Source organism: Spongiactinospora rosea (assembly GCF_003315795.1).
Lineage (GTDB): Bacteria > Actinomycetota > Actinomycetes > Streptosporangiales > Streptosporangiaceae > Spongiactinospora > Spongiactinospora rosea.
This window is the reverse complement of sequence record NZ_QMEY01000011.1, coordinates 56,173-268,255: the sequence shown is the minus strand read 5'-3', so window position 1 is coordinate 268,255 and position 212,083 is coordinate 56,173. Positions and strand designations below refer to the sequence as shown.

183 protein-coding genes, 2 tRNA genes, 3 pseudogenes and 1 riboswitch (1 of these 189 cut by a window edge) are annotated in these 212,083 nt (G+C 72.0%); of the genes and pseudogenes, 103 read left to right on the top strand and 85 right to left on the bottom strand.

Annotated elements, in window-relative coordinates:
• The first annotated feature begins 280 nt into the window (after positions 1-280).
• The 3 genes from DP939_RS25000 (at position 281) to DP939_RS24990 (ending at position 2,698) form a co-directional block, all read left to right on the top strand.
• A complete protein-coding gene (locus tag DP939_RS25000) occupies positions 281-496 on the top strand; it encodes a hypothetical protein (RefSeq protein ID WP_147268120.1) in 216 nt (71 codons plus the stop codon).
• Positions 497-1,339: 843 nt separating this feature from the next.
• Positions 1,340-1,702, top strand: coding sequence for a VOC family protein (locus DP939_RS24995; protein ID WP_113983180.1), 363 nt, complete (start codon positions 1,340-1,342; stop codon positions 1,700-1,702).
• Positions 1,703-1,852: 150 nt separating this feature from the next.
• Complete coding sequence (locus tag DP939_RS24990) at positions 1,853-2,698, top strand: DMT family transporter (protein ID WP_225878479.1); 846 nt, start codon at positions 1,853-1,855, stop codon at positions 2,696-2,698.
• Here the strand turns inward: DP939_RS24990 and DP939_RS24985 are convergent.
• On the bottom strand, positions 2,631-3,845 hold the full coding sequence (locus DP939_RS24985; protein ID WP_113983178.1) for an FAD-dependent monooxygenase: 1,215 nt from the start codon (positions 3,843-3,845) through the stop codon (positions 2,631-2,633). The genes DP939_RS24990 and DP939_RS24985 overlap by 68 nt on opposite strands.
• 55 nt (positions 3,846-3,900) lie before the next feature.
• Here DP939_RS24985 and DP939_RS24980 point away from each other — a divergent pair, with 55 nt between their 5' ends.
• A complete protein-coding gene (locus tag DP939_RS24980) occupies positions 3,901-4,581 on the top strand; it encodes a TetR/AcrR family transcriptional regulator (protein ID WP_225878478.1) in 681 nt (226 codons plus the stop codon).
• 159 nt (positions 4,582-4,740) lie between these two features.
• Positions 4,741-5,508 carry a nuclease-related domain-containing protein gene (locus DP939_RS24975; RefSeq protein ID WP_113983177.1) on the top strand — a complete coding sequence of 256 codons (768 nt, stop codon included), beginning with the start codon at positions 4,741-4,743 and terminating at the stop codon, positions 5,506-5,508.
• 15 nt (positions 5,509-5,523) lie between these two features.
• Here DP939_RS24975 and DP939_RS24970 read toward each other — a convergent pair whose 3' ends face one another.
• Entirely contained in the window at positions 5,524-6,039 is a 516-nt protein-coding gene (locus tag DP939_RS24970; RefSeq protein WP_158578681.1) for a universal stress protein, read from the bottom strand.
• Positions 6,040-6,255: 216 nt separating this feature from the next.
• Positions 6,256-6,419, top strand: a riboswitch (cyclic di-AMP (ydaO/yuaA leader).
• 368 nt (positions 6,420-6,787) lie between these two features.
• Here DP939_RS24970 and DP939_RS47100 point away from each other — a divergent pair.
• Positions 6,788-7,675, top strand: a complete 888-nt coding sequence (locus DP939_RS47100; protein WP_199565394.1) for a hypothetical protein — start codon at positions 6,788-6,790, stop codon at positions 7,673-7,675.
• A gap of 243 nt (positions 7,676-7,918) precedes the next feature.
• Complete coding sequence (locus DP939_RS24960) at positions 7,919-8,803, top strand: alpha/beta fold hydrolase (RefSeq protein ID WP_113983175.1); 885 nt, start codon at positions 7,919-7,921, stop codon at positions 8,801-8,803.
• A 19-nt stretch (positions 8,804-8,822) separates the two neighbouring features.
• Here DP939_RS24960 and DP939_RS24955 read toward each other — a convergent pair whose 3' ends face one another.
• A complete protein-coding gene (locus tag DP939_RS24955) occupies positions 8,823-10,037 on the bottom strand; it encodes a DUF4032 domain-containing protein (protein WP_199565393.1) in 1,215 nt (404 codons plus the stop codon).
• Positions 10,038-10,266: 229 nt separating this feature from the next.
• Between DP939_RS24955 and DP939_RS24950 the strand changes: the two genes are divergently transcribed.
• A complete protein-coding gene (locus tag DP939_RS24950) occupies positions 10,267-11,217 on the top strand; it encodes a zinc metalloprotease (protein WP_199565392.1) in 951 nt (316 codons plus the stop codon).
• Positions 11,218-11,226: 9 nt separating this feature from the next.
• Here the strand turns inward: DP939_RS24950 and DP939_RS24945 are convergent, their stop codons facing one another.
• Both DP939_RS24945 and DP939_RS24940 read right to left on the bottom strand, forming a co-directional pair.
• Positions 11,227-12,339, bottom strand: a complete 1,113-nt coding sequence (locus DP939_RS24945; protein WP_113983174.1) for an acyltransferase family protein — start codon at positions 12,337-12,339, stop codon at positions 11,227-11,229.
• On the bottom strand, positions 12,336-12,962 hold the full coding sequence (locus tag DP939_RS24940; protein ID WP_113983173.1) for a TetR/AcrR family transcriptional regulator: 627 nt from the start codon (positions 12,960-12,962) through the stop codon (positions 12,336-12,338). The genes DP939_RS24945 and DP939_RS24940 overlap by 4 nt, the downstream gene beginning before the upstream one ends.
• Before the next feature lie 209 nt (positions 12,963-13,171).
• Between DP939_RS24940 and ngcE the strand changes: the two genes are divergently transcribed.
• The 5 genes from ngcE (at position 13,172) to DP939_RS24915 (ending at position 17,730) form a co-directional block, all read left to right on the top strand.
• Positions 13,172-14,620: an N-acetylglucosamine/diacetylchitobiose ABC transporter substrate-binding protein gene (ngcE, locus tag DP939_RS24935; protein WP_113983172.1), complete on the top strand. Its 1,449-nt coding sequence runs from the start codon at positions 13,172-13,174 to the stop codon at positions 14,618-14,620.
• Positions 14,621-14,622: 2 nt separating this feature from the next.
• The gene (locus DP939_RS24930) at positions 14,623-15,537 is read left to right on the top strand and encodes a carbohydrate ABC transporter permease (protein ID WP_113983171.1); all 915 of its coding nucleotides are present in this window, start codon (positions 14,623-14,625) and stop codon (positions 15,535-15,537) included.
• A gap of 10 nt (positions 15,538-15,547) precedes the next feature.
• On the top strand, positions 15,548-16,453 hold the full coding sequence (locus DP939_RS24925) for a carbohydrate ABC transporter permease (RefSeq protein WP_113983170.1): 906 nt from the start codon (positions 15,548-15,550) through the stop codon (positions 16,451-16,453).
• Positions 16,454-16,510: 57 nt separating this feature from the next.
• Positions 16,511-16,804: a 4a-hydroxytetrahydrobiopterin dehydratase gene (locus DP939_RS24920; protein ID WP_113983169.1), complete on the top strand. Its 294-nt coding sequence runs from the start codon at positions 16,511-16,513 to the stop codon at positions 16,802-16,804.
• A gap of 71 nt (positions 16,805-16,875) precedes the next feature.
• A complete protein-coding gene (locus tag DP939_RS24915) occupies positions 16,876-17,730 on the top strand; it encodes a hypothetical protein (RefSeq protein WP_147268119.1) in 855 nt (284 codons plus the stop codon).
• 9 nt (positions 17,731-17,739) lie between these two features.
• On the opposite strand, the gene DP939_RS24910 is transcribed toward DP939_RS24915, so the two are convergent.
• Entirely contained in the window at positions 17,740-19,278 is a 1,539-nt protein-coding gene (locus tag DP939_RS24910) for a penicillin-binding transpeptidase domain-containing protein (protein ID WP_158578680.1), read from the bottom strand.
• A 91-nt stretch (positions 19,279-19,369) separates the two neighbouring features.
• Here DP939_RS24910 and DP939_RS24905 point away from each other — a divergent pair, with 91 nt between their 5' ends.
• From DP939_RS24905 to lat, 3 genes are all read left to right on the top strand, one after another.
• Positions 19,370-20,221, top strand: coding sequence for a spermidine synthase (locus DP939_RS24905; protein WP_113983166.1), 852 nt, complete (start codon positions 19,370-19,372; stop codon positions 20,219-20,221).
• A 323-nt stretch (positions 20,222-20,544) separates the two neighbouring features.
• On the top strand, positions 20,545-21,033 hold the full coding sequence (locus DP939_RS24900) for a peptidoglycan-binding domain-containing protein (RefSeq protein ID WP_113983165.1): 489 nt from the start codon (positions 20,545-20,547) through the stop codon (positions 21,031-21,033).
• Between the two features lie 212 nt (positions 21,034-21,245).
• Positions 21,246-22,547, top strand: a complete 1,302-nt coding sequence (gene lat, locus DP939_RS24895) for an L-lysine 6-transaminase (RefSeq protein ID WP_113983164.1) — start codon at positions 21,246-21,248, stop codon at positions 22,545-22,547.
• 30 nt (positions 22,548-22,577) lie between these two features.
• On the opposite strand, the gene DP939_RS24890 is transcribed toward lat, so the two are convergent.
• The 8 genes from DP939_RS24890 to DP939_RS24855 form a co-directional block, all read right to left on the bottom strand.
• Positions 22,578-22,835 carry a helix-turn-helix domain-containing protein gene (locus tag DP939_RS24890; protein ID WP_113983163.1) on the bottom strand — a complete coding sequence of 86 codons (258 nt, stop codon included), beginning with the start codon at positions 22,833-22,835 and terminating at the stop codon, positions 22,578-22,580.
• A 155-nt stretch (positions 22,836-22,990) separates the two neighbouring features.
• Positions 22,991-23,063 (bottom strand) — tRNA-His (locus tag DP939_RS24885).
• A gap of 135 nt (positions 23,064-23,198) precedes the next feature.
• Complete coding sequence (orn, locus tag DP939_RS24880; protein WP_113983162.1) at positions 23,199-23,795, bottom strand: oligoribonuclease; 597 nt, start codon at positions 23,793-23,795, stop codon at positions 23,199-23,201.
• Between the two features lie 22 nt (positions 23,796-23,817).
• Complete coding sequence (locus DP939_RS24875) at positions 23,818-25,182, bottom strand: DUF2510 domain-containing protein (protein ID WP_113983161.1); 1,365 nt, start codon at positions 25,180-25,182, stop codon at positions 23,818-23,820.
• Between the two features lie 70 nt (positions 25,183-25,252).
• Positions 25,253-26,644, bottom strand: a complete 1,392-nt coding sequence (locus DP939_RS24870; protein ID WP_113983160.1) for a protein kinase family protein — start codon at positions 26,642-26,644, stop codon at positions 25,253-25,255.
• Positions 26,645-26,723: 79 nt separating this feature from the next.
• A complete protein-coding gene (locus tag DP939_RS24865; RefSeq protein ID WP_113983159.1) occupies positions 26,724-28,604 on the bottom strand; it encodes a serine/threonine protein kinase in 1,881 nt (626 codons plus the stop codon).
• Between the two features lie 111 nt (positions 28,605-28,715).
• On the bottom strand, positions 28,716-30,743 hold the full coding sequence (locus DP939_RS24860) for a serine/threonine-protein kinase (RefSeq protein ID WP_113983158.1): 2,028 nt from the start codon (positions 30,741-30,743) through the stop codon (positions 28,716-28,718).
• A gap of 87 nt (positions 30,744-30,830) precedes the next feature.
• Complete coding sequence (locus tag DP939_RS24855; protein ID WP_113983157.1) at positions 30,831-31,496, bottom strand: pyridoxamine 5'-phosphate oxidase family protein; 666 nt, start codon at positions 31,494-31,496, stop codon at positions 30,831-30,833.
• A gap of 59 nt (positions 31,497-31,555) precedes the next feature.
• Between DP939_RS24855 and pdxR the strand changes: the two genes are divergently transcribed.
• On the top strand, positions 31,556-33,163 hold the full coding sequence (gene pdxR / locus DP939_RS24850) for a MocR-like pyridoxine biosynthesis transcription factor PdxR (protein ID WP_225878477.1): 1,608 nt from the start codon (positions 31,556-31,558) through the stop codon (positions 33,161-33,163).
• On the opposite strand, the gene DP939_RS24845 is transcribed toward pdxR, so the two are convergent.
• The 4 genes from DP939_RS24845 to DP939_RS24830 form a co-directional block, all read right to left on the bottom strand.
• Positions 33,105-33,482: a hypothetical protein gene (locus DP939_RS24845; RefSeq protein ID WP_113983155.1), complete on the bottom strand. Its 378-nt coding sequence runs from the start codon at positions 33,480-33,482 to the stop codon at positions 33,105-33,107. The genes pdxR and DP939_RS24845 overlap by 59 nt on opposite strands.
• Positions 33,479-37,375 (bottom strand): glycosyltransferase, encoded by a 3,897-nt coding sequence (locus DP939_RS24840; RefSeq protein WP_113983154.1) that lies wholly within the window; start codon positions 37,373-37,375, stop codon positions 33,479-33,481. The genes DP939_RS24845 and DP939_RS24840 overlap by 4 nt, the downstream gene beginning before the upstream one ends.
• 53 nt (positions 37,376-37,428) lie before the next feature.
• Entirely contained in the window at positions 37,429-38,478 is a 1,050-nt protein-coding gene (locus tag DP939_RS24835) for a glycoside hydrolase family 26 protein (RefSeq protein ID WP_113983153.1), read from the bottom strand.
• 92 nt (positions 38,479-38,570) lie between these two features.
• A complete protein-coding gene (locus tag DP939_RS24830) occupies positions 38,571-39,803 on the bottom strand; it encodes a DegT/DnrJ/EryC1/StrS family aminotransferase (protein WP_113983152.1) in 1,233 nt (410 codons plus the stop codon).
• A gap of 149 nt (positions 39,804-39,952) precedes the next feature.
• On the opposite strand from DP939_RS24830, the gene DP939_RS24825 reads away from it, so the two are divergent.
• Entirely contained in the window at positions 39,953-40,894 is a 942-nt protein-coding gene (locus DP939_RS24825; protein WP_113983151.1) for a glycosyltransferase family 2 protein, read from the top strand.
• Positions 40,895-43,172: 2,278 nt separating this feature from the next.
• Here DP939_RS24825 and DP939_RS24820 read toward each other — a convergent pair.
• The 7 genes from DP939_RS24820 to DP939_RS24790 form a co-directional block, all read right to left on the bottom strand.
• Entirely contained in the window at positions 43,173-43,979 is an 807-nt protein-coding gene (locus DP939_RS24820) for a polysaccharide deacetylase family protein (protein WP_199565391.1), read from the bottom strand.
• The gene (locus DP939_RS24815) at positions 43,976-44,923 is read right to left on the bottom strand and encodes a glycosyltransferase family 2 protein (RefSeq protein WP_113983150.1); all 948 of its coding nucleotides are present in this window, start codon (positions 44,921-44,923) and stop codon (positions 43,976-43,978) included. Before DP939_RS24815 ends, DP939_RS24820 begins: the two co-directional genes overlap by 4 nt.
• A gap of 5 nt (positions 44,924-44,928) precedes the next feature.
• A complete protein-coding gene (locus DP939_RS24810; protein ID WP_113983149.1) occupies positions 44,929-45,762 on the bottom strand; it encodes a glycosyltransferase family 2 protein in 834 nt (277 codons plus the stop codon).
• A 245-nt stretch (positions 45,763-46,007) separates the two neighbouring features.
• On the bottom strand, positions 46,008-47,123 hold the full coding sequence (locus DP939_RS24805; RefSeq protein WP_113983148.1) for a GNAT family N-acetyltransferase: 1,116 nt from the start codon (positions 47,121-47,123) through the stop codon (positions 46,008-46,010).
• Between the two features lie 2 nt (positions 47,124-47,125).
• A complete protein-coding gene (locus DP939_RS24800; protein ID WP_113983214.1) occupies positions 47,126-47,509 on the bottom strand; it encodes a hypothetical protein in 384 nt (127 codons plus the stop codon).
• 253 nt (positions 47,510-47,762) lie between these two features.
• Positions 47,763-49,328 carry an RNA polymerase sigma factor gene (locus tag DP939_RS24795; RefSeq protein WP_147268118.1) on the bottom strand — a complete coding sequence of 522 codons (1,566 nt, stop codon included), beginning with the start codon at positions 49,326-49,328 and terminating at the stop codon, positions 47,763-47,765.
• A 182-nt stretch (positions 49,329-49,510) separates the two neighbouring features.
• Positions 49,511-51,313 (bottom strand): substrate-binding and VWA domain-containing protein, encoded by a 1,803-nt coding sequence (locus DP939_RS24790; RefSeq protein WP_225878476.1) that lies wholly within the window; start codon positions 51,311-51,313, stop codon positions 49,511-49,513.
• A 401-nt stretch (positions 51,314-51,714) separates the two neighbouring features.
• Here DP939_RS24790 and DP939_RS24785 point away from each other — a divergent pair, with 401 nt between their 5' ends.
• On the top strand, positions 51,715-52,536 hold the full coding sequence (locus DP939_RS24785; RefSeq protein ID WP_113983145.1) for a TrmH family RNA methyltransferase: 822 nt from the start codon (positions 51,715-51,717) through the stop codon (positions 52,534-52,536).
• Between the two features lie 41 nt (positions 52,537-52,577).
• Here DP939_RS24785 and DP939_RS24780 read toward each other — a convergent pair whose 3' ends face one another.
• From DP939_RS24780 to DP939_RS24765, 4 genes are all read right to left on the bottom strand, one after another.
• Positions 52,578-54,143 carry a carbohydrate binding domain-containing protein gene (locus DP939_RS24780; protein ID WP_113983144.1) on the bottom strand — a complete coding sequence of 522 codons (1,566 nt, stop codon included), beginning with the start codon at positions 54,141-54,143 and terminating at the stop codon, positions 52,578-52,580.
• A 78-nt stretch (positions 54,144-54,221) separates the two neighbouring features.
• Entirely contained in the window at positions 54,222-54,530 is a 309-nt protein-coding gene (locus tag DP939_RS24775) for a hypothetical protein (protein WP_113983143.1), read from the bottom strand.
• Positions 54,531-54,559: 29 nt separating this feature from the next.
• A complete protein-coding gene (locus DP939_RS24770; protein ID WP_113983142.1) occupies positions 54,560-55,531 on the bottom strand; it encodes a D-alanyl-D-alanine carboxypeptidase family protein in 972 nt (323 codons plus the stop codon).
• A 58-nt stretch (positions 55,532-55,589) separates the two neighbouring features.
• Positions 55,590-56,135: a DedA family protein gene (locus DP939_RS24765; protein ID WP_113983141.1), complete on the bottom strand. Its 546-nt coding sequence runs from the start codon at positions 56,133-56,135 to the stop codon at positions 55,590-55,592.
• Between the two features lie 200 nt (positions 56,136-56,335).
• Here DP939_RS24765 and DP939_RS24760 point away from each other — a divergent pair, with 200 nt between their 5' ends.
• The gene (locus tag DP939_RS24760) at positions 56,336-57,010 is read left to right on the top strand and encodes a hypothetical protein (protein ID WP_113983140.1); all 675 of its coding nucleotides are present in this window, start codon (positions 56,336-56,338) and stop codon (positions 57,008-57,010) included.
• 14 nt (positions 57,011-57,024) lie between these two features.
• Here DP939_RS24760 and DP939_RS24755 read toward each other — a convergent pair whose 3' ends face one another.
• The 3 genes from DP939_RS24755 to DP939_RS24745 form a co-directional block, all read right to left on the bottom strand.
• Positions 57,025-60,417 (bottom strand): BTAD domain-containing putative transcriptional regulator, encoded by a 3,393-nt coding sequence (locus DP939_RS24755; protein ID WP_225878475.1) that lies wholly within the window; start codon positions 60,415-60,417, stop codon positions 57,025-57,027.
• Between the two features lie 122 nt (positions 60,418-60,539).
• Positions 60,540-61,682, bottom strand: a complete 1,143-nt coding sequence (locus DP939_RS24750; protein WP_113983138.1) for a lysylphosphatidylglycerol synthase transmembrane domain-containing protein — start codon at positions 61,680-61,682, stop codon at positions 60,540-60,542.
• Between the two features lie 75 nt (positions 61,683-61,757).
• Entirely contained in the window at positions 61,758-62,582 is an 825-nt protein-coding gene (locus DP939_RS24745; protein WP_113983137.1) for a PIG-L deacetylase family protein, read from the bottom strand.
• Positions 62,583-62,685: 103 nt separating this feature from the next.
• Here DP939_RS24745 and DP939_RS24740 point away from each other — a divergent pair, with 103 nt between their 5' ends.
• Positions 62,686-63,792, top strand: a complete 1,107-nt coding sequence (locus tag DP939_RS24740) for a glycosyltransferase family 4 protein (RefSeq protein WP_113983136.1) — start codon at positions 62,686-62,688, stop codon at positions 63,790-63,792.
• Here the strand turns inward: DP939_RS24740 and DP939_RS24735 are convergent.
• From DP939_RS24735 to DP939_RS24725, 3 genes are all read right to left on the bottom strand, one after another.
• Positions 63,789-65,297 carry a DUF2079 domain-containing protein gene (locus DP939_RS24735; protein ID WP_225878474.1) on the bottom strand — a complete coding sequence of 503 codons (1,509 nt, stop codon included), beginning with the start codon at positions 65,295-65,297 and terminating at the stop codon, positions 63,789-63,791. The genes DP939_RS24740 and DP939_RS24735 overlap by 4 nt on opposite strands.
• Positions 65,298-65,466: 169 nt before the next feature.
• Positions 65,467-65,928, bottom strand: a complete 462-nt coding sequence (locus DP939_RS24730; RefSeq protein WP_113983135.1) for a hypothetical protein — start codon at positions 65,926-65,928, stop codon at positions 65,467-65,469.
• 137 nt (positions 65,929-66,065) lie between these two features.
• A complete protein-coding gene (locus tag DP939_RS24725) occupies positions 66,066-67,154 on the bottom strand; it encodes a M12 family metallopeptidase (RefSeq protein WP_113983134.1) in 1,089 nt (362 codons plus the stop codon).
• 126 nt (positions 67,155-67,280) lie between these two features.
• Here DP939_RS24725 and DP939_RS24720 point away from each other — a divergent pair, with 126 nt between their 5' ends.
• Positions 67,281-68,012 (top strand): DUF427 domain-containing protein, encoded by a 732-nt coding sequence (locus tag DP939_RS24720; RefSeq protein ID WP_113983133.1) that lies wholly within the window; start codon positions 67,281-67,283, stop codon positions 68,010-68,012.
• Between the two features lie 167 nt (positions 68,013-68,179).
• Here DP939_RS24720 and DP939_RS24715 read toward each other — a convergent pair whose 3' ends face one another.
• Positions 68,180-68,485 carry a hypothetical protein gene (locus DP939_RS24715; RefSeq protein ID WP_113983212.1) on the bottom strand — a complete coding sequence of 102 codons (306 nt, stop codon included), beginning with the start codon at positions 68,483-68,485 and terminating at the stop codon, positions 68,180-68,182.
• A 233-nt stretch (positions 68,486-68,718) separates the two neighbouring features.
• On the opposite strand from DP939_RS24715, the gene DP939_RS24710 reads away from it, so the two are divergent.
• The 8 genes from DP939_RS24710 to DP939_RS24675 all read left to right on the top strand — a co-directional run bounded on the left by DP939_RS24710 (position 68,719) and on the right by DP939_RS24675 (position 75,657).
• On the top strand, positions 68,719-70,218 hold the full coding sequence (locus DP939_RS24710; RefSeq protein WP_113983132.1) for a helix-turn-helix domain-containing protein: 1,500 nt from the start codon (positions 68,719-68,721) through the stop codon (positions 70,216-70,218).
• Positions 70,215-71,156, top strand: coding sequence for a phosphotransferase enzyme family protein (locus DP939_RS24705; RefSeq protein WP_113983131.1), 942 nt, complete (start codon positions 70,215-70,217; stop codon positions 71,154-71,156). The genes DP939_RS24710 and DP939_RS24705 overlap by 4 nt, the downstream gene beginning before the upstream one ends.
• Before the next feature lie 43 nt (positions 71,157-71,199).
• Complete coding sequence (locus DP939_RS24700) at positions 71,200-71,934, top strand: IclR family transcriptional regulator (RefSeq protein WP_113983130.1); 735 nt, start codon at positions 71,200-71,202, stop codon at positions 71,932-71,934.
• 66 nt (positions 71,935-72,000) lie between these two features.
• On the top strand, positions 72,001-73,158 hold the full coding sequence (gene pobA, locus DP939_RS24695; RefSeq protein ID WP_113983129.1) for a 4-hydroxybenzoate 3-monooxygenase: 1,158 nt from the start codon (positions 72,001-72,003) through the stop codon (positions 73,156-73,158).
• Positions 73,155-73,904, top strand: a complete 750-nt coding sequence (locus tag DP939_RS24690; protein WP_113983128.1) for a CoA transferase subunit A — start codon at positions 73,155-73,157, stop codon at positions 73,902-73,904. Before pobA ends, DP939_RS24690 begins: the two co-directional genes overlap by 4 nt.
• Complete coding sequence (locus tag DP939_RS24685) at positions 73,888-74,511, top strand: CoA transferase subunit B (protein WP_113983127.1); 624 nt, start codon at positions 73,888-73,890, stop codon at positions 74,509-74,511. The genes DP939_RS24690 and DP939_RS24685 overlap by 17 nt, the downstream gene beginning before the upstream one ends.
• A gap of 19 nt (positions 74,512-74,530) precedes the next feature.
• On the top strand, positions 74,531-75,187 hold the full coding sequence (gene pcaH / locus DP939_RS24680) for a protocatechuate 3,4-dioxygenase subunit beta (RefSeq protein WP_113983126.1): 657 nt from the start codon (positions 74,531-74,533) through the stop codon (positions 75,185-75,187).
• A complete protein-coding gene (locus DP939_RS24675; RefSeq protein ID WP_113983125.1) occupies positions 75,187-75,657 on the top strand; it encodes a peptidase associated/transthyretin-like domain-containing protein in 471 nt (156 codons plus the stop codon). The genes pcaH and DP939_RS24675 overlap by 1 nt, the downstream gene beginning before the upstream one ends.
• Positions 75,658-75,663: 6 nt before the next feature.
• Here DP939_RS24675 and DP939_RS24670 read toward each other — a convergent pair whose 3' ends face one another.
• The 5 genes from DP939_RS24670 to DP939_RS24645 form a co-directional block, all read right to left on the bottom strand.
• On the bottom strand, positions 75,664-76,644 hold the full coding sequence (locus tag DP939_RS24670) for an aldo/keto reductase (RefSeq protein ID WP_113983124.1): 981 nt from the start codon (positions 76,642-76,644) through the stop codon (positions 75,664-75,666).
• Positions 76,641-77,003, bottom strand: coding sequence for a MerR family transcriptional regulator (locus tag DP939_RS24665; RefSeq protein WP_113983123.1), 363 nt, complete (start codon positions 77,001-77,003; stop codon positions 76,641-76,643). Before DP939_RS24665 ends, DP939_RS24670 begins: the two co-directional genes overlap by 4 nt.
• A 1,802-nt stretch (positions 77,004-78,805) precedes the next feature.
• Positions 78,806-79,273, bottom strand: a complete 468-nt coding sequence (locus DP939_RS24655; protein ID WP_113983121.1) for an NUDIX domain-containing protein — start codon at positions 79,271-79,273, stop codon at positions 78,806-78,808.
• A gap of 225 nt (positions 79,274-79,498) precedes the next feature.
• Complete coding sequence (locus DP939_RS24650; protein WP_113983120.1) at positions 79,499-79,705, bottom strand: DUF397 domain-containing protein; 207 nt, start codon at positions 79,703-79,705, stop codon at positions 79,499-79,501.
• Between the two features lie 12 nt (positions 79,706-79,717).
• A complete protein-coding gene (locus tag DP939_RS24645; RefSeq protein ID WP_113983119.1) occupies positions 79,718-80,581 on the bottom strand; it encodes a helix-turn-helix domain-containing protein in 864 nt (287 codons plus the stop codon).
• Positions 80,582-80,720: 139 nt separating this feature from the next.
• Between DP939_RS24645 and DP939_RS24640 the strand changes: the two genes are divergently transcribed.
• The 4 genes from DP939_RS24640 (at position 80,721) to DP939_RS24625 (ending at position 82,730) form a co-directional block, all read left to right on the top strand.
• Complete coding sequence (locus DP939_RS24640; RefSeq protein WP_113983118.1) at positions 80,721-81,125, top strand: ATP-binding protein; 405 nt, start codon at positions 80,721-80,723, stop codon at positions 81,123-81,125.
• Positions 81,122-81,424: a hypothetical protein gene (locus tag DP939_RS24635; protein WP_113983117.1), complete on the top strand. Its 303-nt coding sequence runs from the start codon at positions 81,122-81,124 to the stop codon at positions 81,422-81,424. The genes DP939_RS24640 and DP939_RS24635 overlap by 4 nt, the downstream gene beginning before the upstream one ends.
• A gap of 43 nt (positions 81,425-81,467) precedes the next feature.
• Positions 81,468-81,779, top strand: a complete 312-nt coding sequence (locus DP939_RS24630; protein ID WP_147268117.1) for a hypothetical protein — start codon at positions 81,468-81,470, stop codon at positions 81,777-81,779.
• Positions 81,780-82,214: 435 nt separating this feature from the next.
• Positions 82,215-82,730 (top strand): GNAT family N-acetyltransferase, encoded by a 516-nt coding sequence (locus tag DP939_RS24625; protein WP_113983115.1) that lies wholly within the window; start codon positions 82,215-82,217, stop codon positions 82,728-82,730.
• 721 nt (positions 82,731-83,451) lie between these two features.
• Here DP939_RS24625 and DP939_RS24615 read toward each other — a convergent pair.
• From DP939_RS24615 to DP939_RS45520, 5 genes are all read right to left on the bottom strand, one after another.
• The gene (locus DP939_RS24615; RefSeq protein ID WP_199565390.1) at positions 83,452-83,679 is read right to left on the bottom strand and encodes a hypothetical protein; all 228 of its coding nucleotides are present in this window, start codon (positions 83,677-83,679) and stop codon (positions 83,452-83,454) included.
• Positions 83,680-83,841: 162 nt separating this feature from the next.
• Positions 83,842-83,988, bottom strand: coding sequence for a hypothetical protein (locus DP939_RS46300; RefSeq protein WP_158578679.1), 147 nt, complete (start codon positions 83,986-83,988; stop codon positions 83,842-83,844).
• A 658-nt stretch (positions 83,989-84,646) separates the two neighbouring features.
• Positions 84,647-85,498, bottom strand: a complete 852-nt coding sequence (locus DP939_RS24610; RefSeq protein WP_113983113.1) for a helix-turn-helix domain-containing protein — start codon at positions 85,496-85,498, stop codon at positions 84,647-84,649.
• 4 nt (positions 85,499-85,502) lie between these two features.
• Entirely contained in the window at positions 85,503-86,003 is a 501-nt protein-coding gene (locus DP939_RS24605; RefSeq protein WP_113983112.1) for a DUF6879 family protein, read from the bottom strand.
• Complete coding sequence (locus DP939_RS45520) at positions 85,972-86,247, bottom strand: hypothetical protein (protein WP_147268116.1); 276 nt, start codon at positions 86,245-86,247, stop codon at positions 85,972-85,974. The genes DP939_RS24605 and DP939_RS45520 overlap by 32 nt, the downstream gene beginning before the upstream one ends.
• 1,439 nt (positions 86,248-87,686) lie before the next feature.
• Here DP939_RS45520 and DP939_RS24600 point away from each other — a divergent pair.
• Entirely contained in the window at positions 87,687-88,382 is a 696-nt protein-coding gene (locus DP939_RS24600; protein WP_113983111.1) for a DUF998 domain-containing protein, read from the top strand.
• Positions 88,383-88,390: 8 nt separating this feature from the next.
• Here DP939_RS24600 and DP939_RS24595 read toward each other — a convergent pair whose 3' ends face one another.
• On the bottom strand, positions 88,391-89,287 hold the full coding sequence (locus tag DP939_RS24595) for an SDR family NAD(P)-dependent oxidoreductase (protein ID WP_113983110.1): 897 nt from the start codon (positions 89,285-89,287) through the stop codon (positions 88,391-88,393).
• A 54-nt stretch (positions 89,288-89,341) separates the two neighbouring features.
• Between DP939_RS24595 and DP939_RS24590 the strand changes: the two genes are divergently transcribed.
• From DP939_RS24590 to DP939_RS24555, 9 genes are all read left to right on the top strand, one after another.
• A complete protein-coding gene (locus tag DP939_RS24590; protein ID WP_199565389.1) occupies positions 89,342-89,932 on the top strand; it encodes a TetR family transcriptional regulator in 591 nt (196 codons plus the stop codon).
• An 81-nt stretch (positions 89,933-90,013) separates the two neighbouring features.
• A complete protein-coding gene (locus tag DP939_RS24585) occupies positions 90,014-91,243 on the top strand; it encodes an APC family permease (protein WP_225878473.1) in 1,230 nt (409 codons plus the stop codon).
• 41 nt (positions 91,244-91,284) lie between these two features.
• Entirely contained in the window at positions 91,285-91,452 is a 168-nt protein-coding gene (locus tag DP939_RS46295; protein ID WP_158578678.1) for a DUF6203 family protein, read from the top strand.
• Positions 91,453-91,520: 68 nt separating this feature from the next.
• The gene (locus DP939_RS24580) at positions 91,521-91,913 is read left to right on the top strand and encodes a GntR family transcriptional regulator (RefSeq protein ID WP_113983109.1); all 393 of its coding nucleotides are present in this window, start codon (positions 91,521-91,523) and stop codon (positions 91,911-91,913) included.
• Positions 91,910-92,803, top strand: coding sequence for an ABC transporter ATP-binding protein (locus DP939_RS24575; protein ID WP_113983108.1), 894 nt, complete (start codon positions 91,910-91,912; stop codon positions 92,801-92,803). Before DP939_RS24580 ends, DP939_RS24575 begins: the two co-directional genes overlap by 4 nt.
• Positions 92,800-93,858, top strand: coding sequence for an ABC transporter permease (locus tag DP939_RS24570; RefSeq protein ID WP_113983107.1), 1,059 nt, complete (start codon positions 92,800-92,802; stop codon positions 93,856-93,858). The genes DP939_RS24575 and DP939_RS24570 overlap by 4 nt, the downstream gene beginning before the upstream one ends.
• A complete protein-coding gene (locus DP939_RS24565; RefSeq protein ID WP_113983106.1) occupies positions 93,855-95,291 on the top strand; it encodes a S41 family peptidase in 1,437 nt (478 codons plus the stop codon). The genes DP939_RS24570 and DP939_RS24565 overlap by 4 nt, the downstream gene beginning before the upstream one ends.
• 35 nt (positions 95,292-95,326) lie before the next feature.
• Positions 95,327-96,499: an alpha/beta hydrolase family protein gene (locus DP939_RS24560; protein ID WP_113983105.1), complete on the top strand. Its 1,173-nt coding sequence runs from the start codon at positions 95,327-95,329 to the stop codon at positions 96,497-96,499.
• A 37-nt stretch (positions 96,500-96,536) separates the two neighbouring features.
• Entirely contained in the window at positions 96,537-96,914 is a 378-nt protein-coding gene (locus DP939_RS24555; RefSeq protein ID WP_113983208.1) for a VOC family protein, read from the top strand.
• Here the strand turns inward: DP939_RS24555 and DP939_RS24550 are convergent.
• From DP939_RS24550 to mdlC, 3 genes are all read right to left on the bottom strand, one after another.
• Positions 96,911-98,515: a flavin monoamine oxidase family protein gene (locus tag DP939_RS24550; protein WP_158578677.1), complete on the bottom strand. Its 1,605-nt coding sequence runs from the start codon at positions 98,513-98,515 to the stop codon at positions 96,911-96,913. The genes DP939_RS24555 and DP939_RS24550 overlap by 4 nt on opposite strands.
• 270 nt (positions 98,516-98,785) lie before the next feature.
• Positions 98,786-100,000, bottom strand: a complete 1,215-nt coding sequence (locus tag DP939_RS24545) for an MFS transporter (protein WP_113983103.1) — start codon at positions 99,998-100,000, stop codon at positions 98,786-98,788.
• 77 nt (positions 100,001-100,077) lie between these two features.
• Entirely contained in the window at positions 100,078-101,658 is a 1,581-nt protein-coding gene (gene mdlC, locus DP939_RS24540; protein ID WP_113983102.1) for a benzoylformate decarboxylase, read from the bottom strand.
• 117 nt (positions 101,659-101,775) lie between these two features.
• Here mdlC and DP939_RS24535 point away from each other — a divergent pair, with 117 nt between their 5' ends.
• Positions 101,776-102,693, top strand: a complete 918-nt coding sequence (locus DP939_RS24535; RefSeq protein ID WP_113983101.1) for a LysR family transcriptional regulator — start codon at positions 101,776-101,778, stop codon at positions 102,691-102,693.
• Here DP939_RS24535 and DP939_RS24530 read toward each other — a convergent pair.
• Positions 102,680-104,203, bottom strand: a complete 1,524-nt coding sequence (locus DP939_RS24530; protein ID WP_113983100.1) for an alpha/beta hydrolase — start codon at positions 104,201-104,203, stop codon at positions 102,680-102,682. The genes DP939_RS24535 and DP939_RS24530 overlap by 14 nt on opposite strands.
• Before the next feature lie 166 nt (positions 104,204-104,369).
• Between DP939_RS24530 and DP939_RS46290 the strand changes: the two genes are divergently transcribed.
• On the top strand, positions 104,370-104,540 hold the full coding sequence (locus tag DP939_RS46290) for a hypothetical protein (protein ID WP_158578676.1): 171 nt from the start codon (positions 104,370-104,372) through the stop codon (positions 104,538-104,540).
• Here DP939_RS46290 and DP939_RS24525 read toward each other — a convergent pair.
• The gene (locus DP939_RS24525; RefSeq protein WP_199565388.1) at positions 104,524-106,908 is read right to left on the bottom strand and encodes an FtsX-like permease family protein; all 2,385 of its coding nucleotides are present in this window, start codon (positions 106,906-106,908) and stop codon (positions 104,524-104,526) included. The genes DP939_RS46290 and DP939_RS24525 overlap by 17 nt on opposite strands.
• Positions 106,905-107,648, bottom strand: a complete 744-nt coding sequence (locus DP939_RS24520; protein WP_113983099.1) for an ABC transporter ATP-binding protein — start codon at positions 107,646-107,648, stop codon at positions 106,905-106,907. The genes DP939_RS24525 and DP939_RS24520 overlap by 4 nt, the downstream gene beginning before the upstream one ends.
• 110 nt (positions 107,649-107,758) lie before the next feature.
• Here DP939_RS24520 and DP939_RS24515 point away from each other — a divergent pair, with 110 nt between their 5' ends.
• The gene (locus DP939_RS24515; RefSeq protein ID WP_113983098.1) at positions 107,759-108,967 is read left to right on the top strand and encodes a sensor histidine kinase; all 1,209 of its coding nucleotides are present in this window, start codon (positions 107,759-107,761) and stop codon (positions 108,965-108,967) included.
• The gene (locus tag DP939_RS24510; protein WP_113983097.1) at positions 108,949-109,599 is read left to right on the top strand and encodes a response regulator; all 651 of its coding nucleotides are present in this window, start codon (positions 108,949-108,951) and stop codon (positions 109,597-109,599) included. Before DP939_RS24515 ends, DP939_RS24510 begins: the two co-directional genes overlap by 19 nt.
• Here DP939_RS24510 and DP939_RS24505 read toward each other — a convergent pair.
• The 5 genes and pseudogenes from DP939_RS24505 to DP939_RS24485 form a co-directional block, all read right to left on the bottom strand.
• Complete coding sequence (locus tag DP939_RS24505) at positions 109,596-110,399, bottom strand: SWIM zinc finger family protein (RefSeq protein WP_113983206.1); 804 nt, start codon at positions 110,397-110,399, stop codon at positions 109,596-109,598. The genes DP939_RS24510 and DP939_RS24505 overlap by 4 nt on opposite strands.
• A 7-nt stretch (positions 110,400-110,406) precedes the next feature.
• On the bottom strand, positions 110,407-111,780 hold the full coding sequence (locus DP939_RS49655) for a DEAD/DEAH box helicase (protein WP_450097543.1): 1,374 nt from the start codon (positions 111,778-111,780) through the stop codon (positions 110,407-110,409).
• Positions 111,781-111,792: 12 nt separating this feature from the next.
• A pseudogene (locus DP939_RS49650) lies at positions 111,793-113,736 on the bottom strand (SNF2 helicase-associated domain-containing protein); the annotation flags it as partial.
• Between the two features lie 1,150 nt (positions 113,737-114,886).
• A complete protein-coding gene (locus tag DP939_RS24490; RefSeq protein WP_113983096.1) occupies positions 114,887-115,225 on the bottom strand; it encodes a hypothetical protein in 339 nt (112 codons plus the stop codon).
• Between the two features lie 36 nt (positions 115,226-115,261).
• On the bottom strand, positions 115,262-115,894 hold the full coding sequence (locus DP939_RS24485; RefSeq protein WP_113983095.1) for an AAA family ATPase: 633 nt from the start codon (positions 115,892-115,894) through the stop codon (positions 115,262-115,264).
• 90 nt (positions 115,895-115,984) lie between these two features.
• Between DP939_RS24485 and DP939_RS45515 the strand changes: the two genes are divergently transcribed.
• Complete coding sequence (locus DP939_RS45515) at positions 115,985-116,236, top strand: hypothetical protein (RefSeq protein ID WP_147268115.1); 252 nt, start codon at positions 115,985-115,987, stop codon at positions 116,234-116,236.
• A 4-nt stretch (positions 116,237-116,240) separates the two neighbouring features.
• On the opposite strand, the gene DP939_RS24480 is transcribed toward DP939_RS45515, so the two are convergent.
• Entirely contained in the window at positions 116,241-117,155 is a 915-nt protein-coding gene (locus tag DP939_RS24480) for a hypothetical protein (RefSeq protein ID WP_113983094.1), read from the bottom strand.
• Positions 117,156-117,340: 185 nt separating this feature from the next.
• On the opposite strand from DP939_RS24480, the gene DP939_RS24475 reads away from it, so the two are divergent.
• Genes DP939_RS24475 through DP939_RS24460 form a run of 4 tightly spaced genes read left to right on the top strand, consistent with a single transcriptional unit; the run spans position 117,341 to position 121,351 of the window.
• Entirely contained in the window at positions 117,341-118,627 is a 1,287-nt protein-coding gene (locus DP939_RS24475; RefSeq protein ID WP_113983093.1) for an ArsB/NhaD family transporter, read from the top strand.
• A 24-nt stretch (positions 118,628-118,651) separates the two neighbouring features.
• On the top strand, positions 118,652-120,019 hold the full coding sequence (locus DP939_RS24470; protein ID WP_113983092.1) for a TrkH family potassium uptake protein: 1,368 nt from the start codon (positions 118,652-118,654) through the stop codon (positions 120,017-120,019).
• Positions 119,985-120,674 carry a potassium channel family protein gene (locus DP939_RS24465; RefSeq protein ID WP_113983091.1) on the top strand — a complete coding sequence of 230 codons (690 nt, stop codon included), beginning with the start codon at positions 119,985-119,987 and terminating at the stop codon, positions 120,672-120,674. Before DP939_RS24470 ends, DP939_RS24465 begins: the two co-directional genes overlap by 35 nt.
• 53 nt (positions 120,675-120,727) lie before the next feature.
• Positions 120,728-121,351, top strand: coding sequence for a nucleoside/nucleotide kinase family protein (locus DP939_RS24460; protein WP_113983090.1), 624 nt, complete (start codon positions 120,728-120,730; stop codon positions 121,349-121,351).
• Between the two features lie 55 nt (positions 121,352-121,406).
• Here DP939_RS24460 and DP939_RS47095 read toward each other — a convergent pair whose 3' ends face one another.
• Entirely contained in the window at positions 121,407-121,874 is a 468-nt protein-coding gene (locus DP939_RS47095) for an isoamylase early set domain-containing protein (RefSeq protein WP_199565386.1), read from the bottom strand.
• 296 nt (positions 121,875-122,170) lie between these two features.
• Between DP939_RS47095 and DP939_RS24450 the strand changes: the two genes are divergently transcribed.
• The 5 genes from DP939_RS24450 (at position 122,171) to DP939_RS24430 (ending at position 128,352) form a co-directional block, all read left to right on the top strand.
• Positions 122,171-123,178: a LacI family DNA-binding transcriptional regulator gene (locus DP939_RS24450; RefSeq protein WP_113983089.1), complete on the top strand. Its 1,008-nt coding sequence runs from the start codon at positions 122,171-122,173 to the stop codon at positions 123,176-123,178.
• Between the two features lie 92 nt (positions 123,179-123,270).
• On the top strand, positions 123,271-124,260 hold the full coding sequence (gene add, locus DP939_RS24445) for an adenosine deaminase (protein WP_113983088.1): 990 nt from the start codon (positions 123,271-123,273) through the stop codon (positions 124,258-124,260).
• A 151-nt stretch (positions 124,261-124,411) separates the two neighbouring features.
• The gene (locus DP939_RS24440) at positions 124,412-126,130 is read left to right on the top strand and encodes a S8 family peptidase (RefSeq protein WP_113983087.1); all 1,719 of its coding nucleotides are present in this window, start codon (positions 124,412-124,414) and stop codon (positions 126,128-126,130) included.
• A gap of 156 nt (positions 126,131-126,286) precedes the next feature.
• Positions 126,287-127,069, top strand: coding sequence for a TetR/AcrR family transcriptional regulator (locus tag DP939_RS24435; RefSeq protein WP_225878471.1), 783 nt, complete (start codon positions 126,287-126,289; stop codon positions 127,067-127,069).
• Positions 127,070-127,086: 17 nt separating this feature from the next.
• The gene (locus DP939_RS24430; RefSeq protein ID WP_113983085.1) at positions 127,087-128,352 is read left to right on the top strand and encodes a cytochrome P450 family protein; all 1,266 of its coding nucleotides are present in this window, start codon (positions 127,087-127,089) and stop codon (positions 128,350-128,352) included.
• Between the two features lie 276 nt (positions 128,353-128,628).
• On the opposite strand, the gene DP939_RS24425 is transcribed toward DP939_RS24430, so the two are convergent.
• A complete protein-coding gene (locus DP939_RS24425) occupies positions 128,629-129,630 on the bottom strand; it encodes a tyrosine-type recombinase/integrase (RefSeq protein WP_113983084.1) in 1,002 nt (333 codons plus the stop codon).
• Positions 129,631-129,713: 83 nt separating this feature from the next.
• On the opposite strand from DP939_RS24425, the gene DP939_RS24420 reads away from it, so the two are divergent.
• A tRNA-Arg gene (locus tag DP939_RS24420) sits at positions 129,714-129,787 on the top strand.
• Between the two features lie 265 nt (positions 129,788-130,052).
• Here DP939_RS24420 and DP939_RS24415 read toward each other — a convergent pair.
• Positions 130,053-130,919, bottom strand: a pseudogene (locus DP939_RS24415) (FAD-dependent monooxygenase); the annotation flags it as partial.
• Between the two features lie 67 nt (positions 130,920-130,986).
• A complete protein-coding gene (locus tag DP939_RS24410; protein WP_225878470.1) occupies positions 130,987-131,934 on the bottom strand; it encodes a quinone oxidoreductase family protein in 948 nt (315 codons plus the stop codon).
• Positions 131,935-132,003: 69 nt separating this feature from the next.
• Here DP939_RS24410 and DP939_RS24405 point away from each other — a divergent pair, with 69 nt between their 5' ends.
• From DP939_RS24405 to DP939_RS24370, 8 genes are all read left to right on the top strand, one after another.
• Complete coding sequence (locus tag DP939_RS24405; RefSeq protein WP_113983083.1) at positions 132,004-132,639, top strand: TetR/AcrR family transcriptional regulator C-terminal domain-containing protein; 636 nt, start codon at positions 132,004-132,006, stop codon at positions 132,637-132,639.
• Between the two features lie 45 nt (positions 132,640-132,684).
• A complete protein-coding gene (locus DP939_RS24400) occupies positions 132,685-133,266 on the top strand; it encodes a hypothetical protein (RefSeq protein ID WP_199565385.1) in 582 nt (193 codons plus the stop codon).
• 445 nt (positions 133,267-133,711) lie between these two features.
• Complete coding sequence (locus DP939_RS24395) at positions 133,712-135,910, top strand: vWA domain-containing protein (protein ID WP_147268113.1); 2,199 nt, start codon at positions 133,712-133,714, stop codon at positions 135,908-135,910.
• Positions 135,907-139,011 carry a tubulin-like doman-containing protein gene (locus DP939_RS24390; protein WP_113983081.1) on the top strand — a complete coding sequence of 1,035 codons (3,105 nt, stop codon included), beginning with the start codon at positions 135,907-135,909 and terminating at the stop codon, positions 139,009-139,011. Before DP939_RS24395 ends, DP939_RS24390 begins: the two co-directional genes overlap by 4 nt.
• A gap of 2 nt (positions 139,012-139,013) precedes the next feature.
• Positions 139,014-140,834 (top strand): hypothetical protein, encoded by a 1,821-nt coding sequence (locus tag DP939_RS24385; RefSeq protein ID WP_113983080.1) that lies wholly within the window; start codon positions 139,014-139,016, stop codon positions 140,832-140,834.
• A gap of 34 nt (positions 140,835-140,868) precedes the next feature.
• A complete protein-coding gene (locus tag DP939_RS24380) occupies positions 140,869-141,837 on the top strand; it encodes a protein kinase family protein (RefSeq protein ID WP_113983079.1) in 969 nt (322 codons plus the stop codon).
• On the top strand, positions 141,837-142,841 hold the full coding sequence (locus DP939_RS24375) for a TRAFAC clade GTPase domain-containing protein (protein WP_113983078.1): 1,005 nt from the start codon (positions 141,837-141,839) through the stop codon (positions 142,839-142,841). Before DP939_RS24380 ends, DP939_RS24375 begins: the two co-directional genes overlap by 1 nt.
• Complete coding sequence (locus tag DP939_RS24370; RefSeq protein WP_113983077.1) at positions 142,841-144,106, top strand: hypothetical protein; 1,266 nt, start codon at positions 142,841-142,843, stop codon at positions 144,104-144,106. Before DP939_RS24375 ends, DP939_RS24370 begins: the two co-directional genes overlap by 1 nt.
• Here DP939_RS24370 and DP939_RS24365 read toward each other — a convergent pair.
• Entirely contained in the window at positions 144,098-144,850 is a 753-nt protein-coding gene (locus tag DP939_RS24365; protein ID WP_113983076.1) for an SDR family oxidoreductase, read from the bottom strand. The two genes, DP939_RS24370 and DP939_RS24365, sit on opposite strands and share 9 nt — an antisense overlap.
• Positions 144,851-144,933: 83 nt before the next feature.
• Here DP939_RS24365 and DP939_RS24360 point away from each other — a divergent pair, with 83 nt between their 5' ends.
• Both DP939_RS24360 and DP939_RS24355 read left to right on the top strand, forming a co-directional pair.
• Positions 144,934-145,410, top strand: coding sequence for an RrF2 family transcriptional regulator (locus DP939_RS24360; RefSeq protein WP_113983075.1), 477 nt, complete (start codon positions 144,934-144,936; stop codon positions 145,408-145,410).
• A gap of 155 nt (positions 145,411-145,565) precedes the next feature.
• Positions 145,566-146,165 (top strand): TetR/AcrR family transcriptional regulator, encoded by a 600-nt coding sequence (locus tag DP939_RS24355; RefSeq protein WP_113983074.1) that lies wholly within the window; start codon positions 145,566-145,568, stop codon positions 146,163-146,165.
• On the opposite strand, the gene DP939_RS24350 is transcribed toward DP939_RS24355, so the two are convergent.
• Together DP939_RS24350 and DP939_RS24345 are read right to left on the bottom strand one after the other, a co-directional pair.
• Entirely contained in the window at positions 146,135-147,025 is an 891-nt protein-coding gene (locus DP939_RS24350; RefSeq protein ID WP_113983073.1) for a DNA-3-methyladenine glycosylase family protein, read from the bottom strand. The genes DP939_RS24355 and DP939_RS24350 overlap by 31 nt on opposite strands.
• A 21-nt stretch (positions 147,026-147,046) precedes the next feature.
• Positions 147,047-148,063, bottom strand: a complete 1,017-nt coding sequence (locus DP939_RS24345; RefSeq protein WP_113983072.1) for a LacI family DNA-binding transcriptional regulator — start codon at positions 148,061-148,063, stop codon at positions 147,047-147,049.
• 238 nt (positions 148,064-148,301) lie between these two features.
• Between DP939_RS24345 and DP939_RS24340 the strand changes: the two genes are divergently transcribed.
• From DP939_RS24340 to DP939_RS24320, 5 genes are read left to right on the top strand one after another with little or no spacing between them, the layout of a single operon-like run.
• The gene (locus DP939_RS24340) at positions 148,302-149,285 is read left to right on the top strand and encodes an ABC transporter substrate-binding protein (RefSeq protein WP_113983071.1); all 984 of its coding nucleotides are present in this window, start codon (positions 148,302-148,304) and stop codon (positions 149,283-149,285) included.
• Positions 149,282-150,133, top strand: coding sequence for an ABC transporter permease (locus DP939_RS24335; protein WP_113983070.1), 852 nt, complete (start codon positions 149,282-149,284; stop codon positions 150,131-150,133). The genes DP939_RS24340 and DP939_RS24335 overlap by 4 nt, the downstream gene beginning before the upstream one ends.
• Positions 150,130-150,924, top strand: coding sequence for an ABC transporter ATP-binding protein (locus DP939_RS24330; protein ID WP_113983069.1), 795 nt, complete (start codon positions 150,130-150,132; stop codon positions 150,922-150,924). The genes DP939_RS24335 and DP939_RS24330 overlap by 4 nt, the downstream gene beginning before the upstream one ends.
• On the top strand, positions 150,921-151,712 hold the full coding sequence (locus DP939_RS24325; protein ID WP_113983068.1) for an ABC transporter permease: 792 nt from the start codon (positions 150,921-150,923) through the stop codon (positions 151,710-151,712). The genes DP939_RS24330 and DP939_RS24325 overlap by 4 nt, the downstream gene beginning before the upstream one ends.
• On the top strand, positions 151,712-152,731 hold the full coding sequence (locus DP939_RS24320; RefSeq protein ID WP_199565384.1) for an amidohydrolase family protein: 1,020 nt from the start codon (positions 151,712-151,714) through the stop codon (positions 152,729-152,731). Before DP939_RS24325 ends, DP939_RS24320 begins: the two co-directional genes overlap by 1 nt.
• A 51-nt stretch (positions 152,732-152,782) precedes the next feature.
• Here the strand turns inward: DP939_RS24320 and DP939_RS24315 are convergent, their stop codons facing one another.
• From DP939_RS24315 to DP939_RS24300, 4 genes are read right to left on the bottom strand one after another with little or no spacing between them, the layout of a single operon-like run.
• Complete coding sequence (locus DP939_RS24315) at positions 152,783-153,631, bottom strand: shikimate dehydrogenase family protein (protein ID WP_113983067.1); 849 nt, start codon at positions 153,629-153,631, stop codon at positions 152,783-152,785.
• Positions 153,632-153,653: 22 nt separating this feature from the next.
• The gene (locus DP939_RS24310) at positions 153,654-154,427 is read right to left on the bottom strand and encodes an enoyl-CoA hydratase/isomerase family protein (protein ID WP_113983066.1); all 774 of its coding nucleotides are present in this window, start codon (positions 154,425-154,427) and stop codon (positions 153,654-153,656) included.
• The gene (locus DP939_RS24305; RefSeq protein ID WP_199565383.1) at positions 154,424-155,989 is read right to left on the bottom strand and encodes an acyl CoA:acetate/3-ketoacid CoA transferase; all 1,566 of its coding nucleotides are present in this window, start codon (positions 155,987-155,989) and stop codon (positions 154,424-154,426) included. The genes DP939_RS24310 and DP939_RS24305 overlap by 4 nt, the downstream gene beginning before the upstream one ends.
• Before the next feature lie 5 nt (positions 155,990-155,994).
• Complete coding sequence (locus DP939_RS24300) at positions 155,995-156,765, bottom strand: SDR family NAD(P)-dependent oxidoreductase (RefSeq protein WP_113983064.1); 771 nt, start codon at positions 156,763-156,765, stop codon at positions 155,995-155,997.
• 46 nt (positions 156,766-156,811) lie between these two features.
• Here DP939_RS24300 and DP939_RS24295 point away from each other — a divergent pair, with 46 nt between their 5' ends.
• The 4 genes from DP939_RS24295 to DP939_RS24280 are packed head-to-tail and all read left to right on the top strand — an operon-like array spanning position 156,812 to position 161,016.
• Positions 156,812-157,819, top strand: a complete 1,008-nt coding sequence (locus DP939_RS24295) for an amidohydrolase family protein (protein ID WP_113983063.1) — start codon at positions 156,812-156,814, stop codon at positions 157,817-157,819.
• A gap of 52 nt (positions 157,820-157,871) precedes the next feature.
• Positions 157,872-159,032 carry a Gfo/Idh/MocA family protein gene (locus DP939_RS24290; protein WP_113983062.1) on the top strand — a complete coding sequence of 387 codons (1,161 nt, stop codon included), beginning with the start codon at positions 157,872-157,874 and terminating at the stop codon, positions 159,030-159,032.
• Positions 159,029-160,204, top strand: coding sequence for a dihydrodipicolinate synthase family protein (locus DP939_RS24285; protein ID WP_113983061.1), 1,176 nt, complete (start codon positions 159,029-159,031; stop codon positions 160,202-160,204). The genes DP939_RS24290 and DP939_RS24285 overlap by 4 nt, the downstream gene beginning before the upstream one ends.
• A complete protein-coding gene (locus DP939_RS24280) occupies positions 160,201-161,016 on the top strand; it encodes a sugar phosphate isomerase/epimerase family protein (protein WP_113983060.1) in 816 nt (271 codons plus the stop codon). The genes DP939_RS24285 and DP939_RS24280 overlap by 4 nt, the downstream gene beginning before the upstream one ends.
• Positions 161,017-161,035: 19 nt before the next feature.
• Here the strand turns inward: DP939_RS24280 and DP939_RS24275 are convergent, their stop codons facing one another.
• Both DP939_RS24275 and DP939_RS24270 read right to left on the bottom strand, forming a co-directional pair.
• Positions 161,036-162,061 carry a LacI family DNA-binding transcriptional regulator gene (locus DP939_RS24275; RefSeq protein ID WP_113983059.1) on the bottom strand — a complete coding sequence of 342 codons (1,026 nt, stop codon included), beginning with the start codon at positions 162,059-162,061 and terminating at the stop codon, positions 161,036-161,038.
• 141 nt (positions 162,062-162,202) lie between these two features.
• Positions 162,203-163,078, bottom strand: coding sequence for an NAD(P)-dependent oxidoreductase (locus DP939_RS24270; protein ID WP_199565382.1), 876 nt, complete (start codon positions 163,076-163,078; stop codon positions 162,203-162,205).
• Between the two features lie 84 nt (positions 163,079-163,162).
• On the opposite strand from DP939_RS24270, the gene DP939_RS24265 reads away from it, so the two are divergent.
• The 6 genes from DP939_RS24265 (at position 163,163) to DP939_RS24240 (ending at position 170,549) form a co-directional block, all read left to right on the top strand.
• Positions 163,163-166,279, top strand: a complete 3,117-nt coding sequence (locus DP939_RS24265) for a BTAD domain-containing putative transcriptional regulator (RefSeq protein WP_113983058.1) — start codon at positions 163,163-163,165, stop codon at positions 166,277-166,279.
• A 16-nt stretch (positions 166,280-166,295) separates the two neighbouring features.
• Complete coding sequence (locus DP939_RS24260; protein WP_199565381.1) at positions 166,296-166,931, top strand: PadR family transcriptional regulator; 636 nt, start codon at positions 166,296-166,298, stop codon at positions 166,929-166,931.
• Between the two features lie 73 nt (positions 166,932-167,004).
• Positions 167,005-167,838: a phosphotransferase gene (locus DP939_RS24255; protein WP_113983057.1), complete on the top strand. Its 834-nt coding sequence runs from the start codon at positions 167,005-167,007 to the stop codon at positions 167,836-167,838.
• A 58-nt stretch (positions 167,839-167,896) separates the two neighbouring features.
• The gene (locus tag DP939_RS24250) at positions 167,897-168,841 is read left to right on the top strand and encodes a cobalamin biosynthesis protein (RefSeq protein WP_113983056.1); all 945 of its coding nucleotides are present in this window, start codon (positions 167,897-167,899) and stop codon (positions 168,839-168,841) included.
• On the top strand, positions 168,838-170,346 hold the full coding sequence (locus DP939_RS24245) for a cobyric acid synthase (RefSeq protein ID WP_113983055.1): 1,509 nt from the start codon (positions 168,838-168,840) through the stop codon (positions 170,344-170,346). Before DP939_RS24250 ends, DP939_RS24245 begins: the two co-directional genes overlap by 4 nt.
• Complete coding sequence (locus DP939_RS24240) at positions 170,343-170,549, top strand: SHOCT domain-containing protein (RefSeq protein ID WP_158578675.1); 207 nt, start codon at positions 170,343-170,345, stop codon at positions 170,547-170,549. The genes DP939_RS24245 and DP939_RS24240 overlap by 4 nt, the downstream gene beginning before the upstream one ends.
• Before the next feature lie 31 nt (positions 170,550-170,580).
• On the opposite strand, the gene DP939_RS24235 is transcribed toward DP939_RS24240, so the two are convergent.
• Positions 170,581-171,546 (bottom strand): quinone oxidoreductase family protein, encoded by a 966-nt coding sequence (locus DP939_RS24235; RefSeq protein WP_199565396.1) that lies wholly within the window; start codon positions 171,544-171,546, stop codon positions 170,581-170,583.
• A gap of 150 nt (positions 171,547-171,696) precedes the next feature.
• On the opposite strand from DP939_RS24235, the gene DP939_RS24230 reads away from it, so the two are divergent.
• Together DP939_RS24230 and DP939_RS24225 are read left to right on the top strand one after the other, a co-directional pair.
• Positions 171,697-171,963, top strand: coding sequence for a DUF6504 family protein (locus DP939_RS24230; protein ID WP_113983052.1), 267 nt, complete (start codon positions 171,697-171,699; stop codon positions 171,961-171,963).
• The gene (locus tag DP939_RS24225; protein ID WP_113983199.1) at positions 171,963-175,472 is read left to right on the top strand and encodes a DNA polymerase III subunit alpha; all 3,510 of its coding nucleotides are present in this window, start codon (positions 171,963-171,965) and stop codon (positions 175,470-175,472) included. The genes DP939_RS24230 and DP939_RS24225 overlap by 1 nt, the downstream gene beginning before the upstream one ends.
• Here DP939_RS24225 and DP939_RS24220 read toward each other — a convergent pair.
• Together DP939_RS24220 and DP939_RS24215 are read right to left on the bottom strand one after the other, a co-directional pair.
• Positions 175,469-176,191, bottom strand: coding sequence for a DUF4328 domain-containing protein (locus tag DP939_RS24220; RefSeq protein ID WP_113983051.1), 723 nt, complete (start codon positions 176,189-176,191; stop codon positions 175,469-175,471). The genes DP939_RS24225 and DP939_RS24220 overlap by 4 nt on opposite strands.
• A gap of 106 nt (positions 176,192-176,297) precedes the next feature.
• Positions 176,298-176,948: a response regulator gene (locus DP939_RS24215; protein ID WP_113983050.1), complete on the bottom strand. Its 651-nt coding sequence runs from the start codon at positions 176,946-176,948 to the stop codon at positions 176,298-176,300.
• A gap of 135 nt (positions 176,949-177,083) precedes the next feature.
• On the opposite strand from DP939_RS24215, the gene DP939_RS24210 reads away from it, so the two are divergent.
• The 4 genes from DP939_RS24210 to DP939_RS24195 are packed head-to-tail and all read left to right on the top strand — an operon-like array spanning position 177,084 to position 181,285.
• Entirely contained in the window at positions 177,084-178,550 is a 1,467-nt protein-coding gene (locus tag DP939_RS24210) for a sulfatase family protein (protein ID WP_225878469.1), read from the top strand.
• Between the two features lie 10 nt (positions 178,551-178,560).
• A complete protein-coding gene (locus DP939_RS24205; protein WP_113983195.1) occupies positions 178,561-179,289 on the top strand; it encodes a (Fe-S)-binding protein in 729 nt (242 codons plus the stop codon).
• Positions 179,286-180,668, top strand: a complete 1,383-nt coding sequence (locus tag DP939_RS24200) for a lactate utilization protein B (RefSeq protein ID WP_225878468.1) — start codon at positions 179,286-179,288, stop codon at positions 180,666-180,668. Before DP939_RS24205 ends, DP939_RS24200 begins: the two co-directional genes overlap by 4 nt.
• Positions 180,665-181,285 carry a LutC/YkgG family protein gene (locus DP939_RS24195; RefSeq protein ID WP_113983196.1) on the top strand — a complete coding sequence of 207 codons (621 nt, stop codon included), beginning with the start codon at positions 180,665-180,667 and terminating at the stop codon, positions 181,283-181,285. Before DP939_RS24200 ends, DP939_RS24195 begins: the two co-directional genes overlap by 4 nt.
• On the opposite strand, the gene DP939_RS24190 is transcribed toward DP939_RS24195, so the two are convergent.
• The 5 genes from DP939_RS24190 to DP939_RS24170 form a co-directional block, all read right to left on the bottom strand.
• Positions 181,279-182,346 carry a baeRF2 domain-containing protein gene (locus tag DP939_RS24190; RefSeq protein WP_113983049.1) on the bottom strand — a complete coding sequence of 356 codons (1,068 nt, stop codon included), beginning with the start codon at positions 182,344-182,346 and terminating at the stop codon, positions 181,279-181,281. The two genes, DP939_RS24195 and DP939_RS24190, sit on opposite strands and share 7 nt — an antisense overlap.
• Positions 182,347-182,364: 18 nt before the next feature.
• Positions 182,365-182,778 carry a DUF2795 domain-containing protein gene (locus tag DP939_RS24185; RefSeq protein WP_113983048.1) on the bottom strand — a complete coding sequence of 138 codons (414 nt, stop codon included), beginning with the start codon at positions 182,776-182,778 and terminating at the stop codon, positions 182,365-182,367.
• A 68-nt stretch (positions 182,779-182,846) separates the two neighbouring features.
• Positions 182,847-183,803 carry a sugar kinase gene (locus tag DP939_RS24180; protein WP_113983047.1) on the bottom strand — a complete coding sequence of 319 codons (957 nt, stop codon included), beginning with the start codon at positions 183,801-183,803 and terminating at the stop codon, positions 182,847-182,849.
• A complete protein-coding gene (locus DP939_RS24175) occupies positions 183,800-184,456 on the bottom strand; it encodes an RraA family protein (RefSeq protein ID WP_113983046.1) in 657 nt (218 codons plus the stop codon). Before DP939_RS24175 ends, DP939_RS24180 begins: the two co-directional genes overlap by 4 nt.
• Positions 184,457-184,486: 30 nt before the next feature.
• The gene (locus DP939_RS24170; protein ID WP_113983194.1) at positions 184,487-185,839 is read right to left on the bottom strand and encodes an MFS transporter; all 1,353 of its coding nucleotides are present in this window, start codon (positions 185,837-185,839) and stop codon (positions 184,487-184,489) included.
• 233 nt (positions 185,840-186,072) lie between these two features.
• Between DP939_RS24170 and DP939_RS24165 the strand changes: the two genes are divergently transcribed.
• The 8 genes from DP939_RS24165 (at position 186,073) to DP939_RS24130 (ending at position 196,544) form a co-directional block, all read left to right on the top strand.
• Positions 186,073-187,074 carry a LysR family transcriptional regulator gene (locus DP939_RS24165; protein ID WP_113983045.1) on the top strand — a complete coding sequence of 334 codons (1,002 nt, stop codon included), beginning with the start codon at positions 186,073-186,075 and terminating at the stop codon, positions 187,072-187,074.
• A 149-nt stretch (positions 187,075-187,223) separates the two neighbouring features.
• Entirely contained in the window at positions 187,224-188,396 is a 1,173-nt protein-coding gene (locus tag DP939_RS24160) for a bifunctional cobalt-precorrin-7 (C(5))-methyltransferase/cobalt-precorrin-6B (C(15))-methyltransferase (protein ID WP_113983044.1), read from the top strand.
• A gap of 148 nt (positions 188,397-188,544) precedes the next feature.
• Positions 188,545-189,444 (top strand): sirohydrochlorin chelatase, encoded by a 900-nt coding sequence (locus DP939_RS24155; RefSeq protein WP_113983043.1) that lies wholly within the window; start codon positions 188,545-188,547, stop codon positions 189,442-189,444.
• A 9-nt stretch (positions 189,445-189,453) separates the two neighbouring features.
• A complete protein-coding gene (gene cobT / locus DP939_RS24150; RefSeq protein WP_113983042.1) occupies positions 189,454-190,521 on the top strand; it encodes a nicotinate-nucleotide--dimethylbenzimidazole phosphoribosyltransferase in 1,068 nt (355 codons plus the stop codon).
• A gap of 65 nt (positions 190,522-190,586) precedes the next feature.
• The gene (speB, locus tag DP939_RS24145; RefSeq protein WP_113983041.1) at positions 190,587-191,600 is read left to right on the top strand and encodes an agmatinase; all 1,014 of its coding nucleotides are present in this window, start codon (positions 190,587-190,589) and stop codon (positions 191,598-191,600) included.
• A gap of 83 nt (positions 191,601-191,683) precedes the next feature.
• A complete protein-coding gene (gene cobA / locus DP939_RS24140; RefSeq protein WP_113983040.1) occupies positions 191,684-192,916 on the top strand; it encodes a uroporphyrinogen-III C-methyltransferase in 1,233 nt (410 codons plus the stop codon).
• The gene (locus DP939_RS24135; protein WP_158578674.1) at positions 192,913-194,877 is read left to right on the top strand and encodes a GTPase family protein; all 1,965 of its coding nucleotides are present in this window, start codon (positions 192,913-192,915) and stop codon (positions 194,875-194,877) included. The genes cobA and DP939_RS24135 overlap by 4 nt, the downstream gene beginning before the upstream one ends.
• Positions 194,874-196,544, top strand: coding sequence for a GTPase family protein (locus DP939_RS24130; protein ID WP_113983039.1), 1,671 nt, complete (start codon positions 194,874-194,876; stop codon positions 196,542-196,544). The genes DP939_RS24135 and DP939_RS24130 overlap by 4 nt, the downstream gene beginning before the upstream one ends.
• Before the next feature lie 23 nt (positions 196,545-196,567).
• Here DP939_RS24130 and DP939_RS24125 read toward each other — a convergent pair whose 3' ends face one another.
• Positions 196,568-198,190 carry an outer membrane protein assembly factor BamB family protein gene (locus DP939_RS24125; protein ID WP_113983038.1) on the bottom strand — a complete coding sequence of 541 codons (1,623 nt, stop codon included), beginning with the start codon at positions 198,188-198,190 and terminating at the stop codon, positions 196,568-196,570.
• Between the two features lie 225 nt (positions 198,191-198,415).
• On the opposite strand from DP939_RS24125, the pseudogene DP939_RS49350 reads away from it, so the two are divergent.
• Positions 198,416-198,667 (top strand): annotated as a pseudogene (locus tag DP939_RS49350) (single-stranded DNA-binding protein); the annotation flags it as partial.
• Positions 198,668-199,320: 653 nt separating this feature from the next.
• Here DP939_RS49350 and DP939_RS48015 read toward each other — a convergent pair.
• Positions 199,321-200,211: a hypothetical protein gene (locus DP939_RS48015; protein ID WP_225878481.1), complete on the bottom strand. Its 891-nt coding sequence runs from the start codon at positions 200,209-200,211 to the stop codon at positions 199,321-199,323.
• Between the two features lie 1,294 nt (positions 200,212-201,505).
• On the opposite strand from DP939_RS48015, the gene DP939_RS24115 reads away from it, so the two are divergent.
• The 4 genes from DP939_RS24115 to DP939_RS24100 all read left to right on the top strand — a co-directional run bounded on the left by DP939_RS24115 (position 201,506) and on the right by DP939_RS24100 (position 209,079).
• Positions 201,506-201,709, top strand: a complete 204-nt coding sequence (locus DP939_RS24115) for a hypothetical protein (RefSeq protein WP_147268112.1) — start codon at positions 201,506-201,508, stop codon at positions 201,707-201,709.
• 2,192 nt (positions 201,710-203,901) lie between these two features.
• Positions 203,902-205,344 carry a GGDEF domain-containing protein gene (locus tag DP939_RS24110; protein ID WP_113983036.1) on the top strand — a complete coding sequence of 481 codons (1,443 nt, stop codon included), beginning with the start codon at positions 203,902-203,904 and terminating at the stop codon, positions 205,342-205,344.
• Between the two features lie 65 nt (positions 205,345-205,409).
• The gene (gene ettA, locus DP939_RS24105) at positions 205,410-207,074 is read left to right on the top strand and encodes an energy-dependent translational throttle protein EttA (RefSeq protein ID WP_113983035.1); all 1,665 of its coding nucleotides are present in this window, start codon (positions 205,410-205,412) and stop codon (positions 207,072-207,074) included.
• A gap of 721 nt (positions 207,075-207,795) precedes the next feature.
• Positions 207,796-209,079, top strand: coding sequence for an MFS transporter (locus DP939_RS24100; RefSeq protein WP_147268111.1), 1,284 nt, complete (start codon positions 207,796-207,798; stop codon positions 209,077-209,079).
• Here the strand turns inward: DP939_RS24100 and DP939_RS24095 are convergent.
• The 3 genes in view from DP939_RS24095 to DP939_RS24085 are tightly spaced (at most 51 nt apart) and all read right to left on the bottom strand, a layout consistent with a single transcriptional unit that may run on beyond the window.
• Positions 209,076-210,632: a glycoside hydrolase family 13 protein gene (locus tag DP939_RS24095; RefSeq protein ID WP_113983033.1), complete on the bottom strand. Its 1,557-nt coding sequence runs from the start codon at positions 210,630-210,632 to the stop codon at positions 209,076-209,078. The two genes, DP939_RS24100 and DP939_RS24095, sit on opposite strands and share 4 nt — an antisense overlap.
• 29 nt (positions 210,633-210,661) lie before the next feature.
• A complete protein-coding gene (locus tag DP939_RS24090) occupies positions 210,662-211,084 on the bottom strand; it encodes a globin (RefSeq protein ID WP_199565380.1) in 423 nt (140 codons plus the stop codon).
• 51 nt (positions 211,085-211,135) lie between these two features.
• Positions 211,136-212,083, bottom strand: partial view of a mechanosensitive ion channel family protein gene (locus DP939_RS24085; protein ID WP_225878467.1) — the 3' portion only. The gene runs 45 nt beyond the window's last position; 948 of the gene's 993 nt are visible here — the last part of the coding sequence; its start codon lies beyond the right edge, outside the window; its stop codon occupies positions 211,136-211,138.

Below are 212,083 nucleotides of genomic sequence, written 5' to 3'. Positions count from 1 at the left end.
CTCTACCGGCCGGTGGCGCAGACCCTCGGCGGATGGGATCGAGTTGTTCGATCTGCGGGCGGTATCGGTGAGGCGTTACCGCTATCGGGGTTACTCGATCCGCGGCCCCTGGACTTTGTCCGGCCCCGCCTGACGGCAGATGCCGTGGAGAGCCCGGTGCTCAGAGATGGGCACGCCGGGTTCGGCGAGCGGTCTGGGGAAACGGACCGGCGGCAACGCCGGCACCGCGCCCCAGGCCGACTCAACGACCCATCCCCGTCAGGCCGTTCAGCGTGCGATCGTGGCCGCCGACCTGGCCTTGGCGCGGCTGCAGATGGGCAGCCCCGAGGCGGCTTCCGACGTACTGCACCAGTGCATCGACGTGGCCGGTGCCACCCGGGCCCGGGTGCCGACCGCCCGCATCGCGGAGGTTCGCAGACGCCTTCAGCCGTGGCGGTCAGAGGGGTTCGTTGGAGACATTGACGACCACTTGCGCGAAGCCATGCTCGCTCTCTGAGGAACGCGTCGGGCATCGGCCCTCTCGTCAGCAGCGCGTGGCCGACGGGGACGTACGGCCTCCGGACTCCTAGGCGTTGCCCCAGTTCGAGGTACGCGTGATCGCAGACGCCGAGGCGGGCTGATCTTTGCGGGCGCTCCCGCCATGGCGTGGCTCATGGACAGGTCGGCGAAATCGGTGAGCCGGTGGGCTGCCGGTTACGGGCTTCTTGATGGCGCAGGGTCGGGCGGAGCCCAACGCGGGAGGCGTGGCTGAGCAAGGCGAAAACGATGGTCACGAATGTCTGTGGGTTCACGTGGTACGGGGCGGCAGGTAGGCCCGTCAGGGGGTTCGGGGCGGTGTGGCTCGTGGCCGGGTGGGTGAGGTCGGTGGGCTGGTGGGACGCGAGTTATGGACTTGCTGGTGGCGCGAGCGTCGGGCGGAGCCCGACACAGGAAACAGGGCTGAGCGAAGCGAAGGCGATTGGGAGTGGTCGGGACGGAGGAGTGTGGGATATGGGCTGATGGCGACGGGGGATGCCAGTGGGTGTATCGGCATGGGGTGAGGGATATGCCTGCCGGGGGGCGTTCGGTGGGGTGTGAGTGGCCAGGTTGGCGGGGTGGGGAACTGGTGGGAAGCGGGTTACGGACTTGCCGGTGGCACGAGCGTCGGGCGGAGCCCGACATGGGAAACAGGGCTGAGCGAAGCGACGGCGATTGGGAGCGGTGGGGCGGTGGGGCGCGGGATATCGGCTGAGGTGGCAGGGGTGGGGGGCAGGAGGACTATGGAATATCTCCTGGGGCGGTTGGATGTCTTGGGGATACCTGACGGAGGGTGGCAGGTATGGGGGGCAGGGTCTGAGGCATGACGACGACTGCGAAACTGATCGCCTTCACCATTGACTGTGCGGAGCCGAGGCGGCTCGCCGAGTTCTATGCCGAGATCCTCGGGTTCGAGGTGCAGTACGCCGAGGACGAGTACGCCGGTATCGGTGACGGTACGACCTCGATCTACTTCCAGCGGGTGCCCGAGCGTACCCCCGCCGCCTGGCCCGGCCCCGGCAAGCAGTTCCACATCGATGTGCGGGTGCCCGATGTGGCCAAGGCCGTGGAGGAGTACGTCGCCCTCGGGGCCAGCAAGCCGGACTTCCAGCCCAGTACGGACTGGGTCGTGCTGGCCGACCCCGAAGGCCATCTGTTCGATGTCTGTCCCGAGCGGAACGCCTGAATTTCGACGCCGTTGGGCCGCACGTAAGACGGAAGTGGGAATGAGCGCGTTCAAGAGTCCCTAAGCTTGGGGAATGCTCTTGCGACGCCATGCCTTTCCCATGCCCGCGCCCGCCGCACCCGCGGGCGGGAGCCGATGACGTGGGCAGGCGTGTCGATCGCACTGGTCGGGGCGCTCGGATACGCGCTGGGCGCGGCGCTGCAGCAGTTCGAGGCGGTGCGTGACGGCGCGACGCTGAAGCTGGCCAAGAGCGTCCGCTGGTGGGTCGGCGGAGCGATCGGCTTCACCGGCGCGTGCCTGCACGCGGTGGCCCTTTCGCTGGCGCCGCTGGTCGCGATTCAGCCGGTCAGTGTGGCGACGCTGGTCTTCGCGGTGCCGCTGGCCGCCATGATGTACGGCAGGCGGCCGCACCGGGCCGAGATCCTCGGTTCCATCGCGGTCGCGGGCGGGCTGCTCGGCCTGATGCTGCTGGTCCCGCACGAGGCGTCGCGGCCGGTGCTGAGCGACCGTGGCGCGTTCGGGTTCCTGGCCTGTGTGGGCGTGATCGTGCTGGTCTGCCTGCTGGCGGCGCGCCGGGCCGCCGGGCCGGCGAAGGCGCTGCTGCACGCGGTGGGGGCGGGCGCGGTGACGGCCAGCGTGTCCACCTTCGTGCGGGTCGTGGGCGGGGGCCTGGAAGGCGACCTGGCCAACCTGCTGACGTGGTACTCGGTGGCCATCCCGGTGCTGCTCTGCTGCGCCGTGGTGTTGTTGCAGAAGTCCTACGCGGTGGGCTATTTCGGGGTCGCCTACGCCGGGGTTCAGGTGGTGGACCCGATCACGTCGGTGCTGGCGGGGGCGGTGCTGCTCGGTGAGCCGCTGCCGACCGAGGCGGGCACCGCCGTACCCGCCCTGATCGCCGCCGCGGTGCTGGTGGCGGGCACGGTCACGCTCAGCCGTCTGTCGCCGGACCACCACCATCAGGTGCCCGCGGCGCCCGCTCCGGCTCCGGTGGGGTAGGCGGGCGCCAGCCCAGTACGTCGTCGAGCCGACGCAGCATGAACGACCGGGTGAACCGGTCGCCCAGCAGCATCGAGGTGTCGCGCAGCGCCACGGCGAGCGGGTTGCGCAGCCGGGTCAGCCGCCCGATCGCCCGGGAGCGGGCCACGATCCTGGTGGTCCTGGGCCGCCGGGCCGCGGTGTAGGCGGCCAGGCCGCCGGGCCGGTCGGCCAGCCCGGCCAGGACGACCGCGTCCTCCATGGCCTGGCAGCCGCCCTGGCCGAGGTTGGGCGTCATGGCGTGCGCCGCGTCGCCGAGCAGCGCCACCTTGCCGCGGTGGAAGGCGGGCAGCGGCTCGTCCAGCGAGTAGAGGTCGTGGCGCAGGATCGCGGCGGGCTCGACGTTGCGCAGGATCTGCGGGATCGGGTCGTGCCAGCCGCCGAACAACCGGATCAGCTCGGCCTTCTCGCCGCCCGCCGAGCCGTCCGCCGAGCCGTCCGCCGCCGAGCCGCCCGCGGGCACGGTGTCGCTGGCGTAGCAGTACACCAGGTCGCCGGCCAGCGGCGTCACCCCGAACGCGAGCCCCGCCCCCCATGACTCGGTGGCCCCGAAGTCCATCTCGGGACGCCGGGTGACCAGCCGCCAAGCCGTCACGCCCGCGTAGACTGGGCCGGGGTGGGCGGGAAAGAGCGTCCGCCTGGCGAGGGAGTGGATGCCGTCGGCGGCGACGACCAGGTCGGCCGACAGTTCGCCCGTGTCGGTGGTGACCGTGCCGGTGTCGGCGTCGATGCCGATGACGGCCGTACCGAGCCGGAGCGCGCCCTCGGGCAGCAGATCGACCAGGATGCCGACCAGCGTGGCCCGCAGCAGGACCACGATCGAGGCCCCGTAGCGTTCCCTGGCCTGGGCCTCGCTGGTGCGGGTGAGCCATTTGCCGTCACGCCGGCGGATGCCCGCGTCGCCCTGGATGGAGGCCAGCCGCCGTACAGCCGCGCCCGCCCCGATGGAGTCGAGCGCGTAGAGCGCGTTTGCCGACACCGCGATCCCCGCGCCCACCGGCTCCAGCACGGGAGCCTGTTCCAGCACCGTCACCGACCAGCCCCGCCGGGTCAGCGCGACCGCAGCGGTCAGCCCGCCGATCCCACCACCGATCACTATCGCACGCATCGCGCCTCCTCAACTACACCTGTAGTACAGATTACTACACATGTAGTATGGGGCCGTGACCGACTCCAGGGACGTGGCCGACTCCAGCGACGTGGCCGACTCCAGGGACGCGGCCGACTCCAGGGACATGACCGGCCCCAGCAGCCCGCGTGCCACGCGCGTCGCCGACACGGCCATCGCGCTCCTGGTCGAGCGCGGCATGCGCGGCCTCACCCACCGGGCGGTCGACGAGGCCGCGAGCCTCCCGCCCGGATCGACCTCCAACCTGGCCCGCACCCGCGCCGCCCTGCTGGAGCTGACCCTGGAACGCCTGACCATGCTCGAGGCCGCCGTCTATGTGAGGGAGCTGAGCGAGCCGCCCGCCGATCCGCGCGGGCTCGCCGACATGGTGGCGCGCATCGTGTACGCGCAGCTCGGCGAGGGCCGCGAGCGCACCCTGGCCCGCTACGAGCTCGCCCTGGAGGCCACCCGCAGGCCCGAGCTGCGGGTCATCTACGACCGGATCGGCGGGCGGCTGCGGGAGACCGCGGCCGGTCTGCTCGCCGCCGTCGGCGCGGCCGATCCGGTACGCCAGGGCGCCCGGCTCGTGGCGTTCACGGACGGCCTGCTCTTCGACGCCGTGGCCGGGGCCGGAGGCAAGTACACCGTGGAGGAGCTGCGGGCGGCGCTGCACGAACTGCTGTCCGGGATGCTCGGCGAGCGCCTGGAAGAAGACGGCGGCCGGAGGGGGCCCTGACCCTGGCGCGGCCGGTCGATTACCATCACCCCTAGGATTCCGGGACTTCCACAGGGGAATCCAACCTTTTGGCGAGGGTCTTCGATGTGGCAGATCGCTCGTCCATGCCCAAATGCAGGTGGTTTCGACGATTCACTGAGTCGGGAAGCGGCGAGGGACATGCCAGGCGGATCCATCTACGTGCCACAGGACGACAAGTTCACCGGCGCGTCACCGCAGCAGATGTACGAGAAGTTCTGGGTCGAGGGGATCGGCGAGCGCAGGAGGATGCGCGCGGTCAAGGCCGCCGTCGGCCTGGCCGCCGGGCTCGCGCTCGCGGCCCGCTTCTCGATCCCGCAGCCCGTCCTGTTCGGCATCGCGGTCGCGGTGATCGTCGCGGTGGCCGACGCGGTGGTGGCGTGGTACGCGCACGAGCGCACCGCCGTCTGGCGCGGCAAACGCAAGGGCGAGGTGCTCACCGGGCGCATCCTGCGCCGCCGCCTCACCAAGGAGGGCTACAAGGTGCTGAACGGCCGCGCCGTGCGCGGTGAGGCGTCCATCGACCACCTGCTGATCGGCCCCGGCGGCGTGTGGATCGTGGACAACGAGGCGTTCGGCCCCGAGACCGAGCTGGCCCAGTACGGCGGGCGGCTGTTCTTCGGCGAGAAGTACGGCACCAAGATGGCCGACGGGCTGAACCAGGCGGCCGAGCGGCTGGCCACCGTGCTCACCGAGAAGTCCGGTATCCCGGTCACCATCGAGGCGCTGCTGGCCGTCTACGGCGGCAGCATGCCGCGCGGTGGCATCGTCTCGGCCGAGCGGCTGACGCTGCTGCGGCCCCGGCGCATCCCGCGGTTCATCCGCTCGCGGGCGACCGGCGCGCTGTCCGACGAGCAGGTGGAGACCCTGGCCAGGACGGCGGCCAGGGAGCTGCACAGGATCACCTGATCCGCGCCCCGGCGCTCATGTGACGCCCGGTGGCCTGCCGGACAGCGCCAGCGCCGCCGGCCGTGCCTGCCGCGGCGGGGCCACCCTGCCGGGCGTCACCACCACGACCGGGCACGCCGAGCGCGGTACGCAGGCGGCCAGCACCGCCCCCATCGGGGCGGGGGAGTCCGGGTCGTAGGGCCGGCTGCCGAGGACGAGCAGATCGGCCGTCTCGGCGTGCCGCAGCAGCACCTGTACGGCGGGCCCCTGGTCGATGACCGGGGCCGGTGGCAGCAGCGGCCGGGGGGTCAGTTCGGCGACCGCCCGGACGATCTCCCGCCGTACGGCGGCGAGTTCGTCGTCGCGACATCGCCAGGTGCCCATCGGCGCGTAGGACGCCCGGGACTCCCCGGACCACTGCCATGCGTGTACGGGGGAGACCACGGCCTCGCGGAGTGCCGCCTCGCCGAGCGCCCAGAGCAGGGCCGCGATCGAGGCCGACGAGCGGCTGAAGCCCACGACGATGCGCGGCTGGGATGTCTTCTGGCTCACTGTTCGAGCATTAGCGGACGCGGGTGAGGAGTGGTCAAAGCGCCGGGAAACCAGGTGCTAAATCCCTGAATGATCAGGTCTGGGGGCAGAACCGCCTGTTCAGTGGTGAAGGTAGATCTTCTGACTGAATCGTGGTGATTTGTTTGCTTTGCCCCAGGATGGCCACTAGAGTCCAGTTTTGTTATCAACCTAATGGTGCTCTTCAGGGCTGAGGAGCACGGACGAACGCCGAGTCCCGAAGCGGCCGCAAGGCCCTCCGGGAGCCGGGGACCCAATCAGCGGGGCCGCACGGCCCTTGGGGTGAATCCGCCCACGCGGCGGTAGGGCATCTCCACGTCCGAACCCGACAGCTAACCCGGTAGGCGAGATGGAGAGGAGAAGACGTGGGTCACCCCCACCCCGACACGCCTTCTATGAGGTTGGCTTCCCCGAGGTCCACGAGACCGCTTTCGGTTCAGACGCCCGCACGCACGGGTGTTCCCCCGCTGGGGGCCACCGGCTGAGCCGGACGAGGCCGAACATCGGTTCGAGCACCTGGCGTCTCGGTTCGATGATCCGGCCGGCAAGAATTCGCTGACGATCGACGCCACCTATGCCGTGGCGGACTTTGCCGAACGCGCGTCCCGCGTGGCGATCTGCCCGCGCGACTCTTTCCCCTTACCTCTTCCTGGACGCGCGTGGCCGCGCCGTTGCCGAGTGAGCAACGCGGCCTCCCCCTTGTCGTCTCACGAAAGAGCCCCATTTCTTGATGAACGTTTCCTTTGGCCTGCGCCCGAACCGCATTCTGGCCTCCACCCTCCTAGGATTCGTACTCACCGCCGGCGCCGCCATCGGCGCGGGCGCCCCCGCCGCCCACGCGACCGAGACCCCCGACCAGATCCTGCTGCAGGGCTCCACCAAGGCGTCCTACTTCTGGGACGACGCCTCCGGCCGCGCCGGGGACACCGGGCTGCCGGCCATCGGCAAGCCCATGGAGAAGGGCATGTTCGCCAGCCCGAGCTGGCCCCTCGGCACCGAGGGATACGTCACCTTCGGCGGTAAGAAGGCCGAGTTCTTCATCGGCGACCGCGGCCCCGGCGTGCCCTCCAACAGGGGCATCATGCTCGACATCGACGCCAAGACCTTCGCCGACCTCACCGGCGGCACGTTCAACCCGAACACGCTGATGGTCGTCGGCAACGGCGGGCGCGGCCACATCAACGTCGAGTACACGATCACCAAGTGGGGCAAGGGCCCCGGCAAGAAGAACTACCCGGTCGCCTTCTCCACGGGCGCGTGGAGCAAGCGCGACCCCAACCCGGCCGAGCCGCCCAAGCAGGAGGAGACCCGCGAGCTGAACGTGGTCCCGCCGAAGCCCGCGCGCAAGCCCGAGGGCCCGGCCGTGACCGGCTCGCCCCTCTCGGTGGCCGGCGCCGCGCCGTACCACCGGCTCCCGGCCGCGGACGCCGCCCAGGCGAACCGGGACGCGAGCGTCCAGCCCGCGGCGGCCGAGTCCGGGCGGACCGTGGCCGGCGCGGACACCGTGGCCCCGGCCCCGGCCAACCTGGCCCTGCTGGCCGGACTCGGCGCCGCGGGCGCCGGTCTGGTCGCCGGTCGCAACCGCGTCCGCAGGCTGCTGTCCGACGACTCCGCTTGATCCACCCGCCTGATCCACCCGTCCGATTCACGGCCTGATCCCCTGGCCGGAGCCGAAAGTCCCCCTGGTGGTCGTCGCCCCTGCGCGGCCGCTACGGTGGTCGCCGAATTCACCCGCGGTGACCGTGCGGTCACGTCGCCCCTCCCTTCGACGACGTGACCGGGTAAGGGCGGGCGTCCTCGTACCCCCTCTGAGGACGCCCGCCCTTGCCATGCCCGCGAACCGAATGGGATTCTGCTCTGCATGAGCCAGTGCGCCTCAGCCAATGGCATCGAGATCGCCTACGAGAGCTTCGGATCTCCGCGCGGCCGGCCGCTGCTGCTGATCATGGGCCTGGCCACCCAGATGATCTTCTGGGACGACGACCTCTGCGCGATGCTCGCCGAGTGCGGCCATCACGTCGTCCGCTTCGACAACCGCGATGTGGGACTCTCCACTCATCTGACCGGAGCCGGGGCGCCCGATCTGGGCGCTGTGCTGGCGGGCAGGGCGTCCGCGCCGTACCTGATCGAGGACATGGCCGCCGACGCCGCCGGGCTGATGGACGCGCTCGGCTGGCGAAGCTGCCACGTGGTCGGCGCGTCGATGGGCGGCATGATCGCCCAGGCGCTGGCCATCGGCCATCCCTCCCGGGTGCGCAGCCTCACCTCGATCATGTCCACCCCGGCGGCCGGTGTCGGCCCGCCGACCGACGCGGCCATCGGCGCGCTGCTGGCCCCGCCCGCGACCGACCGCGACGACGCCGTGGTGCGCGCCCTTGAGGTGTGGAGCGTGATCGGTTCGCCCGGTTACCCCCTCGACCGGGAGCGCATCCGCCGCCTGGCCGGGATCGCGTACGACCGTTCGGGCGATCCGGCGGGCTCGACCCGGCAGTTCGCGGCGATCCTCGCCTCGCCGGACCGCAGGCCGGGGCTCGCCCGCCTGTCGGTGCCCACGCTGGTCGTCCACGGCCGCGACGACCAGCTCATTCAGTTGCCGGGCGGCCTGGCCACCGCCGAGGCGATCCCGGGCGCGCGGCTGCGCGTATTCCCCGGGATGGGCCACGACCTGCCCTACCCGCTGTGGGAGACGATCGTCTCGGCGATCACCCGGCTGACCGAGGCGGCGGAGACCGAACGCGCGGCCTGACCCCGGCAGCCCGCCGCGCTCACGGGGCCTCCTGGATGACCGCCTTCTCGTCGGGCTTGAACACCAGCACGTCGCGCACGTAGGAATCCACCGCCGCGGGCAGGCCGACGTCGTGCCCGGCCCCCTCCGAGCGGAACCACCGGTGGTCCAGCACCTCGTGGAACAGCTGGGCGGGCTCCAGCTTGCCGCGCAGCTCGCGCGGGATCGCCTCGATCGTGGGCTGGAACACCTCGGCCAGCCAGCGGTGCGCGACGATCGCCTCCTCCTCGTGCCGCAGGCCGCTTTGCACCCGGAAGGCGTCGAGGTCGTTGAGCAGCCGCCTGGCCTGGTTCTCCTCGACGTCCAGGCCGGTCAGCCGGATCAGCCGGCGCTGGTGGTGCCCGGCGTCCACGACCTTGGGCCGTACGATCAGCCGCCCGGTGCCGGACTTGCGGCGCACCATCATCTCGGCCACGTCGAAGCCGAGCGAGTTCAGCCGCCGGATGCGGTGCTCCACCCGGTGCCAGTCGACCTCCTCGATGATCTCGTCCTGGGTCAGCTCGTCCCACAGGCGCGTGTAGCGGTCGCAGATCTGTCCGGCGGTCTCCTCCGGGTCGATCGAGCCGTGCAGCAGCCCGCCGGCCTCAAGGTCCAGCAGCTCGCCGAAGATGTTGGTGTGCGCGATGTCGATGTCGTGCGCGCGCTGCCCGTCGCTGAGCATCGGGTGCAGCTCGCCGGTCTCGGCGTCCACCAGGTACGCGGCGAAGGCCCCGGCGTCCCTGCGGAACAGCGTGTTCGACAGCGAGCAGTCGCCCCAGAAGAAGCCCGTGAGGTGCAGCCGCACCAGCAGGACGGCCAGCGCGTCCAGCAGCCGGATCAGGGTCTCCGGGCGCAGCGTGCCCGACATGACCGCCCGGTAGGGCAGGGAGAACTGCAGGTGCCTGGTGACCAGCGCGGAGTCCAGCGGCTCGCCGTCGTGGCCGGTGCGGCCGGTGACCACGGCGACGGGTTCCACCGAGGGCGTGTCCAGCCGGTTGAGGTCCCACAACAGGCGGTACTCGGCCTTGGCGTACCGCTCGCTGATCTCCTTGATCGCGTACACGTTGCCGGACAGCCGGACGAACCGTACGACGTGCCGGGAGATGCCGCGCGGCAGCGTGACCAGGTGGTGCTCGGGCCACTGCGCGAGGGGGAGGTCCCACGGCAGGCGGATGAGGTCGGGATCGCTCGGCGCGCCCGTCATCTGCAGGGGCAACCCATCGCTCCTTGGGGGAGATGTCCAGTTCTTTCCTCGGAGGAGGGTAGTCCCCCGTATGTCACGATCATCCGACGGTACGGCGGCGCTGTCGCGAAGGACAAGCAACACTCACCCCCAGTTGTCATGGTTGGCACCTTGCCGGGTGTTCTTATCGCTGGTCACCGGTTATGGCTACGTTCGGTTAGCGAAAATCGCTGTTCGTAATCGAACGGAAAGGAGCGTCCCGATGCCCGGGTACGAGCCCTGCGCCACGATGCCGGTCCACCACCGGATGCTGGCGAGCAGGCCCGGCTATGCCGTCGCGCTGGCCGCGATCGAGAACGACACGCTCGCCAGGAAGACCGGCCGCGCGCCCGCGCGGCGGGAGGTGGTGACGATCCCCGTCGTCGTCCACGTCGTGTACCGCACGGACGAGCAGAACATCGGCCAGGAGCAGATCGACAGCCAGATCGAGATCCTCAACCAGGACTTCCGTAAGACCAACGCGGACGCCGGCAAGGTCCCCGCCGTCTGGAAGGGCCTCGTGGCCGACGCCCAGATCGAGTTCAAGCCCGCGGACAAGGACCCGCAGGGCAAGGCGACCACCGGGGTCGTCCGCAAGAAGACCACCCGCGACTCCTTCGGCGCGGACGACATGGTCAAGTCCGCCGCCCAAGGCGGCGCGGACGCCTGGCCCGCCGACCGCTACCTCAACGTGTGGGTGTGCGAGCTGGCCGGGTTCCTCGGCTACGCGCAGTTCCCCGGCGGGCCGCCCGAGACCGACGGGGTGGTGATCCTGCACAGCGCGTTCGGGTCCACCGGCACCGCGGCGGCGCCGTACGACCTGGGCCGCACCGCGACCCACGAGATCGGCCACTGGCTCAACCTGCGCCACATCTGGGGCGACGACGAGACCGGCTGTTCGGGCACCGACTACGTGGACGACACCCCCAACCAGGGCGGGCACAACCGCGGCCTGCCCGCCTTCCCCAAGGTGAGCTGCGACAACGGCCCCGACGGCGACATGTTCATGAACTACATGGACTACACCGAGGACGCCGGGTGCTACATGTTCACCAAGGGGCAGGTCGCGCGGATGGACGCCTGCCTGGCGGGCCCGCGGGCCTCCTTCGTGGACACCGCGGCACACGAGAAGGCCCGGACCGGCGTCCGGGCCAAGGTCACGAAGAAGGTGTGAGGGGGCGGTTCACAGTACGCGGCCGGCGTGCGGCAGGGACTTGATCAGGTAGGCGAGCCCCCAGCAGACGGGCAGGGCGATCACCGCCACCAGGGCGAACTTCACGATCGCGGCGGCGTGCAGCCCCGCGACGGCGGTGCTGATCGCGACGAGCACCACCGGGTGGATGATGTAGACGGTGAAGGCGTGGCCGGACAGGAAACCGGCCGCCCGTCCCTGCCCGGCGTACCGGTCGCGGAAGAGCGTGAGCAACCCGACGATGACGCCGACCGCGAAGACCGCCTCCCAGACCGACTGGGCCAGCGTCTGCGCCAGGCCGCCCTGCGGCGCGAGCGCGACGACCGGGAGCAGCAGCAGAGTGGACACCCCGGCCGCGGCGAACCCCGCCCGCCGGGCCCGCGCCGGCAGCGCCTGCGCCCAGCCCCGCCGGTGCGCCATCACCCCGACCGCGAACAGCGCCGCGTACTGCGGCAGGTGGGACGGGGTGGGCAGGCCGATCACCGGGATGTAGAGGCCGACCGGCACGACCAGCCGCCACAGGAAGGTCACCGCCGCAAGCCCCGCCGTGAACCACACGACCGCCCGCAGCGGCGGCGGGGCGGGCGTGGCGGCCGGAGCCGGAGGGCCGGAGGCGCGCCGCCGGTAGAGGGCGTACACCGCGGCGAACAACAGCAGCACCTCGACGAACCACATCGGCCCCGGATCCCAGGTGACCAGGTAGAACATCCAGTACGGCAGGTCGGTCCGCCCCGCCGCGGCGGCGACCGCGTCATAGGACCCGAAGACGGCCAGCGGGCGCAGCACCAGCAGGTACACCAGCAGCGGGATGCCGAGCCGGATCAGCCGGTCGCGCAGGAAGCCCCTGCCGCCCTTGCGGTCGTGGGCGCCGGGGGTGAACATCCCGGCGATCAGGAAGAAGAACCCCATGAAGAACGCCTGGTTGACGGCCACGAAGATGTCGAGCGCCACGCCGGAGGCGTCTCGCGCCGGCTCGAAGTGGTACCAGGCGGGGATGTTGCCGTAGGTCACCGCGACGTGGTGCAGTACGACGAGCACGGTCAGCGCGGTGCGCAGGTTGTCGATGTAGTGGAGCCGGGTTTTGAAAAGCGGGCGCACGGTCATGCCGGCGACTCCTTACGGGTGGCCCGGACGAAGATGTCGGCCAGCTCGGCGGCGTGCGCGTCGAGGTCGTGGCCGGGGTGGGTGGCCCAGTAGGCGAACATGTCGATCACCGCGGCGTTGTGCGTGACGGCCATCACCCGGCGGTCGAACTCGCGGAACTCACCCGTGTGGTGGCCCATCTCGTAGATCCCCTCCAGCAGCCGCAGGATCTCCTCGGCGGCCTCGATGCCGTAACGGAGGGAACCGTCGGGGGCGCGCATGTTGCTGGAGATCTCGTGCAGCGCCATGATCTCCGCGGGCCGCTCCCGCATGTGCCCGGCCACCGCGAGGATCTGCCCGCGCAGCACGGCGGTGGCCGACGCCTCGTCCTTGACGGAGTCCACCACGAACTCCACCACCTCCTTCAGGATGCGCCGCACCACTTCCTCCATCAGCTCGCTTTTGGAGGTGAAGTGGTAGGAGATGACCCCTTTGCTGATCCCCGCGTGTTCGGCGATCAGTGACAGCGACGCGCCCCCGTATCCGGCCTCGGCGATGACCTTGATCGCCGAGGCGACGATCTGGGCCCGCCGGGCCTGCTCGATGAACGACTGCTTGTCGCCCCCGGCCGCTCTCGCGCTCATCTGACCCCTCGTACTGATTTCTGGCCGCTCGGCCAGAATCTAGCACGCACGGCCAGACACTGCGCAGGAAATCGGGATGGCGGCGGGGAGGTCACGGGTCGGTTGAGACGCTAGGGGCGGTCTTGACGCTGGGCTCGGGGGATACGTACCGTCCCATAAACGGTTAGGAAACTTTCCTATTCCTCCATCCCCCCAACACGGGAGCACGGATGTCCTCTTCCGCTGACTTCAACCGGCGCCAGGTGCTGCGCCGTATCGGACTCACCGCGTTCGTCGCCGGCCCCGGTGCCGGACTGCTCGCCGGCTGCGCCACCGCCGGAAGCGGCTCCGGTGCCTCGTCGGCACCCTCCCCGGTGGCCTCCGGGGGAGCCGGCACGGCGGCCAACCCCTTCTCGGTGAAGGCCGACGCGCCCCTGGAAGTGGTGATCTTCAGCGGTGGCTACACCGACGCCTACGCGACCAAGATCCACGAGCCGCTGTACAAGAAGACGTACGCGCAGGCCGCCATCAAGCACACCGCCACCCAGCGGATCGGCACCCAGCTCCGGCCCAGGTTCGTCAGCGGCGACGCCCCCGACGTGGTCAACAACTCCGGCTCCGACCCCCTGGACCTGGCCGCCCTCCAGGCCGAAGGCCACCTGGCCGACCTCACCGCGCTGTTCGAGGCCCCGTCGATCGACGACCCCGGCAAGAAGGTCAAGGACACCATCACTCCGGCCGTGCTGACCAACGCCCTGGTCGCGGGCAAGCCGCACGTGCTCAACTACACCGTGTCGCACCGTGGGCTCTGGTACAACGCCAAGCTGTTCGCCGAGAAGGGCTGGGAGGTGCCCACCAACTGGGACGCCTTCCTGGCGCTGTGCGAGCAGATCAAGGGGGCCGGGATCACCCCGTTCGCCTACCCGGGCCAGGTCGGGCCGTTCTACCAGACCTGGAACATCCTCTACACCGCCGCCAAGATCGGCGGCAACCAGGTGATCATCGACATAGACAACCTGGTCGACGGTGCCTGGACCAAGGACCCCGTGATCAAGGCCGTGCAGGTCTGGGCGGACCTGCAGAAGCAGTTCGGCGACAAGGCGTACTTCGGCCTGGACCACACCCAGACCCAGCTCAAGCAGCTCCAGAACAAGGTCGCCTTCTACCCCACCGGCTCCTGGGTGGAGAACGAGATGGCCAAGGAGATCCCGGACGACTTCGAGTACGCCGTCATGGCGCTGCCCGACATCACCCGCGGCGACGTCATGCCGACCGGGGCCTTCTTCGTCGGCGTGGGTGAGAACTTCTTCGTCTCGGCCAAGGGCAAGAACCCGCTGGGCGGCATGGAGTACCTGCGCGTGATGCTCTCCCAGGAGGGTGCGCGCGGCTTCACCCAGGAGACCAAGAACCTCACCGTGGTAAACGGCGCCGCCGACGGCGTGGACCTCCCGCCCGGCCTGAAGAGCGCCGCGGCCGTGCAGGGCGCCGCGGGCCAGAACGTCATCACCGACGCCCGCTACGAGGGCTGGTACAAGAAGCTGTACGACTACTCCCAGGCGCAGACCAACTCGGTGATGGCCGGGCGGATCACCGCGCAGCAGTTCGCCGAGAACATGCAGAAAGAGGCGGACAAGACCAAGAAGGACAAGAGGATCACCAAGCAGACGCGGACCAGCTAGGGATGTCGCGGCTACGTGCCCACCTGTTCGTCGCCGGGTTCCTCATCGCGCCGGTGGCCCTCTACCTCGTCTTCGTGATCAGCCCGTACATCCAGGCGTTCCAGATCGCGCTGACCGACTGGCGAGGGGTGGCGGCGAGCCCGAACTACGTGGGCTTCGAGAACTTCCTGACGATGTTCGGCGACGAGGTCTTCTGGGCCGCGCTGCGGCACCACGGGGTCCTGCTGGTCGCGCTGCCGGTGCTCACCATCGGCATCTCCCTCCTGTTCGCCTTCCTGCTCAACCTGGGCGGCGGGCAGCGCGGGGGCACGATGACGGGGGTCTGGGGGTCGAAGTTCTACCGGGTGGTGTTCTTCTTCCCTCAGGTCCTGGCCGTCGCCGTGGTCGGGGTGCTGTTCCAGGCGGTGTATCGCCCGGACGACAGCGGCGTGATCAACGGGGTGCTGATCCGGCTCGGCGTCGAGCCGGTCGGCTGGCTGACCGAGCCCAGCATCGCGTTCTGGGCGATCATCGCGGTGATGGTGTGGCAGGCGGTCGGCTTCTATGTCGTCCTGTTCTCTGCCGGGATGGCGGCGATCCCCCGGGACGTCTTCGAGGCCGCGGCGCTGGACGGGGCCGGGCGGTTCCGGCTCTTCTTCAGCATCACGCTGCCGCTGCTGTGGGACACCCTCCAGGTGGGCTGGGTGTACCTGGGCATCGCGGCGTTCGACGGCTTCGCGCTCGTTCAGGTCCTCTCGGTGGACCGCGGCGGCCCGGACAACTCCACGACCGTGCTGCCCCTGGAGATCTGGAAGACCGCCTTCAGCTACTCCGACTTCGGCTACGCCTCGGCCATGGGAGTGGCGCTGTTCTTCCTGACCATCACCTTCGCCGCGCTGACCCTGCGGGTGTCCAAGCGCGAGCGGATCGAGTTGTGAGAAGGGGCCCATGGCTACTCGCACGACGGCCGAGCCGGGGGCGGCGGCGGAACAGGTGACCCGCAAGAAGGCGCGTCCCCGGCGCAACGAACTGGGGGTCTTCGGGGGACTCGCCCACATCGCCCTGTTCGTGTGGGCGCTGCTGGTGGTCATCCCGCTGGTGTGGACGTTCCTGTCCTCCTTCAAGAACAACACCGAGCTGTTCGGTGACGCCTGGTCGCTGCCGGCCGAGCTGCGCTGGGAGAACTGGGGCCGTGCCTGGGACCGCGCGCAGGTGGGGCGGTACCTGCTGAACAGCGTGATCGTGGTGGCCCTCGGCACGGGGGGCACGATGCTGCTCGGCTCGATGGCCGCCTATGTGCTCGCCCGGTACCGCTTCCCCGGAAACCGGGCGGTCTACTATCTGTTCGTCTCCGGCATGGCCTTCCCGGTCTTCCTGGCGCTGATCCCGCTGTTCTTCGTGGTGAAGCAGTTCGGGCTGCTGAACACCCATCTTGGGCTGATCCTGGTCTACATCGCGTACTCGCTGCCGTTCACCGTGTTCTTCCTCACGGCGTTCTTCCGGACGCTGCCCACGTCGGTGGCCGAGGCGGCGATGATGGACGGCTGTTCGCACACGCGTACGTTCTTCCAGGTCATGCTGCCGATGGCGAAACCCGGCCTGATCAGCATCGGCATCTTCAACATCCTCGGGCAGTGGAACCAGTACCTGCTGCCGCTGGCGCTGCTGCCGGGGGATCGCGAGAAGTGGGTCATCACGCAGGGCATCGCGGACATCTCGACGATCGCGGGGTACGAGTCCGACTGGCCGGGGCTGTTCGCCGCGCTCAGCATGGCGATCATTCCGGTGCTGCTGGTCTACATCATCTTCCAGCGGCAGATCCAGTCCGGCCTGACCGCCGGGGCGCTCAAATAGCGGCGGCCCGCGGACCCGGGCGTCGACGGCGGCGTCCGGCCGTGATGTCCTGGAGGCATGCTGGCTGAATCCGAGATCGTCAAGAGGCTGGGCGTACTGCCGGAGTGGCGGCGCGAGGGCGGGGAGATCCGGCGCGAGGTCACCGCGCGCGACTTCCCCACGGCCATCCGGATCGTGGACGCGGTGGCCGTACGCGCAGAAGAACTCGACCACCACCCCGACATCGACATCCGGTGGCGGACGGTGACCTTCTCGCTGACCACGCACTCGGCGGGCGGGCTCACGGAGTCCGACTTCGGGCTGGCCGCCGACATCGACAGGATTGTGGAGAATATAGAAAGTCACGCTTAGTGCTTGAATGATTACGCTTTAGAGTGGGCGGTGGACCTTGGTTCCATCCGTACACAGGGGGAGATCCCGCGATGCGCCGCCCACTCGACCGCCGTCGTCATGTCCATATCCTCATGCTCGCCGTCCTCGGCGCCGGCTACGCCGCGACCGCGGCGTGCTCGGCCGGGCAGCAGACCCCGCAGGCCCAGGGCCCCGCGGCCGCCCCGGCATCACCGACGGAGACCGGTTCGCCGTCGCCGACCGGGGCGCAGTCCATCCGCCTGAAGGGCGAAGGCACCTTCGTGCCGTTCGCGGAGGGCGAGACCGCGGTCGTCTACGACGAGAAGCTGGTGCCCTCCGGCGCCAAGGGGGAGATCACGGTCGCGTCCAAGGGGGAGGGCACGATGGCGGAGCTGAGCGTGGACGGCCTGCTGCCCGACCGGCAGTACGGCGCGCACCTGCACGTCAACCCCTGCGGCGAGAACCCGGACGACTCCGGCCCGCACTTCAGGGGCCAGGAGGCCACCGGCTCCCCGACGGCGACCGCGGAGGAGAGCCCCACCGGCAGCCCCACGGGCGGCCCCGAGGAGAGCCCGACGGGCAGCCCCACCGGCAGCCCGACCGGCCCGCAGGGTTACGCCGCGAGCAGCCCCACCAACGGCCCGACGGAGAGCCCCACGGACACCATGGCGCCCAGCCCGAACGGCACCGCCACCGCCCAGAACCCGGCCAACCCGGTCAATGAGGTCTGGCTGGACCTCAAGACCAACGGCCAGGGCGACGCCGAGGCCGAGTCCAAGCAGCCGTGGAGCCTGTCCGAGAGCCGCCTGCCCGGCTCCCTGGTCATCCACGCCAAGCCCACCATCGTCACCGGGCCCCAGGCCGGCGAGGCCGGCGAGCGCGTGGCCTGCCTGACCCTCACCCGCGCCCCGAACAACAACGACTGATGGCCGGGCTCAGAGGGCCCGGAGGAAGCGGGCGGCGATGGGGAGGGCGGAGGCGCGGGGCGGGCCGCCGTTCTTGACCAGCACGGCGAAGGCCACGTCGCCGCGGTAGCCGGCGAACCACGCGTCGGTCCGGGTGCCGCCCATGTGGCCGGCCGAGCCCTTGGCCAGGCGGCGCTGCGCGGCCTCGGCGCGCAGCATCGCGCGCAGGCCGGACAGCACGTCGCGGGGCACGGGCACGTCCTTGGGCCGGACCTTGTCCAGGGCCCGGGCGGTACGCGCGGCGGTGAGCCGGGGCGGGTGCCAGGTGCCGTTCCGCACCGCCGCCGCGACCAGTGCCATGCACAGCGGCGTGGCGCGTACCGCGCCGTGCCCGATCGCGTCGTACGGCAGCCCGCGCACCCCACCCGCCGCCCCGCCAGGTGGCGTGCCGCAGGTGCCCCGCACCCCCGAACCGAGCCTGCGCCCGAACCCGAGCGCGGCGGCCTGGGCCGCCAGTTTGCCGCCGCCCAGCCGGTCCACGGCCTGCCGGGCGAACGCCGTGTCGCAGGACATCGCCAGCGCCTTGGCCAGTGAGACCGTGCCGTGCGCGGCCCTGCCGGGGTTGGCGATCCGGCGGGTCCCCCGCGGCGTGAAGTCGCGCGGGCAGGCGACCGTGCTCTGCGGCGTCATCCCCGCCGACAGCAGCGCGGCGGCCGTCACCACCTGGAACACCCCGCCCGGCCGGGACGCCTCCTCGAACGCGGCCCGCCGCGGGCGCTCGCCGCGCCCGCGCGCGGCGGGGTCCAGGCGGTCGGCGACGGCCAGGATCTCCCCGGTGCCCGGCCGTACCGCGACGATCGCGGCGGCCTCCCGCACGCCGTCCAGCGCCCGCGCCGCCGCGGCCTGCACCGGGCGCGACAGCGTGGTGCGGACCTTGCGCTTGGCCGTCGGCTGGTAGGTGACCAGCCGCCGGGCCCGGCCCGCGCGCTCGGCCTCGACCGCCCAGCCGGTGACCGGCGGGCCGAGCCTGCCGCCCAGGTCGGCGAGGTAGGACTCGGCGGCGTGGTCCTTCGGCATGGCCTCGCCGGACCGGGTCAGCAACTCGGCGGAGGGCACCTTGATCTCGGTGAGCCGCAGCGACCCGCCGTCCCGCAGCGCGGGATGAAGCACCTCCGGCCCCCAGAGCACCTGCCACCGCCGGTCGCGGACCGCCAGCCGCAGCGTCCCCGAGAACGGCCACGGCCCGAGGTCGCGGATCCGCCGGGTCCCCTCGAACGCGAGCCGCGCGGCCTCCTCCCCGTCCCGCGTCAGCGTTTTGGCCGTAACGGTGAGCGAGGCGACCCGGAAGCCGGCGTCGAAGCGCCGGTGCCGGGCGGCGAAGTCGGCGGGCGGGTCCGCCACCATGACGCGCATCGCGCCCAGGTCACCGGCCCGCCAGGCGGCCAGGTAGGCGCGGGCGATCTCCTCCGGCGTACCGCGGACCGGCATGAGCCGCGGGTACAGCACGAACACCCCGGCCCCGACGAGAACGGCGAGCACGACGGTCAGCAGTACGAGCAGCCTCTTCATCGGCATACGGTTTCTTCCGAGGGCCTTGTCCTCCAGCGGTATACCAGAACGAACACGGCAAAAAGGACCCAATCATGAAAGATCCGGCGTAATGGCCCGGCGCGTCCCCCGCGAGCCCGAGCCGGGTCGCTACGCGGTGTCCTACGGCGAGGTCGAACTGCTCCGCGACCTGGACCGGCCCACCGGCTGGATGCTGACCTGCGACGGGGTCCCGCAGTCCTACGTCGATCTGGAAGACCCGCTCTACCTCGACTTCGAGTACGTCAGGCTGATGGCCGACGTGATCGATCTGCTCCCGGAGGGACCGCTGGACGCCGTCCACGTCGGCGGCGGCGCGTGCACGATCCCCCGCTACGTCGCCGCCTCCCGGCCGGGCTCCCGGCAGATCGTCGCCGAGCGCGACGCCGCGCTGGTCCAGCTCGTCCGCGACCAGTTGCGGCTCAAGTCGGTGCCCCGGCTGAAGGTGCGGATCGAGGACGGGCGGGCCGCGATCGGCGGCATCTGGGACGACTCGGCCGACCTCGTGGTGCTCGACGCCTTCACCGGCGCGGTGATGCCGATCGAGCTGGCCACCGTGGAGTACCTCGGCGACATCGCCCGCGTGCTGCGCCACCGCGGGACGCTGCTGGTCAACATGGCCGACGGTAAGGGGCTAGCATTCGCCCGCAGGTTCGCCGCGACCGTGTGCGAGACGTTCCGCCATGTGGTGCTGCTGGCCGAGCCGGGGGTGATGCGCGGGCGCAGGTTCGGCAACCTGATCCTCGCCGCCTCGCGGGTCGAGCTGCCGGTGGCCGACCTCACCCGGCGCGCGGCGGGCGGCCTCACCCAGGCCCGCTGCGTGCACGGCGAGGACCTGACGCGCTTCGTGGCCGGGGCCGCGCCGATCAGGGACGGCCAGGCGGTGCTCGCCCCGGTGCCGCCGCCCGAGGTCTTCGGCTCCTAACGGCCGCTCCCGCCCCGCGTAAAACGCGGGCGGCGTGCCGCCCGATCGGGTATCGCCGTTTCGATGCTTTTTCCACCCGGTCGTTAAAAGCGGGTAGCGGCGTCGACTTTCGTGAGACCGCCGTGGTACCGGTCACTTTGTATTAAGGCGCCGGTCAAATCCTTTCCGGGTGGTGACCCGTATGGCTGTTCTTGTGGTGCTCTGGAAATGTGACCTGATTTCCGGATAAGGCCACATCGACCGGACGGCCCGCTGACCAGGGGCAGGAGACATCGTCTCGGTCCGTCGGCCGCCACCACCTCACCGCAAGGAGGGGAGAGCGAATGTCGGCACCGCCATTCGAACCACCGCCACTGAAGTTCCCGCCGATCCAGCGGACGCCGAATGTCAGTAAATGGCAACAGCAGATGCGGCACCGTGGCTGGCATATCGTCGTCGACGGCGACTACGGCCAGGAGAGCAAGCGCCTGTGCGCCAACTTCCAGATGGAACACGGTCTGGAAATCGATGGCATCGTCGGCCCGGACACCTGGAAGGCCACCTGGGAGGCGCACAGCACGAAGCCGAAGCCCGCGCCGGATCATGTCCTGAAGAGAGGGGACATGAACAACCAGTTCGTGCACCAGTGGCAGCGGCAGGTGAACAACCGCGGCTGGCCCGACCTCGAAGTGGACGGCGACTTCGGTCCCCAGACCGAGAAGGCCTGCAAGGAACTACAGGAGTTCAAGGGACTGCCCGTGACCGGGCAGATCGATCGGCACACCTGGGACGAGGCCTGGCTGGAGAAGGCCCCGGTGGGCGCGGCCGCCTGAGGCCCGCCACCGAGATCCCGGGCCGGCGTCCATCACGGGCGCCGGCCCCGTCTGTCGGAGCGGCCGGGCGAGGGCGGGCAGGTACGCCAGTTGATCAAGGGTATCCGAATATCTTCCTAGGTATGGTCTCGTCAGCCGTAAATTTTCCGCATATGGTCGTATGTGCCCGGGAATCATAAGGAACGCCGCCCAGGCGTGCTTCTGGAGGGGACATGGACCTACGCGACCGGCTAGCCCGCCACCTGCTCACCGACGGGTTCCACCTGGAACCCGACCTCGACCGCAGCCAGGGCTCCTGGCTGTACGACGGCCGGACGGGGCGGCGATTCCTCGACTTCTACACGTTCTTCGCCTCCGCGCCGCTCGGGATCAACCCCTTCGACGACGACCCGGAGTTCCTCGCACTGCTGGGCAAGGTCGCGGCCAACAAGCCGGCCAACTCCGACCTCTACACCACCCACCTGGCGGACTTCGCCGACACCTTCGCCCGCGTGCTCGGCGACCCGGAGCTGCCGCACCTGTTCTTCGTCGAGGGCGGCGCGCTCGCCGTGGAGAACGCCCTCAAGACCGCCTTCGACTGGAAGAGCAGGCACAACGAGGCGCACGGGCGCTCACCCGAGCTCGGCACCAAGGTGCTGCACCTCACCCGCGCCTTCCACGGGCGCAGCGGGTACACCCTCTCGCTCACCAACACCGACCCGGTCAAGACCGAGCGGTTCCCCAAGTTCGACTGGCCGCGCATCGAGGTGCCCGCGACCAACCTGTACCGGGACGCCCCCGGCGGCGTGGAGGCCGCCGAGCGGCGCGCGCTCGCCCAGGCGCGGGCCGCGTTCGAGGCCCACCCGCAGGACATCGCCTGTTTCATCGCCGAGCCCATCCAGGGCGAGGGCGGCGACAACCACATGCGGCCCGAGTTCCTGCGCGCCATGCAGGACCTCTGCCACGAGCACGACGCGCTGTTCGTGCTCGACGAGGTGCAGACCGGGGCGGGCCTCACCGGCACGCCGTGGGCCTACCAGCAGCTCGGCCTCGCCCCCGACATCGTGGCCTTCGCCAAGAAGATCCAGGTCGGCGGGATCATGGCGGGCCGCAGGGTGGACGATGTGGCGGGCAACGTCTTCCAGATCAGCGGGCGGATCAACTCCACCTGGGGCGGCGGGCTGATCGACATGGTCAGGTCGCGGCGCATGCTGGAGATCATCGAGCGGGACGGCCTCGTCCAGCGCGCCGCCGAACTCGGCGAACGCCTGCTGGCCGGCCTGCACAAGATCCAGGCCGACCGCCCCGACCTGGTCTCGGCGGCCCGCGGGCGCGGCCTGATGTGCGCCTTCGACCTGCCCGACGCCGAGACCAGGAACGCCGTGCTGGCCCGCGTACGCGACGAGGGCGGTGTCCTGCTGCTGCCCTGCGGGGAGCGCTCGCTACGGCTGCGCCCGGCGCTGTCGGTCACCGCGGCCGAGATCGAGCAGGGTCTGACCGCGATCTCCGGCGTCGTGGCGTCCCACCCCTCCTGAAGGGGCGTCACGCCACCGGGACCGCGGGCGTCAGGATCGCTCCTCGCCGGACGTGGTACCGCGCCACAGGCCGATCGCGGTGCCCCGGGAGTCCACCCCGAGCTTGGCGTAGATGCGGTTGACGTGGTTCTTGACCGTCTTCTCGCTCAGGAACAGCCGCTGGGCGATCTCGCCGTTGGAGTGACCGGTCGCGATCAGCTCCATGACCTCTGTCTCACGCTTGCTCAAACCCGCGACGAGCCGCACGTCGGCGCGTCCGGCTCCGAAAGCGGGGTCTTCGACTCTCATCCGGCCTCCGGTGGCTCATCGGTCGCCGCGGCCCCCGCCCTTCCGGCGTATTAGTTGACAGCGAGCATAACTCCCAATATCAAACTTTGGGGGCGAAGTCGGTCAGGTAGCCCAAAAAACATTGGCGGCCGGTCCATCGGACCGGCCGCCATAGGGGTGAGCGATGGGACTTGAACCCACGACATCCAGGACCACAACCTGGCGCTCTGCCAACTGAGCTACGCCCACCATGTACGCAGCGGCGGGAACGGGCCCGCCGCGAAGGCACGCTAGAAGTGTAGCGGTTTTTCCCGGCGTTTCGTCCCGCCCGTTCCGGCGCGGCCCGCGCGGGCCTCCGGGACGGCCACCGGCCGGGGCCGGTGATCAGCGGGACATGATGATCTCGGCCACCTCGCGGGCGGTGCTGGAGTCGGGCCCGGGCTGCGGGACGAACACGGCCGCCCGGTAGTAGCGCAGCTCCCGGATGCTCTCGGTGATGTCGGCCAGCGCCCGATGGCCGCCCTGCTTCTCCGGGGAGGCGAAGTAGACCCGTGGGTACCAGCGCCGGACCAGTTCCTTGATCGAGGAGACGTCGATCATGCGGTAGTGCAGGTACGCGTCCACCTCGGGCATGTCGCGCACCAGGAAGGACCGGTCGGTCGCGATCGAGTTGCCGCACAGCGGAGCCCGCTTGGGCTCGGGTACGTGCCCCTTGATGTAGTCGAGGACCATGGCCTCCGCCTCGGCCAGCGTCACGCCCCCGCCCAGCTCGGGCAGCAGGCCGGAGGCGGTGTGCATCTCGCGCACGATCTCCGACATCTGCTCGATCGCCTCGGGCGGGGGTTTGATGACCACGTCGACGCCCTCGTCGAGCTGGTTCAGCTCGCTGTCGGTGACGACACAGGCCACCTCGACGAGCGCGTCACGGCCGAGGTTGAGCCCGGTCATCTCACAGTCGATCCAGACCAGCAGCTCACTCATAGAGACAGACTAGTGCCCCCATTCAGGAGATCTTGAGCGAGTCGAGGACGTTCTTCACGACCGATGTGTCCAGGTTGTCCGGAATGGAGGTGTAGAGCAGCGACGGCGGGCCGCCGTTCTCCCGGTCCACCAGTACCAGCGCGCCGCGCTCCTTCTTCCACTTCCAGCCCTGCGACTTGGACTGCTCGGAGAAGTCCAGCTCGAACTCCACGACCCAGCCCTTCTTGCCGCCGACCTCCATGGCCTCACTGCGGATGACCTTCGTCTTGTGCGGGGGCTCGTAGAAGTTCTGGTGGAAGTACTGCCAGAGGGCCTCGGCCGAGAGCTTGAGCGTCGCCGGGCCCTGATAGGGGAAGTCCTTGTGCAGCTCGCCCGCGTAGATGTTGCCGACCCAGTCCTTGCTGGCCTCATATCCCTTGTGCGACATCGCCTGGACGCCGCTGGACCACTGCTGCGCGTTGGGGTTGGCGGGGTCGTTGAGCCCGTCGGGGACCGTCCAGTCGGTGCCCTCGGGCACCTTGTAGGTGAAGCCGGAGCCGGGGTCGACGATCTCGCCGTTCTGCGGCTGGGGCAGCTGCTCCGCGCTGGCGCTGGGGCTGGGCGAGGGCTGCGGGCTCGGCGCGGTCTCCGTGGGGGAGGGCGCCGGTTCGGTGGTCTCGGTCGGCGCGGTCGTCTCGTCCGCGACGGGACGGCCCGCGCCGTTGTTCACGACCAGCACGACCACGGCGACGATGGCGATCACCACGAGCAGCGCGCCGCCGGCCGCGAACCACGGCCACGCCTTCCGCCCGGGCGGCGGGCCGCCGGGCCGGCCGAAGTCGGGGGAGGGGAGCTGGACGGTGGTGCCCTGCTGCGGGTTCCACGGCTGGGACCAGGGCCCGGCGGAGGGCTGGGGCGGCACCCGCTCGGTGGCGGCCTCGGGGGCGTCGGCCGGGGCGTACTGCGGTTGCGTGCCGTAGGAGGGCTGCCCGGCGTACGTGCCGTAGAAGGGCTGTGCGCCGCCGCCCTGCGGCGGCTGACCGGGCGGGCGGGGCTCACCGCCGCTGAACGGCGGGGGCGGCGGGGGTGCGCCGCCGCCGGGACCCGGGCTCTGGAACCCGCCCGGAGGCGCGTCCTGCGGCTCGGGGCGGGGGCCCGGCTGGGGCCCTGTGCCGGGCTGGAACGCGTCCTGGGGCGCGTCCTGGGGGCCGGTGCCCGGTGTAGGCCGGGGGCCCGGTCCGGGCCCCGGCTGCGCCGCCTGAGGCCCGGTATGCGTGCCCGCCGGAGCCCCCTGCGACGGAGGCTCCAGCGGATGTGTCGCGTCGGTCCACTGGTTCCCGTCCCACCACCGGAGATTCGGTGACCCATAGGGGTCGGGGTACCAGCCTGCGGGGGTTTGCGTGGTCATGGCCGCCAGATTAGTCAGAACGCGGCCGGACGCGCAGTGGCCGCGGCCTCCCGGTTGGCTCCGAACGGTCTCATCGGCACCTGTAGGTGAAGGTCGCCTTGTCCTCCACGCGCTCGCCCCCGGGCAACGGAGAGATCACCCGCAGGGTCGCGGTGCCCTTGAACGACCCCTCGCCCTTGACCGTCCACTTCAGGCTCACCGGATACGACGACGTGCCCGAGCGCACGCTCTCCAGTTGCTCGATCGGCTCGTCCCGGTCGCTGCGCCGCCACTCGTAGCGGACCTCGCCCGCGGAGCCGTTGGTGACGATCGTGGCGTTGATCGTCACCGTCGTGTCGCAGCCCTGGGTCTTCTTGGGGGCCTTGACGTTCACGCCCTCCACGACGAGCGCGGGCCCGCCGGTGAACTGCAGCCAGGCCAGCACCGCCGCCGCGACGACCAGCGCGAACACCGACGTGCTCAGCGCCAGCGTGCGGCGTCTGCGCCCGGCCGCCGCCCGCTGGGCGCGGCGGCGTTCGGCGGCGTGCACGGTCTGCTGCCCGGACTGCCAGATCTCCTCGGCGGCGTTGCGCGCCGGTACGCCGGGCCCGAAGCGCACCTCGCCCTTGGCGTGCGTGTCGGCTGTGGAGGGGGCCGGGTCGTGCGTCGCCGGGGTGTCGGTGCCCCCGGACGTCGGGACGCGCAGGAGGGTGACGATCTCGCCCTCGTCCCGCTCGGCGGTGCCGTACGGCCCGCCGTCCATGACGCCCTCGGTCTGCGCGTGCCGCCACCGCAGTACCGCCCCGGCCAGGCCCTCCCGGCTCGCGTGCCCGCCCAGCAGCACGTCACGGCCCGCGGCGAGGCCCTGCGCGGCCGCGGTCGCCGCGGCCCGGTCCAGCAGCGCCGCGTCCGGCGGGGACTGCGCCGCCGCGAGCCCGCGCGCCAGCGCCGCCCACGCCGTGACGTCCTGGGCGGGGGAGGGGGAGCGTCCGCGCAGCGCGTCGGCGAGCCCGCGTTCGGACAGCAGGGTCGAGCCGTCCTCGGCGATCACCACCGTGTCGGGCCGCACCGAGCCGTGCGCCAGCCCCGCCGCGTGCACGGCCAGCAGCGTCGCGGCCGACTCCGTCAGCACCGCCACCGCGCCCGCCGGGTCGAGCCCCGCCTCTCCGGACGTCTCCATCAGGTCGGCGAGGGTCGGGGCGGCCGGGTGCCCCGCCAGCAGCCACACCTCATCGCCCGCCGCGACCAGGTCCAGCACCGGCATCAGCCCGCTCAGCCCGCCCGCGACCAGCCGCTGGTCGGAGGTGACCACGCTGACCAGCCGCTGCCGGGCCCAGCCCGCCGACACCAGGGCGGCGTCGAAGCGCAGCGCGCTCACCCGCCGCCCGTCCGGCGCGACCGCCTCCCAGAAGGTGCCGACCTCGCCCGGCCGCCCGCCCGCCGCCAGGCGGTGGCCGGCGATCTCATCCCTGTGCGCGCTCATCGCCGAGTCCCCTTGCGTGTACCTTGCACGACCCTCGAACCGCCCGGCATGCCGGTGACCGGCCGGGAGGGGCGTCCGGCTACCGCCGCCTCCGATGCCGGCCCGCCACGCCTCGCTTCACCGCGAGTGTGACCGGTACCGCGCCGGACGTCACCAGGCCGAGGGCGAGCAGGCCGCCCGGGAGCACGGCCAGGGCGCTCGCGGGGCTCTCGTCGGCCGGGCCCGGCTCCTCGGTGGGCTCTTCCGTCTTCGGCGGTTCACTGGTCTCGCCGTTGGAGGGGCCCTCGCCGTCGTCCGTCCGCGTCGGCGGCGCGGTCGTACGGGTCGGCGGAGTGCGCGTGGGCGGCGTACGGGTCGGGGCCTGGGTGGTCGGCTTGGGAGTCGGCCGCGGCGACAGGCCGGGGCCGCGCGGGTTGGAACTGGCCGACGGGTCGAGCGTCGGCTCGTCATCGCCGGTCGGCTTGGCCGACGGCTTGACGGTGGGCTTGCGCGTGGGCTTCGCGGTCGGCTTGGGCGACGGCTTGGGCTTGGCCGCGGGCGTCTTGGACCTGGTCGGCGAAGGGGACGCCTGCGGGGCCCGGCTCTGCTGCGGCGGGGGCGGTACGGCGGAGCGGGTGTCCGCCGTGGGGGTCGGTTCGGGCGACGGGCTCTCCGCCGGCGGCTCCTCGGTGACCTCTTCGGTCGGTTCGGTGGTCGTCTCCTCCTCGATCGGCGAGGCGACCGGGGTGTCCGACGCTGCGGGCGGCAGTGACGCGCCCTGCGCCTGTAGTTCGGGCTCGCGGTTGCCGACGCCGTTGATCAGGAAGGCCATCACGACCCCGATCCCGACGATGCAGCCGACGACGACCGTCATCTTCAGCCCGAGCCTGCGCAGCGGCGCGTTGCCGACCCGGCGGGGGAGGTCGCGCGAGGCGACGTCGGTGATCCTGCCGCTCCGGTCGCCCCGGCCGCGCCTGCCCGCGTCGGCCCGGCCGTCGCCGCCGCCGTCGCCCCTGGTGCCCTCGCCGCCCCTGTCACCGGCTCTGTCGCCGCCGCCGACCTCGGTCTGGGCGAGCGAACTGTCGGCCTCGGGCATCGGCTCGGCCCCGGGGAACTGCAACGCCAGCAGGCCTGCGAGGGCGGCCAGGCGGCGGCGTCCGCGGCTCTCCCAGTCGGCCCCGTACGCGCCTTCCGCCACGGTCTCCAACCGGCTCAGGAAGTCGGCGGCGGTGGGCGGGCGCTCGGACGGCTGCTTGGCCAGGCCGCGCGCGACCAGATCGCGCAGCGGCGGCGGCACCTCATCGACCGGGACCGGCGCGGTCTGGTGCTGGTGGGCCAGGGCGGCGGCGTTGGAGCCGCGGTACGGGCGGGTGCCGGTCAGGCACTCGAAGAACACGACCGTGGCCGCGTAGACGTCGGTGGTGGGGGCCGCGGGCGCGCCCGCCCACTGCTCGGGGGCCATGTACGGCGGAGTGCCCGCCGGGTGCTCCCCGTCGCCGGAGCGCACGGCGATGCCGAAGTCGACCAGCTTGCTGGACCCGTCGTCGCCGACCACGACGTTCTCCGGCTTGAAGTCGCGGTGCACGACCCCGGCCGCGTGCGCGGCGGCCAGGCCCAGCAGCGCGCCCTTGAGCACGGTGAGCGCCGCCTCCGGCCCGGTCGGCCCCTGGGCGCGCAGCAGCGCGCGCAGCGCGACGCCGTCCACCAGCTCCATGATGATCGCGGCGCCGTCGGCGGTCTCCACGTACTGGTAGAGACGGGCCACCTGCGGGCTGTCCAGCGTCTCCAGCAGCCGTGCCTCGTGCCGGAACCGCGCCACGAACCCGATGTCCGCGCGTAGCTCGTCGGAGAGGTACTTGATGGCGACCAGCACGCCGTCGGCGTTGTGCCGGGCCATCACCACGCGTCCGGACATGCCGGAGCCGAGCTCGCGCAACTCCGTGTATCCGGGGACCTGCCAAGGTGATGGCATCCCGAACATGACGGTCTCCTTATGCCTGGGCCCCCACCCGGATAAGACGGACGTAGCCTAGTCAGCTTGGGGGTGTGAACGACACCTATATCACCAGATATTCGTGGTTTTCTGCTGTGTTCATCTGACCACGGAATCGTGGACGCCGATAGGATCCCGCGGGTTTTCCTCCGGCCGGTCGGCGGGCGGTGTGTCCACTTGAGGATCCTCGGGGTCCTGGGGTCCCTCGGTCGGCTCCTCCGTCGGCTCGGGCGGGCACGCCTCGGTCGTGCCGGAGGCGCCGGCCTGGCCGTTCGCCGCGCCGGGCGTGGTGGCCGCGGCCACCCGCCAGGCCGTACCGCAGGGTACGCGGCCCAGCGCCACGGACACCGAGCGGGTGTAGGACTCGGCCCCGGACAGCCGCAGCGTGCGGACCGCGCTGCGCTCGCCCGCGGTGAAGGTCACCTTCAGGGTGACCTGCCCTTGGCCCGCGGTCCGTACGGCCACGGTCGCCGTCGCGTCGCCCTTCGCCCCCACCGACGCGCGCTGCACGCTCACCGACTCGACGGCGGGCGGGCAGGTCACCGGCACCTGGGCGGTCGCGGTGCGCTCGCCCGCGGCGACCCGGACCTCCACCGTGGTGCCGCAGGGCGGTTCGGTGAACGTGTGGGTGATCCGCCGCTGGTAGGAGGTGTCGCCGGTGAGCGTCGCCGTCCGGCCGGCCACCGTACGGCCCGCGGACACGACGTCTGTGCGCAGCGTCACCGGTGACTCGCTGTCGGCGGTCAGCGTCACCTCGGCCCGCAGGTCGCCGCCCGCCATCCGCGCGGTGACCTGGAGATCGGTGACCTTCGCCGCCGTTGTCGGCGTGGGCGTCGGGGTGGGGGTGCCGGACGGGTCCGTCGGCCCCGTCGTGGCGTCGCCCGGGGAGGCCGACGGGTCGCTCGCGACCGGCGTCTCGCTCGTGTCCTCGTAACCGCCCGGATCGCCTGACACGGGGTCCTCGCCCGGTTGTGGCGCCGGCGGGTCTTCGGACCCGGTGGTCTCGGCGGGCGGCGAGACGAGCCCCGCGGGGCCGGGCCTGCCCGCCGTCTCGGACGGCGCGGCGGCCACCACGCCGATCCGCTGCGCCGCGGGCTCGGCGGCGAGCACGTAACCGGCCACCCCCGCCGCGATGGCCACCGCCGCGACGCCCGCGGTCAGGCGCGCGGCGTTGCGGCGCGCGCTGTCCCGTACGCCGTGGAGCACCGTGCGGAAGAGGGTGCTGCCACCGGAGGGCGGACCCTGCTCCCGGCCGGGGAACAGCGACACCAGCAGCAGCGCCAGCTCGGCCAGCCGGCGGCGGCCACGGTCCTCCCAGTCGTCGCCGTAGGCGGCGCGGGCGATCCGTTCCAGCTCGACCACGAGGTGCAGCGCGCCCGCCGGGCGCGCGGCGGGGTCCTTGGCCATCCCCGTGGCCAGCAGGCCGCGGACCGGCTCCGGCACCTCCGCCAGCGGGACCGGCTCGTGCTCGTGCTGGTAGCGCAGCACGTCCGGGGTGGTCGCCCGGAACGGCCGGTGCCCGGTCAGGCACTCGTAGAAGACCGCCGTGGCGGCGTAGACGTCGGAGGCGGGCGTGCCCGGCGCGCCCGCCCACTGCTCGGGGGCCATGTACGGCGGCGTGCCCGCCGCGCCCTCCCCGCCGCCCGCGCGCACGGCGATGCCGAAGTCGACCAGCTTGCTCGCGCCCTCGCCGGTGACGACGATGTTCTCCGGCTTGTAGTCGCGGTGGACCACCCCGAGCGCGTGGGCGGCGGCCAGCCCAAGCAGCGAGCCCTTCAGCACGGCCAGCGCCGCCTCGGGCCCGGTGGCGCCGTTCTCGCGCAGGATGGCCCGCAGCGAGACGCCGTCCACCAGCTCCATCACGATGGCCGCGCCGCCGGGGTTCTGCACGTATTCGTACAGCCGGGCGATGTTCGGCTCTCCGTGCAGCCCGAACAGCAGCCGGGCCTCATCTTGGAACCGGTCGAGAAAGCCGGGCTCGCCGCGCAGATGCCCGGCGAGGTACTTGATCGCGACGTGTGTGCCGGTCTCCTCGTGGACGGCGAGCACGACCCTGCCGCCGCCGCCCGCGCCCAGCTCACGGACCTCCCGGTAGCCGGGCACGCCCCAGCCGCCGTCTGCCGCCATGACCGGCCTCCAGTCGCAGTGGTAACGGGGGGTTCCGCAGCAGGAGACGCCCGAGCCGGCCCGTCGGTTTACCGGATTTCAGGGATTTTACGGCAAAGATCCCAGCGGCGACCGATTCGCGATGTGCGCGGGGACCTGGAGCCGTTCCGACAGCTCCGGATCGGGCTCCGGCTCGCCCCAGAACGTGCGCAGCGGCAGCACGCCCGCCCAGATCGGCAGCGCGTAGTCCTCCAGCTCGTCGCCGGGCGGTCCCTGCCTGGCCTTCACCGACGCCTCGTCCAGCGACAGCGCCAGCACCTCGGTGGCGGCCAGCTCCTTGCGGGACGGCGGGCGCACGGCGTCCCACTGGCCGGGGGCGAGCCGTTCGGACAGCGCGCGCAGCCCGGCCAGCCGCTCGTCCGGGTCGGTGACCTGGCGGGCCCTGCCGTAGATCATGGCCGAGCGGTAGTTCACCGAGTGGTGGAAGATCGAGCGGGCCAGCACGATGCCGTCCAGGTGGGTCACGGTGACACAGACGTCGTTGTCCAGCGCCTCGCGCAGCGACCGCGCCCCGGTGGAACCATGCAGGTAGAGCGTGTCGCCGATCCGGCCGTAGCCGGTGGGCACGACCATCGGCGACCCGTCCACGACCACGCCGAGATGACAGAGGACTCCGGAGTCGAGGATGGCGTAGAGGTCGTCGCGCGCGCTCCTGCCGCGCTCCTTGGAGCGGTGCAGAGTGGTGCGCGCCGTGGGCGAGAGCGATGCGGGCATATCTGCACTGTGCCGGAGAAGTGGACTGGAAGAATACAACCACTATGGGGGAAATATCAGTGACCACTTCCCGCCGTACGGCGGGTGATGAGCAGGTCCGCCGGATGGCGGGTGATGAGCAGGTCCGCCGTACGGCGGGTGATGAGCAGGTCCGCCGTACGGCGGGTGATGAGCAGGTCCGCCGTACGGCGGGTGATGAGCAGGTCCGCCGTGCGACGCGCTATGAGCAGGCCCGTCGCACGGCGGAGCTGCCGCTGGTCCTCGCCCGGGGGTCGGGGGTGTCCCTGGCGGTCCAGCTCGGCGACCAGCTGCGCGCGGCGATGCGGGCGCGGGTGCTGCCCGCCGGGGAGCGCCTGCCGTCCACCCGCGGCCTGGCGAGCCGCCTCGGCGTCAGCCGGACCGTGGTGACGGAGGCGTACCAGCAGCTCTACGCCGAGGGCTGGCTGGAAGGGCGGCACGGGTCCGGCACCTACGTCGCCGACCTGCCCGACGTGGCCGCGCCACCGCCGCTCGCCCCGGACCGCCCCGGGCCGACCGGCACGGCCGCCGCCCATGACTACCACGAGGCCGCCGACGGCGTCATCGACCTGCGTCCGGGCACCTCGTGGGTACGCGACTTCGACCACGCGGCCTGGCGGCGGGCCTGGCGCAGGGCGGCCGAGGTCCCGCTGTCCTCGCGGCCCGACCCGTACGGCCTGCCCCGCCTGCGCGACGCCCTCGCCGTCCACCTGCGCAGGTCCAGGGCGGTACCGGTGGACCCGGCCGACATCATGATCACCAGGGGCACCGGCAACGGCCTGGACCTGGTCGCCGCCACCCTGCTGCGCCCCGGCGACCGCGTCGGCGTGGAGGAGCCCGGCTACGCCAAGGCCCGCACGATCTTCGCCGCCCGCGGCGCGGAGATCGTGCCCTGCCCGGTGGACGAGGAGGGGCTGATCGTCGATGACCTGCCCGCCGACCTGCGGCTCGTCTACACCACCCCGGCCCACCAGTTCCCCTGCGGCGGGCGGCTGCCGATCTCGCGCAGGGAGCGGCTGCTGCACTGGGCCCGCCGCACCGGGGCGGTGGTGGTCGAGGACGACTACGACGCCGAGTTCCGCTACGACGCGGCCCCGCTGCCCGCCCTGTACGGCCTGGACCCCGGCTCGGTGGTGCTGCTCGGCACGATGTCCAAGACGCTGGCCTCCGACGTGGGCGTGGGCTGGCTGATGGCCTCGCCCGCGCTGCTGCGCGCGGTGGCCGAGACCCGCGCGCGGCTGTCGGACCGCACGCCGGGGCCGGTCCAGGCGGCGGTGGCGGTGCTCGTCGAACGCGGCGACCTCGACCGCCACCTGCGGCGGATGCGGCTGGAGTACGCCAGGCGGCGGGCGGCCATCGTGACCGCCCTCGGCCCGCTGGTCCGCGGCGACACGGCGGGCCTGCACGTCATGGTGGCACTGCCCGGCCACGCCGTGGACCAGGTCACCGAGGGGGCGGCCAGGCGCGGCGTGCTCGTGGACACCACCGGCCGCCACCACCACGGGCCGGTCCGCGTACACGGCCTGGTCATCGGCTACGGCTCGGCGTCGCTGCCCGACGTCAGGAAGGGCTGCGCGGTGATCGCCTCCCTCATCCCGGCTTACGCCGCCCCGGCATCAGCAGCGCACCGAGCGCGGCCACCGTGGTGATCCCCGCGAGCGTCATCACCGCGCGCGGCATCGTGAACGCGCCGGTCATGTAGTAGCCCGCGGTGACCAGCATGCCGAGCGCGACGCTCACCGCCACGGTCAGCGCCACGCTCTCCATCGCGTCGCCGCTGTGGTCACGCGGGCCGAGCAGCGGGCGTACCAGCGCCAGCACCGCCGCCCCCGGGCACACCAGCAGGAACAGCACGGTCACCGCCACGCGCGGCGCCGAACCCGCCGCCAGCCCGGTGGCCATCAGGGCGAGCCACCCTGACGCCGCGAGCAGCAGCAGCGGCCAGCGGGCGGGCCTGATCGCCTTCATCGCTTCCCCGCCTTCGTCTGCGGCAGCAGTTCGTAGACCACGCCGCCGTCGTTGCCGAGCACCTGACGGAACCGGCCGGACCCCGAGATCTCCCGGACCAGCCTGTCGATCGTCCCCTTGGGGAAGATCCCGGCGGTCTCGGTCGCGGGCCGCTGCGCGCGGTTCAGCACCAGGTACGCCTTCGCGCCCGGCGGGACCTCACCCATCAGGTCGATCAGCGCCGGCCTCGGATCCTTCACGAACTCCGGCAGCGTCGGCACATGAGGGGGCAGGTCCGGTACGGCGGCGCGCGACGGCGGCAGCTCGTCCAGCCAGACGTGGTCGAAGCGCTCGTACTGGTCGTAGGCCGCGGGCAGGAAGAAGGTCGGCGCCACGATCAGCGAATGCTCGGGCGCGATCCGGTGGAGCGCCCTGACCAGGTGCACCTCGTCGGTGGTGAAGTAGTTGGACTGCTCCTTGCCGTAGTTCCCGAAGAAGAACCCGGTGACCATCAGCAGCAGCACGACGGGGAGGACCAGCACCCGCACCCACGTCCTGCGGGCGGGCAGGAACTGCGCGGCGGCCAGCAGCGCGGTCAGCGGCAGCGCGAACAGGTAGACCCGGAAGATGATCTCGCCGCCATAGCTGCCCCCGGCCAGGAACGCCAGCGGCGCGATGCCGATCATCAGCAGCGGCAGGCCGGGACGGCGCAGCCAGCGGCGCCGTACGAACGCCCCGCACAGCGCCAGCCCCCACAGGCCGACCGACAGCGCGCGGTCGGCGTAGGCCACGATCACCTGGCCGGGCGAGGCCGTGCCCAGCGCGATCAGCCCGGAGGAGAGGTTGCCGCCCGCGTCGCCCAGCGACGCCATGATGTCGCTGAACCGGCTCTCCAGCACCTGCCAGGCGACCACGACGTCCCACGCGCCGACCGCCACGGCGGTGACCAGGAGCAGCCCGAGGTTCCTGTACCGCCTCAGCACGAACAGCGCGGCCAGCGCGCCGACCAGCATCAGCGGCGTGAGCTGGTGGGCCGAGGTGATCGCCACGATCGGGATCAGCAGCAGCGTGGCCCAGATCAGCCGGTGGCGGAACGAGGTGATCGGCGGCGGCTCGGCGGCCAGCCCGTCGGGGTCGGTGCCCGCCCTGATCGGGCCGCGCCGGAACCTGCGCACCATCACCGCCAGGATGGTGAGGTACATGACCAGTGTGGTGGCCTGCGGCGAGAAGTAGTCCTGGCCGACCCACGAGCAGGAGAAGAAGACCCAGACCCCGCCCCACACGAGCTGGCGGTTGCGGGTCACCGTGCGGAACAGCAGCAGCAGCGGCAGCAGAGTCGCGGTGTTGAAGGCCAGCGGCCCCCAGCTCGCGATGGTCAGCGCGTCGCCGAGGCCCGCCATCTGGGTCATCGTGGCGAAGAAGGAGAAGAAGCCCGGCCACTGGTGGTAGGCCGACAGCGGCCCCTGGTCGGGGTCGGTGACGCCGTGCCTGATCAGGTAGTCGATGACCGAGACGTGCTTCCACGCCCAGGAGTAGCGCAGCGTCGGGTACAGCAGGGCGGGGGTGGCGTGCAGGACGGCGATCAGTATCAGCACGTAGCCCGCGTGCCACAGCTCCAGCGCGAACTTGTCGCTCAGTAACGCCACGAACCCGACGACCATGACGACGATCGCGGCCCAGAACGTCGCGGGCATGACCGTGATCAGGCCGAGGTCGGTCATCGCGTCCAGGTCCACCGAACGCAGCGACAGGCCCCAGAGGACGGTGGCCACCGGCAGTGCCGTGCGGGCGACGAACCAGGTCAGGGTGCTCGTCCGGCGGATCTCGTCGGTCCGGGTGGACTGCAACCGGCCGTTCAGGTAGCCGACGGTGGTGGCGACCAGCGCGAGCAGCATCGCGGCCAGCGCGCGCCACGCCTTGACGTCGCGGGGGCCGGTCGCGGTCAGCATGCGGAACACCGCGCGGGGCAGACCGGCCCGGATGGGGGCCAAATGCGCGCCGAGCGCCGCCCGGCCCTGGGCGCGCTGCGGTACGGCGGCCAGCGACTTGCCCTCGGCCGCGCATCTGGACACCAGGTGGCCGATGCCGCCGCGCCGGGCGTCCAGGCAGACCCGCAGCGTCGCCGACGGCTGCTGCACCAGCTTGGCGCCGGGGGCGAGGTCGCGCAGCCGCAGCCAGAGTTCGGTCTTGGCGCCCGCGGGGGGTTCGGTGAGGATGCCGCCCGCCTGGTGGTCCAGGTCTTCGGGGAAGCCGCCGGCCGCGAACAGGGTCTCGCGGCGCAGGGACAGGCCGGCGCCGTACAGGTCGTCGATCGGGCCGCCGTCGTCGGGCGCTCCGGTGCAGGGCGCGCCGACCACCCAGGCCAGCTCGTTCGGGAACCAGTTCGGGCGGCCCGCCTCCCAGCGGATCGCCAACCGGCTGCGCACCGCGACGACCTCGGGGTCGGCGTACGCCTCCAGCAGGCGTTCGGTCCAGTCGGGGTCGGGGGCGGTCTCGTCGTCCAGGAAGGCCACGACGTCGCCACGCGCGGCGGCCAGCGCCCGGTTCCGCGCGGCGGCACTGCCCCGGGTGCCCTCGTGCGCGAGTACCGTCACACCGTCGAACTCGGTGGCGGACCACGCGGCCAGCTCCACATTGTGGTCGATGACGAGGATCACCTCATCGGGGCGCACCCGCTGCCCCTCGATCGCCGCCATCGTCTCCTTCAGCCGCTCCCACCCCTCCTTCGCCCCACCCACCACGACCACCGTCAACGTCGCCACCCCGACCCCGGCCCCCGCCTGATCCCCCACCGTCGCTGCGGCACTGGCGTCGGCCTGGGGCTCGCCGTCCGCCGTGTCCACCGTCGCGGCGGCTTCGGTGTCCGGCTGGGAGCTGTTGTCGGTCGTGTCGACGGTCGCGGTGGCTTCGGTGTCCGGCTGGGGGCTGCCGTCCGTCGCGTCCACGGGCGTGGCGGTGTCGTTGTCCTGCTGGTGGTCGTGGTCTGTCGTGTCCGCTGGAGGTGCAGTACTGGTGTTGGGCTGAGGGTCGCCGTCCGGTGTGTCCGCCGTCGTGGTGGCTTCGGTGTCCGGTTGGGGGCTGCGGCCCGTCGTGTCTACCGGCGTGGCGGTGTCGTTGTCCTGCTGGTGGTCGTGGTCTGTCGTGTCCGCTGGAGGTGTGGCACTGGTGTTGGGCTGAGGGTCGCCGTCCGGTGTGTCCGCCGTTGCGGTGGCTTCGGTGTCCGGCTGGGGGGTGCCGTCCGTCGGGTCCACCGGCGTGGCGGACTTGTCTGGGGAGCTCTTGGCGGGCTTCCCGGTGCCCGGCTGCGCGGTGGCGGCTTCGCCCTCCGCGCGCTCGCCCCTGCCGGTCGCGGGTTCGGCGGTGGCCTGGTCGTCGGCCGCCGTGGTTTCACCGGTCTCGGTGTCGGGGGTGATCGCCTTGAAGGCGGTGGTCCCGCGGTCGGTTTCCGGTTGGCCCGGGCCCACCGTGTCCGCCTTGGCTGCGGTGCTCTTGGCCGTGCCGGGGTTGGGGGCGGTGGCCTGCCCTTCGGCTTGGGGCTGCTCACTCTCCGCCGTGGTTTCGCCGGTTTCGGTGTCGGCGGTGACCGCTTTGAAGACGGCGGTGTCGCCTTCGGCCTGGGGTTGCTCTTCCTCCGCCGCGGGGGTTTCGCCGGATTGTTCGGTGGCCTCGAAGAGGCGGGCGAAGGCGCCCTTGGGGGATCGGGGGGAGGACGGGCGGTCGGCGAAGGCGCCCAGGGGTCTGGCGGAGGGGTCGTCGGGGGGTGTCGAGGGCTCGTCCTTGGACAGGGCGGCCACCTCGGCGGCGCTGAAGACCACAACGGTCTTGCCGGTCTCCTTCTGCGTGGGGGGTGTGGCGGGGCCTTCCTGTCCGGTGCCCGACGTGTCGTGAACCTCGTCGGTGTTGCTGCCCTCCACGTCCGCCCTTTCTTGATCCCCCGTCCGATGCCTCTGTGTGACTGTACTCGTCTTCAGGACGCCCGCTGGGGGAGATCCTGGTTGAGGTAGGGGTCCCGGCCCGCTCCCGAGAAGGCGGGGAGCACCCCCGGGCCTTCGAGCCGGAAGTCGCAGCCCGCCGCGTCCACCGCGTTCCACTGCAGCACGGCCTTGATCCGCGGCAGCCGCTTCAGCACTTCGGGCACCTCGGTGTACCACTCACCGCGCGCCTCCGGCCGGTCCAGGTCGGTCTCCGTGCCGTACTCGCTGATGACGAACGGCTTGTCGCCGAACCCGTTGCGGACGAACCAGTCGTGCGCGGGCCTGACCGTCTCCTCGAACGACTGCCACCGGGCCTTCCGGCAGCGTGCGAAGTTGTACGGGTCGTAGCTGATCCAGTCCACGTACGCGTCACCCGGATAGAACGCCTTCCACTGCCCCCGGTACCCGAGGTACCCGGTGACCCCCCACACCCACGCCACATTGTCCACCCCGAGCGCCCGGAACCGGTCCACGATGTGCCGGTACGCCGCCACGTACTCCTTCGGGCTTCCGCTGCCCTCCCGCAGTTCCATCTCCCCGTCGAACCCGATGAGCACCGGCCTGCCGTACTCCTTGACCCGCTGCGCCTGCGGATCGATCACCGTCCCGTCCACCGAGCCCGAGGCGATGTCCCGCCACGGGATGCTCCGCCCGGAGTCCCACATCTCCGACTCCCAGCCGAGCAGCAACAGCCGGTCGCGGCCGATCTCGGGCTCGTCGCCGCGCAGCAGCCGCCCGTTCTCCGTGGTGGACATGTCGTGATAGGCGAAGACGATGTCCAGCTTTCGCCCCATACCGCCCTCCAGGGCGTTCACCGAGGCCAGCAGGCTGTCTCCGCTCGGCGGGACGTAGGCGCCGAACCAGGCGCCGCACTGGGGCCCCTTCTTGAGCGTGGGGGCCGTCGCGCAGTTTCCTTTGGGCGGGTTCGGGACCGGGCCGGTCTCCGCCCGGAGGTACAGGGCTCCGCCGCCGCCGATGAGCGCGATCAACGCGGCGAACGGAATCAGCAGACGAGCGTGCTTGCGCGGGGCGGCGGCAGGCATGGGGGCGACTCCGAGGCGTGTTCCGTTGATTTCGGTCCGAGGTCGGAGAAGTTTAAGGGTGCCCGTATAAAGATGATGTATACGGGGGGTATCTACGGCTGCACGGCCGGTACCAGCCGCCGCAGGATCGGCATCGCGCGGGCTGCCTGGAGCGGATCGACCGGCAGCACGTGCCGGATCCACCAGCGGGCGATCTCCGGAGTGGGGCCGGGCGCGGTCAGGCCGGGGCCGAAGTCGTCGTCCAGCGCCGGGGTGTACAGGCAGGTGGTGATGACCCCGCGGCGTTCCAGGGCCGCCTTGGCCGCGTCGCGGTCGTTCACCAGCAGCGGGACGCGGAACAGCGGCTGGTCGGCGAACGCCGCGACACCGGGCGCCGCCGTCGGCAGGGCGCTCAGCAGCCGCACCCCGGCCATCCGCCGCCGCCGCGCCCGCCCGCCGTCCACCAGGCGGACCCGCCGGGCCACCGCGCCGCGCAGCAGCCCGCTGTGCGCCACCCGGTAGCCGCCCGCGCCCACCGACATCCACCGGTCGAACCGGGCCAGGTCGAGATCGCCCGTGTCACGGGCCTCGGCCGCCGCCGCGGCGAGGTCGCGGACCCTGGCCTCGTCGTTCTCGTGCGCGACCTCGATCCGCAGCGCCTTCGCCGCCCGCCAGGCCGGGCCGCTGAGCCGCAGCGCGAAGACCGCGTCGCGGACCAGGGGGGCGATCACGGCGGGCAGCTCGCGGCCCACGGCGGGCGCGGCGAGCAGTTCGTCACGGGCCTTCGCCAGTCGTTCGGCGACGTCGTCGGCGACCGCGAGCAGCCCGCCGCCGCCCGCCCTGGGGTGCTTGGCCAGGCTGAACACCCCGGCCGCGCCGAACGTGCCCACATGCCGCCGCTCCCCGCCGGGACCGGTGACCTCGGTCTGGAAGGCGTGCGCGCAGTCCTCCACCAGCACCACGCCCCGGCGCTCGCACTCGGCGGCCAGACGTACGATCTCGCCGGGCACGCCGTACAGGTGGGTGGCGACGACCGCGCCGATGCCGTCCCAGTCGATCCGGCCCACGTCGATCGTGCCGTCGGCGGGGGAGACCGGGGCCATCACCGGCCGCAGGCCCGCCGCGACCGCGGCGAACATCACGGTCTCGCAGTTGATCGGGGACATCAGCACCCGCGTGCCGGGTGGCACCAGGCCGCGCAGGGCCAGGTACAGGCCGAGCCGCGCGGACGGCACGTAAAGGCAGCGGCGGCCGATCCGGCGCTCCGTCGGGCCCTCGGCGGGCCGCTCAGCAGGCCCTTCGGCAGGCGGGGTCACCGGCTCGCCACCGGTCGCCGACGCTTTCATCTCGCGGTCCCTCCACGTGCCTCGCTCCGCCCGTTGTACCCTCAGCCAGGGTAGATCCCCCGCGCCGCGGCATGTCGCCGGACACCCCCTGGGACGGCGCTCGGCGGGATCCCGCCAGATTTCGATGCGCAGAGAGTTGTTGGTGCTCCATGGGACAGTCCACCGCCTGGCCGGAGATCGGGGTCGTCGTCTGCACGCGGGGCGACCGCCCAGAGATGATCAGGGAGGCGATCGACGCGATCACCGGGCAGGACTACCCCGGCACGGTCACCACGATGATCGTCTTCGACGGGTCGGAGCCGGACGCGGCCATGGCCTCCGACGACCCGCGCCGGCCGGTCAGGCTCACCACCAACACCCGCACCCGCGGCCTGCCCGGCGCGCGCAACAGCGGCGTGCTCGCGCTCGGCGACGCCGTGGAGTGGGTCGCGTTCTGTGACGATGATGACACCTGGCTGCCCACGAAGCTGACCGCCCAGGTCCAGGCCGTACGCGAGCACCCCGACGCCACGTTCTGCACCTGCGGCTCCCAGATCGTGCACGCCGACTGGACCCGCCACATCCGCCTGGACAAGCCGCGCGTGCCGTTCGCCGACCTGCTGGACGGCAGGCAGCCCGCCATGCACCCCTCCGGCTTCATGGCCCGCCGCGACGCGCTGACCGGGGACGCGATCGGCCTGTTCTCCGAGGTGATCCCCAAGGGCTACGGCGAGGACTACGAGATGCTGCTGCGCGCCGCGCGCAGCGCGCCGATCGTGCACGTCTCCGAGCCGCACCTGCGGGTGCGGATGCACGCCCAGTCCCACTTCGCGGGCCGCTGGGACGTGATCGCCGAGGCCCTGCTGTGGCTGCTGGAGCGCTACCCGGAGATCCGCAGGTCGCGCCGCGGCTTCGCGCGGCTGGCCGGGCAGGTCGCGTTCACCCGCGTGGCGGTGGCCCGCAGGGGCGAGGCGCTGCGCTGGGCGCTACGCGCTTTTCTGACCGACCCCCGGGAGGTCCGGTCCTACGGCGTCGCCGTCGTCGCCCTCTTCCGGCTGAACCCCGCCTGGGTCGTCCGGACGATGGAGGCGCGCGGGCTCGGCGCGCCCTGACCGGCCCCCGGCCGGACCGGCCGGGAAGACCGCGTACGCGGCCAGCAGCGCCGCGAACGGCGCGGCCGGGGCCAGCACCGACGCCAGCGGGATCTCCACGGCCCCGGTCGCCGCGGGGACGGCCAGCGGCAGGCACGCCAGGGCCAGCACGCACGCCGTACGGTCGGACAGGCCGTGCCGGACCCTGCGCAGCACCCCGGCCAGGCAGACCGCCGCCACGGCGGCGGTGGCCCACAGCAGCGGCGTGGGGGCCGGTACGCCCCCGCCCGGCGGCAGGGCGGCCGGTACGCCCGCCAGCAGCGCGGCCAGCGCCCCCAGCGCGACCGGCCAGCCGCCGGGCCACCCCCCGGCGAGCCTGCGCGCCGCCACCAGGCCGAGCGCGGCCGTCAGCATGAGCGCGGCCCCCAGCGGGTGCAGTGCCGCCGCGGCCAGGGCGAGCCCGATCAGCAGTACGGTGACCGCCACCCGGTCGGCCCGGCTGGCGGTGGAGCGCAGCTCGCCGGGCACCAGCCAGGGGCCCGCCCCGCCCGTGCGCCGGAACGGCTCGATCAGCTCGGACGCCGGCACGGCGACCAGCCAGCGGGTCGCCACCGCCGCCCAGACCACCCAGGCGAGCAGCAGCAGGTGCAGCGCGGGCGAGGCCGGGGCCAGCGCCCAGTGCGCCGCCACGAACAGCACCAGGGCCAGCGACTCGGCCCCTGGCCCCGCGCCGAGCCTGCGGAACAGCATTGACAGCGGCGGCAGGCAGACCAGCGCGACGGCGAGCGGCAGCCAGGGGTGCAACGCGGCGGCGTCCGGCAGGCCGAGCGTCCCGGCCGCCATGTCCAGCGCCGCCGCCGACCCGATGCCGCCGAGGGCGGGCCCGCCCAGGACCAGGTGCAGCGCCACCGCCAGCGCGGGCGCGGGGAGCCAGCGCAGCGCGAAGGCGAGCGCGGCGGAGCGCTCCCCCTGCCGCCCGATGATCTTGCGCAGGCCGGGCAGCACGGCCAGCGCCACCAGGGTCTGGCCGCCGAGGATGGCCATCCCGACGCCGGTGATCCCGTACTTCGGCAGCAGCACCTGCGTGCCGCCGATGGCCAGCGTCGCCATGGTCGCCTGGACGACCACGATCGTCCGCGCCCGGCGCTGCGCCCGCAGCGCGCCCAGGTACAGCTCGACGATCGCCCGGGGCAGCGCGGCCAGCGCGATCAGCCGCATCAGCGTGGTGGCGTGCTCGGCGTAGCCGCCGCCGTAGAGCATCAGCGCGACCGGGGCGAACACCGCCGCCCCGAGCACCAGCGGCGTCAGGATGACGAACGTGCGGCGCAGCGCCCGGCGGCAGTTGTCGCCCAGCTTGGCCGCGTCGAACGCGCCCTCCACGGTCAGCGAGGAGGCCATCGTGTAGCTCAGCATCTCCAGCATCGCGCCGAGCGTGATGGTCAGCCCGTAGTAGGCGTTCATCTCCTGGGTGACCTGTGCGGCCACGAGTACCGGCAGCCCGTAGTTCAGCAGCAGCGTGAAGATCGACCCGGTGTAGTCCCCGGCCAGGAAACGCCCGATCTGGCGGACCGTGAGGTTCTTGCCGACGCCGGTCCGCTTGGCGTGTTCGGGCACCAGCCTGCGGAAGATCAGGACGTTCACCCACACCGCGACCGCGAGCCCCGGCGCGATCCAGGCCAGGAACACCGCCCAGGAGGCCGCCGCGCCGCCGGACCGCAGCACCACCGCCGCGCCGACCAGCACGCCGAACCGGACGATCCAGAACACCAGGTTCGCGATCGGGACCAGCGGGGCCCTGCGCAGGGCGGTCAGCACGACGTCCTGGAGCGTGCAGACGCTCCAGACGATCACCATGGCGGTGAACACCACGCCCGCGCCGAACCCGGACAGCAGGCCGTACGTCGGGCCCCAGATGTCCAGGGTGAGTAAGAAGATCAGGCAGCCGACCACCGCGAGGCCCGCGCCGACCGCGTACACGAGCAGGATGAACTGCCCGCTGCGCCGCCCGGTCTGCGGGATGAAGCGGGTCAGCGTGCCGACGAACCCGAACGACGTGATCGCCGCCAGCAGTCGCATCGCGGCCAGGATGGCCAGCGCGACGCCGACGTCCCGCTCGTCGAAGACCCGGGCGGTCACCGCCCAGTAGGCCAGGCCGATGAGCGCGCCCGCGCCCGCGTTGAGCATCAGGGCGTACGCGCTGCGCAGCAGCGGATCGGAAAGGTCGGACGGCAGGCGGTCGCGCAGCCGCGACCACGGCCCCCCGGCGCGGGTCGCCTGCCCCCCGGCCAGACCCCCGCGCTCACTCACCGTGCGCTACCTGCCGCACCTGCCGCACCGCGTATCGTGTCCTCCTCACCACCGCGTATCCCTTCGTCAGCAGACGTTCCCTCAGGTAGATCAGGGGAACCGCGTTGTCCTCCACGGCGTTGCGGAACCGGGCCAGGCCGGTGTTCCGGCTCACCGTCAGCCGGGGCATCGCCAGTACGTCGTGCCGCTCGGTGGCCATCGCGTTGCCCACCGCGCACGCCGCCAGGTATCCCGCCGCACGCGTCTCCCGGCGCACCCGCGCGCTGGAGTAGCCGAACGGGTAGGCCATCGTGGTGACCGGGCGCCCGAGCCGGTCCTCCAGCAGCGCCTTGTTGCGCCGCAGTTCCTCCCGCAGCGCCGGGCCGGGCAACTGGTCGAGCTGCGGATGGCTGTGGCTGTGCCCGCCGATCTCGATGCCGCTGTCGGCGGCCTCCCTGACCTGGGCCCAGCTCAGCATGGCGTCCAGCGGGCGGCCCGCGGCGTCGGGCCCGGCGTCGCGCAGCCATCCGCTGGTCAGGAACACCGTCGCGGGCACGCCGAGCCTGGTCAGGATCGGCAGCGCCTCGCGGTGGAAGTCGGCGTAGCCGTCGTCGAAGGTGATCACGACGGGCCGGGCGGGCGGCTCGCGGCGCTCTCTTCGCAGGGCCGCCAGCTCGCCGAGGGTGATCGGGGTGAAGCCGCGGTCCTTGAGGTGGCCGAGCTGGTCGGCGAAGTCGCCCGGCCGTACCGCCAGCGGGCGTGTCTCCGGCGTCGGCGCGTCGGTGATCGAGTGGTACATCAGGATCGGCACTCGCGTCACGACGCGCCGCCGCGCAGCTTCAGGCGTACCGTGCCCACCACGTAACCCCAGGTCGTCCAGGCGAGACCGACGACGATCGCGCCCGCCCGGCCCAGCCCCGCGAGGTCGCCGCGCAGGGCCGCGCCGAGGCCGCGCAGCACGCCGAGCGGGAGGGTCCTGGTCGCGTACGAGCGTTCGCTGGACAACCCGTCACCGGCCCCGACGCTGGCCGCCACCAGTGCCTTGGACAGGCCCTCCGCGTAGCACCGCGTCCGCAGGTAGGCGAACCGGGACCGCTGCGCGGAGACCTTGTGGCCGATCACCGCGGCGGGCTCGTACCAGATCACCGCGTCCGGGCTGCGCTGCGTCAGCCGGATGCAGAACTCCGTCTCCTCGCAGCCCAGCGGGCGGCTCTTGCGCCCCTGGACGCTGCGCCCGATGCCGGAACGGAACCCTCCGGCACCGGTCACCGCGTCCCTGCGGAAGGCGGCGTTGCCGCCCATCACGTTGCGCACCCGGGCCCGGCGGGCGGGCATCCCGGTGTAGGAGCACCCGACCGTCCAGTCGAACTCGTGCGGGAACCACCGCGGTCGCCGCCCGGTCGCCCACAGCGGCGACGTGCGCCCGCCCACGCCGACCGTGCCCGGCTGCTGGAAGCCCTCCTCCAACGCCTCCAGCCAGCCGGGGTCCGCGACGGCGTCATCGTCGAGGTAGGCGACGATGTCGCCGGTCGCGATCTCGGCGCCGGTGTTCTTGCCGCCCGAGAGCCCCTGGTCGTGCGCGTTGGCCACGACGATCGCGTCCGGATACTCGTGCTTCAGCTTGAGCCGTAAATCCGGATTGTGGTCCACCACCAGGATCAGCTCGTGCGGAGCCCGCCGCTGGGCGCGGACGGACTCGACCGCCTCACGGATGTCGTCCCATCGCTCCTCCGTGTACACGCAGATGACGACACTGGTCTTCATTGGGGTTACGCGGCGCCCTGGTCGGCGGCGCGGGTGGTGGCGGGCTCGGCGGGAACGGGCAGCGGCCGGCGGCGCCACTCGCGCAGGATGGTGCGCAGCACGCGGATGCCGTCCCTGGTGACCCTCAGGTTGCTCGTGCCGTGCAGGCGCACCCGCTCGTGGCTCGGCACCTCCACGACCCGCAGCCCGGCCCGGTGGGCGCGGATGTTCATCAGCGTCTCCACCTCGAAGCCGTCGCAGTCCACGGCGAGGACGTCGAGGTGACGGGCCCAGAACGCGTTGTAGCCGTAGCACAGATCGCTGAAGCGGGCCCGGTACAGCACGTTGACCAGCCAGGTGAGCGCCTTGTTGCCGAGGTGCCTGCCGTGGGTGAGGTCGTCGCTGCCGCCGCCGTTGAGGTTGCGCGACCCCTTGACGAAGTCGGCCCCGGTCACGAGCGCCCCGACGAAACGGACGATCTCCCGGCCGTCGGTGGAGCCGTCGGCGTCGATCATCACGATGATGTCGCCCGTGCAGGCGGCGAAGCCCGCGGCCAGGGCGTCGCCCTTGCCCTTGCCCCGCTGGGTGACGATCCGGATGTCGGGCCGCAGCCGCCGGGCGACGGCGACCGTCTCGTCCGCGGAGTTGCCGTCCACCAGGACGACCTCGTTGATCCACTTCGGAAGCGTGGCGAACACGTGCGGGAGGTTCTCCGCCTCGTTCAGTGCGGGTACCACCACGCTCACGGTGGGAGTGATCGCGATGTGCGGTGTCACCGGAGTGAAACGCTCCAGCGGCGGAGGCGACCGCAGCGGCGTCACGTGGGCATGGCCGTTGTGCTTGGTGGTATCGGGACTCATGGTGAGGGATTTCCTTCCGGGCGATCGGACGCCGGCGCAGACCGCCAGACGGACCCGGGCCTCGTTTGCGAGCCGTCCAGTGGATATGTGCGATTCCAGTTATGGAGCATCAAATGTCCTGGGGCTGCTGGTGTCTGAGGGTGCGGTGCAGTGCTGGTGCGGTGCTGGTTCGCTGCTGTGGTGCCGTGCTGTGGTGCCGTACTGCTGAGATTGTCGTGCCTGATCAGGGAGCGTTTGCGGGCTCCCTAGGGTTTCACGGGTTTTTGTGACCTCGCCGACGGCCGGCCTCCCGTGCGCAGCCGCCCCGCGGCCTTGAGCACGCGATCCGCCAGCCGGTACAGCTCCGGCCTGTCGGTCACGATGGTTCTGGCCTTGTTCAACGGAGTCCTGCCGATCCAGTGGACCATGGCCGTGGCGGACGGCCGGGCGATCCGTCCCTCCGCCACCAGCAGGACCCCGCTCTTCAACCAGTCCTTGTACTCCCGGCCGCCCTTGCCCATGTCGACCTGGTGCAGCCCGGCCCGTGCCGCGTGCTCCGCCATCAGCAGGTGATGCACGATGCCGGGGGAGTAACGCGCGTATTCGGGGTCGTAGGCGGGGAACCAGCCGACCAGCGAGGTCGCGGTACGCAGCCCGAAGTGGCCCGCCACGGGCACGTCTCCGGCGTAGAGCATGGTCAGCACCCCGGCGAAGCCGGGGGTGGCGGTGGCGTGCATCTCCTCGGTCAGCCGGACGATCCAGGGCTGGGCGAAGCGGTCCACGCGTCCGGTGCTGCGGTACTGGCCGGACTTCCACCCCAGCAGCGTGCGGAGCAGGGCGGGGTCGGCCGAGGCCCACTCCAGCCGCACGTCTCCGTGCTCGCGGCCGAGCTTGCGCTGCTTGTAGCGGACGGTCTTGTAGTTCTTCGGGGAGTTGGCGCGCACCTGCTCGGCGTAGGCGTCGAAGCCCGCTGTGAGATCCATCACGGGGGCCGGTCGTACGTCGGCCTCGTGGGGGGCGAACGTCGGCTGGCCCGCCACCATGTGGTCGAACTCCAGCACGTTGAGCCGGCAGGCCCGCAGCAGCTCACGGGCGTTGAGCTTCAACTCGGGCACCGAGATCAGGCCGTGGCAGGTGGTCAGGAACCCGCCGAGCGGCCTGCCGACGCCGAAGCCGTGCCGCTCGTAGGGGAAGAACCCGGCGATCCGCCCGCCGTCCTCGATGACCGCCACCCGGACGTAGTCGCGGAGCCGGCCCATGGCCAGGGCGAACTCCACCGACAGGAACGCGTTGTCCAGAGCCGGGTCGGCCTGCTGAAGGGCGCGCCATCGCTCGATTTCGGCCGGACCGAGGTCCGTGGGCCGGACGATCGTGATCGACATGCTCAACGTGACCCCATCCCCTCCGTGGAGCTCAGTGTGCGGCGCATCCCCGTGTCGCCTCTGTGTAGGACGCGCAGCACGTACAGGAACCCCCCGAGTGCGCCGATCGTCGCCACGGCCGCACGGGGGGACCATACGTCCCAGAGAAGCATCCCCTGCGCGAGCAGAACATTGACCCCGATGCTCGCGCCTGTACCAAAGGTTAGTGCCGAGATGCCATCGCGATCCCTCAGAAGGCCTGTTGCCGCCAAAGCGGGGACCACGAGCAGGTAAAGGGGGGTCAAGACCAGGCGCAGCGGGGTGTCGATGTCCATGATCGCGATCAGGGCGCCGGCGGCGCACGCGGGTGTCAGCACCCACGTGAGAAGTCGCCGGTACGTGCGCATCAAGGCTCCCGCAAGCTGAGTCAAGGCATGGTCGAGTGTCCTGTTCAATGGACCAACCCGTCCATGGGATCAACCCCGCCATTGACCGTCAATGGCGACGCGTTCCACCAGGACATGGTTTACCTGATCAGGCTGTCGTAGCGTAGCGTTATTCTCTACATACCCCCCGCCGATCTTACAAGAGTGAAATACCCTATCGTAGGGGGGGTTCTGGACAGACTGTGCCCTGACTTGGGGACGGCCGGAGCCGCGTTCAGTCGCTCTGCGCGACGCCTCCGTCCTGCGGCGAGGGGGCCGGCGCCGACTCCGACGGCTCGGGGCCGGGGGGCTCCGGGGTGTCCCGGGGCGGTTCGGGGGCCTCGACGTCCTGGCCGGGCCAGGAGACCGCGCACGTCCTGCTGCCGCCGTTGGACCTGATCGACACCTGGCCGTCGCCCGGCTCACCGGGGTCCTCGACGGTGATCCACACGCTCGCGCCCTTGCCCGCGGCCAGCCGGCCCCGGCGGGCCGAAAGGCCCATCTCACCGGACACCGACGCGTTCCAGGAGACCGCGGAGCCGCGGGCGGCGAGCTGGATCAGGCCCGCGCCGGAGGCGCCGAGGTCGGCGGGGCAGGAGACGGCCAGCCGGGCGCTCACCGCCGGGGGCCTGCGCGAGGCGCTGGGACTGGCCGTGGCCGGGCGCGTGGTACGGCGCGGGGCGGGTGTGGGGGCCGCCGAAGGCGTCGGCGGTTCCGCGGTCTCCTCGGGTTCTTCGGTCTCCTCTTCGAGGGGGTCGCCGGGGGCCTCGTCCGCCGCGGTGGGCTCCGCGCCGGGGGTGAACACGGAGGGGCTGGGGGCGGGCGCTGCGCGTACGCCGGCCGGTTCGGCGGTGCCGTTCACCACGACCACCGCGACCGTCGCGGCCAGCACGCACGACGCCGTGATCACCAGCGCCGTGAGGCGGCGCGGCCTGCGGCGGGAACGGCGCTCGGCGGGCAGCGGGAACCCGGCCTTGTCGAACCGCTCGGTGCGTTTCGCGATCTCCCGCCTGGTCTGCTCGCGGTCCGGGTTCGCACAGGTGTCGATCACCCGGTGGCGCAGCGACAGCGGAGGGTAGCCGATCGGCACCGCCGCAAGCAGCCGTTCGGCCGACACGTGCCGGTGGCGGAGTTCGTGGCAGATCTCACAACCGCCGATGTGCGCGGAGAGCCGCTTGCGCAGCAGCGGCGGGAGCGGGCCCTCCAGGGAGTCGACCATGGCGGACAGGTCGGGGCAGTGCGCCCGGCCGACCCTGGCCAGCACGACCGCGGCGGCGGCCAGTTCCAGCAGGTCGCGGGCCCGGCCGACCCTGGCCGCGATCTGCCGGGTGGTCAGGCCCAGCACGGCCGCGACCTCGGCGTCGCCGAGCGCGTGCCGTACGGCCAGCTCCAGGACCTCCCGGTCGCCGGGGGCCAGCTCGCCGAGCACCTCGAAGACCAGCTCGGCCAGTTCGGGGTCGTCGATCTCGTCTTCGTCGTCCTCGGGCACCGGGGCCGCCAGCGGGGGCGTGCCGGTGCGGCGGCGCGGCCGGGCGAGGCACTGGTGGCGGGTCAGCGCGTACACCCAGGCGCGCAGCCGCCGGGAATCGCCTAGCCGGTCCACCGCCTCGCACGCGGTGACCAGGGCGTTGTGCACCGCCTCGGCCGCCGCCTCCGGGTGGGGGAGGCGGGAGCAGGCGTAGTCGTAGAGGCGTTCGCCGTAGGCGTCGTAGAGATCGGCGGGCGCGTGCGCGTCCGCGCGTCGCAGCGCCTCGACCAGAAGGTGGTCATCGGCGCGACCGGTGTTGGGCCATCCGGGCACAGATCTTCCTCCCCGCAGCACGGGCACGTCCGCGGGTCTCGTCCACTGCCCGCGCCAGGGCCCCACGTCGCATTGGACGCCTACGTCCGGGGGATGGGTTGTCCTGGCGGGAAATGTACGGCCCTGGCATAGCAAGAAGGCATATTCCCTGCGGAATATCCGGCCCTATGCCGGCGCGGGCATCACCCGTCGCAGTGCGGGGCGCAAATGCGGCGCTTCATGCTTTCCACGAAGATCTTCCGCACCTGCAGCACGTCCTTGACGATGAACAGCTCGCCGCCGGTCGCGGACGCGATGGCGTCCATGCGCGCCCTGCCCTTGGGAGCGTCCGGGCCGAAGGCGATGATCAGGATGCTGACCGGCTTGGCCGGGTCGTACTGCTCCTTGAGCTTCCGCACGATCTCCTCGTCGGACAGGCCGCCGTCCGGGTCGTCGTTGCCCGCCCCGTCCGTCAGGACGAGGATCGTGTTGATCTTGTCGGCCCGGTAGTCCTCGGTCATCTGCTCGTAGGCGGCGGCGATCGTGTCGTTCAGGCCGGTGTCGCCGGTGGGCTGGGCCCGTACCTCGGCCAGCCTGCCCGCCAGCAGGTCCTTGCGCAGCACGCCGCCGACCTTCTCGGCGAGCGGGCCGACCGGCACCATCTCGCGGTAGTCGGTGCCCTGGCCGTCCAGGTGTGTGGAGAACTCCCACACGCCGATCTCGCTGTCCGGCGGGAACAGCCGTAGCCCCTCCGTGCCGATCCGCGAGATCACCCGCATCCGGTCGGCCCCCGCGCCCGGTACCTGCAGCGCCATCGTCCCCGACACGTCGAACAGCGCCAGCAGGCGGGTGCCCAGGTTGAGGCGCGACCACGACTGCGTGAGCGAGGCGGCGGCCTTGGCGTCCGGGGCGGCGAGCGCCTTCGGCGCCTTGGCCGCGAACCCGGCGTCCTCGTCCAGGGCCGCGCCGCCCTTGCCGTCCGGGGTGCGGAACCCGTGGTCGCGGATGACCTTCTGGCCCGCTGGGCCGGTCAGCTCCGCCGCGAACTTCTCGGCCGCGCCCTTCACCGCCGCGTCGGTGGCGGTGTAGACGAGCGGATAGTCCAGGCTGACGGTCCCCTCGCGCGGATACAGGGGCACGACGGGGGAGGCCGGTTTCTGCCGGGTGTTGAAGTTCCAGACGCCCTGCTCGGTGGCGACGCCGACCGGCGCTCTGCGCGATTTGACGTCCAGGCTGGCCAGCAGGGACTCCGGCGAGCCCGCCAGTGACCGGGAGAGCTGCTTGAGCGCGCCGATCAGCCGGTCCTCCTTGCCGCCCGCGCGCAGCACTCCGGCGGCGGCCAGGGCCGCGCCGAGACCGGCCGCGTTCTGGCGGGGGTCCAGGGTGACCACGCGTACCTGCTTGGCCAGGCCGTCGGGGTCGGCGACGTCGGCGGCCGCGGCCACCTGCGCCCAGCTCGGCTCGCCCAGCGTGCGCCGCAGGCCCTGGACCACGTCCTGGGAGGCGGCCAGCACGACCGGCGAACGGGCGATCGAACCCTGCGCCTCCGGCGGCTTCGCGCCGCGGGTCCGCATCAGGTCCAGCCACATGCGCGAGTCCGGGATCCACAGGTCCGCGTCGGTCCTGCCGTCCGTCGCGCCGCTCCCGGCCAGCGCGTTCGCCACGCTGGGCGCGGGCTGCGCCTGCACGGCGACCCGCACGCACCGGCCGTTCTCGGAGTGCCCGGCGGCGTTGTACTTCTGCGCGACCGCCGTCACCGCCGGGGCGATGTCCGGCGCGGCCACCACCCGTACGGCCGACTCGCCGCCCGCGCACCCCTGGCCGCCCTGGGCGCTCTTGCCGTCTTCACGGTTGACGATCACGAAGGCCGCCACGCCCAGCAGTACGGCGAGCGCGACGGAACCGGCGAGCGGGACGAGCACGCGCCCGGCGCTCGTCCGTCGGCGCGGCGGCCGGTACCCGTCTCCGCCCGCGCCGGAGTCGTCTGTGCGGTGGCGTCCGCCCACGGTGTCCTCTTCTTGATCCTTATTGAGCCGTTCGGTCGATGCGGGGGGACACCCTATCCGGAGATAGGTGGCAATGTTTCCTGGAACCCTACTTGCTGCGCTTATTGTGGCAAAACAGCGCTAAAGGTGCAGAAGGGTCGGCTCTAAAGGAGCAGAACCACACGCGGGACGGCCTTCACGTCAGGCGCATTGGGCGGATTCAGGGGGGAAGAGGGCCGCTGACGCGGCCGGGAGCGGGCGAACACGCCGGTCAGGCACCGTGACCTCCTGTCCGCCCGCTCCCGGCCGCCGACAGCGCTAAGTACCTTACCCAGCACATCGCGTCACTGATTTTAGGCAGCGCAAAGAACCGGTTAGCCCTGGACCCGTTTCCACCCCGCGCCACATGGGAGGATGCGGGGATGTTCCAGCTCGTGGAGGTGACCGACCCCGCCGATCCCCGCCTGGGCGACTACACCCGGCTGCGCGACGTCGAGTTGCGCAAGAACCTTGAGGCCGGGCGCGGCCTGTTCATCGCCGAGGGCGAGAAGGTCATCAGGCGCGCGATCGCCACCGGCCACCCGGTCAAGTCGGTCCTCACCACCCGGCGCAGGCTCGACGCCCTGGCCGACGCCCTGGGCGAGACCACGGTGTTCGTGGCGTCCGACGAGGTGATCCGCGACGTGGCGGGCTTCCAGGTCCACCGTGGCGCCCTCGCCGCGATGCGCCGCCTCCCGCTCCCCGCCGTCCCCGACCTGCTCGCCCGGCGCGCGCGGAGCGTGGTCGTACTGGAGGACCTGGTCGACCACGGCAACGTCGGCGCCATCTTCCGCTGCGCCGCCGCCCTCGGCGTCGGCGCCATCATCCTGTCCCCCCGCTGCGCCGACCCCCTCTACCGCCGCGCGGTCAAGGTCTCCATGGGCGCGGTCTTCTCCATCCCGTACGCCCGCATGGACGACTGGTACGGCGGCCTGTCCCAACTGCGCCAGGCGGGCTTCCGCACCCTGGCCCTCACCCCCGACCAGCGGGCCACCCCCCTCTCCACGGTCCCCCCGTCCCCCCGCACGGCCCTCCTCCTCGGCTCCGAGGGCGACGGCCTGTCCTCCCACTGGCTCAAGGAGGCCGACGAGCCCGTCTGCATCCCGATGAGCCCCGAAGCCATGTCCACCGGCGTCGACTCCCTCAACGTGGTCGCCGCCGCCGCCATCGCCTGCCACGAACTCACCCGCTCGACGCGGGGGTGAGGGGCCGCCGCGAGCGCCCGGGGCGGCCCCTCACGTTCGCGTCAGCGGCCCTGGAGGGACTTGACGTTGTTGCCGAAGGACCAGCTTCTGGAGCCGTCCCAGTTGATGGACCAGGTCATCAGGCCCTTGAGCTGGCCGTTGAAGGCGTTCCAGGCCTGGCTGACCAGGCCGGGGGCCATGTAGCCGCCGCCCGCGCCCGGCTGGGCCGGGAGGCCGGGGACCTGCTTGTCGTAGGGGACCTTGATGGTGGTGCCCTGGATGGTGAGGCCGTTGTTCAGGCAGGTCGTCTGGACGGTGAAGCCCTGGACGGTGCCGGCCGAGTAGGAGTCGCCGGAGCAGCCGTACATGCTGCCGTTGTAGTACTGCATGTTCAGCCACCACAGGCGGCCGTTGTCGGCGTACTTCTTGATGATCGGCAGGTACGCGCCCCAGATCGAGCCGTAGGTGACGCTGCCGCCGGTGACGTACGCCGTCTCGGGGGCCATGGTCAGGCCGAAGTTGGACGGCATCTGGGCGAGCACGCCGTCGATGATCCGGATCAGGTTGGACTGCGAGGCCGACAGCTGGTTGATGTTGCCGCTGCCGGTCAGGCCGGTCTCGATGTCGATGTCGATGCCGTCGAAGTTGTACTTCTTCAGGATCGGCACGACCGTCTGGACGAAGCGGTCGGCCACGCTGGACGAGCTGAGGTCGATGCCCGCCGCCGCGCCGCCGATGGACATCAGGATCGTGGCGCCCGCGGCCTTGGCCGCGCACATCTCGGCCGGGGTGGAGACCTTGACGGTCACGTCCATGCCGTCCTCCCACAGCACGGTGCCGTCACCGCGGATCACCGGGAAGGCCGCGTTGATCACGTTGTAGCCGCGCTGGGCGATCACCGGGTTGTTGATCGGAGTCCAGCCGAACGGCGGGTGGACGCCGTTGATCGCGCCGTCCCAGTTCTCCCAGTAGCCCTGGAGGACCTTGCCCGCGGGGCGGCTCTTGACCGGGCAGGTGGCGTCGCCGGTGGGCGTGATCGTCGGGGTCGGGGAACTCGTGGGCGAAATGGTCGTGGTGGGCGTCGAGGTGGGCGTGTTCGTGGGCGTCACGGTCACGGTGGGCGTGGGCCCGCCGGGGCCGTCGAAGGTGATGTCGTCGGCGTAGTAGGTGCCCTGGCCGTACCAGCCGTGCAGGTAGACCACGGCGGAGGTCTGGTTCGCGCCGGAGGTGAAGGAGATGTTGATCTGCGTGTAGTCGTTCGACGAGGAGGCCCAGCGGGACTGGCCGCCGTTCACGCCGAAGTAGACGTAGTTGCCCCGGACCCAGGCGCTCAGGTTGTAGGTGGTGTTGGGCCGGACGCTCACCGTCTGGCTGCACCGGGCGATCTCGGAGCCGTTGACCGCGCCGGCGAGCGCGCCGCTACCGGTGCGCGCCGGGGTGCCGACCACCGAGCCGGCGTTGCCGGTGCAGGTCCAGGGGGACAGGTTGCCGGACTCGAAGCCGGGGTTGGAGAGCAGGTTGTCGGCGTAGGCCACCGACCTCTGCGTGATCATCACGATCGCCCCCAGCAGCAGCGCGGAGAACAGCGCGAGCAGCCGGAGGGTGGTTCGCTTGATGGGGGGTGTCATGGGGGGTACAGCCCTTCTGCCGCCCGGCGAGAAGTGATGCCGGGCCACGGTGACGGGGGCAGGGAGGAGCGGTGTGGGTCAGCCTCTGGTGCTGACCCACACGTTGACGATGGTGTGCGGTGTGATCCTTGTCGTGGCGGTGGAGCCCACGGGAGCCCAGTCGCTCACGGCCAGGATCGGGCCGGCGTCCGGGAGGAAGTGCTTCTGGAGGACGTGGACCCGATGCTCGCCGGTGCCGCCGGAGCAGAAGCTGCTCGCCGTGAGGCCGCTGACCTGGTACGTGCAGCCGGTCGGCGCGGCGGACGCGCTGGATGCGGTGCCGAAGACGACCCCGGCGGTGAGTAAAGCGGTGGCGGAGGCGCTGGATAACCACTTACGTGCGCGCATGGGGCTCCCTGGGACAGCCGAGTTTATCTTTAGTAAACTTTCCTAAAGATATGAGCACGATCACGGACCGTCAATAGCGCGCTGTCCGGGGCCGTTTCGGCAGCGTAGTCCAGCAACCGGCCGGCCGTCCTGAACCGGCGGGCGGACTGCGGGTCGCCGAGCACCACGCCGATCAGCAACCGGTCGTCCCGCTCGGCGGCGAAGAGCAGACAGTAACCGGCCGCGCGCGTGTATCCGGTCTTGACGCCGAGCACGCCGGTGCCCTCGCCCAGCAGCTTGTTGGTGTTGCGGAAGGTGTGCGCCCCGTGCACGGCCGTGCGCGGCACGACGTGCCGCTTCGTGGAGGAGATCTGCCGGAAGACGGGGTCGCGGAGCACGGTCTCGGCGAGGCGCACCTGGTCCTCGGCGGTGGAGAGGCCGCCGCCACCGGGGGAGGGCAGGCCGTCGGGGTTGGTGTACCGGGTGTCGGCCAGGCCGAGCGAGCGGGCCGCGGAGTTCATCTTGGCCACGAAGGCGTCGTCGCCGGGGCCGTAGCGGCGGGCGAGCGCGTGGGTGGCGTCGGCGCCCGAGGGCAGCATCGCGCCGTACAGCAGGTCGCGTACGGTGAGCCGCTCGCCCTTGCGCAGCCCGGCCGAGGTGGCGCCGTTGACGACGGCGTGCCGTACGTCGGCCGCGGTGATCGTCACGACGTCGCTCAGGCCGGCCTCCTTGAGCACCACGTAGGCGGTCATGACCTTGGCCAGGCTGGCCACCGGCATCCGGCGGTCCGCCTGCTTCTCGTACAGTGCGGTGCCGGTCGAGGCGTCGATGACGTAGGCGGCCCGCGCGGCCACCGCGGGCGCGTCGCGCTGCGCCACGCCGCCCGCGCCCATACCGGCGGGTGCCGTAACGCGCGATATGGCCGTTGTCTCCATGGGCGGCGGAGCCGCCGCGAACGCGGTCGCGGCCAGTGCCGCGGTACTGGCGATAAGCAGGATGCCCCGGTTGTCCATGTCGGCCATAGTCGCATGTCAGGAACGTAAAGTGTCCCGAACTCCGCGCATTGTGGCGGGGATGCGCCTAGGCGCGCGGCGAGGCGACCAGGTCGGGCTCCGCCGTGCTACGACGCCGCCGGCGGCGGCGTACCAGCACCAGCGTGGCGATCACCACGGCCAGGACGACGGCCGTCCCGGCGGCGGCGAGCGGGGAGCGGGCGGCGAGCGTCAGCCAGCCCCAGATGGCCGCGTAGAGGCCGAACGCCGTGACCGGCACCCAGGTCAGGCAGCCGAGCGCGCTGGCCACCGCGTACCAGGGATAGGAGATGCGCAGCACGCCCGCCACCCACGGCAGCGTGTGGCGCAGCATGGGCACCCAGAAGCACGCGTAGACCGCGAGCGCGCCCCACCGGGCGACGACCTTCTCCACCTTCTGGATGCGTTCGCGGCCGAGCCGCGCGCCGACGCGCGATTCGTACAGCTTCTCGCCCAGCCTGCGGCCGACCCAGTAGTACACCTGGAACGCTCCGAAGAGCGCCACGCCCCCGACGAGGGTGACGAGCCACAGGGGGAGGCCGAACAGCGACGCCTGGGTCGGTGAGGGAATGAGGGACGCCGTGAGTGTGCCCATGACCCGCCACCACCGCCCCGTGTCCGGTCCGCCCAAGTTCGCAGGATATTAGGGAAGCCTAACCTGCGTTTCCATTATGTGGCATAGGCCCGCTCGTGGTGCGGGCGGGGCCGCGGGACGATCGCTTGCAAGTCATCGGCAACCAGGGCTAAAGCCGCTTGTCGTACACCTTAGGCGTGGACAAGAAGGGGGTGCCGGCCATGAGCCCGCGGAGCGGTCTGGTGGCGGTGCTGGCGAGCGGGGCCGCGACCATGGCCCGGCTGCTGGCCGCCACGCTGGCGTTCACCGGTGCGTACGTGGGGGTGGAGGCGCCCGGCGCCACTGTCAGCGCCCGGAGCACGGCAGGAGCCGGCACCCCCCACACCACGACGGTCACGCTCTCCGCCCAGACCCTGCCGCTCACCACCCCCCTGAAGCGGCCACTGAAGCGGCCACTGAAGCGCCCCCAAGGGCTCACCGCCGAGCCGGTGAAGGCGGCCGGACCCGCGTCCGCCGGCATGGCCAAGCCCGCCGGCTCGGCCGCGATGCCGAAGGCCGCCGCGGCGGCCGGGGCGAAGGCGGGGGCGGTCACGGTCGGGATCGGGGCCGGGGGACGGCCCTGCGCGGTGCGGCTGGACGCGCGCGGCCTGATCGACGGCGCCGCGCCCACCGCCACCGTCCTGTACGGCTGGCGGCTCCAGCGCTGGAGCGCGTCCGCCCGCGCCTGGAGGTCCTACGCCACCGCCGCGGGCGGAGTCACCGGCGGCCGGTACGAGGCCCGCTGGACGCCCGACGTCGTGGACAACCCCGGCTGGTACCGGGTGGAACTGATCGTCGAGAACGGCGCCCGCCCGGCCAGGCCCGCGCGCAGCGAGCGGTTCCAGCTCAGTTGCTGAAAGCGAGGCACCGGTCACAGGTTCGCGGCGAGGGCGTGCCTGGACGCCTCCACCCACCGCGACACCCCGACGCGCTCGGCGACCGCCACGGCCTTCTCGTAGTGCGCCCTGGCGGCGTCCGGAAGGCCCAGCCGTACCGCCAGATCGCCCAGCGTGAGCGCGACCGGCCACAGGGCCACCACGCCCGTGCCCGCGCCGGCGATCCGGTCGGAGAACGGCGTCAGCGTGTCGTAGGACTCCTGCATCCGCATCCGGTCCTCCAGCAGCATCCCGGTCAGCGCCCGCCAGGTCATCGTCAGCTCGTACAGGAAGTCGGGCCGGACCGGCGTGCGCACGGCGGCCACCGCGCGGGCGTCGCGCTGGTGCCCGGCGGAGGCCAGCGCCAGCGCGTAGGCGTCGAGGGTCCACTTCGCGCCGCGCTGGTGGGCCTCGGCCAGCGGCTCGACCATCTCCGCCGCCCTGCCGTCCACCAGGTGCAGGCAGAACGAGGTGATCAGCGGGAGGTCCTGGCGGCCCTCCAGCATGCCCGCCCGCGCGGTCTGCCTGGCCGCGTCGCGGTAGGCCCGCTCCGCGCCCGCGTAGTCACCGCTGATCATCCGGCGCTGCCCCGCGTACCACGCGCCGACCGCCGCGGGCGCCGGCAGGTCGTACTGCCTGGCCAGCCGCTCGGCCGCGGCCACCTCGGCGTCGGCGGTGGCGAAGTCGCCGCGCGCCGCCGAGCACTCCATCAGCACCAGGTGGGCCAGCGCCTGCACGGCGACCTGCCCGGACGCCTCGCCCACCGACAGCAGCTCGCGCCCGATCGCCTCCCGCTCGCCCACCGCCGGAATGCCGTAGGACTGCCGCAGCCGCCCGCTGAGGGCCACCGCGAGCAACGCCGGGTCGCCGCTCATCCGGGCCAGCTCTTCGGCCTCCAGCGACGCCTCGTGCCCCCTGCCACCGGCCGACCCCTCCAGCTCCAGGGCCAGCGTGGCGAGCAGGCTGGCGCGCAGCGCCTGCTCGTCGGAGGGGAGTTCGATCAGCGCCTTCTCGGTGACGTTGACGATCTCCCAGGCGGTACGGGTGAAGTCGCGGGCCATGCCCTTGTGCGGCACCGCCAGGGACGCCGCGACCCGCGCGGTCAGCTCAAGGTCGCCGAGCGGCAGCGCGGCGTCCATGGCCGCGCGGCGCTGCCTGCGGGCGGCGGCCATGTCGCCGCACAGCCCGAGCGCCTTGATCAGCCGCAGCGACAGGCGCAGCCGCTCGCGTACGCGCTGCTCGTCGTCGGCCCGCCCGGCCCGGTCGAACGCGTCGATGGCCTGCTGCCACAGGTCGGCCGCCTCCCGGTGGGCGAACCTGCGTTCGGCCTGGTCGGCGGCCAGGCTGGCGTAGTGGACGGCCTTGGCGGCGGTCTCGGCCGTGCCCGCCGCGTCGAAGTGGTGGGCGAGGGCGGCCACGTCGCCGGGGTTGCGCCGTTCGATGGCGGCGGCCACGGCCGCGTGCAGCCGGGTGCGGCGCAGCCGCGAGGCGTCGGAGTAGAGCGTGCCGCGTACCAGGTCGTGGTCGAACCGGAGCCGCCCCGGCCCCGGCTCGGTGACCAGCCCGGCGAGCAGCGCGGCCTCCACCGCCTCCACCACCGCGTCCTCGTCGCCCGCCACGTCGACCAGCAGATCGACATCGACGTCCCGGCCGATCACCGCGGCCTGGAGCAGGATCTGCTGGGCCGGGCCGGGCAGCCGGGCGATCCGGCGGCGCAGCACGTCGCGCACGCCCGAAGGGACGCCGGTCAGCACCTCGGCCGAGGTGGTGCGCCCCCTGGTGTACTCGGAGTCCAGCAGCCGGACGGTCTCCCGCACGAAGAAGGGGTTGCCGCCGGTGCGTTCGGCGATGGTGCCGACGGCGTCCTCGTCGACCTCGCGCACGCAGGTCGCGCGGACCAGCTCGGCCACGCTCTTGGCGTCCAGCCCGGAAAGGCCCACCCGGACCGGGCCGAGCCTGGCCAGGGCGGCGAGGACGTCGGCCTGCTCGCCGGTGATCTCGCTCTCCCTGGCGGTGACCACGAGCAGCACCCGGCTGGTGGCCAGCAGGCTGGGCAGCGCCCGCAGCAGCGCGAGGGTCTGCGCGTCGGCCCAGTGCAGGTCCTCCAGGATGAGGACGAGCGGGCACTCCTTGGCGACGCCCGCAAGGTAGCCGCCGACCGCGCGGTGCAGCCGGAAGCCGCCGGAGGCGATGTCGTCGTCGGGCGCGGGCGCGGTGTCGTCCAGCAGCGGGGCGAGCAACTGGCCGTACTCCCCGGGGCCGATGCCCGACACCAGCGTGCGCAGGATCTCCACCCAGGCCCAGCCGGGCGGGGTGGCGCTGCTGTCCGGGCAGGCCCCGGCGGCGGTGATCCAGCCGTCGGCGGCGAGCGTCATGGCGAGCCTGCGCACCAGCGTGGACTTGCCCTCGCCCGCGTCGCCGCTGACCACCGCGACCGTGAAGTGGCCGGTACGGCTCGCCGCGGTGACCAGCCTGGCCAGCTCCGCCTCCCGGCCGACGAACGGCTCCGGCTCCAGCGGGGGCAGGTCGGGCGGCGTGGCCGTCGGCCGCGGCGGCCAGGTGTCGGCCACCGCCGGGACCTGGCGGCCCTGCCGCTGCGGTGGCCCGGCCAGCTCCAGGTCGGGCGACTGGGCCAGGATGTCGGACTCCAGCTTGCGCAGCGCGGGCCCGGGGTCGATGCCCAGCTCGTCGGCCAGGATCGTGCGGGCGCGGCGCAGCGCGGCCAGCGCGTCGCCCTGCCGCCCGCTGCGGTACAGGCCGAGGGCCAGCAGCCGCCAGCCCTCCTCGCGCAGCGGATGCTCCGCGGTCAGCGCCTCAAGGTCGGGCACGGTCTCGGCGGGCATGCCGAGCCGCAGGCCGGTGTCGGCGTGCCGCTCCCTGGCCACCAGCCGCAGCTCGGTGAGCCGGTTGACCTCGGCCTCGGCCCACGGCTGGTCGGCGAAGTCGGAGTAGGGGGTGCCCCGCCACAGGCCCAGGGCCTTGGTCAGCCGCGCCCGCGCCGCCGCCGGGTCGTCGGCGTCCAGGTTCTCGCCCGCGGTGCGGGCCATCTCCTCGAAGCGCAGCGCGTCCACCTGGTCGGGGGCGACGCGCAGCGCGTAGCCGGAGGCCACGGTGACCAGCAGCCGGTTGGGGCCGCCGCGCGGCCTGCCCGGTTCGAGCACCCGGCGCAGCCGGGAGATGTAGACCTGAAGTCCGGACTGGGCGCCTTTGGCGGCGTCGTCGTCCCACAGGTCGTACAGCAGTGAATCGACCGGTACGACCTGTCCGCGTGCGACGAGTAACCGGGCGAGCACGGCGCGTTGCCGAAGACCGCCGAGGTCCAGCTCGTCGTCGCCGTCGTACGCCTCGACCGGCCCAAGAACCCGGAACGCCACCATGTCAGCCGCCACGCTATGCGTGCTCGCGAAGGGGACACAAGCCGTACCGCCGCATTGCGGTACGGGGGTGGCGTGCGACGCCGATGTGATGGAAAGCCGGTATGGGGACCAGGGCGGGCGGCCGGGACGGCACGCTACTCCCGCGCCGCGGCCCCGTCACCATGGACCTCGCCGTGAACCTCACTATGGACCTCACCGCGGGCCTCAACGTGGGCCGCCTCCTCGACCTTCCGACCTGCCTGCCGATCCGCTCCGCCGTTGCGCCTGCGCAGCAGTGCCCATGCGCCGAGCGCCAGCCCGCCGACGGGGATTTCGATAGTGTAGGTCCAGAAGCCGAAGAGCAGTGCGGCGGCCGTCGCGGCGGGCAGTGGCACACCGAAGGCGTTCAGCAGCGCGAGCACCCCGAGTTCCATGATCCCGGCACCGCTCGGGGTGACCAGGGCCGTGGTGAGCACGCGCGAGAGGGCGAACACCGCGATCGACTCGGCGAGCCCCGGATAGGCCCCGGTGGCGTGCAGGCAGCAGAGCATGATGAGCCACTGGAAGCCCAGGAAGGCGATCATGCCGAGGCTCAGCCCGGCCCAGCGCCGCCGCACGATCTCGGCGGTGTCCGCGCGCAGCCGGGTCAGTGCCTCGGAGGCCGCGTGCTCGCGGGGGCGGATCCGGTGCGGGGCCAGGCGTACCAGGCCGTCCAGCCCGCGGCCCAGCAGGGCCGCCGCGCGATCCCAGTACAGTGCGGTGGCGGCCACCGCCACCAGCGCCAGGATGGACAGCGCGCCCACCCACCCGGCCTGCGCGATCCGCTGGTCGGGCACCCGCCCGGCGAGCAGCAGCGACACGATGCCCACCGCGGGCAGGATGAACCGGAACAGGTTGTTCCATATGCCGGTCGTCAGCGTGGACACCACGACCGCGCGGAACGGGAACCCCCAGCCCTTCGTCATGGCGAACGTCAGCGCCACCCCGACGGCCCCGCCGAACGGCAGCAGGTTGCTGACCGCGCTGCTGCCCGCGTTGAGGGTCAGGGCCTGCAGGTGCGTCAGGCCGGGCAGCGACCGGGTGAGCACCACGGTGTACGCGCCCAGGCTGGCCATCCACGCGAGCGTCATCAGCCCGACCATCAGCGGGCTCATCTGCGCGAACTCCGCGCCGATCTGGCCCCAGGAGACCTCTTTGTCGGTCAGTGCGCCGACCACCTGGGGCAGGAAGACGATCAGCGAGCCCGCCAGCCCCAGCGAGACGACGGACAGCAGGATCTGTATCCGGGTGTTCTTCATGTCGGCTCTAGTCTGCCGTGCCCTCCCGGTCGCCGTGCTCCTCCTTTCGGACGAGCCGGACGAGCCGCCCCTTGCTCAGGCCCTCGGGGGGATGTCGAAGGGGTGTTTCAGGCGGGTGCCGAGCGGGACGTCACGCCTGACGTACCACTCGGTGCCGAAGATCAGCCGGTACAGCGGGCCGGGGATCTTCAGCATCATGCCGAGGGTCCGGTCGCCGTCGCCGCCGGTGGCCTGCGAGGCGTGCGCCGCCATGCTGGCGCGCTTCTGGCGGGCGAAGCGGCGGACGCTCACCCGGTGGGTGATCGCCTCGCCGGGGGAGTACGCCCGCTCGAAGGTGCGCAGATCGAACTCGGGCGGGAAGGTGTAGAACCGGCCCGCCAGGCGCAGCGCGCGCAGCAGCAGGTCACGGTCGACCGTGGCCTCCAGCACGATCGGCGTGCCCGCGATCTCGGCGGCCCGCCTGCCCACCCGGTGCACCTGGACGTGGTCGGGGTGCCCGTAGCCGCCCGCCGGGTCGTAGATCGTCACCAGGTCGGCGGACTCCTCCTTGAGCACCGCGGCCAGCCGCTGCGCGGCCTCCTCGGTGTCGGCGTCGATGAAGGCGTCGTCCGGACGGTCGTCGGCCACCCCGCCGGCGCTGCCGAGGCCCGAGTCGGCGTAGCCGAGCTTGACCACGCGGGCGCAGCCGAGCAGCGCGGCCGAGCGGTACAGCTCCGACATCCGCGCCTCGCCCAGCGCCTCGCCCGGCGCGAGGTCGGCCAGGCCGCGCTCGCCCGCGGTGGCCACCACCAGCACCACCCGGTGTCCCTGCGCCGCGAGCATGGCCATGGTCCCGGCGGTGAGCAGGGCCTCATCGTCGGGGTGGGCGTGGAAGAAGACTGCTGTGCTTATGGCGCTCATCTCCGTTCCCGCGGCTCACCGGCGTCTCGGGGGGTATGAAGCAAACCCTATCCCGCCGTCCGCGCGGAGAACGCGAGGCGTGATCCCCCCGTAGGCTGAGACGGTGAGGATCCTCCACGTCAGCGACTGCTACCTTCCCCGGCTCGGCGGCATCGAGGTGCAGGTGGCCGATCTCACCGCGACGCAGGCGAAAGCCGGTCACGAGGTCGAGGTGGCCACCGCGACACCGGGCGAGCCCCTGCCGGGCGTCCATCGGGTGGTCGCGCCGATGCCGTTCGACCTGCCGGTCCACCCCTTCGGCGTCGGGCACATGCTGCGGCTGCTGGCGGCGCGCAGGCCCGACGTGGTGCACGTCCACGCGGGCGCGATCTCGCCGTTCGCCTGGATGGCGGCGCGGGCCGCGGCGCGGGCGCGGATGCCGCTGGTGGTCACCGTGCACAGCATGTGGGACCCGGTGACCAAGGGCGTGTACGGCCTGCTCGGCTCGGCCGCGGGCTGGCGGGGCTGGGGCCTGGTGGGCACGGCGGTCAGCGAGGCGGCGGCCCGCCCGATCCGCGCGGTCGCCGGGCGCGGCGTGCCGGTCCACGTCGTCTCCAACGGCCTGGACGTCTCCGGCTGGCGGCCCACCGGCCCGGTGCGCCAGACCGCCCCCGGCGAGCCGGTCCACGTCGTCGCCGTCGGCCGGCTGGCCCCACGCAAGCACCCCGTACGCCTGCTGAAGCTCCTCCAGATCGCCGCCCGGCGGGCGCCCGGCCTGCGGGCCACCATCGTCGGCGACGGTCCGGCCAAGACGGCCATGGAACGCCACGTACGCGCCCACGGCATGTCCGGCTGGGTGACGCTGCCCGGCAGGCTGCCCCGCGAGCGGATCCGCGAACTCCTCGCCGAGGCCGACGTCTTCGTCGCCCCCGCCCCGCGCGAGTCCTTCGGCCTGGCCGCCCTGGAGGCCAGGGCGGCGGGCGTGCCGGTGGTCGCGCGGGCGCAGAGCGGGGTGGCCGACTTCGTCCGGCCGTACAAAGAGGGCCTGCTCGGCCGCGACCTGGACGAGATGGCCGCCAGCGTCGCCAAACTGGCCACCGACCACGAGCTGCGCGAGCAGATCGCCGCGCACAACCGCGAGACCGAGCCCGTCCAGTGCTCCTGGCCCGCCGTCCTTTCCGGCTTCGACCGCTGTTACGCCGAGGCCCGCGAACGCGCCCCCCGCCGTTAGCGGTTCAGCACGACGATGCCCTCGCGGTCGTAGACCTTGCGGTAGCCGATCAGGACCAGGCCGTCGATCCGCTGCCGCTGCTCGTCGGCCGAGCCGAAGGGGAACTCCGCGCGCGACACGTCGGCCACGACCCAGGGGGCGTTCCGCGGCGTGTGGTCGAACAACAGCACGGTGGTCCGGCCGCTGAGCGCGGGGCCGAACGAGTTGCCCGCCTCCACGATCACACCCGAGGGCACCTTGGCGACCGCTTCCGCCGCCGCCACGGCCCGCGGGTCGCGCTGGTAGAAGGTGGGATGGACGAGCTGGTCGAACCCGAACCGGGGCAGCAGCGTGAGCGCCACCGCGCACACTCCAACCGACCACGCCAGGATCAGCCCCCGGTCCTCACGCCGCCTGAGCCACCCCAGCACGCGTACCAGCCCGTCCACCCCGGCGCAGAAGAGGATCACCACGGTGAACGCGCTGTGGTGGAAGTCGGTGATCCACCAGTGCAGCCGGTCCGACAGCATCCGCTCCAGGATGTGCGGCACGGCCATCAGGGTGATCGGCGAGCACAGGCACAGCAGCAGCGTCGGCCACATCATCAGGGCCATCGTGTCGAACTTGTCCTCGGGGGTCAGCAGCGTGCCGATCACCCGGAGCGGCTCGGTGACGATGGTCTTCACCAGCCCGGGGAGGTCCTGCCCGAGGTGGTCGTAGGCCCAGTACATCTTCGGGTCGCCGCCGACGGCGGGGATCAGGAACTCCCTGGCCAGCACCGTCCAGCCCAGGCCCATCAGGATGAAGCTGCCGCCCTCCAGGCGCTGCCGGTCGACGAAGACGTACGCGCCGAAGCCCGCGACCAGCAGCCCCATGTCCTCCTTGACCAGCAGCAGCGCGATGGCGGCCACGGCGCAGGCGCGCAGCCGGCCCGCCTGGTACCGCTCGATCATGATGGCGATGAGCAGCGGGGCGAAGGCGACCTCGTGGAAGTCGAACTCGGCGGCCTCGGCGATCGGCCAGGACAGCGCGTAGGCGGTGGCGACCAGGTAGGCGGCGGGAACGCCGAGCCGCCGCCGGGTGAAGGCCCACAGGAACGGGATGGCCAGGGCGAACAGCACCGCCTGGGCGACGACCAGGGTGCCCGGCCCGTCGTGGATCCAGTAGAAGGGCGCGAGCAGCGCCAGGATGGGCGAGAAGTGCTCGCCGAGCTGGACGAACTGCATGCCCTGGTCGAGGGTGATGCCGCGGGCGGCGCTGGTGGGGGCGGCGAACCGGGAGAAGCCGCGGACCGCCTGGTCGAAGATGACCAGGTCGAAGCTGGTGGCCCGGAAGGTGTAGAGGCGGACCAGGCCCAGGGTCGCGTAGACGGTGGCGGCGGCCGCGACAAGGAGCCCGACCTTGGGGCGGTGTCCGCGCAGGGCCCAGGCGATCAGGTGGGCCAGGGGCGCGGGTAACGCGCGTGCCAGGCGGCCACCCCGGCCGGACGCCGCCTCGGCGGAGGTGTCGTCGTCGGTGAGGGTCACGCCGCACAACCTTAGAAGGCGGGCGCACGACTTAGAAGGGAGTAGCCGCGCCGGCCACCGCGCCAGTGCCGGCGCGGCTACTCGATCACGCCTGCGGGGGCCGCTCCGCCGTCGTGCGGCGGGCGGCCTCCGTGGCGGCTCAACTGCTCTTCGCCCAGGGTCGTCCCGCCTACTTGGCGCAGGCCTCGCCCAGCTTGGTGGCGCCGTCGGTCGCCTTCTTCATCACGTCCTGGATGGAGGACGGGTCGGTGGCGTCGATCTTGAACTCGCCGTAGGTGTCGGCCAGGTCGTTCAGGGCGGAGGCCATCTCGGGCTTGGCCTTGCCGGCCAGCTCCTTGAGCTTGGCGGACAGGTCGTCCATCACCTTGTCATAGGAGTTGACGTCGGTCTTGGCGAGGTCGGTGCTGAAGTCCGTGAGGACCTTCGTGGCCTCCTTGCAGACGGCGAGGTTGTCGCCGCCGCCGGAGGAGCCCGAATCGCCGGAAGAGGTGCTCGCCTCGGCCGCCGGAGCGCTCGCCTTGGCCGCGGTGTCGCCACCACCGGAGGACCCGCCGCAGGCGGCGAGGCTGAGGGCGGTGAGAACCGAAGCGGCGAGGACGCTGATTCGGCGAATCGTGAGGACGCTAGACATTCATCTGCCTTTGTGAGATTTGAGGTCTGTGTTGCAATTGCGACGCAGGGTACCGTAGATACCGCGTCTTGCGGGTGACTTTCATCTCGCTTACAGATGGTGTGATCTGGCGTGAAATCTCACGATCCGAGACCTACTCACCAGTACATGACCGCCGTCTGGTTCGACTCCCATGAGGTGTAAAGGCGGATCCGTGCCACGTAGCTGCGCCCCTTGAACAGCCGCACCTTCAGCTCGGCGTTGCGCGCCTGGCCGGCGTCGTCGTCGCCCGCCAGGTACCGAAGCTCGCCGTCCACGTCCTCGAACAGCACGGTCACCACGTCGGCGGGCCCGAAGGTCCGCAGGGTGTACTCGCGGTTGGCGTCCGGCTCGATCAGGAAGTCCGCCTGCTCGCCCGGACGAAGGGACAGCGGGCGGGACTCGAACGGCTTGAGCGCGGGCGCGTCGCCCGGGTCGAGCGGCGGGTACCACTCGCGGACGTAGGCCGTGTCGAGCTCGGAGATCGTGCCCGGCGGGTTGATGCCCGAGGTGGCGAACTCCGCCGGCGAGACGATCAGTCCCGGCCGGAACGGGTAGTGCATCACGGACTTGGCGTCCCACACCGAACCGGTCACCCGCTCCAGCTTGCGGATGATGTTGTGGAACGTCGTCTCCCTGTCCCAGGAGTTGGGCGGCGCGGCCAGTTCGGCGTAGACGGCCTCCTCGTCCCACACGATCCCGGCGAACGGGTTCTGGTGCTCGTGCATCATGCCGAGCGTGTGCCCGATCTCGTGCACCGCGGTGCTCCGCGCCCTCGGCGCGGTCAGATCCCAGCCGAAGTTCATCGTGCGCTCGTTGGTCCCGATGCCGAGCACGTCGCGCCCTACGTAGGACCACGAACCGTCGCCCTGCATGAAGCCGATCCGCACCTCGGCCTCGTTGCGGTCGTGGACCTCGGTGAAGACCAGGCCGATGCCGAGCGCCTTCCACTCGGCGAAGCTCCGGCGCACGGCGTCCTGCTGGTCCTGGTCGCCGACCCAGGTGACGAACTCGACGCTGCCGTCGGGCAGCACGACCCTGCTGCCGTCGGTCTCGGCGTCGAAGAAGTAGTAGCGCAGGGTGGTGCCGTTCACCCATTTGTCGCCCAGCTGGATGATCGCTTCCAGCCGGTTCCTGGACAGCCCTTCGGGGAGGACGCGCGGGGGGACGGGGGGCAGCCCGCACAAGGGCACGGTGTTCTCCGTCATTGGGTACCTCCTGAATGACCGCCTGAGTGCCCCACGACTCTGCGCCGGATATGCCTGGCGCGCATGAGTACCCCGCTACTCAGGCGAGATGGGAACAGTTGTCCCACTCTGGGAGTTTTCCCCCACATGGGTGATGAAAAACGCGGCCGTCTCCGGCTGGAGCCTTCGGCCAAGCGGGTACGGGTCTATCTCGGCGGGCGTCCGGTGGCCGACACCGTGCGCGCGCTACTGGTCTGGGAGAGTCCCTATTACCCGACCTACTACCTTCCGCTCGACGACGTACAGGACGGGCTGCTCAAGCCGACCGGCGAGACCAGGCACTCGCCCAGCAGGGGCGAGGGCCTGGTCCACTCGGCGGGCGATCGGGAGGGGGCGGCGCTGATCTACGCCGACTCCCCGATCGAGGAGCTGCGCGACCGGGTGCGCCTGGAGTGGGACGCCATGGACGCCTGGTTCGAGGAGGACGAGGAGGTCTTCGTCCACGCCCGCGACCCCGGCACGAGGGTCGAGGTGCTGCCCAGCTCCCGGCATGTGCGCGTGGAGGTGGACGGCGTGACCGTGGCCGACTCCCGCAGCCCGCGCATCCTGCATGAGACCGGCCTGCCGCCCCGTTACTACCTGCCCAAGACCGATGTCCGGCTGGATCTGCTGACGCCGACCGACACGGTCACCCGCTGCCCCTACAAGGGCTGGGCGGAGTACTGGTCGGTGGCCGGGCACGACGACTACGCCTGGTCGTACCGCACCCCGCTGCCGGAGAGCCAGAAGGTCGCGGGCCTCATCTCCTTCTACAACGAGAAGGTGGACATCTATCTCGACGGCGTTCTGCAGGAGCGCCCCAAGAGCCCGTTCAGCTGAGGGCCGGGCGGGTCAGTAGGGCAACCGGCGGCCCGACGGGGTGCGCAGGTCAAGGGGCCGCTCCTGGGGTGCGGGCCGGGGCCTGCGCACGAGCACCCGTGCTCTTCTCATCGTCCTCTCCTTCCGCCGGGCACTGTCCGGTTACCCGGGGGCCCGCGATCTATGTCTCACCGCTCCGGGTGCCGGATGACGTGCATGACGCTCGCGACCCGCTCGGCCGCCGTCGCGACGTCCTCGGCCGGCCCGATGCGCCCGGCCCAGGAGAGCCAGAACCACCACTCGCCGTCCTCCTCGTGGGCGGCGAACACGTCCTCGGTCCTGGCCGGGGCGACCGGATTGATCACGTGCAGCCGGGGGGAGGGGCCGCTCCGCGACTCCACCTCGGCCTGGAACGCGTGCGCCTCCAACTGGAGGGCGAGCCGCTGGAGGTGATCGATGGCGTCCGCCGCGACCACCGCTCCTTCTGATCTCATGCAGAACACTCCTGCCTGGGGAGGGGTCCGCCTACCCCGGCAGGGTGCGTCCAGCACGGGCGTACCGGCAATCGTCAGATTTCCGCGAGTTCGGAGCAAGGCAGCGGAAAGTGATGCCAATTCCGTGGAAAATACGCGATTTCCGGGAACAGAGAACGCGAAACCGATTGTGGCGCACTACGCCATTATTAACATGGACGTAATACCAACGGGGACCGGTTGGGGGGCGGGCCATGGCCCGAGGCGAACATTCGCCGGCGTGCGCACGTCGCTGGCGCGAACAGGCTGCGAGCCGGCAGTGGAGCCTGTGGCAGACCGCGCAGGCGATCAACGGCTGCTGCGGGGTCAGTCTCCTCAAGGCGCACCGGCAGGCCAGGGGCTGGTCGGCGCGGCAGGCGATCGAGGAGCTGGAGGAGCTGTGCGCCCGGCAGGGCCTCGGCGAGCCGCGGGCCAGCATCGACCTGCTGAACGCCTGGGAGAACAACCGGGCCAGGCCCCGGCCGCAGACGATCGACCTGCTGGCCAGGCTCTACCAGGCCAACGCGGTGCGGCTCGGGCTGGCCGGCGACTACACCGAGGAGTCCGGCGACGGCAAGATCGTCGTGGTCGCCGCGGAGCAGGGTGAGGCGCGTCCCGCGCCGCCGGGCCGCCTGGCGTACGTCGAGCCGGTCCCGGCCGTCCCCGACACCGTCATGGGCGATGACACCGAGCGCCGGGCGCTGTTCCACCACGCGCTGCTGCGCCCCGAAATGGGCCTTTCCGGCCGGATGCTGGCCGAGGTCGAGCACACCCGCCAGGGCCTGGACCGCACGCTCGCCGCCACGACCGTCACCGAGGACCAGCTCGACATGCTCGACGAGCAGGTGGTCCGCTACCGCAGGGAGTACATCACCAGCGCCCCGCTGCCGATGCTGTACCGGCTGATGCTGGAGCTTGCCGACGTGCGCAGGCTCACCGCCGTACGCCAGCCCGCCGCCGCCCAGCGCCGGCTGCTCAACGCCACCACCATGCTCGCCCTGCTGGCCGCCGACGCGCTGATGAAGCTCGGCGACACCCGCCAGGCGCACGCCTGGTACGGCACCGCCCGCACCGCCTCCGACGACATGGGCGACCTGCGGCTGCGCGCCCTCGTCCGCGCCCAGCAGGCGATGCTGCCCTACTACTACGGCGATCTCGGCGAGACCGTGCGCCTGGCCCGCGAGGCGCGGATGCTCGCCGGTACCGCGCCCAGCTCCCCGGCCGCGCTCGGCGCGGCGGCCGAGGCCCGCGCGCTGGCCAGGATGGGCGAGCACAAGGCGGCCAGGATCGCGCTGGCCGAGGCCGAGCAGATCTTCTCCCGGATGCCCAGGGAGGGCGGTGAGCACCTGGCCTTCCACTTCTCCGAGCGGCGGCTGCACTTCTACCGCACCTGCACGCTGATCGAGCTGGGCGAGGCCGACCAGGTGGACGACTGGGCGACCGGCGCGAGCGGCCCCTACACCATCGACCCGGCGCTGATCATGCTGGACCAGGCCACCCGGCTGGCCCGCGAGGGCAACGTCCGCGACGCCTGCGCGCTGGCCGAGAAGGCGCTGGCCGACGTACCGCCCGAGCACCGCACCTCGATCGTGCTCAACCGGGCCCGTGCGCTGCTCGCCGGCGTGCCGCCCGACCAGCACCGGCTGGCCTCGGTGCGGCACCTCAACGCCATGATCGAGGGCGCGGGGCCGCCGCTCGCGCTGGTGTGCCGATGAAGTCCCTGGCCGCGCCGCCGGTGCCGGTGCCGGCGCAGCGCGACACGCTCGCCGCCGAGGCGGCCCAGGTGCTCCGCGGGGTGTGCGCGGAGCTCGGCATCGACGCCAGGGGCGCGACGCTGCTGCGGGTCCGCAGCAACGCCGTGTTCAAGCTGCGCGATCGGCTCATCGTGCGGATCGCGACCGCCCCCGACGCGGGCACCCGGCTGCCCGTCGTGCTCGCGGTGGCCCGCTGGCTGGCCGATCTCGGCTTTCCCGCGGTGCGACCGGCCGATGAGGTGGCCGAGCAGCCCGTGGTGCACGCGGGCCGGGTGGTCACCTTCTGGCGGTACGTCCCGGCCAGCGGCACCCCCACCACCGGCCAGCTCGGGGCGGTGCTGCGCGACCTGCACCGGCTGCCCGCCCCGCCGTTCGCGCTCAAACGGCTCGCCGACCCGCTGGCCGAGGTGCGCAGGAACGTCGACCGCACGGTGGCCGGCGCGGTGCTCACCCCGCGCCAGCGCGCCTGGCTGCGCGACCGGGTGACCGAGCTGACCGCGCGCTGGTCCGACCTGGACGACGTCGGGCCGCCGGTGCTGCTGCACGGCGACGCCTGGATCGGCAACCTGCTCCGCCGCACCGACGGTGACGCGGTGCTGTGCGACTGGGACGGTGTGGCCCTCGGCCCCCGCCAGTGGGACCTCGTGCACACCTACCACGGCCAGCGCAGGTTCGGCCTGACCGCGGGCGAGGTGGACGCCTTCGCCGCCGCCTACGGCCGCGACCTGCGCGCCTGGCCCGGCTACTCCACGCTGATGGAGATCAGGGACATGTACGCGGTCGGCGTCCACATCCGCAACGCGCCCGGCGACCCGTTCTCCCGCCGCGAGCTGCCGCGCCGCCTCGATTCGCTGACCAAGGGCGACGGCCACGCCCGGTGGTACATGTCGCCCGCCTGACGTCTCGCCCGCCTGACGTCCGCGTAGGGTGACGTGCGTGAGCATGAGCGTCGCGGCCAAGGTGACGGCGGTCCTCGGCGCCTTCCTGCCGGGAGACGTACGCCTGACGCTCACCGAGATCTGCCGCAGAGCCGGTCTGCCGCTGACCACCGGGCACCGGCTGGTCGGCGAGCTGACCGCGCGCGGCTTCCTGGAACGCCTGCCCGAGGGCTCCTACCGGGTCGGGCGGCTGCTGTGGCGGATCGGCGCACAGGCCGCCGAGCCGCGCGAACTGCGCGAGCTGGCCCTGCCGTACATGGCCGAGCTGTACGCGGCGACCAGGGAGAACGTCCAGCTCGCGGTGCTCGGCGAGGACCGCGTGCTGTGCCTGGAGCGGTTGCGCGGGCCGCACTCGGTGCCGGTGTTCTCCCGCGTCGCGGGCGAACTCCCGCTGCACGCGACCGGCGTCGGCAAGGTGCTGCTCGCCTTCGCCGCCGAGGAGACCGTGGAACGCGTACTGGCCGCCCCGCTCGCCGCGGTCACCCCCAACACGATCACCGATCCGGGACGGCTGCGCGCCGAGCTGGCCGAGGTCCGCCGCTCCGGCCTCGCCCACACCCAGGAGGAGATGTCGATCGGCACGCTGTCGGCGGCGGCCCCGGTGCGCGACGGCGATGACCGCGTGGTGGCGGCGCTGTCGGTCGTGGTGTGGCGGCACAGCGCCGACCTGCGCCGTCTGGACCCTGCCGTACTGGGCGCGGCCAGGGCGCTGTCCCGCGACCTCGCCGCCATCTCCTGAGAGAGGTCTTCCGCTGAGCGGAAGACCCTCGGGTGCGAGCATGATCGAACAGAGCATGCTCGACTCATGCGAACTCAGGTCGGGATCGTCGGCGCGGGCCCCGCGGGACTCCTGTTGTCCCATCTGCTGCACCTGCGCGGCATCGATTCGGTCGTCCTCGAACTGCGCGACCGCGACTACTGCGAGCGCCGGGTCAGGGCGGGCGTGCTCGAACAGGGCACGGTGGACGTCCTGACCGCCGCCGGGGTCGGCGACCGGATGCGCCGCGAGGGGCTGCCGCACCACGGCATCGAGCTGAGGTACGGCGGGGCGGCCCACCGGATCGCGTTCGAGGAGCTGGTCCCCGGCCGGAGCATCACCGTCTACGGGCAGCAGGAGGTCGTCAAGGACCTGATCGCCGCCAGGCTCGCGGCGGGCGGCAAGATCCTGTTCGACGTGCCGGACGTCAAGCCGCACGACCTCACCGGCTCGCCGTACCTGACCTTCGGCGGCGAGACGCTGGAATGCGACGTGATCGCGGGCTGCGACGGCTTCCACGGAGTGACCCGCGCGGCCGTGCCGCCGGGCGAGCTGACCACCTTCGAGCGCGACTACCCCTTCGCCTGGCTGGGCGTGCTGGCCCGGGTGCGGCCGTCCGCCGAAGAGCTGATCTACGCCAGGACCCCGCGCGGCTTCGCCCTGCACAGCATGCGCTCGCCCGAGATCAGCCGGTTCTACCTGCAGGTGCCCAAGGACGAGCGCGAGGACGCCTGGCCGGACGAGCGGATCTGGTCCGAACTGGCCGCGCGCCTTGAGACCGTGCCCGGGTTCAGGCTGGAGACCGGCCCGGTGATCGAGAAGTCGATCACCCCGATGCGGTCGTTCGTGACCGAGCCGATGCGGTACGGCAATCTCTACCTCGCGGGCGACGCCGCCCACATCGTTCCGCCCACCGGGGCCAAGGGGCTCAACCTCGCCGTCGCCGACGTGACCGTGCTGACCGACGCGCTGGCCCAGTGGTACGAGACCGGTTCGTCCGCCGGGCTGGACGCCTACTCGGCGACCTGCCTGCGCCGGGTCTGGCGCGCGCAGCACTTCTCATGGTGGATGACGAATCTGCTGCATACCTTCGCAGACGAGGACCCCTATGGCGAAAGGTTGCAAACCGCCTATCTAGACTACGTGACCTCGTCAACAGCGGCTGCGACCACGCTCGCCGAGAACTATGTGGGGATGGTGTGGTGAACAAACTAGTCGGATCGGCCGCGGAGGCGGTGGCGGACGTCTTTCCCGGGGCCTCGCTCGCGGTCGGCGGTTTCGGCCTGTGCGGAGTGCCCACGGTGCTCATCGACGCGCTGCACGAACGCGGCGTCGGGGACCTGTCGGTGGTGTCCAACAACTGCGGCGTGGACGGCGGCGGCCTCGGGCTGCTGCTCGCCGCCGGGCGGATCACCCGTGCCACCGGTTCCTACATCGGGGAGAACAAGGAGTTCGCCCGGCGCTACCTGGCCGGTGAGATCGAGGTGGAACTGATCCCGCAGGGCACGCTCGCCGAGCGGCTGCGGGCGGGGGGCTGCGGCATCCCCGCCTTCTACAGTCCGGCCGGGGTCGGCACGATGGTCGCCGACGGCGGACTGCCCTGGCGCTACAACCCCGACGGCAGTGTGGCCGTCGCCTCCCCGCCCAGGGAGACGCGGGTCTTCGGCGGGCGGGAGTACGTGCTGGAGGAGAGCATCACGACCGACTTCGCGCTGGTCCGCGCGGCCAAGGGCGACCGGCACGGCAACCTGCACTTCGCCAAGTCGGCGCGCAACTTCAACCCGCTGTGCGCGATGGCGGGCCGGGTGGCGATCGCCGAGGTCGAGGAACTGACCGACCTGGCCCCCGAGGACGTTCATCTGCCCGGGATCTTCGTGCAGCGGGTGCTGCACGTCGGACAGGTGGAAAAGCACATCGAGAAGCGGAGGACCCGCCGTGCCCTGGACGCGTGACCAGATCGCCGCGCGGGCGGCGGCCGAACTCAGCCCCGGCGACTACGTCAACCTCGGTATCGGCCTGCCGACCCTGGTCGCCGACCACGCGCCGCAGGGCGTGTGGCTGCAGTCGGAGAACGGCGTGCTCGGCGTCGGCCCCTACCCGACCGAGGACGAGGTGGACCCCGACCTCATCAACGCGGGCAAGGAGACCGTCACGGTGCTGCCCGGCGCGTCGTACTTCGACTCCTCGCTGTCGTTCGGCATGATCCGCGGCGGCCACGTGGACCTCGCCGTACTCGGCGCCATGCAGGTGTCCGCGCGCGGCGACCTGGCCAACTGGGCGATCCCCGGCAAGATGATCAAGGGCATGGGCGGCGCGATGGACCTGATCCACGGCGCCCGCCGGGTGCTGGTGCTGATGGAGCACAGCGCCAAGGACGGCAGCCCCAAGATCGTCAAGGAGTGCTCGCTGCCGCTCACCGGCGCGGCCTGCGTGCACCGCATCATCACCGACCTCGGGGTGCTCGACGTCACCGGCGACGGCCTGCGCCTGGTGGAGACCGCCCCCGGCGTGAGCGGAGACGAGATCCGCGAACGCACGGAGGCCCCCGTACTGATCTGACCATTTGAAGGGACATGTCGTGATCAGCGATCCGCACCCGCCCTATCTGCACCCCCCATACGCCAGCACCGTGCTGCGCGCCCCCTCCCAGCACCTGGTGGCCGCCAAGCTCGACCCCGAGGCGGTCGAACTGGTCGACCCGGTCTACGGCCACCAGACGGTCGCCGACCTGGACCACGACCTGACCAGGCGGCACGAGGGCGAGCCGCTGGGCGAGCGGATCATCGTGACCGGGCGTGTCCTGGACGAGGACGGCCGTCCCGTACGGCGGGCGCTGGTCGAGGTCTGGCAGGCCAACGCGGCCGGCCGCTACTCCCACGACCTCGACCGGCACCCCGCCCCCCTCGACCCCAACTTCACCGGATTCGGCCGGTGCCTGACCGACGACGAGGGCCGGTACCGGTTCGTCACGATCAAGCCGGGCGCCTACCCCTGGCGCAACCACCCCAACGCCTGGCGGCCCGCGCACATCCACTTCTCGGTGTTCGGCACGCAGTTCGTGCAGCGGCTGGTCACCCAGATGTACTTCCCGGGCGACCCGCTCTTCGCGCACGACCCGATCATGGGCTCGGTGCCGGACCCCTCGTCGCTGATCGCGACGTTCGACCTCGCGACCACCGAACCGGAGTGGGCGCTCGGCTACCAGTGGGACATCGTGCTCAGGAGGGAGGCGTGATGGGTGCTCTGGAGGGAGGCGCGACGGCGGCCACGCCGACGCCGTCGCAGACCGTGGGGCCGTTCTTCGGGCACGCCCTGCCGTACCCCGAGGGCCCGTGGGCCGTCCCCGAGGACCACCCCGGCGCGATCGAACTACGCGGGCGGGTCCTCGACGGCGCCGGCGTTCCGGTGCCGGACGCGCTGCTGGAGATCTGCCAGCCCGGGATCTTCGGGCGCTGCCCGACCGACCCCGACGGCCGGTACGTCTTCCGCACGGCCCGGCCCGCCACCTACATCTCGATGCTGGTGTTCGCCAGGGGCCTGCTCAAGCCGGTGTGGACCCGCGTCTACCTGAACGACGACGATCCGTTCCTGGCGACCCTCGACGAGCCCCGGCGCGCGACGCTCGTGGCCCGCCCGGAGGACGGGTTCTACCACTTCGACGTGCGCCTGCAGGGCGAGGGCGAGACGGTGTTCCTGGCGGTCTGAGCCCTACTACTGCTCGATGGTGGACATGTTCGCGTAGCGGGCGCCGTGGGCGGCGCCCGCCGGTACGGCCTTCTCCAGGGCCGCGAGCTGGTCCGGCGTCAACGTGATGTCGGCGGCGGCGGTGTTCTCCAGCAGGTAGCGCAGCCGCTTGGTGCCCGGGATCGGAATCACGTCGTCGCCGCGGGTAAGCAGCCACGCCAGCGCGAGCTGCGCGGGCGTGCAGCCGGCCTCGTCGGCGATCGCGCGTACCTCGGCCACCAGCGCCAGGTTGTGCTCGATCGCGTCCGGGGCCATCCTGGGCGCGGTCCGGCGGAAGTCGTCGGCCGCCAGATCATCGGCCGAGACGACGGCACCGGACAGGATGCCGCGGCTGATCGGGGAGTAGGCCACCAGCGCGATGCCCAGCTCGCGGGCGGCCGGCAGGATGTCCTCCTCCAGACCCCTGGTGAACAGCGAGTACTCGCTCTGCAGGGCGGCGATCGGATGCACCGCGGCGGCCTTGCGCAGGGTGTCCGCGCTGACCTCCGACAGCCCGAGGTGACGGACCTTGCCCGCCGTCACCAGCTCGGCCATCGCCCCGACGGACTCCTCGACGGGCACGTTCGGGTCGCGGCGGTGCATGTAGTACAGGTCGATGTGGTCGACGCCGAGCCGCTTGAGCGAGGCGTCGCAGGCGGCCCGGATGTAGTCCGGGCTGTTGTCAACGGCCCGGGCGTTGGGGTCGTCACTGCGCACGATGCCGAACTTGGTGGCCAGCACCACCTCGTCCCTGCGCCCCGTGATGGCCCGGCCGACGAGAAGTTCGTTGTGGCCCCTGCCGTACATGTCGGCGGTGTCCAGGAAGTCGACGCCGAGGTCCAGCGCCTTGTGGATGACCGCGATCGACTGCGCGTCATCGCCGGCCCCGTAGAACTCCGACATGCCCATGCAGCCCAGGCCGATACCGGAAACCTCCGGGCCCCCGTTTCCCAGTCTGCGAGTGATCATTCCATCTCCAGATACGTGGTTATCTTGTCGTCGACGGTCTTGAGATCGTCATTGAGTTGGGAGATGCGGGCCAGCACCCGTTCCCGATGCTCTTCCAGCATCAGCCGCCTGGCCCGCACGGTGGACGGGCCCTCGCGCATCAGCTCGGCGTAACGGCACATTTCGGCGATCGGCATGCCGGTCTCCCGGAGCTTGGTCAGGAAGTCGAGCCAGCCGAGGTCGGCGTCGGAGTACACACGGTGACCGGTGATGTCCCGGTGCACCTCGTGAATGAGCCCGATGCGCTCGTAGTAGCGCAGGGTGTGCGCGCTCAGCCCCGACCGCTCGGCGGCCCCCTGAATCCCCAGCCCCGTCTCCATGCCCCAAGCCTCCCCGTTAGAGCGCGCTCGAAGTCAAGCACCCCGTTCTCCTGCTCAGGTACCGAGCCCCCAATCGCCTTCGCTTCGCTCAGCCGCCTCTTTCAGACCGGGCTTCGCCCGGCGCTCATGATCCGCTCCAGCCGCCCGTGCCGCTCCATGCTCCAGTACGGCAGAGCCCAGCACCCGCCGCCCCCCGTATCCGGCTGCGCCCCTGTGCCCGGCGTTTCCCATGTGCCGCAGTACTCACCGTTCAGCACCGGCGAGAACGCCCCCTCCTCAACCACCACCCCGCCTCCGGCGGGCCTGCGCGCTACCGCGCGCACAATCGCCTTCGCTTCGCTCAGCCGTCTTTCCCATGCCGGGCTCCGCCCGGCGCTCGTGATCCGGTACGCCCGCCCGTGCCGCCCCTTGATCCGGTACGGCAGAGCCCAGCACCCGCCGCCCACCGTTGCCAGTAGCGCCCTCGTGCCCGGCGTTTCCCATGTGCCGCAGTACTCACTGTTCAGCGCCGACCAGAACGCCCCTTCCCCAACCACCACCGCCTTCGGCGGGCCTGCGCGCTACCGCGCGCGTAATCGTCTTCGCTTCGCTCAGTCGCCCTTTTCATGCCGGGCTTCGCCCGGCGCTTGCGCCACCGACTGCTTCACGAATTCATGCCGCACCAACGGCCCAAGTCCCGCTACCGCGATCAATTGTCTGGGCCTTCCCAGGCGCCCACCTTGCGCCATCCCTGGGAGAGATCTGCCGCGCTTACGGCAACTACCAGGTACGAATCAGGTCGCGAAGCTCAGGCTCAATCGCTATTCCCTGTAGTCAGGATGATATGACACACAGCAAGGAAGAAGCAGCCTGCCCAAACACAGGGGCGGCTGAATTGATTTCATCGCAGCCCGCGCTATCGATGATCAGATGCCCAGAGGGAACTATCTCACGATCCTGCCCAAGAAAAGCTTGTATGACGGCATCCGCAAACTCCCTCGGAAGCCCTACAGTAAATGGGTCCCTCCATAGACGGCTACCCACGACACGCTGCGGCATCGCCTGGGTGTCAGGACTGTAATGGACCTGCACCAGGAGATGGCCCTCGGCTCCCGGGACAAGGTAGCCCCCCAGAAGTGCGCGCGGAGCGACCCCACCGAAACGCCTTAGTACTTCGACCAGAACACGGACAGCCTCGCCCCTGCCCGTGGTCAGACTTGCTGGCAGGGTTGCGGAGATGCTCACACTCCCATCTGGCAGTACGGCGTCTGCATCGTACTCATCTACTGCAACGACGCCGCCAGGGGTGACATCGACGATCAGCATTGAAGGTCTGGACCTCTCTACCTACGCTGCCATGGACCGAACGACTCGCGCCTATCAATGCTGTCATGGCCGCGACTATTGCCGAGTAAGTGCGGCTTGAGAGCCCGCTAGTGCGCCTCCCCATATGTCGTCCCGCCGCATATGAGCCCAACTTTTCTTGACATACGCCCCTTGAAACCGATCTGCTGATCGGCTGGCGGTCTCTCATCTCGCAGGCTATAGCGATCAGGCCATATGTGTCGACAGGGCGGCTAATGGTTCCGCCCACAACAGTAGTGATTCCACGAGATCTTTGACGCCATACCCTATCGACCTTGCACACCATCTGATCCCGATCTACGGCTGGAGTACTAGGCAGAGGTCACTTGGTGACCACCGTGACGGCGCGCCGGATGTGACGTGACCAGTAGCGAGCGGAGACGGGAAGATCGGGCCAAATAGCAGTAGTGGTGGGGCCGGCGGATATCCCGAGAGGCCGATGCGCCCTCCGCGCGCTTTCAGTCCACGTGCGGGTACCGGCCGGTCAGATAGTCATTGAGTTGCCGCCACTGGGTCGGGTGGATGTCCAGGTCCTTCAAATCCTCCGGAGCGAACCAGCGGGCATCGCTGGCTTCGTCGTTCGCCCCGGGTACTCCAGAAACCGGGCGGGCGAGCAACATCACCTCGTACTCCTGGCGGACCTCACCATCCGTATAGGCGACGATATGGTCTGGATCGGAGTAAACGCCGAGCAGGCCGAACGGCTCGACCAGAATGCCCGACTCCTCCTGCGTCTCACGGACGGCGCACTGTGAGGGCGTCTCCCCGATCTCCATCTTCCCCATCGGCAGCGCCCACTGCCCGGTGTCCCTCCGGCGCTGCAACAGAATCCGCCCCTGATCATCGACGGTCACCGTTCCGCAGGCGGGCACAAGGCTATTGGCCTGCGGCGCGTCCTCATCGTTCCAGTACTCGACTCGTCCCATCAGGACTCCTGGTCCTCGTTGCCCGGCCATGGGGTGGCCTGAACCCATACCCGCTCGAATGACGCCAGGCAATGATCGGTAACCGGCCCGCATACAGATGCCTGGTACGCCCTGTACCTGGCGTCTCGTGAGGCTGGAGCCGCGCCTGGACGGTGGCCACAGCATGCTCGTGCCCCCGCATGAACGCAGGGGCACGGTCAAGTGGTCGGATACAGCGACAATGGACTACGGAGTCGGGGTTTCGCCGCGCGCAACTGCTCCTGTGAACGCTCGCCAGTCCTCAGTAGTGAAGATCAGGACGGGGCCATCAGGATTCTTGCTGTCGCGTACCGCAACGTGCCGGCGGAGCATGGCAACCTCAACGCACGCTCCATTCTGCTGTGAGCGGCTGCTCTTCCGCCACACTGCATCCGACAGGTCAAATCGGGTCATCGCCACCTCCTGTCACTTGCCGGGCAAAGCTCTACGAGCTGCAATAAGCATAGCGTTCGAGTCATCTGGACTGAGTGCCACGGCTCTGAGGTGGTCAAAGGCCGTGGTGAAGTGGCGGACTTCGTCGGGCTTGTCTACTGATAGTGATCCACCGATTGTCTCTGTGTAGACAACGTCGATCTCGCCGGGTTCGGCGAAGCCCAGGACGATGAAGCTGCCGATCGTGCCGGGATGCGCTCCCACTGTGTAGGGGACAATCTGGATAGTGGTTCGCCCCTCCGCGGAAGCGGTGATGAGGCGATCAAGCTGATCGCGCATGACGTCGGGTCCACCAACGAGGCGATGTAGGACCGCCTCGTCGATGATCACCCAGAACTGAGGGCGATCTTCTTTGGCGAGCACCTGCTGTCGCGTGAGACGAACCTCCAGGCGTCGCTGGATCTCGTCGGGGCCCAGTTCGAGCGGGCCGCCACGGATCAGGGCGCGAGCGTAGTCTTCCGTCTGGAGCAGACCTGGAACCACGGCCAGCTCGAACGTACGGATGCTGGCCGCTTCTTGCTCCAGGCCGATCAAGAACTCGTACCGGCTTGGCAGTACATCCCGGTAGGAGTACCACCAGCCACGTTTCCGCGAGTCCTTGGCGAGCTGGATGAGCGCTTGTATCTGCTCCTCATCCTTGAGGCCGTACACCGTTGCGAGTACTCGTACGTCGTTGGGGTGCGGTGCCGTGCGGCCGGACTCGATACGGAAGACCTTGGTGTGGTGCCAGTCGGCGCGGCTCGCTACCTCCTCTTGAGTCAGGCCCGCGAGGTCGCGCAGCCGCTTCAGTTCGGCGGTGAGCTGGCGACGGCGTACTGGGTTGTTTCCAGCGGGCATGCGCAACTCCCTTCCCTATCCACGCTGCAGGGCTCTAATCTAGAGCCCTGCACGATGCAGCCCTGCATAAAGGAGCCTGTATGTGCCGATATGAGCATGCCAGCTCGTTGCGGCAGCAGGGGCCGAATCGGAGGTGCCCGTGACGACATTCCTGGGGATGGTGCGGCTTCCTGCTACGGCGTCGTCGGTGCCGGTGGCGCGAGCGTTCGCCCGTGTCGTGTTACGGGGTGGCGGAGGGGCCGAGGACGCCGTGGATTCGGCGCTGTACGTCGTGACCGAGTTGGTCACCAATGCCATCGTCCATGGGTCACGTCCCGGCGAGAGGGTGACGGTACGCCTGGCCATCCTTCAGGACGCGGCACGTCTGGAAGTCCTGGATAAGGGACGCGGCGTTGGGCCTCGTCTGCGTGAGCCGACCGACGACGGAGAGGGCGGGCGGGGGCTGGTCCTGGTGGACATCCTGGCCGCGAAGTGGGGCGTGAAGCGTGTGGGCTGGGGTGGCCGGTCGGTGTGGGCGGACCTGGCGATGCGGAGCGCGGCATGAGTGACGGCCGGGCGCACCGCCTGGTGGTGAGTTACGTGGATCCGCGCCATACGAACTGGATTCGCCTGCGGGATGAGGCCGCGCCCGGGTCGGGTGTGTGGATCTCCCGGCCTGGGTGGAGCACGTTCCTGGCCGAGGTGCGGGAGGGGGCGTTCGAGCCGGATAGAGGGACGTCCGGATCGATCCGCTTGGCGGTCGGGGATCTCATTCCGGGCCTTGAGGAAGCGGTGACGACAACGCCTGATGCGTGGGCGGACTTTCAGCGGAGGGTGACCAAGGGTGAGTTCGACCAGGTTTAGGGCCGCTGTTGGGCGGTTGCTTCAGGCGGGCCAGGAGGAGCGAGTGAACAGCAGGCCCGCCGGGCTTCAGGTGGAAGAGTCCGGGCTGGACTCGGATTGGTTGCTGGTCCGGGACGTGGCTGATCTCAGCAGCGGCGGTGTGCTGGTGTCGCGGCAGCGGTTCTCGGCCTTCGTGGCGGCGGCGCTGTCGGGGGAGGTGCAGCCGGCCGAGCGGAGAGGTCTCGCACTGCTGGAGATCGGGGAGCTTTCGGAGCGGCCCCGATGGCTGGTGACCACATATGAGTCGTGGATGGCCTTCCTGGTCGCGGCTCAGCAGGGCGACTTCGACCAGTACGTCCTGCGGCGGCGGATGTGACCTCACCACTTCGGCTGGGCCGTCCCAACGGCCGACCTCTCCCCGGTACTCTCGGCGTCCGGGTGATACGCGGGGGATCGGGCGGTCCGGTTCGATGAGCTTCGGCTGGACCGCTGACCTCTCCAGGCGGACTCCGGTTATCCATGACTCCGGTCGCTGGCCTGTGTGACAGGAACTGGAAGGTGCGTCGGCGAGGTTGATTGTGCCCGCTGGAGGCGGGCTCGGCGTTCTGGTACGGCATGCCTGCTGAGCGCCGCTCGCCGATGCCTGTGACGGCCCCGGTGACCGGGTTTCGCGGGTGGTCGGCCCGCTCGCCGTTCCGGCACCGGCTACACGGCAGTTTGAGAGGCCGGGGGCGCCAGTATGATCTTCTGGAGGGCGACGGTGGCGAGTTCATCTCAGCCCCGACTTCGTGCGAAGGGCAAGGCTCACCGAATGGACATTCGCCCCCAGCTCATCCGCACCGCCCGGCTGGATCTCGTGCCGCTCCGGGAAGAGCACGCTGAGCAGATGGCGGTCGCGTTGTCCGACCCCGGTCTGCACGAATTCATCGGGGGCGAGCCTTCGGACATCGTCGCGCTGCGCTCGCGGTACCAGCGGCTGGTCACCGGGTCCCCCGACCCTGCGGTCTCGTGGTGCAACTGGGTCATCAGCCTGCGCGAGGAGCGCCGCCTGGTCGGTACCGTGCAAGCGACCGTCACCGCCGACCGGGCCGGGAACACGGCGGAGGTCGCCTGGGTGGTCGGGACGCCCTGGCAGCGGCGGGGCATTGCCGCCGAGGCCGCGCAAGGACTGGTCGGCTGGCTCGGCGGGCACCCGGTGCGGACCGTCATCGCGCACATTCACCCTGACCACCAGGCTTCCGCGGCCGTTGCCGCAAGTGCCGGGCTCACGCCCACGGATCACCTGCACGACGGTGAAGTGCGATGGGAACTGACGGTCACCTCCTGAGCACTCTCACCGACATCTGACGGTAGGCAGATGCACATCACTGACCGCCGTGATGGGCATCGCCACTCCGGCTCGGCGTAGCACTCGGACTGGCTGGAAATCGCCGCGCAGGATGGGATTCCATGGACACTTGGGCGGCGGTTCACGTGCCCGTGATCCAGCTTCGTAGGCCGGCCGTCGACTGTCCCTGCGCCCGAAGTAATGCTGAGGGTTAAGCCCTCGCTCCTAGCTTGCGGGGCACGGGTAGTGGGGCGCATGGAAGTCCGGGCAGTGGACGACGGCGAGGGCGGCATACCTCTCGCCAATCAGCCAGTACCCCCGAGACACACTGTCGGCATAATGCAGGTACCTAACCGCTTCTTCCACTAGAGACGTCCTGGGGTCGGGCCCGAGGCGGCCAGGGTGGGCGAGCGAAGGGGCAAGTTCGTCGAACTGCTTCGCCAGCCATTCGACGGCGTCTCCTACGGTCGTCGTGGTAATGCAGATCTGCCCCGCAGGCTTCAGCAGGTAGTCGCACATCCGAAACGGCGGGAACGGTGAACTCCTGACAGCCGGGTCGGCCGAGTCCATTGGAGTGCGCCGCACACCGTCTTCCCTATCGAGGGTCGCCCGTTGGCCGATCCATCTATAGGCGTGGAAGTGCTCCACCGTTCGCACCGTGCCTCCGGTATTGAGCGGCGTCCCTGCGCTGGAAGGTACGCAGGGACGCCGTGTCGAGTGATCAGACCTTTGCAGTGTCGATGCCCCAGGCCCGCAGTTCGGGCCCGAAGAACCTCAGAGGAGGGGCGTCGTGCTTCTTGGAGTCACCGACGACATAGGCATCCGGCTCGCCGGGAATCCGCCCTATGGTCAAGCACGCCTCTCCTTCCCCGTCCTCGTTGTTGTTACCGCCGCACGGCGCGGTCATGACGATGCCCTCAATGGGCATCGTGTAGAGGTCTGCGATCACGGCTGCTCCTTTCCTATGGAGTGATGCGGGCCGCCCGGTAGTATTAGTGGCCTTTTGCTCAGGCGTCGGCCGTTGTGGCTGTAGCCTTTGGAGGCCGGGCGCCGTTGGGGTGGCAGCGGCGGTTCATGTCTCCGCCGGTGATTGCCCGGCCTCCGGGAGGTCTTATCGGCGGCGCGGCCCCTTCCAGGGCCGCCGGTCCGCTCGCCGGTCCTGGATGTAGGTGTAGAGCAGCACGACGATTACCGTCGCCGCGCTGAAGAACAGCCCGAACACGTCGCCTATCACCGCGGATAGGGTCCGCAGGCTCATGGCGGTCCTCCTGCCTCGAATTGGGTCTCGTTAGGCCGCCGGTGGGTACGCTCTAAGCGTCTGAAGGCGGAGTTCACGACGTGGCCAAGCTCCGCCAGGTCACGGTTCACGCGCTCAGCCTCGCGCTTTTCGCGCGCATCGATCGCCTCGGCCAGGCATGCGGGCCTCGCGGCCGTCACCACAACAAGCAGCCCGTTTATGCGCCGGAGGGCGATACTCCCGGAGATGGTCCAATCCGAGTAGGCCATAACTCGTCCTCCGAGTCATACACAACGGTCACCACCGCTTGCGGCCGATCCCTGCCAGGCCGCCCATCGGCTTGCCATCGCCAGGAGGACTGCGGCTGACCGGGGCAGTCCGTGAAGGATCGCGGCCTGTTGAAAGAACTCTGCTGTCTGTTTCTGGGGCTGGAAGGCGAGCGCCTCGGTCGCTTGCTCGAGGAACCGGTCGGGACGCTTCAGGCTTTCCGAACAGCATGGGTGTGTTCGGGTCAGTGACCAGCACGGCGCTCCCATGCGTGAGCACCAAGGGACCGTGACCGGCGGGGACCACCTTGGCAGCCGGTTTCGCGGCCTGGGCGACCTCGCGGCCAGCCGGGAGATTGTCCTTACCGCCCAGAAGGTAGGAGCGGTGCCATCAGCGCCGCCATAAAGTTGCTTCAAGTTCCTTGAAGGCGCCTGCGGGCGGCCTCGATTTCCACCCCGGCGGCTGAGCCAAATACCGCTTGAGCCCGAAGGGCTGCGAAAACCCGGACAAAGTAGGCGATAGTATCAGGTCTCGACGTTTGGAACGCGCCCGACCAAAACTCTTGCTTTAAAAGGCTTTCGTCGAACAGGTAGAATCCTTCACCTGGATAAAGCGACCTGATGCGCCCGTCGGGGATGATGCCCACTGAGACGTAGGGGAGCGAAGACACCTTCTCGAGATAGTCGAGCTGGCCTGCCATGACTTCACGTCCGCCCATATTGTTGGCCAGCGCGGACGCTTCCAATAGGAAGGTGAAAATCGGTGATCCAGTCCCCAGGAACCTCTTACGTGCCATTCGGTTTCGCGCGGCATCCTCGACATCATCGAGAGGTAGGCCATGGAGCCTGGCGTGGATGGTGAACTGTGCCTGCGCGTACTCGACCGTTTGCAGGAAGCCAGGGATGAACAGAGACTCGTATACGCGTATGAGCTTGGAGCTGGCGTACAGGTCCATCGCATGAAATTGAAGGTTCTTCATGCCGCGAGCGTGTCGCCGCTTGTAATCGGTCCACATTTGATCGATCTCGCGGCTGGTGGCGATGAGTTCTGATACCAGCCCCTCGGCGTTGCAGGCTGTGGCCCACATTCTGATGTCCGCCTCAGTCGGACTTTGTGTCCCGTGTTCGATCTTCGAGATCTTCGTCTTGTGCCAGCCACATCGGCGTGCAAGCTCCACGCCAGTGAGGTCGGCGCCATGCCGTAGCTCTTTGAGCTGGGTGCCGAGTGCGCGCTTGGCGGACTCGGATGGCTCTGAGCCGGACATGGCGCTATGGATTGTATTCGCCGTTAGGGATGCCGAGAGACCATGCCCTGCTAAACGCCTCGTTGCAGAATCTCACCACGTCCTGATCGGTCGAGAGTTGAATCTCGGCCTGCCGGCCATCTCCGCCGATGAGGTTGAAGACGACCAAGTCGTCACGGATCAGGCAATCGTTCCCGGGAAGTGGTGTGGCCGATACCTTTGATCTGGGTAGCCAGCGTAGAAGCTCTTCTGGGTGGGCGATTTCGACTGCCATTCGCTGGTACTCCGACAGCGGCTCGGAGACGACCCGAACACGCCGAAACGGGAAACCGCGTGCCAACCTCCCGGCGCGGGCCTTCAGATGCCCTTTCATTGTCTCTTCGACGGTTTTCCGGTCGCCCGAACGCCAGGCATCGAAGAGCTGCCGGTCTACCTCGTAGAAATCCCAAAGCTCTAACTTCCGAATCTCTTGGGCGGGCTCGCCGAACAGTACCTCAATCCGACGTGACGCCGAGATCAACTCCATAGCGCTCCTTGACGTACTTTTTGATGAAAGCCTCTGCTGTAGGGCCAGAGATCTCTACGAACGTCTCGTCTTCCGCAAGGGCGATGAGCTGGTTCGCCACCTCCGCCCCCCGCCGCTTCCCTTGGACGATCCATGAATCGCGACTGGTCAAATAGAAGGAGTCACACTCGATATCGCCCTGTGAGCCGGGATTCTTGCAGTAGAAGGTAACGGCCAACTCGCCGTCGCGGCGAAGTTTCTCCATGCTACGCGCTCCTGACAGTGGTTGCTTCACCATCCGAACCTATGGAGGCCGCAGAAGTCAAGGACTACTAGACCCAAGGCCCACAAGGCCGTCCCAATGTCAGCATGAGGACTAAAATATACACGTTTGAGTGGCAACCCCGCGCGCCCTGCGTAGAAGCTGGGAAGCAAGGGGCTTGGAGATGGAACGCCTGTTGGGCTAGCGGTGCGGATACTCCATGGCATCGAAAATGATCTTGGTGCTTCACGAGGCTGGAATGGAATATCCATTCAGCGCCGCCCTACTGCCGTACCGGCTTGGAGTGAGCAAGCCCCAGCCACTGTTCTGCAAACTGGACAGCACGGCTGCCGGATGCCCTTTGGGTGAGATTCTCTTCGTGGGAAACATCTTCCTGCACGATGTGCGTGGCCCCCAGACCCTGGCGATGCGGGCGGAGTTGGTGCAGCCAGAGCCTCTGGGCGAAGTGCCTCCTGAAGGCGTCCCAGTGATCAACCATGTGGGGAAGCTGCCCACACTTTTCAGAGGGAGAGATGTGGGCCCGCGTCACCGTGCGCCGACCTGTCTCGCTGGAACTTTGGGGAAGTGTGCTCGGTGGCGTCAGCGGTCGGGCGGAGCCCGACTTGAGGAAGAACGGTCCGAGCGTCAGCGAGGCCCGTTGTGCGCTGGCGGAGGTGGGGACCGGCGGTCTGGGGTTGTCGGGGCGGGGCCATGGGACGGTACGGCTGGAGGTTTGGTGCGGCATGCCCGTTGTGTGCCGGTGCCTGTGGTGTCCGGGCCGGGTTTCGGGGCCGCCTATGCCACTCCCGCTGACGCATGATGATGCGAGGGCGCTACCGCTCTGGGTCGCCCTCGTTTTCGGGGATCGGGTGGACGGTTACCGTGTACTCGATGTAGCCCTTGCTGTCGCAGTATGTGCAGCTTTCCACCACGACAGCGGTCTGGATCGTGCCCTTCAAGGCCACCGCTCGCGGTACCTCGCGTGTGCCTGAACCGCCGCACATGCCGCAGAAGTGGCGTTGAGTGATCTCTCTCACGGCCTTGCCTCCGCTCCCTCGACCCTTCGTCCCGGTCGATTATCGCTCGCCGATTTCGATCAGGGCGGGGATCGGGGAAGGCGGCAGGTGGACGGTCTCCCGTAGTGCCTCGTACTCTGCGGAGGGTACGAGGCGGGACGAGCCGCGTGGCGGTTCGTCTGCGGGTATGGGCATTGGGGACCTCCACCTGACACGGTACTGCTCTCGGGGTGCGGGGCGGGGGTGAACCCTGATGGGGCTGGCCCTACCCCCGAGAGGAAAACGGCAGGTCACGGGCGCTTTGTGGCAAGTGCCCCGGTATGGCTGTCCCCAGGCTCCCCGGGATGACTTAAGGGAGGGGTCAGGGCCGGTTCTGGGGGGATCTCCGATACCCCGCCACGGCCCTTCCCGCCAGCCTTGTGAGCCATGGGGATTGAAGTACAAATCCGGACGAAAGGACTGGTCGTCGCCGGGTTCGTGGCGCTGGTGACGGGGGCCGCCGCGATGCTCGGGCTGCATGTGACCGCCGGGTTGGACCCGATGCACGGGTTGATCAGTGAGTACGCCTTCGCGCCGGCCGGATGGCTGCTGGGCGTGTCGCTCACCTGCTTCGCGGCGGGGGCCGCGTTGTTCGCGATGGCGATGGTCAGGGCCGCCGCGTCCAAGCGGGTGGCGCTGCTGGTCGCGGCGTGGGGGGCCTGCATGATGCTGGTGGGGGCCTTCCCCACCGACCGGCCGGGGGTGCCGCTGTCGATGTCGGGGGGCATCCACAGGTACGCCGCGCTGGTGGCGTTCCTGGCCATGCCGCTGGCGGGGCTGATCCTGGCCCGGCTGGTGACCAGGGACCGCTGGGCGACCGCGATGCGGGTGCTCTGCGGGGTCGCGCTGGCCTGCCTGGTCGCGGTCGTGGTGCCGTACGTGCTGCGGTTCGTCGGCATCGAGGTGAGCAACGATGACATCCCGGCGGGACTGACCCAGCGGCTGGTCGTGGTGACCGAGCTGGGCGTGCTGGTACTGCTCGGCCGTAGCCTGCTGCTGCGCTGCCGGGACAAGGCCGCCGCGGTACGGCGGGGCGCGATGGGCGAGCGGGCCGCCGACAAGGCTCCGGCCCTCGCCTCCTGAGACCGTGGCTAGTAAGACAAATGTCCCAGCGGCCGGGTGCTCAGTTCCTCGCAGAGGGACCACACCCGGTCGCGTACCCGCTCGTCGAGGACGCTGGGCGGCCACGGCCTGCGCCGGCCGTCCTGCCCGAAGTACGCGCCGGTGACCCCCTCAAGGGCCGGGTCCGTGGCCATCCGGATGCCGGAGCGGGCGGGCTTGGTGAGGTCGGCCATGAAGATCGGGGCGAGCAGCTTCACCAGGGGGGCGACCGGGCGGTAGACGTACGGGAAGCTCCGTATCCGCATCGCCCGGTTCATCGGCGTGTACCCGTGCCCGGGGTAGACCACGTTGACCGCCACTCCGGTGCCGCCCACCAGCTCGGCGAACCGGTGGCTCATCGCCATCTGGATGGTCTTGGTGTGGTTGTAGTGGCTGAACGTCCAGCCGAGCAGCCGCCGCTCCGCCTGAAGGTTGGCCAGGTCGATCGGCCCGCCCGGGATGCCGCCGGTGACGTTGACCACCCGGGCGGGCGCGCCCGCGCGCAGCAGCGGCAGCAGCAGGTGGGTGAGCGTGAAGGGCGCGAGTACGTGGGCGGCGAACATCGTCTCGACGCCGTCCGGTGTGAGTTCGCGCCGCTCGCCCGCCGTGCCGACGTTGTTGATCAGCACGTGCAGGGCGTCGTGCCGCTCGGCGACCTGTTCGGCGAGGCGGCGCAGGTCGGCGAGCCGGGTCACGTCGGCGCTGAACGCCTCCACGCGCTCGTTGCCGGTGTCGGCGGTGATCCGGGCGGCTGCGCGTAGCGCGCGGTCCCGGTCTCGGCCGACAAGCAGCACCCGCAGGCCCAGCCGGGCGAGGCCCCGGGCCGTCTCGCCGCCGATCCCGCCGGTGCTGCCGGTGATGAGTACGGTCTTCTCGCTGAGATCCATGCTCTGAATGTGGCACCGAGTGTCATTCATGTCAACTGGTGTAAGGTGACGGGCGTGACGGGACTACGCGAGCGGACCAAGGCGGCGGTGCGGGCCGAGGTGACCGAGGCGGCGATGCGGCTGTTCGCCGAGCGCGGGTACGACGAGACGACGGTCGATGACATCGCGCGCGCGGCCGGCATGTCCAAGCGCAGCTTCTTCCGCTACTTCCCGGTCAAGGAGGACGTCGTCCTCGGCCGGGTGGACCTGATGGGGGAGCGGATCGCCGGGGAGATCGCCGCCCGGCCCGAGGGCGAGGATGTGTGGGACACCCTGCACGCCGTGCTGCGCGGGTGGGAGCAGCGGATCGACGCCGAACGGCAGACGCTCGACGGCCTGCGGCTGATCGAGGCCACCCCGGCGCTGCGCGCCCGGTTCATGCAGAAACGCGAGGAGACCCGCACGCTGATCACCGGCGCGCTGCTGGCCCGGCCGGGGCACGGCCTCGACGCGTTCACCGCTGACCTGGTCACGGCGGCGGCGGGCGCGGCCCTCGACGGCGTGTCCCGCGCCTGGGCGGAGGCGGACGGCCAGGCCGACCGCCTCGCCCTCGTCGATCGCGCGTTCGCCCTCCTCCGCCCCGCCTGCCTGCCCCCACCCCACTGACCTGTGTACCGCCGCCGGGTGTTCACGCGGTGTTCAACCGGGGAAGGCAGGCTTGCGGTTCCTGGCGCGGACGGAGGGTGAGTGAACGGAGAACTCGCGCGGCGGCTCGGAACAGGTGACGCCGTCGTCGTGGGGCTCGCGGCGATGATCGGCGCGGGCGTGTTCAGCGCCTTCGCGCCCGCCGCCGCCGCGGCCGGTTCGTGGCTGCTGCTGTCGCTCGCCATCGCCGCCGTGGCCGCGTACTGCAACGCGATCTCCTCCGCGCGGCTCGCCGCGCTCTACCCCGAGTCCGGCGGCACCTACGTCTACGGGCGGCGGCGGCTCGGTGACCTGTGGGGCTACCTGGCCGGATGGGGGTTCGTCACCGGCAAGACGGCCTCGTGCGCCGCCATGGCGCTGACGTTCGGCGGTTATCTCGCGCCCGGGTCCGGCCGGTGGGCGGCGGTCGCCGCGGTGGCCGGGCTCACCGCGCTCAACCTGTACGGCGTGCGCACGTCCGCCCTGGCCGCCCGGATCATCGTGGCCGCCGTGCTGCTGGTGCTGGCCTCCGTCGTGCTGGTCGGCGCGAGCGGCGCGGGCGCGCTGCCGGGCTTCCAGGGCGCGCCCTCGTGGGGCGTCCTCCAGGGGGCGGGGCTGCTGTTCTTCGCCTTCGCCGGGTACGCCCGGATCGCCACGCTCGGCGAGGAGGTACGCGACCCCGCGACCACGATCCCCCGGGCCATCCCGATCGCCCTCGGGATCGCCCTCGTCGTCTACGCGGCGGTGGCGGTTACCGCGCTCGCCGTACTCGGGCCTGCGGGCCTCGCCACCTCGCCCGCGCCGCTCGCCGACGCCGCCACCGCGGCAGGGGCAGGGTGGCTCGCGCCGGTCGTCCGCGTGGGGGCGGCGGTGTCGGCGCTGGGGGCGCTGCTCGCGCTGATCCTCGGCGTGTCGCGGACCGTGCTGGCGATGGCCCGCGACCGGCACCTGCCGGTGGGCCTGGCCGCGGTCGAACCGGTCAGGCAGGTGCCGCGCCGGGCCGAACTGGCGGTCGGCGTGGCCGTGATCGCCCTGGTGCTGGTGGCCGACCTGCGCGAGGCGATCGGGTTCTCGTCGTTCGGGGTGCTGGTCTACTACGCCATCGCCAACGCCTCGGCTCTCACGCTGTCGCGCGAGGAGGGCGCGCCGCCGAAGGTCGTCCCGGCGGCTGGGGTGGCGCTGTGCCTGGTGCTGGCGTTCACGCTCCCGCTCACCTCGGTGATCGCGGGCGTCGCGGTCTTCTGCGTGGGCGGCGCGCTCTGGGCGCTGCGGCGGCGGCGCACCGCGCGCTAGCGGCCGGGCTTGCCGGGCCCGCCCTGGGGCAGGCGTTCACCATGGTGAACTTCCTGAAGCTGCTGCTCGCCCGCCGTCTGATCCGCACCCCGCTCGGCCTGGCCGTCCTCGCGGCCGGCTGGCTGCTCGGCCGCCGCCGCAGGCAGCGCCGCCGCGAGCAGCAGCAGACCGGCCCCGCCCGGCGGCCACAGCCCGCACCGCGCCGCTGAGCCCTCCTTACGCGCGCCTTAACCTCCATATCTCTAAAGTACTAGGTACCTAGATAAATGGAGGTAGGGTGATCGAGTTCCATCTGGACGCCCGGTCCGGGGTCTCGCCGTACCTGCAACTGGTCCATCAGGTACGGCACGCGCTGCGGCTCGGCCTGCTGCGCGAGGGCGACCAGCTCCCCACCGTCAAGGACGTCGTGGCGCGCCTGGCGATCAACCCCAACACCGTGCTCAAGGCCTACCGCGAACTCGAACACGAGGGACTGGTGGCCGCCCGGCCCGGCGTCGGGACGTTCGTGACGCGCACGCTCACCAACGCGTCGCTGGCCGCGCATGAGCCGTTGCGCCGGGAGCTGCGCCGCTGGCTGGCCAAGGCGCGGCTGGCGGGCCTCGACGACGAGAGCATCGAGGCCCTGTTCTCGACCACCTTTCGGGGCGCGGCGGAGGAGGACATAGCGTGACGCCGGTATTGGAGAGCCAGGGGCTCGGCAAGAAGTACGGCAGGCGCTGGGCGCTGCGCGACTGCACCGTGGAGATCCCCGCCGGGCGGGTGGTCGCCCTGGTGGGCCCGAACGGGGCGGGCAAGAGCACGTTCCTCAAGCTGGCGGCGGGGCAGCTCGCGCCGACCTCGGGCGGGATCACCGTGCTGGGCGGCCGCCCGGCGGACGGCCCGGCGCAACTGGCCAAGATCGGATTCGTCGCCCAGGACACCCCGGTCTACCCGAGGCTGACCGTCGCCGAGCACCTGCGGCTCGGGGCCGGGCTCAATCCGGGCTGGGACGCCGCGCTCGCCGGACGGCGGGTCGAACGGCTCGGCCTGGACCCGAAGCAGCGGGCGGGCGGCCTGTCCGGCGGGCAGCGCGCCCAGCTCGCCCTCACCATGGGCCTGGCCAAACGGCCCCGGCTGCTGCTCCTGGACGAACCGGTCGCCTCGCTCGACCCGCTCGCCCGCCGGGAGTTCCTGCAGGGCCTGATGGAGGCCGTCGTGGAGTACGAGCTGAGCGTCGTGCTCTCCTCCCACCTGCTGTCGGACCTGGAACGCGCCTGCGACCACCTGATCGTGCTGACCGGCTCGCACGTCCGGGTGGCGGGGGAGGTCGAGCGGCTGCTGGACACCCATCACCGGCTCAGCGGCCCGCGCCGCGATCCCGGCCGGCTGCCCGCCGACCAGCACGTCATCACCGCCCGCCACGCCGACCGGCAGAGCACCGTCATCGTGCGGGCCGACGGCCCGATCCTCGATCCGAGCTGGTCGGTCAGCCGCCTCACCCTGGAAGATCTCGTCCTGGCCTACATGGAGCAGCGCACGGACGAGCCCGCCCGCACGATCTCTCTGGAGGGGCGGCGATGATCTGGCTCACCTGGCGGCAGTCGCGCGGCGGAGCCGTGATGGTGTTCGGGACGCTGGTCGCGCTGGTCGCCGTACTGGCGCTGAGCGGCCCTGGGCTGGCCGCCGACTACTCCGAAGGCATCACCGCCTGCCTGCGGGACGGCGACTGCACGCGCTTCTTCGACCGGTTCTTCGACGAGTACCAGACCCCGTTCCTCGGCGTCACCGTGATCGTGCTGGTGCTGCCCGCCCTGGCGGGCCTCTTCTGGGGCGCGCCGCTGATCACCAACGAACTGGAGGCGGGCACCCACCTGCTGGTGTGGAACCAGACCATCACCCGCACCCGCTGGCTGGCCGTCAAGCTCGGGCTCACCGGCCTGGCCGCGATGGCCGCCGCCGGGATCGCCGGCCTGGCGGTGACGTGGTGGTCCGGCCCGCTGGACAGGTCGGCCGAGCCGGGGTTCACGCTGATGGACCCGCTGGTGTTCGGGGCGCGCGGGATCGCGCCCGTGGGGTACACGGCGTTCGCCTTCATCCTGGGCGTGACCGTCGGCATCCTGGTCCGCCGCACACTGCCCGCGATGGCGCTCACGCTGGTGATCTTCGCGGCGGTCCAGATCGCCATGCCGTCGCTGGTCCGGCCGCACCTGATGCCGCCGGTCCGCGCGGTCCTCGAACTCGGCCCGGCCAACATCGACCAGTTCCTGGTCCCCGGTGATGGTTCGCCCAGGGTGCTCCTGGATTCGGCCGTTCCCGGCCAGACCGGGGCCTGGGTCCTGTCCAGCCGCCTGCTCGATCCCTCCGGACGGCCGCTCGGCGACGGCATGGCCGAGGCCGTCCTGCCCATCTCGGTGGCGTCGGGGCCGTGCGCCCGCCAGGAGGGCGGCGGGGACCCGAAGGGGCACATGGAGGCGTGCGTCGCCGAGATCAACCGGCTGGGCTACCGGCAGGCGGCGACCTATCACCCGTTCGAGCGGTTCTGGGCCTTCCAGTGGATCGAGACCGGCGTGTACGCGCTGCTCACGCTCGTCCTGACGGGTCTGTGCTTCCGCTGGGTCCGCAGGCGGCTGTCATGACCGGCAAGGGGGTGGCGGCCGGGCTCGCGCTGATGTTCCTGCTGACCGCCTGCACCGGGCAGGCGCCGCCGCGCGCGGAGGCCGTCCGGGCGACCGAGGCGGGTACGTCGGCCTGCGCGCCGCCTCGGCGGGAGGCCGAGCCGGGGCCGGAGACGCCGGTCACCATCGACGTGATCGAGCAGGCGTACTTCTGCGTGCTCGCCAACTACTACAGCGGGGCGACCCTGAACGCCCGGTCGCTGCTGCTCGCCGGATTCGCCGCCTTCGCCCGCGAACTCGGCCGCGCCGGGCACGACCTGCCCGAGGCCACCATGCCCGCGCTGCGCGGTGACCGCAAGGCCGACTGGGCGGCGTTCGAGGCGGCCTACCGGCGGGTCACCGCCCGGCTGCCGGACGACGCCGGGCTGCGCGACCGGCTGGCCGCGACCACCCTCACCGCCCTCGTGGCGGCGCTCGGCGACGACCATGCCCGGTGGGCCCCGGGCCGCCGCCGTCCGCCCGGCTACTACGACGGCGACCAGTACGGCCTGGGCCTGCGGGCCAGCGTCCGCGCCCAGGTCCGTGAGAACCCGGGTGTCGCGCTGCCCCCGCTGTTCGTGACCGCCGTGCTGGGCGGGGCGGCGGAGAAGGCCGGGCTGCGTCCGGGCGACGTCATCGAGTCGATCGACGGATCGGCCCCCTTCATCGGCGGCCAGGTCGTCCCTGCCGCCGTGGCCGCGCTCTACCCGCAGTACCCGCAGGCCGAGCCGGTCCGCCTCGAAGTACGGCGCGATGGCTCCAGGCGGACCGTGACGCTGAAGCCCGGCCTGTTCCAGCCCGACCCGGACGCCGTGCGGCCGGTCGCGGCCGAGCTCTTGGGCGACGACGTCGCCTACGTGCGGTTGTCCGGTTTCACGCCCGACGCCGCCGACCGGGTGCTCAAGGCGATCGGCAGGCTGCGCGCCGGTCGTACGCTCACCGGCCTCGTGCTGGACCTGCGCGGCAACGGCGGCGGCAGCCCCGACGAGGTCAACCGGCTGCTGGGCGGGTTCGCCCACGGCAAGGTCACCGCCTACCAGTGCGCGGTGGACGGCGACTGCCAGAGCATGCGCACCGACGACGGTGTGCCGCTGGTCGGCCTGCCGCTGGCGGTGCTGATCGACGGGGGCTGCGCGTCGGCGTGCGAGCACTTCAGTTCGGCGGTCCGGGACCTGCGCCTGGGCACGCTGGTCGGCACGCGTACGGCGGGCGCGGTGTCCGGCCCCGCCCGGCCGTACCTGCTGGGCAACAACACCGTCCTGTCCTTCCCGGGCCGCCACCACTTGGCCCCCGACCGGGAGGTGATCGACCGGATCGGCGTCGCGCCGCACCACCATGTGCCGCCGACCGCGAAGGACGCCGCCGCCGGGCGCGACGCCGCGCTGGCCAAGGCACTGACCCTGCTGCGCGGCTGACCACCCCGAAGCATCACCGAAAGGCGGACCGTTCGATGAGTCATGCCCTCAGACCGAGGCCCCTGCTGCTCGCCGTGGGAGCCATGGTGCTCGCGGCGGGCTGCGCCGCGCCCGCGCCGCCCAGGACCGTGGCCGCGACCTCCAGCCCGTCGCCCACCGGCCCTCCCGCCCTGCCCGCACCACCCGGGCCGCACCGGGTGGGCAGCACGACCCTCCACCTGAAGGACGCCTCCCGCTCCGACCCGTGGGTGCCCGAGGTGAAGGTCAGGGAGCTGATGGTCACCCTGTGGTACCCGACCGAGGCGCGGACCGGGAAACGGGCCCCCTACATGAGCGCGCGCGAGTCGGAGCTGACGCTGAAGGGCAAGCGGGTCACCGGCGTGCCGTACGACCTGCTGAGCAGGACCCGCACCAACGCCTTCGCCGGGGCGGAGCCGGCCGGGCGGGCGCTGCCGCTGGTCGTGCTCTCCCCGGGGTTCACCATGCCGCGCGGCACGCTCACCGCCCTGGCCGAGGGGCTGGCCGCCGCCGGGTACGTGGTGGCGGGCATCGACCACACCCACGAGAACTACGCGACGACCTTCCCGGACGGGCGGGTCGCCGAGTGCGTGGCGTGCGACAGCGACACGGACCCGGGGTTCGGTACGAAGGTGGTCGGGGTCCGGGCCGCCGACGTCTCCTTCGTGCTGGACCGGCTGACCGGGCCGGACGCGCGGTGGAAGGGCCTGGTCGACCGGACGAAGATCGCGATGGTCGGCCAGTCGATCGGCGGGGCGAGCGCGGTGGCGGCCATGCTGGCGGACCGCCGGGTGCGCGCGGGCGTGGACATGGACGGCACGACGTACGCGCGCATCCCGAAGAAGGGCGGCCTGGCCCGGCCGCTGCTGTTCCTGGGCTCGGCCGGGCACCGGCCCGGCGGCCGGGACAATTCCTGGGAGCGGGACTGGAAGCTGCTGACCGGCTGGAAGCGCTGGCTGGTGCTGCCCGGCGCGGACCACCAGTCCTTCACCGACGTGCCGCTGTTCGCCGGCGCCCTCGGCCTGGGCGCTCCCGGCGAGACGTCCGCCGCCCGCTCGGTGGAGATCGCCCGCACGTACGTCCTGGCCTTCCTCGACCACCACCTGCGCGGCACGCCGCAGCCACTGCTGGACGGACCGTCCCCGCGCTACCCCGAGGTCCTGCACTGCGCCCTGAAGGGTTGCGCCTAGCCGTTATCCTCGATGTTTCGCACGAGGGAGGATGATCGTGATCACCCACATCAGCGTGGCCGTCATGTACGTGACCGATCAGCAGCGCTCGGTCGACTTCTACGTCGGCAAGCTCGGCTTCACCAAGACCGTGGACGCCGAGATGTGGCCCGGCGCGCGCTGGGTGGAGGTGACCCCGCCCGGCGGGCAGACCTCGATCACCCTGCACAGCGCCACGGCCTTCGGCAAGAACCCGGGGGAGGGGGCCTATCTGACCTTCGCCTGCGACGACATCGACGCCACCGTGACCCAGTTGCGGGAGGCGGGGGTGACGGTGACCGACCCGGTCGAGGAACCGTGGGGCACCTACATCAAGGCGACCGACCCCGACGGGCACGAGGTCATGATCTCCAAGAAGGTCGTCGCCGGGGTCTAGTCGCTCTGGGCCGTGACTCGTTGCTGGATGCGATCCAGGACGTGGTGCGTGGCGCGGACCGAGCCCTCCTGCCAGCCGTTGATGTGGCTCATGTGCTCGCCCGCGAACCAGTACGGGCCGTCCGGCGGCAGCAGCACCGGGTAGGCCTCCTGGCGGGTCTCGGGGAACTCGTTCCATTCGGCCCACGCGCCGCCCTGGAAGGGCATGTTCGCCCACGCCACCGACACCGGACGCCCGACCAGGCCGCCGTAGCCGGGGAACAGGTGCTCGCCGTCGGCGATCGCGGCGGCGGCGCGCTGGGCGGGGGTCATCGCGGTGAAGGCCCGCCCGGTGTCGAAGGTCCAGATGTAGGCGCCGACCACGATGCCGGTGCGCCCGTGGAAGCCGGTGCTCGGGTACCACATCTGCGTGATGTCGCGGCTGGTGAAGGAGATGCCGCCGTAGATGCGGTGGTCCTCCTCCCACCAGCGCCGGGTCGCCTGGAAGGCGATCTTCACGCCGGGCAGGTAGACCTTCGCGCCCTCCCGCACGGCCCACTTGACCTTGGCGGAGAAGTCGTTGTCGATGGCGTCGATGACCGGCAGGGCGGCCGTCACGATCACGTGGTCGGCCTCCCAGCTCCGGGTCTGCCGGGTGACGCGGTCGCGCCAGGTGACCCGCGCGCCGGAGCCGGTCCGCCGCAGCTTGGTGACCTGGGCGTTGAGCGTGATGAACCGGCGGGTCCGCCGGTAGAAGGCGCGCGTGACGGCGTCCATGCCGCCGACCGGCTCCATGACGGTGGCCTGCTGGTCGTAGTCCTCGGCGAACAGGCCGTACCAGGACGTCGTGGTGCCCTTGGCGATCTCGGCGAGGGAGAGCGGTTCGAGGATGCGGCCCGGGGTGGGGCCGCCGGGCGGCTCGGCGAAGCCGGCGTCCCGTGAGCCGCGGTAGCGGTAGTTCTCGTCGAGGGTGCCGAAGGACTTCAGGAACTCGCGGACCCGCGCCAGGTCGTCCTCGGACAGGCCGTGGTCCAGGTCGCCGGACAGGGCGTGCGCGGCGAGTTCGGCGACCGCGCCGCGGGCGTCGGTGACCACCCGCCGCCCGCGCTCGGGCCGCCCGCCGAAGGCCTCGTCGTCGTGCAGGTAGGCGGCCCGGTCGTCGTTGACGATCACTTGCAGCGGTACGTCCAGGTCGCGGCAGTAGCCGAGGATCGCGGCGTGGTGGTGCGGGATGCGGGCGGCTCCCGCGTTGAAGTACAGCGTGGGGTCCTCGTCCCAGGTGACGCGCTGGGCCGAGTCGTTCTCCGCGACGGTGTCGCCGCCGCGATAGGTCCTGATCCGGCCGCCGGGGCGGTCCTGCGCCTCGAAGACCCGCACCTCGTAGTCGGCGGCCGACAGCTCCAGCGCGGCGACCATGCCGGACACGCCCGCGCCGATCACCGCGACCTTGGTCCCCCGCCCGCCGCCGCGCGGGGCGAGCGGGGGCGGCCCGGAGTACGGCTCGGGCACGGGTAACAGGCCCATGGCCGACAGCGTGCCGTAGGCGGCCCCGACGCCGCCCGCGCGGCCGACCAGGTTGACGAACGTACGGCGGGACAGCCGGTCCGATGGAAGGCGGGTCACCTGACCTCCAGGCATGGAAAAGTCGGCATATCAGGACAACTCCTGATTTCATGCGCGGCGGCATACGGCAAGGCCGGGCGCTGCCATCGTTACGCACTGGAGATCGGGTAATCGCGCGTTCTGCTCAATGCCCGGGTAAATCGGTTGCCGTCGCGGGCCCTGGGTCGTTAGTAGTCGGTGCATGGCAGATGTGCGGGTGTCCGACGGGGTTGTCACGCTGTCGCCGTTGTGCCTGGACGATCTGGAGGCGCCCTGTGAGGCGCGGGCCGATCAGGCGACCCGCACGTCCGAGGCCGGAGCGGTACGCCCGGCGACCGTCGCCATGGCGGCCAGCCCCAGCACTGCCACCGCCGCGAAGAACCAGAACCCCCACGGGTAGGCGACGCCCGCCGTCACCAGCATCCCGGTGACGAACGGCCCGAGGATGGACCCCAGCCGCCCCACCGCCGAGGTGAGCCCGAGCGCGGTGCCCCTGGCCGCCGCCGGGAAGGTGTGCGCCACATAGCCGAAGATGAGCACCTGGGCGGAGAACACGAACACCCCGGTCAGCAGCACCAGCACGTTCAGCAGCAACTGGCTGTCCACCCGCAGGCTGAGCGCGGCCAGCAGCAGCGCGGCGGCGGCGAACCAGATCACCGCGACCCGCTTGATGCCGAACCGGTCGGCCACGGCTCCGGCGATCAGCAGCCCGGCGATGGCCCCCACGTTGAGCACCAGCAGCAGCGCGATCGAGGTGGCCAGCGGGTAGCCCGCGGTGGCCATGAGCTGCGGCAGCCAGGTGTTGAGCCCGTAGACCAGCAGCAGCCCCATGAACGAGCCCGCCCACACGGTCAGGATGGTCCGCCGGAAGCGCGGGCCGAGCAGGTCGCGCGGGCGAACCCGGTCCCGCTCCGGGGCCTGCCGGGCGGCCAGGAAGGCGGCCGACTCCGGCAGCCGCAGCCACATGACCGGCACCACCAGAAGGCCGACGATCCCGCCGCCGTAGAAGAGCACCCGCCAATCCCCGGCCACCGCCAGCGCCAGCAGTGAGGTCAGCACCGCGCCGACGTGGTAGCCGGTCATGGTGACGGTGTTCGCGCTGGCCCGGCGCCGTTCCGGCAGGCTCTCCGACATCATGGTCAGCGCCACCGGCATGCACGCGCCGAGGCCCAGCCCCGCGGCGAACCGCAGCGCGCCGAAGACGGCGACGTTCGGCGACAGCGGGATGGCCAGGGTGAACAGCGAGAACAGCAGCACCGACCAGATCAGCATGCCGCGCCGGCCGAACCGGTCGGTGAGCGGGCCGATGCAGGCCGCGCCGATGCCCACGCCGACCAGCGACACGGTGGCCACCGCGGTCGCCCCGGCCGGGGTGAAGCCCAGCTCGTGGGTGCGCAGCAGCGTGGGGATCGCCGCGCCGAGCGCGACCAGGTCATAGCCTTCGATCAGGACGGTCAGCCAGCACAGGGCCGCGGTCCAGGCCGGGCGTGGGGGGGATGTGGTCATGGCCGTACTCCTTCGGTCGTGCGGGGGCCTTGGGGGTGACCGGGCGGCCTACCGGCCCTGTGGCCGCCCGGGGCTCGTCACTCGGGGGTGGTGAGGTAGGTGTCGACCTGGATCAGCCGGGGGCCGTCGGCCGGCCGCTTGAGCCGGGCGCGCAGCTCGGGCAGGTCGGCGGCGGTGGTGGCGGGCACGCCGTACCCCTCGGCGATGCGGGTGAAGTCCAGGCCGGGGATGTCGGTGCCCGGCACGTCGGGGGTGCCCAGCAGGCCGCCGAACCACCGCAGCGCGCCGTAGCTGCCGTTGCGCAGGATGACGAAGGTGACCGGCACCCCGTAGTGGGCGGCGGTCCACAGGGCGGTGATGCCGTAGTTCGCCGAGCCGTCGCCGATCACGGCGACCACCGGACGTTCCGGGCGGCCCATCGCCATGCCGACCGCGGCGGGCAGGCCGAAGCCGAGCCCACCGGCCGCGGGGAAGAAGTAGGAGCTGCTCTCGCGCAGGTCCGCCTGCCGCCACCAGGCGGCGTTGGTGGAGGTGGACTCCACCACGTAGGTGGTGCCGGGGGCCTGCGTCTCGCGCAGCGCGGCGAACACCTGCTCGGGGTGCAGGTCCTTGGGCGCGGTCGCGGGCTCCTCGTTGGGCACGAACCGCGGCCTCCGCCCGGCGGGCCGCGCGGCGATCCGGCCGAGCAGCGCGTCGATCACCGTGCCGGGGTCGGCGACCAGCGAGCGTCCCATCGGGGCGCGGGCGGCGGCCTCGGCGTCGTCGGTGACCTGCACGAGGGTCGCGCCCTCCGGCAGGTACGGCCCCGGGACGTGCTGGTGGTAGCGGAAGACCGGGGCGCCCAGCACCAGGATCAGGTCGTGCCCGGCGAGCCGGTCCGACAGTGCGCCGATCCCGGCCGGGAGCACGCCGCGGAACAGCCGGTGCCGGTTGGGGAACGGCAGGCGGAACGGCGAGGGGGCCACCCAAACCGGGAGTTCCAGGTGTTCGGCCAGCTCGACCGCGCGGGGGAGCAGCCCCGCGGTGTCGATGTCGCCGCCGAGCACCAGGACCGGGTTCGCGGCCTCGGCGACCTCGGCGGTGAGGGTGGCCAGGTCGGTCTCGGCGGGGGTGAGCGCCCGGCGTACGTCGCGGTCGAGGGTGACCAGCGCGTTGCCGCCGAGTTCGGCGTCCCAGTCGTCGTAGGGGACCGACAGGTAGGTGGGGCGGCGGCGCAGTTCGGCCTCGAACACCGCCTGCGCCAACGACCTCGGCACGTCGGCGGCACAGGCGGGCTCGCCCGCCCAGCCGACCAGCGGGCGCATCAACTGGGTGGCCTCGACGTTGGCGAGCATCGCCTCCGCGCCGATCGCCTGCCGTACCTGCTGCCCCGCGGTCAGCACCAGCGGCGAGCGGGAGTACACGGCGTTGGTGAGCGCGCCCATCGCGTTGCCGGACCCGGCGGCGGCGTGCAGGTTGACCAGCACCGGGCGGCCGGTGGCCTGGGCGTATCCGTCGGCCATGCCCACCACGGCGCCCTCGTGCAGCCCGAGAACGTATTTAAACGAACCGGGCAGCTCGGCCAGGAACGGGAGCTCGTTGGAGCCGGGGTTGCCGAAGATCGTGGTCATGCCACGGCGTTCCAGGAACTCGTGGACGATCCGGCGGGCGGTTGGCATCGGAAAAGACCCTCCTCGACGCTGTGACACAGGCCACCTTGTGACACAGACACTAGGAAGGAGGCGGGGCCGTGTTCCAATAGATGTTCCGGCGAGGTGTTATAGACAGGATCGATAATGCGTGAATTCGACCTCAACCTCGTCCGCACGTTCGTGCTGCTGTACGAGACCCGCAGCGTCACCGCGACCGCCGAGTCCATGCACGTCACCCAGCCGACGATCAGCTACGGGCTGCAGAAGCTGCGCAGGAGGTTCGGCGACGAGCTGTTCCGCAGGAGCAGCCGCGGGCTGGTGCCGACCACCACCGCCAGGCAGCTCTACGAGCCGCTGCACGCCGCGCTGTCGGGCATCGAGGCGGCGGTCAGCGGGGCCCGCACGTTCGACCCGGCCGCCGCGCACACCACGTTCACGCTGTGCCTGTCCGACCTGGGGGAGGTCTCGCTGCTGCCCCGGCTCATGGCGGCGCTGCCGCGCCAGGCGCCGGGGGTCACCCTGCGGGTCCGGCCGCTGGACGTGGCGAACGCGCCCGGCCAGGTCGGCCGGGGCGAGATCGACGCGTTCATCGCCTCGCCGCTGATCGGCTCCCGGCGGGTGACCCGCATCCCCCTGTTCACCGAGGACTACGTGGGCATGGTCTGCATCGGTCACCCGCGGCTGCGCGGCGACCGGGTCTCGGCGGCCGAGCTGGCGGCCGAACGGCACGTCACGGTCTTCGGGCCGACCGGGCACGAGGGGCCGCGCCGGGCGCTGACCGAACAGGGGCTGCTGCACCGGGTGGCGCTGGAGGTGACCAGGTTCGCCGCCCTGCCCTACCTGGTACGGCAGAGCGACCTGGTGGCGATGGTCCCGCGCAACGTGGCCGAGGTGTTCGCGGCCGAGCACCGGGTGCGGCTGCTGGAGCTGCCCCTGGAGATCGAACCGGTGCACGTCTCGGTGTACGCCCGCCACTCCCACGCGCGCAGCCCCGCCCAGCACTGGCTGGTCGCCTTCATGCGCGACGTGCTGGGCGACGGGGCCGCGGTCACGGACAGTTGAGGTCGCGCTCCGGCAGTGGGCCGCCGGCCAGGTAGGCGTTCACCGCGCGGTCGGCGCAGGCCGCCGGAGGCAGTCCCGCCGTGCCGCGCCCGTAGACGCCGTGCGCCCTGATGTCGGCGCTGACCAGGCGGGAGCCGGTGAGCCTGCGGTGCAGGGCCAGGGCCCCGGCGTAGGGCACGTTGTCGTCCCGGCGGGCCTGCACCATCAGCACCGGTACGTCGTTGCCGATCGCGGTCACCGGCCCGGCCGGTCGCGTCCAGAACGCGCAGGGCGCGATCATGCCGTTGACCAGCGGGCCGAACACCGGCTGGGCGGCGCGGGACCGCTGGACGTTCTTCCAGTACGTCTCCGGGTCCTTCGGCCATCCGCCCGCGGGCCATCCGGCGTCGCCGCACATGAACAGGGCTCCGCCGGTCAGGCTCGCGGCCAGGTCGCGCGAGGCGAGCAGGCCGAGCATCCGGCTCAGGTCGGGGCCCGGCTTGCCCGGATTGTCGGAGGCGGCCTTGACCAGGTCGCGTACCAGGCCCGCCAGGGCCGCGTCGTAGTGCTGTTCCTGCACGAACTGCCGCAGCAGCAGCCGCACCACGGGCGCGCCGAGCCGGGTGTCACCGGCCGCGATGGGCCGCCGCTCGGCGCGGTCCACCAGGTTCTCCACGGTGGCGCGCACCCGGGCCGCGGTACGTCCGAGGCGGTACTCCTCATGGCGGCCCGCCGCCCAGCGGGCCCACTCGTCCAGCCCCGCCTCAAGCGGCCGGCCCGCCCGCCGGAACAGCTCGTACTGCGTCGCGGCCGGGTCCGTGGAGGAGTCGATGACCATCCGGTCCACCCGGCGGGGGAACAACTGGGCGTAGACCGCGCCCAGGTCGGCCCCGTAGGAGACGCCGTAGTAGGACAGCTTCGGCGCGCCCAGCGCGGCGCGGATCAGGTCCATGTCCCTGGCCACGTTGCGCGTCGTGGCGTGCGGCAGCAGCGTGGCGTTGTCGCCGTTCTCGCGGCAGCGCCGGGCGAGGTCGCGCGCCGACTTCACCGACGCCTCGAAGTCGCGGCGGGCCGTACTGCTGCGCCCCGGCGCCCGCTGCGGGCCGCCCGGCGCGCAGGTGATCGGCGTGCTGTCACCGAGGAAGCGGGGATCGAAGCCGATCAGGTCGTACCGGTCGGCGACGCCCTTGAGCGCGGGCCGCAGCGACAGGGCGTACGCCAGCCCGGTGCCACCGGGACCGCCCGGATTGGCCAGCAGGATCCCGCGCCGGGGCCCCTTGGCCTTGACCCGGGAGATCGCGATCTCGATCATCGGCCCGCCGGGATCGCCGTAGTCCAGCGGCACCCGGATCTTCGCGCACCGCGCCCCCGCCTTACGCAGCTCCTTCTGAGCGGGCGGGCACGCCCCCCACCGCGCGCTCTGCCGCCCATAGGCCGACGGCAGATCCTGGCCCGGCACAGAGGCCGCGCCCGCCGGAGCGGCCCCCGCCAGCAGTACGAGCCCCAGCCCGATCGCCGCGACGATTCGCATCTTCTCCCCCTGGTTCGATGACGACCCAGCCGAGGCTAGAAGGGAAGAACACGCCAGATCATCGGCCGTACGGCCGGTCCACCCCGGCCATCCGGCCGAGTGCCCGACGTGCGGCCGGTGGCCTCACCCGGCGCGGGCCTTCGGCAGCCAGGGCACGTTCGGCACCATGTGGGCGACGGTGGACGGCGACGGGGTCTGGACCTTCGCCGGTGACACCGAGCGCGCCACCCTCGTGATCGCACCGGGCGGTGACGCCATGTCCGCCCGGTGGGAGCACAGGCCCACAGGCCCGGAGTGGGAACACTGGATGGACATGACCTTCACCCGGCTGTCCTGAGGGCGGGGCGGGCGGTGAGGACGGCCGCGCCCGCGGCCAGTACCAGGCAGACCCCGGCCACGCCGGCGATCAGGTCCCACGGCACCACCAGCGGGACGTCCCTGCTGATCAGGCCGCTGTAGCCGGAGCGCAGGCCGAGCAGGGCCGGGATGGCGACCACCAGGCCGAGGGCACTGCCCAAGATCACCGCCAGTGCCGACTCGGCGGCCACCGTGCCGAGCACCTGGCGGCCAGTGGCCCCGGACAGGCGCAGCACCCGCAGGTCCCGCCGCCGCCCGGCCGCCGCCATCATCAGCGTGTTGGCCACGGCCACCGCCGCGTACGCCGTGGACACCACCACCAGCAGCACCGTGAACGTCCACACCAGCCGGTCCTCCTCGGCGTCGGCCTGCGCGGCGTACGTGCCGAGGTCCGCCGGCCGCGCGCCCATCCCGGGCGGCACGGGCGTCGCCCGCGCGACGTACGCCACGTCCGCCAGCGCGGCCTTGTCGTGCGCCCTGGCCGTGTCACGCGCCAGCAGTACGTCCGCCCCGACGTTCTCGGCGACGCCCTCGACCCGCAGCGTGCCCGGCGTGCCGTCCTCGAACGTCACCCGCAGCGCCGAACCCGCCCGCAGCCCGCGATCCTTCGCCAGCCACGGCGAGACGAACACCCGGTCGCCGCCCAGCGCCGCCAGCGAACCCGACACCGCCCGAATCTCACCGGCCCGCGCGAGCAGCGCGGGCGTGGCCCCGATCGCGCTCAGCGCCTCGCCGTTCACCTCATAGAGCGCGCTGAACAGCGCGGACTCACCGCCGGAGGCCGCCGCCGCCGCGTCCGACAGTCCGGGCACGCCGTCCGGCATGATCACCGCGTCGGTCCTGATCGCGGTGGTCCGCGAGGCGGCGAACGACGCCGCCGTGGTCTGCACCATGCCGGTGATCAGCACCGCGAAGCCGACCGTGACCAGCACCGGCGTGGCCGTGGAGGCGGTACGGCGCACCGCCGTCAGCGCGCTCTCGCGCACCAGCATCCCGAGCGCGCCGCGCCCCCGGTCAAGCGGCCAGGTCAGCGCCCTGGCCACGAACGGCACCACGGCCGGGGCGAGCAGCGCCACCCCGACGATCATCGCCATCGCCGCGTACAGGCCGCTGGTCACCAGCCCCTCCGGGCCCGCCACCGCCGACGCGAACGCCGCCCCGACGCCCAGAACGCAGAACGCCGCGCCCGCGATCCACCGGGCGCGCGGCATCGGCCGATCGTCCACCGCCGCCTCGCGCAGCGCCTCCAGCGGACGCACCCGCGCCGCCCGCCGCGCCGCCGACCCCACCCCGAGCAGCGCCACCAGCAGGCCGACCGCGAACGCCCCCGCCAGCGGCGGCGCGGACACCCGCACCTCGAACCCGACCGGCTCGAACCCGGCGCTGACCAGCAGATCCCCCAGCATCGGCCCGAGCACCGCGCCGAGCGCCACCCCGCACGCCGCCGCCACGCCGCCGACCACCAGCGCCTCGCCGTACACCATCCGGCGCACCTGCCGGGGCGTCGCGCCCACCGCGCGCAGCAGCCCGAACTCGCGCCGCCGCTGCGCCACCCCGAACGCGAACGTCGAGGCCACCACGAAGATCGACACGAACGCCGACAGCGCGCCCATCCCGGTGAGGATCTGCATGCCGATCCAGCGGGTCCGCTCGTCGTCGCGGGATTCGAGCGCGCCGCGCGCCTCGCCGGTGTACACCCGTCCCTGCGCGCCCACCGCCGTGCGCACGGCCGAGGCGACCGCCGCGACGTCCGCGCCGGGCTCGGTGACCACCCCGATCACCCGTACGCCCTCGGCCACCGCCGCCGCGTCGGCGTCGCTCAGGTACACGCCAGGCCCGTCCACCGTGCCGGACACCCGGTAGGTCTCCGGCCCGCGCACGGTGAGCACGGTGGCCTGGGTACCGGCCGCCAGGCCGAGCGCGCGGCCCACCGCGACCTCCCCGCGCTCCGGCGCCGCGCCGGACACCAGCCGGTAGGCCCCCAGCGCCGCCGTGGACCAGGCGTGCCCGTCCCGCGCCGACGCCGGCCGGCCGCCGATCACCGGCTGCGCGTAGAACGACCGGTCCGGTACGGCCAGCGCCACCCCCGGCAGCGCCCCCAGCCGCTCGCGCAGCTCCGTCACCGCCGCGGGCGACCACGGGCGGTCAGGAGTGAAGTTCCCGTCCGGCCGGTCGATCATCGGGACCGACACCAGCACCTGCGCCGCCGCCAGCCGCCCCGGCACCTCCGGGCCCGCCGACAACAGCGCCAGCCCGGTCATCGACACCATCGCCACCCCGAGACAGAGCGCGACGAACCCGCCCGTGAAGGCCGTCCACCGCTCCCGCACGGACGCCAGGCTGATCACGAGGCCACCGCCTCAAGGTTCGCCATCCGCGCCGCCACCGACTCGGCCGTGACACCACTGGTGAACTCGTCCACCACCCGCCCGTCGGCCAGGAAGAGCACCCGGTCGGCGTAGGAGGCGGTCACCGGATCGTGCGTCACCATGATCACCGTCTGCGCCTGGTTGTCCACCAGGTCCCGCAGCATGCCCAGCACCTGCCTGGAGGTCTTGGTGTCCAGTTGCCCGGTCGGCTCGTCGGCGAACAGCACCGCCGGGCGGGTGATCAGCGCCCTGGCGATCGCCACCCGCTGCTGCTCACCGCCGGAAAGCCCGCTCGGCCGGTGCCCCGCCCGGTCGGCCAGCCCGACCTCGGCCAGCGCGGCCCGCGCCTCCGCCGGGGCGATCGGCCGCCCGGCCAGCTTCAGCGGCAACGCCACGTTCTGCTCGGCGGTCAGCGCCGACACCAGGTTGAACGCCTGGAACACGAACCCCACCCGCTCGCGCCGCAGCAACGTCAGCCCGGTCTCGTCGAGCTCCCCCAGATCGGTCCCGTCGATGATCACCTTGCCCTCCGTGGGACGGTCCAGGCCCGCCGCGCAGTGCAGCAACGTGGACTTGCCCGACCCCGAAGGCCCCATCACCGCCGTCATCGTGCCCGGATGGAACGACGCGGTCACGCCGTCGAGCGCTCTCACGGTCCGGTCGGCAGTGCCGTACAGCCTGCGCACCGACCACAGCCGGACGGTCTCTTTGACATCCATGCGGCCAAGCCAACCGGCCCCGCCGCGCGGGCACATTGGTGCTGGAACGAGGATCAGGGCTATACCCAGCACTACTGCCGCCGCCCGCGCGGTCGGCTACCGTCGAGTGCGTGCCACCCCGTACCGCCCTTTCCGCGCTGACCAGCAGGCCGTCGGCCTTCCTGCGGTCGTCGTGGCCGTGGCGGTCGCTGGCCTACCTGCTGGTCAGCGGGGTCTTCGCAGTGGTGGTGACGGGCGTGTTCATGATCGCGTACCAGTTCGGCGTCCCGCTCGCCTGCGGCGCGGGAGTGCTGGCCGTGGCCCTGCTCGGCCTCCCCGCGGCCCGGCTGGAACGGTGGCGGCTGCGGCTGGTCGATCGCACCCCCTCCGCCGACCCGCGCCGGGAGCCGCCCCGGCGCGGCCCGCGCGCCTGGTTCGCCACCCGGCTGCGCGACCCGGCGACCTGGCGCGATCTCGGCTTCACCCTGCTTGCGCTGCTCGCGCTGTGGTGGATCGACCTCGGCTTCGTGGGGCTCGCCACCTGGATGCCGCTGCTGCTGATGTCCGCGCCGCTCCAGCCGAGCGGCGAGGCCCCCACGAGTTACCTGATAGCCCTCGGCGGGCTGCTGATGATCCCGCTGTCGGCGTACCCGATCGCCGCGTGGGCGGGCGCGCGGGCGCTGATGACGCGCGCGGTCCTCGCCCCCGCCGACGCCGAGATCATCCGCTCCCGCGCCCGGCTCGTGGACGCCTTCGAGGCCGAACGCCGCAGGATCGAACGCGACCTGCACGACGGCGCCCAGCAACGGCTGGTCGCGCTCAGCATGCGCCTCGGCCTGGCCCGGCTGGACCTCCCGCCGGGCTCACCGGCCGAGGCCCAGGTCGCCGAGGCCCACGAGGAGGCCAGACGCGCCCTCGCCGAGCTGCGCGAACTGATCCGCGGCGTCCACCCCAAGGTCCTCACCGACCGCGGCCTGCGCGCCGCCGTCCTGGACGTGGCCGGACGCTCCCCGGTGCCCGTGGACGTCGAACTCGACCTGCCCCGCAGGCTGCCCACACTGGCCGAGGTCACCGCCTACTACGTCGTCTCCGAGGCGCTGGCCAACCTCGCCAAGCACAGCGGGGCCGGGCGCGGCCTGGTACACGGCCGGATCTCCGGCGGCACGCTGCTGCTGGAGATCCGCGACGACGGCGTGGGCGGGGCCGACCCCGCGGCCGGGTCCGGCCTCGCCGGGCTGGCCGACCGCGTCGCCGTCGCCGACGGCGTCATGACCCTGTCCAGCCCGCGCGGCGGGCCGACCTCACTGCGCGTGGAGATTCCGTGCCCGGGCTGCGAATAGTTCTCGCCGAAGACGCCGTACTGCTGCGCGAGGGCCTCGTCGGGCTGCTCGACCGGTTCGGCCACCAGGTCGTCGCCTCGGTCGGCGACGCCGAAGCGCTGGTCGCCGCCGTACGCGAGCACGAGCCCGACATCGTGGTGGCCGACGTCCGCATGCCGCCCGGCTACTCCGACGAGGGCCTGCGCGCCGCCCTCGCGCTGCGCGCCGAACGGCCCGGCCTCGCCGTGCTCGTGCTCAGCCAGTACGTCGAGCAGACCTACGCCGCCGAACTCCTCGACGGCGGCGGCAGCGGCGGCATCGGCTACCTGCTCAAAGACCGCGTCGGCGACGTGTCGGAGTTCGCCGGGGCGGTGGAACGGGTCGCCGCCGGTCACACCGTCGTCGATCCCGAGGTGGTCAGGCAGCTCCTCGGCCGCCGCCGCGACCCGCTGGCCCGGCTCACCCCCCGCGAACGCGAAGTGCTCGCCCTCGTCGCCGAAGGACGCTCCAACGCCGCCATCGCCCGCACCCTCGTGGTCACCGAGGCGGCCGTCTCCAAGCACATCGCCGGCATCCTGGCCAAACTCGACCTGCCCCCGGCCGGGGACGACCACCGCCGGGTGCTCGCCGTGCTCGCGTACCTGCGCGGCTAGTCGGCGAACCCGCGGTAGACCGGGCGCAGGATGTCCAGCAGCGGAATGTGCCGGACCCGCACCTGCGGCGCCTCCAGCGCGCGCAGCAGGATGTCGGGCGCCGCCGTCACGCTCGGCCGGGGACGCAGCCGCCCCAGCGGCACCGCGGGGGAGTAGAAGTCGGCCAGCCGCTCGTCCAGCGGCACGTCCGGGACGTGCAGCGGATCGGCGGCCTCCTCCTCAGCCCGCCCGCGCAGCCCGGCGAGCAGGTCATCGCGCGCCCGGCCGCGCCAGGCCAGCACCAGGAACGGGTCGTCGTCGAACGCCTCGGCCAGCAGGTACAGCACCGCCGACAGGTGCTTGCACGGAAACCCCCAGTCCGGGCAGGTGCACTCCATGTCCAGCTCGTCCGGGAACAGCGGCAGGCCCAGGGAGTCGAAGACCTCCTCGATCTCCGTCGGCATCTCCCCGGCCAGCAGCTTGGCCCGGTACAGCGCCTGCCCGGCGAGGGCCCGCTCGATGCCGGACCACACCGCCTCGTCGTACGCCTCGATCTCCACCACCACGTCGTACGGCTCCGGCCGCGACCCCTGCACGCTCGCCCGCACCTCGCCGGGCAGCAGGTCCAGCGAGATCACCTGGCCCTTGCGGGCGTAGGACCGGCCGCGGGTCAGCCGTCCCGCGTCGCAGATGTCCTCCAGGATGTCGATGAACCGGCGCGACCACCACTGCGCGCCGATCGACCCGCGCTTGCTGCGCGCCCGGATGCCGCCCTCCACCCGGATCGGCGTGGTCGGCTCGTACCAGCCGTCAGGCCCCATCGGCACCTCAGCTCACCGCCTCGGGCCCCAGCGCGAACAGCTCGCGCAACTGCTCGGTGGACAGCTCGGAGATCCACTCCTCGCCGGTGCCCACCACCCGCTCGGCCAGCGCCTTCTTCCGCTCGATCATCTCGTCGATCCGCTCCTCCAGGGTGCCCGCGCACACGAACTTGCGCACCTGGACGTTCTTCGTCTGCCCGATCCGGAAGGCCCGGTCGGTGGCCTGGTCCTCCACCGCCGGATTCCACCAGCGGTCCACATGGATCACGTGGCTGGCCGCGGTGAGGTTCAGGCCGGTGCCCGCCGCCTTCAGCGACAGCAGGAACAGCATCGGCTCCTCGTCGGTCTGGAACCGCTCCACCAGCTCGTCCCGCTTCTTCTTGGGCAGCCCGCCGTGCAGCCACAGCACCGGGCGATCCAGGTGCGCCGCGAGGTACGGCTGGAGCAGCGAGCCCCACTCGGCGTACTGGGTGAACACCAGCGCCTTGTCCCCCTCCTCGACGATCTCCGCGGCCAGCTCCTCCAGCCGGGCCAGCTTCCCCGACCGCCCGGCCAGCCGCGAGCCGTCCTTCAGCAGGTGCGCCGGGTGGTTGCAGACCTGCTTGAGCCGGGTCATCGTGGCCAGCACGTTGCCGCGCCGCTCGATGCCCTCGCTCTGGTCGATCTTCGCCATCATGTCGCCGAGCACCGCCTGGTACAGGCTGGCCTGCTCGGGCGTCAGCGTGCACCAGACCTTCATCTCCTGCTTGTCCGGCAGGTCGGTGATGATCGTCCGGTCGGTCTTCAGCCGCCTGAGCACGAACGGGGACGTCGCCCGCTTCAGCGCCCTGGCCGCGTCCTCGTCGTTGCGCGCCTCGATCGGCTCCTGGTAGCGCTGCTTGAACCGCCGCGCCGGACCGAGCAGCCCGGGGTTGCAGAACTCCATGATCGACCACAACTCCGCCAGGTGGTTCTCCACCGGCGTGCCGGTCAGCGCCAGCCGCGTCCTGGCCGGCAGCGAGCGCACGGCCTGCGCCTGCCGCGCCGCACTGTTCTTGATCGCCTGCGCCTCGTCACAGACCACCCGCCCCCACGCGAACGCCCGCAACGCCTCAAGATCCCGCCACGCCGTCCCATACGTCGTGATCACCAGATCCGCCTCCGCCACCGCCTCCTCCAGCTCCTCCGCCCGCTTCCTGCTCCCCCCGTGATGCACGTACACCCGCAGCGAGGGCGCGAACCGCCCCGCCTCCTTGTGCCAGTTCGTCACCACCGACATCGGACACACCAGCAACGTCGGCGCCACGGCTCCTTCGGTCCGTTCGTTGAGCAGGAGCGACAGGGTCTGCGCGGTGTTGTGGCAGAGCATGCCGCCCGCCACGAAGTTGTGCTCGCCCGCCACCTCGAAGTCGTAGACGTGACCCTCGTAGTCGATCTCCTCGACCGACACGACGCGCGCGTAGAACACCTCCTGCGAGGCCCGGCGGGACAGTTCGTCGCGGATCGCCGACAAGGCCGGGCGGTCCAGGCCCGTGTAGGCGGCGCACACCGCCTCGGTCCACTTCGTACGGGGCCGCGCCAGGTAGTCGCGCTCGGACTCGCCGGACAGGATGCCGTCCATGGCGGCGACGGCGACGTTCGCGGTGGCGGGGGACGGCTCCTGGGAGCCGGAGAAGTAGACGGTGCCGACGCCGAAGTGTCGTTGCGGCAGGCCGGTGAGCGTGTACGCGGCCGAGAGCAGGTCGGATCCGGGAACGCCTTCAACGTTGCTGTTGGCGGGCTTCGCGCAGAGCGCGTCGAGCTTGGCCTGCTTGCCGGGATCGGCGAAACCGATGAGGTCGCGGAAGGCGCGCAGCGCCGGGCCGCCGATGACGCCGATGCGGTAGGGACGCTTGATGCCGGTGCCGTTGGTGGCGTGCTTCATCTTCTCGGTGGTGCGGAGCCAGATGCCGAAGCGGCGCAGCAGTGTGGCGAGCTGCGACATGAGCCAGGGCGACGCGGAAGCGATCTCGACCATCCGCATGCCGCTGAGCACGCTTCCCTCGGCCGAGAAGTACTCCCGAAGGAAGGTACGGACGGTTCGGTCGTCGGCCGACATGATCAGGTCGGGAATCCGCTTCCCGGCCGACCGCTGTCCCCACCGGTAACCGTGCCGCGCGAGGAACCTCGCGTAGTCGGCGCTGCACATCCGCAGCATGTGGACGTTCCTGTCGCGGCGCACAGTGGGGGTGTTGACCGCCAGGCCGAAGCGCTCACCGATGGCATGCACCCGATCCGCCAGGGACTCAAGGACTGCGGGGTCCTTCTGGTAGATGCGCAGATCGCCGGTCCGGGACTCGTGCCCCTCGGAGATCTGCCAGGCCAGCAGCACGGTGAGGTCGGGGTCGGCGGGGCCGCCCGTCCAGTGCAGACGCCTCGGTACGCAGATCCGGTCGCCCGGCGCGATGTCGTTGGTCCATCCGCCGAGGCCGAGCAGGCGGTGCCGCGCGGTGATCGTGAGTTCGCTGCCGTCGTCCAGCCGGACACGCCGGAGCCGTTCGCGTACGTGCTGCCGGTACAGCCGGGTGATCGCCGCGGTGGCCATCCGGCCCGAAGCGTCGACGCAGTTGGTGATCAGCGGCGCTTCCGGCACCGACCATTCGCCCTCTCCGTCGAAGGTCGCCGGGCCGCTGAACCGCTCCCAGAGATGCTTCGCCTCGACCAGGGTGCCGTTCACGAAGACAGGGGAGTCGGGGGCGATGCACTTACCCAGGCCCATGTCGTCCGCGAGGATGCCGCCGAGGCCGAGGGTGGAGAGGAAGGAGAGCCAGGACAGGCCGCGTTCCTGGTAGGGGCGGAGGGTGCCGTGGAAGGTGGTTGGGGTGGGGACGGGGGTGAGGCGGCGGTCGGGTTCGCCGGAGAGGAGGTCGCCGAGCATGCCGTCGGCGTCGACTTCGAGGAGGGGGAGTCCTTCGTCTTCGCCCTCGACGACCTCGTTGAGGACGTCGGAGATGGTCATCTCGCCGCTGCGGCGGCGTTCGACGACCTTGAGGGCGGCCTTGAGCTGCTGGTCGTCCAGCTCCACCCATTGGCCGCGGATGCGGACGAGGGGGACCTTCAACCGGGCCAGCTCGGCCAGCTCCGCCTCGCTGATGGTGTGGTCGCCGACGGCCAGATCGATCTTGAAGTCGACCAGTTCCTTCAGGCCGAAGCCCTGGGCGGCGGCGGCCTTGGGGCCGGTGCGGGAGCGGGTGGTGAGCTTCAGGCCGAGGCCCTTGCGGCCGGCCCAGGCGGGCAGTTGGACGCCGTACCCTGCGGCCTGGAGGAGCGGGGCGGCGTGGCGCAGGAAGGTGAAGGCCCAGGCGGTGTCGACGATCATGCCGCTCGGGCGGGGGGAGCGCAGCGCGGAGTACAGCTCGGGGCACAGGCGGACGGCGCGGCCGAGCCCGGCGAGCAGCGTCTCGTCGGGGCGTCTGGGCAGGCCGGGGAGGCGTTCGCCGTCCCAGACCTGCGCGGCGGGGATGTACAGGCTGGGGTCGTCGGTGGACTGGAGAGCGAACTCGATCTCCCAGGACTCCTCCTCGCCCACCGGTTCCATGAGCCGGAAGCAGACCCGGACCGGGCCCTCCAGCTCGCGGGCGGCCTCGAACCAGGCGGCCAGCTCGCCGTCCAGCTCCGCTGCGGCGGCCGGGTTCGCGCCGGGGAGGGTGGCGTCGTCGCCGGTCAGGGCGTGCAGCCAGCGGTCGGGCAGGGCGCTCTTGCGGCCTGGCCGCGCCCCGGCGAGCAGCCGGTCGGGCAGCAGGGCGCGGGTCGCCGCGTCGGCGAGGCCGCCGAGGGCGTCGCGCAGCACCCGCGCCGCCGTGCCGTCGCCGTCCGTGGTGGTGGCGGCGCGGCAGACCGGGGGCATGGCCTGGGCCAGGTCGCGGAAGGCGGTGGCGTCGCGGCCGGTGAGGACCGGACGCCAGCGGCCCGCGCGCACGCCGTCCTCGGTGACGAGCTGGGGCAGGACCCGGCCCCTGCGGACGAGGTCGCGGGCGGTCTCGGCGAGCACGGCGAGGTAGCGCAGGGACGGGCCGGGACCCCAGTCGGGGGAGTCGTCGGCCGGGGCGTCGGCGGCGTCGGCCAGGTGGCCGAGCAGCGGCAGCGCGGCCGTGGGGGTGAGCAGCAGCGCGGGGACCCGCCAGGCGGTCAGCCGGGGACGGCGGGCGGCGCTGGTCAGGCCGGACTCCGGCGAGGGGATCGGGCCCTTGGCAGTGCCGGGCAGGGCGATGGGCAGCTCGGCCTGCTCCGCCCCGGTGGCGTGGCCGCCGAGGGCCGCGGTGAGGGCGTCGGCGGCGGCGGCGAACGGGTGCGGCCGTACCTGCCCGCGCCCGGTGGCGGGCCCAGTGGCAGATACGGGAGAGTCGGGCCGGGGTGTGGTGTCCTCCGCCCAAAGGGCGAGGTGCCCGTCGGCCCAGACTCCATGCACGACCAGCAACGCGACCACTCCCACTCGCCCAACGACCCTGGGCCGGCACGGCCCGCGGGGGTCAGGGGCCTGCGGGCTCCGGCCTTTGCACCTTATCTTCAGGGGCGGCGCCGCAGGCACAGCTCACGGTGTTCCATACCTGGGCGAACGCCTCTCCGGAGATCTCGGTCATGCCGAACTCCCACAGCTCCACCGCCTGGTCGGTGAGGAAGCCGTGGGCGTCGTCGAGGTGCCGCCACCAGTATTTGTGGACCTGGCGGCGGGGGTCGATCTCGATCTGCTTGACCGCCCACTGCTCGCCCGCCTCCTCCACGGTCTCGAACAGCCAGATGCCGCCCTCCTCGTCGTGGCCGCGCCAGTAGCGGCGCGGCTCGGCCGAGGCGTCCAGCCCCTTGATCATCGGGCCACGTTGGTCACTGAGCACGCGCCAAGCGTGTCATGCGCCTCCGACGGTTTCGGCCGGAACCGGCTCGGGGCGGCCGAAGCGGATGGCGTGGACCCGGTCGGCGTCCGGGCGGGAAAGGACGGTGACCCCGTCGGCGTGCGCGACCCTGCCGGTGCGGGCCTGGCCGACCAGGACCCGCCAGCGGCGGCAGTGCCGCACGAAGGTGGCCGCGGTGACCACGCGTCCCCGGGTGTGCTGGCCCGCCCAGGCGACGCGCGGTTCGACGTCGAGCATGAGCAGGTGCATCTGGGCGCGGTAGCGGTGGGCGAGCCAGGCGAAGCCGTACAGGATGTGCGGCCAGGTGCCGCGGCTGTGCGCGACGACGGACCGGCCGCCGCTGACGGCCTTGGCGATACGCCATACGTGGGTGGCGTGGACGAAGGGGGTCCGCAGGCGCGGCGGCACCGGGCGCAGGTAGCGGGACCACCAGTTGCGGGCCTGGTAGGTGTCGATGACCAGGACGCCGTCGCCCGCGACGGGCCGGGTCTCCTCGCCGCTGATGCCGTACAGGCGGCGTAGCAGTGTGCTCTTGCCCGCGCCGGGCAGGCCCGTGAGCATGACCAGGGAACCCGCTGGGTAGCGAAGCTCGCCGGTGGAAGCGTGGGCGGCCGGGTCGGCGGCCATGCGGCACCTCACTGGGTCGGGGCGGCTGTGGGGGGTGGTTTGCCGCCGGGATGGACATGAGGCGTGCGACCCAGGGTAGGCGACTCCGGCATGAGCCATGAAGATAAATCCTCCTCGGCGGATCGGGGACGGGATGACGACCGCATACCGGACAACGAGCGGGAGCCGGCGAACGTGCCGCTGGCCGACCGCCGCCGCGACCCGGAGCTGCACGACGTACCGGACTTCGGCGACGAGATGACGCCGTCCGCCACGGACCCGGCCGGGCAGCCGGAACGCGACCCGGACAAGAAGCGGGTCTACGGGGAGAGCGAGGGGTTCGAGCCGCCGACCCGTGGGTGAGCGTTCACAGCAGGGAGTTGGCGCGCAGGATGGTGAGCGCGCGTACGGTGGCCCAGCCGCGCCACTCCAGCGCGCCCGCGGGCGTGCGGGACTCCCAGTCCACCGTCCAGCCGCCGTCCGGGAGCTGGCCGGCGGCCAGGCGTTCCAGTTCGGCCGCCACGTGGTCGGCGGGCAGGAGCGCGCGCAGCGGGGTGCCGGGCAGCGGCGCGAAGTCCAGCGGGCCGAGACTTTCGCCGGGCGCGCCGCCCGCGACCGGCATGCGGCCCGATTCGGGGAGGAACGCCGCCAGGCGCCGCAACTGGGCGGGCGCTTCGGGGTGCGCGCCGTACAGGACGTCGAGCAGTTGCAGGACGAACCGGAACTCGATCGCGTGACCCGGGCCCTCCAGCGCGGCGATGGCGTCCATGGCGTGCCCGGTGGCCCGGGCGAGCCAGGGGTGGCGGGCCACGGCGGGGTCGTGCGCGCCGACGCGGTGCGCGATGCCCGCCAGCATGGCGGTCATGTGCAGCGATGAGCGCCGGGGGTCGGCGTCGAGCCAGAACGGCGCGGTCCCGGTGGTGTCGCCCGCGATCGGCAGCGCGAACGGCAGGCCGCCGTCGGGCAGGGTCACCGACGCGAGCCAGTCGCACAGCGCGGCGGCGCGCGGGCTGGTCGCGGGGGCGATGTCCGCGAACACCTCGAAGGCGTGCAGCGCGCACACCGGCTGGCTCTCCGGGGCGCGGAGGTCGGGTTCGAGGGCCCAGCCGTACCCTCCCCCCGTGTCGCCGTCCGTGTCGCCATCCGTGTCGCCGTACGCGGCCAGGGCGGCGACCGCGGCGTCCGGGCCGCAGTCGCCGGTGATCAGGCCGAACCGGCGGCGGTCCAGCAGGCGGGCGTGGGCGATCATGAAACGGTTTGCGGCGGTGATGTCGATCGTCATCGTTCCATCGTCCATATCCGCACGTCAGATGGCTTGTAGGAATCGGTCATGGCCGGGTGGGGGACGACCTCTTTACGTGTCTTGATAGGTTGCCTACGGTGTGCCGGGAAGTCTGGTCGGCGTTATCCCGTCACGACTCCGACCGAAGACGAAGGTGACACGGTGCGACCGAGTGAACTCGACTCATGACCTTCATCGCCTGGCTGGCGGTCGCGGTGTTCCTGGGGGCCTACGCGTTCATCGCGACGGAGAAGATCCACCGGGTCGCCGCCGCCCTGGGCGGGGCGGGGATCATGCTCCTCGTCCACGCCACCGACGCGCACGCGGCCTTCTTCGACGAGCGCACCGCGATCGACTGGAACGTCATCTTCCTGCTGCTGGGCATGATGGTGATCGTCGGCGTGCTGAAGCAGACCGGCGTGTTCGAGTATCTGGCGATCTGGGCGGCCAAGCGGGCCAGGGGCCGGCCGTTCCGGCTGATGGCCCTGCTGGTGGTCATCACCGCGGTGGCCTCGGGGATGCTGGACAACGTCACCACGGTGCTGCTGGTCGCCCCGGTGACGTTCCTGGTGTGCGAGCGGCTGGCGCTGCCCGCCACGCCCTACCTGATCGCCGAGGCGATGGCCTCCAACATCGGCGGGACGGCCACGCTGGTCGGCGACCCGCCGAACATCATCATCGCCAGCCGGGGCGGGCTGAGCTTCAACGACTTCATCGTCCACCTGGCGCCGCTGATCGTCCTGCTGCTGGTGGTGTTCGTCGGGCTGTGCCGGGTGCTGTTCCGGAGGGCGTTCCGGTACGACCCGGAGCGGGCCGCGCAGATCATGGCGCTGAACGAGCGCGAGGCGATCGCCGACCGGCGGCTGCTGTGGCAGAGCCTGGCGGTGCTGGCCGTGGTGCTGCTGGCGTTCGTGCTGCACCCGGTGCTGCACTACGAGCCCTCGGTGGTGGCGATCCTGGGGGCGGGGATCCTGGTGGCGGCCACGAAGGTGACCACCGAGCAGGCCCTGGGCGAGGTGGAGTGGCCCACGCTGGTGTTCTTCGCGGGGCTGTTCGTGATGGTGGGCGCGCTGGTCCACACCGGGGTGATCGACCTGGTCTCGCGGGCCGCGGCGGACGCGACCCAGGGGCACCTGGGCCCGGCCGCGATGGTGCTGCTGTGGGCGTCGGCGGGGCTGTCGGCCTTCGTGGACAACATCCCGTACGTCGCGACCATGAGCCCGATCGTGGCCGACCTGGTCCAGGCCGCGGGCCCGGACGGCCAGGTGCTGTGGTGGGCGCTCGCCCTGGGCGCGGACCTCGGCGGCAACGCCACGGCGGTCGGGGCGGCGGCCAACGTGGTGATCCTCGGCATCGCGGCCCGCAACCGGGTGCCGATCAGTTTCTGGGAGTTCACCCGTTACGGGATCGTCGTGACGTTCGTGATGATCGCCCTCAGCACACCGTACCTGTGGCTCCGTTACTTGATGTGAGGAAGACGTGAAACGGGAAGGCAGATGCCCAGAGCGGTGAAGCGGACGTGGGGTACCGCTCTCCTCGACCGGTTCCAGCGCCCCGCGCAGGTGGTGGTGACCGGATTCGGCCTGGTGATCCTGATCGGCACGGCGCTGCTCGCCAGTCCGGCGGCCACCACGTCCGGCGCCCCCGCCGGGCTGCTGACGGCGTTGTTCACCGCGACCTCGGCGGTGTGCGTGACCGGGCTGGTCGCGGTGGACACCGAGACGCACTGGTCGACGTTCGGCGAGGTGGTGATCGCCGGGCTGATCCAGGTGGGCGGGCTCGGGATCATGACGCTCGCGACGTTGTTCACCGTGCTGGTGTCCGGCAGGCTCGGCCTGCGCGCCCGGCTGTCGGCGCAGGTGGAGACCAAGACGCCGAGCATGGCGGACCTGCGCGTCCTGGTGCGCAGGGTCGTGCTGTTCAGTCTGATGTGCGAGGTCGTGATCGCGGCCGTGCTCACCACGCGGTTCGCGGTCGGGTACGGCCAGCCGTTCGGCCGGGCCCTGTACCTCGGCTGGTTCCACGCGATCTCGGCGTTCAACAACGCCGGGTTCGCGCTGTGGCCGGACAACCTGATGCGGTTCGTGGCCGATCCGTGGATCACGCTCACCATCGCCGCCGCCGTGGTGGCCGGTGGGCTGGGGTTCCCGGTGATGTTCGAGCTGTACCGCTCGTGGCGGCGGCCCTCCCGATGGACCGTGCTCACCAAGATCACGGTCGTGGTGACGACCGGGCTGCTGCTGATCGGCACGCTGATCTTCCTGGTGACCGAGTGGCGCAACCCGCGTACGTTCGGCCCGCTGGACGACGCCGACAAGCTGCTGGCCGCGTTCTTCGCCGCCGTGATGCCGCGCTCGGGCGGGTTCAACACGGTGGACATCTCCCAGATGAACCCGTCGAGCTGGCTGGCCACCGACGTGCTGATGTTCATCGGCGGCGGCAGCGGCGGCACCGCGGGCGGCATCAAGGTCACCACGCTCGGCGTGCTCGCCCTGGTGGTGTGGGCCGAACTGCGCGGCGAGAGCCGCGTCAACGTCGGCCACCGGCGGCTGCCGGAGTCGCTGCAGCGGCAGGCCGTGGCGATCACCCTGATGGGCGTCTCGCTGGTGGCGGTCTCCACGTACATCCTGCTGGTGCTCACCCCGCACTCGCTGGACGAGGTGCTGTTCGAGGTGATCTCGGCCTTCGCCACGAACGGGCTGTCCGCCGGCATCACGGCCGACGCCACCCCGGCCGGGCACATCCTGCTGGTTCTGCTGATGTTCATCGGCAGGGTCGGCCCCCTGACCCTGGGTTCCGCCCTCGCCCTGCGGGAGCGCACCCGCCGTTATGAGCTACCCGAGGAGCGGATCATCGTTGGCTGACACGAGGAACGACCCGGTCGTGGTGATCGGGCTGGGCCGGTTCGGCAGCTCGCTCGCCCTTGAACTGACCAGGCGCGGCACCGAGGTACTGGCCGTGGACAGCCGCCAGAAGATCGTGCAGAGCCTGTCCGGCCAGATCACCCAGCTCGCCGTGGCCGACTCCACCGACCCCGAGGCGCTGCGCCAGCTCGGCGTGCCCGACTTCTACCGGGCGGTGGTCGGCATCGGCGGCGACATCGAGGCCAGCATCCTCACCGCGTCGCTGCTGGTGGAGATGGAGATCGACGACATCTGGGCCAAGGCGGTCAACCGGCAGCACGGCCGCATCCTGGACCGCATCGGGGTCCACCACGTCGTGCTGCCCGAGCACGACATGGGGGAGCGGGTCGCGCACCTGGTCTCCGGGCGGATGCTGGACTACCTGGCGGTGGACGAGAACTTCGCGCTGATCAAGACCCGGCCGCCGGGCGACTACGTGGGGGTGCCGCTGGGCGAGTCGGGGCTGCGCCGCAAGCACGGCGTCACGGTGGTGGCGGTCAAGCGGCGCGGCGAGGAGTTCACCTACGCCACGGCGGGCACGGTGCTGTCGTTCGGCGACATCATCGTGGTGTCCGGCCGCACCGAGGACGTGGAGCGCTTCTCCGAGCTGCCCTGAGCCGCCCTGGGCGCGCCCGGCGCTCGGGCGGAGGCCAGGATGGTGGGGTGCGCATGCGACCGATCACCCCTGACGCGCTCGTGGCGGAGCTGGCCGAACGGATCGCCGCGGTCCGGCCGGGCTCGTGGGCGCGCGTCGCGCTGGACGGCGCGCCCCCGGCCGGGCCGGGCGCGCTGGGCGACGCCCTGGTCGATCCGCTGCGGGTGCGCGGCAGGAGCGTGGTCCGGGTGTCGGCGGGGGCCTTCCTGCGCCAGGCGTCGCTGCGGCTGGAACACGGCCGGACCGACCCGGACGCCTTCCTGGACGAGTGGCTGGACACCGGGACGCTGACCCGCGAGGTGCTGGCGCCGCTCGCCCCAGGGGCGTCGGGGCGGGTGCTGACGGCGCTGCGCGACGCGGCGGCAGACCGGGCGGTGCGGGTGCCGCACGAGACGGTGCCGGTGGGCGGGGTGCTGCTGCTGGACGGGGCGGTACTGCTGGGCAGGGGCCTGCCGCTGGACCTGTCGGTCCACCTGTGGCTGTCGCCGGGGGCGCTGGAGCGGACGCTCGCCCCCGGCGAACGCTGGACACTGCCCGCCTACGCGAGGTACGAGCACGAGGTGCGACCGGCGGACGTGGCGGACGTCGTGGTGAAGATGGACAACCCCGAGCGTCCCGCGCTGGCTACGGCGGGCTGAGCCGCCGTCCCGCGCGGGGGCCGGGTGTGACGCGGGACGGGCGGCGGGGCCGGGCCTACTTGAGCCGGCTTCTGGGCTTGCGCTCGCCCTTGGCCTGCGGGTGCTCGGAGCCGGGCCGCCCCAGCTCGGCGGAGAGGTCCGCGTCAAGCTCGGCGTCGAGTTCCGCGTCGAGTTCGGCGTCCAGCACGGGATCGAGTTCGGAGTCCAGGCCGAGGGCGTCGTCCCACCGCGGGATGTGGATCAGCCCGCCCCGGTGGTCGCGTCCGTTGAGGTCGGGGTCGTCGAACCAGTGGCCGCCGTGCGCCAGGTACCTGAAGCACACGGTGATCCCGGCCGGGAACCTGATGACCGCCACGTGAGCGCCGTCGGCCTGCTCGGCCATCGGGTGCGCGTACGCGTCCCAGTCGTTGAAGTCGCCCACCACGGAGACCGGCCCCTCGGTGACGTGCGCAGGGACCGTGAAGGTCACGTCAACCATGGCCCTTCCGGCCCCGTCCTCGATCAGTTCGCTTCGTCTGATCATGCCCTGCCCCCTCGCAGTGAGTGTGTATCTGCTGGCAAAGATGCACAGCGGCGGGCTGTGCGGTCATCTCGCCACACCGCGCCGCAACGCGGCGAGACCGAGACAAAGCGCCATGTTGGCTGAAAGGAGGGGCACGGCCGGAAAATGTCTTCCCGGGCTTTGCTCCGCTCTGTGGCGGGCCGAAAGCCGCGACCGTGGCCGCGTCACCGGCAGATGTCCGCATCTGGACGCAAGCACAACGCAAATGATGTTGATTCACGCAAGCGGCTTGCGTTGGCGGCCGTTATGATCGCGCTGTGACACGACGGCTTGCGGAAGTCGCGAAGAAGGTCGGCGTCAGCGAGGCCACGGTGAGCCGCGTTCTCAACGGCAAGCCGGGGGTGTCCGCGGCGACGCGTGTGGCCGTGCTGACCGCGCTCGACGTCCTCGGGTACGAGCGGCCCACGCAGTTGCGCGGCGAGCGGGCCCGGCTGGTCGGGCTGGTGCTGCCGGAGCTGCAAAATCCGATCTTCCCCGCGTTCGCCGAGGTGGTCGGCGGGGCCCTCGCCCAGCAGGGCTTCACCTCGGTGCTCTGCACGCGCACGGTCGGCGGGTTCTCCGAGGCCGACCACATCGACCTGCTGCTCCAGCAGCAGGTCTCCGGCGTGGTCTTCGCCGGCGGCCTGTACGCCCAGGCCGACGCCTCGCACGCGCACTACGAGCGGCTGCTCGAACGCCGCCTGCCCACCGTGCTGGTCAACGCCGCCGTGGAGCACCTGGGGTTCCCGCAGGTGTCGTGCGACGACGGGGTGGCGGCGGCGATGGCGTTCGGCCACCTCGACTCGCTCGGGCACCGCAGGCTCGGCCTGCTGCTCGGCCCGCCCGACCACATCCCCTCCCGGCGCAAGGAGGCGGCCTTCACCGCCGCCGTGCGCAAGGCCGGGCACGAGGTGATGACCGAGCGCGCGATGTTCACCCTGGAGGGCGGGCACGCCGCCGCGTCCAGGCTGGTCAAGGCGGGTGTGACCGGCATCGTGTGCGCGAGCGACGTGCTCGCGCTGGGCGCGATCCGCGCGGTACGGCGGGCCGGTCTCACCGTGCCCGGCGACGTGTCGGTCATCGGCTACGACGACTCCGCGCTGATGAACTGCACCGACCCGCCGCTCACCACGGTCCGCCAGCCCATCGACGCGCTCGGCAGGGCCGCCGTGGACCTGCTCGTCGCCCAGATCGGCAAGGCGGCGGTGTCCACCGACGAGCTGCTGTTCGAGCCCGAGCTGGTCGTCCGATCCTCCACCGGCCCCGCGCGCGGCAAGGCGAAATAACTCGGTCGTGAATTTTCACGCGACTGTCAGAGTATTGCGGTTTGAGAGAGTGCCGACTGGGCGATATGGGTGGTTTGGGTAGGCTGCCGGGCATGCGCGACCTCGCCGCCCTCCCCAAGGCCCATCTGCACGTTCACCTGGAGAGCACGGTCAGGTGGGACACCCTCGCGCAGATGGCCGCCGCCAACGGCATGCCCGTGCCGGAGCGCGGTGAGGAGCCGCCGGTGTTCGACGGGTTCCGGCCGTTCGCCGACCGCAACGCGCTGGTCCGCGAGTGCCTGCGCACGCCCGCCGACTTCCGCAGGATCGCCCGCGAGTTCTGCGCGGACGAGGCGGCCTCCGGCACCCGGTACGCCGAGGTCACCTTCACCGCCGCCTCGCACGGCGAACGCCTCGGGGACCTGCGCATGCCGCTGCTCGCGGTCCTGGAAGGGCTGGCCGAGGGGCGTGCGGAGCACGGCGTGGAGTGCCGGGTGATCCTGGACCACTCGCGGCGGCGTTCGTTGGAACGCGCCTGGCGCACCCTCGAACTGGCCGTCGCCCACGCCTCGGACTGGGTCGCCGGCATCGGCATGGCGGGGGACGAGTCCTACCCGCTAGCGCCGTTCGCGGACGTCTTCGCCGCGGCCAAGGACGCGGGCCTGTGGATCAGCCACCACGCCGGGGAGATGAACGGGGCGGACAGCGTCCGGGAGGCGATCGGGGCCGGGCGGACCGACCGGCTCGGGCACGGCATCCGGGTGCTCGACGACCCCGGCCTGGTGGCCGAGGTACGCGAGCGGGGCATCGCGCTGGAGGTGTGCCCGTCGTCCAACATCGCGCTGGGCCTGGTCTCGTCGTGGGACGCCCATCCGCTGCCGCGACTGCGGGACGCCGGGCTGCCGGTGACCGTCAACACTGACATTCCGGTCATCATCGGCGTCACCCTGGCGGAGGAGTACGCCAGGGTGCGCGACGCGTTCGGCTACGGTGACGACGTGCTGGCCGAGCTGGCCCGGACCTCGGTGGCGGCGTCGTTCGCGGACGCGGCCACCAAGCGGCGGCTGGACAAGGAGATCGACGCCTGGCTCGCCGCCGGGTGATATCCGGAAGGCCATAAACCCCCGCCGAGCTGCGGAGAAATTCCGGCGACCTGGATATATCACACGTTGGTCGCGAATTCCTGTACGGCTGGCACTGAATGCCCTTTGACTTCACATTTACTCACATGTCCCGTGACACACGGAGGTATGTGTGAGACGCAGCATTCTGGTCGGCGCGACCGCCGCTCTCGCCCTGGCCGCTGCGCTGGTCCCGGCTCAGGCCGCCCAGCAGCAGGCGCAGGAGTCGGAGTACGTGGTCCTTTACAAGGACGGCGCCGAGGCCAGGACGGCCCACCAGGCCATCCAGGCGGCCGGTGGCACGCTGGTCGCGGAGAACACCGCGATCGGGCTGGCCACGGTGACCACCACGAACGCCGGCTTCCGGCAGGCCGTACAGGCCGGAGGCGCGATCGAGGGCGTCGCCCACAACCGGTCGATCGGCTCGGCCCCCTCCCGCGCGGTGCCCAGCGCCGCCGTGCGCAAGGCCATCGAACGCAGGGCGGTGGAGAAGGCGGGTGACGGCGCGCCCGCGGTGACCGGCCACGGCGGGCCCTCCCGCCGCGGCGAGCCGCTGTCGCACCTGCAGTGGGATCTGAAGCAGATTCACGCCACCCCGGAGGGGTCCTACAAGTACGAGAAGGGCGACCGCGGCGTACTGGTCGGCGTCCTGGACACCGGCGTGGACGGCTCGCACCCCGACATCGCGCCCAACTTCGACCGGGCGCTCAGCCGTAACTTCACCACCGACATCCCGGTGGACGCGAACGGCGCCGAGGTGGACGGGCCGTGCGAGGCCGAGCCGGACCGCTCCTGCGAGGACGCGGCCGACGTGGACGACAACGACCACGGCACGCACGTCGCCTCCTCCATCGCCGCCCCGATCAACCGCCTCGGCATCTCCGGCGTGGCGCCCAAGGTCACGCTGGTCAACCTGCGGGCCGGCCAGGACTCCGGCTACTTCTTCCTGCAGCCGACGGTGGACGCGCTGACGTACGCGGGCGACCACGGCATCGACGTGGTCAACATGAGCTACTACGTGGACCCGTGGCTGTTCAACTGCACCGACAACCCCGCGGACTCCCCGGCCGACCGCGCCGAGCAGCGCACCATCATCACGGCCGTGCAGCGGTCGCTCAAGTACGCGCACGACCGGGGCGTCACGCTCGTCTCGGCCGCGGGCAACGAGGCCAGCGACTACACCAAGACCCTGGTGGACGCCTCCAGCCCCGACTTCGCCAGCGAGCCCGGCGAGGTGCCCCGCGAGCGGACGATCCCGGCGAGCTGCCTGTCCCTGCCGAGCGAGGACGAGCGGGTGCTGGCCGTGTCCGCGACCGGGATCAGCGGGCGCAAGGCGTACTACTCCGACTACGGCAACGGCTATGTGAGCATCGCCGCCCCGGGCGGTGACGTGTACGACACGCCGGGCGGCACGCGGGACGTGTCCCTGGCCACGTTGGCCGCCTATCCCAAGGCGCTGGCCGAGGAGCGCGGCCAGCTCAATCCCGACGGCACGCCCAACGTGCCGAGCATCGTGCGCGACTGCCGGGGCGGCACCTGCGCCTACTACTCCTACGCGCAGGGCACGTCGATGGCCTCGCCGCGGGCGGCGGGCGTGGCGGCGCTGATCGTGAGCAAGTACGGCAAGCGGGACCGCAGGCACGGCGGCAAGACGCTCAGCCCCGCCGTGGTGGAGCGCCTTCTGAAGGCGACGGCCACCAAGGCCGCCTGCCCGAACCCGCCCGCCTACACCTACACCCGGCACCTGCCGGACGGCAGCACGGCGACCCACACGCACGTGTGCGAGGGCGGCAAGGGCCGCAACGGCTTCTACGGCGCGGGCATCGTGGACGCGCTGCGCGCGGTGCGGTGACCTGACCGGCATCCGCCGAGTGCCCGGCCCTTTCCAAGGGCCGGGCACTTTTTCTTGCCCGGACTCTCGCGGCGGCGGGCCGAAGGGTTACCATGACGGTGTGACCCTATGACCAGAAAGACTCATCTGGTCATACAGTCGGAAAGGATCTCGATCGTGGCACCTGAGCCGTCGGAGCCCTCGACGTCATCGCGTTCGTCGTCGCGTTCTCCGTCAGAGGCTTCGTCGTCGGAGGCTTCGACGTCAGAGCGGGAACGGCGGGCCGAGCGCATCCTCGACGCCGCGGGCGAGCTACTGGTCGCCTGGGGCTACGGGCGCGTGACGGTCGACGACGTCGCCCGCCGGGCGGGCGTCGGCAAAGGCACCATCTACCTGCACTTCTCCACCAAGGAGGGGCTGTTCCTCTCGGTGCTGATGCGCGCGCAGCGCAGGCTGATGGCCAACCTGGTGGACCTGCTGCGCCGGGAGCCGGTCACGGTCATGCCCGGCGAGCTGATCCCGCACATCTACCGATGGGCCCACGAGGAGCCGGTGGTGCGCGCCGCGCTGCTCGGCGACCCGGAGACCCTGGGCGTGCTGGCCCGCAGCAGCGCCGAGCTGGTCGGCGAACTGATCGCCGAACGGCTGCGCGTCATGGAGGCGTACCTCACGTTGCTGCGCGAGCACGGCCTCGTGCGCACGGACCAGCCCCCGGAGGTGGTGCGGTACAGCCTGGTCTCGATCTTCGTCGGCTACCTCACGACGGAGTCGATGATGCCCGCCGAGGCCAGGCCCGACGTCGCCGCCTGCGCGGACGCGCTCGCCGACGTCATCCGCTCCTCGATCGAGACCTCCCGCGCCCCCGAGGCGACGCGGGCGGTGGCCACATTGGCCGCCGAACTGTTCGACCGCCTGCTCGGCCTGCTCGACAAGGAGATTCGCAGGCGGCAGTCCATCTGACCCAGCGGAGGGCAGAAATGAGCACTTCCGGTATCACGGAACCCATCGACCTGATGGATCCCGACCTGCTCCACGATCCCTTCCACGGCTACGCGCGCATCCGTGAGGAGGCGCCGGTCGCCCGCGCCGTCTTCCCCGGCAAGGTCGACCCGGTCCTGCTGGTGACCCGGTACGACGATGTCAAGACGGTGCTGAGCGACCAGCGGTTCGTGAACAACCCGGCGAACGTCCCCGGCGGCGACGTCGCCAACGTCCGCGAACAGCTCATCAAGATGCGGGGGATTCCGCCGGAGTACGCGAAGTACGTGCTGGAGAGCATCCTCGACGTCGACGGCGCGGACCACATCCGGCTGCGCCGCCTGGTCTCGCGCGCCTTCACCGCGCGCCGGGTCCTGGAACTGCGGCCGAGAGTCGAGCAGATCACGGACGCGCTGCTCGACGAGCTGCCCGGCAAGGCCGGCCCCGACGGGGCCGTGGACCTCATCGAGGACTTCGCCTACCCGCTGCCGATCGCGGTGATCTGCGAGCTGGTGGGCATCCCCGAGGAGGACCGCCCGGCCTGGCGCGACTGGGGCCGGTCGCTGGTCTCACTGTCGCCGAACGCGATGAACGAGCCGCTGGTCGGCATGGTCGGCTCCATCGAGGACCTGATCGTGCGGCGGCGCGCCGAGCCCACCGACGACCTGCTCAGCGGCCTGATCCGGGTGCACGACGAGGACGGCGACCGGCTCAGCGACCAGGAGCTGATCACCATGGTGCTCACGCTGGTCCTGGCCGGGCACGAGACCACCGCCCACCTGATCGGCAACGGCACCGCGGCGCTGCTGACCCACCCGGACCAGCTCGAACGGCTCCGCGCCGAGCCGGGGCTGATGCCGTCCGCCGTTCACGAGCTGATGCGCTGGTGCGGCCCGGTGCAGGGCACCCGCTTCCGGTACGCCGCCGAGGACGTCGAACTCGGCGGAGTGAAGATCGCTCGTGGGCAGCCGGTGATGGCCATCCTGGTCGGGGCCAACTACGACCCGCGCAGGTTCGCCGACCCCGACCGGTTCGACATCACCCGTGAGTCGGAGGGCCACCGGGAGACCCACGTCGGCTTCGGCTCCGGCCTGCACTACTGCCTGGGCGCGGCCCTGGCCAGGCAGGAGGGCGAGGTGGCGTTCGCCGGGCTGCTGCGCCGCTACCCCCGCTTCGCGCTGGCCTGCGACCCGGGCGAACTGCAGCGGCACTACCTGCCCGGCTCCTGGCGGCTGGCCGGTCTGCCCATCCGGCTGCACGGCTGACTCCCGCATGCCGCCCCGCGCTCCTCCCTTGCCGGATGGAGTCCGGGGCGGCATCGCATCGTCGTTCAGTCGTCACCGACATGGGCCAGCGGCCCCGACGCGCTCGACAACGCCGACAGCGTCTCGTCGTGGCAGTTGCAGCTTCCGCAGCCAGGAATCATGCCATCGCCTCCGATCGGGGGGTCATCGTCTCACTACCGAGCGTGAGGGCCGCCGCGAGCGGCCGTCAAGGGGCGATTGCCCTATCTATCTCTTAGGGACATGGCGGTGGCGGATTCAGTCGCGGCGGTCGCCGGGGGACAGGCGGGCGTGCTCGGCCCGGGCCCGCTCCCCGGCGGACCGCTCCGCCGTACGGGCCCGCTGCCTGGCCATCTCCACCGACTTCCAGCCGACGATGCGCATCAGGTTGAGCGGATCGCCTCCGGCCCGCAGGTAGTCGTCGGCCATCGTCTCCCTGAACCGGTGCGGGTGCAGCCGCCCGCGTACGCCCGCCTCCCGCCCCCGGCGCTCCAGCATCTGCTGGATGCCGGTGGAGGTGAGCCGGTGCTCGCCGGCCGCCGTGCCCGCGCGGATCGGCAGCCACAGCCACGGCGACCCGGCGTGCGGGTGCCGCGCCCTGGCCCGCACGTAGCGGTCCACCGCCGCGGCGGCCTTGTGCCCGATCGGCGCGAGCAGCACGTCGTCGTCCTTGAGCGGGACCCGCAGCCGGTGCTCGGCCGGCCACACGTCGTTGGCCTCGGCGTCGTCCCTGCTGTACCGCAGCCCGGCCAGCCAGGACAGCCGCATCCCGTTGTCGATCAGGATCCGCACGATCGCCGTGTCGCGGCGGCACTCGAAGGTGTCGCCCGAGCACACCGCCAGCAGCGCGGTCAGCTCGGCATCGTCCAGCGCCCGCGTGCGGGTCCGCCCCCGCGCCACCACCGGCCGCTCCACGCCCGCCATCGGCGACGCGGCCACCCGCTCGCCGTCCGCCACCAGCCACGCGAAGAACACCCGAAGGTTACGGAAGTGCTTGTGCGCGTTCCCCGCGCTGGTCGCCGCAGCACTCGCCGCCAGGAACGCCCCGACGTGCCGGGCCTGCACCCCTTCGACGTCCACCGGCATGTCATGTTCGGCGAGATAATGGGAAAGGACGCGTACCGAGTCGACATAGCTCCGCACGGTGCCGTCCGCCTTGCCATCAGCCCGCAACCGAAGCTCCCACGAAGCGGCCACGTCGAGCAGCAGCGGCGCCTGCGCCGCCCATCCGCCTGCCTTGGCCACGGTCCGCCTCCGCAAAATCCGATGCTGTACGCCCGGTGTGCGGATATGCTACCGTCTCAGGTGGTCACCGGAACCTCCGGTCAGCGGCTAAATCCCAAGCGCCCTTAGCTCAGCCGGATAGAGCATCGGACTTCTAATCCGACGGTCGGGGGTTCGAATCCCTCAGGGCGCGCCCTCTTCAGCGGCTTCGCCGATCTGCGCTTGCGCGCTGCGCAGGCGAGGCGCAGGACCACCGAGCGGAGGGCTTCGGCGGGGCGGCTCGACGGGACGAAAATCTGTTGCTTCAGCCGGGCGATGCGCTGGTGCCTTCGGATGAAGGGGCGCAGCCGTGACTCCCAGGCGGTGAGTGCGGCGCCGAGGTCATCAGGGGCGTCCTGCAGTGCCCGGCCGAGGGCGGCGCCTCCTCGGAGGGCGGAGGTGGCTCCCATGCCCGAGTAGAGGTTCAGGCACCAGGCCGCGTCGCCGACGAGGACGACCTTTCCTCTGCTCCAGCGGGGCATCTTCACCTGGTGCACCGAGTCGAACAGGAAATCGGGGGTCTGTTCCAGGGAGTCCAGGGTGTGGCGGACCACGGGGTCGTTCATCTCGGAGAAGACGGCGCGGAGCCGTTCGATCCGGGATCCGGTGAACTGTCCTTCGATGTCCTTGGTGCGGTAGGTCAACAGGGCGGTCGGGGGGCGGTCGGCGAAGCCGAAGACCCATACCGCGCGGCCTGCGCGGGCGCTGATGATGCTGTCCGGCCGGGCGAAGGACGGGACCTGTTCCCGGAGTTGGAAGGCGCAGATCATCGCGTCCCACCTGGTCATGTGGTCCTCGTGCGGGCCGAAGGCCATGCGGCGGACCTCCGATCGGAGCCCGTCGGCGCCGACGACCAGGTCGAAGTCCTCGCGGTAGCGGGTGCCGGTGGCGGCGTCTTCGAGCACCACTCGCACGTCGGTGCGGGTGTCGTCGATCTCGACTGGTGTCGTCGCGAACCGTACGTCGATGGGCCCGTTCGTGCCGTCTCCGCGGGTGCCCTGCCAGAGCGCGGCTTCGATGTCGCCGCGGACCACCGCCGCGGGGTCGCCCGGCTGGTGCAGGAAGCCCAGGCCCGGTTCGCGGTCGCCGCGACGGGTCAGCGACCATGCCTTTCCGCCGCCGGGCGGGTTGCGGGTGTGCAGGTGGGCGGTGATGCCGAGGTCGGCGGCGGCCTGCCTGCCCTCCGGCATGAGGCCGACGAAGTAGCCGCCCTTCCGGCGTTCCGGGGCCCGTTCGACGATGACCGGCCGCCAGCCGGCCTGCCGTAACCCGATCGCCGCGGACATGCCGGCGATGCCGAGCCCGACGACCAATGCGCGTTTCCGCATGAGGGTGTTCTCCTTCTCCTTGGGCTCAGTCCGGGACGATCACGGCGCGGGTGCGGCCCTGGTGCGACCAGGCCTCGCCGACGCGGCTGAGGGGGTAGCGGGTGTACGGCACGTCGAGGGTGCCGTCGGCGAACCGGGCGATGATCTCGGGGAACTCGGCGATCAACTCGGCCTTCGAGACCGAGCCCAAGCCGCTGCCCCTGATCTGGATCCGCCGGGCGCGCAGCAGCGCCGCGGGCAGCGCGGCCTCGCTTCCGGCGAGCGAACCGATCTGCACGTAGTCGATCGCCGCGCCGCCGTCCATGCCGGTCATGCCCAGTGCGGCGAAGGCGGCCTCGGCGACGGGACCCCACACGAAGTCGAGTACGAGGGTGGGCTGCGCCCCGGCGACGGCGGCGGCGAGGGCGGACCCGGCGTCGGGCGCCGTGAGCGGGACGGTGAGGACGCCGAGGTCGCGCAGGCGCTCCAGGGCCTGGTGATCGCGTCCGGCCGCGATGACCTGGTGCGCGCCGAGGGCCAGTGCCGTGCGCACGGCCAGGCCGCCCGACATGCCGGTCGCCCCGAGCACCAGCACGGTGCCGAGCGCGCCCGCCTCCCCGCGGTGGCCGATCAGTGGCATCCAGCCCGCCATGGCGGGATTCATGCCGGCGGCGACCGCGAGCGGATCGGCCCCGGCGGGCAGGTCCACCTCGAAGGGGGTGACCAGCCGTTCGGCCATCGTTCCCCACGGCGCCCGGGCGAGGCCCGTGTAGACCAGCCGTCCGTCATCGGTCCTGGCCACGGCGTCGATGCCGGGCACGAGCGGGTAGGTCTGGCCGCCGCCGTAGTGGCGGCCGGAGGCCTGTCCGCGTACGACGTGGTGCAGGCCCGCGCCCACGAGGCTCAGTGACGCCCGGCCCGGGCGCGGTTCCGGGTCGGGGAAGTCCGCGCAGACGGGCGGCGAATCCGGGGTGGTGATGACTGCGGCACGCATGACACGCTCCTGAACTAAGTTCAATTCTGCCGCCACCCACGGTGCCTGAACTTTGTTAAGGTGTCAACCGTGGCGAAGGGCATCACGCGGGAGCGGCTGGTCAGGGTGGCGCTTGAGCTGCTCAACGAGAAGGGCATGGACGCCCTCACCGTCCGTGCGCTCGCCTCCCGGCTCGGCGTGGGGGCCCCCGCGCTGTACTGGCACGTCCGCAACAAGCAGGAACTGCTCGACGAGATGAGCACGTTCGTCATGCGCCGCGTGATCGGTGCCCTCTCGGCGATCACCGGCGGCGCCGGCTGGCGGGACGACATGGCCGCCTACGCCCGCGTCCTGCGCTCGGAGTACCTGCTCTACCGCGATGGGGCGCGCATCTTCAGCGGCACGCGCTTCTCCGACCCCGAAGTGGTGAAGGCGAAGGAGCCCTGGCTGGGCCGCCTGACCGCGGCCGGGTTCTCGCTGGCCGCGGCGGACGACGCCATCGACCTGGTCACCGCGTTCGTGGTCGGCTTCGTCATCGAGGAGCAGGAGCGCGGTCAGTCCGCCGGCGCCGACCCGGCCCGCTACTCGCTCGCCGGCCGCGACGCGTGGCTGGGGGAGGGCGCCGATCTGGTCAAGGCCGCCGGGCACCTCCGCGACGACGGTGACCAGAGGTTCGAGCGGCAGCTCGGCGTCCTGCTGGACGGGCTCGCGGCTCGGCCGCGCTGACGGCCCCGCCCGGAGGGGTGACCGCCGGGCCGGTAGCCTGCCTCGGTGATCGACGGACTGTGGCGCGAGCAGAAGGCCCTCCAGGCGGCGGCGGATGCCGTCTATGCGGATCTGGGGCTGGCGGCGGCCCTCGCGGAGATCGGTACGCCGACGCGGGTGGGCAGCGCGGCTCTCGGCGTGATGGTCGCCAGGGACCTGGACATCGACGTGGCCTGCGCGGCGCTGGACGACCGGACCTTCGCCGGGGTCGCGCGCCTCGGCGCCGATCTCGTGAGGCATCCCCGGGTACGGCAGGTGCAGGTTCGTGACGACACGGGCGTGTGGAACGTCGATCCGCTCTATCCCGATGGCCTCTATCTCGGCGTGCGGTACCGGTGCCCGGACGGGAACGACTGGACCTTGGACATCTGGTTCGTCGACGAGCCGGAGCGCCAGCCCAGTACCGTCCACCTGGGCACGATCAGGCCGCGCCTCACCGATGAGAGGCGGGTCGCGATCCTGCGGATCAAGCGCGGCCTGGCCGCTCGTGGCGGGCCGCGCGTCAGCGGTTACGACATCTATGTGGCGGTGCTGGACGAAGGGGTCCGCACGCTCGACGACTTCGACCGGCGCCTGAGCGGGTCTTAAGGGCGGTATTTGTCCGGTGGAGTGTACATAAATCCGGATAAATGTGCGGCGGGCGAGTGGTGCCGCTTCAATAGCGGCGCATGATCAATAGTCCGCCATTCCATTGATCATTTTCCGGGCCATCGTGCGATAAGCCGCTGATGCGTTATCGCTGGTGAGGTGTCCGGACATGGCCGGAGATTGCGATTCGCAAATTGCGCGGGCGGGGTCCCGGGGGCTGACTGGGATAGTTGCGTAGATGTAAGGGACTTCGGCGCTCAAAGTGAGTTTGCCGCCCCTAGGATCTCTTTACACGGGGGACGTCCCGCCAAGGGCATGTCCGGTGGGTTTCAAGAGACGGCCGCACGGATGAGGAAAGCTTCAAGGCCACTTCTGAGTTTTGCGAATAGCAACGTTACACCTGCGAGGAAAAGTGCATGTTAGGGCCCTTTGTGCGCTGTTAGTGATGTTCGTTCTGACCCTGCTCCCCATCGCCCTTCTGCCGGGTTCCGCCGCCGCAGACCCGGACTCCGAGGTCAGGCCGGTCCGGGTCGTCGTCCTGGTCGACGAATCGGGCAGCCTCACCGACCAGGACGTACTCCGGGAGCGCGCCGCCGCGCGGCTCATCGCGCTGAGTGAGCTGTCGCCGCTGTCCCAGGTCGCGGTCGTCGGGTTCGGCAGTTCCAACGGGCCCGATCAGGCCCCCGTGGACCTCGTCTGCCCGCTCGCGGAGGTGGCGACCGCGCAGGACCGCGAGTCCCTGGGCAGGTGCGTGGACAAGCTGCACCGCCGTACCGAGCAGGAGGGCAACGACACCGACCACGCCGCCGCGCTCGACCAGGCGATGGCGATCATGAACCAGCCCGACGACCGGCAGCGGACCAAGATCACGTTCTTGCTCACCGACGGCAGGCTCGACGTGGCGGAGAGCGTGCGGCACGGCCCGGACCCGCAGGCGCGCGACCGCAACGCGCAGCGCGAGATCGAGGCCACGCTCAAGGAGGCCCAGACCGCACGGGTGCAGGTCTGGCCGCTCGGGTTCGGGCAGGCGGACAAGTCCGCGCTGGACGGCTTCGCGACCGGCGGGTGGCGGCAGCCGTGCGGCGAGCAGGAGTCGGCGCGGCCGAAGGCCAGGGTGGTCCGCACTTCCGCGGATGTGGAACGGTCCCTGCTGGAGGCGTTCGCCTATGCCCGCTGCGCGGAGATCTCCAAGCAGGACAACGGCTGGCTGCCCGGGGGCGGCACGACCGACCTGCACGTGGACATCCCGATCGTGGCCACCGACGGCTCGATCGTGGTGGTCAAGCGCGACAAGCGGGTCCAGGTCGCCTACCTGGACCCGAATGGCGAGCCGGTCCCCAAGCAGGGCGAACGCGACGAGTCGATCTTCCAGGCGGCCGGGGAGTCCGGCCCGGTGGAGTCGCTGCGGATCCGCAACCCGGTGCCCGGCCGCTGGACCGTACGCCTCACCTCGCCCGCCGGGGCCCGGCGCCAGGAGGTCAGCACGACCGTGGTGTGGCACGGCGCGCTGCGCGCCTCGATCGGGCTGAGCAACCCGAGCCCGCGCCCGGGCGAGCGGGTCACCGTACGGGTCCGCCTCCAGACCAGGTCCGCCGTGATCACCGACCCCGCGGCGCTCAAGCCGCTGCGCTTCTCCGCCGAGATGTCCGGCGACGGCTTCAGCCCGGCCCCGGTCGAGCTGGCCGACGGCGGCACTCCGCCGGACCGGACGGCCCAGGACGGCGAGTACTCCGGCGAGGTCGTCGTCCCCGCCTCGGCCACCGGCAGGCTCTCCTTCCTCGGCCGGGTGTCCGGCCCCGGCGTGAAGAGCGACGAGCGCCCGTACGGCGCGGTCATCCCCGGCCCCGCGGACACGCTGCTCGTCAAGCTGGTCCTGGGGGAGGCGACGGTGGAGCCCGGGGGAGAGGTCTCCGGCAGCCTCCAGGTGACCAACAAGGGCGCGCCCGCCCGGCTCACCCTGCGCCTGCTCGACGCGCCGGAGGCCACCATCGGCCAGGCCGGGCTGACCGTGCCCGCGGGGGAGTCCAAGCACACGTTCACACTCAACGCCGGGCGCCCCGGCACGTCCGCGGACGGGCCGATCGGCGGCCTGGTACAGGTCCTGGATCCGTCCGGGCGGCCCATCGCCGAGGACTTCCTGCGGGTCACCCTCCGGCGGCCGATGCCGCTGTGGCAGCGGCTGCTGATCGCCGCGGCGATCCTTCTCGCCGTCGTGGCCGCGATCCTCGCGCTGCTCTGGTACCGGCGCCGCGCCGCTCGCGTCGCCGCCGACCCCAGCGAGCTGACCCTCCACCTGTACGGCCCGGACGGCGTCAGGCGCTCCCAGCTCCGCGCCCCCGTCGATGAGGGCCCGGAGTTCACCTTCGTCATCAGCGGCGACCATCTGACCCGCACCTACGACGGCCGCGGCTACGCCGTGCGCCGCGGGGGCGGCCAGTCCGTGCTGGTGACCGACCCGGGCGGCCGGCCACTGGACCCGCCGCTGCGCCCCGGGCACCCGGTGGAGCTGCCGGGCGGGCTGCGGCTCGGCGTGGACGACGCCAGGGGCGGCGGCGCGGCGGCGGAGCGCCCCGCGTACGGCACGAACCACACCACCGAGACCACAAGCCGGCGACGACCGATGCCAGGAGATGATCTGTTGTGAGGATCTTCGATCCGATTATGTTCGTGGGGCTCGGCGGCACCGGCTGCCGGGTGGGAGTCGAGCTGGAGCGCCGGCTGCGCGACGAGCTGTGCGGCCCGGACGGCATGGATCTGATCAAGAACCTGAGGTGGCAGAACTACCAGCCCTACGAGCTGCCCTCCTGCCTCCAGTTCGCCTACGTCGATCTCAACGAGGACGAACTGGGCCGCACCCGCCGCAGGGTGGTGCCCTCGGAGAAGGACTTCGCCGCGGCCGGCCGTACCGCCCATCTGATCCACGACGTGGTGCCGAGGTTCGACTCCTATCCGGAGGTCGCGCGCAGCCTGCGGGCGACGCTCGGCGACTACGTCAAGGAGTGGCTGCCGCCGCACGAGGGCGAGCCGCAGCTCGCGCCGCTGATGCGCGGGGCCGGGCAGTTGCCGACGGTCGCGCGGGCGGCGCTGTTCGAGCGGATGCGGCAGGGCGTGCAGCCCGTGGTGCAGGGCATCGACGACGCGATCGGGGCCATCGCCAACTCCGCCAGCGAGCTGGCCGCGCTGGGCGGCCGGCTGCGCCGCGCGTGCGACGTGTTCGTGGCATTCTCCGTGGCGGGGGGCACCGGCACCGGCCTGTTCTATGACTACCTGCACCTCATCGGCGACGCCTTCGCCCGCAGCGGCTTCCAGGCCCGGATCTACCCGCTGGTGGTCATGCCGTCGGCCTTCACCGAGGGCAAGGGCGGCGGCAGGCGGGCCAGACTGAACGCCGGCGCGGCGCTGCTCGACCTGTTCCGCCTGGTCGACGACCAGAACGCGCCGCACGCGGGCACCCACGTCGACGAGATGGGCATCGCGGGCGAACTCGGCGTCCGCTACCCGGTGCGCGGCGACACGCGGCTGCGCACCGGCACCGTCCAGACCGCGTTCCTGTTCACCCTGCCGCCCGGTGTCGAACGCGAGGACCTGCACCGCTCGATCGCCTCGCTGGTGGTCTCCCTCGCGGGCACCCAGCCGAGGCTGCCCGGCGACGGCACAGAAGACCGCGGCGAGTCCTCCTTCGCCGACGACTTCATCAACCGGGCGGTCGAGCGCGAGGTCCAGGCCGCCTCCGGCATCGGCAACCGGGGCGTGTCCACCTCCTACGTCTCCTCGATGACCGTCCCCGTGGAGGAACTGGCCGACCTGGTCGCCTCGCGCCTGCTGGCCCGCGCGGTGACGCAGCTCGAGTCGATGCCCTCGGAGAGCAACATCGACCAGATCCGGCGGCTGTTCACCACCACCAACCTGGAAGACCTCTACACGCGCGAGCCGCTGCCCACGCCCGAGCCGCGCCCGGCGAGCGGCGTCACGGAGATCCAGAAGGCGCTCGGCAACCGGCTGCGCGCGATGGAGGACAACCTGGCCTCGCTGGAGCGGCGGCTGGCACGGACCGTCCCGGAGATGGCCGACCAGATGGACGTCCGGCGCGGCATGCTCGAAGCGCTGGGCGAGGTGGACCCGATCCGGTTGCGCCGGGTGGTGATGGGCCGGGGCGGCGACGTCCACGACGTCCACGAGGCGGAGCGGATCGGCTTCGCCGGGCTGATCGACCAGCGCAGGGCCCAGCCCGTCAGGCCGTACGAGAACATGACCGAGGCCCCGCCGCACCCCCGGCCCATGCGGGACAAGCTGCTGCGCAAGGTGCAGTGGGCCGACCCCGCCGTACGGGCCTCGATCAACGACCAGGACGAGTGGTACCGCTGGCGCAGCCGGGTGCTGTGGCACAAGGCGTGGTCGGACCAGGTGGCGCGCTGGGAGACGCAGCGCCAGCGGCTCATCCGCGAGGTGCGGGAGTTCGCCGACGTCTTCGTCGAGCACGCCGCGGCCGACGCCGACCGCTTCCCGCAGCGCGCGGCCGAGCTGTACGAGACCCGGGTGGGCGTCTACCACCTGCTGCCCCCGGCGGGCGCGGAGGCGTTCTACGACGCGGTGCTGCGACGGCTGATCGACATCTTCGTCGCGCGCCAGGTCCTGCGCCCGACCGACACGGAGGCCGCGGTGGTCAGGGTGCTGCTCGGCCCCGAGGGCTGGCAGGACGCCTGCACGGTGGCCCGGCGGGCGGGCAAGCCCGCCGAGGCCCTCTCCTTCGTGCGCGACCGGCTCAAGCTGGAGGTCAAGAAGTACTTCAAGGACCAGGACGAGGCGGCGGCCCTGGGCGAGGGCCCGCTGCTGCCGCCGCTGGCCGACCTGCTGGCCCGGGCCGCCGCGGGCGAGGCCGACGACCCGCACGTGCGGCAGTTCCAGCTCAAGCTGGCCGACCTGGTGCCCGGCGGCTTCACCCCCGACGGCACCGGCGACCTGAAGGTCCTGGTCTCCTACCCGGCCGGGGCCAAGGACGCGGAGCTGGAGCGCTACCTCAAGGAGCGCATCTACCTCCCCGGCGTGGCCGACTTCCGCAACATCGACGCCGACTCGGTCACCGTCGTGCAGGTGCGCACCTCGATGAGCGTCACCCAGGTGCGCGAGCTGCGCGAGGTGCTGCACAGCTGGGCCGACGCGCTGCGCGACGAGCAGCCCCAGGACAACCTCAGGTGGCGGCAGCGGCTCGGCTACGACTTCGGCTACCTGGCCACCACCGAGCGCCACCGGGTCCGCATCCTGCACCGGCTGCTGGCCCTGCTGTGGAACGGGCAGGTCGATGTGGCCGAGGGCGAGCCGGAGTCGCCGTCGCGCATCCGGATCAACGTGGAGGGCGGTTCGATGACGCTGCCGCTGACCGGGTACGCCAAGGCGTCGTCCTGGGCGAGCATGCTGCGCGCCTACGAGCAGTGGGTGATCGGCGGCGACGAGGAGTTCCGGGCGCTGCTCAGCGAGCGGATCATGAACTCCACCCCGAACGGCCTGGCCGCCACGCCCACCCGCCCCGACCCGCTGTACACCCTGGTCACCGGCATGGCGGCGGACCAGCTCGGGCTGCTGGAGATCATGATGCCGAAGCTGCCCTCCGGGGCCCGCAGCCGCGCCGAGCAACTGACCACGTTCTGGGCGCACACCCTTCCGGCGGCGCTCGACCTGCCCTTCGAGCGGGTGTCCGACGCCATCGCCTACAGTCTGCGCGAGCTGACCACGATGGTGGAGGGCTGACCATGGTCGAAGTTCTCGACCTGCGCAAGGGCGCACCCGACCGGCTGGCCGCGCGGATGCTCGTGGTCGCCGACACCGATCGGCTGGCCACCGCGCAGCCGGAGCTCCAGCAGGTGCTGGGGTCCCGGATGGTCCGTTCGGTCCTGGTGGTCGCGATGGGACCCGACCTGCGCCTGCCCCCGGCGCTGTACGGCGAGACCCGCCGCGTGCTGTGGGTGGGCGATCCCTGCGGCATCGTCTGGGGGGCCGAGACCGGCGAGGCCGCGAGCGGCCCGGACGCCAGCGCCGAGCCGGTGCTGCTGGAGCTGCTCACCCAGCCGGAGCTGTTCGACGCGGTGGCCGGGGTGCTGCGCGAGATCCCGTTCGGCACCGCCTCGCCCGGGTGGCGCATCGTGGCAGGGCGCGTCGATCCCGCGACGCTCGCCCAGGTGTTCCGCGAGGTGGCCGAGGTCTTCGCGGCCCCCCACCAGGCCGGTCCGATCGGTTCCGGACCGTCGGCGGCCGTCGCGCTGCCGGTGCTGACCGGCGCGGCCGAACTCCCGGCCGCGCCGGGCGACGCGCTGGTCCCCGGCGGCCGGATGGACACCCTCTACCGGCGGGCCGCCGCCCGGATCGACGAGGCGGACCGGTCGCTGGACGCGCTGCGCTACTTCAGCACCGCCCCGGACCGCGCCGCCGTCCTTGCGGAGGTGACGGCGGCCGGGCGGGCGCTGGCGGAGTTCCGCGACGCCGTCGTACGCCTGTTCCAGGAGATCGACCCCGCCGAAGAGGACACCGCCGACAAGCTCGCCGAACACGGGATCACCTACACCGTCCCGCCGGGCATGAACGACCATGAGATCGTCGCCGAGTTGCGCGCCGAGGTGGAGACGGCGCTCGCCGAGCGCAGGAGTCCGGGCAGGCTGATCGCGCGGCTGCTCGCGCTGGCCGACCAGAGCGCGCCCATCGGCAGCGCCGCGTTCGTCCTCGACCCCGGCCAGATCTGCCCCGACGTGCTGCTCGACGTCTTGCACGAGCCCGAGTCGTTCCCCGAACGCCCCCTTGCGCGATGGATCCTCTGGCGGCGCTCGCTGCTGCGCTGGCGCGCGGCCCTCGCGCTCGGCCCGGCCCGTACCGCGCTTGAGGGCCTGCGCGCCAAGCTGGGCGCGGTGGCGGTCAGCGAATGGCGGCTCGGCCGGGCGCGGGCGCACGCCTCCGACTCCGCGCGCACCCTGGCGGGCGCGCTGGACGAGCTGGCCGAGCGGGTGGCGGGCACGCTGGCGCACTGGAACGCGCAGGAGACCGGCCACCTGGGCGCGGCCCCCGTGCTCGCGGAGGAGGTCGTGGTACGGCTGCGCGACCGCGCCGGACGGCTGCGCGAGATCATCACCGGAGACCTGCTCGACGCGGTCGCCCGCTGGCTCGAACCCGCGTGGCTCTCGCTGGAGCAGGGCGTCTACCGGGAGGTGGGCGACGGCCTCGCCGGTCGTGTGGACGAGACGCTGCGGCAGTACCGTCACCACCTGGCGCACCGGGGCGTGCAGGAGCGCCCCGACTTCGCCACCGGCGACACCGGCCGCCAGGACCTCATCGACGCGGTGTGGCGGCAGTCCCAGCAGGTCGATCGGGCGCTGCGGGCCCCCGCCGGCGGGCCCATGCTGCAACTGTGCGGCGACCGGGATCTCGCGTTGCTGCTGCACCAGGCCCATGCCGTGCGGTTCGCGCCCAGGGCGGTGCGCGGCGGCAACGCGCCGCCGGGGGTGGTCTGGACCGAATCGGGACAGTACGCGGGCACCCTGCGCCTGGTGCCGCTGCGACCGGGGGCGGTGGACGATGGGGTCTGAGCCGTTGCGCTTCTTCAGTCCCGAAGGTCACGAGGTGACCTGGGAGGTCGAGGCCGAGCCGTACACCGATCCGTTCGAGCGGCGGATCACCACCGTCGTGGACGGCACGCGGATCATCGAGCGCCGGGTGCCGCGCAACGAGGGCCACGACCACCTGTACGACCTGCTGGAGAACGAGGCCCGGATGGGCGCGCGGCTGCTGTCCCTGCTGCGCCGCGGCTACCCGGCCGAGCTGCCCCGGCTGATCGGCTACAACCTGGACATCGCCGAGCCGATCGTGCTGTGGTCCGACCACCGGGGCGAGCCGGTCAGCGCTCACTCCGGGCGGCTGCTGCTCGCCGAGCAGCGGGAGTTCGCGGCCGGGCTGTTCCGCGCGGTGCGCATCCTGTCGGCCTGCGGCATCGTGCACCGGCGGATCGAGCCCGGCACCGTGCGCTGGAACGGCACCGCCGTGCAGCTCACCGGGCTCGGCCAGGCCGCGCTGGTGGGCGATCGGCGGGTCCGCCTCGGCGAGGCCCCCTACGCGGCGCCCGCCCAGCGCGAGGGCCATGGCCGGGTCGCCACCGCCGACGACCTGTGGAGCGCGGCCATGGTGGTCTACCTGACGGTCACCGGGCGGGAGGTCGCCGACCGGCCCGACCTCGGGCCGGTGCCCGCGCTGCAGCCGATCCAGGACGTCTTCACCGCCGATCCGCCGAGCGCGGTGGAGGTGCTGACCAGGCTGCGGGTGCCGGACCCGCTCCAAGGCGCGCCGGTCGAGCCCGACCGGGGGCTCACGGAGGCGCGCGCCGCGTTCGACCGGGCCCGCAGGCTCAAGACGGCCGGCGAGCCCGCGCCCGAGCCCGCCGCCCGGCCGTCCCCCCAGCCACCGCCGGCGTCGGCGCCGCCCGCCTCGCCGCGCAGGCGGCGGGCGCGGCCGGTGCGCTGGTGGGAACGCTGGTGGCCGCTGCTCGCGGTGATCGTGTTGATCGTGGCCCTGTCGATCTGGGTGGTGGTGAGCTGATGATCCTTTGTCCGATCTGCCTGCACGAGTTCTCCTGGCAGGAGGACGAGCTCTTCGAACGGACGCCCTCGGGCACGTACCGGCCGCTCGATCTGCGCGAGACCTCCGCGGCTCGGCGTACCGACCTGCTGCGCGCCGCGCACGTACGCTGCCCCGCGCCGGTGGAGGATCCCAGCCTGGAACACCATCTGCCCCACTCCTACGTGCGGCACGGCAGGCCGCTGGTGATCGGGCTGGTCGGCGGCCCGGAGACGGGCAAGTCCCATCTGCTGGCGGCCATGATCGGGGCGATCGAGCAGGGCGGGCTGCGCCCGTACGGGCTGACCGCCGACGCCGTGGACATCGAGCGGCACGCCGAGTACGTCGAGTCCTACGTACGCCCGCTGCTGGCCGGGCACCAGGCGCTCCCGCGCACCCCCGAGAACGAGAGCGCCGAGCTGTCCGACGCGCTGCTGATCAACGACGGGGAGCACACCACCGCCGTCGCCTTCTTCGACATCGCCGGGGAGCTGCTGCGCGGCATCGCGCACGAGGCGACCAGGTTCGTCCCCGCGGTCGGCGCGCTGCTGTTCGTGGTGGACGCCGAGGCCGGGCAGGGCCGGATGGGGGACGAGTCCTTCCGCGCGGTGCTCGACCGGCTGCCCAAGACCGGCGGGCGGCTCGACGTCCCGGCGGCGGTCGTCGTCACCAAGAGCGACGCCGTGCGCTTCCAGTCGCCGGTGGACACCTGGCTGTACGGCGAGGTCGAGGGCCTGGACCCGCAGGCCGTGCTCGCCGAGAGCCGCGACGCGTACGCCTTCCTGTGGCGCAGGGGCGCGCAGGCGTGGCTGTCGCCCTACGACAAGTGCCGCCGGTGCACGCTGCACTTCGTCTCGGCGACCGGCGGCGCGGCGACCGAGGGGCGGTTCCCCAGGGGCGTCCGGCCGCGGCGCGTCCTCCAACCCCTGGTCTCGCTGTTCGCGATGACCGGCGTGCTGCGCGGCCATCCGGAGGTGGGACGCTGATGAGCACCTGGACCCCTGTGGACTGGATCCAGTACGAATGGGACGAACACCGGGGGCGGGTGGGCCCGGTGCGCGCGTCGTTCGCCGAGACGCGCGGCTGGGATCACGAGTTGGGGCCCTGGCTGGATCCGGGCAGCAGGCCCGGCGTGAGCGTGTGCCGGCTGGTGGTCGACGGGCGGGTGGTGGTGCTGGCCCGGTACCGCGCGGCCGGCGCCGACAGCAGGCGCGGCCTGCGGGTCGTCGCCTACCTGGGCGGCGACGCCGCGCGCATGCCCTGGCCCACCGTGCGGGAGGCGCTGGCGCTGGCGCCGCTGTGGGTGCACGAGCCGCCGCCGGAGCAGGAGGCGATCGACCTGGCCGAGCTGGTGGGCCGCTTCGGCGAGTACGGCGAGGCGCTGGAACAGCGTGCCCGCGAAGAGGCCGGCGCGCTCACGCCGATCGTCTCCGCCGCGCTGCGCGACCCGGGGGTGCGGCTCGCCGTCGTGTCCCAGGCAGATCCGGTGGCGCAGATGTGGGGGCTGGCCGACATCCTGCACAGTGCGCTGGGAGTGGCCCCGGAGACCTTCTCCACCCACGAGAGCGAAGACCTCAAGCAGGGCGCGGAGATCGTCTTCCTGCGGGGGTGGCCGGGCCTGTCCTCGCGCGCGCCCCGCCGGTTACGCGTGGACCTGCGCGACCAGGTCCCCGACGACGCCGACGGCGAGCTGGCCGCGCGCCTGGTGGCGGCGTACGGGGCGGGCACCCTTGAGGGGCTGACCAGGCGGGCGGGCCTGGCCGAGGGCATGCCCTGGGACGAACGGCTCACCCTGCTGCGGGCGGCGCTGGCGATCCCCGTCCCGGCGCTCGCCGGGACGGCGGCGCAACCGGAGTACGCCGACCCTCCGGAGCCGCCGGAGCCCGAGCCCGTACCCGAGCCGTACACGCCGCCGGAGCCTGCGGCCGCTCCGTCGCCGCCCGCGACCGCGGCCGTGCGCGACATGGTGGCCGACTTCGAGCTGGCGATGCGCGATGCCGTCACGCGGGAGCAGGAACGCGTGATCCTGATCGAGTTCCGCCAGTGGATGCTCGACCGCGCCCCCGAGCTGCGCCGCCCACTGAACACCTACGCGGGCTATCTGGCGCTTCGCATGCTGGTGCGCTTCGACGACCGGCCACCGCCGCCGCCTGAGCAGGCCCGGCCGGGGTGGCGGGATCCGCGCTGGCTGGCCCTGGCGGGCATGTCGGCGCTCATCCTGCTGTTCCAGCTCGCCCTGCTCCTACGCTGAGGGACGCTGCCCGGCGAGCCACTGCTCGAAGGTGGTCGGCGCGATCCGCACGCGCTCGCCGGGCAGCAGCACCTCGCCCGCCATCGACGCACCGAACGGCCCCGACCACGTCGGTACGAGCTTCACCTCACGGCCGCGGGCCTGGTGGGTGCGCCGGGCCATGTCCACTAGGTCCTGCGGGTCGGGCCCGGCGACGTCGGCGTAGCGGCCCTGCGGCTCGCCGGTGGCGATCTCGGCCAGCACCTCGGCCACGTCGGCGGGGGCGATCGGCTGCATGAGCAGCGGCGGGACGGTGGCCACGCCGTCCTGCTCGAACCAGCCCGCCACCATCGCGGGGAAGTCGTGGAACTGCGCGACCGGCACGATCGTCCACGGCACCGGCCCTTCGGCCACCAGCCGCTCCTGCTCGCGCTTGCCGTAGTAGTGCGCGTTGCCCTCGACCTTGTCGATGCCGATGATCGAGAGCAGTACGTGGTGCCGGACCCCGGCCCGCTGCTCGGCGGCCAGCAGGCCGGCGGTGGTGGCGCCGAAGAACGCCACCGTCTCCTCGGCGCTGACCGGCGGGGAGCTGATGGCGTCGACGACCGCGTCCACGCCGGTCAGGGCGTCGTCGAGCCCGTCGCCGGTCTGCAGGTCCACGCCCTGCGAACGGCTGATGGCCACGACCTCGTGCCCGTCCCGCCGCAGCACGGCGGTGGTCAGGGAGCCGATGTTGCCGGTGGCGCCGGCGACTGCGATACGCATGATGATCTCTCCTTCTGCTCGAATGCGCCTCGACCCTATCTCGGACTTAATAGATCCTCAATATCTGCGTTAGACTGGGACGCGTGAAGCTGCCCGTTAGCACCGAATGGTTGTTGCACTGCGCCGCGTCCCTGGCGCAGCTGGAGCCCGGGGCCACCGCTTCGGCGGCGCAGCTCGCCGACTACTACGATCTGCCCGCTCCCTACCTCGCCAAGCAGCTTCAGTCGCTGGTCAAGGCGGGCGTGCTGGCCGCGACCACCGGGCCGAGGGGCGGGTTCCGGCTGGCCAGGGCGGCCTCGGAGGTCACGCTGCTGCAGATCGTGGAGGCGGTCGACGGGGCGGCGGCCCCGTACGAATGCCGCGAGATCCGCCGGCAGGGGCGCGGCGCGCTGCCCCCCGAGCAGTGCCGGGACACCTGCGTGATCGCCGCCAAGATGGCCGATGCGCACGAGGCGTGGCGGCGGAGCCTGGCCGGCGTCTCGCTCGCCGACATCATCGCCTCGATCCCGGACTGGGTCCCGGCCCGGACGCGTTCGCTGCTCACCGCCCCGCCGCGCTGAGCGCCGCGCCGGAGGTCAGGGCACGACTTACTACATCCGTAGCGAATTACTACAGATGTAGCGGAGAGCTGCTAAAACTGGACGTATGACACAGGCCACCGTTCGGCCCGGGTCGTGCACCTTATGCGAGGCGATGTGCGCGAGGTGACGGGGCGATGAGCACACGGCGGGAGCGGGCGGCCGACGCCGCCATCGAGGTGATCGCCGAAGAGGGGATGCGCGGCCTGACCCATCGCGCGGTGGACGCGCGGGCCGGGCTGCCGCCGGGGAGCGCCAGCAGTTGCTATCGCACCCGGCTGGCGCTGCTCGGCGGGGTGCTGGCGCGCATGCTGGAGCAGGACGAGGCGTCGCTGGACCGGCTGCCGCAGGGCGCGTGGCGCAGCCCGGAGGAGGTGGCCGACGCCCTGGCCGGGCTGTTGGGGTACTGGCTCGGACCGGCCAGGACGCGGACCCAGGCGCGGATGGAGCTGTACCTGGACGCGTCGCGCCGTTCACTGCTGTGGGGCGAGCTGGACGTGGCCGGGGCGCGGTTCCTGCGCAAGGCCGAGGACGGCCTGCGCGCGGCGGGCGTACCGGACCCCGGCCCGGCGGCCCGGATGTTCGTGGCGCAGATCGACGGCGTGCTGTTCGACGCCCTGGCCCGCCCGGACGGCGTGGACGGGGCCTGGCTGCGGTACACCGCCGAGACGATCGTGCGCAGTCTGCCCGGCCCCGACGTGCCCGGCTACGCGGGCGGGTCGTCCAGGATGCCGTAGGCGTCGGCCCGGAACAGGAAAGACGCCCACGAGCGGTAGGGCCGCCAGGCGTCGGCCACCTTCCGGTACACGGCGGCCGGCGCGTCCTCCGCCAGGCCGTACGCCTCGCGCAGCAGCGCGAACAGCCGCGGCTCGTCGCCGGGGAACGCGTCGGGCACGCCCGCGCCGCGGATCAGGATCAGCCCGGCCGAGAACGGCCCGACGCCCGGCAGGGCGCGCAGCTCGGCCAGGGCGTCCTGGGGGCTCAGCGAACGCAGGTACTCGGTGGTGAGCGGCCCGTCCAGCGCCGCGCGGGCCAGGCCGCGCAGCCACTCCTCCTTCTGGGCGGGCAGGCCGAGCCCCCCGGCCGCAAGCAGGCTCACCGGAGGCGGGAAGGCCGCGTGCTCCTCGCCGTCGATGGTGACCCGCGCGCCGTACCGCTCGGCGATGCGCGCCTTGATCTTGGCGGCGATGTGCATGGACGAACGCTGCACGATCACCGCCCAGCAGGCCGCCTCCCACGGGCTCCAAAAGCACACCGGCCGCAGGCCGGGGCCGCGCCGCTGCAGGTCGCCGACCACCGGGTCGGCCTCGCCCACGGCGGCGAACCCACTGCCGTCCACGTCGAGGGAGAAGATGCGGGCCACCTCCGCGCGGATCCGCGGCCCGGCGGCCCGCGTGGTGGCGACCGCGGCCCCGCCGGGCGCGGCCGTCATCCGCACGCCGATGGGCAGCCAGTCGGATTCGGCGCAGTAGGCGAAGCGCAGCGCGCCGCCGTCCGTGGGCAGCGCGCCGGTGGCCGGCCAGTCCTCGACGAAGCGCAGCGAGGCGCCGAAGTCGAACGGGCCCTCGGCGGTCAGCGTGAATCCGTGGGTGGTCATGCGCGTATGGTAGGGGCCGCATCAGCCGGGTCGCGGTGCGGTGGTCTCCCTGGCGATGAGCCGGTGGCTCAGCACGGTCGTGGTGGTGTCGCCCCCGGCGCAGGGCGGGTTGTCGACGATGTGCCGGGCCGCCATCGCGCCCATCTCATAGAGCGGCAGGCTCACCGTGGTGAGCCCGACGAACCGGGCCACCCGCAGGTCGTCGATGCCCGCCACGGACACCTCGCCCGGCACGTCGATGCCCGCCTGCCGCAGCGCGGCGAGCGCGCCCACGGCGGCCTCGTCGTTGGCGGCCAGCACGGCGTGCGGCAGCGGCGGGCGGGCGATCAGCCGCATCGCCGCCGCGTGCCCGGCCTCGTAGTCGAAGCCGCCGGGCAGGCACTGCGCCTCGGCGGCGAGGTCGGCGTCGCTCATGCAGGCCAGGAAGCCGTCCGTGCGCTCGCGGTTGGCGATCATGCCGGGCGGTCCCTCGATGAACGCGATCCTGCGGTGCCCGAGCGAGATCAGGTACTCGGTGATCTCGTAGGCGGCGGCCTGGCTGTCGGCGGTGATGACCTGGCAGCCGAGGTCGCGGGCGGTCAGCGACACGCTGTGGATGCCCTGCTCGCGGGCCTCGCGCACGGCCTTGGCCAGGTCGTCGGCCTGGGGGTCGTCCACATGGCCGCTGCCCGCGAAGATCACGCCCGCGGCGCGGTAGTCGCGCATGGTCCGCAGCCGGTTGATCTCGGTGGTGGTGCGCCGGTCGACGTTGGACAGCATGGTCACGTATCCGGCGCGGCTCGCCACGTCATCGGCGCCGCGGGCGATGACCGAGAAGTAGGGGTTGACGATGTCGCTGACCAGGACGCCCACCAGGCGGCTGGTGCGCGAGACCAGCGCCCGGGCGAGCGCGCTCGGGGAGTAGCCGAGCCGGGTGGCGGCCTCGATGACCCGGGCGCGGGTGGCGGCCGAGATGGGGTGGGTGGAGCCGTTCAGGACCCGTGACGCGGTGGACACGGCAACGCCGGCCGCCCGGGCCACGTCGGCCAGAGACGTCATCGCCACCCTCCCTAGGACAACGTTTGCCTAATGATGGCAGGCCACGGCTCGAATTGGCAAACCGAGCGCCCGACCTATGTGCATACAACCTGCAGAATCCTCTTGACGGTTTTGTGGCGCGGCTCACTACCATGTCCGCAAGGCATACGTTTGCCTAGTCGATGACCTTACTTCTCAAGGCTCGGGCCGATGGCCCGGGCGACCAAGGAGGGCCATCGCGTTGCGGAAAGAGGGGACCATGCACGTCGGGACTCATCTGAAACGGCTCATCGCCGTCGCGGCCCTGACCGCCGTGACGGCCTGCGGCGGAGGTGTCGCCACCACCAACCCGGACGGCACGCGATCGTTCACGGTGGCGGTCATCGAACCGGACATCACCACGGTGCCCATCCTGGCGGCGGTGGACGACCTCCGCCGGGCGGGCCACAAGGTCGAGATCGTCGAACTGGCCGAACCGGAGCTGGCCATGGAGGGGCTGGCCAGAGGCGACTACGCGATCTCGGCGGAGGCCACCAGCCCCGCCCTGATCGCCATCGAACAGGACGCCCCCATCAAGATCATCGCCGACGTGATCGGCAACCAGTGGGCCGTCTACGGCAAGCCCGGCATCTCCTCCTGTGACGACCTGGGCGGACGGCCGTTCGGGATCTTCAGCGAGGGCGCGGTGGCGACCGCCATGGCCAAGGACTGGGTGCGCGCCCAGTGCAAGGCGGGCCGGCAGCCGGAGTACCTGACCATCGGCGGTTCGGACGTGCGGGCGCAGGCGCTGCTCGCGGGTGAGATCGACGCGACCCCGCTGGAGGTCTCCGACGTCGTCGCCCTGGAGTCGTCGGGCAAGTCGACGTTCTCCCAGGTGGTCGACTTCGGCAAGAGCCTGCCCGACCTGCACCCGCAGACCGTGTACGCCAACACCGAGTTCCTGACCGAGCACCGGGCCGTGGCCCAGGAGTTCGTGACCGCGCTGGTGCGCCGGCACGCCTCGATCAACTCCGACGCCAAGTACCTGGTGGACCTGGTGACCAAATACCTGCCGGAGGAGAAGCCCGCCGACATGGCGAAGATCGCCGAGCGGTACGTCTCGTCCGGGCTCTTCAACGCGAGCGCGCTGACCGAGGCCAACGTCCAGGGCACCATCGACTTCTTCGCCAGGGCGGGCGTGATCAAGCCCGGCATGAAGGCCGAGGACGCGGCCGACCTCTCCTTCATCCAGGCGGCGAAATGACGACCGCCACCACCTCCCGCCGGGTCGCCGCATCGCGTACCGGCCCCATCGAGGCCCGCCGCCCCGGCCCGCTGCGCCGCCTGCTCGGCGCGAGCCTGCCCTACCAGTTGCTGACCTTCGCCGTCTTCGCCGTGGCCTGGGAGGTCTACGCCACCATGTGGGGCGGGCTGCTGCTGCCCACCTTCACCGAGACCGTCGGCGCGACCATCGAGCTGCTCGGCACCGCCGAGCTGTGGCAGGCGATGTACGTCAGCAACCAGGCACTGGTGATCGGCTTCGCCATCGCGGTCGTCATCGGGGTGCCGCTGGGGATCGTGCTCGGCCGGTTCCGGGCGCTGGAGCGGTTCGCCGACGTCTACCTCAACATCCTGCTGGTCACCCCGATGGCGGCGATCATCCCGCTGCTGATGATGTCGGTCGGATTCGGACTGGCCTCACGGGTCATCCTGGTCGCGGTCTTCTCCATCGTGATGGTGGTGGTCAACAGCCGCACGGGCGTCCGCCAGGTGGACCCGTCGCTGATCGAGATGGCCCGCTCGTTCGGCGCCACCGAGCGGCAGATCTGGACGCGGATCCTGCTCCCCGGCGCACTGCCCGCGATCATGACGGGCATCCGGCTGGGCGTCGGCCGCGCGGTCACCGGCATGGTCCTCGTCGAGCTCCTGATGGTCTCCGCCGCGCTGGGCGGGCTGATCCTGGAGTACCGCGGCCTGTTCCGGGCGCCGATGCTGTACGGGACCATCGTGATCATTCTGGCCGAGGCACTGCTGCTCATCTCCCTCGCCCGGTGGGGCGAGCACCGGCTGACCCGCTGGTCCAAGACCACTACCGCAAGGAGCCCCCGGTGATCGAAGTTCGTGGGTTGGGAAAGAGCTACATCGGCCAGGACGGCGGCGTCGTGCAAGCGCTCCAGGACGTGGACCTCAGGGTCGCCGACAACGAGTTCCTGACGGTGCTCGGGCCGAGCGGCTGCGGCAAGACCACACTGCTGAAGGCCATCGCCGGGCTGATCCCCTGGAACGAGGGCGACATCTTCATCGACGGCTCGCCGGTGCGCGGGCCGGGCCCCGAGCGCAGCATGGTCTTCCAGAACTTCGCGCTGCTGCCGTGGGCCACCGTCCTGGACAACGTCGCCTTCGGCCTGCAGATGCGCGGGGTCGGCAAGACCGAGCGGATCGAGCGCGCCCGCGCGCTGATCGAGACGGTCGGGCTGGCCGGGTTCGAGACCAAGCGGCCCGGCGAGCTGTCCGGCGGCATGCAGCAGCGGGTGGGCATCGCCCGCGCGCTGGCCGTGCAGCCGAGCGTGCTGCTGATGGACGAGCCGTTCGGGGCGGTGGACGAGCAGACCCGTCGGCTGCTCCAGGAGGAACTGCTGTCGATCTGGGAGGAACACCGGCTGACCGTCGTGTTCATCACCCACAGCATGGAGGAGGCGGTGCTGCTCGGCGACCGCGTCGTGCTGATGAGCGCCCGTCCCGGGCGGATCTCCGAGATCGTCCCGGTGCCGCTGCCCCGGCCGCGGTCCAGCGACGTCGGCGCGCTGGAGCGTTCCGGCAAGTACGTCGAGATCACCGCCTACCTGTGGGACCGGCTGCGCGACATGCACGAGGAGCACCGCCCCGCGAAGGCGGGCCGATGAGCGCCCCGGCACGGGCCCGCGGCGGCCTGTCGTGGCGGCGCGTCCCCGCGGGCCCGATCAGCCTGCTGGCCGGCGCCATCGCCTGGGAGCTGATCGGGCACCTGGCTGGCGCGTCGTTCTTCCCGCCGCTGAGCACCGTCATCGGCCGCCTGGCCGGCATGGCGGCCAGCGGGGAGATCTTCGCCAGCCTCGCCGACAGCCTGCTCAACCTGGTGCTGGGCTTCGCCGTCTCGCTGGCGGGCGGCCTGCTCGTGGGCGTGGCGATGGGCCGCTTCCGCAAGGTCGAGGCCGCCCTCGGCGTGTACGTCTACGCGCTGCTGACCGCCCCGTCGCTGGTCTTCGCGCCGATCTTCTTCTCCCTGCTGGGCGAGGGCCGGGGCTCGATCGTCGCCGTGGTCGTCATGTACGCGATGTTCGTCATGATCATCAATACCGCCTCGGCGATCCAGTCGGTCCCCGGGCATCTGGTCGAGATGGCTCGTTCCTACGGTGCGAGCGAGACGCAGATCCTGCTGCGCGTCATGCTCCCGGCCGCGGCCCCCATGATCATGGCCGGCGTCCGGCTCGGCGTGGGCCGCGCGGTCACCGGCATGATCAACGGCGAGATGTTCATCGCGGTCGTCGGCCTCGGCCGCATCGTCACCCAGGCGGGCGGCCGGTTCGACGGCGCGGGAGTGCTGGCCGTCCTGCTGGTCATCATCGCCATCGCCCTCGGCGCGGTCGCCCTGGTCCAGGCCGTGGACCGCAAGATCACCGGCTGGGTTCCCCAGACTTCGAGAGGACACTGATGAAGGTCGATGCCTACAGCCACATCCTGCCCGCCCCCTACTTCGCGCGGATGCGCGAGCTGTCGGGCGGCCGGGCGGCGCTGCGGCGCTGGCTGGAGCTGCCCGCGCTGCACGACGTGGAGGTGCGGCTGCGCATGATGGAGGAGTTCGGCGATGACTACCAGCAGGTGCTCACGCTGTCCTCGCCGCCGATCGAGCTGCTGGCCGGTCCGGACGAGGCCGTGGCGCTGGCCCGGCTGGCCAACGAGTCGATGCTCGAACTCTGCGAGAAGTACCCCGACCGGTTCCCGGCGTTCGTGGCCGCGCTGCCGATGAGCAATCCGGACGCGGCGATGGCCGAGCTGACCTTCGCCATCGACGGGCTCGGCGCGCGCGGCGTGCAGGTGTTCACCAACGTGGGCGGCAGGCCCCTGGACGACCCGGCGTTCCAGTCCGTCTTCGACGAGATGGCCAGGCGGGACCTGCCGATCTGGATGCACCCGGCGCGCGGCGCGGGCTTCGCCGACTACGCGACCGAGGACTCCTCCAAGTACGAGATCTGGTGGGCGCTGGGCTGGCCGTACGAGACCAGCGTGGCCATGGCCCGGATGGTCTTCTCCGGCCTGTTCCAGCGGCACCCGGATATCAAGATCATCACGCACCACATGGGCGCGATGATCCCTTACCTGGAGGGCCGGATCGGGCTCGGCTGGAGCGACCAGCTCGGCAGCCGGACCGCCGGGGAGGAGTACGCCCAGCTGCGGCGGGACCTGCCCGAGCGCCCGCTGGAGTATTTCCGCCGCTTCTACGCCGACACCGCACTGTCGGGCTCGGCCATCGGCACCCGCTGCGGCCTGGACTTCTTCGGCGCCGAACGCGTGCTGTTCGCCTCGGACTGCCCCTTCGACCCCGAGGGCGGCCCGATGTACATCCGCGAGACGATCCGCGTCCTGAACGAGCTGGACGTCACCGACGCCGAACGCGAGCGGATCTACCACCACAACGTCATGCGCCTGATGCGGCTCCCCGTGGACATGTGACGCACACGAAAGGGAGGGGCGACGACCGTCACCCCTCCCTTTCGGGCTGTGTCAGGGGGCGAGGTCGGCGCTGGCGAGCAGTGGCGCGACGGCCGCGCTCATCACGTCCGTGGGGTCGGGCAGGCCGGTCCAGCGCGTCCAGGCCGTCGCCGCCTGGGCGACGAGCATCCGGTCGCCGTTGGCCGCGCGCATGCCGCGCGCCCTGGCCTGCCGCACCAGCTCGGTCTCCGCGGGGATGTAGACGACGTCGAACACCGTGGCCGCAGGGTTGATCAGGGCGACGTCCACGACCGGACCGGGCGACAGCATGCCGACCGAGGTCGCGTTGACGAAGATGTCCGCCTCGGCCAGCCGCCGCGCGACCTGCGGGTCGGCGAACGCCATCGGCTCGATCTCGGCGAATCCGGCGAACTCCTCGGCCAGCCCGCGCGGCATCGCGACCTCCAGGTCCACGACCGTGAGCCGGCCGACGCCCGCCGCCGCCAGGCCGTACACCGCCGCGTGGCCCACGCCGCCGGAACCGGCCACCACGACCGAGCGGCCCGCCAGGTCATCGCCATGGCACGCGCGCAGGCCCGCCATGAACCCCAGGACGTCGGTGTTGAAGCCGACCAGATGCCCGTCCGGCCCGGCGGCGACGCTGTTGACCGCGCCGATCCGGCGGGCGTCCGGTTCGATCTCGTCCAGCAGGTCCATCACCAGCCGTTTGTGCGGGGCGGTGATCTGAAAGCCCATCCACCCCTCCAGCCGGGCCTGCCCGACCTGCGCGGCCAGCCCGGCCGCATCGACCTCGCGCAGCTCGTAGCGGGCGTCGAGCCCGGCGGCGGCGAACGCCGCGTTGTGCATGACCACCGAGTGCCGCCGCCGCAAGGGGGTGCCGAAAAGGGCGACTGTCCGCATGTGTCCACTCCTGGGGTGTCGTTCAGCGCCCGGTGAAGCGAGGGGCGCGCTTTTCGAGGAAGGCCCGTGCGCCTTCCAGTACGTCGTCGGTCGCGAACACGGCCTCCGAGCCGTCGGTCTCCAGGGCCAGCCCCTCGTCCAGCGGGGTCTCGGTGGCCGCGTCGATCAGCCGTTTGGCGATCCGCATGGCCACCGGGCCGCGTTCGGCGAGCGTGGCGGCCAAGGCGCGGGCGGCGTCCAGCGCCTCGCCCGGCTCCACGACCCGGGTGAGCAGCCCGGCCGACAGCGCGGTCTCGGCGTCGATCGGCTCACCGAGCAGGATCAGCTCCTTGGCGCGGGCCGGGCCGACGATGCGGGGCAGCCGCTGGGTGCCGCCGCTGCCGGGCGTCACGCCCAGCTTCAGCTCCGGCATGCCCAGCTTGGAACGGCGGGTGGCGACGCGGAAGTCGCAGCACAGCGCCAGTTCCAGGCCGCCGCCGAGGGCGTGCCCCTCGATCGCCGCCACCGTGGGCACGGCCAGGCCGGCGAGCCTGCGGTAGACCAGCTTCTCCAGCAGCACCTTGCCCTCGGCGGCGCGGCCGTGCAGCGACTCGAACTCCGCGATGTCCGAACCGGCGCAGAACGCCCTGCCGCCCGCGCCGTGGACGATCACCGCGCGGGTGTCGTCGTCGGCGGCGACGGTCTTCAGCACCTCGTTCAGCCGGACGGTCAGCTCGGTGGTCACCACGTTCATCGGCGGGTTGTCGAGGATGATCTCGGCGCAGACGCCGGGGACCAGGCGCACGAGTTCGGTCATGCCGGCCTCCCCGTGGCGGCGAAGGCGGCGGCCAGCCCCATGGGGCCGGGCGCGAACAGCCGGAAGTCCATCATCGTGAGCGTGTCGCTGACCGCGGGTTTGATGTCCATGTGGGCGAGGACGTCGCGTTCGACGTCGATGCCGGGGGCCACCTCGATCAGCCGCAGGCCCTCGGGCATCAGCTCGAACACGGCGCGTTCGGTGATGTACCGCACCGACTGCCCCTTGCCGGGGGCGAGTTCGCCGTTGAAGCTGATCTCGGTGACCGCGTCCACGAACTTCCGCTCGCGTCCCTCCTGGAGGATGCGCAGCGAGCCGTCCTCGAAGGACACCCGCAGGCCGCCCGCGGTGAACGCGCCCACGAAGCACAGCCGCTTGGTGCGGGTGCTGATGTTGATGAAGCCGCCGGGGCCGCGCGGACGTTCGTCGAAGGCGTGCACGTTGACGTTGCCGAACCGGTCCACCTGGGCGAACGACAGGCTGGCGATGTCCAGCCCGCCGCCGTCGTAGAAGTCGAACATCGACGGCTGCTCCAGCCTGGCCTGGTAGTCCCGGCCCGCGCCGCCGTCCCCGCCGAACGCGGGCACGCCCCCGAAAATGCCCTGCTCGACGGTCAGCGTCAGCGCGTCGGCCACGCCCTCCTCGGCGGCGATCGACCCGATCTGCTGGGAGATGCCGAACCCGAGGTTGCAGATGTCACCGGGCCGGAACTCCATGAACGAGCGGCGGGCGATGACCTTGCGGATGTCCAGCGGGGTGGCGGCGGGGCTCGCGGCGGGCGCGCGCAGTTCGCCCGCGTAGTAGGGGGAGTGGGCGGTGAGGTACGTCTGGCGCTGCACGGGGTCGGCGTAGACGAAGTCGACCAGCGCGCCGGGGATGCGCACGTCGCGCGGGCGCAGTGTACGGCGCGCGGCCAGCCGTTCCACCTGGGCGATCACCGTGCCGCCCGCGTTGTGCGCCGCCATCGCCAGCGCGAGGGAGTCGCCCAGGATCGGCTCGTGCTCGAACGTCAGGTTGCCGTCCTCGTCGGCGGTGGTGGCCCGGATGACGGCCACGTCGATGGGCAGCGCGTGGTAGAACAGCCACTCCCGGCCGCCCAGCTCGACCACCTCCACGATGTCCTCGGTGGTGCGCTCGTTCTGCCGCCCGCCGGTCTGCCGCGGATCGACGTACGTGCCGAGCCCGACGTGCGTGATGTGGCCGGGACGTCCGGCGGCCATGTCCCGGCACAGCGCGGACAGCACGCCCTGCGGCAGCGAGTACGCCTCCAGGGCGCCCTGCCTGACCAGCGCGCCGAGCCGCGGTTCGTTGCCGATGTTGCTGCCGATCGTCCGCCGGGCCAGCCCCGGCAGCGCGAGCTGGGAGAACCCGGTGTCGGCGAAGTCGCCGATCCCGACCACCCGCACGGTCGTCAGGTCGCGGGGCCGCCCGGCCTGCTCGAACCGCGCCGCCAGCTCGTCGATGAACGCCTGCGGAACCCCGTGCCCCGCCCCGGACCCGCCCACCCACACGGCCGCGCCGTCCCGGACGAGCGCCACGGCCTCGCCCACGGTACCGATCACCGGGCTCATGGCATCAGCCCTCCGCTGTTGGGGTTGAGCGTCTGGCCGAGGAGCAGGGAGGAGGCGTCGGAGAGGAGGAAGACGACGCAGGCCGCGACCTCGTCGGGCTCGCCGAAGCGGCCCAGCGGGAGTTCGGCCATCCGGCGGCGGCCGACCTCGCCGGACATCACCGTGCGGCCCATGTCGGTGTTGGTGACGCCCGGGGCCACGCAGTTGGCCCGGATGCCGCGCCGGCCGAACTCGCGGGAGATCGACTTGGCCAGGGCGATGACGCCCGCCTTGGCGCTGGCGTAGTGGGCGACGCCGGGCCAGCCGGCCAGGCCGAGCCGGGAGGCGATGCTGACGATGGAGCCGCCGCCCCGGGCCAGCATGCCCGGCAGGACCGCCTGGCAGGTGTGGAAGGCGCTGGTCAGGTCGGTCGCGATGACCTGCTCCCACTCGGCGGCGGCCATCTCAAGGAACGGCGTGGACGGCATGATGCCCGCGTTGTTGACCAGGCCGTCGATCCGGCCGAACCGCTCCTCGGCGGCGCGGACGAAGGCGAAGACCTGGTCCCGGTCGGTGACGTCGCAGCGGAACGCCTCGGCCTGGGTGCCGGCGCGGCGTACCAGGTCGGCGACCTCCTTCGCGCCCGCCTCGCTGTCGTGGTAGGCCAGCGCGACGTCCGCGCCCTCGGCGGCGGCGGCGAGCGCGACGGCCCGGCCGATGCCCCGGCCGCCGCCGGTCACCGCGACGACGCGGCCGCGTAGCGAGCCCGCCCTGTCTTCGTCGGTCATATCGCTCCTTTGAAAGCGCTTTCAGTAATCGGTATGCTCGCACAGCATGACGAACACCTCAAGAGCGGGGCCCGACGGCTCGTGCGGGCACGTCGTGGACGTGCACGCGCACGCCGTACCGGCCGGCCTGCTCGACGCCCTGCGGGCGTGCCCGTCGCCCGAGGCGGGCCCTGACGGAAGGCTCCGTTTCGGTACGCGCTGGACCTCGCCCATGCCGCAAGCGCTCACCGACGTCGCGGCCCGGCTGGCCGAGATGGACCGGCGCGGCGTGGACCTCCAGGTCATCGCGCCGTGGATCGAACTGAGCCCCGGCGAACTCGCCCCCGAGGCGGCGACGGCGTTCCTGCGGCTGCTCAACGACGGCATGGCCGAGCTGGCGGCGGCCCACCCCGGGCGGTTGCGCGCCCTGGCGCTGCTGGACCGCCGCGACCCGGACGCGGCGGCGGCCGAACTGCTGCGCACGGCGGGCCTTCCCGGTGTCGCCGGGGCCGAACTGCCCGCGGGCGGGCCGGGGGAGCCACTGCACGATCCGGCGTGGGACCGCCTGTGGGCGGCGGCCTCGGAGGCCGGCTCGTTCGTCCTGCTGCACCCGTGGGCGGCCGGCTCGCCCGCCGGGCTCGCCGTGCCCGGTCTCGGCGACATCGTGGACAACCCCTCGCAGACCACCGCGGTGGCCGGGGCGCTGGCGCTCACCGGCGTCCTGGACCGCTTCCCCGGCTTGCGGCTGTGCGTCGTGCACGGCGGCGGGTTCCTGCCCTACCAGGCAGGACGGTTCGACGCCATCGCGCGGCCGCGGCCGGGCGGGGGAGGTCCGCCCAGCGCCGCGCTGCGGCGGCTCTACTACGACTCGCTCACCCACTCGCCCGGCTCGCTGTCCTTCCTGGCCGGTTTCGCCGGGCCCGGCCGGGTGCTGCTGGGCAGCGACTTCCCGTTTCCGACGGGCGATCCGGCCGCCGTGCAGGCCGTCGTCGCCGCCCCTGGGCTGGCACCCGCCGCCCGCGCGGCGATCCTCGGCGGCACCGCCTGCGGGCTGCTGGGCGAGTGCGCTTCTTGACAGACCCTTGGCCAAGCAATAGAAAGCGCTTACAGAATTAGGAGGACCGGACATGGACCAAGTTCGAGTCGGAATCATCATGAACGGCGTCACCGGGCGCATGGGCACCCGCCAGCACCTGGAACGTTCGATCGTGGCGATCCGCGACCAGGGCGGCCTCGACCTCGCCGACGGCAGGCGGCTGGTCGTCGATCCGATCCTGGTCGGGCGCAACCCCGCCAAGCTGGAGAACCTCGCCAGGCGCTACCGGATCGACCGCTGGACCACCGACCTGGACCAGGCGCTGGACAACCCCGCCGACGAGATCTACTTCGACGCCCAGACCACCAAGGAACGGGCCGTCTCGGTGAGCAAGGCCATCGCCGCGGGCAAGCACATCTTCTGCGAGAAGCCCACCGCGACCTCGCTCGCGGACGCCCTGGAACTCGCCCACCTGGCCAAGGCCGCGGGCGTCAAGAACGGCGTCGTGCAGGACAAGCTCTTCCTGCCGGGCATGATGAAGCTCAAGCGCCTCATCGACTCCGGCTTCTTCGGCACCCTGCTGAGCTTCCGGATGAACTTCGGCTACTGGGTCTTCGAGGGCGACTGGCAGGGCCTCAACCGCCCGTCCTGGAACTACCGCAGCGAGGACGGCGGCGGCCTGGTCCTCGACATGTACCCGCACTGGCGCTACCTGGTCGACAACGTGGTCTCGCCGATCACCTCGGTGCTGTGCCACACCGAGATCCACATCCCGCGGCGGTGGGACGAGGGCGGCCGGGAGTACCGCGCGACCGCCGAGGACGCCGCCTACGGGATGTTCAAGCTGGCCAACGGGGTCGTCGCGCAGTTCACCACCTCGTGGGTGACCCGCCCCTACCGCGACGAGATCGGCGAGTGGCAGCTCGACGGCACGCACGGCAGCGCCATCGCCGGGCTGCGCGACTGCAAGACCCAGGAACGGGTCAACACCCCCATGCCGGTCTGGAACCCCGACATCCCCAACCCGCTCGACTTCCGCGCCGGGTGGAGCGAGGTGCCCGACAACCAGGAGTTCGCCAACGCCTTCCGCATCCAGTGGGAGATGTTCCTGCGGCACGTCGTTGCGGACGCCCCCTTCACCTGGGACCTGTTCGAGGGCGCGAAGGGCGTGCAGCTCGCCGACCTGGCGCTGCTGTCCTCCCAGGAACGCCGCTGGATCGACGTCCCCGAGCTGACGCCGGACCCGGCGTGACCTCGATCCTGCTGCCGGCCGGGCGCGCGCTCGCGGAGTACCGCCTGCGCGGCGCGCCCGGCCCGCTGCCGGTCCGGCGCGAGCCCGCCCGCACCCGGCGGGCGTACGCCGCCGCCCACGTGGTCGCCGACCCGCTGGCCACGGCCGATCCGGCGCTCGCCCCCGCCGTGGACTGGGAGGCCACCCTGGCCTTCCGGCACCACCTGTGGGACCTCGGGCTCGGCGTCGCCGACGCCATGGACACCGCCCAGCGCGGCATGGGCCTGCCGCCCGCCCTGGTCAGGGAGCTGATCACGCGGTCGTGCCGGGAGGCGATCGCCCGGGGCGCGGCGATCGTGTGCGGGGCCGGCACCGACGACCTGCCCGCCGCCGACTTCGTCACCATCGCCGCGATCAAGGAGTCCTACCTGCGGCAGTGCGAGTGGGTGGAGGACGCGGGCGGGCAGGTCGTGCTGATGGCCAGCCGGGCGCTGTGCCGGGCCGCCCGCTCGGCGGAGGACTACCTGGAGGTCTACTCGGCGGTCATCGAGGCCGTCTCCGGCCCGGTGATCCTGCACTGGCTGGGCGACATGTTCGACCCGGCGCTCGCCGGTTACTGGGGCTCGGCCGACCTCGACGAGGCCACCGGCACGGTGCTGGAGCTGGTGACCCGGTACGCCGCCAAGATCGACGGCGTGAAGATGTCGCTGCTGGACGCCGGGCGCGAACGGGACCTGCGCCGCAGGTTCCCCGCCGGAGTCCGGATGTTCACCGGCGACGACTTCAACTACCCCGAGCTGATCAAGGGCGACGGCCAGGCCACCAGCGACGCGCTGCTCGGCGTCTTCGCCGCCGTCGCGCCGCTGGCCGCCGAGGGGCTGCACCGCTTGGACGCGGGCGACACCGAGGGCTACGACGCCGTGATGGGACCCACCGTCCCGCTGGCCCGCGCGATCTTCGAGGCGCCCACGTACCACTACAAGACCGGCATCGTGTTCCTGGCCTACCTGCGCGGCCTGCAGGACCACTTCACGATGCTGGGCGGCCACCAGGGCGCCCGCTCGATCGGGCACCTGGCGCGGCTGTTCCGCCTCGCCGACGAGGCGGGACTGATCGGGGACGCCGACCTCGCGGTCCGGCGCATGCTGCCCGTGCTGGCCGCCTCGGGCATCGACGGAAGGAGCGCGGGGTGAGCGTCGAACGGCTCAGCATCAACCAGATCACCGTGAAGGACCTGTCCTTCGAGGAGACCGTGAAGAGCCTGGCCGCGCACGGGATCGGCTGGATCGGGGCCTGGCTCGGCCCCGTCGCCGAGTGCGGCGTCGAGCGCGCGGCCAAGCTGCTGCGCGAGCACGACGTACGGGTCTCCAGCGTCTGCCGGGCGGGGTTCTTCACCGGGGCCAACCCCGACGGCGGCGGGCTGGACCGCGCCGCGAACGAGCGGGCGGTCGATGTCACCGCCGCGCTCGGCAGCGACGTGCTGTACCTGGTCTGCGGCGGGATCGGCGACCTCGGCCTGCCGGCCTCCCGCGAGGCCGTCGTGGAGGGCATCGCCGAACTCGCCCCCTACGCCGCGGCGGCCGGGGTGCGCCTGGCCGTGGAGCCGCTGCACCCGATGATGTGCGCCGACCGGTCCGTCGTGGTGACGCTGGACCAGGCGCTGGACATCGCCGGACGGTTCGACCCGGCGCACGTCGGGGTCGCGATCGACACCTTCAACGTGTGGTGGGACCCGAACCTGATGGCGGCGATCGAACGGGCGGGGGAGCGGGTGATCGGGTACCAGGTCTGCGACTGGCTGGTACCGCAGCCGCACCCGCTGTTCGGCCGCGGCCTGCCCGGCGACGGCGCGATCGACCTTCCGGCGATCACCCGCGCGGTGGACGCCGCCGGCTTCACCGGCCCGATCGAGATCGAGATCTTCAACGAGGCGGTGTGGGCGGCCGACCCCGATGACGTGCTGGGCGCGATCATCGGCGGCTTCGACCGCTCGGTCCTGGGCTGAGCCCCGGCCTCCAGCCGGCTCAGTGCGGCGGGGCGACGCTGTCCCGCCGCACCAGGGTGCCCTCGACCTGCACGATGTGCCGCGGCGCGGCGGGCTTCAGGGCCAGCTCCATCGCGGTCTCGCCGACCTGCTCAAGCGGCAGCTCGACGGTGGTGATCGAGGGCACCGCGTCGCTCGCCGCCGGAATCCCGCCGAACCCGGTGACCGACACCTCGCCGGGCACCGCCACGCCGCCGGCCCGCAGCCACGACAGCGCGCCGACCGCGACGACGTCGGCGATGGCCAGCAGGCAGCGCGGCGGCTCCGGCCGGTTCATCAGCATCTGCGCCCCGGCCTGGCCGCCCTCGCGGGAAAGGTCAACGTAGACGACGTCGTCGCGGCCCAGTGTGATGCCGTGGTCCTTCAGCCCGCGCCTGATGCCCTGGAGCCGGTCGCGGACGGTGAGCAGCCGCAGCGGCCCGGCGATCACCCCGAACGACGTGTGCCCCAGCGCCACCATGTCGTGCACCAGCCTGCGCATGCCGCCCGCGTTGTCGATGTCGACCACGTGACCGACCGTGTGCCCGCGCGTCACCGACACCACCGAACCGCCGGACCGATGGTAGGAATCGAGCGCGGCGTTCATCGCCGCGGTGTGGGCGCTGTCGCGCAGGGCGCTGCCCGCCAGGATGATCGCGCGCATCCGCTGGTCGGCCAGCCGCTTGACGTACTCAAGCTCGCGCGGGGCGTCGCGGTGCGTGCACACGATGCTGACCAGCAGGTCGTGCCGCTCGGCCACGGTGATGACGCCCCCGCTGAGCGTCGCGAAGTAGGGGTCGCGCACGTCGTGGATGACCAGGCCCACGTTGGTGGAGGTGGCGGTGGCCAGCGCGCGGGCGTGCGGGTTGGGCCGGTAGCCCAGCTCGGCGGCCGAGGCCAGGACGCGTTCGCGCAGGCCCGCGCGCCCGCCGTAGTCGGGGTCGCTGAGCATCCGCGAGGCGGTGGCGAGTGACACCCCGGCGTGCTCGGCGACGTCCTGCAGACGCACGAGGGGCTGTTCCGCCATGGCTGACTGACTCTCCGCTCTCCGGACGGCGTGGCCGTTCGCCGGCACCTGATCGGGAAATTGTAACCGCTTTCGGGTTCGCCGTCCCTAGCGACACCCGGCACCGTGGGGCGACCGGCGCGGACCGGCCGCCCCGGCGGCTCAGGGCAGTTTCAGCAGTTCCACCAGGGCGGCGGAACCGTGGTCGCCATGGCCCTCGGCGACGGCGCGGCGGATCAGGTCGTGTATCGGGCGCAGCCACTCCGCGTCCACCTTCGCCTCCTCGGCCGTCTCCAGGTCGTCGGGCATGATGTCGAGGAAGAGGCGGAGCGGCCCGGACTCCTGCCGGTAGTCGCCGGAATCGATCTGCTCGGCCATCAGCGGAAGGATCCGCTCGATCAGTTGCAGCCACTTGACGGAGTAGCGGACCATGCTCGTCGCCGGGAGGCCGCGCGAGCCCACCAAGCTCGCCCCGTAGGCGAAGCCGACCATGGTGGTGGTCAGCGTGACGCCCACGGCGGTCTCGTACAGGGCGGCGAGGTCGGGCTCGGGGCCCAGGTGCACGGTGTCACCGCCGAGGACGCCCAGCACCTGCTCGTACTCGTCGAAGACCGCCTTGTCGCCCCCGTAGTAGATCAGCGTGTCCGCCCCGCCCACGGCCCACGGCGTGTCCTTGATCGAACCGTCCAGATAACGCGCCCCGTGCTCGGCCGCCCAGGCCGCCACCCGCCGCGCCCCCGCGGGGGACCCGCTGTTCAGCGTGATCAACGTACGCCCGGCCACCTCGCCCGCCGCCGGTCCGAACGCCTCCAGCGTGGCGTCATAGGTCGTCAGGCAGGCCACGGTGAGCGGGCTCGCGGCCACCGCCGCCGCGATCGACTCCGCCCGCACCGCGCCCTGCGCCACGAGCGGGTCGGCCTTTTCCGGCGTCCTGTTCCACACGGTGGTCGGGTGCCCGGCGGCGACGAACGCCTTGGCCAGCGCGGCGCCCATCGAGCCAAGTCCGACAAGGCTCACCGGTATGCGGTTCTCGGTCATGATGCAACCCCCTTCTGTTTCGCCTCGACTCTCGGCGACCCCGCTCTCGGTTCGCTCTCGCCCGCCGCGTATAGCGTCAGAGGCATGCGATTTGGGGTGCTCGGCCCGCTGACACTGTGGGCCGACGACGGGCGGCCGGTCCGCGTCCCCGAGGTCAAGGTGCGGGCGCTGCTGGCCGACCTGCTGGCCCACGAGGGCCGGGTCGTCCCGGCGGACCGGCTGATCGACGACCTGTGGGGCGCCGAGCCGCCCGCCCATCCGGCGAGCGCGCTGCAGAACAAGGTGTGGCACCTGCGGCGGGCCCTGGACGCCGCCACGCCCGGGGGCCGCGGCCTGCTGGTCCACCGGCCGCCGGGCTACCTGCTGCGCCCCGCGCCCGGTTCGGTGGACGCCGCCCGGTTCGCCGGGATGATCGCCGAGGCCCGCGCCCACCCCCGTCCCGAGCAGCGGGCCGCGCTGCTCACCGCCGCGCTGGACCTGTGGCGCGGCGAGCCGTACGCCGACTTCGCCGACGAGGGCTTCACCCGCCCGCACGCGGCCGAGCTGGCCGAACAGCGGCTGACCGCGATCGAGGAGCGGGCGGAGGCCCGGCTGGCCCTGGGCGAGCACCACGAGCTGGCCGCCGAACTGGCCGGGCAGGTGGCCCTGCACCCGCTGCGCGAGCGGCTGCGCGCCGCCCACATGCGCGCCCTCTACCTGGCGGGCCGCCAGGGGGAGGCGCTGGCGGAGTACGCGGAGCTGCGTACCGTGCTGGCCGGGGAGCTGGGCCTGGATCCGAGCCCCGAGCTGGCCGCCCTGCACCAGGCGATCCTGACCCGCGACCTTCCCACCAGGCCGCCGCCCGCCGCCCTGCCCGTCCCGGTCGATGAGCTGATCGGCCGGGAGCAGGCCGTCGCCGAGGTGCGGGCCATGCTGGGCACGTCCCGCCTGGTGACGCTCACCGGGCCCGGCGGGGTCGGCAAGACCCGGCTGGCCCTCGCCGCCGCCGAAGAGGGCGGGGCCCACCTGGTGGAGCTGAGCAGCCTCGAACCCGGCCGCCCGGACATCGCCGACGCGGTGATGGCGGCGCTCGGCGTACGCGAGACGATCCCCGGCCAGGGACCGGCCGCGCCCGCCGACCGGCTGGTGGCCGCGCTGCGCGGCCGGCCGCCCCTGCTGCTGGTGCTCGACAACTGCGAACACGTACTGGAACCGGCCGCCGAGCTGACCGGCCGCCTGCTGCGCGGCGTACCGGGCCTGCGGGTGCTGGCCACCGGCAGGGAACCGCTCGGGATCGCGGGCGAGACCCTGTACGCCGTGCCGCCGCTCGCCCTGCCCGGCGAACCCGGCGACCGCGACCCGGCGCGGTCCGCCGCCGTGCGCCTCTTCACCGCCCGCGCCGCCGCCGCCTCGCCCGGCTTCGCCCTGAACGAGGGCAACGCCGAGGCCGTCGCCGCGATCTGCCGCCGCCTGGACGGACTGCCGCTGGCCCTGGAACTGGCCGCCACCAGGGTCCGCGCGATGGGCGCGACCGAGCTGGCCGGACGCCTCGGCGACCGCTTCGGGCTGCTGGACGCCGGCGGCGCCCGCCGCGACGCCCCCGCCCGGCAGCGGACGCTGCGCGCCCTGATCGACTGGAGCTGGGAGCCGCTGACCGCCGCCGAACGCGCGGTGCTGCGCCGCCTGGCCGTCCACACCGGTGGCTGCACCCTGCGGGCCGCCGAGGAGGTCTGCGCGGGCGGCGACGTACGCCCCGCGCAGGTCGCCGGGCTGCTCGCCCGCCTGGTGGACCGCTCGCTCGTGGTGGCCGCGCCCGCGGGCGGCCGGGTCCGCTACCGGATGCTGGAGTCGATCGCCGCCTACGGCCTGGAACGCCTGCGAGAGGCGGGCGAGGAACCCGCCACCCGGCTGCGGCACGCCCGCCACCACGCCGCCCTGGCCGAGTCGGCCGCGCCCGCCCTGCGCGGTCCCGATCAGCGCGAGTGGCTGCACCGCCTGGACGAGGAGGCCCCCAACCTGCGCGCCGCGCTCGACCACGCCGTCCGCCGCGGCGCGGGCGATCTCGCGGTTCGCCTGGTCAACGGGCTGGCCTGGTACTGGCTCCTGCGCGGACGCCCGCGCGAGGCCCACCGCGGGCTGACCGCCGCGCTGGCCGTGCCCGGGGCCGACCCGGCCGGACGGCGGGCGACCGAGGTCTGGCGGGCGGGGATGGCGATCCTGGCCGGGGACGCCGACCGGCCGGCGGGGGCGGACGAGGCCGCCCTGGCCCTCGCGGAGCGGGACGGCGACCCTGCGGCCCTGGCGCAGGCGCGCTGGTTCCTCGGGTTCGCCCGCTTCGGGTCGGGCGATCCGGCGGTGAGCGTGACCAGGCTGACCGGCGCGCTCGCCGGGTTCCGCGCGCTGGGCGACCGGTGGGGCACGGCGGCGGCGCTCGTCGTACGGGCCAGGCAGGTGATCGCCGGCGGCGACCTGGCGACGGGCCGCGAGCTGAGCGAGGAGAGCCGCGCGCTGTTCGCCCGGCTGGGCGACGGCTGGGGACTGCATCAGGCCAACCGTGTGCTGGGGCTGCTGGCCGAGATCGAGGGCGACTATCCCCGCGCCGAGGCCCTCCACCGGGACGGACTGCGCGTCGCCGAAGAACTGGGCCTGCCCGCCGACGCCGGTGAACTGCTGGCGCGGATCGGCCGGATCGCCATGCTGACCGGCGACCACGACCGGGCGCGCGACCTGCACGAACGGGCACTGCGCCGGGCCGCTGAACAATCCCACGAGCCGGGGCGGCAGTTCGCGGAGGTCGGGCTGGGCATGATCGCCCGCCGCCGCGGCGACCTGGACGAGGCCGAACGGCGGCTGCTCCCCTGGCTGGCCTGGTGCCGGGAGCTGGAAGGCGAGCCGGGGGCCGCGCTGATCCTGGCCGAACTGGGCTTCGCCGCCGAACAGCGCGGCGACGCCCGGCGCGCGCTGGCCCTGCACACCGAAGGACTCCACTCGGCGCGGGCCACCGCCGACCCCCGCGCGGTCGCCCTCGCCCTGGAGGGCCTGGCCGGGGCGTACTCCCTGGCGGGCGCGCACCGGCGGGCCGCCCGCCTGCTCGCCGAGGCCGCGTCGGCCCGTGCGGCGGCCGGCGCCCCACTGCCGCCCGGCGAGCGCGGCGACGTGGACCGCATCACCGCCCGGCTGGATGCCGGGCTCGCCGCTGAGCGTCCGGGCGAAGTGTCCTAGCCTGCGTAGACTGCCGGTGGAACAGGGGAAGGTGGTCGTGGCGCGCAAAAGGAGCAACCCGCTGGCGCTGGCGGTGCTGGCGACCCTGCTCGAACACCCGATGCACCCCTACGAGCTGGCCACCACCCTGCGCTCGCGGCGCAAGGAGGACAGCATCCGGCTCAACTACGGCTCGCTCTACTCCGTGGTGCAGAGCATGGAACGCGCGGGCCTGATCGAGGCCCAGGAGACCACCCGCGCGGGCCGCCGTCCCGAGCGCACCGTCTACGCCATCACCGACGCGGGGCGGCTTGAGGTCGTCGACTGGCTGAGCATGCTGCTGTCCACGCCGACCAAGGAGTACACCAACTTCGAGGCGGGCCTGTCCCTGATGCCGGTGATGTCCCCGGATGACGCCGCCGCGCTGCTCGAAGAACGCGTCGTCCGCCTGACCGAACTCCTGCGCACCCTCGACACCTTCGAGGAGATGGCGGCGGGGCGGATCGGCCGCATCCACATGATCGAGGCGGAGTACAAGGCGGTCCTGTACCGGGCGGAACGCGACTGGCTCACCACCCTCATCGCCGAGATCCGCAAGGGCACCCTCGACGGCCTCAGCGACTGGCGCGGCTACCACACCGACCTCTCCGAAGACCCCGCCCCCGGCTCCTGACCCCTGGGCGGTCCCCGGTGGAGGGCGGTAAACCCGTGTGCCGTCCATGTGGGCGTGGATTAGGCTGCTTGCCATGCTCCCCCCGTTCCCCGTGCTCGCGCCCCTGGTGACCGCGGAGCGGGAGATCGCGTTGCGTGGCGGGGAGACCACCGAAGGCGTCGTACGGGCCGGGGGCACCGTGCGCAGGCCGGTGGGCCGGGCGACTCCCGCCGTCCACGCGTTGCTGCGCCACCTCGCGGCGGCCGGGTTCGAGGGCGCGCCCCGGGTCGCCGGCTTCGACGAGCGGGGCCGGGAGATCCTCACGTACATCGAGGGGGAGGCCCCGGCCAGGCCGCTGCCGCCGTACGCCGTGACCGCCGGCTCGCTCGCCGCGCTGGCCCGGCTGCTGCGCCGCTTCCACGACGCGTCGGCGACGTTCCCGCTGACCCGGCACTCGGAGTGGGAGCCGGGCTCCAACGACGACCGGCCGCCCGAGGTGATCGGGCACTGCGACGTCAGCCCGGGCAACGTGGTCTTCCGTGACGGCCTGCCGTACGCACTGATCGACTTCGACCTGGCCAGGCCCACCACGCGGCTGTTCGACGTGGTGACCACCCTGCGGCACTGGGCGCCGATCGCCGATCCGCTCGACCGCGACCCGTCGCAGCGCGAGCTGTGCGAGGCCGAGGTGGGCGCGCGGCTGCGGCTGTTCTGCGACGAGTACGGCCTGCCGCCCCGCGACCGCCGCCGGCTGCTCGACCTGGCGCGGCTCCGCTTCGGCCGCTCCTACGCCGCGACCCGGCGGCGCGCCGAGACGGCGGGCGGCGGCTGGGCCCGCCGCTGGGCCGGCGGCGCGGGCGAACGCATCCGCCGGGCGCGGGCCTGGCTGGACACCCACGAAGACGAACTCCATGCCTCCCTCATCTGACCTCTCCCTCCCGCTTTCTACTGATGGGGGCTTTGTGTCCGCTGGTCTCAGAACGTCGATGGGGCGGGGGACCGCCCTGGGGATGGCGCTCGGGGTGGTGCTGGACGCCGCCGTGGGGGATCCGCGGCGGGGGCATCCGGTGGCGCTGTTCGGGCGGGCGGCGGGCGCGTTGGAGCGCAAGCTGTACGGCGACGCCCGCGGCCGGGGTGTCGCGCATGTGTTGATCTGCGTGGGTTCGGCCGCCGCGCTCGGGGTGGCCGCCGAGTGGGCGACCAGGCGGCGGCCCGTGGCCAGGGCGGTGGTGACCGCCGCGGCGACCTGGGCCGTGCTCGGCGGTACGACGCTGGGCAGGGAGGGCCGCACGCTGGCGGGCGCGCTGGAGAGCGGCGACCTGGCGGCGGCCAGGCGGCGGCTGCCGCACCTGGTCGGGCGCGACCCGAGCGGGCTGTCGGCCGCCGAGATGGCGAGGGCGGTCGTCGAGTCCGTCGCGGAGAACACCTCCGACGCCGCGGTGGCCCCACTGCTGTGGGGCGCGGTGGCGGGCGTGCCCGGACTGCTCGCGTACCGCGCGGTCAACACCCTCGACGCCATGATCGGGCACCGCTCGCCGCGGTACGCCCGGTTCGGCTGGGCCGCCGCCCGCCTGGACGACGCCGCCAACCTCGCCCCCGCCCGGCTCACCGGCCTGCTCGCCGCCGCCTGCGCCCCGGTGGCCGGTGGCTCGCCCGCCCGCGCGGCGGCGGTGCTGTGGCGCGACGGCCACCGCCATCCGAGCCCCAACGCCGGACGCTGCGAGGCGTCCTTCGCGGGCGCGCTCGGCCTCACCCTCGGCGGGCGCAACGTCTACGCCGGCCGGGTCGAGCACCGCCCGGAGATGGGCGACGGACGCAAGCCGTCGCCACCCGACATCCACCGCGCCGTACGCCTCGCCCGCGCCGTCTCCGTGTCCGCCGCCGCCCTCGCCGTCGCCACCCGGGCCCTCATCGCGGGGCGGGCCGGGTGAAGGGGGCGCTGCTGGTGGCGGGGACCACCTCCGACGCCGGGAAGAGCGTGGTCACCGCGGGGATCTGCCGGTGGCTGGCCAGGCAGGGCGTGGACGTGGCGCCCTACAAGGCGCAGAACATGTCGCTCAACTCGTTCGTCACCCCGCAGGGGGCGGAGATCGGACGGGCGCAGGCCGTGCAGGCGGCGGCGTGCGGACTGGAGCCGCATGCCGACATGAATCCGATCCTTCTCAAACCGGGCAGCGATCGGCGCAGTCAGGTGGTCGTCCTGGGCAGTCCGCTCACCGACGTGGACGCGATGGAGTACGGCGCGCTCAAGGACAGACTGCGGCAGGTGGCGCTGGAATCGCTCGACCGGCTGCGGGCCGCCCACGACGTGGTGATCTGTGAGGGCGCGGGCAGTCCCGCCGAGATCAACCTGCGCCGGGGCGACATCGCGAACATGGGCCTGGCCCGCGCCGCCGGGCTGCCCGTCGTCGTGGTCGGCGACATCGACAGGGGCGGGGTGTTCGCCGCGCTCTACGGCACGGTGGCGCTGCTCGAACCGGCCGACCAGGAGATGATCGCCGGATTCGTGGTCAACAAGTTCCGCGGCGCCCCCGAACTCCTCGCGCCCGGCCTCGACACACTGCGCGAGCTGACCGGCCGGCCCGTCTACGGGGTGCTGCCCTGGCTGGACGGCCTGTGGCTGGACGTGGAGGACTCCCTGGCCCTCGAATCGCGCGACCGCGCCGCCGCCGGGGGTCCCCCCTATGGCAGGCAGTCTTTGCGCGTGGCCGTCGTGCGCCTGCCGCGCATCTCCAACTTCACCGACCTGGACGCGCTGGCCTGCGAGCCCGGCGTGGTCGTACGGTTCGTCACCGGCCCCGGCGAGATCGCCGACGCCGACCTCGTGGTCATCCCCGGCTCCCGCGCCACGGTGCCGGACCTGCGCTGGATGCGCGAGCGCGGCATCGACCGGGCCATCGCCGAGACGGCCGCCGCGGGCGGCCCGGTGCTGGGCGTCTGCGGCGGCTACCAGATGCTCGCCAGGACCATCACCGACCTGGTCGAGTCGGGCGAGGGCACGGTACCGGGGCTCGGGCTGCTGCCGGCGACCGTGGAGTTCGCCGCGGCCAAGACCCTCGGCACCCCGGTCGGCGAGGCGTACGGCCACCGCGTGGCGGCGTACGAGATCCACCACGGCACGGTGACCCCCGACGACGGCGCGGAGCCGTTCCTGGACGGCTGCCGGGCGGGCGGCGTGTTCGGCACCACCTGGCACGGCGCGCTGGAGAACGACGACTTCCGCCGGGCGTTCCTGACCGAGGCCGCCTCGCTCGCCGGGCGCGACTTCACCCCGGCCCCCGGCGTGTCGTTCGCCGCGCTGCGCGAACGCCGCCTGGACGCGCTCGGCGACCTGGTCGAGCACCACCTCGACACCGCCGCGCTGACCCGCCTGCTGGAATGCGGCCCGCCGTCCGGACTTCCCATGCTGCCGCCCGGGGGGACAATGGGGCCATGAGGTTCGTCCTGCTGCTGTTCATGATCGCCGTGGTGGTGGCGGTCGTCCTCGGCGTCATGCTCGTCGCACGGACCCGCTCCGCCACCCCGATCTCCCCGCCCGCCAACGACCCCCGCGAGATCCTCAAGCGGCGCTACGCGGCCGGGGAGATCGACGAAGACGAATACCTACGCCGAATGTCAGGTTTGTCGCAGGATTGGTAGCCCTCGTTCCACAGGCTCGAACCGAGCGGGCTCAGAGGCCGGGGATGAGGAGGAGCTTGCCCGTCGTACGGCGGGCCTCAAGGGCCTCGTGGGCCTGGCGGGCCTCGCCCAGGGGGTAGCGCCGGGACACGTCGATGCGCAGGTCGCCGGAGGCGACCCAGCCGAAGACGTCGCCGGCCCGCCACAGCAGCTCTTCGCGGGTGGCGATGTAGTGCTCCAGCAGCGGCCGGGTGAGGAACAGCGAGCCGCCATGGTAGAGGCGCATCGGATCGACCGGCGGCACCGCGCCGCTGGCCGCGCCGTACAGGGCCATCATGCCGCGCGGGCGCAGGCAGGCCAGGCTGCCGTCGAAGGTGGCGGCGCCGACGCCGTCGTACACGACGTGGACCCCTGAGCCGGTCAGGTCGCGCACCGCGTCGGCGAAGCCCTCGTACCGCAGCACGGTGTCCGCGCCCGCCTCGCGGGCCAGCCGGGCCTTCTCGTCGGTGGAGACCGTGCCGATCACCCGGGCCCCGCGCAGCTTGGCCATCTGGACCAGCAGCAGGCCCATCCCGCCCGCCGCGGCGTGGACCAGTACGTCATCGCCCGGCTTGACCTTGTGGACCGAGTGGGTGAGGTAGTGCGCGGTCATCCCCTGCAACGGGATGGCGGCGGCCAGGTCGAGCGCCATCCCGTCGGGGACCGGCAGCGCCCGGGTGGCGGGCAGCGCGACCAGTTCGGCGTAGCTGCCGGGCACGCCCGTCCAGGCCACCCGGTCGCCGGGGGCGAACTCCGCGACGTCCTCGCCGGCGGCCAGCACGATCCCGGCCCCCTCCCGGCCCAGGACCGTCGGCAGCGACAGCGGGTAGCGGCCCCTCCGGTGGTAGGTGTCGATGAAGTTGACACCGCAGGCGGCCACCTGGACCAGCAACTCGCCGGGCGCGGGCGCCGGGTCGGGGTGGTCGGTGTAGTCCAGCACCTCTGGTCCGCCGGTGGCGGAGATCACGATGGCTCGCATCATCCTGCTCCTTGATCTCCAATGAGGTGACAAGCAGGCCGACGTCCGACTTGCGTTCGGCGGCTTGAGAACATATGTTCGAGATAGCACCCGCCTTCCCCCGGGTGGCTCACGAGGAAGCAGCCGGAGCCACAAGGGAGAGCAAGCGCCTTGAGCAGACTCTACGGAGACCCTATCGAGGTCTGGACCCGAGACGGCGCACCGAGCCAGTTCGTCTGGCGGGATCGGCTCTACGTCGTCCACGGCGTGCTCGACCACTGGGTCGTGGCCCGCGAGTGGTGGAAGACCTCCGAGACCGACCCGGGCGAGCGCAGGTTCTGGCGCGTCGAGGCCCGCGCGGGCGACCAGGGCGGCACCTACGAGCTGCGCTACGACACCGCGGGCGACGGCTGGCTGATGATCAGGGCGTGGGACTGATGTTCGCCCACCTGCACCTGGCCTCGGCCTACTCGCTGCGCTACGGCACCGCCTTCCCGCAGGCGCTCGCCCGCCGGGCCGCCGAGCTGGGCATGGACATCCTCGCGCTGACCGACCGCGACGGCCTGTACGGCGCGATCAAGCACGCCCAGGCGTGCCTGACCGCGGGCGTGTCACCGGTCGTCGGCGCCGACCTCGCCCTTTCCGCAGAGGGGGACGACAAGGGCGAACGGCGGATCACCGTACTGGCCCGCTCGGGCGGCTGGGCCGCGCTGTGCCGCCTGGTCACCGCCGCCCACTACTCCGGCGAGCGCGGCGAGCCCCGGGTGACCCGCGAGATGGTCGCCGCGCACGCCGAGGGCCTGGTGGTCATGCTCGGCCCCGCCTCCGACGTGGGCCACGCCGCCGCCGCCCGCCGCGACGACCTCGCCGCCGCCCTGCTGACCCGCTGGCGCGCCGCCGTGCCCGACCTGGTGGTCGAGCTGGTCGACCAGTACGGCTACCGGGAGGCCAACACCGCCGCCCGGATGCTCGGCCTGGCCGCCGCGGCCGGGGTGCCCGCCGTGCTCACCAACGCCGTGCGCCACCTCGCGCCGGCCGACTACCAGGTCGGCGACGTACTCGACGCCGCGCGCAAACTGGTCCCGCTGCACCCCCGCCACCTCCCGCACTCCGCCTCGCACGCCTACCTTAAGAGCCCGCAGGAGATGGCCCACGTCGCGGCGCGGATCTGCGGCGGCGACGAGGAGCAGGCCGCCCGCCTGCTCGCGACGACCCGCCGGGTCGCCGAGCGATGCGTACTCGACCCACTGGACCTGCTGGTCCTGGAGAACGACGAGCCCGAACTGCACCTGCCCGAGATCGGCAGGAACCCGGTGCCGCTGCTGCGCGACCGCTGCGCCGACGGCCTCTACCGGCGAGGGCTGGACCGTTCCACGGACGCCAGGGAGCGTCTCGCCGCCGAACTGGACATCATCGAGCGCAAGCGGCTGTCCGGCTACTTCATCGCGGTCGCCGGGATCACCGACATGATCCGCGGCATGGGCGTCCGCTGCGCGATCCGCGGCTCGGGCGCGGGCAGCCTGGTCAACTACCTGATCGGCATCGGCGAGGTCAACCCGCTGGACCACAACCTGCTGATGGAGCGCTTCCTGTCCGAAAACCGGGTCGGGCTGCCCGACATCGACGTGGACGTGGAGTCCGCCCGCCGCCTGGACTGCTACCGCGCCATCTACGAGCGCTACGGCGAGGCCCGGGTGGCCTGCGTGTCGATGATGGAGACCTACCGCGCCCGCAGCGCGATCCGCGATGTGGGCGGGGCCATGGGGCTGCCCCCGCACGAGATCGACGTGATCGCCAAGGCGTTCCCGCACGTACGCGCCAAGCAGATCCGCGCCGCCCTGTCCGACCTGCCGGAGCTGCGCGAGAGCGGGCTGAACGACCAGGCGCTGGCAACCGTGTTCCGGCTCGCCGAGAAGCTGGACGGCCTGCCCAGGCACATCGCCCTGCACCCCTGCGGCGTGCTGGTCGGCAACGCCGGGCTGCGCGACCGCACCCCGGTCGAGCGCAGCCTGCTCTCGTTTCCGATGTCGCAGTTCGACAAGGACGACGTCGAGGAGGCCGGCATGCTCAAGCTCGACGTGCTCGGCGTGCGCATGCAGTCGTCCATGGCCTACACGCTCACGGAGATCGAGCGGGTGGACGGCGTTTCGGTACGGCTGGACGAGGTGTCCCACGATGACACCGAGACCTACGACCTGATCGCCACGGGCCGCACCATCGGCTGCTTCCAGATCGAGTCGCCCGGCCAGCGCGAGCTGGTGGCCAAGATGATCCCCCGGACCATGCACGACCTGATCGTCGACATCTCGCTGTTCCGCCCGGGGCCGGTCAACTCCGACATGGTCACCCCCTACCTGGAGAGCAGGCACGGCTGGCGGCCGGTCCGCTACCCGCACCCCGACCTGCGGGAGGTGCTGGCCGAGACCAACGGCGTGGTCATCTTCCACGAGCAGATCCTTCAGGTCGTGCACGCGATGACCGGCTGCGGCCTGTCCATGGCGGAGAAGATCCGCCGCACCCTCGACACCCCCGAGGGCAGGTCCAGGGTCCGGGTGTGGTGGGAGCTGAACGTGCGGCCGGAGTACGACAGGGAGACCGTCGAGCGGTCCTGGCAGGTGCTCGACGCGTTCGGCGCGTTCGGGTTCTGCAAGGCCCACGCCGCGGCCTTCGCGCTGCCCACCTACCAGTCGGCCTGGCTCAAGCGGCACCACACGGCGGCCTTCTTCGCCGGGGTGCTCACCCACGAGCCGGGGATGTACCCGCAGCGGGTCATCCTGGACGAGGCCCGCCAGTGCGGCGTGTCGGTGCTGCCGCTGGACGTCAACCGCTCGGGGCGGCAGTGGCTGGTCGAGCGGGTCGGCCCGCGCGCCGACACCACCGCCGACCCTCAGGGGCCGGCGAAGATCCGCGTCCACCCGGCCGGGCTGGAGCCCGCGGGGCGCAGGGCCCCGGCGCCCGCGTGGGTCGGCGAGATGGGGCGGGGGTACGGCCTGCGGGTGCCCTTCTCCGCCGTCAAGGGGGTCAGCGAGGCCGAGGTGGACCGCATCGTCGCGGGCCAGCCGTACACCTCGCTGGCCGACTTCTGGGACCGGGCCCGGCCCTCACGGCCGATCGCCGAGCGGATCGTCCAGGTCGGCGGCCTGGACGCGGTGCACCGCCTGCGCCCGGGCGGCCCCCGGTGGCGTCCCGGCGAGCTGACCAGGCGCGACCTGATCGCCCAGGTCGGCGTGCTGGAAAGGTCCCCCGCCGGGGTGACGGCGGGGGAGGGGGCGGCGCAGCTCCCGCTCGGGTTCACCGAGCACATCGTGCCGGGGGAGCTGCCGGAGATGACCGAGAGCGAGATGGTCGAGGCCGAGCTGAGCATCCTGGGCATGGACGTCAGCCGCCATGTGATCAGCTTCCACGACGACCTGCTCGACGCGATCGGCGTGGTCAGGTCGGCCGAGCTGCTGTCCCTGCGCAACGGCGCGGAGGTGCTGGTCGCCGGGGTCAAGGTGGCCACCCAGACCCCGGCGGTGCGGTCCGGCCAGCGGGTGATCTTCACGACTCTGGACGACTCGACCGGCCCGGTGGACCTGACCTTCTTCGAGTCGGTGCAGGGACACTGCGCGGCCACGGCCTTCGGGTCGTGGCTGCTGGTGGCCCGCGGGGTGGTCAGGCGGACCGGCCCGCGGGCGGTGTCGCTGCGCGCGCTGGACTGCTGGAACCTGCTGGACGTGGACCGGGTGTGGCGCGAGGAGGGCGCCGCGGGGGCGCGGGCGCTGCTCGGCGCGGCCCCCGTGTCGGCGGGCGGGGTCGGCGGACGGCGGATCGAGTACGCCAACGGCTTCCGGCTCTCGCCGTACGCCGACATCGGGCCCGCCCCCGGCGTGCAGGACCCACCGCGCCGGCTCTGGCACGCCAGCGGCGGAAGCTCCGGCCCCGCGCCGACCCGGCGCAGTGCCTAACCGCCGCTCTGGTCGCCCGCGGACTGCCGTTGCAGGACCGGGCCGCCCAGTGGGGGCAGGCTGACCACGCGGGCGTCGGGGCCGGTCTCGGCGTACGGGGCGAAGCGGCCGGTGCGCGGCTTGGCGGGCCGGGTGCGGGCGATCTGCCGGATCGTGGCCGTGCACAGCAGCGCGGCCAGGGAGAAGGCGGCGAGCTGGACGAGGCCGGCACCGGTCACGCCGCCCCGCGCGGCGAACCCGGCCACCACGCTCGCCAGCGCGCCCAGCCAGGCCAGCCACCAGGCCGCGAGCAGGGCCAGCCAGCGCCGCCGCCGGGCCGCGGGCAGCCGCCCACGGGTCTCCCGCCACACGCGGTCCACCAGCAGCGGCGGGACGATCAGGTTGAGCCCGGGCACCAGCCAGCCGGCGAGCACCCGGCCCGCCCCGCGGGCGCCGGGAACGCTCGCCTGCCGCGCCCTGACCAGCCAGGTCAGGTAGGCGCAGGCGGCGATGACCGCGGTCGCGGCCACCGTGAGCAGGAGCACCGCGAACAGGGTGACGTCGCCGACCAGGGCCTGCCTGCCTGAAGGGTCGGCGCCCAGCAGTGCCAGCCTCCTGGCCAGCCGTTCGCCGCGGGTCGCCTCGAAGATCACCAGCCCGGCGAGGGCGGCGAGGTGGGCCAGGAAGGCCGCGTGGACGGCCAAGGCCGCTCGGTGCGGTGGTGGCGGGGCAAGGCGCATGAGATCTCTCCCCCCGGCATGCGCGCTGAAGGACCTTGTCCTTCTTCTATCCCGTACGCCACTCCGCTAATCAGGGCTGATCAAGGCCCTTCTCGCCGCACGGCGCTCACCCCACGACGCCGGACTCCCACGCCCAGGCCGCGATCTCCACCCGGTTGCGCACCCCGAGCTTGCTCTGGATGCTGCCCAGGTGGGTCTTGACGGTGGACAGCGAGACGAACAGCTCCGCGGCCACCTCCTGGTTGGTGCGGCCCCTGGCCACCAGGCGGACCACGTCCAGCTCGCGTTCGGTCAGCGGCTCGCGGGCCGCGCGGGCGGTGGTGGGACGCGGGCGGGCCAGGTGTTCGAGCAGCCGTACGGTGATCGACGGCGACACCAGCGCGTCGCCCACGGCCGCCGCCCGGATGGCCTCCACCAGCAGCGTCGGCCCGCTGTCCTTGAGCAGGAATCCGCACGCGCCCGAGCGCAGCGCGCCGTACACGTATTCGTCCAGGTCGAAGGTGGTGACGATGACCACGCGCAGCGGGTCGTCCACTCCGGGGCCCGCCAGGATCCTGGTCACCTCCAGGCCGTCCAGCCGGGGCATCCGGATGTCGAGCAGGCACACGTCGGGGCGCAGCCGCCTGGCCTGCTCCACCGCGTCGGCGCCGTCCGCCACCGCCGCGACCACTTCGAGGTCGGGCTGGGCGTCGAGGATCATCTGAAATCCGGTCCGCACCAGCGCCTGATCGTCGGCTATCAGCACCCGAGTAGTCACCCGACCGATTGTGCTGGACCCGTGGGCCGAACGCACATCGCCCGCCCCCGCCACGGCATGGGAACGGCAGGGGAGAGGGCAGGGGAAAGCGCCGGGCGTGTGTCGAAAAGACCCGAGCCGGGAAACCTATCCCATGTGAAGAAGCTCGTCGGCTGGCTGACCTGTGCCGCGATGCTGTTGCTCGCCGGAGCGGGGCCGATACGCGGTGTGCCCGCCGACGCGGGCGCCACGCCGCGTCCCAACATCATCCTGGTCGTCGCCGACGACCTGGAGACGAGCGACCTGCGCTCGTTTCCCAACATCTGGTCCCAGCTCGTCCGCCAGGGCACCTCCTTCGAGCGGTACTTCGTGACCGACTCCTGGTGCTGCCCGTCGCGGGCGTCGATCCTGCGCTCCCAGTATGTGCACAGTCACGGCGTGTTCACCAACACCGCGCCGGAGGGCGGGTTCGCCCGGTTCCACAGGTCCGGGCTGGAGAGCTCCACGATCGGCACCTGGCTGAAGAGCGCCGGATACCGCACCGCGCTGATGGGCAAGTACCTCAACCACTATCCGGGCAGGGCCGCGCCGCCCACGTACGTGCCGCCCGGCTGGGACGAATGGTACGTACCGGTCAGGCGGCTCTACGAGGAGTTCGGCTACACGCTCAACGAGAACGGCACCCTGCGCGCCTACGGCGACGAGGCGTCCGACTACCTCGCCGACGTGCTCGCCGCCAAGGCGTCCGCGTTCGTGTCCCAGCCGCAGAAGGAGCCGTTCTTCCTGTACCTGGCCCCGGTCGCGCCGCACCTGCCGGCCAACTCGGCCCCGAGGCACGCCGGGGCCTTCGCCGACGCGCGTGCGCCCCGCACGCCCAACTTCAACCAGGAAGACGTCTCGGCCGAGCCCGAATGGCTGAGTTCGGCCCCCCGGCTGGACGACGACGAGATCGACGAGGTGGACGAGCGCCACCGCAGGCGGCTGCGCGCGATGCTCGGCCTGGACGACATGGTGGGCTCCCTGGTGCGGGCGCTCGGCCAGTCCGGGCGGCTGGGCCGCACCTACCTGTTCTTCACCTCCGACAACGGCTTCCACCTGGGCACGCACCGGCTGCCGCTGGGCAAGACCACGCCGTTCGAGGAGAGCATCAGGGTGCCGCTGGTGGCCAGGGGGCCCGGCGTGGCGGCCGGGCGCACGGTCACCGCCATGACCGCCACGGTGGACCTCGGGCCGACGTTCACCGAGCTGGCGGGCACACGGGTGCCCGGCTTCGCCGAAGGGCGTTCGCTGGTGCCGCTCCTGACCGGGCAGACGCCCGCGGCGTGGCGCAAGAACGTGCTGGTGGAGTTCTACCGGCCGCCCGACTGGTCGCCGACGCCGGGGGAGGCGCCACCCTATCGGGCGCTGCGCACGGCCAGGCACACCTACGTCGAGTACGCGGGCGGCGAGCGGCAGCTCTACGACCTGAGCGCCGACCCCCACCAGCTCGACAACATCGTCACCCGCACGCCCGCCGAGGTGGTCGATTCCCTGGCGCGTGCCCTGCACGAGATGGCGGCCTGCTCGGGCGCGAACTGCCGGGTCGCCGACACCCGCCCGACGGTCGTCCCGCCGCCCCCGTAGGGTGGTGCGGGTGCGGGTCGCGTTGTTCATCACATGCGTCAATGACACGTTGTTCCCGCGGACGGGCCAGGCGGTGGTGTCACTGCTGCGCCGCCTGGGGTGCGAGGTGGAGTTCCCCGCCGGGCAGACCTGCTGCGGTCAGATGCACCTGAACACGGGCTACAAGGCCGAGGGCACGCGCCTGGCCGGGCGGTTCGTCAGCGTGTTCGCGGGGTACGACGCGGTGGTGGTGCCCTCGGGTTCGTGCGCGGCGATGATTCGCGAGCAGTATCCGCGGCTGGCCCCGCCGGGCGCGCCCGCCCGCGCGGTGGCGGCGACCGTGCCCAGGGTGCACGACCTGTCGGAGTTCCTGGTCGACGTGCTCGGCGTCACCGACGTCGGCGCGTACTTCCCGCACCGGGTGACCTACCATCCGACCTGCCATTCGCTGCGCGGCCTGCGCCTTGGCGACCGTCCCGCCCGGCTGCTGCGCCAGGTCCGCGGCCTGGACCTGGTCCCGCTCCCCGATGCCGATCAGTGCTGCGGGTTCGGCGGCACGTTCGCGGTCAAGAACCCCGCGGTGTCCGCCGCGATGTGCGCCGACAAGGTCCGCGCGGTGCTCGACACCGGCGCCGAGGTCGTCTGCGCCGCCGACAACTCCTGCCTGATGCACATCGGCGGCACCCTCACCCGCCAGCGCGCCGGAGTCCGCACCATGCACCTCGCCGAGATCCTGGCCTGCACCGAGGCCCCGTCGTGAGCTTCGCGGCGAACGCGGCACGGGCCGTACGGGACTCACAGTTGCGGTACAACCTGCGCAAGGCCACCGGCACGATCCGCGGCAAGCGGGCCCAGGTGGTGGCCGAGCTGCCGGACTGGGCGGAGCTGCGGGCCGCCGCCAAGGCGATCAAGGACCGCACCCTGCGCGAGCTGGACACTCACCTGCTCAAGCTGGAGGAGGCCGTCACGCGGGCCGGTGGCCGGGTGCACTGGGCGGAGGACGCCGAGGAGGCCGGGCGGATCGTGACCGGCCTGGTCAAGGCCACCGGCGAGACCGACGTGGTGAAGGTCAAGTCGATGGCCACCCAGGAGATCGGGCTCAACGAGACGCTGGCCGCGCACGGCATCACCGCGCACGAGACCGACCTCGCCGAGCTGATCGTGCAACTCGGCGACGACCTGCCCTCGCACATCCTGGTCCCGGCGATCCACCGCAACCGCGCGGAGATCCGGGAGATCTTCCTGGCCGAGATGGGCCGCAGGGGCCGTCCCGCGCCCGCCGACCTCACCGACGACCCGCGCGCCTTGGCCGAGGCCGCCCGGCTGCACCTGCGCGACCGCTTCCTGAGCGCCAAGGTCGCGATCTCCGGGGCCAACTTCATGGTCGCCGAGACCGGCACGCTGGTGGTGCTGGAGTCGGAGGGCAACGGCCGGATGTGCCTCACCCTGCCGGAGACGCTGATCAGCGTGGTGGGCATCGAGAAGCTGGTGCCGTCCTGGCGGGACCTTTCGGTCTTCCTGCAACTGCTGCCGCGCAGTTCCACCGGCGAGCGGATGAACCCCTACACCTCCACCTGGACGGGCGCGGTGGAAGGCCAGGAGTTCCATCTGGTGCTGCTGGACAACGGGCGCACGCGGGTCCTCGCCGACGAGGTGGGCCGCCAGGCGCTGCGCTGCATCCGCTGCTCGGCCTGCCTCAACGTGTGCCCCGTCTACGAGCGGACCGGCGGCCACGCCTACGGCTCGGTCTACCCGGGGCCGATCGGCGCGATCCTGACCCCGCAGCTTCGCGGCATGGGCTCCGAGCTGGACCGTTCGCTGCCGTACGCCTCCAGCCTGTGCGGCGCCTGCTACGACGTGTGCCCGGTGGCCATCGACATCCCCGAGGTGCTGGTCCACCTGCGAGGCAAGGCCCCGCACCCGATCGCCGAGCGGGCGGGCATGCGCGCGGCGGGCTGGATCCTCGACCGTCCGGTACGGCTGGCCCGCGCCCAGCGGCTGGCCGCCCGGTTCCGCGGGCTCGCCCCCAGGCGGCTGCCCGGCCCGCTGGCGGGCTGGACCGACACCCGCGACATCCCCGACATCCCGCCGGAGTCCTTCCGGGACTGGTGGGCCAGGACGAACGGAGGCCGCCGATGAGCGGGTCCAGGGAGCGCATCCTCGCCCGCGTCCGCGCCGCCGTACGGGACGCGCCCGAGGTGGAGATCCCGCGCCACTACCGCACCGCCGGGAGCGCCGAGGGCGCGGCCGAGCGGTTCGCCGACCGGGTGGGCGACTACCAGGCGGCGGTCCATGTGGCGCCCGCGGCCGACACGCCCGCGCTCATCGCCGAGGCGCTGGACAGGCGCGGCGTGCGGCGGATCGTGGTGCCCGGCGGCCTGGCCGAAGAGTGGGCCGGGGCCGTGCCGCCCGCCGCCGTGCTGCGCGATGACCCGCCGCTGTCCGCGTCCGCCCTCGACGCCGCCGACGGCGTGATCACCGGATGTGCGGTGGCCGTCGCCGAGACCGGCACGATCGTGCTGGACGCCGGTCCCGGCCAGGGCCGCCGCGCGCTCACGCTGATCCCCGACTACCACCTGTGCCTGGTGCGGGCGGCGCAGATCGTCCCCGGTGTGCCCGAGGCGGTCGCCGCGCTCGACCCGGCGCGCCCGCTGACCTGGATCAGCGGCCCGTCGGCGACCAGCGACATCGAACTCGACCGGGTGGAGGGCGTACACGGCCCGCGCACCCTGGAGGTCGTGATCGTCACTCAGTAACGGAGCAGCGCCGCGACATCCGTGCCGAGCGCGTCGCGCCCGGCGAACCACAGCTCGGCGTCGGTGGTCGCGGCGGCCCGTACCAAGGCCGCGTCGGCGCGTTCGCGCACCGGCTCGGCCACCCCGTACGCCCGCAGGTGGTCGGCCTCCAGGGCGAGCTGCGCGCCCTCCTCGCCGATCCACAACAGGCCGTCGGCCGACTGGTCGTCGGCGACCAGCAGTACCTCCACCCGGCCGTCGCGCAGCGCCGCCACCGTGTCGTCCAGGCCGCGGGACGACGGCCCGACGCCGTATCGGTCCAGCAGTTCGGCCCGCCTGCCCTCGATCAGCGCGTCCACCGCGGCGTCGGCCGCGGCCTCGAACGCCGCTGGGTCCGCGCCCTCGGCCCTGCTGCCGTGCTCGGCCATCACCACGCGTTCGGCCGCCGCGGCGCCCAGGTGCTCGCACACCAGCGCCCGGGACTTCGGCGCGCCGCCGACCACGACCAGCTCCGCGCCGCTCCTGCGGACCTCCTCGTCCACCGCCTCGGCGACCGCCATCGCGTTGCGCTCCCAGGTCTCCTCCACACCCCGCTCGTAGCGCTTCTGCGACCAGCCGCCCTGCCCGGTCTTGGTCATCGGCCAGTCCTGTTCCTCGCCCACCGCCCGGCGGCGGGACGCGCCCCGCCCGGCCACGATGACGTCGGCCCCGGTATGGTCGGCGATCACCCGGACGTGCGGGACGCTCTCACCGCGCTGGGCCAGCAGCGGCATCACGTGCGGCAGGGCCGACCAGCGGGCGATCTCCCGGCGCGGCGGCTCGGGCAGCGCCTCATCCAGCGCCACCTCCCCGTGGGTCGCGAACAGCGCGCGGCCCGGAGCGGCCTCGCCGGGGTCGATCACCCGTTCCTCGATCGCGTCCAGCGACGCGCCGCCGCTCTCCTGGGCGAGGTGGCCGCGCAGTTCCCGCCAGCGCAGCCCCACCTCCTCCGCGCCGCTTGCGTTGGACCGGCCGGCGTCCAGGTAGACCGAGGCGAACGGCCCCGGCTGGTCGTAGAGCGGGCGGATCGCGTCGAGTCTCATCTTCCACCCCCGGGAAGTTCATGTACGGCGGGTCTCGACGCCGAGCCCCAGCGCCTGCGCCACCTCGGACACGTTGGCGTACTGCATCTCGGGCAGCGCCCGGACCGCCTCAAGCACGGCGTCGGGCGCGCCCGCCCCCTCCGCGTGGGCGAGCAGCGCGCCCCGTCCGGCGGGGAAACGCGCGTCGCTCAGCCACTTGGCCAGGTTGCTGCGCCGTTCCACGTCGGCGGGGCTGATCCCCTGCGGGGTGCCCCGCTCGTGGCCCGGCGGCTGGGGCGGCGGGGCCAGGTCCTTCTCGCCGGGGCGTTCGGTGGGCTCGGGCTCCTTCCACTCCTGGGCGTGCGAGGTGCCGCCGCCCCTGACGATGCCCTCGCTCTCCTGCTTCTGGTGCTCGTCCAGGCGCGGGCCGTGTTTCGCGCTGCCCCGTTCCATGGCGTCACCCCCTACGCCGATGTTGTCCGGAACCGGCCCCCTACCCCCGCGCCCGGGGTCAAACCTGGCTAGCCGGCCACCCCCGCCGTGGTGAGGCGGGCCCGCACCGCCGCACGGGACGGGATGGGGCCGACCGCGCCGGGGCCGGTGGTGGTGAGCGCGGCGGCCACGACCGCGTACCGCGCGGCCTCCACCGGGGTCGCCCCCTCCAGCAGCAGCGCGGCGAACGCCCCGTCGAAGGTGTCGCCCGCGCCCGCGGCGTCCACGGGCGTCACGGGGTGCGCGGGCACGTGGGTCGTCCGGCCGTCCGCGCCGACCAGCGCGCCGTCCGCGCCCATCTTGAGCACCACCACGCCGCGGCAGCGGGCCGCGAACGCCCCCAGCACCGCCTCCGGGTCGTGCTCCCCGGTCAACAGCCTGCCCTCCTCCAGGTTGGGCAGCGCGATGTCGGCGAGTTCGGCGCTGCGGGTCACGATGGCCCGCGCCCGTTCCTCCGGCCACAGCGCCGGACGGTGGTTGGGGTCGTAGGACACCAGCGTGCCGTGCGCCCTGGCCACCGTCATGGCGTGGAACGCCGCGTCGCACGCGCTCGCCGAGATGGCCTGGGTGATGCCGCTGACGTGCAGCACCCCCGCGGCGGCCACGGCCTCCTCCGGCACGTCGGCGGGCGACAGGCGGCTGGCGGGGGAGTCCGCCCGGTAGTAGGTGAAGGCGTGCGCGCCGCCGCCGTGCCTGGCCACGAAGTAGATCCCGGTACGCCCGTGCGGCTCGACCACCACGTGGCCGGTGCCCACCCCTTCGGCCCGCCACAGGTCCAGCAGCCTCCGGCCGAACGCGTCGTCGCCGACCCGTGTCACGTACCCCGCCCGCGCCCCGGTGCGCCGGGCGGCGATCACCATGTTGGAGGTGTCGCCGCCGTACCCGGCCGCGAAGGAGTCCGCCTGTTCCAGCGCTCCCTCCGTGGCCGCGTTGAACTCGACGAGCGGTTCCCCGAGGGCCAGCACCCCGCCCGTTTTGCCGGTCATATCCGGTTGTACTTCGCCAGGCCGTCGCGCAGCGAGCCGGTGTCCAGGATGAGGCGGGTCTGCTCGCGCTCGCGCCGTTCGATCTCGGTGGCCGCGTCGAGCACGGCGGTGATCAGCCGGGCGGGCACCCGTACGACGCCGTCCCGGTCGGCCACGATCAGGTCGCCCGGGTGGACGGACACGCCGCCGAGCACCACCGGCTCGTTCAGCGACACGGTGCGGTAGCGGCCGACCGTGGTGGCGGGCACGCTCCAGCGGGAGTAGACCGGGAACTGGGGGTAGTCGCGCTGGATCTCGGTCACGTCGCGCACGCCCGCGTCCAGTACGGCCCCCGCGATCCCCCTGGCCACGGCCCCCGCCGTCATCAGGCCGCCCCAGACCGCGACGTCCGCGCCGCCCGCGTCGATGCACACGACGCTGCCGGGATCGGACTCGTCGATGGCGGCCAGCGCGTGGGTGGGCGGCTCGGACTCCTCGGTCGGCACCTCCCGCACGGTCACCGCGGGGCCGGCCAGCGTGCCCGCGCCCGGCGTCTGCATCCGGATTCCGCCGCTCATGTAGCCGCGGACCCCCTGCAGTTCCACCGCGTCGGCCACCGACGCGGTGGAGACGGCGCGGAACGCCGCCAGGACGTCCTCGGCGATGATGGTCATACCGGCTGTTCTCCTTATGTAGGTGATGGGTCAGGTCTGCTGGGGGGTGGGTGCCGCGTCCGCCGCCGGGCCGGTGGCCGCGCCGCCGAGCGGTGCGATCTTGCCGATGACGAACGCGTAGACGAGGGCGCCGACCAGGGCCACTCCGCCGGCGACGGCCAGCGGGGCCACGTACGACCCGCCGGTCGAGTCCAGCAGGATGCCGACCACGAGCGGGCTGACGAACCCGGCGATGTTGGAGGCGAAGCCCTGGATGCCCGCCAGCGAGGCCACGTTGCCCGGGGCGGGCGCGACGTCGGCGGGCAGCGCCCACAGGCTGGAGGCGGCGAAGCACAGCGCGCACTGGGACAGGGCGAGCAGGGCCAGCGCCGCGGCCGGGCTCTCCACGACCCCGGCGAAGACGATCACCGAGGACACCACGAGCCCGCTGATCAGCGGCACCTTGCGGGCGTAGGAGACGCTGCGGCCCGCGTTGATCAGCCGGGTCTGCAGCGCCCCGCCCAGCCACTGCGCCGGGATGGCGAGCAGCGCCGGGAGCATCCCGAAGATGCCGAGCTTGAGCAGGTCGAACCCGCGGGCGTCGACCAGGTAGGACGGGAACCAGGTGATGAAGAAGTAGAGCACGAAGGACAGGCAGAAGAAGCCGAAGATCATGCCCCAGGTGGTGCGGTAGCGCAGCAGCTTGGCCCAGGCCATGGGGGGCACGTCCGAGCCCGCGTCGGCCCCGCCGCCCTCCTTGATGTAGGCGTGCTCCTCCGCGGAAAGGCGCGGGTGCGTCTCAGGGTCGCGGTAGACCCGCAGCCACAGCGCGCAGAACAGCAGGCCGAGCAGTCCGGCCGCGACGAACGAGCCGCGCCAGCCGACGACCGCGATGACCACGGTGATCACCGGCAGTGCCAGCGCGGTGCCCGCCCTGCCCCCGCTGTCGAAGATCGACGCGGCCATCGCCCGTTCCTTGGAGGGGAACCAGCGGGCGACGATCTTGGTGCTGGACGGGTAGGAGGGCGACTCGGCCGCGCCGAGCAGCAGTCGCAGCAGGAGCAGCACCAAAAAGCCGCTCGCCGCGCCGATCAGCATGGTCACGACCGACCATCCGGCCACCGCGATCACCATCATCCGGCGCGGCCCGATGCGGTCCACCAGCCATCCGGACGGCAGCAGGGTCAAGGCGTAGGTCCAGAAGAACGCGCCGAGCAGCACGCCCGCACCGGTCTTGGAGAGGTTCAGCTCCTCCGTCATGTACGGCAGCGCGACGCCGAGGTTGGCACGGTCCAGGTAGTTGATCGTGGTGGCGCCGAAGGCCAGCCAGATCATCGTCCAGCGGGCGCGTCCTGCGGGTCTGGCCAGGTGGTGGGGGGTCGGTGAACCGGAAAATGCGGTCATGAGCATGACTCCTGCGCGAAAGCACGGACGTCGGCGCCGTGAAGGGGAGGGCGGGGGCGGGGCATCGGGAGCGGTCAAAAGGTCACGGGCCTGTCGTTTCCGCGAGCTTATGGTCCATACCGGTCCACTGTTAAGCGCGAATTACGGATGGGATTATTCGGAAGACGGATCAGCGGGCATCCGGTTCACGCCAAGATCTTGTCGCGCTGCGAACGGCGGGGTAAAGCGGATCCATGTTGCGACCGGATGTCCGTCTGGAGTGGTTCGTTTCGTTTCTCGGGGTCGTTGACACGGGGAGTTTCAGTGCGGCGGCCGAAGCCGTGCATCGCTCACAGCCCCGGGTGAGCATGCACGTCGCCGCGCTGGAGCGGGAGGCAGGACTCCCGCTGTTCGATCGGAGCAAGCGGCCGGTCGAGCTGACCGAGGCGGGGGTGGTACTCGCCGACCATGCCCGTTCCATCCTGCGCGAGCTGGCCTTCGCCGAGGCGGCGATGGCCGACCGGCGCGGGGCCGCCAGGGGCGTGGTCACCCTGGGCAGCTATCCGAGCGCGGGCGCGGCGTTCGTCCCGGCCGTGCTGGACCGGCTGGCCAGGCACAGCCCTGCCATCAAGGTGGTGCTCGTCGAGCGGGCCACGCTGGAACTGGACAGCGCGCTCACCTCGGGGGAGATCGACGTCTACCTGCGGCCGATGACCCCGCCGCCCGCGCCGCCGGTGCGCAGCCGCCCGCTGTGGCGCGAACCGCTCGTGGTCGTCCACCCGCCAGGGCACCCCCTGGCCCGGCTGCCCGACCCGCTGCCCGTGGCGGCGGTCGCGGTCCACCCGCTGATCACCATCGGCCGGCTCGGATCGCCGACCGACATGGGTTTTGAGACCTACAAGGTCTTCCGCAGGCACGGCTTCGAGGTCGAGGCGGTGCAGGCCACCAACCAGCCCCAGACGCTGGTGTCGCTGGTCCGGTACGGCCTCGGCGTCGGCGTGACCAACCAGCTCGCCGTCTCCACCGCCGACACCGACGGCGTCATGGTCCGCCGCCTGGCCGACACCTGCGGACGCCGCGTGGCCGTCCACTGGGACTCCACCCGCCCGCTCACCCCCGCCGCGCGGACCCTGCTGGAGGAGATCCTGGCCGCCCCGCCGCCGCTCGGCACCGAACCGCTGTCCGACCTCGCTGAGGTCCCGCACCCTGGTGAAGTGGTGCCGCTGCACGCTCCGCATTCGCTGACCGGCGCTTGATACGCCTACCCGAATAGTGGTATTCGGCCACTTTAATACTGTGATGACACCGCGAAAGGGCGGCGCGTTTCGTCCCCCTCTCCCACCTGCCGGATCTACCGGTTCGGCCCGCCATCGGCAACTGTGGGAGAGGGAGGCGGTGAGCACTGATGATCACTGTGATCGGCAGCGACGGCTCGGAGCTGTCACCGGGGGCACGGGCCAAGGTGGACCAGGCGGCGCTGGTCACCGGCCCGGAACGGGTCATCAGGCGGGTGCGGCCCGACCCCGGCGTGCCCAGGGTCGTAGCGGGCGACGTACTCCGCGCATTGGACGAGCACCTGGAGGGCGCGGCGGGCGGCCCCGCCGTCGTACTCGCCGACGGCGACCCCGGCTTCTTCGGCCCCGTGCGCGAACTCCGCGCGCACGGCCTGGCCCCCGAGGTGCTGCCCGCCGCCTCGCTCGTCTCCCGCGCCTTCGCCCACGCCGGGCTGGCCTGGGAGGACGCCCTGGTGGTCGGCACCCCCGACCTGCGCAGGGCGGCCAACGTGTGCCGCGCCCACCACAAGGTCGCCGTGCTGGCCGCGCCCGGCGTCGGCCCCGCCGAACTGGCCAGGGCACTGGCCCCCACCACCCCGCGCGCGCTCATCGTCTTCGAAGACCTCGGCGGCCCCGACGAGCGGATCACCCACAGCCGGATGGGCGAGGCCACCACCCGCCCGTGGAAGAACCCCGGCATCGTCCTGGTCGTCGATCCGCGCCACCGCCGCCCCGACGACGTGTGGCTCGCCGGGGCCAGGCCGGGGCCGGGGGAGTGGGCGGCCGACCTGCCCGGGCACCCGGGGATCGGCGCCGAGGCCCGCGCGTTCGTGCTCGCCAGGCTCGGCCCGCGGCTCGGCGATCTGGTGTGGGACATCGGCGCGGGCCACGGCGAGGTGTCCGTGGACTGCGCCAGGTTCGGGGCGGCGGTGTTCGCCGTGGAACGGGACGCCGGCCGCTGCGAGGTCATCAAACGCCGGGTGCTCGCGCACGGCGTCAAGGTCGCCCTCACCCGCGGGCGGGCCCCCGCCGCCCTGGAGCCGCTGCCCGACCCCGACGGCGTGTTCATCGCGGGGGGCGGCCCCGAGGTGGTGGCCGCGTGCGCGGAACGCGGTCCGGCCGCGCTGGTGTGCGCGGTGCGGGAGGCGGAGCGGGCGCCGGGCGTACTGGCGGTCCTGCGGGAGCACGGCTACCACGCGGAGGGCGTGCGACTCCACGCCGAACGGCTCACCGAACACCCCGACGGGACCCTCGCCGCGGCCCCGGCCGACCCCGTGCTGATCCTCCACGGGACCCGCCGCTGAGGCTCACAAGGCCCTAATGATCTCCGTTGTCCCACTGGCACCGCCGGTCCCGACATGGCCTGTCAGAACCGTGTCTTTTCGGATATCCTCGCGTGACTTGTCCGAGCATTCGCAGGTCACGCCTGTAAAGAACGATGGAGATTCGTGGATGAAGCCGCCACTGCTGCTCATCGGTCATGGCACGGGCGATGACAGCGGGGCAGCCGAATTCGGCAGGTTCGTACACCGGTTGCGCTGCCGGCTCGACCGCAGTACCGACGTCGCCGCGGGCTACCTGGAGCGTGCCCGGCCCCGGCTCGGCGACACCGTCGCCTCACTGGTCGGCAGGGGCCACCACCGGATGATCGCCCTCCCGCTCACCCTGAACGGCGAGCGCCGCGCCGCGCTGGACATCCCCGCCCACATGGCGGTGGAACAGCAGCGCCACCCCACCCTCCTCTACTCCTGCGCCCGCCCGGTCGGGCCCGACCCCCGCATCCTCGCGCTGCTGGGCGACCGGCTCGCCGACGCCGCCACCGAGATGCCCCGGCTGCGCGCGGTCCCGGCCGCCGCGCCGCACGAGGAGGAGCCGGAGCCCGCCGGGCCCCGCGAGACGGCCGTCGTCCTGGTCGGCGACGGCTCCACTGACGCGGCGGCCAACGCCGACGTCCACCGGGTCTCCCGGCTGTTCTGGGAGACCCACGCCTACGACTACATGACGGTGGAGACCGCCTTCGTCTCCCTGACCCCGCCCGGCGTGCCCGGCGGACTGGAACGCTGCCGCCGCCTCGGCGCCCGGCGCGTCATCGTCGTGCCGTACCTGCTGTTCGCCGGGGGGCTGCTGGAACGCGTGTGGGCGCAGGCGCTCGCGTACGCGGCCGGGCACCCCGACCTGGACATCCGCTGCGCCGAGGTGATCGGCGACTGCGAGGTGCTGGCCGACGTGGTGCTGGACCGCTACGAGGAGGCCCTGGGCCTCGCCCCCGACCTGGCGCCCCCGCGTCTTTCCACCCCGCTGGCCGTGGCGGCCCCCCGCCTGGCCTCCGGGCGCCCCACCGCCGTGCGATGAGGATGGTTGATGAGCCCCCTGCTTGACGCGACGATCGCCGCCGTACGCCCCGCCGACCCCGCCGTGCTCGCCGAGGCGGCGGCCCACCAGGACCGCCTGACCAAGCCGCGGGGCTCGCTCGGCGTCCTGGAGGAGGTCGCGGTACGCCTGGCGGGCTCGGCCGGCGTCAGCCCGCCCCCCATGCCGGTCCCCGCCGCCCTCGCCATCTTCGCCGCCGACCACGGCGTCTACGTGCGCGGCGTCAGCCCGTGGCCGCAGGAGGTCACCGGCCAGATGGTGGCCAACTTCCTGGCCGGGGGAGCCGTCGCCAACGCGTTCGCCGCCCAGATGGGCGCGTCCGTCACCGTCGTGGACGTCGGCGTGGCGGGCGACCTGCCGCCCGGCGACGGCCTGCTGGTCCGCAAGGTCGCCCGGGGCACGGCCGACCTGTCACGCGGCCCTGCCATGACCCGCGAGCAGGTCGTGGCCGCGCTGGAGACCGGCATCGCGGTGGCCGCGGACCTGCTGGCCGCCGGTGCCCGCTGCCTGGTCGCGGGCGACATGGGCATCGCCAACACCACCGCCTCCGCGGCGCTGATCTGCGCATACTGCGACGCCGACCCGGAGGGCGCCACCGGCAGGGGCACCGGGATCGACGACGAGACGCACACCCACAAGATCGACATCGTCCGGGAGGCGCTGGCCGTCAACCGGTCGCTGTGCGAGGCCGGGCCGCTCGACACGCTGCGCGCGGTCGGCGGCCTGGAACACGCCGCCATCGCCGGGTTCATCCTGAAGGCGGCGGCCTCGCGGGTGCCGGTGATCCTGGACGGCGTGATCGCCGGGGCCGCGGCGCTGGCCGCCGCCGCGCTCGCCCCCGCCGCCGTGGACCACTGCGTGGCCGGGCACCGCTCCGCCGAGCCGGGCCACCGCCTGGCCCTGGACCACCTCGGGCTGCGCCCGCTGGTGGACCTCGAACTCCGCCTCGGCGAGGGGACCGGCGCGCTGCTGGCGCACCCGCTCGTGTGCGCCGCCGTACGCGTCATGCAGGATGTCGCGACCTTCGACGCCGCCGGGGTGACCGACAAGGAGGCGTGACCCCGCCACGGGGCATGAGACGCCCGCGCCCGGGAAGGTAGGCCGGTGGCCGGAAGGAGCGCGCGGTGGCCAGATACGGGCCGATGTACGGAGCCGACATCACCTTCCTCGGCGTCGACCGGTGCGACGTCACCGATCCCGGCACGTTCGCCGCCGCCGACGTGGTGATCCTCGGCGCGCCGTTCGACGGGGGCACCGTCAACCGGCCGGGGGCCAGGTTCGGCCCCTCGGCCATCCGCCAGGCGTGCTACCTGCCGCACGACGGCTCCCGGCCGAGTCTGGCGCTGCGCGTGGACGCCCTCGCCGACCTGCGGGTCCTCGACGCGGGCGACGTGGAGTGCTACTCCGGTGACGTCGAGGGCTCGATCGCCGCCATCGAGGAGGCGGTGCGGCGCATCGCCGCAAGCGGCGCGGTCCCGATCGTGCTGGGCGGCGACCACACCATCGCGCTGCCCGACGCCAGGGGCGTGGCCCGGGTCCGCGGCATGGGCCGTGTCTCGATGATCCACTTCGACGCCCACGCCGACACCGGCAACGTCGCCTTCGGCCACCTGTACGGTCACGGCCAGCCGATGCGCAGGCTCATCGAGTCCGGGGCGGTACGCGGCGACCGGTTCCTCCAGATCGGCCTGCGCGGCTACTGGCCCGGCCCCGAGACACTGCGCTGGATGGCCGAACGCGACATGCGCTCCTACGAGATGACCGAGATCGGGGCGCGCGGCCTGGGCGAGTGCCTGACCGAGGCGTTCGGGATCGCGCTCGACGAGTGCGAGGGCGTGTTCCTGTCGGTCGACATCGACGTGTGCGACCCCGCCGCCGCCCCCGGCACCGGGACCCCCGAGCCCGGCGGGCTGTCCGCACGCGGGCTGCTCGACTCGGTGCGCCGGATCTGTTACGAACTGCCCGTGGTGGGGATGGACCTCGTCGAGGTCGCGCCGCCGTACGACCAGGCCGGGATCACCGCCGCGCTCGGCAACCGGGTCGTGCTCGAAGCCCTGTCCGCGATGGCGCGCAGGCGGCGCGACGCCTCCGGCCACCCGCCATGGGACCCACGTCAGCCACTGCTCGACGGCCGTTAGCGCACGGGCAGCGAAATCCGGAGGACTCAGCCGGTAGGTTTACCTCCTAACATGCAAGTCTCGCGAATGGGAGATCGGCCGCCATGTCCCCCTACCTGCTCGGTCTTCGCCTCTCCGGGCGGCGGGTGCTCGTCGTGGGCGGGGGCCGGGTCGCCCAGCGGCGCGTTCCCGCCCTGATCGAGGCCGGCGCCGAGGTCACACTGGTGTCCCCGAGCGTCACGCCGGCGCTGGACGACCTGATCGCCGCCGGGCGGGTGACCTGGCTGTCCCGGCCGTACGCGGTCGGCGACTGCGACGGCGCCTGGCTCGTGCACGCCTGCACCGACGACCGCGCGGTGAACACCGCCGTGGCCGCCGAGGCGGAGGCCAAACGCGTGTGGTGCGTCCGCGCCGACGACAGAGACGCCTCCGCCGCCTGGACGCCCGCCTCGGGCAGGGTCGGCGAGATCACCGTCGCCGTCACCGCGGGCGGTGACCCGCGCCGGGCCGCCGGGATCAGAGACGCGGTGACCGGCGCGCTGCGCGACGGCACGGTCGACGCCCGGCGCAGCCGTACCAAGCCCGTCGGCGTCGCGCTGGTCGGCGGCGGCCCCGGCGACCCGGGGCTCATCACCGTGCGCGGGCGGCAGCTCCTGTCCCAGGCCGACGTGGTGGTGGCCGACCGGCTCGCGCCCCGCGTGCTGCTCGACGAGCTGCCCGCCGACGTGGAGCTGATCGACGCCGCCAAGATCCCCTACGGCCGGGCGCTGGCCCAGGACAAGATCAACGAGCTGCTGGTCGAGCGGGCCCGCGCCGGGAAGTTCGTGGTCCGGCTCAAGGGCGGCGACCCGTTCGTCTTCGGCAGGGGCGGGGAGGAGATGCTGGCCTGCGCCCGCGCGGGCATCCCGGTGACCGTCGTCCCGGGCATCACCAGCGCCGTCGCGGTGCCGGGGGCCGCGGGCGTGCCGGTCACCCATCGGGGGGTCAGCCAGGAGTTTCACGTGATCTCGGTACACGTCCCGCCGGGCGACCCGCGCTCCACGGTGGACTGGCCCGCGATGGCGAGGTCGAGCGGAACGCTGGTGCTGATGATGGCCGTCGAACGAATCCCCGACGTAGCCGACGCATTGCAACAAGAAGGACGTTCGCCGGAAACTCCCGTAATGGTGGTACAGGACGGTACTCTTCCGACGCAGCGCGCTCTTTACGCCACGCTGTCCACAGTGGCCGAGCGCGTGACCGCGGCTGGAATACGGCCGCCGGCGATCGTGCTCGTCGGCGAGGTCGTGAAGGTCGGCCAGGAGGTCGAGATGGTTCGAGCGGAGCGGATTCCGTGAAGTCAGCAGCCAACAGGCCCCCCGGGCTCGGGGACTCCGCCGATGACGACTCCGGCGTGCCCGAGACGGCGGAGCCGGAGACCGTCGGCGAGCAGACCGTGTCCTTCCGGCCGATCCGTGACGACGACGCGGAGCCGCAGGGCGCCGAGAGCGACGATCCCGGTCATCCCGGTGGCCCCGATGATCTCGATGATCTCGATGATGAGGACGCCGCTCGCGAGGAGCCGGGTTTCTGGGCCGACGCCGGTCCCGGCGAGGCCACCGGCTCCGAGAAGGAGATCCCGCTGCCCGACGAGGCGGCCGAAGTCCTCGCCAGGGCCCTCGGCTCCCTGAAGGAGACCGTCGCCGGCCTGCGCTTCGGCGCGAACGCCCCGGGCGCGCAGGAGGCCGCCAAGGCGCGCGAGGAGATCATCGCCCAGCTCGACAACTACGTCGTGCCCCGGGTCCGGATGAGCACCGCCCCCGCCCTCGTGGTCGTCGCCGGATCCACCGGCGCGGGCAAGTCCACCCTGGTCAACTCGCTGGCCGGGACCAAGGTCAGCGCCACGGGCGTACGCCGTCCCACCACCGGCACCCCCGTGCTCGCCTGCCACCCCTACGACCGCGGCCGGTTCGACCAGGGCGGCCTGCTCGGCGGGCTCACCAGGGTCGAGGCCCCCGGCCCCGACACCGGCCCCGGCGATCTCGTCGTGGCCCCCAGCGAGCGGCTGCCCCAGGGCATCGCGCTGCTGGACAGCCCCGACATCGACTCCGTGCGGGAGACCCACCACGACGTGGCCCAGCGCATGCTGGACGCCGCCGACCTGTGGATCTTCGTCACCACCGCCGCCCGCTACGCCGACGCGCCCGCCTGGCGGCTGCTGCGGATGGCCAAGGAGCGCGGCGCGCGGCTGGCCATCGTCCTCTCCCGGGTGCCGCCCCGGGCCCGCGAGGTCGTGGTCAAGCACTTCGTCCGGATGCTCACCGAGTACGGCCTGGGCGAGGCCGAGCGGTTCGTCATCAGCGAGTGCGCGGTCGAGGACGGCCGGCTACCGGAGGCCGAGATCGCCGAGCTGCGGATGTGGCTGACCGGCCTGTCGGTGGACGAGGAGCGGCGCGACCAGGCCGTACGCGCCATGCTCGGCACCGTCCTGGACAGCTTCCGCACCCGCGTACCGGCCCTCGCCCGCCACGTCGAGACCCAGGTCGCCTTCCGCGCCGGGCTGCGCGCCGACGTGGACGACGCCTACGGCGGCGCCCTCGCCGAGATCGACGAGGTCACCCGCAACGGCGCGCTGATGCGCGGCGAGGTCCTGGCCCGCTGGCAGGACTTCACCGGCTCCGGCGACCTGGTCCGCACGCTCAGCCTGCGCAAGCCCGGCAGGTTCGGCGGCAAGGCCGCCCGGCAGGCCCCCGAACGACAGCGCGCGCTGAAGTCCGCGCTGCGGGCCGGACTGGAGGCCGTGGTCATCTCCTCCGCGCAGCGCGCCGCGGAGGGCGTGGCCGCGCGCTGGGCCGTCCGTGGCACGCACGGCGAACGCCTGGCCGCCACCCCCGGCCTCAGCGACGCCACCGACGACCTCGCGCGCCGCACCGGGCGGGCCATCACCGCCTGGCAGGACCACCTGGTCGCGATGATCCGCAAGGAGGGCGTGACGAAGCGGACGGTCGCCAAGGTGACCTCCTTCGACGAGGAATCACTCGGCCTGGTCTTCACCGTGGGCTTACTCGGGTACGGCATGCCCGAGATCGAGGGCGGCCCCGGCCCGATGCCGCAGCGCCTGCTGCGCGCGCTGCTCGGCGCCGAGTCGCTGCGCCACATCAGCGTCAAGGCCCGCAACGACCTGCGGGCGAGGATCAACACCCTGTTCGATGAGGAGACATTGCGCTACGCCAGGGCGCTGGACGGCGCGGGCATCCCCGACGAGACCGCCGCGTCCCGTTTGTACCAGGCGACGTACAACCTAGAGGCCGCACGATGAGCACTGCTACCACCGGCACACCCTCGATCCCCGCGGGCGGCGGACGCCCCAGGCCCGGCCTCGGCTCCCGCCTGGCCGCCCTGTCCCGCCTGGTCGAACTCGGCGCGGGCACGGTCGATCCCGGACTGCTCGAAGACGCGACACAGGTCCTGCTGCGCGCGGGCGACCGGCTCAAGCTGTCCTCAGAGCACACCGTGGTCGCGCTCGCGGGCGGCACGGGCAGCGGCAAGTCCTCGCTGTTCAACTCCGTCTCAGGGCTGGAGCTGTCGCCCACCGGCGTACGCCGTCCCACCACCTCCCGCACCCACGCGTGCGTGTGGGGCCTGGAAGGCGCGGGCCCGCTGCTGGACTGGCTGCAGATCGAGTGGCGGCACCGCTTCGCCAGGGCCAGCGCGCTGGACAAGGGCGACGGGCACCTGCACGGCCTGATCCTGCTCGACCTGCCCGACCACGACTCCATCCGCGCGCTCACCGACCACGAGGCCGACCGGCTCATCGGCATCGCCGACCTGGTGGTGTGGGTGCTCGACCCGCAGAAGTACGCCGACGCCTCCACCCACCTGCGCTACATCGCCGAACTGTCGGGCCACGACGCGGTCACCGTCTACGCGCTCAACCACGCCGACCGGCTGAGCCCCGAAGAGCTGGCCGAGTGCGTCGCCGACCTCACCCGGCTGCTGGAGAAGGAAGGCGTCAAGAACCCCCGCGTGGTCGCCACCTCCGCCGCGGTGCCGCGCGGCTCCGAAGACCTCAAGGCCGTGCTCGCCGACGCCGTGTCCCGGCGCAGGGCCGCGATCCAGCGCCTTGAGGCCGACGTCGAGCGGGTCACCCGCGCCATGTCCGAGCTCCTGCCGGAGACCGACCCGGCCGCGAGCCCCGCCACGGTCGACGCCGCCCGCAGGGTGGGCCTGACCGACGCGCTGTGCGACGCCACCGGCGTCCCGGCCATCGGCGAGGCCATGGAGAACGTCTACGCCGCCCGTTCGGCGACTTGGGTCGGCTGGCCGTACGCCCGGTGGGCCGGGCGGCTGCAGGGCGACCCGCTGAAGAACCTGCGCCTGGGCGAGCTGCGCGCCGAGATCGGCGACGTGCCCGGCGGCGAGGTCAGCGCCCAGCCCGCCGAGGTGGACAACGCCGTGCAGGCGCTGGCCGACGGGCTGTCGGCGGGCATGCACGAGTCGTGGCGCAGCCGGGTACGTCAGGCGGCGCGCTCACACATACGGGACATCCCGCGCGCGATGGCCGACGAGCTGTCCCTCATCGCCCCGCGCCTGGACCGCGTCCCCGGCTCCTGGCGGCTGCTGCAACTGTGGCAGTGGCTGCTCGTCGTGATCTTCGTCGCGGGCCTGGCATGGTGCGGCGCGACGCTCGCGTACGGCGTGCTGGGCGCGGGCGCGCCCCCGTCCGCCCTCGGCGGCCTGTCCGACCTGGGCACCCTCCCGTGGGTCGGGCTGATCATGATCTCCGCCCTCGGCCTGGGCGTCCTGTCCGCCGTGGCCGCCCGCAACTTCGTGGTGCTGGCCGCGGGCAAGGAACGCGAACACGTCGAACGCGAGATGCGCCGCCGCGTCGCCGCCCTGTCGGAAAGCCTGGTCATCGCCCCGGTGGAACACGAACTGGGCCGCCACCACGACTTCTACGAGGCCCTTCGCAGCCTCCAGGCGTAGATCCTTCCTTCTCGTTGCGGGTGTCAGCGGGGGCCGAAGGCCATGAAGACCGCGCCGTACGGGTTCGGGTAGGTGGGCAGCGGCCACGGGCCGTAGCCGGACTGGACGTACAGCATGCCGTGCGCGACCACGACCCCGCCGCCCGCGGAGAGCTGCCCGCCGCGCCCGGTCAGCCCGTTGACGCCCTGGACGACCTGCATCGTGTCGTACGTCCACAACACCTCGCCGGTCTTCGCCGAGTAGGCGCGGATCTTGCCGTCCGTGCTGCCCTCCCACACCAGTCCGGGAGTGCTGGAGACGGCGGGGGTGTGAGCGAGCAGGCAGACGTCCGGGTATTGCGCCGCGCCGCCGGTGGTGCAGCCGTCGGCCGGGTTGGGCGTCGCCCACAGCACCCGGCCGGTGGCCGGGTCGAGCGCGAACAGCGTGCCGGGATCGGCCACGTTGGTGGCCACGTAGAGGCGTTCGCCGTCGTGGCTTGAGCCCCAGTAGATCCCGGTGCGGCCCGCGCCGGGCTGCGGGACGGCGAGTGCCCGCTGCCACACGATCCGCCCGGTGCGGGCGTCCAGTACGTGGTACACGCCCGACTTCTGGCCGATCCCGACCAGGAACCGCCCGCCCGCCCTGAACAGGTTGGGCGCGGCCCCGAGGTCGAAGTCGAGCGCGGTGCCCTCGGGCAGGTTGGGGCAGTATCCGGGGTCTCCAGGCGGGGGGTAATAGCATTCGAGGCGCCAGGTGTCCACGTCGGTCAGCTTGTGGGTCCAGCGGGGGCGTCCGGTGTCGGCGTTGATCGCCAGCACGGAGTCGTAGTGCCCGGCGCTGCCGGTGTAGTTCTGGCCGGTGCCGACGTAGACCGTGCGGGTGGCCGGATCGATGGCGGGGCTGCTCCACACGCCGCCGCCCGAAGGGGCGTAGCGGGTCCTGCCGTTCGGCCAGGTGCCGTCCTCGACCGGCTTCGGGGTGACGTAGAACCGCCACACCTGCTCGCCGGTGTCGGCGTCCAGCGCGTTGAGGTGGCCGCGGAACCGGCAGCAGTCGTGCTCCTTGCCCAGGGTGAACTCGCTGCTGGCCACGCCCACGTAGACCCGATCTCCATAGACCAGGGGGGAACTGGTCACCTCGGCCGACAGCGTGTCGTCCAGCCGCCGGGACCAGGTGAGCCTGCCGGTGCGCTGGTCCAGGGCGTAGAAGTAGCCGCGGGTGTCGCCGAAGAAGACCTTGCCCCTGGCGACGGCCGGGCCGTCCTGGACCTTGACCTCGCCCTGGCCGACCGTGGCGAGGTCGAACTCCCACCTGGCCGCGCCGGTCGCGGCGTCCTTGGCGTACAGCTTGCCTTCTGGGGAGCCGAAGTAGACGGTGTCGCCGACGACGGCGGGCTGGCTGCGCGGGTTGCCCGCGGCCTTCGGGTAGGTGAAGGCCCATTTGAGCTCCAGGCCGCCGACGTTGCGGGGGGTGATCGCGCGCTCGGCGGCATTGTGCCGCAGGCCCGACGGGCCCTGCTGCCACATCGGCCAGTCCCCGCGTCCCGGCCGCTCCGCCGGGGCGCCGATGGCTGTACCGGTCATGGTGCCGATCACGGTGCCGGTCACCACAAGGCACAGCCCGGCCATCGCCGCGGCCAGTCGAGGAACCCGTCTACCGGTCGTCATTGACCTCTCCTCGTCCACTTCGGTATGCGCCTGGTTAGGTCTCCTTCGCGAACAGTCACCAACCATCGCCCAGGGTGACGGTTTCCTATCGTCGTCCACAGGCGCGGCGGAGCCGCCGGGGCCGGTCATCCACAGAATCCGGTTCGGCCGCTCGGGGGGTGGGCCGTTTGGGCCACCGTGGTGCCGTACGGCGGGCATGAGGCCCGCCATCTGGGAGGCATCCTCATGAATGACATTCAGATCACCCTCAACGGCCACGTGGTCGCGGCCCCACGCCTGTACACCTTCTCCGACGGTTCCCGTGTGACCTCGCTACGTGTCTGCACCACCAGCCGCTACTTCGACAAACGCACCTCCGAGTGGCGCGACGGCGAAAAGATCTTCTTCGCCGTCCGCTGCTGGCGCACCCTCGCCGACAACGTCGCCCAATCGGTCCGCCTGGGCCAGCCGGTCGTGGTCCAGGGCCGCCTCCGCATCCGCGAGTTCGGCCCCGAGAGCGAACGCCGCTTCATGGCCGAGGTCGAGGCCACCTCCGTAGGCCACGACCTCCGATGGGGCATCGGCACCTTCAGCAAACCCCCACGCCTCGCCACCGCCCCCACCCTCGACGCCGAAGCCCGCGAATCCCTCGACCGCACCACCCAAGACTGGGCCTTCCCCACCGTCCCCCCCAAACCCCCCTCCCCGCCCCCAACACCGAACCCCGCATCGCAATCCGTCTCTTCACCTTCATCACCCGCCTACCCCGCACCCCCCGCTGCCGGCCCCCCGCCCTCAACGGGATCCCCAGTGTCACGGTCGGCGGGCTACGCCGCTCCCGCCACTTCGACGTCGCTGCCGTCATCCGCTGGTGTGGGTTCCCCGCCGCCATTGGGGTCCTCAGTGTCGCAATCGGCTGGTTACGCCGCTCCTGCCGCTTCGCCGCCCCATGATCCGCCGCGTCCGCCCTCACCCACGGCTGTCGCTTTCCCGTCCCCAACGGGGTCTCCAGTGGCGTCGTCGGCTGGTTACGCCGCTTCTGCCGCTTCGCCGCCCCATGATCCGCCGTCGTTGTCGTCACCTGCTGGTGTCGGTTCTCCGCCGCCAACTGGGGCATCGGCATCAGCAGATGTCCTCACTCCTCCGTCGGCCTACTCCGCCGCGTCCTCCCCTTCGCCTGCGCCGCCGATCAATCCGCAGCGACCGTTGTCATCCACCGATGTCGAGCCCCCGCCACCAGTAGGGGCATCGGTGCCGCCGTCGGGCTCCTTGTCTTCATCGGCCCGGTCTGTTGCCCCTACGTCCTCGGTGCCCCTTGCTCCGCCGCCACCGCCCTCACCCACCGCCGCCCCCTGCCCCTCACCGTCGCAGCCTGGAACGGTGTCATCGGTCGGCAGTTCACCCCTTTCGCCGTCTGGGGTGGGGCCGGAATCGGCCTCAGGCGTGGCCGATCCGCTTCCCATGTCGCTGCAAATGGGTTCGGTGCCAGGCTCGCCAGTTCCTGGCCCGTTGTCGTCGCCGACATCGGCTCCATCGGTCGCTGGCTCGCCTCCCACGCCGCTGGTGACTGATTCGACGCCTGGCCAGGCAACTCCCGGCCCCATGTCACCGCCGACGTCATCGGACGCTGGTGTGCCCGCCATGCAGGTGGCGGTGCCCAGCTCGGTACCGCCGCCTGGATCGGTTTCATCCGTCGCCGGCACCTTCCCCTCAGACTCGGCCATATCAGGGCCGTTGTCGGCTCCCGGGGCGGTTCCGGCGGTCGCCGACTTGGTACCCAACTCGATGCCGACGAGACCTGCCACTGATCCGGCGCTGGCGCTAGGGGCCTTCGATCCGCTGTCCGTGTCGGGGGCTGGCCGGGTGCCGGACCTGGTGGTCTCCGAGCCGCGATCGGTTTCGGTGCTGACGCTCGCCGACTCGGTGCGCTCCTCGATGCCGATGGGATCGGCTGCTGCCTCATCGCCGGCCCCGGCCGAAGCCGAACCGCGCTCACCTTCGCCGGCGCCTCCGCCGACCGCTGCTTCCGTCTCATCGGACACCGACACGCAACTTGCCTCAGCCTCGACCTCGCAGCCTGATGGCGCGGCACGATCGTTGATCTCTGCCGAAGCGGCCCCTGGGACGACACGGCCGCGCCGCCGTACGGCCAAGACCACGCGTGCCACCTCGACCTCGAAGTCCGCAACCCGTAAGGCCGCCGAGGAGGTGGCGGCTGCCTGACCACGAGGGACGGCCGGTCCTCGGTCGCCCTCCACAGCGACCTTCCCGACCGAGGGCCGACCCCCTTAACAGAGCGAGACGAACATGCATAGAGCAGTTGAGATACCTGTTCAGCCCCGCTTGCCGCAATGAGAAACAATGCCCCACTAATAGGACGATCAGGGATGCGATGCCCTTAAGTGGACGCGAGACCAAGGAGGTGGCAATATCCTATGCCCTTCTCATCTTGTGCCCATCTCCTCCCGACGATGTACGGCTCTCGCCAAGGTTGCCCTTCATGTCCATATATGCACAAGGTGATGTGGCTCCTCCTGGCTGATGTGCGGCGATATAGTCATATGAACGTTTTGTTCTGGAAGCAATCTCAAGTGTCACGCGTCTACGGAGCTGATCGCTCGGAGGGAGGTGTGCTTGAGATGCCGGCGTGTGCCTACGGCGTCTACCTGCGGGCCTTCGGGGTGAGGGGGATCATCCCTGAGGAGGCGGTTAGGCGTAAGCTGGTGGCTTTGAGAGGGATGTGGTGGCATCTCCCCGGATGTCGTCTCTTTGTGATGCACATTGCCTCGAATGGGTGTAGATCGGCGAGCAAAGGCGTCACCCCGTCGGCGTCTTACGATATCGCCCGCTACAGCTCACTTTTTGGTTGCAATGTATGAGGCTCGATGGCGATACGATATTCGATCATACGATTTCTGTATTCGGGCGATATCTTGACAGCACGGAAAATGGCGCCAGGGGAACATTATGGTCGGTGACATGCTGCCATAAAATCCCGCGAAGATTGGCTGCTACTGCGCGTATGTGACTTCGCATGGCGCTCAGTTCTACTCCAGAGTTCCGGACGTGCGTGTGTCCGCCTTTGGAGAGGGCCACGGATCTACAAGATCCACCGTTGCCTGGACACGATCTCAGACTCGCGGAGATCCATACGGCAGGGATGACTTCGGTGATGTTCCGTCTCTGTCCCGCAGAGTTGGCCCGAGGCCAGGCGTGGAGGTGGAGGCCGTCGTCCAGGTGAGCGATCCGGGAGCCGTCCCGGATCGGTCCCATCACCATGAGCTCAGATGGTGACGGCTCAGCGGCACGCCGTACATGTGGACAAGGAGATCGACCGTGAGGGGACAGGTGCTGGCCGACTGGGTGACCATCGTGCTAGGAATCGTGATCATCTTCCTTGCGGTGGTCACCGCCTTGGGGTTCAGGCGCAAGGAGAACGGGCCCGGTTGGCGCTTCACCTGGTGGGCCTGGGTGACCGCGGTCGGGAACGTCGTCTTCGGCGTGCTCCTCGTCGCTGTCCGCGTCTGGGGAGGCGGATAGCCGCACCAGGCCATGGTCACCTGTCGGCTAAGGGAGGTTGGAGCGACTGGGCAGGGCCGGGCGGCGTACAGGGCTCTAGGCCCGGTGGGCCGGAGCGGCCGGAGCTTCGATCGGTCGTGCGGCCGAAGACCCGCTTCGGTGCGAGCAAACTCCTCGAAGATGGCCTCCTGCGTTTCGCGCAGGCCATCGGGCAGGCCAGGCTGGTGGGTTCTGGCTGGGAGGCGGGGCAGGTGACGGTGGATCTGATCGTGTCTGGTCGTGCGGTCGGAGACCTGCTTCGGTGCGAGCAAACTCCTCGAAGGTGGCCTCCTGCGTTTCGCGCAGGCCATCGGGCAGGCCAGGCTGGTGGGTTCTGGCTGGGGCGGGGGCAGGTGACGGTGGATTTGATCGCGTCCCGTGGAGTGGTGCAACTTTCCCGCGGCCTGGAGTGGCCGAACTGAACGTTGCCAAGTACATCATCGGCGGGACACCATCGTGGATCTTGCAGGGTGCTGCCCGGTGCGGGTGCTGGGACCTGCGGGAAGGCGGTTTCACGACCGCTCTTCCCACCGAAGATGACACATCCTGACGTGAAGCCACGGGCGTGGCGTTCATGCTGGCCCGTACGTTTCCGCCTCAAGATCAAGGAGGTGGTGTGCCCGGCTCCGGACTTCTGCCCTGGGCGTGGCCACCAGGTCGCGACGCCGCCGTTGGCTGGACCGAACTGGGCCGCTGGCCATGATCACCGCAAGGCCGTCCAGTGGCGCGGGTCGTACGGCGGTGCAGGTGTTGGCCGACCGGCGTGCTTCTACTCGCTCTCTCAAGGCCGCTATCGCCCAGGTCGGCCACTTCGGCTGCGGGAGAGTTCCGCCGCGCAGGCGGCGGGGCGGGTCTGATGGTGGGGGGCAGGTAGTGGATTAGGGAGGGCGTTGAGGGACCGTGATCATTGGTCGGGCCACTGGCATTGGCGAGGTGGTCGCACCGTGCGGCAGGGCCGCGAGTGGCTTGGTTACCGCGTTTGGGCCCGCAGTGGTCGCGGCAGGGGGCGGGATGGCGTCCCGCCGAGTGGTGTGAATGGGAGCGTTCAAATCGGACATCGCGCAGGTCGGCCACGCCATGCTGCGGGGAGGTTCCACCACTCCGCGGGACGCGATCCAGGGCGGACGCATGGGCACTGTGGGCCTACATCGCCTCTGTGGCGGCGGTCGAGGTGACGATCGACGTGCTGGACGACCCGGGGGTCTCATGCGGCGTGGCCTTGGGGCGTGTGAGGGTGAGGGTGCCGATGGGCCGGTTGGCTGAGGTGTCTTGTGGAGTCTCAAGGGATGCCGATCAGAGCCGTGAACGGTGATGTTGCAGGTCTTGTTGATTTCCGCCGGAGTCATGGGCGTCCTGCGTCCGTTCCGTATGCCGTGGGCGGGCCGCCGCGCGGTGATGGTGAGCGCTTCTGTCGGCGGCGGAGGCTGGTTTGGGGCTTGGCCCTGATGGTGGGCGATCGCACGGGGCTCTCGGCGATGTCGGAAGCATGGCGTCACTAGGGGAGCGTGATGGGCTGGGCTCGGCTGACGTGGCGGCGCTCGCCGTGGTCGGGGCGGTGCGGTGGCCTCTGGGAGGTCGGACTTGGCGAGGGAGTCGCCAGGGGAGGGAGGGGAGGGGGGCGGGGGAGGGGCCTGGTTCCGTGGAGGGAACGAGGGCGTGTAGGGAGGCGGGGGTGGCGTGTACGCGGTACTCGGTGGTGCTGGTCCTCGAAGGGATATAGGGCTGGTGGGAGCGGGTCAGGCTAGCGGAGGCCCTGCTTAGCGTTGTGGCGGTGGAGGTGGGAGCTTGGGCAGGGGCCGGCCGTAGGCCGGCTCATGGTGGGGATGCGGCGGACGTGTTCCGAGGTGATGCTGGGGGCTTCTGCGGGGGCTGGCCGTACGCACGTACGGGCCCTTGATGGCAACGCCGACGCAGTGGGGGATCAAGTTCGCGGTCGGCGGCTATGGCGGGGGCGAACCGTCGTGTCGGGGGCCGGTGGGTGTTCGGTACTTCGGCTTCGGGAGCGGTCTCTGGTTTGAAAGTGGCGGCTGTGCCGAGATTTGATTGACCCGCTTTTTCGCTCGTCAGCGGCCCCCTTCCAGAGAAGTGCCCGACGAACGTGTCTGTTTGCCTCGCGCATCGCACACTCCGCAATTAGTGTGTTACACATCGTGAGTCAGGGAAGGGGGAATGACGTGGCGACGACACGTCATGTCTCGGTAAAGGCTCGTGACGGCGGTCTCTCGGCGTTGGCCGACCGGTGGCCTCTGCTCGGGCAGCGATGGCCGTTGGTCGTCTACCTGTGCGGGATCGTGGTCCTGCATGTGGCCGGGACCGCCTTCTTCGGGTCCGAGACCATCATCCGATGGGTCGATGTGGCGACCTTCGCCGCGTTGATGGCCTGTGGCGCCGTCTGTATCGAGGCGAGCAGGCGGCTCGGCATGCCCGCGGGCGTGTCCCGGGACCTTCTGTCGGCATGGTGGTTACCGGTCGCTCTGCTCCTCCCGCCGTTCTACGCGTTGCTCGCGCCCATCCCGCTGCAGATCCTGCTGCAGACGCGAGTCCGCCAGACGGTGATCTATCGGCGGGTGTGCAGCAGCGCGGCGATCGGCCTGGCGGGGTTGACGGCGTCGCTCGTGTTCCACGGCAACGTCGAGGAGCTGTCGGAGTTGCGCGCGGCCACGCCGTCGGCGCTGGGGATGGCCGTGGTGTCCGCGCTGCTGTTCACCGTGATCAACACGGCGTTGATCGCGATCGCCGCCCACCTCGCCGATCCCGACGTGGGGTGGCGCGCGGTGTTGTGGAACCGGGAGAGCCTGCTGCTCGACGGGGTCGAGCTGTGCCTGGGGGTGCTGGTCGGCCTGGCCTGCGGGCTCAATGTGGCGTTGCTCGCGCTGACCCTGCCGCCGGTGGTGCTGCTCCAGCGCAGCCTGCTGCACGCCCAGTTGCAGGCGGCGGCCCGTACCGACCCCAAGACCGGCCTGCTCAACGCCGCCACCTGGCAGCGGGAGGCCGACACGGAGATCGTCCGCGCCAGGCGTACCGGCGACACGCTGGGGCTGCTCATCATCGACATCGACCACTTCAAGCGGGTCAACGACCAGTACGGCCACCTGGTGGGCGACCAGGTGCTGATCGAGGTGGCGAACGTGCTGCGCGCGCAGTTGCGCGAGTACGACGTCGTGGGGCGGTTCGGCGGTGAGGAGTTCGTGGTCCTGCTGCCCGGGGCCGACACGGCGGAGGCGCGGCGCGTCGCCGAGCGGCTGCGGCAGCGGATCGGCTGCATGGCCGTGCCCACCGACCATGAGGTGATCACGGTGACCGTGTCGGTCGGCGTGGCGATCAGTAACGTGCACGGCGACGACCTGCTCGACCTGCTGGCCGCCGCCGACCTGGCCCTTTACCGGGCCAAAGAGCTGGGCCGCAACCGTACCTGCCTGCCCGCCTCGCCACTGGCCGGGTCCGCCACGCCGGCCGCCGCCCCGATCGGCCGACTGCCCGGCGATGTGACCGACGACCCCGCGGGCGAACTGGTGGGAGAGTTGGTCGGCGAGGCGGTGACCGAGCAGGCCGAGCCGAGCCCCTGCCCCGACGCCGCTGACGGCGACGGAAACACCCTACGGGGCGACACCTCCTGACCCACCCTCCCCATGGCGAACTCTGAGGAGTTTTCCGCTTGCCATCCGCCACTAAGCTGGGTGGCATGCCGGAGTACATCTACACGTTGCAGCGCGTGCGCAAGGCGCACGGCGACAAGGTTGTCCTCGATGACGTCACGCTGCAGTTCCTGCCAGGCGCGAAGATCGGTGTGCTGGGTCCGAACGGCACGGGCAAGTCGACGCTGCTGAAGATGATGGCGGGCCTTGAACAGCCGTCCAACGGCGAGGCCCGGCTGATGCCCGGTTTCACGGTCGGACTGTTGCAGCAGGAGCCGCCGCTCAACGAGTCGAAGACGGTGCTCGGCAATGTCGAGGAGGGCGTCGCCGAGACCAAGGCACTCCTCGACCGCTACAACCAGATCGCCGAGGAGATGGAGACCGCCTACACCGACGCGCTGCTGGAGGAGATGGGCAAGCTGCAGGAGCAGCTTGACCACCGCAACGCGTGGGATCTCGACAGCCAGCTCGAACAGGCGATGGACGCCCTGCGCTGCCCGCCGCCCGATGCCGACGTGACCACGCTCTCCGGTGGTGAGCGCAGGCGGGTCGCACTGTGCAAGCTCCTGCTGGAGGCCCCCGACCTGCTGCTGCTGGACGAGCCGACCAACCACCTCGACGCCGAGAGCGTGCAGTGGCTGGAGCAGCACCTGGAGAAGTACGCGGGCACCGTGCTGGCCGTGACCCACGACCGCTACTTCCTGGACAACGTCGCGACCTGGATTTTGGAGCTCGACCGGGGTCGTTGCCACCCGTACGAGGGCAACTACTCCACCTACCTGGAGAAGAAGGCGGCCCGGCTGCGGGTCGAAGGGCAGAAGGACGTCAAGCGGAAGAAGCGTCTGGAAGACGAGCTGGAGTGGGTCCGCTCCAACCCCAAGGCCCGCCAGACCAAGAGCAAGGCTCGTCTGCAGCGGTACGAGGAGATGGCGGCCGAGGCCGACAAGTACCGCAAGCTCGACTTCGAGGAGATCCAGATCCCGCCGGGGCCGCGCCTCGGCACGACGGTGATCCAGGCGCAGAAGCTCACCAAGGGCTTCGACGAGCGGCTGCTCATCGAGGATCTCTCGTTCAGCCTGCCGCGCAACGGCATCGTCGGTGTGATCGGCCCGAACGGCGTCGGCAAGACCACGCTGTTCCGGATGATCACCGGGAACGACAAGCCCAACGAGGGTTCGATCGTCGTTGGCGAGACGGTGCAGATCTCGTATGTCGACCAGTCCAGGGCGGGCATCGACCCGGGCAAGAACGTCTGGGAGGTCGTCTCCGACGGTCTCGACCACATCAAGGTCGGGCATGTGGAGATGCCGTCCAGGGCGTACATCGCGGCCTTCGGCTTCAAGGGCCCGGACCAGCAGAAGCCGGCCGGGGTGCTGTCCGGTGGCGAGCGCAACCGGCTCAACCTGGCGCTGACCCTCAAGCAGGGCGGCAACGTGCTGCTGCTGGACGAGCCGACCAACGACCTGGACACCGAGACCCTTTCCAGCCTGGAGAACGCGCTGCTCGACTTCCCGGGCTGCGCGGTGATCACCTCGCACGACCGGTGGTTCCTCGACCGGATCGCGACGCACATCCTGGCCTGGGAAGAGGGCTCGAACTGGTTCTGGTTCGAGGGCAACTTCGCCGACTACGAGAAGAACAAGATCGAGCGCCTCGGCGCCGACGCCGCGCGGCCGCACCGGGTCACCTACCGCCAGCTCCGCCGCGACTGACCTCCCGGACCGGGGCCCGCCCGGGCGGGCCTCGGTCCGTACAGGCCCCGGTGGCGGGCCGGCGGCGGTGCGCATGGTTGCGCCGCTGGATCCGGTCGGCGAGCGGGCCCGGTTTGGCGTGCGGTGGATTTCAGCGGCCGGGGCCACGCGGGCTGCGGTGTGGCCCCGTGTCCGGGTGAGGGATACCAGGCGGAGTTCGCGTCGGCTCATACTGTCCCGGTCCTCTGCGGGACGGCGAGTGCCTGGGCTCGACCTTGGCGGAGCACTGAGCCGTCCTGTGTCCGCAGGGCCGAGTACTCGCGCATTGGCTGTGGGCGGCGGTGGCGGACCGCTCGCATGCGACGTCTTCTGGGCGGAAATCACACCACATGGGGCGCCCCCAAGCTTCTCGGCTGGGATGCTCGGCCGTGGAACGGATGGGGCTTCGAAACGTCGAGTGGTACGCCGACGCCGCGTACGCGGCGCGGGGCGTGTTGGCGTGGAGTTGACGCTGGCAGGGGCGTTACGCGCGCTGCGCGGCCCCTTACAGGTGTGCGGCGGCCGTGAGCATGTTCGCGGTGGGCATGGGCGTCGCCGAGCCGCTGGGGAGCTCGGGACCGTGCTGCGGGTGGGCTTTGCCAGAAGGAGAAAAACGGTGAAATGTCCGCATTGTCGTTAAGGTGATGGTTTAAGGCAGGCCCTGCTGGTCGGCGTTGGGGGCGGGCGGGTGACCATTGCTCATGTGAGTAATGGGCGACGGCGGTGGTGGATCCTGGCGCTTGGCGTCAACGCGCATACGCTGACCACGGTCGGGATGTTCGGGTTACCCGTGTTGCTCCCGGTCATCCGTGACGAGCTCGGTGTCTCCCTGGCGGTCGCGGGTGTGCTGACCAGTGCGCCCAGCCTTGGGGCGATGGTGAGCCTCATCCTGTGGGGGATGCTCGCCGACCGCCGCGGTGAGCGGCTGGTGCTCGGCAGTGGGGTGGCGGTGTGCGCGGTGCTGCTGGGGGTGGCGGCGATCGTGGAGCAGCCCGTCGTACTCGGGCTCGTGCTCGCGCTGATGGGCGCGGCCGGGGCGGCGGCCATCGTCGGTGGGGGCCGGATCGTGCTGCGGTGGTTCCCGGCCGGGCAGCGGGGGATCGCGATGGGGCTGCGGCAGGTCTCGTTCATGCTGGGGATGGGGCTCGCCGCGTTCGTCCTGCCGCCGATCGCGCACGCCTACGGGCTCGGCGGGGCGCTGCTCTCCTGTGCGGTGGCCACAGTGGTGGCCGCGATCCTCGCGGCGCTGTTCGTGTCCGATCCGCCCCTTGACCTGCCCGCCGCCGGTACGCGCGCCCGGACCCCACCCGCCGCCTCGCCGTACCGGAAGCCGGAGCTGTGGCGGGTGCACGCGACCAGTGCGCTGATCGTCGTACCGCAGTTCGTGGTGAGCACGTACGGGGTGAGCGCGCTGGTCGACGCGCATGCCTGGGACGACGTGGACGCCGGGCGGCTGTTCGGGGCGGCGGCGTTGGCGGGGGCGGCTGCGCGGCTGGCGGCCGGGTACTGGTCGGACCGTACCGGGCGGCGGATGGGGCCGCTGCGGACGATCGTCGTGGCCACCACCGTCGTGATGGGCGTGCTCGCGGTGGCCGAGCGGGTCGACCCGTGGGCGGGCGTGGCCGCGCTGGCGCTGGCCGCCGTGGTCACGGTCAGCGGCAACGGCCTCGCCTACCTGGGGGCCGGGGAACTGGCCGGTCCGCACTGGGCCGGGCGGGTCCTCGGCGCGCACAACACCGTGCAGAACGTCGTGTCCTTCGGCGGTGTCCCCGTGATCGGAATCGTGATCGGCGCGTCGGGCTACTGGGCCGGGTTCGCCGTCGGTGCGTTGTGCGCCCTCGCCGCCGTGCCCCTGGTCCCGGTCATGGCCGAACGGCGGGCCGCGAGAGCCGCCAGGGCCGGCGCGGCGCCGGACACGACCGCCACACCGTCGTGCCAGGCGCCGACGCCCTGTCGGTCAGGGGGCCGCTCGCAAGCCGGACCCTAGCGGCCGGGGCCGGTGAGCCATGCCGTTGTGTCGGGAGGCAGGGCCGCGCCGGGCAGGGGGCCGCTCGTGATCAGGACCTGGTCGTGCGGGGGCAGCGGGACCGTCGTGGTGCCGCAGTTGAGAGCGCAGATCAGGGGGCCGCGGGCGAACATCAGTACGTCCTCCGGGGCGTCCAGCCAGGTGATCTCGGCGGGCAGTGAGCCGCGCAGCTCGCGGCGCAGGGCGATCGCCGTGCGGTGGAACTCCAGGGTCGAGCCCGGGTCGCCCTCCTGCCGCTGCACGCTCAGCTCCGCCCACTCGGCGGGCTGGGGCAGCCAGGGCCGTACGCCCTCCGGCGCGAAGCCGTACGGCTCGGCCGTACCGGACCACGGCAGCGGCACCCGGCACCCGTCGCGTCCCTTGATCTCGCCCCGCGTCCGGGTGAAGACCGGGTCCTGGCGGGCTTCGTCGGGAAGGTCCAGGATCTCCGGTAGGCCGAGTTCGTCACCCTGGTAGAGGTACGCCGAGCCGGGCAACGCCAGCGTGGTCAGCATGGCCGCGCGCGCCCGGGGGAGGCCCGCCGCCGGGTCGGTCTCGCCGTACCGGGTGCGGTGGCGTACGACGTCGTGGTTGGACAGCACCCACGTCGGGGCCGGGACGGTGCGCAGCGTGTCGTCGATGACCTTGCGCAGCCCGGCGGCCGACCAGGGCGCGAGCAGCCAGGGGAAGTTGAAGGTCTGGTGAAGCTCGTCCGGACGTACGTAACGGGCCAGGTCCGTCACGGAGTCGGTCCAGACCTCGCCCACGGCGACCCGGTCGCCGGGGTAGGAGTCGAGCACCTTGCGCCACTCCCGGTAGACCTCGTGCACCTCGGGGCGGCTCCAGATCGGGGACTCGGCCTTGAACCCCTGCTCGTCCGGAGGTACGTCGGGCAGCTCGGCCGCCTTGAACAGGCCGTTGGCGACGTCGATGCGGAAGCCGTCCACGCCCCGGTCCAGCCAGAACCGCAGCACGTCCAGGAACTCGGCGGGAACGCCCGGGTCACGCCAGTTGAGGTCGGGCTGCTCGGGCGCGAACAGGTGCAGGTACCACTCCCCGCCGGGCAGCCGGGTCCACGCGGGCCCGCCGAAGACCGACTGCCAGTTGTTCGGCGGCACATTGCCGGAATCTGAGCCAGAGCCGCTGACGAACAGGTAGCGGTCGCGCTCCGGGCTGCCGGGCGGCGCGGCCAGCGCCTGCCGGAACCACGGGTGCTCGGCCGAACTGTGGTTGGGCACGATGTCGACGATCACCCGAAGCCCGTGCTCGTGCGCATCGGCGACCAGCGCGTCGAAGTCGGCCAGGTCGCCGAAGAGCGGATCCACGTCCCGGTAGTCGGCGACGTCGTATCCGCCGTCGGCCATCGGGGAGCGGTAGAAGGGGGTCAGCCAGATCGCGTCCACGCCGAGCCCGGCGAGGTGACCGAGCCGGGACCGGACTCCCGCGAGATCGCCGACGCCGTCTCCCGAGGCGTCGGCGAAGCTGCGGACGTAGATCTCGTAGACGACGGCGTCACGCCACCAGGGGAAGGCCATGATTGCGAACTGCCCGCTTCGGCTGGGCGCTATGCCCCTGGACGGGGGGAGACGCCCCCTTCGGGGGCGTTCACCAGACTGTGCGCCGCATAGACCAGATAGTCCCAGAGCCGGGTGGCGAGGTCTTCCGGCAGCTCCAGCGACTGCACCGCGTCGTTCATGTGCCGCAGCCAGGCGTCGCGCTCGGCGACGCCGATGACGAACGGCACATGCCGCATCCGCAGCCGGGGGTGGCCCCTGCGCTGGCTGTAGGTGTTGGGCCCGCCCCAGTACTGGATCAGGAACATCCGCAGCCGCTCTTCGGCGCCGGTGAGGTCTTCCTCGGGGTACAGCGGGCGCAGCAGCGGATCTTCCGCCACGCCCTCGTAGAAGCGGTGCACCAGGCGGTGGAAGGTCTCCTCGCCACCCACCGCCTCGTAGAAGCTCACCGACTCCTCGACGTTGCCTGACATGCCACCCAGCCTAGGTCACCGGGCGGGCTGGTCCGGCCGGCGCCGGCCCGCTCAGGCCGAGACGGTCGAGAGCGGGATGGACTCGCGGTCGAGCGCGGCCTTGACCCGCATCCGCAGCTCACGGGCGATGGCGGCCTGACCGGCGGGGATGGTCTTGGCGCTGATCCGGAAGACCACGGCGGTCTCGGAGATCTGCTCGATGCCGAAGACCTGCGGCTCCTCGACGATCACCCGGTCGCGGTAGTCGGGGTCGTCCCACAGCTCGGCGGCCACGTGGGTGAGGATCTCGCGTACGGCCGGGATGTCGGCGTCGTAGGCCACCGGTACGTCGAAGAAGGCCCGCGACCAGCCCTGCGACTCGTTGCCGATCCGGGTGATCGTGCCGTTGCGGATGTACCAGACCCGGCCGTCCACGTCGCGCAGCCGGGTGACCCGCAGGGTGACGGCCTCGACCGTGCCCACGGCGGGGCCCGCGTCGATCACGTCGCCCACGCCGTACTGGTCCTCAAGGAGCATGAACATGCCCGCGATGAAGTCCTTCACCAGCTCCTGGGCGCCGAAGCCGACCGCGACGCCGAGGATGCCGACGCTGGTCAGCAGCGGGGCGAGCTGCACACCGAACTGGGAGAGGACCATCAGCACCGCGGTGCCGATGATCACGATGTTGGCGATGTGGCTGAGCACCGAGCCCAGCGTGTCGGCGCGCTGCTTCCTGCGCTCGTTGAGCAGGAGCGAGGCGTCGTCGGCCGCGGCCCCGGCGCGCTGGCGCAGGCGTTCGGGGATGACACCGAGGGCGGCCCGGCGGGTGGCCCGCATGATCAGCCGCCGGACCAGGTTGCGCAGCAGCAGGGCGGCGACCAGGGTCAGGACGATGATGACGAGCCATGCGGCCAGCGGGGCCAGGTTTCCCGGGAGGAAGCTCTCGAACACCGGGCACAGCACGCCGCCTGTATCGCCCTCGCAGACCCGCTCAACGGTGCCGGCGACATCTGGTATCGA

Bases quoted from the DNA above. Each gene is read 5' to 3' on its own strand.
- DP939_RS24995 (WP_113983180.1), top strand. From the start codon at position 1,340: ATGACGACGACTGCGAAACTGATCGCCTTCACCATTGACTGTGCGGAG.
- DP939_RS24985 (WP_113983178.1), bottom strand. From the start codon at position 3,845: ATGCGTGCGATAGTGATCGGTGGTGGGATCGGCGGGCTGACCGCTGCG.
- DP939_RS24975 (WP_113983177.1), top strand. From the start codon at position 4,741: ATGCCAGGCGGATCCATCTACGTGCCACAGGACGACAAGTTCACCGGC.
- DP939_RS47100 (WP_199565394.1), top strand. From the start codon at position 6,788: ATGAACGTTTCCTTTGGCCTGCGCCCGAACCGCATTCTGGCCTCCACC.
- DP939_RS24960 (WP_113983175.1), top strand. From the start codon at position 7,919: ATGAGCCAGTGCGCCTCAGCCAATGGCATCGAGATCGCCTACGAGAGC.
- DP939_RS24950 (WP_199565392.1), top strand. From the start codon at position 10,267: ATGCCCGGGTACGAGCCCTGCGCCACGATGCCGGTCCACCACCGGATG.
- DP939_RS24945 (WP_113983174.1), bottom strand. From the start codon at position 12,339: ATGACCGTGCGCCCGCTTTTCAAAACCCGGCTCCACTACATCGACAAC.
- DP939_RS24940 (WP_113983173.1), bottom strand. From the start codon at position 12,962: ATGAGCGCGAGAGCGGCCGGGGGCGACAAGCAGTCGTTCATCGAGCAG.
- ngcE (WP_113983172.1), top strand. From the start codon at position 13,172: ATGTCCTCTTCCGCTGACTTCAACCGGCGCCAGGTGCTGCGCCGTATC.
- DP939_RS24930 (WP_113983171.1), top strand. From the start codon at position 14,623: ATGTCGCGGCTACGTGCCCACCTGTTCGTCGCCGGGTTCCTCATCGCG.
- DP939_RS24925 (WP_113983170.1), top strand. From the start codon at position 15,548: ATGGCTACTCGCACGACGGCCGAGCCGGGGGCGGCGGCGGAACAGGTG.
- DP939_RS24920 (WP_113983169.1), top strand. From the start codon at position 16,511: ATGCTGGCTGAATCCGAGATCGTCAAGAGGCTGGGCGTACTGCCGGAG.
- DP939_RS24915 (WP_147268119.1), top strand. From the start codon at position 16,876: ATGCGCCGCCCACTCGACCGCCGTCGTCATGTCCATATCCTCATGCTC.
- DP939_RS24910 (WP_158578680.1), bottom strand. From the start codon at position 19,278: ATGAAGAGGCTGCTCGTACTGCTGACCGTCGTGCTCGCCGTTCTCGTC.
- DP939_RS24905 (WP_113983166.1), top strand. From the start codon at position 19,370: ATGGCCCGGCGCGTCCCCCGCGAGCCCGAGCCGGGTCGCTACGCGGTG.
- DP939_RS24900 (WP_113983165.1), top strand. From the start codon at position 20,545: ATGTCGGCACCGCCATTCGAACCACCGCCACTGAAGTTCCCGCCGATC.
- lat (WP_113983164.1), top strand. From the start codon at position 21,246: ATGGACCTACGCGACCGGCTAGCCCGCCACCTGCTCACCGACGGGTTC.
- DP939_RS24890 (WP_113983163.1), bottom strand. From the start codon at position 22,835: ATGAGAGTCGAAGACCCCGCTTTCGGAGCCGGACGCGCCGACGTGCGG.
- orn (WP_113983162.1), bottom strand. From the start codon at position 23,795: ATGAGTGAGCTGCTGGTCTGGATCGACTGTGAGATGACCGGGCTCAAC.
- DP939_RS24875 (WP_113983161.1), bottom strand. From the start codon at position 25,182: ATGACCACGCAAACCCCCGCAGGCTGGTACCCCGACCCCTATGGGTCA.
- DP939_RS24870 (WP_113983160.1), bottom strand. From the start codon at position 26,644: ATGAGCGCGCACAGGGATGAGATCGCCGGCCACCGCCTGGCGGCGGGC.
- DP939_RS24865 (WP_113983159.1), bottom strand. From the start codon at position 28,604: ATGTTCGGGATGCCATCACCTTGGCAGGTCCCCGGATACACGGAGTTG.
- DP939_RS24860 (WP_113983158.1), bottom strand. From the start codon at position 30,743: ATGGCGGCAGACGGCGGCTGGGGCGTGCCCGGCTACCGGGAGGTCCGT.
- DP939_RS24855 (WP_113983157.1), bottom strand. From the start codon at position 31,496: ATGCCCGCATCGCTCTCGCCCACGGCGCGCACCACTCTGCACCGCTCC.
- DP939_RS24845 (WP_113983155.1), bottom strand. From the start codon at position 33,482: ATGAAGGCGATCAGGCCCGCCCGCTGGCCGCTGCTGCTGCTCGCGGCG.
- DP939_RS24835 (WP_113983153.1), bottom strand. From the start codon at position 38,478: ATGCCTGCCGCCGCCCCGCGCAAGCACGCTCGTCTGCTGATTCCGTTC.
- DP939_RS24830 (WP_113983152.1), bottom strand. From the start codon at position 39,803: ATGAAAGCGTCGGCGACCGGTGGCGAGCCGGTGACCCCGCCTGCCGAA.
- DP939_RS24825 (WP_113983151.1), top strand. From the start codon at position 39,953: ATGGGACAGTCCACCGCCTGGCCGGAGATCGGGGTCGTCGTCTGCACG.
- DP939_RS24815 (WP_113983150.1), bottom strand. From the start codon at position 44,923: ATGAAGACCAGTGTCGTCATCTGCGTGTACACGGAGGAGCGATGGGAC.
- DP939_RS24810 (WP_113983149.1), bottom strand. From the start codon at position 45,762: ATGAGTCCCGATACCACCAAGCACAACGGCCATGCCCACGTGACGCCG.
- DP939_RS24805 (WP_113983148.1), bottom strand. From the start codon at position 47,123: ATGTCGATCACGATCGTCCGGCCCACGGACCTCGGTCCGGCCGAAATC.
- DP939_RS24800 (WP_113983214.1), bottom strand. From the start codon at position 47,509: ATGCGCACGTACCGGCGACTTCTCACGTGGGTGCTGACACCCGCGTGC.
- DP939_RS24785 (WP_113983145.1), top strand. From the start codon at position 51,715: ATGTTCCAGCTCGTGGAGGTGACCGACCCCGCCGATCCCCGCCTGGGC.
- DP939_RS24780 (WP_113983144.1), bottom strand. From the start codon at position 54,143: ATGACACCCCCCATCAAGCGAACCACCCTCCGGCTGCTCGCGCTGTTC.
- DP939_RS24775 (WP_113983143.1), bottom strand. From the start codon at position 54,530: ATGCGCGCACGTAAGTGGTTATCCAGCGCCTCCGCCACCGCTTTACTC.
- DP939_RS24770 (WP_113983142.1), bottom strand. From the start codon at position 55,531: ATGGCCGACATGGACAACCGGGGCATCCTGCTTATCGCCAGTACCGCG.
- DP939_RS24765 (WP_113983141.1), bottom strand. From the start codon at position 56,135: ATGGGCACACTCACGGCGTCCCTCATTCCCTCACCGACCCAGGCGTCG.
- DP939_RS24760 (WP_113983140.1), top strand. From the start codon at position 56,336: ATGAGCCCGCGGAGCGGTCTGGTGGCGGTGCTGGCGAGCGGGGCCGCG.
- DP939_RS24750 (WP_113983138.1), bottom strand. From the start codon at position 61,682: ATGAAGAACACCCGGATACAGATCCTGCTGTCCGTCGTCTCGCTGGGG.
- DP939_RS24745 (WP_113983137.1), bottom strand. From the start codon at position 62,582: ATGAGCGCCATAAGCACAGCAGTCTTCTTCCACGCCCACCCCGACGAT.
- DP939_RS24730 (WP_113983135.1), bottom strand. From the start codon at position 65,928: ATGTCTAGCGTCCTCACGATTCGCCGAATCAGCGTCCTCGCCGCTTCG.
- DP939_RS24725 (WP_113983134.1), bottom strand. From the start codon at position 67,154: ATGACGGAGAACACCGTGCCCTTGTGCGGGCTGCCCCCCGTCCCCCCG.
- DP939_RS24720 (WP_113983133.1), top strand. From the start codon at position 67,281: ATGGGTGATGAAAAACGCGGCCGTCTCCGGCTGGAGCCTTCGGCCAAG.
- DP939_RS24715 (WP_113983212.1), bottom strand. From the start codon at position 68,485: ATGAGATCAGAAGGAGCGGTGGTCGCGGCGGACGCCATCGATCACCTC.
- DP939_RS24710 (WP_113983132.1), top strand. From the start codon at position 68,719: ATGGCCCGAGGCGAACATTCGCCGGCGTGCGCACGTCGCTGGCGCGAA.
- DP939_RS24705 (WP_113983131.1), top strand. From the start codon at position 70,215: ATGAAGTCCCTGGCCGCGCCGCCGGTGCCGGTGCCGGCGCAGCGCGAC.
- DP939_RS24700 (WP_113983130.1), top strand. From the start codon at position 71,200: ATGAGCGTCGCGGCCAAGGTGACGGCGGTCCTCGGCGCCTTCCTGCCG.
- pobA (WP_113983129.1), top strand. From the start codon at position 72,001: ATGCGAACTCAGGTCGGGATCGTCGGCGCGGGCCCCGCGGGACTCCTG.
- DP939_RS24675 (WP_113983125.1), top strand. From the start codon at position 75,187: ATGGGTGCTCTGGAGGGAGGCGCGACGGCGGCCACGCCGACGCCGTCG.
- DP939_RS24670 (WP_113983124.1), bottom strand. From the start codon at position 76,644: ATGATCACTCGCAGACTGGGAAACGGGGGCCCGGAGGTTTCCGGTATC.
- DP939_RS24665 (WP_113983123.1), bottom strand. From the start codon at position 77,003: ATGGAGACGGGGCTGGGGATTCAGGGGGCCGCCGAGCGGTCGGGGCTG.
- DP939_RS24655 (WP_113983121.1), bottom strand. From the start codon at position 79,273: ATGGGACGAGTCGAGTACTGGAACGATGAGGACGCGCCGCAGGCCAAT.
- DP939_RS24650 (WP_113983120.1), bottom strand. From the start codon at position 79,705: ATGACCCGATTTGACCTGTCGGATGCAGTGTGGCGGAAGAGCAGCCGC.
- DP939_RS24645 (WP_113983119.1), bottom strand. From the start codon at position 80,581: ATGCCCGCTGGAAACAACCCAGTACGCCGTCGCCAGCTCACCGCCGAA.
- DP939_RS24635 (WP_113983117.1), top strand. From the start codon at position 81,122: ATGAGTGACGGCCGGGCGCACCGCCTGGTGGTGAGTTACGTGGATCCG.
- DP939_RS24625 (WP_113983115.1), top strand. From the start codon at position 82,215: ATGGACATTCGCCCCCAGCTCATCCGCACCGCCCGGCTGGATCTCGTG.
- DP939_RS46300 (WP_158578679.1), bottom strand. From the start codon at position 83,988: ATGAGCCTGCGGACCCTATCCGCGGTGATAGGCGACGTGTTCGGGCTG.
- DP939_RS24610 (WP_113983113.1), bottom strand. From the start codon at position 85,498: ATGTCCGGCTCAGAGCCATCCGAGTCCGCCAAGCGCGCACTCGGCACC.
- DP939_RS24605 (WP_113983112.1), bottom strand. From the start codon at position 86,003: ATGGAGTTGATCTCGGCGTCACGTCGGATTGAGGTACTGTTCGGCGAG.
- DP939_RS45520 (WP_147268116.1), bottom strand. From the start codon at position 86,247: ATGGAGAAACTTCGCCGCGACGGCGAGTTGGCCGTTACCTTCTACTGC.
- DP939_RS24600 (WP_113983111.1), top strand. From the start codon at position 87,687: ATGGGGATTGAAGTACAAATCCGGACGAAAGGACTGGTCGTCGCCGGG.
- DP939_RS24595 (WP_113983110.1), bottom strand. From the start codon at position 89,287: ATGGATCTCAGCGAGAAGACCGTACTCATCACCGGCAGCACCGGCGGG.
- DP939_RS46295 (WP_158578678.1), top strand. From the start codon at position 91,285: ATGGTGAACTTCCTGAAGCTGCTGCTCGCCCGCCGTCTGATCCGCACC.
- DP939_RS24570 (WP_113983107.1), top strand. From the start codon at position 92,800: ATGATCTGGCTCACCTGGCGGCAGTCGCGCGGCGGAGCCGTGATGGTG.
- DP939_RS24565 (WP_113983106.1), top strand. From the start codon at position 93,855: ATGACCGGCAAGGGGGTGGCGGCCGGGCTCGCGCTGATGTTCCTGCTG.
- DP939_RS24560 (WP_113983105.1), top strand. From the start codon at position 95,327: ATGAGTCATGCCCTCAGACCGAGGCCCCTGCTGCTCGCCGTGGGAGCC.
- DP939_RS24545 (WP_113983103.1), bottom strand. From the start codon at position 100,000: ATGACCACATCCCCCCCACGCCCGGCCTGGACCGCGGCCCTGTGCTGG.
- mdlC (WP_113983102.1), bottom strand. From the start codon at position 101,658: ATGCCAACCGCCCGCCGGATCGTCCACGAGTTCCTGGAACGCCGTGGC.
- DP939_RS24535 (WP_113983101.1), top strand. From the start codon at position 101,776: ATGCGTGAATTCGACCTCAACCTCGTCCGCACGTTCGTGCTGCTGTAC.
- DP939_RS24530 (WP_113983100.1), bottom strand. From the start codon at position 104,203: ATGCGAATCGTCGCGGCGATCGGGCTGGGGCTCGTACTGCTGGCGGGG.
- DP939_RS46290 (WP_158578676.1), top strand. From the start codon at position 104,370: ATGTGGGCGACGGTGGACGGCGACGGGGTCTGGACCTTCGCCGGTGAC.
- DP939_RS24520 (WP_113983099.1), bottom strand. From the start codon at position 107,648: ATGGATGTCAAAGAGACCGTCCGGCTGTGGTCGGTGCGCAGGCTGTAC.
- DP939_RS24505 (WP_113983206.1), bottom strand. From the start codon at position 110,399: ATGGGGCCTGACGGCTGGTACGAGCCGACCACGCCGATCCGGGTGGAG.
- DP939_RS24490 (WP_113983096.1), bottom strand. From the start codon at position 115,225: ATGATCAAGGGGCTGGACGCCTCGGCCGAGCCGCGCCGCTACTGGCGC.
- DP939_RS24485 (WP_113983095.1), bottom strand. From the start codon at position 115,894: ATGGCCGCCGACCCGGCCGCCCACGCTTCCACCGGCGAGCTTCGCTAC.
- DP939_RS45515 (WP_147268115.1), top strand. From the start codon at position 115,985: ATGAGCCATGAAGATAAATCCTCCTCGGCGGATCGGGGACGGGATGAC.
- DP939_RS24480 (WP_113983094.1), bottom strand. From the start codon at position 117,155: ATGACGATCGACATCACCGCCGCAAACCGTTTCATGATCGCCCACGCC.
- DP939_RS24475 (WP_113983093.1), top strand. From the start codon at position 117,341: ATGACCTTCATCGCCTGGCTGGCGGTCGCGGTGTTCCTGGGGGCCTAC.
- DP939_RS24470 (WP_113983092.1), top strand. From the start codon at position 118,652: ATGCCCAGAGCGGTGAAGCGGACGTGGGGTACCGCTCTCCTCGACCGG.
- DP939_RS24465 (WP_113983091.1), top strand. From the start codon at position 119,985: ATGAGCTACCCGAGGAGCGGATCATCGTTGGCTGACACGAGGAACGAC.
- DP939_RS24460 (WP_113983090.1), top strand. From the start codon at position 120,728: ATGCGACCGATCACCCCTGACGCGCTCGTGGCGGAGCTGGCCGAACGG.
- DP939_RS47095 (WP_199565386.1), bottom strand. From the start codon at position 121,874: ATGATCAGACGAAGCGAACTGATCGAGGACGGGGCCGGAAGGGCCATG.
- add (WP_113983088.1), top strand. From the start codon at position 123,271: ATGCGCGACCTCGCCGCCCTCCCCAAGGCCCATCTGCACGTTCACCTG.
- DP939_RS24430 (WP_113983085.1), top strand. From the start codon at position 127,087: ATGAGCACTTCCGGTATCACGGAACCCATCGACCTGATGGATCCCGAC.
- DP939_RS24410 (WP_225878470.1), bottom strand. From the start codon at position 131,934: ATGCGTGCCGCAGTCATCACCACCCCGGATTCGCCGCCCGTCTGCGCG.
- DP939_RS24395 (WP_147268113.1), top strand. From the start codon at position 133,712: ATGTTCGTTCTGACCCTGCTCCCCATCGCCCTTCTGCCGGGTTCCGCC.
- DP939_RS24385 (WP_113983080.1), top strand. From the start codon at position 139,014: ATGGTCGAAGTTCTCGACCTGCGCAAGGGCGCACCCGACCGGCTGGCC.
- DP939_RS24375 (WP_113983078.1), top strand. From the start codon at position 141,837: ATGATCCTTTGTCCGATCTGCCTGCACGAGTTCTCCTGGCAGGAGGAC.
- DP939_RS24370 (WP_113983077.1), top strand. From the start codon at position 142,841: ATGAGCACCTGGACCCCTGTGGACTGGATCCAGTACGAATGGGACGAA.
- DP939_RS24365 (WP_113983076.1), bottom strand. From the start codon at position 144,850: ATGCGTATCGCAGTCGCCGGCGCCACCGGCAACATCGGCTCCCTGACC.
- DP939_RS24355 (WP_113983074.1), top strand. From the start codon at position 145,566: ATGAGCACACGGCGGGAGCGGGCGGCCGACGCCGCCATCGAGGTGATC.
- DP939_RS24350 (WP_113983073.1), bottom strand. From the start codon at position 147,025: ATGACCACCCACGGATTCACGCTGACCGCCGAGGGCCCGTTCGACTTC.
- DP939_RS24345 (WP_113983072.1), bottom strand. From the start codon at position 148,063: ATGACGTCTCTGGCCGACGTGGCCCGGGCGGCCGGCGTTGCCGTGTCC.
- DP939_RS24340 (WP_113983071.1), top strand. From the start codon at position 148,302: ATGCACGTCGGGACTCATCTGAAACGGCTCATCGCCGTCGCGGCCCTG.
- DP939_RS24335 (WP_113983070.1), top strand. From the start codon at position 149,282: ATGACGACCGCCACCACCTCCCGCCGGGTCGCCGCATCGCGTACCGGC.
- DP939_RS24325 (WP_113983068.1), top strand. From the start codon at position 150,921: ATGAGCGCCCCGGCACGGGCCCGCGGCGGCCTGTCGTGGCGGCGCGTC.
- DP939_RS24320 (WP_199565384.1), top strand. From the start codon at position 151,712: ATGAAGGTCGATGCCTACAGCCACATCCTGCCCGCCCCCTACTTCGCG.
- DP939_RS24315 (WP_113983067.1), bottom strand. From the start codon at position 153,631: ATGCGGACAGTCGCCCTTTTCGGCACCCCCTTGCGGCGGCGGCACTCG.
- DP939_RS24310 (WP_113983066.1), bottom strand. From the start codon at position 154,427: ATGACCGAACTCGTGCGCCTGGTCCCCGGCGTCTGCGCCGAGATCATC.
- DP939_RS24300 (WP_113983064.1), bottom strand. From the start codon at position 156,765: ATGACCGACGAAGACAGGGCGGGCTCGCTACGCGGCCGCGTCGTCGCG.
- DP939_RS24295 (WP_113983063.1), top strand. From the start codon at position 156,812: ATGACGAACACCTCAAGAGCGGGGCCCGACGGCTCGTGCGGGCACGTC.
- DP939_RS24290 (WP_113983062.1), top strand. From the start codon at position 157,872: ATGGACCAAGTTCGAGTCGGAATCATCATGAACGGCGTCACCGGGCGC.
- DP939_RS24275 (WP_113983059.1), bottom strand. From the start codon at position 162,061: ATGGCGGAACAGCCCCTCGTGCGTCTGCAGGACGTCGCCGAGCACGCC.
- DP939_RS24270 (WP_199565382.1), bottom strand. From the start codon at position 163,078: ATGACCGAGAACCGCATACCGGTGAGCCTTGTCGGACTTGGCTCGATG.
- DP939_RS24265 (WP_113983058.1), top strand. From the start codon at position 163,163: ATGCGATTTGGGGTGCTCGGCCCGCTGACACTGTGGGCCGACGACGGG.
- DP939_RS24255 (WP_113983057.1), top strand. From the start codon at position 167,005: ATGCTCCCCCCGTTCCCCGTGCTCGCGCCCCTGGTGACCGCGGAGCGG.
- DP939_RS24250 (WP_113983056.1), top strand. From the start codon at position 167,897: ATGGGGCGGGGGACCGCCCTGGGGATGGCGCTCGGGGTGGTGCTGGAC.
- DP939_RS24240 (WP_158578675.1), top strand. From the start codon at position 170,343: ATGAGGTTCGTCCTGCTGCTGTTCATGATCGCCGTGGTGGTGGCGGTC.
- DP939_RS24235 (WP_199565396.1), bottom strand. From the start codon at position 171,546: ATGCGAGCCATCGTGATCTCCGCCACCGGCGGACCAGAGGTGCTGGAC.
- DP939_RS24225 (WP_113983199.1), top strand. From the start codon at position 171,963: ATGTTCGCCCACCTGCACCTGGCCTCGGCCTACTCGCTGCGCTACGGC.
- DP939_RS24220 (WP_113983051.1), bottom strand. From the start codon at position 176,191: ATGCGCCTTGCCCCGCCACCACCGCACCGAGCGGCCTTGGCCGTCCAC.
- DP939_RS24195 (WP_113983196.1), top strand. From the start codon at position 180,665: ATGAGCGGGTCCAGGGAGCGCATCCTCGCCCGCGTCCGCGCCGCCGTA.
- DP939_RS24190 (WP_113983049.1), bottom strand. From the start codon at position 182,346: ATGAGACTCGACGCGATCCGCCCGCTCTACGACCAGCCGGGGCCGTTC.
- DP939_RS24185 (WP_113983048.1), bottom strand. From the start codon at position 182,778: ATGGAACGGGGCAGCGCGAAACACGGCCCGCGCCTGGACGAGCACCAG.
- DP939_RS24180 (WP_113983047.1), bottom strand. From the start codon at position 183,803: ATGACCGGCAAAACGGGCGGGGTGCTGGCCCTCGGGGAACCGCTCGTC.
- DP939_RS24175 (WP_113983046.1), bottom strand. From the start codon at position 184,456: ATGACCATCATCGCCGAGGACGTCCTGGCGGCGTTCCGCGCCGTCTCC.
- DP939_RS24170 (WP_113983194.1), bottom strand. From the start codon at position 185,839: ATGACCGCATTTTCCGGTTCACCGACCCCCCACCACCTGGCCAGACCC.
- DP939_RS24165 (WP_113983045.1), top strand. From the start codon at position 186,073: ATGTTGCGACCGGATGTCCGTCTGGAGTGGTTCGTTTCGTTTCTCGGG.
- DP939_RS24160 (WP_113983044.1), top strand. From the start codon at position 187,224: ATGATCACTGTGATCGGCAGCGACGGCTCGGAGCTGTCACCGGGGGCA.
- DP939_RS24155 (WP_113983043.1), top strand. From the start codon at position 188,545: ATGAAGCCGCCACTGCTGCTCATCGGTCATGGCACGGGCGATGACAGC.
- cobT (WP_113983042.1), top strand. From the start codon at position 189,454: ATGAGCCCCCTGCTTGACGCGACGATCGCCGCCGTACGCCCCGCCGAC.
- cobA (WP_113983040.1), top strand. From the start codon at position 191,684: ATGTCCCCCTACCTGCTCGGTCTTCGCCTCTCCGGGCGGCGGGTGCTC.
- DP939_RS24130 (WP_113983039.1), top strand. From the start codon at position 194,874: ATGAGCACTGCTACCACCGGCACACCCTCGATCCCCGCGGGCGGCGGA.
- DP939_RS24125 (WP_113983038.1), bottom strand. From the start codon at position 198,190: ATGACGACCGGTAGACGGGTTCCTCGACTGGCCGCGGCGATGGCCGGG.
- ettA (WP_113983035.1), top strand. From the start codon at position 205,410: ATGCCGGAGTACATCTACACGTTGCAGCGCGTGCGCAAGGCGCACGGC.
- DP939_RS24095 (WP_113983033.1), bottom strand. From the start codon at position 210,632: ATGGCCTTCCCCTGGTGGCGTGACGCCGTCGTCTACGAGATCTACGTC.
- DP939_RS24090 (WP_199565380.1), bottom strand. From the start codon at position 211,084: ATGTCAGGCAACGTCGAGGAGTCGGTGAGCTTCTACGAGGCGGTGGGT.